Origin of the sequence: Williamsia sp. DF01-3 (assembly GCF_023051145.1) — a bacterium.
In the GTDB taxonomy this organism is placed as follows: domain Bacteria; phylum Actinomycetota; class Actinomycetes; order Mycobacteriales; family Mycobacteriaceae; genus Williamsia.
In genome coordinates this window covers 3,445,493-3,676,178 of sequence record NZ_JALKFS010000005.1, presented here as the reverse complement: position 1 = coordinate 3,676,178, position 230,686 = coordinate 3,445,493, and the positions used below count along the sequence as shown (strand labels likewise).

Below are 230,686 nucleotides of genomic sequence, written 5' to 3'. Positions count from 1 at the left end.
TGCGAGTGCTGGGGCGCCCCAAAGTCGAAGGGCTGGAGAACCTTCCGGCCAAGGGCCCGGCGATCCTGGCGAGTAATCATCTTGCGGTGGTCGACAGTTTCTATCTGCCGCTGATGGTGCCGCGGCGGATGTACTTCCTCGCCAAGAGCGAGTACTTCACCGGAACGGGCGCCAAGGGCGCCTTCCAGCGGTGGTTCTTCAACGCCTCGAGCCAGATCCCCATCGACCGCACCGGTGCCGACGCCGCGGCCGGAGCCCTGACGGCGGCCAAACGCAAGCTCGACACCGGCGACCTGATGGCGATGTATCCGGAGGGAACGCGGTCGCCGGACGGGCGACTGTACAAGGGCAAGACCGGCCTCGCGCGGATCGCGATGGAATGCGGTGTCCCGGTGATCCCTGTGGCCATGATCGGCACAAGCGAACTCAACCCGCCCGGGACGACGATCCCGCGGTTCGGCCGCATCACCGTCAAGATCGGCAAGCCTCTCGACTTCAGTCGTTACGAGGGGATGGAGGGCAACCGTTTCATCGAGCGCGCCGTCACCGACGAGATCATGTACGAGTTGATGCACCTGAGCGGCCAGCAATACGTGGACGTGTACGCCGCCTCGCTCAAGGAGCAGGGTCAGCCGCCCGCCGCCAACACATCGCCGGCCGCCTGAGCCGCCGGTGCGTTATTTCTACGACTGCGAGTTCATCGAGGACGGACGAACGATCGAATTGGTCTCGATCGGGGTCGTCGCCGAGGACGGACGTGAGTTCTACGCGGTGTCCACCGAGTTCGATCCCGACCGGGCAGGCCAGTGGGTGCGCGCACAGGTTCTGCCGAAGCTGCCGTCGCCTGCGTCCAAGGCATGGCGTAGCCGCGCGCGCATCCGCGACGACCTGCTGGAGTTCCTGACCGCCGGGGAAGGCCGCATCGAGCTGTGGGCCTGGGTGGGCGCCTACGACCACGTGGTGCTATGCCAATTGTGGGGACCGATGACCGCCCTGCCCCGGTCGATGCCGAGGTACACCCGAGAGCTGCGCCAACACTGGGAATTGAGCGGCCGTCCCGAACTGCCTCCGGCCCCCGACGACGCCCACGACGCGCTCGCCGACGCCCGGCACAACCTGAACAAGTGGCTGGCCATCGAGGCGTTCCGAGGTGAGGGGCAGCTCGATCGCGCGGGGCATTAGGCTGGGCACGTGGTGAACTGGACCGTAGACGTTCCGATTGAAGAACTGCCCGAACTGCCGCCGCTGCCGGGAGACCTGGCAGAGCGATTTGCGCAGGTGCTGGACAAGCCTGCGCTGCAGCAACCGAGCTGGCCTGAGGACAAGGCCCGTGCGATGCGCACGGTGCTCGAGAGTGTCCCCCCGATCTGCCTGCCGAACGAGGTCGAGCGCCTCAAGGCGCAGCTCGCCGAGGTCGCGCTGGGGCGGGCGTTCCTGCTGCAGGGTGGCGACTGCGCCGAGACCTTCGCCGACAACACCGAACCGCACATCAAGGGCAACATCCGCACCCTGCTGCAGATGGCAGTGGTGCTGACCTACGGCGCCAGCATGCCTGTGGTCAAGGTGGCCCGCATCGCGGGGCAGTACGCCAAGCCGCGCTCATCCGACACCGATGCCCTGGGGCTGCCGTCCTACCGCGGCGACATGGTGAACGGCTTCGTCGCGGAACAGTCCGTCCGCGAGCACGACCCGTCTCGACTGGTCCGGGCGTACGCCAATGCCAGTGCTGCGATGAACATGGTGCGAGCGCTCACCGGCGCAGGTCACGCCGACCTCCACCGCGTGCACGACTGGAACCGGGAGTTCGTGCGCACATCGCCGGCCGGTGCGCGTTACGAGGCGCTCGCCTCGGAGATCGATCGTGGGCTGCGTTTCATGGACGCGTGCGGGGTTCGCGACTCGAACCTGGAATCGGCAGACATCTACGCCTCACACGAGGCTCTCGTGCTCGACTACGAGCGTGCGATGCTGCGGCTGGCCGACGACCCGGAAGACCCCGACAGCGGCAAGAAGGTGCTGTACGACCTGTCCGCGCACTTCTTGTGGATCGGCGACCGGACCCGGCAGCTCGACGGAGCGCACATCGCGTTTGCCGAGCTGATCTCCAACCCGATCGGTCTGAAGATCGGCCCGAGCACCACGCCCGAGCTCGCCGCCGAGTACGTCGAGCGACTCGATCCGCACAACGTGCCCGGCCGTCTCACCCTGGTCGCCCGGATGGGCAACGGCAAGGTTCGTGACCTGCTGCCGCCGATCGTCGCGGCGGTCGAGGCCACCGGCCACAAGGTGATCTGGCAGTGCGATCCGATGCACGGCAACACCCACGAGGCGAGCACCGGCTTCAAGACCCGCCACTTCGACCGCGTGGTCGACGAGGTGCAAGGTTTCTTCGAGGTCCATCACGCACTGGGAACCCATCCCGGTGGCGTGCACATCGAACTCACCGGGGAAGACGTCACCGAGTGTCTCGGTGGCGCGCAAGACATCTCGGACATGGACCTGGCCGGACGATACGAGACCGCGTGTGATCCGCGCCTGAACACCCAGCAGTCATTGGAGCTGGCGTTCCTCGTCGCGGAGATGCTCCGGGGGTAACCGGCGGGCGACGTGGTCGGTGATTCAGTCCTTGACGAAGCCGCCGTCGACCACCAGGTTCTGCCCGGTCACGGCCCGTGCCCACGGTGAGGCGAAGAACAGAACAGCGTCGGCGAACTCGGCGGGAGTGGTGACCCGTCGCAGGGGTGTGCTCTGGGCGATGAGATCGAACACCGCCTCGGGGGTGGCGGCGCTGGCGTCGGTGGTCCGCAACAGGCCACCGGACACCATGTTGACGGTGATCGACTCGGGTCCGAGATCGGCCGACAGTGTCCGCGTCAGTGCGAGTAGTGCAGCCTTGGCCGCGGTGTAGTCGTGGTAGGGCACAACCGGGTTCTGGACGAGGTTGGTCCCGATGGTGACGATGCGGCCGAATCCCGCCTCGCGCATCCCGGGCAGAGCTGCCTGTGTGGTGTGCAGGGCGCCGGCAACACTTCCCCTTAGTTGGGCGTCGAACGCCTGCCATTCGATGGCGTCGACGGTCGGCCGTGCATCGCCGTTGAACGAGAAATCGATCAGCGCGTTGTTGATCACGGTGGTGACCGGAGCTCCGAAATGCGCACGGGCGGTTGCGAGCATGTCCAGCACGGCGTTCCGATCGGTGACATCTGCCTGCACGGCCAGGCATCGGCCGGCCCCCAAATCGTCGGCGAGCGCGTCGGCGGCCGCCTGGCTGCGGTGGAAGTTGATGACCACCCGCGCGCCGTGGAGGGCGAACGCCCGGGTGATGGCGGCGCCGAGTCCACGGGCCCCGCCGGTCACCAGGACGATCTGCTCGGACAGTGGCCGGTGATCGGAATCGTTCTCGGGCGCAACTGAATTCACGATGGACATCCCTCCGCCAGCATTACCTGGTCAGGTACAGCGGGTCTGATCTCAGCCGACGTGTTCGGCACCCCGTGTCACCGGCAATCACATCACACCGGGCCGCTCGGGGGAGACCGGGCGTGCGCGCCCGCCGAACAACGTCAGGGGAACGAGGTGATCTGCACCGTGCTGCCCTGCTTCACCCGGGTGCCGCCACCCGGATTCTGCCCAACCACGAGCGACACACTCGAGCGCGTCAGGCCCCGGCTGTCCACGGAGAGGCCGGCCGCCTCGAGCTTGCTCTTCGCGGTCCCGACCGTGTCGCCGGTGACGTTCGGGACATCGACGCCGTCGGATACGAAGATGCGCACGACCGGGTCACGGGGGTCCACCCTCGCCCCGAAGGCGGGGCTGGCGGTGGTGATGGTGCCCGCTTTCGCATCACCATCGGTGGACGTGCCGCCGTCTTGCGCGATCAGCCCCGCGTCTTGCAGGACCCGCCGCGCCTCGTCGGGGGTCTTGCCGGACAGGTCCGGCACCTTGATCGCGTCGGACACCACGAGTGTGACGGTGCTGCCCGGCTCGGCGAGTGTGCCCGCGCCGGGGTCGGTACCGATCACCTTGCCGCCGTCGACATCCGGACTGAATTCCTTGCGGACGGTGCCGGCCTTGAGTTTCGCCGTCTTGAGCAGCGCGGTGGCGTCGTCCTGATCGCGCCCTGCCACATCGGGCACCGAGATCGGCTCAGGGCCTCTGCTGGTGATGATCTGCACTTCGCTGCCGACCGCGACCGTGGTGCCCGAACTGGGACTGAGTGAGACCACCGAGCCCTTCGGGGCGGTGGCGCTGTACTGCTGGCGTGCAACCACGGGCGTAAGAGTGCGGTCGCGCAGACGTTTCTCGACCACGGCCAGCGGATCACCCGAGGAGAGGTCCGGGACTTTGGGCTGTCCCACCGAATACGACAGATCGACGTCCGAGAATCTGCTGACGCGCGTGCCGGGCGCGGGTTCGACGGCCATCACCTGGTCGACGGGCAGCTCGTTGTCGTAGGTCGGCTTGTCCACCACGTCGAGTCCGGCGTCTTCGATCGCCTCGGTCGCTGCCACGCGGTCCATCCCGTTCAGTTCCGGAACGGTGGTGAATCGACCCGACCCGAGCCACCATCCGGCGACGCCGAGCGTCGCGGCGAGCAGCACCACCACGAGCACCCAGATCAGCGCATTGCGGCGCGACTTGCGCCGGCGTTCCTCGAACTCGGCGGCATGCGACAGCAACATGGGCGAGCCGGGCGGCGGGCCCTGGGCGTAGGCGGGTGGGGGCGTCGGCGGTTGAGGCGGTCCGTGCCCTTCGGGATGCCGGGTGTCCGGTGGAAGAGTCTGCACACGAGTCGGATTACGGACGTCGGGTTGCGCGGCGGCTCTGGCCGGCAACGGGTCGGTGAGGTCCGGGTCGACGGCGGCCCCGGGACGGTGTTGCTGACGGTCGCGGAACGCGACCATGGTCTCGCGTTCGGCGGAGCGGGTCGGCGCCGGGACGGTGAACGCGGGCAGTTGCAGATCGTCAGCGATCTCGTCGAGTACCTGGCGCATGTGATGTCCGTCGCGATAGCGATCCGCAGGGTTGCGTGCGGTCGCGGTGAGGACGAACTCATCGAACTCGCGGGGCACACCCGGGATCACCGAACCCGGCGGCGGGACGTCGTTGTGCAGCCGCTGGTAGGCCAGGCCAAGGGCGGTATCGCCGGTGAAAGGTGTTCGGCCGGTGAGCATCTCGAACACCAGGATGCCGGTTGAGTACACGTCGGAACGAGCATCGGCCGACGCGGTTTCCACCTGTTCGGGGGAGAGGTAGGCAGCTGTTCCGAGGATCACGCTGTTGGAGGTGATCCCGGCGGCAGCGATCGCCCGGACCAACCCGAAGTCGACGACCTTCACCTCCCCGTCGTCGGAGATGAGGACGTTCTCGGGTTTGACGTCGCGGTGCACAAGCCCGGCACGATGTGCGGCACCGAGTGCTCCCAGGACCGGCGCCGCGACCGCGGTGACCGCATGGGGTGGCATCGGTCCGCGCTCACGCAGCAATTCGCGCAGGGTGCCGCCCTGGACGAGTTCCATCACCAGGAATGCGTAGTCGCCGTCCGCGCCCTGGTCGTACACCGCGACCAGGCCGGGGTCCTTCAGCCGGGCAACCGACCGGGCCTCGAACTCCAGGCGGGCAAGGAACTGCGGGTCGGCCGAGAAACGCGGATCCATGACCTTGACCGCCACCGGACGATCGAGGCGCAGATCCATGCCCAGGTACACACTCGACATCCCGCCGCGGGCGATCAGCGCATCGATCCGATAGCGACGCTCGATCAGGACACCGAGCAACACGTCGGACGGGGCGTTCACCAACTTGAGCCTTTCTCGGCAGGACGGGATACGAACAACGAGTCCACCCTAGCGATGGAGTGTCGAGAAAAGATCACGGAACATGCGCGGCGCCTGCGCCCGGACCGGTGATTCGACGCGTCGACCATCGCCTGGGTACCCTCGTCACCGTGGGTTCCGTACCGCTTTCCGAAGACACGCTGCCTGCTGACGTCGAGGTGTTGTCGGTGTCGCAGGTCTCCTCCCGAATGGGATTCTCGAACAGCAAGATCCTCAACCTGATCACCGACCACCAATTGCTCGCGGTTCGTCGTGACGGGCAGGTGGCCATCCCGGCCCTGTTCTTGGACGGCCCTGAGATCACCAAACATCTTCCCGGGCTCATCGATGTCCTCCTCGACGGCGGCTTCAGCCGCGACGAGGCCTTGCGGTGGCTGTTCACGCCTCACGATGACCTCGACATCACCCCGGCTCAGGCACTGCACGGGCATCAGGCCCGTGAGATGGTGCGTCGGGCCCAGGCAGAAGCGTTCTGACCAGTCCCACTGATCGGGCCGGTCGGGTACCGGTGCTCAGGACCGATTAAACGTGCGGCCCCGGGTGCTCACGGCCCGGGCGACGTGACCGAGGCGGGCCGGTGTCGACACTCGCGCGCGTTCGGTGAGTACCCGGTAGCCGCTACGTTCGACCTCGTCGAGGATCGCTTGGTACATGGTGAATGCTGCTCGGATACCCGGCCGGCTCGACGGCGACAGCATCTCGATTCCCGGTTCGGCGCGACGGTATTCGGCACGTGTCACCGCTATCAGGTGTGCCAGGGCGCGCCGGAGTTCACCCGGTACCTGACCTGTACGTCGGCACCGCCGCAGCATGGATTCGTCCACCCCGAAGGCCGCGAGTTCGTCGGTCGGCAGATAGATGCGGTCGCGATCGAGGTCTTCGCCGGCGTCCCGGATGAAGTTGGTCAGCTGAAACGCGTCGCCGAGCGCCCGGGCGGGCGCGATGGCGACATCCCCGTCGACCACCGTGCCCAGTATCGGCAACATCTGCAATCCGATCACGCTTGCCGACCCGTACATGTAGGCGCGCAGTTCAGCCATCGTCCGGTACCGCGCGACGTGGATGTCGCTGTCGGGGATGTCCATCCTCATGGAGCGCATGAACGCGTCGAAGTACCGGTGGTCGATGTCGAAAGTGGTGATGGTGTCCGCGACGGCCAGCACTTCGGGCCGGCGGGGGAGATGTCCCGGGTCGGACAGAGCCGCGTGCAGGTCGGCCTCGATCGCGTCGAGTGCGGACAATCGGTGTTGCCCCGATCCCGTGTCGACGATGTCGTCGACCATGCGCGCGAAGCCGTAGAGCGCATAGACCCCGGCACGTTGTCGCCGCGAAAGCAGTTGCGTACCAATGTAGTAACTGCGGCCATGGGTGGCGGTGAGCTTGCGGCAGTGCTCGTAGGCGGGTTCGAGTCGCCCGTCGCCGATCATGCGGTCGCTCCGCTGATGGGGGCCGGGGAAGGGCCACGGGTCACCCGGCGCAGACGCAAGGGGTCCTCGCGGATCAACGACCAACCCGCAAGTGCCGAGAGGGCAACGGCGACAACCACATCGGTCAGCTTGTACATGAAGATCTCGTCGTCCGGCCCGAACACCTGGAGGAGGAACACCGAATAGAACACGATGGCCACGACCGCCCATCGCTCGATGGTGAAGGCGGCAGCCAGCACAAGCGCCCAGGTGTAATACCAGGGCAGCGTAGACGGTTCGAGTAACAAGACGGCGAGCATGGCCCACGCCATCCCGGTGACCGCGGCACGCTCACCTCGTCGGAACCACAACCAGAGACCCACCAGGGTGAGCGCCAGGACAACCGACCCCACCGCGCGCGTCACCTCGAGCACCGGTAACAGCGGCAAGGCGGTGAAAGGTGATGCGGCAAAGGTGATGAGGTGCGCCACCGCGGTGGGAATTGTAAGCCAATTGATGATCTTTGCCGCCCACGTCAGTCCCAGCAGCCAGCCGAACCCGTGGCCGACGAGCAACGTCAGCAGTCCGAAGACGGCCGCGGACACCCCGATGATCCAGGCGAGAACGCGAGCCACGTCCTTGGCACGGACGTCACGCTCGTCGCGGATGTGGGACAACCAGATCCACAACACGAAGGGGATGGCGACACCGGCGGTGATTTTGATCGACATGGCGAGGGCGAGAACGCCGACGCCGGCAACGTGTCTGCGTGTCACCACGAGCGTGACCCCGGCGATCAGGACGCCCATCATCAGCAGCTCGACGTGCGGTCCCCCCACCAGGTGCACCAGCACAAGAGGATTGAGGACGGCGAGCCAGAGGGCCAGAGCGGGGTCGGTGCCGAAATGCCTGGCCAGCTTCGGAAGCGCCCACAACGTCAAGAACAGCCCGGGCACCAGGACGAGCCGCATGACCAGCACACCCACGACGGGTTCGTCGCCGGTCACCCGTGTGACCGCGCCCGTGAGCGACATGAACGCGGGACCATAAGGAGCTGTGGTGGTCGCCCATACCTGGGCCATCGAGTCGAGCAGGGCCCCTGGCTGTACGGCAGGTCCATCGGCATACGGGTTGAATCCGTCGCGTAACAACGCCCCCTGGGCGAGATACGCGTACACATCCCGGCTGTAGAGCGGCACGGCGACCATCAGGGGCGCCGACCACGCGATGGCTGCCCATCCGACAGTGCGTGCGGCCCCGTCGGCCGGCGTGGCGGCGCGGAGGGTGCGGCCCACCCGCACCCAGGCGACCACCATCACTGCCACACCCAGCCAGAACGACATCCCCGCCAGTGTTTTCCCGTGTCCGAACGACAGCCACGACAATCCCAGATCCTGCAGTGAGGTCTGGTTCCGCGGGATGTCGCCGACTCCGAAGCTCCCGATGGTGACGAGCAATGATCCGGCGAAACCGAGCAGGACGGATCCGCCGATCGCCGTCGCACCGAACTCACGCAGCCGACGAATGTTGTCGCCCACCGACGTGCGCGGACGTGCGGTGCCAGAGCGAGCCATTCAGGTCTGCCGCCGGGTCATGGCCGTTGCCAGGTCCGTCAACTCGGATTTGGCGGCCGGGGTCGCGTTGCTGGCGGCCAAGGTCGTCAGAGCCGAGTCGACGAGACCGTCGATCTGCTGCTCCACAGCCTGCACTGCACCACTGTTCTCGATTATCCCGGTGATCTCCGCCAAGTCCGCTGGACCGAGGTCGTGCCCGATCCCGTCCCGAAGCTTCTGTGCGGCAACCGGATCGTTGGTGTCGGCGGAATCGAGTGCGGCGGCCAGCAGTGCGGTGCGCTTGCCCGCCAGGAGGTCGTCGCCTGCCGGCTTACCGGTCACCGATGGATCGCCGAACACCCCGAGCAGGTCGTCGCGAAGCTGGAACGCCACGCCGATGTCGGTGCCGAACGAGCGCAGTGCATCCACCAGGGCGTCATCGCCGCCACCGATCACGGCACCGAGCTGCAACGGCCGTTCCACGGTGTACGCCGCCGTCTTGAACCGCATCACCCGATGAGCGGCGGTGGGGGATTCGTCCCCCGACGCCTCGGTCCGGATGTCCAGCAGCTGCCCGGCCAGTACCTCTGTCCGCATCCCGGACCACACTGGTGTGACCTGGCCGAACACGTCGGGGGCGAATCCGGCGCCGGCGAGGAGATCGTCCGCCCACGCGAGTGCGAGATCGCCGAGCAGGATGGCCGCGCCTTCGCCGTAGTGGTCCGCCGCGCCGAGCCAGCCGGCAGCCCGATGTCCTTCTTCGAACTGGCGGTGGATGGTGGGGTGACCCCGGCGGGTGTCGGAACGATCGATGATGTCGTCGTGGATCAGGGCGCAGGCCTGTACGAGCTCGAGGGCCGCGCACACGGTCAGCATCTCGTCGGGAAGTGTCCGGGCCGGGCCGGCGGCGCGGTAGCCGGCCCAGGCAAAGGTGGGCCGGACCCGTTTACCGCCGCGCAGTACAAAAGCCTCCATCGCATCCACCGCTTCGGCGAAACCCGGGGAGATGGCAGTCACCGTGGGCCTGCGATCTTCGAAGACCTGCCGCAACAACTCGGTGGTCGCCATCGGGACGTCGCGCAGGAACTCGATTGCCACGGCTTCACCTTAGCGGTGGCGCGATAGGCGTCGTGTTGTCGCGGGTTGACCATGTCTGTGGCACCACATGGTCTCGACCACGGCGCCGACCGTATGCTTGTCAGGTGAGTTCGCAGCAATCCCACCCGTCGATCGTGCAGCGGCTGGCCGAGCCACATCCGGGGCCGGTGCCGTTTTCGGTCGAGTTCTACCCGCCCCGCGATGAGCAGGCCGAGGCGCGTCTGTGGCGTACGGTGCGGATCTTCGAACGAATGGGCCCCGCTTTTGTGTCCATGACCTACGGGGCGGGTGGGTCCACCCGCGACCGCACGTTGCGTATCACCGGTCAGCTCGCCCGGGAGACCACATTGCTGCCGGTGGCGCACCTGACCGCGGTCGGGCACAGCGTCGCCGAACTGCGGGCGATGATCGGCGGGTACGCGGACAAGGGCATCACCAACATCCTCGCGTTGCGCGGTGACCCCCGGGCGATCCGCTCGGCGAGTGGGTCAAGCATCCGGAGGGCGTCGAGTACGCCGAGCAACTGGTGCGGCTCGTGCAGGAACTCGGCGACTTCAACGTCGGTGTCGCGTCGTTCCCGGAAGGCCATCACCGGGCGCCGGACCTCGACCACGACACCAAATATCTGGTGTCGAAACTCCGCGCCGGAGCCCAGTATTCGATCACGCAGATGTTCTTCGACGTCGATGACTTCCTGCGGCTGCGCGACCGGGTCACCGCCATGGACCCCGAACAGGGTGCCAAGCCGCTGATTCCCGGGATCATGCCGATCACGTCACTGGCGTCGGTGCGGCGGATGGTCGAGCTGTCGGGATCGGTGCTGCCCGAGGCCGTCGACCGGAGGCTCGCCGCGGCTGCGGGCGACGGTTCGGAGGAGAACCGTGAAGCTGTGCGGGCCGTCGGGATCGACCTCGCCACGGAGATGGCCCAGCGGTTGATCGATGAGGGCGTGCCTTGCCTGCACTTCTGCAGTCTCAACTTCGCCAAGGCCACCAGCGAGGTGCTCGAGCGCCTCGGTATGAACGTGATGGCTGCCTGACAGTCCGACCGGCTCGTCCGTCGATCAGCGTGGCGTGAGACCGCGACCTTTCCAGTCGAGTGTGCCGCGCCGGCGGGCCCGCAGTGAGTCGCCCACCGCTGCGACGGCCAGTGCGGTGGATACCGGATGTGCGATGGCCGAGACGATGTCGACCGGGCCGAGCGCTCCGGTTTCGGCGTGTCGAGCGACCATTCGGGACGCAGACGCCGCAGCCAGCGACAGCAACGCACGGGACCGTCGTCGCCCCCGGACCAGGTCCACCACCGGCAGTACATAGACGGCACCAGCGACCATGGCGACGATGCTCGCGCCTGCAGGGCTTCCGAACTCGGTGCTCAGCCACCGCCGGTATCCGCCCCAGGTGTCTGCCGCACCGTCGTACATCCGGCACCAGACGACCCCACGACCGCTGCGTATCGCCGACGACATCCCGGCGGAGCGGTAGCGGCGGGCCAACGCGAGATCCTCGGTGATGTCGGCGCGAACCGCGCTGTGGCCGCCGGCGCGGCGGTAGTCATCCAGCGACGTCACCAGGAACTGCCCGTTTGCCACGGCCATCGACCGGGGTAGCAGACGCTCGGAGATCGCCAATGGCACCGAGCTGAGCCAGGACCAGCTGAGCAGGGGCTGAACCAGGTACTCGAGCAGGGATCCGGCCTGCTGCGACGGCCACACGGTGAGCAGCCCGCCGCCCGACCTGACCAGTGTGCCGATCGCGCGGTGCAATGCGGTACGGCCCAGACGCACGTCGGCATCCACGAACACCAGGGTTCCGTCGGTGATCTGGGCGGTCAGGAGATCCAGGGCATGGTTCTTGCCGGTCCATCCGGCCGGTGGCGGCTGCTGATTGCGGACCACCGTGAAACGCGGATCCCCGGCCGCTGCTGCGACGGCGACCTCCGCGGTGCCGTCGGTGGAATCGTCATCACAGATCAGGACGCGCAGGTCCGGCATTCCGTGCTGGACTTTCAGGTCATCCACCAGGTCGGCGATCCGCTCGGCCTCGTCGCGTGCCGGCACACACACCCACACCACCCCGACGACCGGGTCGGCGTCGTCTGCGAGATCGGTGAACCGTCGGGTGTTCACCACTGTCAGAGCAAGATTGACGATGGACACCGCCGCCGCGAGGTTGCCGATCAGCGGGATGATCCCTGTTTGTCGCGTGGTCTCCTGGCCGGGGCACCTGGACGGGGGGACTGGTCCCGGTTGACCCAGGCCAGGGCGACGACGAGAACGGTCACCGCCAGGGCGATGCCGGCCATCAGGCCGGTCCAGCCGGTGAAGGCCGCCGTTCCGGGTTCGTCGTAGCGCGCTTCCGCGGTCATCGGAGAGGCCTTGCCGATCTCCGGCTTCCACGACACCGCGTCGTCGCCATCCTGCTGTCCGTTGGTGGCGCTGACCGGACCGGCGAACTGGACCGAGAACTCGACATAGTCCCGGCCGGGCGCCAGACCCAGCAGGTCGGCGGTACCGCGGAACGTGACCGCGTCGCCGCGACGCTGCGCCTGCAGGTCCATGGCCACGGCTGCGTCGGGATACGCATCTTCGACCAGTTCACCCAGCTGGGTGAACTGGCCCAGAGTCGCCTCGGTGAATGTGGCGCGGGTGCCGATCAGTCCGTCGCGTTTGAATTCGGTCGCGCTGACCACGGTCTCCAGTGACTGGGGCACGTCGATCTGAGGGCCCTTCTCCTGGCCGACATCCTTCTCCGCGAGCACAAGAGCGCCCCACATGCGGTCGCCGAACTGGGCGGGGGAGTCCGAACACGCCGCCAGGAGTGGGGCCCCGACGAGGGCCATCAGCAGCATGACCAGCGTGAGGCCGCCGGTACGGCGACCACGGGGGCGGGTTTGGATCACAGGCACGCGATCATCTTTCCATCAGGCCGGTGCATCTGGGCACCGGTGCGCCATTTGCACTCACAGCGTGTCCCGCGAACGGTTTCGCGTCCGCTGCCACAGAGCCGACCCGGCAGGCACACCGAGTACTCCCATCACGATCAATCCGTAGGGCACCGCAGGTGGCAGGTCCGGATCATCGAGGAACACCAGAAAGGCCAGGGCCGAACCGAGCCAGGTCCAGCAGAACCAACCGACCGGGGTGATGGGGGCCGGCGGCGTGGTGTCGACGGGTTCGCGATCGAGTGTGGCTAGCAGTATGAACATCAGCGCCGCCACGCCCGCCCAACCCGCATAGTTGGTCAGTGGGATCTGGTCGACTCCGGGTAGCCCGCTGTCGCGGTCATCCCACGTCCACAAGCCGGCACTGACCATCTGAGGATCGAGATAGAGGTCCCAGCCCACCATCCCGACGGTCGCGAGTGGAATCCGCAACGCCGGGTTCGACGTCACCAGCGAGCTGATCCACCACATGCAGTAGCCGCCGGCCGTCCAGGCCAGGCCGATGACAATCGGTACGTCGAGAACGGACGGGCCGATGCGCCCGGTTGCGTACTCGTACGCCCCGAACGGGAACGATGTTGCGGTGCCGAGGATCTCGGCCGTCCAGCCGACACCGGCGGTGGCCGCGAACACACCCACGGTGCGCAGTGCCCCCAGCCGGGCGGCCGAATGGGCGATCATGGCTGCCGCGGAGGCCAACACCACCACCACGGTCGCGCGGTCGCGGCCGGTGCCCTCCACCAGGGGGTAGACGATCTGGGCGGCTATGGATGTGGCCAGCAATGCGGTGGACAGCCACAGCAGTGCGGCGCCCGGAGTCGACGCCCGCTTCGGGGTGTCGTCGCCGGAGGTCATCCCCATCGGCCGCGAGTGATCCTCGCGAGGGGCGACCGTCGATCGACGAGTACGGCAGATGCCGCGATCCTGCCGCTTGCGCCGCAGACACCGCCGCCCGGATGGGTCGAGGCGCCTGCAAGGAAGATTCCGGCCGCACCGGGTACCCGGTGACGGGCCAATTCGGGATGGGGGCGCCAGATCATCATCTGGTCGAGCGACATCTCGACGTGCATGATGTTGCCGCCGGTCAGGCCGAGCTCGGACTCGAGATCTGCGGGTGTCTGGACATGGACATGCTCGATCGAGTCGGTGAAACCCGGTGCGTGGCGTTCCAATTCGGCGATGATCGCGTCGGAGGCCTCGTCGGCGTGGTCGGCCCAGTTACGCCCACCCGACAACCGGTAGGGGTGCCACTGTGCCCAGAGGCTGGTCATGTGGCGTCCCGGTGGTGCCAGCGTGGGGTCGATCGCGGAGTAACTCATCGCGATGAGGGCCGGGCGCGTGGGGAGATCGCCGGCGGAGGCGTCCGCGTACGCCCGCGCGAGATGCCCCCGGTCGGTGACCAGCAGGCCGAGCGCGGCATGCACGTCGGTGTCCGCAGGCAGGCCCGGGTAGGCCGGTACGTCCGTGCCGCCGAGCCGCACGGCCATCCCGATACCGTTGCCGATCCGGATCTGCGATCGCCAGCGATCCAGCGCTGTGCGGTCGAAACCGCCGGCCCGCAACAACTCCAGCGTGGTCAGTACGTGGCAGGCGCTCACCACGGATCTGGTGCGGTGCTCGCCGCCGTCGGCGCTGCGGACCAGCCAGCCGTCGCCGCGGGGCTCCAGAGCCGTTGCGGCAGCGGACAGGAACACCTGGCCGCCATCGGAGTCGAGTTTGCGCAGAAGTGACTCGCTCAGTGCCCCGCTGCCACCGATGGCCCGGCCGGGCGGAATGGTGTGCATCGCAGCGCAGAAGCCGACCATCGGTGCACTTCCGGGCTCGTTCATCGGAGGCCCGGATTGTGCCCCGAACCAAGCCAGCGCGGCCTTGAGGTGCTCGGATTCGAACCAGTTGTCCAGCAACGCATTCCCGGACATCAGGAATTCCTGGGACAGGCCGATGCCGGCTGTTCCGCCTCCGCCCGGTATCCGGCCGGTCAGTCCCCAGAAGGCCCGACCCAAGGCCATCGGAGAAGGCGAGGAGGTGAACGCCGACATCATCGCGTCCGACCTGGGCCCCCACACGGCCACGAAGCGCCGGTAGGCATCGGCGTCAGCCGCTCCGCACGCCGCCTCGATCGACGCGCACGTCCGGTCGAGACTCTGGTGGAAGACGATCGGCGGCCCGTCCGCGGTCCCGGGGGAGAACGCCCACGGATCGCAGTCGACGTAGCGCAGTCCGTGGTCGGCCAAACCCAGCTCGTCGATGATCGGCGTGTGGCGGATCATCAGGTGTGCCGACGACCCGCGGTCGACCTTGTAGCCGGGGAATCGCTCCACGGTGGACACCGCACCCCCGGGCACACTGTCGCGTTCGAGCACCACGACCCGCTGTCCGGCCGCGGCCAGGTAGCACGCCGCGATCAGTCCGTTGTGTCCGGCGCCGATGACGACCGTGTCGATCATGCCGGCGGTCATCGGCCGAGGGGGAGGGTTCGGCCGAGTACCGCGAACGGCCTGGGATCTCCCGAAAAGGTGAAGCTGCGCAACACGTCCACGAACCCGAGGCGTCGGTAGAGCCGCCACGCGCGGTTGTTCTCCTCGGTCACCTCCGGGGTGGACAGCAGGACCTGGGGTTCCGGCCGGTCGGACAGGAGTCGGGACAACATGGCTTCTCCCAGCTGCCGCCCTTGGGCAGACGGATGGACGTGCAATTCGGTCAGTTCGAAATAGTCGCCGGTGATCGCTTCGATCCGTTCTGGACTGCAACCGGCCCGGGCCAGCCCCGAACGTACCTGCTGGTTCCACCATTGGTCTCGTGCACCGCGGTATCCGTATGCGATGCCGACCAACCTGTCGCGGGCTCCGGCACGTTCGGGTGAGTCGACGGCAGCGACCGCTTTCCACCCGGGCCGGTGCACGTGGTCTTCCCACAGCGGAGAACGCTGCATCTCGGTGCCGGGGGGATAGTTCATCGCCGTGACATACACCGTCAGGGCGTCGGGGAGCCACGTCCGAGCATCTTGGGCCGCGAGGTCCACGAGCCGGATGGCCACTGAAGTTTCCGCCTTCTTCGCTTGAGGGTTCACACCGTCGTAGGTATATTGAATATGTCGAACGGGTGTTCGAGGCTTCAACCTCCGCAAAGGCTACGCCGCATCGTTGCCCGCACGACGTGAGGACGGTCCGATGGTCGACGAGGGAAGCGTGGGCCATCGGACCGAACCCTCCACAGTTCACCTCCGGGAGAAGGGAGTAGAGCAGATGTCGCCGACAACCGCCCAGCGTTCACGTGGCGCAGCTCGCAACCGGACGTCCGAAGCGTCGAAGCTCGAGCCGTCGCAGATCATCGCGGCACGCGATCTCCTGGAGCGCGCCGAGGTTCGGCTGCGCGAGTCCGACATCGTCACAGATCCCACCGACGAGTTCAGTGCCCTCTATCAAGCCGCTCTCCGGGGCGCCGGCGCCGCGCTCGCCGTGGCCGAACGGCCCACCCGTCGTCGCGGCTCACGCAGCGCCTGGTCCCGTCTGCCGCATGCCCTCCCGGAGATGGCCGGTTGGGCAACCTACTTCGCGGGTCTGTCGCGGCTGCGCGCTGACGCTGAAGCCGGCATCCGGGCCGTCGATTCGGCCCAGATCGACGAGCTGCGCGTCCGTGTCGACGAGTTCCTCCACGTTGTCGAGATGGAAATCGTGCGTCGCGAGCAAGGAAAGTCGTCAAATTGCCGGCGGGAGCGGCTTGATGTCGCAAATTTCGGCCGTTCAGAGCCTTCTTCACCAACTCGTGCCAGGGAATGGTGGTCGAGAATCCCAACACCTCGTATCATTTCAGGTGAGCCCACCACAGTGGACTCGGGCAACCGGAATCTGCCTCCCCGTGAGCCCTACCGAAACCATGTGCTGAAGGAGGGGCGGGTGCCACTCTCAGAGCACGAGCAGCGCATGCTCGAACAGATCGAAAACGCTCTGTACGCCGAAGACCCAAAGTTTGCTTCGAACGTACGGTCGCGTCGCTTCGGCGGTTCCACTGCTCGGCGTCGTCTACAGGCCTCTGTGTTGTTCCTGGTGGGCTTGTTCCTGCTGATCGGCGGAGTTGTCGTCGAGGTTCGACTCGGCGGGTTCCCCATCATCAGTCTGATCGGCTTCCTCGTGATGTTCGGTGCCGGACTGTTGGCTCTCTGGGGATCGCGTGCCGGATCAACTCCGACTCGGGATGCTGCTTCAGGACCCCAGTCGCCACGTGGTGGCTCGTCCGGACGTGAGCAACGGGGGAGGAAGTTCTCCGAGCGGATGGAAGAGCGTTTCAATCGTCGGTTCGAAGAGGAGTAGGCCGCAAGCCCCTCGACAGACCTCTCAAACCGCGTATCGCATCAGCGATACGCGGTTTTTGTTTGTCCAAAAGGGCTGAGCGCCCACTCTCCACCCCGTTCCCCACTTTCTCCCACCATGGCCGGTTTCTCCTGCAGTTGTGACTGGAGGGGCACCTGTGTCGCGCTCTAGAGCTGGTCAACCGGCGCTGACACGCCATGGCAGGTTTCATGCCCCACCGTTGATCTGGTTTTTACCTGCAGTTTTAGGCGAGCAGTCGGGTTAGGCGCGGACTTTGGGGTGGAAAGTGGAGTGTTGTGGGGTACAGTGGTGATCGTTGGTGGGAGAGAACCGGACTTTCCCACTGACCTCGGGCTGGAGGTGTCGACATGGCTGACGCTATGTTCCTCGGCACCTACACGCCCAAGCTCGATGACAAGGGGCGGCTCACGTTGCCCGCGAAGTTCCGAGACGTACTGGCAGGAGGCGTGATGATCACAAAAGGTCAAGACCGCAGCCTTGCCGTGTACCTGCGAGATGACTTCTACGAGTTGGCCAAACGAGTTCTGGCCGCCTCGAAGAACGATCCCGCTGCCCGGGCCTTCCAGCGGCAACTCAGTTCGGCGACCGATGAGCAACGCCCCGACGGGCAGGGCCGGATAACCCTGTCGGTCGACCACCGCAGATATGCGGGGTTGGCCAAAGAATGTGTGGTGATCGGCAACATGAGCCACTTGGAGATCTGGGACGCGCAGACCTGGCGCGACTACCAGGACGAGCACGAGGAGAACTATTCGAGCGTTGGGTTCGACGCTCTGGACACGGTTCTGTAGGCCGGGACCAGAAGAGAACTCACGTGGGTGCATCGAGGCCTCTGCCCGATCCGACCCTGACGCACTTCCCCAGCGCCAGGTTCGCCGATCGGGCAGGGACCAGGATCCACCCGCCACTCGAGCTTCGGCTCTACGCGGAGTTCGGCATTCCATCGACGCCGCGGTGCCGGTCCTTCCGGTACCCACACCGCACGAAGGGCAGCAGTACCGTGGATCACGTCGAGGGCCGATTCGGGCATGTCCCGGTCATGGCGACGCGAATGGTCGAACTCCTCACTCCCGCACTCACCCGTCATCACGACGACGGCACAGGCGCGACCTATCTGGACGGCACCCTCGGAGCCGGTGGCCACACCGAACTCGTGGCCGAGACCTTTCCCGGTGTTGCGATCATCGGGATCGATCGAGACGAGAATGCTCTCGAACTCGCCCGAGACAGACTGTCGGCGTTCGGTGACCGCATCACTTTTGTTCACGAGCGCTACGACGCCGTTGCCGAAGCGCTCCGGCAGGCGGGTGCCGAATCGTACGACGCGGGATTGTTCGATCTCGGTGTCTCCTCCATGCAGCTCGATCAACCCGAACGTGGGTTCGCCTACTCGGTTGACGCGCCCTTGGACATGCGGATGAACCCGTCCGACGACCTCACCGCCGCCGATGTGCTCAACACGTACTCACACGGGGAGATCGCGCGCGTACTCTCCGAATTCGGCGATGAACGGTTTGCAGGCAAGATCGCCTCGGCCATCGTGCGCGAGCGGGAAACTGAGCCGTTCACGACAAGCGGACGGCTCGTCGAACTGCTGTACCGCGCCATCCCGGCAGCAACGCGCAGAACCGGTGGACACCCCGCCAAACGCACATTCCAGGCATTGCGGATCGAGGTCAACAGCGAGTTGACGTCGCTACGCAATGCGCTGCCTGCCGCCTTGGACAACTTGGCCGTCGGAGGCCGGCTGGCCATCATGTCCTACCAGTCACTCGAGGACAAGATCGTCAAACGTGAGTTCGTCGCCAGAACCACATCGACGTCGCCGCGCGGGCTGCCCGTCGATTTGCCCGGTACCGCACCCGAATTCGAGCTCATCACGCGCGGAGCAGAGCGTGCCTCGGATGCCGAGATCGAACAGAATCCACGCTCGGCCTCGGTGCGGGTACGTGCAGTCGAACGAATCGCCAGGAGGAATCCGTGACCGTAGTCGATGATCAGCCCGGTGCCCGGAGTCGTCGCACGGCCGAGTCCGGTACCCGGCAGCGTTCGGCGGCCGCGCAAAGGGCCCTCGAGCGTCGACGCAAACGCCTTGTGCGCGAGCCGAATGCGCCAGTGCGGTCGCGTGACCGACGCGACGCCTTGCGGGCGACGGGTGAAACCGTTGCGAACGAACGAGATTCGAATCTTGTCGCTCGCCTCGTCACGTCACCGATCAGTGCCGCACGGCGGATCCCCTTTGCGGTGGTGGTGGTCGGATTGCTGTTGGCGGGTCTGGCCCTCACCTTGTGGCTGTCGACAAAATCGGCTCAGGACTCGTATCAACTCGGTGTGGCGAGGGAACAGAACGAGCAGCTGTCGGACCGTCTCAACGCACTCGTCAAGACCTACGAGTCAGGCGATTCCGCGCCCGAATTGTCGGACAAGGCAGGGCGTCTCGGGATGATCCCCGTGACGGATGTACCGCGCCTGGTCGTCGGCACCGACGGCAGATCAACGGTTGTCGGTGACATCACACCGGCTGATGGACCAAAAGCGCCCTCGCTCAACGACACTCCGCGTTCGACCTCCCCGGCGAACTCGGATCCATCGCCGACGTCACCTGCCCCGATACCGGGCCAGCAGGGTACCCCGGTTCAGCAAGGAACCCCGATTCAGCAAGGCGCTCCGGTCGAGCAGGGTGCCCCGGTGAACGGTGCGTTGCCGGAGGAGTCGACCAGCGGACCCCTACCGGCCCAGCCTCAGACTCCGGCAAATCCGGCCACCACACCCGGATTCACCAACGTTCTTCCCCCAACCGGCGGCGCGCCGGGCTCAATTCGGGGCAAACCCGTTAGCGGAGCAGAGAATTGACAACCATGACGTGCTCCCGAGCGACGAACGCCACCCCCGACGGGCGTCGTGGCCCCGGATGCCCGCGATGACGCGCCCCACACGCGATCACGATCGGCGCGCCCGCCAGCGGGCCACCGGTCGAGACCGCGCCGGCGCGGCGCGGCGGCCCCGGGGTCGGCAAGGCAAGAGTGGAGCCGGTGCCCGCGAGGGCGACAATGTGGCGGCGGGACGGTCGGCGGCAACTCGGTCCGGCTTCCCGATCGGTGGTTCCCAGCATTCGAATCAACAGGCACTTCGGGCCGGGCGCCAATTCTTGGTGCGGCATCGCCTCGCCAGCTTGGTGATCGTCCTGATCGTGGCGGTGGTCGCGATCAAGATGGTGATGCTCCAGGTCGTGGATGCCTCGGGGTTGTCCGCGGAGGCGGCGAGTCAGCGAGCCGTCACCGAGGTGCTCCCAGCCAAGCGCGGCGCGATCGAGGACCGCAACGGGAAGGCGATCGCGTACACCGATGACGCCCGTGCCTTGACCTTTCAGCCTGTGAAGGTCCGCAAGGAGATCGAAGAGGCGAACAAGAAGAACCCGAGCCTGCCCGGCGTCGACGAACGCATCGACCAGATCGCGGCGGGCATCAGCGCGGAACTGGGTAGTGAGTACGACCAGGATTCGATCAAAGAGCTGTTGCGCAGCAACGAGAACTTTGTGTATCTCGCGCGGGCCATCAGCCCCGAGGCGGCAGGCAAGATCATCGACGAGTTCCCGGAGGTGGGGTCCGAGCGACAGGACGTGCGCCTCTACCCGGGTGGGTCACTGGCCGCGAACATCGTCGGCGACGTCGACTTCGACGGCAACGGTCTCATCGGGCTGGAGTCGTCCATGGATTCGATCCTCTCGGGCACCGATGGATCGCGAACCTACGATCGCGGCTCCGATGGCGCAGTGATTCCCGGCAGCTCGAGGAACCTGCATCCATCGGTCGACGGCGGCACCGTCGAACTCACCATCGACTCCGACATCCAGTGGTACGTCCAGAACGAGGTCGAGAAGGCCAAGAAGCTGTCCAAGGCCAAGAACGCGTCGGCTGTGGTGCTCGACGCGAAGACGGGCGAGGTCCTCGCGATGGCGAACGACGGCACCTTCAACCCTGCCAAGCCTCTCGACGAGCAGGAGAGCGCGCAACTCGGCGACCTGCCGATCACGTCGCCCTTCGAACCGGGGTCGGTGAACAAGATCGTCACGGCGGCTGCCGCGATCGAATACGGGATCACCAACCCGACCGAGGTGCATCAGGTGCCGGGCAGTATCGACATGGCCGATGTCACGGTGAAGGACGCCTGGGCGCACGGTGTCGAGCCCTACACCACCACGGGAATCTTCGGTAAGTCGTCGAACGTCGGAACACTCATGCTCGCCGATGAGGTGGGTGAGGACCGATTCGCCGACATGGTCAAGCGATTCGGCCTCGGTCAGCGATCAGACGTCGGGCTCCCCGCCGAAAGTGCCGGCGTGGTGCCGGCACGGTCCCAGTGGTCGGGAGGCACTTTCGCCAATCTGCCCATCGGACAAGGCCTCACGATGACCTTGCTGCAGATGACGGCGATGTACCAGGCGATCGCCAACGACGGTCTGCGCATTCCGCCCCGCATCATCAAGTCGATCGAGGGGACAGGCCAGGACGGACAGCTGCCGGCGCCCGAGGGTGTGCAGGTGGTGAGCCCGCAAACGGCTCGGACGGTGCGGGACATGTTCCGCGCGACCATCCAGAACGACCCGATGGGCGTTCAGATGGGTACCGGCGCCAAAGCCGAGGTGCCGGGCTATCAGATCAGCGGGAAGACGGGTACCGCCCAACAGGTCGACCCCGATTGCGGTTGCTACTCGCAGTCGAGCTACAACATCACGTTCGCCGGCATAGCCCCGGCCGACAACCCCCGGTACGTCATCGGGATCATGCTCGACGCCCCCTCCCGCAGCAGTGACGGCACCGGCGGCCAGAGTGCTGCTCCGCTGTTCCAGAGCATTGCGTCCTGGATGCTGCAGCGCGAGCAGGTGCCGATGTCGGCGCAGCCGACGCCGCCGCTGGTGCTGCGAGCCGAGTGACCCGTCGGCGGTATGTTGATCGAATGTCTTCTTCCGATGACTCGGTGCTGCGCCCTGCCGTGGTCGCCCCGACCGAAGTGTCGGTGCTGTCCGCCGCCTGCCACGCACGGATGGATCTGATCGGTTCGGTCGACGAACGGACGCCGGTCACCGGGGTCACCCTGCGTGCCCAGGATGTGCGTCGTGGAGATCTGTTCGCGGCGTTGCCCGGCAACCGCTTCCATGGCGCCCAGTTCGCCGCAGATGCGCTGGCGGCCGGCGCCACCGCTGTGCTCACCGATCCGGCGGGCAGCGCGATCATCCAGGGTCTCGACGGCCCGCTGGACTGTGTTGTGCTGGTACACCCCGATCCGCGGCAGGTTCTCGGCGATCTGAGTTCCCGGATCTACGGGCAACCGTCGCGGCGTCTGACCGTCATCGGGATCACCGGGACCTCTGGCAAAACCACCACCAGCTATCTGACGGAAGCAGCGTTGATGGCGTCCGGGCAGTCGGTGGGATTGATCGGAACGGTCGAGACGAGGATCGCGGGCATCCGCCAGCCGAGTGCCCTGACGACCCCGGAAGCACCGGAACTGCAGGGCCTTCTCGCCGCGATGGTGGAGCAGGGGGTGCACTCGGTGGTGATGGAGGTGTCCAGCCACGCGCTGGCACTCGGCCGCGTCGACGGCTGTGCCTTCGCTGTGGGCGCGTTCACCAACTTGTCGCAGGATCATCTGGACTTCCATCCGACGATGCGAGACTACTTCAACGCGAAATCTCTGCTTTTCCAGCCTGATTCACCGGTGCGCGCCCTGCGGTCGGTGGTGTGTGTCGACGACGAGTGGGGCAGAGAGATGGCCGGCGTTGCCGGGCCTGACGCGATCACCCTGTCGACCACCGGTGTCGCGGCCGACTGGCATGCGTCCGACTCACAGGTCGCCGCCGACGGCAGCCAGAGCGTCACCGTCACCGGTCCGTCCGGCGATACCTATTCCATGACGGTCCCGATGCCTGGGCGCTACAACGTCGCCAACGCGTTGACCGCGCTGGCTGTCTGCGACCACATCGGCATCTCGGTCCGGACGGTGATCGACGCCATCGCCGGAGTCTCGGTGCCCGGGCGGGTGGAGAAGGTGGATCGTGGCCAGGCGTTTCTGGCCGTCGTGGACTACGCCCACAAGCCCGCGGCGCTCGAGGCGGTGATCGCCACCTTGCGGAGCCAGATCGACGGGCGGCTGGCCGTCGTGGTCGGGGCAGGCGGTGACCGGGACACCGGGAAACGGCCGTTGATGGGCGCAGCTGCGGTTCGTGGCGCCGAACTCGTTGTCATCACAGACGACAATCCGCGCACAGAACGTCCCGACGACATCCGCGCCCAGGTGCTGGCGGGGGCTCATGAAGTGGCAGACGCCGAACGGCCGCCGGGCGCCGCGCCGGTGCGCGACATAGGGGACCGGCGTGAGGCAATTCGCTTTGCGGTGGCCTGGGCCGAACCGGGCGACGTGGTTCTGATCGCGGGCAAAGGTCATGAGGCGGGGCAGGAGATCGATGGCGTCAAGTACCCGTTCGACGACCGGCAGGTGTTGGCCGAGGCCATCGACGACCTCGTCATCCGGCCGGATGCACCTCCGGGAGGTGGGTCATGACATCAGGTGCCTTTGACACCGCAAGCGTGCGGGCGGGATTGCGACAGCTCGCCGATGCCGTGCATGCGGCACCCGGTCGGCGCAGCTGGGCCGTGCTGGGCGAACTCGACAAACCTGCCGACTTCGACCCCGACAATCGAGCGGCGATGACGTCCTGGGTTGTCGCCCACGACGAATTGGGACGGCTGGCCGTGCGTCTGGACATCGGTCAGATCATCTGTGTGGGGACATCCCGGGCCATGCACGGCCTACACCAGGGTGCGGTCATGGAAGGATCGTGGGGCTCCGAAGCGGTCCTGGTGTCGGCAACGGAGCAGGCGATGGAGATACTGGACGCTCAACTCGGCGAGCACGACGTGGTGCTGGTGATGGGTGGACGCGAGTCGGGGCTGGTCGAGGCGTTGGACGAGCACGTCCCGGCCGACAAACTCCTGATGCGACAAGGGTCCGAATAACTGATGGCATTCGAACAGGTGAGGACTTATAGGTGAGGCAGATCCTGATTGCGGGCGTGATCTCGCTGGCTGTGGCGATTCTGCTGACGCCGGTGTTGATCAAGGTCTTCTCGAGGCAGGGGTTCGGCCAGGAGATCCGGGTCGAGGGCCCCAAGAGCCATCAGACCAAACGCGGTACGCCCTCGATGGGCGGCGTCGCCATCGTCGCGGCACTCTGGGCGGGCTACTGGGGCGCTCATCTCGTCGGTCTCCTGACCGATGGGAGCGGACCGACAGCCTCTGGTGTGCTCGTGCTGTCGCTCGCGACCACCCTGGCCGTCGTCGGTTTCCTCGACGACTTCATCAAGATCCGTAAGCAACGCAACCTGGGCCTGAACAAGACAGCCAAGTCGGTCGGCCAGCTGATCGCGGCCCTGCTCTTCGGCATCCTGGCACTGCAGTTCCGCAACGAAGCCGGCTATACGCCCGCCAGCACCCAGCTGTCGTATGTGCGTGACATCGACGCCATCACGATGAGCTCGGTGTTGTTTGTCGTCTTCTGCTGGCTGGTGGTGTCGGCGTGGTCGAACGCGGTGAACTTCACCGACGGTCTCGACGGTCTGGCCGCAGGATCGATGGCGATGGTCCTCGGCTCGTACGTGCTGGTCACGTTCTGGCAGTACCGGAATGCCTGCGTGGGTGGACCCAAGACGGCCGAACCCGGCTGCTACACGGTGCGAGACCCCCTGGACCTGGCGTTGATCGCGGTCGCCGGCGGTGGCGCCTGTCTCGGCTTCCTCTGGTGGAATGCCGCTCCGGCCAAGATATTCATGGGCGACACCGGATCACTTGCCCTCGGAGGCATGCTGGCCGGGTTGTCCATCACCACCAGCACCGAACTGCTGATGGTCGTGGTGGGCGCATTGTTCGTCGCCGAGATCATCTCGGTTGTCATCCAGATCGCAGTGTTCCGGACCACCGGGAGACGAGTGTTCCGAATGGCGCCGTTCCACCACCACTTCGAACTGTCGGGGTGGGCGGAGACAACGGTCATCATCCGGTTCTGGTTGCTCACGGCCATCGCCTGTGCCTTGGGATTGTCGCTGTTCTACAGCGAGTTCCTGGCGGCCAGCGGAGGATGACCGTGCCCGTCTCCGGCACCGGCACGCCGTGGGGACAACGTGTCCTGGTGGCAGGCGCCGGAATTGCCGGCGCTTCCGCTGTCCGGTTCCTGCTCGGCCAGGGCACATCGGTGACGGTGTGCGACAACAACAGCAAGGCCACACGTCCGCTCGTGGAGCTCGGAGCCGCGGCATCCACGGTGGACGAGATCTTGGCGCGGGACGCGTGGGTTGATGACTTCGATCTTGTGGTCACTTCTCCGGGCTTTCGTCCTGACAACCCGATGCTGGTCGCCGCGGCGGATGCCGGTCTACCCGTGTGGGGTGAGGTCGAACTGGCCTGGCAGGTCGATCGGTCCGGGATCACCGGGCCGCCGCGGCAGTGGCTCGTGGTGACCGGGACCAACGGCAAGACCACCACCACCGGCATGGTCGAGGCCATCATGACCGCGGCGGGCGCGGCGGTGAGCGCGTGCGGCAACATCGGTCTGCCGGTGCTCGACGCCCTGATGGCCGAGCCGCGATCGGACGTCCTGGCGGTTGAACTCTCGTCGTTCCAGCTGTACTGGGCGCCATCGGTGCAGCCAACCGCAGGTGCCGTGCTCAACATCGCCGAAGATCACCTCGACTGGCACGGTTCCATGTCGGCCTACATCAAGGCGAAGTCAGTTGCGTTGTCCGGGCCGATTGCCGTTGTGGGGCTCGACGACCCTGTCGCCGGCATCCTCGCCGCAACCTCGGAAGGTGCACGGACCGTGGGGTTCCGGCTCGGCACCCCGCACCCCGGCGAACTCGGGGTCTCCAACGGGCAACTCGTTGACCGGGTGGACTGGGACGAGAGCGGCGACAACTCTGTTGTCGCGTTGATCGCCTTGGACAAGGTCCGGCCGACCGGGCCATCGGGACAGTTGAATGCTCTGGCCGCCGCAGCGCTGTGCCGGGCCATCGGTGTCGGACCAGAGGCAGTGGAAGCGGGCCTCGAATCGTTCACCGTCGGCGGCCATCGCAGCACACCGGTCGCGGTCATCGACTCCACGACCTTCATCGACGATTCCAAGGCCACCAACCCTCACGCTGCGCTCGCGTCCATCAGGGGACATCGCCGTGTTGTATGGCTGGCCGGAGGGCTCCTCAAAGGGGCTTCGGTGGACGACCTCGTCGTCGCGGTTCGCGATCGGCTGGCCGGGGTGGTGATCATCGGAGCCGATCGCGACATCATTGCCGACGCAATGACACGACACGCCCCTCTGGTACCAACAGTCACAGTAGTAACAGGGGAAGATGGGGCGGTGAACACTGCTGACCCCACTGCCGTCATGGCCAGGGCGGTGCGCGCCGCCTGGGAGATGTGCGTTGCCGACCCGGACACACCGGACGCGGTCCTGCTGGCTCCCGCCGCGGCCTCACTCGACATGTTCGCCGGTTACGGGGTCCGTGGTGATGCCTTTGCCACCAGCGCTCGCGCCCTGCCGGGTGCGCGTGTGTTGGGGGCATCCTGATGCCGCGCGGACTCGATCCCGAAGAACCCACAACAACCGGGCTGTCGCCTGACGATCAGGCTGCCGACGACTCGGCGTTCGACGAGGCCGCCGATGTCGATGGCACGCAGTCGGATTCAGCGACCGGTGAGAAAGATTCTGCCGGAACGGCTTCGGTTGCCGACGACAAGCCGGCGGTCGGTGCATCGACTATCCGCAGTCGTCCCGAACGCAGGGTCATCACGTTCGCTGAGGGCATCGGAAACGTGGTCACGGCGATCTCCGGAGTCCTCAGCCGCCCGCTCGCCTCATTCCATCTCATTGTCACGCTGACCGTGCTGTTGACTTCGTTCGGCCTGGTGATGGTGTTGTCGGCCTCGTCGGTCGAGGGGTATTCGAAGACCGGATCGTCCTATGGGCTGTTCACCACGCAGTTGGTGTTCGCCGCGCTCGGTGTGGTGCTGTTCTATTTCGCCGTCCGGATGCCGATCAGGTTGATGCGCAGGTTGGCTGCGCCCGCCATGATCGTCGCGACGATCATGCTCATGCTCGTTCTGGTGCCGGGCATCGGCAGCCTGGTCCAGGGTTCACGGCGGTGGTTCACCGTCGGTGGCTTGTCGGTCCAACCGTCGGAACTCGCCAAGGTGGCCCTGTGTGTATGGGGCGCTCATCTGCTGGCGTCGCGTCGGCGTGACAACGCCTCGCTTCGCGAATTGCTGGTCCCGCTGATTCCGGTCTCCTTCTTGGTCTGCGTGCTCATCATCCTCGAGCCGAACCTGAGTACCACCATCACCATCGCGGTCATCGTCGGAGCGCTGCTGTGGTTCGCCGGCCTGCCGGTGAAGGTGTTCTTGTCATTCGCCGCCACCGGTGTGGTCGCGGCCGGTGTCCTGGCGATGACCGCCGGGTACCGAAGTCAACGCGTGCAGAGCTTCCTCGGACACATCGACGACCCGCAGGGCGCGGGATATCAAGCGCGACAGGCAGGTTACGCCCTCGCCAATGGAGGTGTCTTCGGTGAAGGACTCGGCCAGAGTCGCGCCAAATGGAACTATCTCCCGAACGCCCACAACGACTTCATCTTCGCGATCATCGGTGAAGAGCTCGGACTTATCGGTGGCGTTGTCGTCCTGCTCCTGTTCGGACTTCTCGCGTACGTGGGTCTGCGCATCGCTACGCGCTCGGTAGACCCGTTCCTGCGACTGCTGACCGCAACCATCACCGTGTTGGTCACTGCCCAGGCACTGATCAACATCGGCTACGTTGTCGGCCTCCTGCCGGTCACCGGTATCCAGCTGCCCCTGTTGTCGGCCGGTGGCACCTCGACGTTCACCACGTTGGTGATGTTCGGCCTGCTCGCCAACGCAGCACGACACGAACCCGAGGCGGTTGCGGCGTTGGCTGCCGGGGGAGATGGCCGTTTCGGCCGGATGTTGCGACTGCCCAATCCGGTCCCGTATTCGCAAACCCGCGCCGAGGTGCTCCGCGAACGACTCGATCGTCGCCGGGGGAAGCAGGATTCACGCCCGGTCACCCGTGCCCGCAGGGCCGCGGTCGCCGAACCCGCTCGACGTCGGACCCGCGGTACGCAGCCGCCACGCAGTTACCCGCCACCACAGCGGACCAGGCGCGGGCGCGGGGTCCCGAGGCAGCAGGACTGGGGATATGGCGGTACCGCCAGCCCACCGCAGACACGGGCCCGGCCCCTGCGCAACCCTGCAGATGCCTCGGCCGCCAGCCCACCGCAGACACGGGCCCGGCCCCTGCGCAAGAATGACCCGTATGCCCGACAGCGTCAGCAACAAGATCCTCGCCGTGGGAGCACCCCGGCACCGCGATACCGGGATCCGGAACGGTGGCGGTGACCGGACCCGCATCTGCGGCGGTACCCGAAGTGAGTGAGTCGACCCGTCCGTTGTCGATCGTGGTCGCAGGCGGTGGGACCGCCGGACACATCGAGCCGGCGATGGCTGTTGCCGATGCCGTGCGCGACCTCGATCCGAGTATCGAGGTCACAGCGCTCGGCACCGCTCGCGGTCTGGAGACCACTCTGGTCCCCGAGCGCGGCTACCGGCTCGAACTGATCCCCCCGTCCCGTTGCCCCGCAAGCCCAACGCCGATCTGGCCAGGCTGCCGCTACGGCTTCGCGCTTCGGTGGCGGCCACCCGTCGAGTTCTCGACGAGGTGAACGCCGATGTGGTGATCGGATTCGGCGGATACGTGGCGCTACCCGCCTATATCGCTGCCCGGATGCGCCCGCGTTCGCGGCGGGTGCCGGTGGTCATCCACGAGGCCAACGCACGTGCAGGTGTGGCCAACAAGGTCGGCGCTCGGCTGGCACAGCGAGTGCTCGCCGCCGTACCCGGCTCGGGTTTGGATGCGGAAGTCGTCGGCATTCCGGTGCGGGCATCCATCTCGGATCTGGACCGCGCGGGTCTTCGTGCGCAGGCCCGTGAGTTCTTCGGGCTCGACCCCGATGCGCCGACCCTGTTGGTGTTCGGTGGATCGCAGGGCGCCCTGAGTTTGAACACCGCGGTGCGGGGAGCCGCTCAGGTGTTGGCGGACAACAAGATCGGTGTGTTGCACGCTTACGGCAAGAAGAACACGCTCGAACCGTTCGAGGGCGAGTGTCCGTACGTGGCGCTGCCGTACATCTCGCGGATGGATCTGGCGTACGCCGCCGCAGACCTGGCGATCTGCCGATCGGGGGCGATGACGGTTGCCGAGGTGTCGGCGACCGGACTCCCCGCGGTCTACGTGCCCCTGCCACATGGCAATGGGGAGCAGCGGTTGAACGCGGCACCATTGGTGTCGGCCGGTGGCGGGATCTTGGTCGACGACGCCGATCTCACGCCTGACTATGTGGCCCGCACCATTCCACCCCTGCTGACCGATCCCAGCGGCTGGCGGCGATGTCGAAGGCCGCGGCGGGCGCGGGAGCTCGGGGTGCGGCCCAGGCCGTGGCTCGGGCCGGCATCGAGCTCGCGCAGACGCATCGCTCGGGTGGGTCGACATGAACGAGACCTCGACCACCGGTGTCGAACAAGCTCTGCCACCGCAACTCTCACGTGTGCACATGGTCGGTATCGGTGGGGCCGGAATGTCCGGTTTGGCCCGCATCCTGCTGGCGCGCGGGGGACAGGTGTCAGGTAGCGATGCCAAGGAGTCACGCGCCGTCATCGATCTCCGGACCCGCGGCGCCAAGATTCAGATCGGTCACGACCGGTCGGCACTCGAATTGCTCGAGGGTGGGCCCACCGTGGTCGTCACGACCTTCGCGGCGATCCCGAAGACAAATCCCGAACTCGTCGCCGCGCGTGAACTGGATATCCCTGTGTTGCTGCGGCCGGCGGTCTTGGCGACGCTCATGGAAGGCCATCGCAACCTGCTCATCGCGGGCACCCACGGGAAGACGTCCACCACTTCGATGGCCGTTGTCGCGTTGCAGCACTGCGGCTTCGAGCCGTCCTTCGCCGTCGGGGGCGAGCTGAACGAGTCCGGTACCAACGCCTATCACGGCTCGGGCGACGTGTTCGTCGCCGAAGCCGACGAGAGCGACGGCTCGCTGCTCCAGTACAGCCCGGACGTCGCGGTCGTGACCAATGTGGAGTCCGACCATCTCGATTTCTTCGGGACCACAGAGGCCTACGTGCAGGTCTTCGATGACTTCGCCGACCGGATCCACCCCGGTGGCGCTTTGATCGTGTGCCTGGACGATCCCGGCTCGGCTGCGCTGGCCGGCAGGGTGGCTGCGCGGATGGCCGAGCGTGGGGTGTCCGTGCTCGGATACGGCGAGGGTACCCAGGCGCACCTGGCCGGTGGTGTGGGACTCACCGTCCAGTTGCTCGAATGGCAGAGCCGGGCCAGCGGTGGCATCGCGAAGGTGCGGTTCACCGATGTCGACGGCGATGTGCAGGAGCGGTCCATCATCCTCACCGTTCCCGGCAAACACATGGCGCTCAACGCGATCGCCGCGATGATCGCGGGTGTGTGTCTGGGGGCGCCGGTTTCGGGCGTCATCGAGGGTGTCGAGGGTTTTGCCGGAGTACACCGTCGTTTCCAGCTCCGTGGCCGAGTGGGACGCATACGCGTCTTCGACGACTACGCCCATCACCCCACCGAAGTACGCGCTGTGCTGACCGCGGCCCGGGACATGGTGGATGCAGACGGTGGTCGCGTGGTGGCGATATTCCAGCCGCACCTGTATTCGCGCACCGAAACCTTTGCCCGTGAGTTCGCCGAGTCGCTGAGTCTGGCCGACCAGGTGATCGTGCTCGACGTCTACGGTGCTCGGGAGGAACCGATCCCGGGCATCTCGGGTCTGACCATCGCCGACCAGATCACCAAACCCGTTGCCTTTCAGCCCGATGTCTCGGCGCTGCCCGGTCAGGTTGCCGACATGGCAGCTCCCGACGACGTGATCCTGACCATCGGCGCCGGCGATGTGACGATGCAGGCCACCGAGATCGTGGGGGCTCTGCGTGATCGGGGGCATCACCGAGCTGATGGCGGGACGCCGAAAGGTGGCCGATGAGCGAGCGGCGCCGGCCCCACCGGGGTAGCGGCAGACGTGGCGATCATCGAGATGCCAAGGGACCGCGCGGCGTTCCGGTGGACCCGAAGGGGCAGTCGCACCCTGACGACCTGACCGAGCCCGATGACCGCTCCGCGCCCGATGAGTTCGAACCCGATGACCTCACCGACCTGGTCGACGTGACGGTCGGTGGTGGAAGCGGCAGCGAACCCGGTGACCCGGTCGACCCCGACGAGCCGGTCGAGCCGGTCGACTCGGACCAATCCGGTGCGAGCGGGCGCAAAGCTCGCCGAGGGGCCAGAGCATCCCGTCGCGCACGGGGTGTCAGTGGGCTGCGACTACTGCTGCTCACAGTGGGGGCCATCGTGGTGGTGATCGCACTGACGGCGGTGGCCTATTTCTCTCCTCTGATGTCGGTTCGAAACATCGAGGTGACGGGTAACTCCATCGTGCAGTCACCGGAGATCGTTGCCGCGGCAGCACTTTCCAAAGGCGAACCGCTGATGCAGGTGGACACCGCAGCTGCGGCCCAGAGGGTGTCGATGATCCCGCGCGTGGCCACGGTGCGGGTCAAGCGCGAGTATCCATCGACCATCACCGTCTCCGTGGTCGAACGCCGGCCGGTGGTGTTCACCGAGCGAGACGGCAAGCGTTACCTGATGGACAAGTTGGGCTTCGAGTTCGCGCAACAGGATCCACCACCGGGCCTGGCCGAACTGGTCACGTCGAATCCCGGCTCCGGAGATCCTTCGACCCGCGCGGCGCTCAGTGTGATGACCGGGGTCCCCGCCTATGTGGCCGATCAGGTCGCCCGTATCGAGGTCACCTCGCCGGTGAACATCGTGCTGCAGCTCAAGGACAATCGCACCGTGGTGTGGGGCGACGACCAACGCAACGGTGAAAAGGCGGAGACACTCCGGCACGTTCTGGGGCAGGAAGGCACCGAGTACAACGTGTCGAGCCCGCAAAATCCGACCTTCAAGTAGCTTTCGAGCCCGATTTCTTCGGTTCTTGGCGACACGCCGCAGCGCTTGCTGGCTCCACAGTCCGATGGTGCCTAGCGTTTCCCCCAGCACGTGACTACTTGACATAACTCTAAGCCTGTGGTTTAGGTTGAGGGTTTTCGTCCCGGTGGCTGCGAGCAGCAGAGCCAGATGGTTCGGATCGAAACAAAAGGAAGGCGAGCGCTATGACGCCCCCGCACAACTACCTTGCCGTGATCAAGGTCGTCGGTATTGGCGGCGGCGGAGTCAATGCCGTCAACCGCATGATCGAACAAGGCCTCAAGGGGGTCGAGTTCATCGCGATAAACACCGACGCGCAGGCCCTGCTGATGAGCGACGCCGACGTCAAACTCGACGTCGGCCGCGACTCCACGCGTGGCCTCGGCGCCGGTGCCGATCCCGAGGTGGGACGCCGCGCCGCCGAAGATGCGAAAGATGAGATCGAGGAACTGATCAAGGGCGCCGACATGGTGTTCGTGACCGCGGGTGAGGGTGGCGGTACCGGAACCGGTGGCGCTCCTGTCGTCGCGAGCATCGCACGCAAACTGGGTGCACTCACGGTCGGTGTCGTGACCCGCCCGTTCTCCTTCGAGGGAAAGCGTCGTGGTGGCCAGGCAGAGGTCGGTATCGCCGCACTGCGTGAATCATGCGACACCCTGATCGTGATCCCGAACGATCGGTTGCTCCAGATGGGTGATGCCGCAGTCAGTTTGATGGATGCTTTCCGCAGCGCCGACGAGGTTCTCCTCAACGGTGTGCAGGGCATCACCGATCTGATCACCACGCCGGGTCTGATCAACGTCGACTTCGCCGACGTCAAAGGCGTGATGAGCAATGCAGGCAGTGCCCTGATGGGCATCGGTTCGGCGCGGGGCGAGTCGCGGGCGACCAAGGCCGCCGAGTCGGCGATCAACTCGCCGCTGCTCGAGGCCTCCATGGAAGGTGCTCACGGCGTGCTGATCTCGATCGCCGGCGGAAGCGATCTCGGCCTGTTCGAGATTAATGAGGCAGCGACGCTGGTGCAGGAAGCCGCACACATCGACGCGAACATCATCTTCGGCACGGTCATCGACGACAACCTCGGCGACGAGGTGCGGGTGACGGTGATCGCCGCCGGCTTCGACAGTGGTTCGCCCGCACGCAAACCCGTCGAATCTGCCGCGACTGCTGCCGCACGCACGAGTGGCTCGGTCGGTTCGGCCCGCGCCGGGTCGGTGTCGACCGGTGGCAACACCACCGAACGGCGTGATCCGCTGTTCGCGCAGGTGCCCGCCGGTGACCCCTTCGCCGACGATCGCTCGTCACGCAACGGCTCGTCGCGTCCGGCTCACGGTCTCGACGAGGCCGACGACGAGGTGGATGTCCCACCGTTCATGAAGCGCTGAGCCCCGCAGTGGGGATACGGATCAGGCGGGTTGTCACCGCCCGGTCCGGTGGTGTCTCCACCGGTCCGTACGCGTCGTTCAATCTCGGTGATCATGTGGGCGACGATCCGGATGCGGTGCGCCGCAATCGGCTTCGCCTCGCCGAGAAGATCGGCGTGGACCCGGCGCGCATGGTGTGGATGGAGCAGATCCACAGCCGCAACGTGACCCGGGTAGACGAGCCGGTGACGGGCGCAGTGCCTGCCACCGATGCGTTGATCACCACCACGCCCGACCTCGCGTTGGCCGTCCTCAGTGCTGATTGCGTGCCGGTGATGCTCAGTGACGAGACGGCGGGTGTGATCGCCGCGGTGCATGCCGGCCGGGTCGGAGCGCGCATAGGGATCATTCCCCGCACGCTCGAGGCCATGGAGGAAGCCGGCGCCAAGGTCAGCCGGATCGGTGCGTTCCTCGGCCCCGCCGCCAGCGGTCGTCAGTACGAGGTGCCCGCGCAGATGCAGGCCGATGTCGAGAAGCACCTCCCCGGTAGCGCCACCCGCACCGCCAAGGGGACTCCCGGACTGGACCTGCGTGCCGGGATTCGCCGTCAGCTCCTGTCCTCGGGCGTCTCGGCGGTGGCCGAGGACCCGCGGTGCACCATCGAGGATCCGGCGCTCTTCAGTCATCGTCGCGACAATCCCACCGGCCGGCTGGCCTGTGTGATCTGGATGGACAGTGGCAGTGCCTGATCAGGAGTCGGTGTCCCCTGCACGGGCGTCGCAACTGGCGGCCAGTCTGGCCGGCGTCCGCCGGCGCGTGGACGAGGCGTGTGTCGCGGCCGGTCGTTCTCCCGCCGATGTCGCACTGCTGCCGGTGACGAAGTTCTTCCCTGCGGCGGACGTGCTGGCGCTGGTCGAGGCCGGTGCCACCGAGTTCGGTGAGTCGCGGGAACCCGAGGCCGGCCGGAAGGCCGAAGATGTGCGAACCGCCACCGGCCGCACGGATCTGCGCTTCCACATGATCGGTCAACTGCAGCGCAACAAGGCCAAGTCCGTTGCGCGCTGGGCTGATCGAGTGCATTCGGTGGACAGCCTGAAGTTGGCGCAAACCCTCGACCGCGCCACCGGCGTCGCTCTAGACAATGGCGACCGCGCTGCCGCGTTGGAGGTGCTGATTCAGGTCGGCCTCGACGACGACGAGGCGAAAGGCCGTGGGGGAGTGGCGGAAAGCGACCTCGCCGGGCTGGCCGAGTCGATCGCCGAACTGCCCAACCTGGTGCTGTGCGGGCTGATGGTCATCGCTCCGCTGCACGGTTCGGCGGACCGCTGGATGGCAGAGTCGGCACGCATCCACCGCGATTTCGTGGCGCACCACCCCGAGGCGCGAGAGCTGTCCGCCGGTATGTCGGGAGACCTGGAGATCGCAGTGCAACACGGATCAACCTGCGTGCGTGTCGGTACCGCGATCATGGGGGACAGGCCGCTAATCTCGCCATAACGGTTAGTCACATCAGTAACAGCGACAACATGACTAACAGTGGCAACAGGACTGCAGGAGTTGTCGAGTACCGGCCGCGGCTGAAAGAGGAATTGCGATGAGCACCATCCACAAGTTCAAGGCGTACTTCGGCATGGTCCCTCCCGGTGACTACGAAGACGACTACCTGGACGATCCCGCTCCGGCGCGGTCGCGCCGCTACGAGCGCGACTACCGCGACGAGCCAGACTTCCGCGAAGGCGATTACCGCGCCGAGTACCGCGACGACGTGGACGACCGCGACTACCGCGAAGCCGACTTCCGTGACGGTGAATACGAGCGCGTTCCCGAGTACGCCTACGCCGGCGCCCGGCGCCCGCAGTTCGAATCGATCGACCGTTACGCTGCCGCCCCCGCGCCCGCACGGATGACGGGCCGCCTCGAACCGCTCGCCACACGCACGGTCGGCACCCGGCCCTCCGCAGTTGGTGGCCCCTCCACCCGCGGTGCCCTCGCCATCGATCCGCGCGCAGAACTCGACCGGGTCTTCGAAGAAGGCAACCCGCTCGGCAAGATCACCACCCTGCGGCCCAGCAGCTACGCCGAGGCGCGCACGATCGGCGAGCGGTTCCGCGACGGAAGCCCCGTGATCATGGATCTCGTGGAGATGAGCAACGCCGACGCCAAACGACTCGTCGACTTCGCCGCCGGTCTCGCGTTCGCGCTACACGGCTCGTTCGACAAGGTGGCCACCAAGGTGTTCCTGCTGGCTCCTGCCGACATCGACGTCTCGCCCGAGGATCGCAAGAAGATCGCCGAAACCGGTTTCTACAACCACCAGTAGGTCGGCCGACAGGCCTACCGGCCTGTCGTTTTCACATCCGGGACCGAAATCGGGCAGAGTTGTGGCGTGACGATCGCACGCGAGATTATTTACTACCTCCTTTTCATCTACTGGCTGCTTCTGCTCGGTCGGTTGGTGATCGAATTGGTGCGAACCTTCGCCCGGGAGTGGCGACCCACCGGAGCCTCGGTGGTGGTCATCGAAACTGTCTTCACCACGACAGACCCTCCCATCAAGGCCCTTCGCCGAATCCTGCCGCCGATCCCGCTCGGACCGGTCCGCCTGGACCTCTCGCTGATGATCACGATGATCGTGGTGCTCATCGCGATGTCGTTGGTCGCCGCCTGATCGGATTCGACTGCGGGTCGTACCCCCGGATGGCAAGCGGGGGCATTAGTATCGAGTAGGTTGATAACGAACGGGTCACAAACTCGGGACGCGCCGGAGTAAATAGTGCGTTTTGACACCCGTTTGATTTCGACATAGCAACCAAAGGGTGCGACGAACGGTTCTAGTGTGACAGGATGGACGCCAGTTACAGGCTAGATGTCGATCGTGAATAATACGGCTGACTGATCCATGATCTGGGTCGCGTCAGAAGTGGAATTCATGGGCGGTGACTACGCCAGCCAGCACCTCCAGACAAGTAGACCAATGTTCGACACAAGGTATAAGGGGACCGACCAATGCGGCTGACACCAGCTGATGTGCACAACGTCGCGTTCAGCAAACCGCCGATCGGTAAGCGCGGCTACAACGAGGACGAAGTCGATCAGTTCCTCGACTTCGTAGAAGCTGAACTGGCGCGTCTGATCGAAGAGAACTCCGACTTGAAGCAGCGCGTCGAGGAGCTCGAAGGCGAGGTGGATCAGGCCAAGAAGGCTGCGCCCGCGCAAGAGCCGGCGACACAGACATTCGCCAAGCAGCAGCCAACGGCCCCCGAGCCGGTGGCGCAGCAGCAGCCGCAGCAGTCCTCCAACGAGGACCAGAGCATCCGGGCAGCCCGCGTGCTGGGCCTGGCGCAGGAGACCGCGGACCGTCTGACCAACAACGCGCGCAGCGAGTCCGAGGCCATGGTTGCCGACGCACGCGCACGTGCCGATGCCCTCGTCGGCGACGCCCGCTCGAAGTCCGAGGCAATGCTCAGCGATGCCCGTCAGCGTTCCGAGGCAATTCTGGCCGATGCGCAGTCGCGCGCCGAGACCCAGACCCGCCAGGCGCAGGAGAAGGCCGACGCTCTGCAGGCCGACGCCGAACGCAAGCACACCGAGATCATGGGCACGATCAACCAGCAGCGCTCGGTACTCGAGGGTCGAATCGAACAGCTCAAGACGTTCGAGCGTGAGTACCGCACGCGGCTCAAGACGTACCTCGAATCCCAGCTCGAAGAGTTGCAGCAGCGTGGAAGCGCCGCACCGGTGGACAACGCACGTGGTGGCGACGCTTTCTCGTCCGATCCCGGCAACGGTGGATTCACCAACTCCGGCGGATTCAGCAAGCCGAACAACTGATTTTCGTCGGGGTCTGATCTGTGCTGGTGCTGGCGCTGGGCGCCACCTTGGTGGGATTCGTCCTGCTGGTGGCGGCGCTGATCAGCGGAATCCTCTGGCTCGCGGTCGCGTGCATCGTGGTGTGCGTGATCGGAGTCGGATTCTTGCTGGCAGACCTGATCGGGCTCGGCCGCCGGCCGGACTCTGATCAGGCCGACCACGACGCCCAGCCAGACTCGGGCGTGGACGACCACGCAGACCCCGGGTCCGCCGATCAGGTGCGAGACCAGAGCGGGCATCAGCAGGACGCGAATGCACAGGGTCACTCGGATGCGCATGGTCACCGGTACGACGATGACCCGCCCACCGAGGAAATACATCTCGACAAGCCGCGTTAGACTTGTCATCAGCGTTGATCCGGCCATCACCGGGGAGCTCTCGGAAGAACAGGATCGCCCTGGCGGTTCCCAGTAGAACCGGGCGGGTGAGGCCCGTCAACGCCTCGACGATTACCGGCGTCTCGCCGGCAGGTCGACCGAGTGGCGTCCCACGGACGCAAGCGGGGTGGTACCGCGGCCGATGATTCATCGGTTCGTCCCCGTGCCAGGCAGCAAAGCCGACGCACGAGGAGACGGTAGTGACCACACAGGACCCGATATCAGCCCCATCGACGAGTGGCTCAGCAACTCGCGTGTACCCACTGGTCGATCTCACCGGGGGAACCAAGGCCGGAGCGCCGTCGTTTCCCGAGGTCGAGAAGCGAGTGCTCGACTACTGGCAGGCCGACGACACGTTCAGGGCCTCGATCGACAACCGCGCCGATGCGCCTGAGTTCGTCTTCTACGACGGGCCCCCCTTTGCCAACGGGCTGCCGCATTACGGTCACCTCCTCACCGGCTACGTGAAAGACCTCGTTCCGCGTTTCCAGACCATGCGAGGCAAGAAGGTCGATCGCCGCTTCGGCTGGGACACCCACGGCCTGCCTGCCGAACTGGAGGCCGAACGCCAGCTCGGGATCACCGACAAGTCCCAGATCGAGACCATGGGCGTCGCGAAGTTCAACGACTATTGCCGCGCATCGGTGCTGCGCTACACCGACGAGTGGCGGGAGTACGTGACGCGCCAGGCCCGATGGGTCGACTTCGACAACGACTACAAGACCCTCGACATCGACTTCATGGAGTCGGTGATGTGGGCGTTCAAAGCGCTCCATGACAAGGGCCTGATCTACCAGGGTTACCGCGTGCTGCCGTACTCCTGGTACGAGCAGACTCCGTTGTCGAATCAGGAGAGCAAGCTCGACGACGCCTACAAGATGCGCCAGGATCCGGCTGTCACGGTGCGGATGACCTTGCGCCCCAGCGATACCGGTCCTGCCGCGCTCGACGGGGTGGAAGCGCTGATCTGGACGACCACACCGTGGACACTGCCGTCGAACCTCGCCATCGCCGTCAATCCGGAGTTCGAATACAGTCACGTTCGCGGGGAGGACGGGCAGCAGTACCTGCTCGCCACCGCGTTGCTCGGCAGCTACGCACGTGAGTTGGGTTCGGAGCCCGAGGTTCTGGGGACCTACCGGGGTGCCGAACTGGAGAACGTGCACTACACCCCGCCGTTCGACTTTTTCGCGGGTCACGAGGGGGCGCACCGTGTTCTGCTGGGTGACTACGTCACCACCGACAGCGGCACCGGAATCGTCCACCTCGCACCGGCTTTCGGTGAAGAGGACATGGAGCTCGCGACCGCGTACGGCATCGAGGTGGTGCAACCGCTGGATGCAGGCGGGCGATTCACGAGCCTGGTCGCTCCCTATGAGGGCCTGCAGGTCTTCGACGCGAACCCGGTGATCATCAAGGACCTCAAAGCCGCGGGCAAGATCCTGCGCCACGAGACCATCGAGCACTCCTATCCGCATTCATGGCGGTCGGGGAAACCGTTGATCTACATGGCCGTGCCCTCGTGGTTCGTCGCGGTCACCACATTCCGCGACCGGATGGTGGAGCTCAACAAGCAGATCGAGTGGTCGCCGGAGCACATCCGGGACGGCCAATTCGGTAAGTGGCTCGAAGGGGCCAAGGACTGGAACATCAGCCGCAACAGGTACTGGGGTGCGCCCATCCCCGTGTGGGTGTCCGACGATCCCGAGTACCCGCGGGTCGACGTGTACGGCAGTCTCGACGAGCTCGAGCGCGACTTCGGCGTGCGTCCCGACAACCTGCACCGCCCGTTCATCGACGAGCTCACCCGCGCCAATCCTGATGACCCGAGCGGTAAGTCGACGATGCGTCGGGTTCCGGAAGTGCTGGACTGCTGGTTCGAGTCCGGTTCGATGCCGTATGCCCAGGTGCATTATCCGTTCGAGAACACCGATTGGTTCGAGGGAACGGACTCTCTACCGGGCCACAGTCCGGGCGACTTCATCGTCGAGTACAACGGGCAGACGCGCGGATGGTTCTACAACCTGCACGTCCTGTCGACCGCACTGTTCGACCGCCCGGCGTTCCGTACCGTTGCCGCCCACGGCATCGTGCTCGGCGACGACGGGCAGAAGATGTCGAAGTCGAAGCGTAACTACCCCGACGTGAACGAGGTGTTCGACCGTGACGGCAGTGATGCCATGCGGTGGTTCCTGATGGCGTCTCCGATCCTGCGTGGCGGGAACCTGGTGGTGACCGAGCGCGGCATCCGCGAGGGAGTCCGGCAGGCGTTGCTACCGCTGTGGAACGCCTACAGCTTCTTGCAGTTGTATGCGGACCGGCCTGCGCAGTGGAGTACCGGCTCGACCAATGTGCTCGATCGGTACATCCTGGCCAAGGCAGCCGCCACTCGCGATGTGATGACCGGGCAGATGGAGACATATGACATCGCGGGGGCGTGCGACGAGTTCCGTCACTTCTGCGATGCGCTGACCAATTGGTATGTGCGCCGGTCGCGTTCGCGTTTCTGGGCGGGCCAGGACGATGCGCCCGAGGCCTTCGACACGTTGTACACCGTGCTCGAGGTGGCCTGCCGCCTGGCGGCACCGCTCCTGCCGCTCGCCACGGAGGCGATCTGGCGGGGCCTGACCGGAGGTCGCTCGGTGCACCTCACCGATTGGCCGGCCGACGACGAGTTGCCGGCCGATTCTGATCTGGTTGCGGCGATGGACGATGTGCAGGCCGTCTGCTCGGTGGCCTCGAGCCTGCGTAAGGCGAACAAGCTCCGGGTGCGCCTCCCGCTGCCGTCGTTGACCGTCGCATCCGCCGATGCCGAGCGGTTGCGGCCGTATTCCGATCTGATCGCCGACGAGATGAACGTGAAGTCGGTGCGTCTGACCGACGATGCGGACCAATACGGTCGTGTCGAGCTCGCGGTGAACGCCAGAGTTGCCGGACCTCGTCTGGGCAAGGACGTCCAGCGCGTCATCAAGGCGGTCAAGGCCGGCAACGTCACGATCGACGAGCGTGATGGTGTCGATGTGGTCAGCGCCGACGGCATCGAGCTGCTCGAAGGTGAGTACACCCGCAAACTCGTTGCAGTGCAGCCCGAGTCGACCGCAGAGCTGCCTGCCGGGGCGGGTCTGGTGGTGTTGGACACGTCCGTCACCGAGGAACTCGAGGCCGAGGGCTGGGCCAAGGACCGCATCCGCGAACTGCAAGAAGCGCGTCGTGCGGCAGGTCTGGACGTGTCCGACCGCATCCGCGTGACACTCGCGGTGCCCGACAACCACGTCGAGTGGGCGCGGCGGCACCGCGATCTGATCGCCGGGGAAGTTCTTGCGGTCGAGCTCGACCTGGTGGCCGGTCACGACGGTAACGCCGCCGGCGAGTGGGTGGCTTTGGGCGACGGTGTGGAGGCAACGCTGGTGAAGGCCTCTACGGTCGGCTGATCACCCGTCTGCTGGGTCGCGGCCAAGTCCGATCCGATCGAGTACGCCGCCGATCTGGAGGTCGAACAGGACCTCCAGATCGGTCGGCGGTTCGGATCCGAACTGGCCGAACACTTCCAGGCTCGTCAGCCCAACCGTGGTGGCCCACAGCAGGATCGCCGTATGAACGTGCTCGTCGTCGATGTCGAGGGCGAACTCGTCTCTGATCGGCGCGAAGCCGGCACCTGGTAGGTCGCCATAGCTCGGTTGATCTCCGATCCGCCCCGCAGATGCCGCCTGCTGCAACGTCTTCAGCAGCAGGCCGACAACGCGCGTGCCCGGCTCGGTGGTCAAATCCGCGGGTGCCTGGTAGCCGGGCACGGGGCTGCCGTAAAGCAGTGCATAGCGGGCCGGTTCGGCCACTGCCCATTGTCGGAAAGCTTGGCAGCTGACCATCAGTCGTTCCCGGAATGCGTCCGGGGCGGCCGATTCGTGGGCTTCCACCACGTGATCTGCCAACTCGGTGTACGCATCCACCACCAGCAGCGTCAACAACTGGTCGCGGTTGGCGACGTACCGGTAGACGGCGGACGAGACCACGTCGAGGTCGCGTGCGATGGCACGCAGCGACAGCGCCGCAGCGCCATACCGAGCCAGATGATCGCGGCCGAGTTCGAGGATGCGTTCCTGGGTACGGGCGCGGGCCATCGCGCGCGGTGTCGACTCCGTCGCGGTCTTTTCTCGGTGAGGCGATTGCGGGGGCACCCGTCCATCCTCACACAAAAGAGAGCAGTGCTCTTGCATTTTTGACGGTGGGGGCGCACACTCGAAGAAACAGAGAGCAGTGCTCTCGTAACTCGAGACCCTCAGGAGTCACCATGACCGCCGCGACCCACTACAACAAGCCTGGTAAGTCCGTTGCCGTGTTCAACTCGGTTGTTGCCTGGATGGCCGACCGTGGGATCACTCTCGCCGGCGCCCGCACGCTCGAGGTCCGGGGTCGCAAGACCGGTGCGATCCAGCGCATCCCGGTCAACCCGTTGCGTCTGGACGGCCGGACATTCCTGATCGGTGCTCGCGGTGAGACACAGTGGGCGAGGAATGTGCGGGCGTCGGGGGAGTGCACGCTGCGTGGTGGCCGGACTTCGACGACCTACCGCGTCACCGAGCTGGCCGATGCGGACAAGCTGCCGGTGCTTCGCCCGTATCTCAAGCGCTGGGGCTGGGAGGTTGCGTCGTTGATGCCGGTGAAGATATCCGCCGATTCGAGCGACAGCGAGTTGACCGCAGCGGGCCCCGTGATTCCCGTCTTCGAGCTGACGCCGATGCCTGTCCGCTGAATCGCCCGGCGAGGCATACCATCACTGTGTGCGGGTGCAGGACGGGAACATCAGTTCCCGGTGGGTGATGCATATCGACATGGATGCGTTCTTCGCATCTGTCGAGCAGCTCACCCGTCCAACACTTCGAGGCCGCCCGGTGCTGGTCGGGGGACTGGGCGGCCGAGGAGTTGTCGCCGGCTGCAGTTATGAGGCGCGGGTTTTCGGTGCACACTCGGCAATGCCGATGCACCAAGCGCGCCGACTGGTCGGTCCGGGCGCCGTCGTCCTCCCGCCCCGCGGATCCGTCTACCGGGCGGTGAGCCTGCGGGTCTTCGGCCTGATTCGCGCCCAGGTTCCTGTCATCGAGATGTTGTCGTTCGATGAGGCTTTCGCCGAGCCTGTCGAACTCGCAGGCGCGTCGGCCGATGTCGCCGCAGCTTTTGCCGAGCGCCTCCGGGCCCGTATTCGGGACGAGCTGGGTCTGGCTGCCTCGGTCGGCTTCGGGAGTGGCAAGCAGATCGCAAAGATCGCGTCGGGAATGGCAAAGCCGGACGGTGTGGTGGTGGTGACGCCGGGGGAGCAGCGCGAGTTCCTCGCCCGGCTGCCCGTGCGCAAACTCTGGGGCATCGGCCCGGTCGCCGGGGAACGACTGCAGCGCTTGGGAATCGACACCATCGGAGACCTCGCGCGAATGTCGACGCTGGAGGTGTCGTCGGTTCTCGGTGCCACCGTCGGGCCCGGGTTGCACCTGCTGGCTCAGGGGATAGACGACCGGCCGGTCGCCGAGCGCGCATCGGCCAAGCAGATCAGCGCCGAATCGACGTTTGCCGAGGACATCACCGACCTCGGGCATCTGCGCGGTGCTGTCGAGCGGGCTGCGACGTCCGCGCATCGGAGACTGCTCGCCGATGGGCGGGGCTCGCGCACGGTGGTGGTCAAGCTGAAGAAGTCGGACATGTCGGTGCTGACCAGGTCGACCACACTTGCGGCTGCGACCACCGAACTGCCGGTACTCGCTGCTGCCGCGCAGCGACTGGCGTTGGATCCCCAGGAGATCGGGCCCATCCGTCTTGTCGGCGTTGGCTTTTCGGGACTGACGGCGGTGCAGCAGTTTGCTATGTTCCCAGAACTCGACTCCACCTTCGACGCCCCCGAGTCAAGCGCGGAATCGACATCGGAGGAGATGTACCACCCGGGCGGTCGCGACCCCAACGCCGACCGCCTGCGTTGGACCACCGGCAACGATGTGCACCATTCCGAGTTCGGGCACGGGTGGGTTCAGGGCAGCGGACACGGTCGCGTCACCGTTCGATTCGAGACACGCAGTCGCGGTCCGGGATTCGCCAAGACGTTCTCGCTGGACGATCCACAGTTGGAAGTGGCGGATCCACTGCTCAGCCTGGATTGGCCGGAAGAACATCTCCGGTTCGCGAACGAGGATGAGTAGGCGGCTACTGCTCGGCGGCTGCATGCAGGTGGATAAACACGGCGTCGGTCACCAGGGCCTCGAGGTCTGTCTCGAACACGTCGAGCGCGCGGGTCGCGGTCAGCATGGCAATTCCGTGTATCGACGCCCACAGCAACAAGGCTCGGCTGCTCGCCTGGTCCCGCCCGAGAACGGCCGCGACCAGCCCCTCCACGGTCGTGAGCATGGGGATCGTCGTGTCGCGCAGGTTTTCGCCTCCACCTTCGAGCAGATCGTGGCGGAACAGCAGTTCGAACATCCCGGGTCGGCGTGCGGCGAAATCGACGTAAGCGCGAGCCATCGCTGACAGTGTTGTGTTCGGTGAACTAGACGGCTCCAAATCTAACTCCGCCATAGCTGTTTTCAGATCGTTCAGGCCGACCGCTGCGATCGCCGACAACAGGCTCCGGTGAGTGGGGAAATAGCGCCTTGGTGCTCCGTGTGACACACCCGCGTGTCGCGCGATCGATCTGAGTCCGACAGAAGCGAGACCCGCAGTGTCGACGAGTTCGGTGCCTGCCTGCACTATGAGCGCTCTTGTATCATGAGGATCCGCCATGTAGACAGTGTCTACCAGCGGTGTAGACATTGTCTACAGGAGGAGGCGCGATCTATGTGGTACTGGCTTTTCAAATATGTCCTGATCGGGCCCTTCCTACGGCTCGTCGCCCGTCCACACGTTGTCGGGTTGTCGAACTTTCCCCCGACCGGACCTGTGATCGTGGCGGCGAATCACTTGGCGGTGGTCGACTCTCTGGTGATGGTTCTCGTGTTGCCGCGCCGGGTCACCTTTGTCGCCAAGGAGGAGTACTTCACGGGCACGGGGATTCGCGGCTGTGTGCAGCGGTGGTTCTTCTCGGCCACCGGGCAACTTTCCATTGACCGCCGAGGGGGTGCCGCAAGCGTTTCCGCACTCGATGAAGCTGTTGCCATCGTCGGTGCCGGCGGCGTGTGGGGCATCCATCCCGAGGGCTCGCGATCGAGAGATGGGCTGCTGCACCGGGGGAGAACCGGCGTGATGCGTGTCGCCTTGGCGACGGGTGCGCCGGTTTTGCCATTGGCACTCAGGGGAACCGACCGCGTGAACCCTCCTGGCGCGCGGCTATGGCGGCCCGGCAAAGTGGACGTCGTAGTCGGGCAGCCCCTTGCTTTGTCGAGGTTCTCGGCTGATAGTCCAACGGATGTCCGTGAGGCCACGGACCATCTGATGGCGACCCTCTCGCGATTGTCGGGCCAGCAGTATGTCGACAGCTACACGCAGCGCGCTGCGTGAATGTTCCTCTGCCAACACACTTGATTCTCTTCCGCGACGGGTGCGGGCTCGAAATGGGTTCGAATGGGATTTGGTCCTACTACTTTGTAGTGGGTGTACGTGATTATCGTTGTGGCAGAGCAGGACACGTGCCCCCGCGTGTAAGTGTCGCCATGGCGACGAGTGCCTCTGGGGAGTGGAAACCGTACGCCCTTTTGGTAATTGCTCGTAAGTGGGTGTTGGTCGCTTCAACGCGGGCGTTCGATAGCCCGACGGTAATTGCATTGTAGATCTGTACTTGTTGCGCCCGAACTGATCTGGCCAGACCTACGATCTCCACAATGCCGCAGGACTCCGCACGTTTGATCCACCGCAGTAGCGTCGGCCACGGTTTCACGTATCGCCCAGCGAACAAGTGCCGTAGCTCCTCCTTGAACTGATAGGCGGCCGCGAGTTCAGTATTGGTACTGCGCACTAGCGCTCGTCTGGCGCGCTCTTGTCTGGCGTTGAGGTTCTCGGGATTCTTCAACAGCGCCCAGCGCAACTGGCGCCGATCCGCATCAGAGAGACCGGAAACCCTATGCAGCAACCGCATTCGTCATCGGTCCATCGCTCGAGTCGCCCATTGCACGACGTGGAATGGGTCCATGCACCAGATGGCTTGTGGTGTTCGCTCAGCTAGAACGGTTGCAATGTACTTGCCACCATCAGTGCTGACATGCGTCAACGCGTTGGTTCGCTCGACACCGAGCTCGTCGAAAAACATGCGCGGTGTCTGCTTCCTAGCGCCTTCACGCGCCCAGACCAGCCGGCCCGTGTCGTGGTCGACGATTACTGTCACGTACCGATGGCCCTTGCGGTAGGCCATCTCGTCGATCCCGATGCGCCGCAATCCATCAAGGCGATCAACGGTACCGGTTGCGTCGGCGACCACCCGCTGCACAATCCGCTGCACCGTACGCCACGACACCCGCATCAACTCACTTACCGCAGAGGCCGGGCTATGTGCAGCCAACCATGCCACCTGGTCGTCAAAGGCCCTGGTCATCCTGGCTGCCGGGCGAGCCCACGGAACAGACTCAGTTAAAACGCCATGTTCACCGCACTCCACCCGTCGTACCGACGCCTGGAGATAGCACCTCCACGGACCAACGTCCACGTGCCTCCAACGACGCACACTGGACACTCGATCGTAACCGGGACAACGTTTTTGGCACTTCGGGCAACGGGACCGAGTTGCCTTAAGTGCCCGGACTGAGGCCACGAACACCCGCCCGTCGACCCCGTCCTCGAAGATCCCGTCGAGGACTACCAACTCTTCCACGCCCAGCAACTCATGCAGTAGGCTTCTCATGCGCAACGCCCTGCTCCTTCGGTTTAGTCTTCGCAAACCAAACCCTATGTGAGACAGGGCGTTGCGTCCTATAGGCGCGCAACAACCCACAATAACGTCAGTAGTGCCATGGATGTTCGACATTGTCGTATTCTGTTGGTAGACTTGGTGAAAGGGGTTCGAGGGCTGGGGGGCTTGTCGATGACTGATTCGGTGACGGTGGATCCACCGTCAATGCCGGTGTTGGTGGGGTTGTATCGCGATCTTGATGCGGTGCTGCAGCGGATTGCTGGGGCGTCAGCAACTGATGTTGATGATGTGCAGGTTGCTGAGTTGGTGCGGGTGAACGAGAGAGTGGTTCGGGCACTGACGTTTCAGGGCCTCAAGCGGTTGCAGGAGGTGAATGATCGGGGTTTGTTTCGTAGGGCTGGTCATTCGACGTTGCACCGGTTTGTGATGAGTGAACTGCGGGTCTCTCGTGGCGATGCGTCGTCGCGGTTGAAAGCACTTGATGCTGCCGGTGTGTTGTTGTCGATGCAGGGCGAAGTGCTGCCGCCGAAATGTCCGGCCGCGGCGGAAGCGTTGGCCGAGGGTGCGATTGGGTTGGCGCATATGGATGTGATGCTCAAAGTGCGTGACAAAATCCCGCACAAGTCAGCGCCGGAAGTGTATGACGTGGTCGATACGTGGCTGACCGACAACGCCCGCACGTCGACTCCGACTGAGCTCGAAGTGTGTGGGCGGGAAGTGTTGGCCCGGGTCGATCCGGACGGATCGCTCACCGATGACGCCGACCGCAAACGCAACCGGGGTTTATCCGACGGTCCCCAAGGGTTGGACATGATGGCCAAAATTACCGGCAATCTCGACCCACAGACGTTGGCATTGTTTCGGACGGTGATGGACGTGTGGGCCGCACCGGGTATGAACAACCCCGATGACCCGAACTCACCCACCGGGGCCGCAGACGACCCGAGCATGGATCCAGCGGTGGTGGAAGCCGCGGCCGGGCGTGACACCCGTTCGCGTGCCCAACGTCAGCACGATGCATTCAAGGCGATCCTCAAGACCATTCTGGAGTACAAGCTGTTGGGTAGCTCCCATCGTGGCCTGCCGGTGCAGGTGATCATCACCATGACCAAGCAGCAGCTTGATGAGGCCGCGGGTATCGCCCACACCGCGTCGGGCGTCGATGTACCCGTGAAGGATGCGCTGGAGTTGGCGGCGCGGGCGGAGTGGTCGTTGGCAGTGTTCGCCAACCACTCCGCCGACGTCCTCTACTTCGCCCGCGCCAAACGCACTGCCCAGCAAGGCCAACGGATGGCGTTGTTCGCCAAAGACCGAGGGTGCACCAGTCCGGGCTGTCGTAACCCGATCTCCTGGAGCGAGATTCATCACACCACTGCCTGGGTCGACGGCGGACGCACCGACATCGATGAGCTGGCCCCGGCGTGCATTCCTCATCACGCGATGATCGGACCCGGCGAGGACCAGTGGCAGACCATCATGCTGCGCGACGGCCCCGACGCCGGACGGGTGGCGTGGATCCCACCGAAATACATCGACCCCGACCAGCAACCACGCATCAACCGGGCCCACCACACCGACCACACCATCGAGGCGGCATGGCAGAAGATCATCGCCGAACGCCAAGCAGCACTCAACAAACGCGAAGAACGGATGCAGGTCCGGCATCAGACTACTGACGAGTCGGTGGCAAACCCAGACAGCGACGACACGGGTGACTGCGACGATTCAACGAATTGATCCGAGAATTAAGCGGCCCAAGCGCACATAAGGCGTCGGCGCACGAGCTCCGGGGGCCAGACGTCTACTCGGCGGCGAAAAACGCCGCGACATCGGCATGCCCTGCGCCACCGGCGAGCAACGCCTGCATGGCAATCCGCGCCTGAGGCCCCCGCAACCACGGCGAGATGATCGCGCCACGGGCGACCAGATCAACAGCGCCACCGCCGCCGCCATACGTCGCGACGATCTCTCCGCGCGGAACGCGGGAACACACGACCACCACAACGCCACGGCCGATGGCATCGGCCACCGCATCCACCACCCGCGGGTGCGTGTTGCCGGAACCCGTGGCTACCAACACGATTCCCGTCGCGCCCGCGCCCGCGCACCAGCCAATGATCGAGGGGTCGACGCCGGGATACAACATCACGATGTCCACCCGCGTGCCGGCGATGGGAGTCGGCGTGAGCAGAGGCCGCGGCAGATCGGCGCGCACGGTGGCAAAAGGTGCATCGGCGGCACTGTCGAACTTGGCGGTGCCACGAGCCGGTACCAGCGTGCCACCCATCGCGATGAGAACCCCGCGGTCGCGAGACAAGGGATCAACCGCCGCAGCGATGGCAGCAGACAGGTTCGCCGGACCATCGGCGTCAGGTGAATCCGCCGGACGCTGGGCCCCGGTCATGATCACCGGCCGGGGATCGGCGTGCATCAGATCGATGAGCATCGCCGTCTCCTCCATGGTGTCGGTGCCGTGGGTCAGCACCACGCCCGTCACCGATGGATCATCGAGCTCGGCGACCACCGCCGACCGCACTGCGTCGAGGTCCTCCGGCAACAGAGACGAGGAATCGAGGTGAAGCACCTCGCGGGTCCGAAGCGCGACACCCGCTTCGGCACTGCCCGCCACCAGCTCTTCAGCGGCCAGCGCCGGACGCGCGCCATCGGCAAATCGGCGACTGGCGATGGTGCCACCAGTGGTGAGAATCGACACCAGAGGTTGTGTTCTGACCACGCCGTCAGCTTCGACGGCTTCACCGCTATGCGTCAACTCGACATGTTTTTGGCATAGTGGGGCAGGACCGACGGCCCAAGCGGCCGACCGACTAGTTCTCACTGCCTCCATTTCGGTGGTGGCGGTGACAATGAGTAAGGACGGATTTTGAAGCTTCGCAAGTTCGTGACCGCCGGCGTCGCACTATGCGCCTTTGTTTCCATCGCTGCCTGTTCAGACGACGGCGGTAGCGACGACCCCACACCGACCACGACCACCACCACCACGGACACCGGGTCGAGTGGCTCCACCGCCGCCCCAGGCGTCGACCCCGTACTCACCGACCCCAAGAAGCCGCCGACGGCCGCCGCGCTCAATGACATGTTGACGGTGGCCCTCGATCCCAACATCCCGAATACGGAGAAGACCGAACTGGTCGAGGGGTCGGATGCGGATCCGGAGATCTTCGACAAGCTGATCGCGGGTATGAAGGCCAACCCCGACGTCACCTACGAGATCGTCGCTCCCGTGCGGCCCGCCGGAGCCAACCAGGCCAAGGCCAACGTGAAGATCAACTTCCCTGACCAGCCGCAGACGCAGGTCGAGGCGCTGATCGCCTATAACGAAGGACGTTGGAAGCTGTCGAAGACGACGGTGTGCCTGCTGCTCAGCGGAGCCAACGAGAAGAGCCCGATGTGCCCAGCAACTAGCTGACACCCCACATCAGAACTAGAAGCGCCGCAGACGACATGCCGTCTGCGGCGCTTTTTCGTGTGGACGTCAGTTGGCCGGCGACCACGCCGAATCGAAGCCGAGCAGCTGACTGAACGGTTGTGCTCCCTCGGCGCCGACGAGGGTCCGGCCACCAGAGATCTTCAGCTGGCCCGAAATCGGCACACCCCTGGCCAGGTCGATCACCACTGAACCCGCCCCGGTCATCGAGTAGGCGTCGATGGTCAACACCCCACCGTCGGGGAGCCGAAACGCAGAGTCGGTGGGCGACTCGTCGATGCTGTAGTCGATGGTCAGCCGCTCGCCCTCGCGGGCGGCGAGCGTGGCGGTGATCGTCTGACGCACTGTCGCCCCGGCGTTCACGGTCCGAACGGCCTGCCAGCGCGCCCCGACCCCGATCGGTTCAGTCGGAAGGGTCACAGACCGCTGCAGCGTCGCGACCAGCGCTTCTTCGACAGCCTGACGGGCACTGTCGTCGGCTTTCTCGGTCGGCAGTATCCGCAGCGAGATGGGCGCCACGCCGGGCCCGATGCTCATGCCCGCGCGCGAGCCGTTCTGGGCCTCGAGCGCCTGGTCCAAGGCAGTGTCGGGGGAACCTGCATCCCCGATCCGGAGATCGATGTCGGTTGCGTCGGTGCAGTTGACCCTCACCGTCATCGGCAGATCCACCGTGGTCGCGCCCGACTCGGCATCCTGCTGTCCGGTCGCAGAAGCAAACGTCGACGTGGTGACCAACGTCGCCGACTGCGCGGTCCCGCGATCGAATCCCGCGACCGGCACCGACCTGGGCTCGGTGCCGTTGGTCTCCACCGTGACCTTCGCCGGCGGGACCGGCAAGAGCGCCGCAGAGCTGGAACCGGCCGTCGAATCGGTGGCGCACCCCGATGGCGGGGGAGGCGGCGGTTCGTCATCGGAACCGCAACCGGCTAGCCCGATTGCCACAACCGTCACCGCGGAGATCACAACCGGTGTGCTGAGCAGACGGGACGACAGGGGGCCGAAGGTGGCGCGGGCCAGGGCTGGATGGGACACGGCAGCCAGCGTATCGACCGGGTCGTGGATGATGGACAGGTGACAAGCGAGAAAGGGTCCAGACCGTCGAGCGAACCCCGGCCGTCGAACGAGCCCACGCCCTCCCCGGCGGACAACCCGGCCGACAGCACGTCGGGCAACCCGGCCGACAGCACGTCGGGCAACCCCACCCGTTCTAGGATGTGGCTGATCCTCTTGGTCGTGGCGGTCACTGTGCTGGTTGCCGACCTGATCACCAAGATCGTCGCGGTCGCCCTGATCGAACCCGGCGACCCGGTGGAGATCATCGGCGACACCGTCACCTTCAAGCTCGTACGGAACAGCGGCGCCGCATTCTCGATGGCCACCGGCTATACGTGGATCCTCACGCTGATCGCGCTCGCCGTGGTCGCGGGCATCATCCGCTACAGCCATCGGCTCGGCTCGATCTGGTGGGCGCTCGGTCTCGGTCTTGTGCTCGGCGGTGCTCTCGGTAACCTGATCGACCGCATCTTCCGGGCCCCAGGCCAGCTGCGCGGCCATGTGGTCGACTTCATGTCGGTGGGCTGGTGGCCTGTGTTCAACGTCGCCGACTCCGCCGTGGTGTGCGGCGCGATCGGTCTGGTGGTGCTCACCCTTTTCGGATTCGAGTTCGACGGAACGCGTTCGGGTGGAGCGAAAGACGCCGACGACCCCGCCCGGACCGACTCCGAGGACGCGACCGGCTCGGCAAAGAGCGACCGTCAGGCACCCGATGCGTGAATCACGGTCGATGCCGATCCCGGACGGGATCGACGGGATGCGCACCGACGCCGGCGTGGCCCGCATGCTCGGGTTGTCGAGGACAGTGGCGGCTCAACTCGCCGACGATGGGGACATCAGCGTCGACGGCTCGCCGGTCGGCAAGTCCCACAAGCTCGTCGGTGGGCAATGGCTCGAGGTGCTGTTACCGGCACCGGCCCGCGTGCTCACCATCGAGGCCCAGCCGGTCGAGGGCATGGAAATCATCTACTCCGACGACGACATCGTGGTGGTCGACAAACCGGTCGGCGTCGCGGCACACGCGTCGGTGGGATGGACCGGACCGACGGTGATCGGGGGACTGGCAGCCGCGGGTTTCCGGATCTCCACATCGGGGTCGCACGAACGGCAGGGCATCGTGCACCGCCTCGACGTCGGAACATCCGGGGTGATGGTTGTCGCCACGTCGGAACGGGCTTACACACTGCTCAAACGGGCGTTCAAGCAGCGAACTGTGGACAAGCGCTATCACGCTGTGGTGCAAGGTCATCCGGACCCGCCCACCGGCACCATCGACGCCCCGATCGGTCGCAGTCGCGGCAATGACTGGAAGTTCACGGTGTCCGCGGCGGGCAAGCCCAGCATCACCCACTACGACACCATCGAGATGTTCCGCGCGGCAAGCCTTCTCGACGTTCATCTGGAAACGGGGAGGACGCACCAGATCAGAGTGCACTTCTCGGCTCTGCATCATCCGTGCTGCGGCGACCTCACCTACGGTGCCGATCCGGTACTGGCCAAACGGCTGGGGCTGGAGCGCCAATGGCTGCACGCCCGCGCACTGTCGTTCGCCCACCCCTCCGACGGTCGTCTGGTCGAGTTCACCAGCCCATACCCCGACGACTTGCAGCATGCGCTTGATGAATTGCGTGCCGGCTAGCAGGTGAAGGTCGCAGCTCGCACCACCGTCGTGGCGGTCGCCGTCCTGGTGTTCGTCGTCGGCGGCCTCTATGTGGTCGGGCGGCTCAACCCTGCGCCGACCGCCCCCGTCACCACCGACATCTTGGGTCCGGAGAACGGCGAGCAGGTGTCGGACTACATCGCTCGGGCCACGCGTTCGCTCGAGGGGACGACCTCCCCGAACTCGGCACGCTGGGCCCTGGTGTCGTTGTCGGCGCCGGTGAGTGTCGGTGCAGCGTGGGATCTGGTCGGTTCCAGGCCACGGGTCATGCTGTCGCAGAACATCTTCAACGTGCCGATCGATCGCGTGCAGACGCCCACCGTGGTGGTGCCGACCGGCAACACCAGCGAGTCGTTCTCCGCGTCGGTGCAGGTGGGCGCTCAGGCCGTGATGAGTCGGACACCCGGTACGCCGAGGGCCGAGCAGGTGAACGACGTCGCGGCCCGACGGCTGCGGGCGAGCTGCTCATGCCTGATCGGGATCGTCGTGCGGGCAGATGTCGGGCAACTCCGATCGATCGCCGGGGAACCGGGTGTCCGCGCGGTCCAGGCACTGCCCCCTGATGCGCTCGCCGGCTTGTTGACCGTCATCCCGCTGCTGCCCTCGGCCACCACGGTGGTCGGTCCGGGGCCCGACGATGGCGAGGTCCCGGCCGCCTAGGTCGTTATATGGTGTCTTCCGAAGACGGCCCTTCGGTGGACGGAGGCCGGTTAGGGGAGATCATGTTGCAGCCGGGATCCTGGATAGCGGGGTACCGGGTGGAGCGCGCTCTCGGTAGTGGCGGCATGGGCGCCGTCTACCTGGCCAAACACCCCGAACTTCCCCGCAGCGATGCCATCAAGGTCCTCGGCGAACAGGTCGGCGCCGACGAACAGTTCCGCAAGCGCTTCCTGCGCGAGGCCGAAGTCGCGGCCGGACTGGACCATCCGAACATCGTCACCATCTACAACCGCGGCCGCAACGACGGCATGCTGTGGATCGCGATGCAGTACGTCCCCGGCACCGACTGCGCGCAGGAACTGCATCGGGCACAGGAAAAGGCCGGGTCGGACGTCGGTCTGCCCCCTGAGCGCGTGGTGCGGATCGCGGGTGAGATCGCCAGAGGACTCGATTACGCGCATCGCAAGGGTTTGCTGCACAGGGACATCAAACCGGCCAACATTCTCCTCTCAGAGGTGGAGAGCGACGAATACGGCGACGGGATCGAGCGCCGGTACTCACTCCAGGATGACGAGCAGCGCGTGCTGCTCACGGATTTCGGTGTGGCAAAGGCAGCAAACGAAACCGAGTCGCTAACGGTGGTGGGCACCGTCCTCGCGACTCTGTCGTACGCCTCGCCCGAACAACTCAAGGGTCAGCCCGTCGATCCGCGCACCGACCAGTACTCGCTGGCCGCCACCGTCTTTCATCTGATTGCAGGCCGAGTGCCGTTCCGTGGCGACAGCACGGCCGACGCGATCAGCGGTCATCTGAGCAAGCCGGTCCCGAAGCTCTCGGAACTGGTTCCGTCGGTGCCGCCTGCCGTGGACTCGGTGATCGCGAAGGCCATGGCCAAAGAAGCCGATGACCGATTCGCCAACTGCCGGCAGTTCACCGACGCGTTGCAGTCCGCGTTGCGGCAAGCAAACGGGACTGTCGGATACCCGGCCCAGGCGGCACGCCGACCCGTCACCTCCACGCCACCGCCGATGCCCGTCGCACGTCCTGACGCAGGAACGCCCCCGACACACCAGCGGTTTCAGCCGTCACCGACCCCGCAGCATCTCGTCTCCCAGCAGTACGGTCAGGGATTTCAGCACACCCCGGCCCCCACGGCTCATGGAAGGTCCGTGCACCCGCAGGCAGGCCAAGGCGCTGCCGGACACAACACCGGTGCGCCGTCGGGTTCCAATGCGGTGATGATCGCGCTGCTCGTGGGACTGGTGGTGGTGGCGATCGCGATACTGATCGCCATCCTGCTCGTGGCCTGAGTTGTCACATCAGCACCATGCGTCACCACTCCGGGAGGCGTCGGACGCGCCTGCCCGTCGGCGTCGGTACCCCCGCCTAGACTGAAGACCTTGCGTCACGGCCCCCGTCTCCGGTGGCGGCGCAGGCGCTCGAGAGTTCGAAATGAGAGGCGACGCGTGTCGGATTCGTTTGTGCATCTGCATAACCACACTGAGTACTCGATGCTTGACGGGGCGGCGAAGGTCAAACCGATGATCGCCGAGGCCACGAGGTTGGAGATGTCCGCGATCGGCATGACCGACCACGGAAACATGTTCGGCGGCAGCGAGTTCTACAACGTCGCCACCGACATGGGGGTCAAGCCCATCATCGGTATCGAGGCCTACATCGCGCCGGAGTCGCGCTTCAACACCAAGCGGGTGCTCTGGGGAAGTCGTGAGCAAAAGGGCGACGACGTCTCGGGTTCGGGCGCCTACACCCACATGACGATGGTGGCCGAGAACGCCGCCGGTCTGCGCAACCTGTTCAAGCTGTCGTCGCTGGCCTCCATCGAAGGCCAGCTCGGCAAGTGGTCGCGTATGGACGCCGAGCTGATCGCAGCTCACGCCGAGGGCATCATCGCGACCACCGGCTGCCCGTCCGGCGAGGTGCAGACGCGGCTGCGTCTCGGTCACGAGCGCGAGGCACTCGAAGCCGCCGCCAAATGGCAGGACATCTTCGGGAAAGAGAACTTCTTCCTCGAATTGATGGAACACGGCCTCGAGATCGAAGGCCGGGTCCGCGACGGGCTGCTGGAGATCGGCCGCAAGCTCGGGATCCCACCCCTGGTCACCAACGACTGCCACTACGTCACCAAGGGCCACGCGGCGAGCCACGAGGCCCTGCTCTGTGTGCAGACGGGCAAGACCCTGTCCGATCCCACACGCTTCAAGTTCGACGGCGATGGCTACTACCTCAAGTCGGCCGCCGAGATGCGCGAGTTGTGGGACAAGGAGGTGCCCGGCGGCTGCGACAACACCCTGCTAATCGGCGAGAGGGTGCAGAGCTACGCCGAGGTGTTCGAACACCGTGACCGGATGCCTGTGTTCCCGGTGCCCGAGGGCGAAACGCAGCAGACATGGTTGCGCAAAGAGGTGGCCCAAGGTCTCAAGACCCGGCGGTTCCCGGACCGCGAGGTGCCGCAGGAATACCTCGAGCGAGCGAACTACGAGCTGGACGTCATCATCCAGATGGGCTTTCCCGCGTACTTCCTGGTGGTCGGGGACCTCATCAGGCACGCCAACGAGGTCGGGATCCGGGTGGGGCCCGGTCGTGGTTCGGCCGCCGGTTCGCTGGTGGCCTGGGCGTTGGGCATCACCAACATCGACCCGATCCCGTACGGGTTGCTCTTCGAGCGATTCCTCAACCCCGAGCGTGTGTCGATGCCCGATATCGACATCGACTTCGACGACCGTCGCCGCGGCGACATGGTGCGTTACGCCACCGAGAGGTGGGGCAGCGACAAGGTCGCCCAGGTCATCACCTTCGGAACCATCAAGACCAAGGCCGCGATCAAGGACTCCGCCCGCGTCCAGTTCGGTCAGCCCGGATACGCCATCGCCGACCGCATCACCAAGGCGCTGCCGCCGCCCATCATGGCCAAGGACATCTCGATCGCGGGAATCACCGATCCCACGCACGATCGGTACAAAGAGGCCAGCGAGGTCCGCCAGCTCATCGAGACCGATCCCGATGTCAAGAAGATCTACGACACCGCACTGGGGCTCGAAGGGCTGATCCGCAACGCCGGTGTGCACGCCTGCGCGGTGATCATGTCGTCCGAGCCGCTGACCGAGGCGATCCCGGTATGGAAGCGCCCGCAGGACGGCGCCATCATCACCGGCTGGGACTACCCCTCGTGTGAGGCCATCGGCCTGTTGAAGATGGACTTCCTGGGGTTGCGCAACCTCACGGTCATCGGCGACGCGATCGACAACCTCAAGCTCAACCGCAACATGGATCTCGACTTGGATTCGTTGCCGCTGGATGATCCCAAGACCTACGAGTTGCTCGCCAGGGGAGACACCCTCGGGGTGTTCCAGCTCGACGGCGGGCCGATGCGTGAGCTCCTCAAGCGTATGCAGCCCACGGGATTCGGCGACATCGTTGCAGTGCTCGCGCTGTACCGCCCCGGACCGATGGGCATGAACGCCCACAACGACTACGCCGACCGCAAGAACAACAGGCAGCCGGTCACCCCCATCCATCCCGAGCTCGAAGACCCGCTCAAGGAGATCCTGGCCGACACCTACGGCCTGATCGTCTACCAAGAGCAGATCATGCAGATCGCCCAGAAGGTCGCCGGTTACTCGCTCGGACAGGCCGACCTGCTCCGTCGGGCCATGGGTAAGAAGAAGCTGTCCGAACTCGAGAAGGCGTACGCCGGTTTCCGCCAGGGAATGCTCGACAACGGATTCTCCGAGGCCGCGATCAAGGCACTATGGGACACCATCCTCCCGTTCGCCGGATACGCCTTCAACAAGTCGCACGCAGCCGGCTACGGACTGGTCTCGTTCTGGACCGCCTATCTCAAGGCCAACTACCCGGCCGAGTACATGGCCGGTCTGCTCACGTCGGTGGCCGACGACAAGGACAAGGCCGCGATCTACCTGGCCGACTGCCGGCGCCTCGGCATCACGGTGCTGCCACCCGATGTCAACCACTCTCAGCAGAACTTTGCGGCTGTCGGCGACGACATCCGGTTCGGACTCGCCGCGGTGCGCAACGTCGGAACAGGTGTGGTCGCCTCGATTCTCGCTGCGCGGGAGGAGAAATCGAACTTCTCGAGCTTCTCGGACTACCTTGCCAAGATCAACGTCACGGCCTGCAACAAGAAGGTCACCGAGTCGCTCATCAAAGCAGGCGCCTTCGACTCGCTCGGTCACGCCCGTAAAGGGCTGTTCCTGGTCCACGCCGATGCGGTCGACGCTGTCCTGGGTACCAAGAAGGCCGAAGCCGTCGGCCAATTCGACCTGTTCGGCGACGCCGGCGGTGACGGTGGTGCGATGACCGACGACGCCTTCGCCGTCAAGGTCCCCGACGAGGAATGGGACACCAAGCACAAGCTCGCCCTGGAGCGAGAGATGCTGGGGCTGTATGTGTCCGGGCACCCGCTCAACGGGGTCGAGCACGTCATCTCTGCCCAGACCGATACTTCGATCAGCTCGCTCCTGGAGGGCAACGTCAAGGACGGGGCCCAGATCGTGATCGGCGGCATCATCTCCGCAGTGACCAGACGCGTCAACAAAAAGGGCGAGTCGTATGCGGTGGTGCAGATCGAGGACATGGTCGGTGGGGTCGAGGTCTACTTCTTCCCCCGCGCCTACCAGGCGTACGGCATGGACATCGCCTCCGACGCGGTGGTGCTGGTGAAGGCACGGGTCAATCTGCGCGACGACAGCATGATGATCTCAGCCAACGACCTCGCGGTTCCGGACCTGTCTCACGTGGGCGTCGGGAAGCCGATCTCCCTGACGATGCCCACCCGGTTGTGTACAGCGGACCGCGTCAGTGCGCTCAAGCAGGTACTGGTGCGCCATCCCGGCACCGCCGATGTGCATGTGCGCCTGATCAGCGGCGACAAGGCCACCACCCTCAAACTCGACGACCAATTGAGGGTCAACCCGACGTCGGCCCTGATGGGTGACCTCAAGGCGCTGTTGGGGCCCTCCTGCCTGGCCACCTGAGGTTGCTCGTACGGAATAGGCTCGGGCGACCCCGGGGTTGTAGCTGATCGAACCGAACGTCACTCCAGCGGAAAGAAGCAGAACCGATGCCACTTCAGGGCGAGTACGAACCGAGTACCAGCGATTGGGCGCGCGAGCAGGCCGAGAAGATCGAGGCCTCCGGCGGAACCGAGGGTAACGAACTCAACGGTATGCCGGTGGTGGTCCTGACGTCGGTGGGGCGCAAGTCCGGCAAGCTCCGCAAGTCGCCGCTGATGCGCGTGGAGAACGAGGGTAAGTACGCCGCTGTTGCCTCGCTGGGTGGCGCACCGAAGAACCCTGTGTGGTACTACAACGTGGTGGCCAACCCGCACGTGGAGCTGCGCGATGGCCCGGTGGTCACGGACATGATCGCCCGCGAGGTCACCGGCGACGAGAAGGCCGAATGGTGGGAGCGCGCCGTGGCGGCATTCCCGCCTTACGCCGACTACCAGAAGAAGACCGACCGGGCGATCCCGGTGTTCGTGCTCGAACCCGCTGAGTAAATCGCTGGAAGTCCAGTGAGACCATAGGGACCGTGACCACACGACACACAGCTGATCCGACTCCGCACGCCACCGCTCCCGACCTCGACGCCGATGCGATCGAGGCGGCGGCGGAGCGAATCGGCAATGTGGTGGTGGCGACCCCGCTGCAGCTCAGCGAGCGTCTGTCGGCGAACACGGGCGCACAGGTCTACCTCAAGCGTGAAGATCTGCAGTCGGTCCGTTCGTACAAGATCCGCGGTGCCTACAACGTGATGTCGCTTCTCACCGAGGCCGAGCGTGCAGCCGGTGTGGTGGCGGCGAGCGCGGGCAATCACGCCCAGGGCGTCGCCTACGCAGCGCGCACGATGCAGATCCACAGCCGGATCTACGTTCCCACCAACACGCCAAAGCAGAAGCGCGACCGTATCCGTTGGCACGGAGGCGATTTCGTGGAACTGATCGCGGTCGGGGACACCTACGATGCTGCCGCTGCGGCTGCGCAGGCCGATGTGCTGGAGACCGGTGCGACCTGGATCCACGCGTTCGACGACACTCGTACGGCCGCAGGTCAAGGCACCATCGCCAAGGAGATCGTCGAGCAACTCGGCGCCACCCCTGACCTGGTGGTGATACCCGTAGGCGGTGGTGGGGCGCTCGCAGGCATGGTGACCTACCTGCGTGCGCACAGCCCGGAGGTCCGTATCGTCGGGGTGGAACCCACCGGTGCGGTATCGATGTCGGCCGCTCTTGTCGAGGGCGGCCCGGTCACCCTGACCGACATCGACCCTTTTGTCGATGGTGCGGCTGTCAAACGCATTGGCGCACTGGGTCATCGGGTGATGGCGGACGCCGGCGCAACGGTGGCCCAGCATCCCGATCTGCCACCGTCCGGCACAGTGCATCGAGGACACGAGGAACTGCCAGCCGGAGCCACACACATCACCCACGTCGACGAGGGTGCGATCTGTTCGGCGATGCTCGAGCTCTATCAGAACGAGGGCATCATCGCCGAGCCCGCAGGTGCACTCGCGGCAACAGCACTCGAGGATCTTCCGATCGAACCCGGCTGGACCGTGGTGTGCCTGCTGTCCGGCGGCAACAACGACGTGTCACGGTACGGCGAGATCATCGAACGTTCACTGGTCCACCGCGGCCTCAAGCACTACTTCCTGGTCGACTTCCCGCAGGAGCCCGGTGCCCTTCGCCGGTTCCTCGACGAAGTCCTCGGACCCGACGACGACGTCACCCTGTTCGAGTACGTCAAACGGAACAACCGTGAGACCGGAGCCGCGCTCGTGGGTGTCGAGCTCGGGGCACCGGAAGGTCTTGGCCCGCTGCTCGCCCGGATGGACGCTTCGCGACTCAAATGCGAACGGCTCGAACCGGGTTCGCCGGCGTACCGCTACCTCACCTGACCGCCTGTCGGGCAGTCAGATGAGGCCGCGTGACGTCAGTCGCGCCGGATGATCAGCACACTGTGCCCGGCCAGGGTCGGTGACGTGACGTTCCTGCCCGGTTCGATCCCATTGGACGCGCCGTTCTCGAATGCGAGTAGAACGGTGCCAGAGAACGGTGGTTCCGCGGGCGCCTCGGTCAGGGTCACGATCGTCGAGAGTGCTCCACGGTGCATGGCGAACCAGGTGTTGCTGTCGTCGAAATCGATTGCGACCGAGTCGAAGTCGTCGTCGGAGTACTCGAGCTGACTCTTGCGAAGCGTGATCAGATCGCGATAGAACCCCAGCAACGCGGCGTGTGGCTGCTCGGCGAGTTCGTCCCAGTTCAGCTTCGACCGCGAGAAGGTCTCCGGGTCTTGAGGATCGGGCACGTCGGCCGCATCCCACCCGTGTTCGGCGAACTCGGCCTTGCGGCCGTTTGCGGTGGCCTCACCGAGTTCGGGTTCGGGGTGGGAGGTGAAGAACTGGAACGGGGTGCTGGCTGCCCACTCCTCACCCATGAAGAGCATCGGCGTGAACGGTGAGGTGAGCACCAGCGCAGCCTTGACGGCCAGTTGGCCCGGATCGAGGTAGTGCGAGGGTCGGTCGCCGATCGCGCGGTTACCGATCTGGTCGTGATTGCAGGTGTAGACCACCAGCGAGGTGGTGACCACCCGTTGATGGTTGATGGGCCTGCCGTGCCTGCGCCGCCGGAAGGACGAGTAGGTGAGGGCGTGGAAGAAGCCCTCTCGCAGAACCTTCGACAGGCATTCGAGACTGCCGAAGTCGGCGTAGTAACCCTGTCGTTCCCCCGACACGGTGGTGTGGATCGCGTGGTGGCCGTCGTCACTCCACTGGGCGGCGAGGCCGTATCCGCCGTCGGTGCGGGAGGTGATGAGTTTGGGATCGTTCAAGTCGCTCTCCGCGATCAAGGACAGCGGCCTGCCGACCCGGTGTGACAAAGCGTCGGTACGCATCTGCATTTCCTCGAGGAGGTGCAGCGCGGTGCGGTCGACCAGGGCATGCACGGCGTCGAGGCGCAGTCCATCGACATGGAACACCTCGAGCCAGCGCAGCGCCGAACCCAGGATGAACTCGCGGACCTCGTCGGAGTCGGCTTCGTCCAGGTTCACCGACTGTCCCCACGAGGTGGCACCTTCGGTGAGATACGGGCCGTAGTTGGGAAGGTAGTTGCCCGACGGGCCGAGATGGTTGTACACCGCGTCGATGATCACGCCGAGCCCCCGCAGGTGGCAGGCATTGACGAACCGCGCGAGGGCGTCGGGACCTCCGTAGGTCTCTTGCACCGCGTACCAGCCGACGCCGTCGTAGCCCCAGTTGTGGGTGCCGTTGAAGGTGTTGACCGGCATCAGCTCGACAAAATCCACGCCGATGTCGACCAGATGGTCCAGTTTGGCGATCGCCGAATCGAGGGTGCCGTCCGGAGTGAACGTGCCGACGTGCAATTCATAGATGACTGCGCCTGCGACGGGCCGGCCTTGCCAGTCCGAATCAGACCAGATGTCTGGGTCGATCTCGTGCACCTGGGACAGTCCGTGGACGCCATCGGGTTGTCGCGGTGAGCGAGGGTCGGGGAGTGGGTCGGTGCTGTCGTCGATGAGATAGCCGTAGCGGGCGCCGGGCGACGCAGGTACAGGACTTTCCCACCAGCCGTCCCCGGTCTCGCGCATCGAATGGATGTCGCCGTCGATCGTCACTCGCATCTGCTGCGCCGTCGGCGCCCATACCGGTAGAGAGGTCACCTCTAAACCGTAGGTGCTATCCATCGTCGGCGCCGTGGTGGTCACCCCCGCGCGTCCATGAGGTTGCCCGCGCGGATCACCGCCGATGCGACTTAAGTTAACGACAAATCACGGCAATGGTAGGACTGCGAGAGCTTTTGGGCTAATGTGAGCACGCGCGCTTTCAGATCGTGGTGAACACGATCGCCGCTGCGTACGGCAGCGGTGCGACGAAAGAACATCGTGTCGGGTCGGAAACGTTGGTTCGTCGGCGATTTCGATTAGCTATATGGCACTATGAGCGAACTCATACGCAGGGTGTGCGTGTGATGGGGATCACTAAGGCAGGGTGTGAGTACAGAAACCGCGGCGTACCGCAGCAGGCGAACAGCCTCGGCTCGCAGCGCCATGCTGCCCGCCAAACGCTGGTTCCGCGGCCACGTGATCGCATCTTTCGAGACCTTCGGGCGGCAGATGACGCTGTTCCTGGAGGTCTTCAAGGTGCTGTTCGTCGACATCGTGAAGCGACGGTTCCCATTCGGTGAGTTCATCCGCCAATGCGCTTTCATGGCCAACACGTCCGTCATCCCCACTCTTCTGGTTGCCATCCCGGTCGGTGTGATCGTCTCCATCCAGGTCGGCAACATCGCCAACCAGATCGGCGCCACCTCGTTCTCGGGCGCGGCAACCGGTCTCGGCGTGATCAGGCAGGGCGCTCCGCTGGTCACCTCTCTTCTGCTTGCGGGCGCGGTCGGGTCGGCCATTGCTGCCGACCTGGGCTCGCGAACCATCCGCGATGAGATCGACGCGATGCGGGTCATGGGAGTCAATCCCACCCAGCGGCTCATCGCGCCGCGGCTGCTGGCCACGATGGTCGTGAGTTTCCTGCTCTGCGGATTCGTGTGCTTCATCGGCTTCGTCACCGGCTACGTCTTCAACGTCTACTTCCAGGGAGGTACGCCGGGTAGTTACACCGGCACCTTCGCGTCCTTTGCATCCCCGGCCGACCTCGCGTTCGCCATCACCAAAGCAGTGATCTTCGGCGCGATCGTCGCCGTGGTGGCCTGCGACCGCGGGCTCACTACGAAAGGGGGACCCTCAGGTGTCGCCAACTCGGTCAACGCGGCGGTGGTCAATTCCGTGATCCTGTTGTTCACGGTCAACGTCATCCTCACCCAGATCTTCGCGGTGGTCGTCCCGGCCAGGGTGGTCTGATGGTCGCCTCCAAGTACACGCCGCCGGCCCTCAAGCCACTCGAATGGGGCAAGAAGGTCTATCAGTCACCTCGCGACACATTGGTGTTGATGGGACATCAGGTCACCTTCCTGGTCCGGTCGGTCGGTGCGGTCCCGATCGCCTTCAAGCACTACAGCAAAGAGATCTGGCGACTGCTCTCCGACGTCACCTGGGGTAACGGCGCCATCGTGGTGGGCGGCGGAACGATCGGCGTGATCATCCTGCTCGGCATCATGGGTGGTGCGACCGTGGGTATCGAGGGCTATACAGCCCTCAACCTGCTGGGCATGTCGCCGGTCACCGGTGCCATCTCGGCATTCGCGACCACCCGCGAATTGGGGCCCTTGCTGGCTGCGGTCGCCTTCACCGCGCAGTCCGGGTGCCGCTTCACCGCTCAACTGGGCTCGATGCGGATCAGCGAGGAGATCGACGCACTCGAATCGATCGCGATCCGGCCGATGCCGTACCTCGTCACCACCCGCATGATCGCCGCCGTGATCGCCATCATCCCGCTGTACTCGGTGTCGCTGGCCGCGAACTACTTGGCCTGCCAACTCATGTTCCAAGTGCAGAGCGGGCAGGGCCGCGGCGCATACCTGTCGTACTTCTACCAGTTCATCCTGTCCAAGGACATGGTGTTCTCGGTGATGAAGGTTGTGGTGTTCGTGCTGCTCACGACGTTCATCCAGTGCTACTACGGGTTCTTTGCTTCAGGCGGACCAGAGGGTGTGGGGGTGGCGGCCGGCCACGCAATCCGGCTGTCGATCATCGTGCTGGTCTTCGCGAATCTTCTTTTGACACTTGTTTTCTGGGGCCTGTCGCCCGGCATCAGGATTTCGGGGTAACACATGTTCGTCGACACCACCGGACGCAATCCGTCTGTGACCCAGTACTTTCTGCGCGGCGTCGCATTTGTCGTGGCGCTCGTGCTGATCCTTTTTGTCCTCATGCTCAGGCACCAGGGCACTTTTGAGGAAAAACTCGAGGTGACCGCGACTCTTGACGATGTGGGCGACGGTCTGACGAGTCAGGCGGACGTGCGGTACAACGGTGTCATCATCGGCAGCGTCAAGTCGATCGAGACCGCGAACAACGACCTGTCCGACGTCCTCATCGAGGTGGCCCCCGAGCAGGCGCAGGGCGTACCCGCCAACGTGACGGCACGAACGGTGCCCAGCAACCTGTTCGGCGTCAACTCGGTGGAACTCATCGCACCACCTGATCCCAAGGGGCACCTGTCGAACGGGAGCAAGATCACCGCGGACGAGTCCAAGGAGACCATCGCCCTGCAGACGGTGCAGAACGATCTACGCGAGCTCTTCGTCGCCGTCCCGCCGGAGGAGATCGGTCGCGTCCTCGGGACCATCGCCGATGCGCTGCGCGGCGGAGGAAACGTGTTCTCCGCCTTCGTGGGCACGCTCAACCAGTACTGGCAGCAGATCAATGCCCAATTCCCCGATGGCGCACCTCCCGGATTCGACAATTTCAACCGGGCCATGCAGGGGATCGAGCAATCGACACCTCAACTACTCGACACCATGGGGCGTGCGGTGATCCCGTCCATCACGATCATCGAACGCCAACGCGACCTCGCGAGCACGCTCACCGCGGCCCAGTCGATGATCGACCGCATCCAGGAGTTGTTCGCGCGCAACGGTGATTCGGGCATACAGATCGTGCAGAACCTGAACACGATGACCGGCGCGGTGGCCGTGGACTCGGAGGCGCTCCCAGGCGGTATCCGGGCACTCAACCAGCTGGCCGGCAAGGTCCTGACCGTTTTCACCGGAACCAACGGGAAGCCGCAGTTGAACATCGGCGTGAGCCTGAGCCCGTTCTTGCAGTACAACCGCCAGAACTGCCCCGTGTACAACGGCGGTGAGTACGGCATCACCCGGGGACCGGGATGTACCGGACCCGGGACCGGCATCGGACCGACGAACTCCGGCCCCCTCGTGGTGCGGCCCGCCGGAGCTGACACCGAGACGAACACCGACGAATCCTCCCTTCCCAGGCCGGTCACAACGGGCTCCGACAATGAGACGCTGCGCGCTGCACTCGATCGCGAACCCTCGGCAGCTGACACGCTGATGCTCGGCCCGCTGGTCCAGTCGGTGCGGGTGCAGCAGAACACCGGCGGGGAGGGCTGATGGGTTACCGCAAGCCTCTCATCGGCTTCAGCCTGTTCGCCGTACTGGCGTTGCTGCTCACGTACACGATCTGGTCGACGCTGGAACGAGCCGTGCCGGGTCAGACCAACGGGTACACCGCCTATTTCAGCGACGCCTCGGGCCTGCACTCGGGTGACGACGTGCGGATGGCCGGGGTCCGGGTCGGCAGGGTCTCGGACATAACCCTCGATCGCAACCGGGCCAAGGTGACGTTCGACCTGCAGACCGACCAGACCATCTTCTCCAACACGCAGGCGTCGATCCGCTACCAGAACCTGATCGGACAGCGCTATCTGGGACTCGACCTCGTCGAGGGCGCAGAACAGAAGAAGCTCAAGCCGGGGTCGACTCTCGAAGAACCGTCACAGGATTCGTTTGACGTCTCGGCGTTGCTCGCGGGCTTCCAGCCGGTGTTCGACACCCTCGAACCCGAGCAGGTCAACCAGCTGTCGGAGAGTCTTGTGCAGACCTTCCAAGGCAACCAGGTATCGCTCAGCTACACGATCGAGCAGATCGGAAAGCTGGCCGCAGACTTCGGAAATCGAGATCAGGTCATCGGAGCCCTCATCACCAATCTGAGTGCGGTGATGGGCGACCTCAGCTCTCAGGGCGATCAGATGCAGGTCTTGGTGAAGAACCTCGCTGGATTGATCGAGGGGCTGAACGGCAACTCGACGTCGCTGGGTGCCTCGGTCGACAGCATCGGTGATGCGACGAGCCGCCTCGGTGGGCTGCTCGGCCGGATCCGTCCTGATGCCGAGCAACTCGGGCAGAGCTTGCGGGACACAACCGGCCGCATGATCGGCATCGGGTCCAAACTCGACCAGCTGGCAATCGATCTGCCGCTGTTCCTGGTGCACTTTCCCATGGTGATGGGACAGGGCGCCTACCTGAACATCTACGCCTGCGAACTGGACGTATCAATCGGTGGTGTTCTCTTCCCGCCGGGGTTGATCAGCCAGATCGGCGGCACCCAGCACTCGGTGGTGTGCCGATGAGCCCCGGGGAGGCACATGCTGTGAAGCCGAACATGTTGCGCCGCAGCTGGTCCGAGCATCGATATTTCTGGCTCGGAGCAATCGGGTCGGTGGTGCTGGTCCTGATCGTGGTGTCCACGTTCGCGATCTCGGAGTCGGGGATTGGCAAGCGGGAGTACACCGCCGACTTTTCCCAGGCCGGCGGTATCCGCCCCGGTGACAAGGTCCGCGTCGCCGGCATCGACGTGGGGGAGGTCTCGAAGACCACCTTGGCCGGTGATCACGTCGCGGTCGCCATGGAGGTGCAAAAGGACGTCGAGGTGATGTCCGATGGTTCCGCCGAGATCAAGCTCTCGACGCTGCTCGGACAGCGCTACGTCGACATCAAGGTCGGTGAATCGACGGCTCGACTCAGCGGCTCGAGGATCGCCCGCACCCAGGTGCCGTACGACCTGCAGGAAACCATCGAGCGTGGGACACCCGTTCTCGCGGGGGTGAACGCCGAAAGCCTCAGCGACAGTGTGGATGCGCTGAACAAACAGTTGGCCGGCGCGCCGGGGATCACCCGCACCACGTTGGATTCTCTGACCGAGATGTCCAGGGTGATCAGCAACCGCAGTGACCAGATCAATTTGCTCATCAAGGACACGAACTCCGTCACCGAGATCGTCAACAGCAGCCAGTATCAACTGTCGGTGATCGTCGGTCAGGGCCAGCTGTTGGCTCAGAAGATCGCCACCCGGCAGCAATTGGTGATCAAGATGCTCGATGGCGTCGCGGACCTGTCGAACCAGATGTCAGCCATGGGTGCTGAGAACAACAATCAGTTCGCGCCCCTGATCGCCAACCTCAACACGATCTCCGAGGGTATGGAAAAGAACCGCGACAACCTCCGTCACATGCTCGAGGTCCTGCCGCTCACCGTTCGGGCGATCGCCAACACCACCGGATCCGGTCCCTACGCGATGGGCTACCTCCCGTGGGGCATCTTCCCCGACAACTGGCTCTGCGCAGCGAGGGTGGTCGACGGATGTTGAGCACTCAGCATGTCGCGCGCCGAGGCGCGAGCACGGTACGCCGCTCGATGGTGATGACAGCACTGCTGATCACCACCGCACTCCTCGGTACCGGATGCACGCTGATTCCCGCCGAATGGCGCCACGCCGTGGGCGAGTCGATCAAGCTGACCGCCTATTTCGACAGTGTGGCAGGGCTTTACACCGACAACGACGTGGATGTGTTGGGCATGCCCGTGGGTCGGGTCCTGTCGATCACCCCTCAGGGTGACCGGGTCAAAGTGGAGTTCACCGTCGACAAGTCCATACCCATCCCGGCAGACGCCACCGCCGCCATCATCAACACCTCGTTGGTGACCACCCGGCACATCGAGTTGTCGCCCACCTACACCGAAGGCGAGAAGCTCGGGGACGGTGACACCGTGGCCAATGCAAAGAGCCCGGTGGAGATCGGGGAGCTCTTCGACACCGTGGACAACCTCGTGGAGGAGTTCAAGGCAGACCCGGATGGCAGTGGGCCCCTCGGCGACATGCTGACGATCTCGTCGGGGATCTTCGGTGGCAACGGCGAGCGGATGGCCGTTGCGCTGGAAGAACTCAACAAGGTCGCGCAGGTCGGCGTCGACAACGGAGATGCACTCGTCGAGATGATCAAGAAGATCTCGATTCTGACCACGGCCCTGGTGGACAACTATCCGAAGATGACGGCGTTCTCGTCGGCCATCACCCAGGTCTCGCAGATGCTGGGTGACCAGTCGCCGGGTCTGCAGGCAACCATGCAGGCGTTGAACCAGACATTGAACAACACCGCCACCTTCCTCGAAGGGAACGTCAATGTCGTCGACAGCTCGATGGGCAGGCTGGCCGCACTGATCAGCAATCTCAGTGATTACTCGCGTCAACTGGTCGACACGATCGATGTCGCGCCGTTGGCTTTCGACAATCTGGCCAACTCGGTGTCCGTGGAGCAGAGGGCGTGGCGCGCACAGTTGCTGATCGACAAGTCGTTGCTCGACACCGAGCTGCTGTCGACCTTCTGTGAAGCCATCAACTTGCAGGAAAACGGCTGCCGGACCGGCAAATTGAAAGATTTCGGCCCCGATCTGGGTGTGTTCTCGGCGCTGGTGGAGATGACAAAATGACACGCAGACGATCGGTGATGCAGACCCGGGGAGCAGTCGTGGCGGGCCTGGCGGCAACGATGTTGCTGTCCGGTTGCGGCTCCATCCCCGGCCTGACGATCGACCAGATCCCGCTGCCGGCGCCGGGAGGGGTCGGTGACGGCTACGAGATCAAGGGTTCGTTCGGCAACGCGCTGAACCTGCCGTCGCAGGCCAAGGTTAAACTCAACGGCAACGACATCGGGCTGGTGGAATCGATTTCGGCGAACAACTACGCGGCCGACGTCACGATGAAGATCCGCAAGGACATCAAGCTGCCGGTGGGCACCGGGGCCGAACTCCGTCAGGGCACACCTCTCGGTGACGTGTTCGTCGCGTTGAAGCCACCGGAAGGTGATGACACCCAGGGGACCATGGCGCCCGGCGACGAGCTGACAGGCGAGACGTCCGAGGCGGCAACCGTGGAGGATCTGCTGGTCACCGCGACCGCATTTGTCGACGGTGGCTCCATCAAGAACCTGACCGAGATCATCAACGAGTTGTCGGACGCGCTCGGTGGCAAGGCGCCCGAGCTGACCGGCCTGATCGACGGCATGACTACAGGCATCAGCCGCCTCGCCCAGAACACCGTCGAGTTCGACACCGCGCTCGAATCGTTCAACGGACTCGCCGAGGACCTGTCGAACGGGCGGGAACAGCTGGTCGCCTCCATCAACACGGTCGGCCCGGCACTGGACGTGGTCAACGGTCAGATCCCGGCCCTGGTCACCACGCTGGACAAGACCAGTACGGTCACCGATGCCCTGAACGATTTCCTCGACACCCAGACAGAGAATGCGGTGGAGATGACCAACAACCTGCTGGTGGACATCGATGCCCTGGGCGAAGCCGTCGGAGAACTCGGACCATTGGCCGACAAGCTACGTGTCCTGACCCCGAAGTGGGTTGATGCCACCCCCGGCTCGGCGGCCACGGTGAGTGCCAGGCTCTGGTATCTGTCACCGGGTTTCGGGTTCGACTCGGGTAGCCGGCTACCGGAGATGGAGGACTTCAATCAGGGTGTCAACAGCTTGAACCAGACGCTCACCCGAGTCCTCGCCCGGCTCACCGGAACCCGCGGATGTTGTGGGTGAGGGGACGATGATGACTTTCCTCCGTAATCATCGGATCCTCCTGTCCAACCTCGCATTGATCCTGGTGATGCTGATCGGGTTCGGCTATCTCACACTGGGCGTCCTCCGCTGGCGTCCGTTCGACGACAGTTACTCGCTCACAGTTGAATTCGCGAACTCTGGTGGTGTCCAGGAGACTTCCGAGGTCACGCTTCGGGGCTCGCGGATCGGCGAGGTGGACACCGTTCGGGTCACCCCGGCATCTGTCGAGGTCAAGGTCACGATCGACAGTAAATATCAGATCAACACCGATTCCGAGGTCAAGGCTCTCGGACTCTCCGCGGTCGGTGAGCAGTACGTCGACTTTCAGCCACCCACCTCCGACGGCCCGTACTTCTCGAACGGCGACAAGATCTCGTCGGTCCAGACCTCGTCGACGGTTGCGTTCCCGAAATTGCTCGAGTCGACGGTCGGAGTGGTCAAACAGATTGATCCGGTCAAGCTGAAAACCACGATCGACGAACTCGACATCGCACTCGACGCCGGTGGCAAGAACCAGCTCCGCGCCTTGTTCAACAGCGGTGGCGTGATCTTCGCCGACCTGTACCGAGTGTTGCCCGAGACGGTGACGCTGATCCAGAACACCGGCACCATCCTGGAGACGACCGCAGACGTTCAGCCGGATCTCGGCCGGCTCACCGGCGGGATGAGCGGATTGATCGACGCTCTCGTCGCCTCCGACGAGGAACTGCGTACGTTCCTCGGTAGCGGGCCGGCGCGGCTGACCACCCTGGCGGGCTCGCTCAATCAGCTGCAGGACCCGCTGACCGATGTCCTGAAACAGTTCCTCGACATCGCCCAGCAAGGTGCGCTCCGTGCTCCCGCGATGGTGAACCTGCTCCCGTCGATCCGGGATGGTGCCACCACCGCGCAGGCGATGTTCCATGACGGAGCGTGGTGGGCGTTCGGCTCGATCTATCCGCGGCCGTACTGCGAGTACCCGACGATGCCGCAGCGGCCCACCCAGATCCTGGAGAGCTCGGTTCCGGTGAATATGTACTGTGTCACCGAAGATCCGACTCAGCAGATCAGGGGAGCCGCGAACGCACCACGGCCGCCAGGCGACGACACCGCCGGCCCTCCGCCCAACATGGACCCCAACGCGCGCACCGCGCCGCTGGGCTGACAGCCGACCGCTTCACGGTCCGGCAGATGCCGTCACCGTTCTCGAGACCTGTTGTGAGGTAGAAACGCCGTTATGGCAGACAAAGATGTATCAACGCCCACCGGCGACGGCGATGACGCCGACAAGCCGTCGGCGAAGAAGGTTCCATCGGGCAAGTCCCGGCGGGCGAAGCCGGTTGTCGCCGAGTCCACCGCCGCAATATCGGGATCGGCCACGTCGTCCGCGAAGAGTTCTGCCGCCTCCGCCGCGGCGTCGACCGGAGCGAACACCAAGCAGGCCAGACAGATAACCATCAGTGTCTCGGCAATCGGCAAGGTGGCAGCCGGAGCGTTGCTGATCGCACTGATCGCGGTGACGGTGTTCTTCGGGCTGAAGTGGAAATCCGACCAGGACAAGATCACGGCGGCCGAAGATGCAAAACAGGCCTCCGACTACTTCGTCACCCAGTTGCTCAACTCCATGAACACCACCACCGCAGGCGAGTACGTCGACACGATGTCACCGCTGACCACCGGTCAGTTCAGGGACAACCTGCTCAAGGAGCGGGAGAAGACCCAGGCCGACATCACGCAGATGCAGTTGAAGATCACGCCGTCGATCTGGTCGTCGGGTGTGGTGTCGGCCGAAGAGGATTCGGCGACCACACTGATCATCGCCGAGATCACCGGAACCAGCAGCGTTGCCACCACACCGGTGACCAACGTCGGCATGTTCCGTCTGACGTTGGAGAAGCACGACGGTAAATGGCTGGTGTCCCAGATGGATCCGGGTCCGTCCAGCTCCGGTGCGGGATCGGCGGATTCAGGAGCACCGGTTGATCCGAATGCCCCCGCGGATCCGAACGCTCCGGCTGTGCCGAATGCGCCGGTGGAGCCTGCCCCGACCCCGGCGCCGGCCGGGTGATCGCCAACCGCTGACCGGCCGGCGCTAGAGGCTGATCCGCTCGCCGGTCTCGGGATGGAACAGGTGCACCTTTCCGCTGTTCTGCCGCAGCCGGACCGCTTCGCCCAGCTTCGCGGGTGACCGCTGGCCCGATCGTGCCACCAGTGTCAGCGGCCCGCCCTCGAGACTTCTGACATGTGGGTCGTCGAGCGTGGCGTACACGTACGTCTCGCTGCCCAGTTCTTCCATGAGCGCCACCGTGACACCGAGTCCGTCGCCACCGTCTCCGAGGGAGAGTTCTTCGGGTCGAATGCCCACGGTGACCTCCTGCAGACCGGACTTCTCGATCAGCGTGGTCGAGTCCGCGTCGAGGTCGATCCTGGACCCGGCGACGGTCACTGCACCGTCGCGTACCGGCGCGGTGAACAGGTTCATCGCGGGAGACCCGATGAAGCCGGCGACAAATGCGTTCTTCGGTCGGTCGTAGAGCTCGGTCGGTGTGCTGAACTGCTGCAGCACACCGTTTTTGAGCACCGCAACGCGGTCACCCATGGTCATGGCCTCCACCTGGTCGTGGGTGACGTAGACGGTGGTGGTGCCAAGTCGTCGCTGCAACGCAGCGATCTGTGTGCGGGTCTGCACGCGCAACTTCGCATCGAGGTTCGACAGAGGTTCGTCCATGCAGAACACCTGCGGTTCGCGGACGATGGCCCGTCCCATCGCCACCCGCTGGCGCTGGCCGCCGGACAGCTTGCCCGGCTTGCGGTCGAGGTAGTCGGTGAGGTCGAGGACCTTGGCGGCCTCGGCGACCTTGCGCTTGCGTTCCTCGAGCCCGACACCGCGCATCTTCAGCGCGAAGCCCATGTTCTCGCCGACCGTCTTGTTCGGGTAAAGAGCATAGTTCTGGAAGACCATGGCGATGTCACGGTCCTTGGGGGCCACGCCGACCATGTTGTTGCCGCCGATCTTGATTGCCCCGCTGTCGATCTCCTCGAGACCGGCGAGCATGCGCAGGGCGGTGGACTTACCTGAACCCGAGGGGCCGACGAGGACAACGAACTCGCCGTCTTCGATGTCGAGGTTGAGTGAGTCGACGGCCAGTGAATCGGCGCCCGGGTAGACGCAGCAGGCGTTTTCGTAGCTGATGGTTGCCATTGTGTGCTCCTGTTTAGTTGATGGCCCGGGCGGAGCCCGAATGATGTGCTCTGTCGAAGCTCACTTGATGGCTCCGAATGAGAGGCCGCGGACGAGTTTGTTCTGAGCGATCCAGCCGCAGATGACCACCGGCAGAGCGGCAATCACCGAGGCGGCAGACAGCTGGGCCCAGAAGAGCCCCTGCCCTGACATGAACCCGGTGAGGGCCACCGGCATCGTCTGGGCGTTGACGGCCGTCATGTTCACCGCGAAGAAGAACTCGTTCCACGAGAATATGACGCAGATCAGTGCGGTGGCAGCGATCCCAGGAGAGATCAGCGGAAGGATCACCTCGCGAACCGAGGTCCAGAGACTGGCGCCGTCGATCTCGGCGGCCTCCAGCAGTTCACTGGGTACCTCGAGGAAAAACGATCGCATCATCCACACCGCGATCGGCAGGTTCATCGAGGTGTACAGGACGATGAGTGTCCAGACGTTGTCGAGCATCCCGATCTGGCCCACGATGACGTACAGAGGGATGATGACGGCGACCACGGGGAGCATCTTGGTGCTGATGAAGAAGAACAGGGCATCGCTCGTCTTCTTCACCGGACGCAGCGAGAGTGCAAACGCGGCCGGGATGCCCAGCAGCAGAACGATGATCGTCGACACCGTCGTCACGAACAGCGAGTTCAGCAGCGCAGTCCCGACGCCCGCGTCGAAGACCGCCTTGAATTGGTCGAGCGTCGGGGTGAACAAGAACGTCGGTGGATTGGTCGCCGCATCGCTCTCCTGCTTGAACGCGGTGAGCACCATCCAGGCGACCGGGAAGAAGAACCCGATGGCGATGATCCAGGTGAAGGCGGTCAGTAGGCTTCCGCCTCGGTTACGCCGCTTCTTGATGTCCTTGATGTCGGTATGTGGTTGTGCCGGTGTGTTGTTCACTGCGGTGGACATCAGGCTGCCTCCTCTTTCCCGCTGAAACTCTTGAAGATCAGGCGAAGGGCGAGGCTCGACAAGATGATGGTCGCGACCACGGTGACCACACCCATCGCGGCCGCCTGTCCGACATCGAAACCGAGGAACGCGCGTTGGTAGATATAGAAGGGCAAGTTCGAACTGGCGACACCAGGACCTCCTGAGGTCATCATGTACACGGCGTCGAAGGTGTTGACCAGGTAGATGGCTCCGAGGACGGATCCGAGTTCGATGAACCTGCGCAGGTGAGGCAGTGTCAGTTCACGGAACAGCCGAAAGCTGGTGGCGCCGTCGACGCGGGCGGCCTCCTGGATGTCCTTCGGCATCGACTGCAGGCCGGCGAGGATCAGCAACATCATGAAAGGTGTCCACTGCCAGACCAGTTCGGCCATCACGCTGGCGAGCGGGAACTCGCTGAGCCAGTCGACGTCGCCGAGGCCGAATGGGCTCAGCGCCCAGTTGACCAGTCCGTTGGTGGGGGAGAGCAGACTCGTCTTCCACAGCAGCGCGGCGGCTACCGGGGTGACCAGGAACGGGGTGATCAGCAATGTGCGGACAATGCTGCGCCCGATGAACTTGCGGTCGAGGAGGATGGCGAAGAACAAGCCGAGAAGAACCGAGATGACAACGGTCCCGACGATGAGGATCACCGTGTTGAGTGCCACCGTCCGGAACTGGCTGTCGGTGAAGACATCGACATAGTTGTTGAGCCAGTTGAACTCCCGAGATCCGGGACGGACCAGGTTCCATGACTGGGTGGAGTAGTACAGCGTCACGATGAAGGGGATCTGCGTGACGATGATCATGAATATCAACGCCGGTAGCAGTGGTCCCCGTCGTCGCCATCCCTCGGCGCGCGAGATCCTGTCGCGTTTGGACGTTATCGGCGGCGGCGCGGAACCCGGATCGGGCTCGGTGCCTCGCTCTGCGAGTGCGGTGGCCATGTCCTCACTGCTCCTTCTTGTAGGACTCGCCGACTACCTCGGCGTACTTCTGGGACTGTTCGAGCGCTTCGTCGACAGAGATCTGTCCGGCGATTGCTGCGCTGATCTGCTGGCTCACCCGGGTGCCGAAGTCTTGGAACTCGGGGATGGCGAGGAACTGGATTCCGGTGTAGGGCACCGGGTCCACTGTCGGTTTGTTCTGATCGGCGGCCTGCATCGATCTGAGGGTCGGTTCGGCGAAGGCGCCCGAGATCTCCTTGTACGCCGGCAGCTCATAAGTGGAGAGCCGGCTGCCGGGCGGGACGCTGGCCGCGCCGAGCTGCTCGGCCACCATCTTGATGTAGTCCTTGCTGGTCATCCATTCGATGAACTTCCAGGCGTCGTCCTTCTTCTTGCTGCTCTCGGGGATACCGAGCGACCAGGCGTACAGCCAGCCGTTGCCGCCCTTGGCCATGCTGGGAGCCATGGCGTACCCGACATTGCCCGCGATATTGCTGTCGTCCGGGCTCTCGAGCACCGAGACCGCGGAGGTCGCGTCGTACCACATCGCAACCTGCCCCTGCGACATCAAGTTGGCACATTCCTGGAAACCTGTTGAGGCAGCACCGGGTTCGCCATATTGACGGACGGTGTCGACATAGAACTCGACTGCTTCTCTGACCTGCGGACTGTCGAGCTGAGCATTCCAGTCCTCGTCGAACCAACGTCCGCCGAAGGCGTTGATCACGGTGTCCAGCGGTGCCAGGGTCTCACCCCATCCCGGCTTGCCGCGCAAGCAGATTCCCGACACGTCGCCCTTGTTGAGGGTCTTGGCGGCCTTCTGGACCTCGGGCCATGTCGGCTCCGCGGGCATGTTGATACCCGCGTCCGCGAGCATCTGCTTGTTGTACATGAGGAACGAGGACTCACCGTAGAACGGTGCCGAGTACATGTTGCCCTCGTAGGACAGTGCCTCGCGGAGGGTCGGGATGAAGTCGTCCTGGTCGTAGCCGGGGCTGGAGACCATGTACGGGGTGAGATTGACGAGCCACCCGTTCTCGGCCCAGGTCGCCGTCTCGTAGTTGCTGATCATCACCACGTCGAACTCGCCGCCGCCGGTTGCCACCGAGGCGGTGATCTTGGCGCGTGCCTCGTTCTCGGACAACGTGACGAACTTGAGCTTGACGCCGGGGTTCTCCTTCTCGAACTGGGGAGACAATGCGATCGCATCTTGCATCTGAGAGTTGGAGACCAACGCGATGGTGACTGCCTCACCGCCGCCGTCCGTGAAAGATCCGGCGCCGCTGCAGGCGGAGGCCGTCAGCGCAACGGTTCCCGCGAGGGCAAGGGGCGCAAGGGCTCTGCGCCATCTCGCCCGTGTTCTCGGCTTCGTCGAGTCAGTCATCATTGACCTTTCTCTTGCGTGATGAGCCAGTGCGCAGTGCCCAGATCGGTGATCACTGTGGTGGCGAGGCCACCTCGGAGGGCACCCAGGATCGACTCCCGGCGGTGGGTTCCACCGGAGATGAGCATGGCGGTGGGGCAGGAACGGACGGCCTCGAGTGGAACGGAGACCGTGCGGTCGACGAGCGACGATTCGACCGTGACCCCGTCCTTGTCATAGAACCGCCCGCCGATCTCGCCGACCGCCCCGAGTCCGGTCAACTCGTCGAGAATGGCGGCGTCGATGTACGCCCCTTCGAAGAGGGTGGTGGACGTGGTGACCGACCCGACACCGAACACCATCACATCGGCTTCTTCGGCGGCTTTGAACGACTGCGACAGGATGGAGTCCCGCTGCAGCGCCTTCACGGTGTCGGGATCGGCGTAGAGCGGGGCAACAAGCCGAAGTGGTTGTGCGCCCAGGCGTTCGGCGAATCGGGACAGTGCGTGATCAACGCCGGTGTGGTACTCGACTGATGTCATGGAGCCATCCATCTGCACCACCCGCCGGCAGCCGGCAGAGCGGGGAGTGATCGAGTCGGCCACGGCGACCGTTTCCGGCCCCCATGTGAAGCCGAGTGTGCTGTTCGGCTCGAGTCTCCGGATGAGAACCGACGCCCCTGCGCGTCCGAGCGCGGAGTCACCGGTCTGCGTCCCGTCGGCGAGCTGGTCGATGATCAGGGCCTCTTTGAGTCCGAACGCAACCTCGAGTTCGCGCTCCTCGTCGGTGTGGATGGAATCGGCCAGATGCGGGGGTGCGTCGATGACCACACGCACCAGGCCCTGCGCGCGTGCCCTGGCGATGAGTCGGCCGGCGGTGGGGCGGGAGAGGCCCAACCGTGCGGCGACCTCCGCCTGGGTGAGCCCTTCGAGGTGATACATCGTGGCCGCACGAACAAGTAGGCGCAGGTCTTGCCCGGTGTCGGCGGTGGGCTCCAGCGGTGACGCGTTCACGCGTCCTCCTCATCGAGATGGGTGTGAGCAAATGCTCACTGGTCGTGCATATGCTCAGTAAGCTAACATCCAGAATGTGACCCACGCAACACCCTCAAAGGACCGGCGAATGACTCCAGCCACCATGACCGCGAGCGTCCTGACCGCACCCGGCAGTCTGACCATCGAGCAGCGAGAGGTCCCGTCGCCCGACCCCGGGGACGTGTTGGTCCAGGTGAGCGCGGTAGGGGTGTGTGGATCCGACACCCACTACTACCGACATGGACGGATCGGTGACTTCGTCGTGTCGTCGCCGTTGGTGCTGGGACATGAAGCCGCCGGGCGGATCGTGGCGGTCGGCAGCGGAGTGCCGGAGTCGCGGATCGGGGAGCGGGTGTCCATCGAACCCCAACGACCGGACCCCGACGACGAGCCGACACGACGCGGACAGTACAACCTGTCGCCGCACATGCGGTTCTACGCAACTCCACCGGTGGACGGCGCACTCGCCGAGTTCGTGACCATCGGGTCGGCGTTTGCCCACCCTGTGCCCGACTCGGTGAGCGATGAGGCGGCCGCGTTGTTCGAACCACTGTCGGTGGCGATCGCTGCTTGCCGTAAGGCGGAGGTCGGGGTCGGTGACGGCGTGTTGATCACCGGTGCGGGTCCGGTCGGTCTGCTCTGTGTCCAGGTGGCGCGGGCGGCGGGTGCCACCCGCATCGTGGTGACCGACGTGAACCGCACGCGACTCGCGGTCGCGGCCGGATTCGGGGCAACGGAGGTGCTCACCCCGGATGAGCTGGACACCACGATCGGCGTCGACTCCTTCATCGACGCATCGGGTGCGGAATCGGCGATCTCATCCGGCATCGCAGCCGTCCGACCCGGTGGCCGCGTGGTCCTGGTGGGCATGAGTGCGAACTCGACGATGGCGTTTCCCATCTCGCTTGTCCAGAATCGGGAACTCGTTGTGACAGGGGTGTTCCGGTACGCCAACACCTGGCCGATCGCGCGCGAGTTGGTCACCTCGGGCAAAGTAGATCTCGACTCGATGGTCACCGGGCGCTTCGGTTTGTCCGAGGTGGCCGAGGCCCTTGACGCCGATCGGCAACCGGGGAGTATCAAAGCTGTTGTCTACCCGGGCCGGCTCGGTGGATCGGCAGGGGCGGGGGCATCGTGAAACTGGACAACGCAAGTCTGGCCGATCTCGTGGTGCCGAAACCCGAGTACGATCGGGCCCAACTGGGCTGCGGCATCGTGCATTTCGGTGTCGGCGGGTTTCACCGTGCTCATCAGGCCATGTACGTCGACGCGTTACTGACGTCGGATCCGGCCTCGCGGGATTGGGCGATCTGCGGCGTAGGAGTGCTACCGGGTGATGTGCACATGCGGGATGCGCTGGTACCGCAAGATGGGCTTTATACGTTGACTCTCAAGCATCCCGACGGGACCATGCAGACCTCGGTTGTCGGCTCCATCGCCGAGTATCTGTTCGCACCCGACGACCCGGCAGCGGTGATCGACAAACTCGCCGACCCGGTCACCCGAATCGTGTCGCTCACGATTACCGAGGGCGGATACAACTTCTCCGCCGCGACAGGGGAATTCGATCTGACCAACCCGGCGATCCAGGCCGATCTCCAGCCGGGTGCTGTTCCTTCGACGACGTTCGGCCTCGTCGTCGAGGCCCTCGGTCGTCGTCGCGACGCCGGGCACCCCTCGTTCACGGTGATGTCGTGCGACAACATCGAGGGCAACGGGGACATCGCACGCAAGACCTTCATCGCCTTTGCGTGCAGCAAGGACCCCGGTCTGGCCGAGTGGATCAGCGACAACACAGCTTTCCCGAACTCGATGGTCGACCGGATCACCCCGGCCACGCCACCCGAACTCGGCGATGAGGTGCAGGCGCGCACCGGCATCACGGACCGGTGGCCCGTGGTCGCCGAACCTTTCACCCAGTGGGTTCTCGAGGACTCGTTCTCGGCTGGCCGTCCTCGACTCGAGTCGGTCGGTGTGCAGGTGGTCGCCGACGTGGGACCGTACGAACTGATGAAGCTCCGGCTGCTGAACGCCGGCCATCAAACCCTGTGTTACTTCGGGCATCTGATGGGCTACCGGTTTGTGCACGACGCAGCGCAGGATCCGTTGATCCGCCGTCTTCTGCTGGGCTACATGAACAACGAGGCCCGGCACACGCTGTTACCCCTGCCCGGTGTGGATGTGGATGCGTACATCGATACGTTGATCGAGAGGTTCTCCAACCCGTCGATCGCCGACACCATCGCGCGCCTCTGCCAATACTCGTCGGACCGGATACCGAAGTGGTTGTTGCCTGTTATCCGTCAGCAGCTCGATGCCGGTGGTGACGTGGTGTTGGCTGCGGCGGTGGTGGCCAGCTGGACCCGCTACGCAGAAGGGGTGGACGAAGCGGGTGAACCGATCGACGTGGTCGACCCGCTGGCGGATTCGTTGGTCCCCCTCGCGGTCCGGAGCCGCAACGAGCCGTTGGCGTTTGTGCAGAATCGTGAGCTGTTCGGTGACCTCGCCGACAAGAACCGATTTGTGCGCCCCTACCTGTGGACGTTGGAGTCGTTGCGCCGCAACGGCGCTCGGGAGACGTTGAAGCAACTACTGGTGGACAACAGCGGCGCCCGAGGGGCCTGACGGAGCCTGGCTCGATTCATTCGGCTGCCGCGTCGTCGTCGTGGCTGACGATGTTGATGACGTTGCCGTCGGGTGCCCGGACGAAGAACCTGCGAACGCCCCACGGTTCCGTGGTCAACGGATGGACGATCTCGAACCCGCGTCGTTGTGCTTCGGCATAGGCCTCTTCCACCTGGTCGCCCACATGCACCGAGATCACCGAATCGACGGGCGAGGTCGCATCCTCGGTGACGAGCTGGATCACCGCCCTGCCGTCTGCGGACTGGAAGTTGGCCACCCAGCCCAAGTTGAAAGCCTCGATACCGAGGCCGAGGTAGTCGGAGTAGAAGTCGCGCGCAGCGGTGATGTCGGGCACCGACAGGTTCGCTGTGACACCGGTGGGTTTCATGGGCACTCCTTCGGCTGTGTTGTGGTGACAGTGTGGGGCGAACGGCCTGGGAGGGCAAGGAGCCCCAGTCTTGACTTCAAGCTGCGTTGAGATCCCTATCGTTTGGCCCGGTGACGAACACCCCTGACAGCGAACTCGACCGGCTCACCGAAGCGGCAGCGCCGACATCGGTCGCGTGACAGGTAGCCGAGGGCACCATGCCCTCGGCACACACTGACGGGGACGATGTCGGTGTCGCGGTGGGTGCGCGGTCAGTTCCGGCCGACAGTCAGTCCGGATGCCTCGTGGTACTGCTCGACGACATGAGGCGTCGGATCGGCCTCGTAGACACGTTCGTCGGCCGCTGACCAGCGAGGTGGTTCAGACGTGGGGTCCAGCGACCAGGCGGCCTGACGAGCGGCGCCGAGCGCCACGTATTCGCCCGGTTCCGGGACCACGACGGGGCGGGCGAAGATTGCCGGGGCCAGCTCCCGGATGGCCGCAGAGCGTGCGCCGCCACCGACGAGGATGATCCGGTTGATCTCGATGCCTTGGTCGCGGATCCGGTCGGCGCAGTACTGGAGGGAACACAGTAGACCTTCGACGCCCGCCCGGGCGATGTTGGCGCTGTTCAGGTTTCGTCCGGTCATGCCGTGCAAGGCTCCGCGCGTGCGCGGCAGGTTGGGGGAGCGTTCCCCCTCGAAGTACGGGACCAGCGACAGCCCGTCGGCGCCCGCAGGCGCAGACAGGGCAAGGTCGGACAACGTGTCGAAGTCGACGTCGAGCATCTTGGCCACGGCCGCCAGCACGGGGGCCCCGTTCAGAGTGCACACCAAAGGCAAATGCCGGCCCGTGGCGTCGGCGAAACCGGCAACCAGTCCGGCGTAGTCGGCCGGAGCACTGTCACTGACCGCGCTGACAACTCCAGAGGTGCCGAGTGACACGATGCAGTCGCCGGGGACGGCGCCGAGCGCCAGCGCCGCCGCCGCGTTGTCGCCGGCGCCCGCACCGATGCCCGCGCCCGACCGCATGGCGCCACCGTTCTGTGCTGGGCCGACGATCCGGGGCACCATCGGCGCCCGGCCTCTCATCGCCAACTCCAGCAAACGAGGCTGGTACTCATCGGCTGCTGCGCTGAAATAGCCTGTGCCACTGGCGTCGCTGCGATCGGTCCACAGATCGGTGAGGTCGGTGCTGCCGGTGAGCTTCCAGCTGAGCCAGTCGTGGGGGAGACACACCGCAGCGGTGCGATCGGCGTTGGCGGGTTCGTTGTCGGCGAGCCAGCGCAGCTTGGTGGCGGTGATCGCCGCGACCGGGACCACTCCCACCTCGTCCACCCACTGCTGCGGCCCGCCGACGTCGGCGACAAGTTCGTCGGCGGCGGGACCGGACCGGGTGTCGTTCCACAGCAGCGCATCTCGCACCACCTCACCGGATTCATCGAGACACACCATGCCGTGTTGCTGCGCTCCGACGGATACCGCTGCGACGTCGTCGAGCCCCCCGGCAGCTTCGATCGCCGACCCGAGGGCCTGCCACCATTGATCTGGGTGCACCTCGGTGCCCGTCGGGTGTGGCGCGCTACCCGAGCGCACGACGCGGCCGTCGGCTACGTCGCACACCACCACCTTGCTGGATTGGGTCGACGAATCGATTCCTGCGACCAACATGGTGTCCAACTCCTCAGTGCGCGCTCGCGTTGGTGAAGCCCGCAACCAGGACGCTGGTCACTCCCTCACACGCTCGAAAATGCCGACCGGCGTGGCCAGCCCTGACAGCGTCACATTACCGTCGACGTCAGTCCCGGTGATCTGCTCCCGCCACGTACCGGCGGGGAGGTCGAGATGGGTCTGGGCCCACTGCTCGGCGTCGAGGCCGACGGTCCAGCGAGCTGCCGCGACAATCACTTCGATCACCCCGGCCGTCGAGGTGCGACCGAAGGCCACCAGATGATCGGCGGCCGGACCGGTGCCCGACAGCGGCTCGTACCCACCTTGGACGAACACCTCCGGCCGGCGCCGGCGCAGGGTCAAGGCCGCCCGCACCACACGGGCCTTCGGGTGTTCGCCGTCGCGCGTGTAGTCCACCGCCCGGCGATTGTCCGGGTCGACGAGGGAATCGTCGAACCACTCGGTGCCCTGATAGACGTCCGGGATTCCGGGCATCAACGACGCCAGCGCCTTCTGCACCAGAGCGTCGGATTCGATGTGGGGCAGCATCTCCTGTACGAGCTGGGTGTACTCGGGCGCACACGGGCCGTCGAACGAAGCATCGATCCAGGCATGTACTGCTGTCTCGAACTGTTCGTTCACGTCGGTCCACGTGGTGCCCACCCCGCCTTCGCGGATCGCCTTCGTGGTGTACTCGTGGAAACGGGTACGCAGGGCCCCGGTGATCACGCCGTCGACCGGCCATATCCCGAACAGGTTCTGACGCAAGAAAAGTCCGGTGACCCCGGCGGGCGCGGGGTTGCGGGACTCCGAGCGGTCGACGAAGTCGGTCCACCTCTGCGGGATCTGGGACAAGATGCCGATGCGTGCCCTGACGTCCTCACTCCGCTTGGTGTCATGCGTCGACAATGAGGTCAGTGCGCGCGGCCAGCTCTGCGCCCGGGTCACGTTGGCGGCGTGGAAGTCATTGATCGATTCACTGAACGCCGCCGGGTCGCCGCCGACCTCCTGCAGGCTGACCAGCCGTGCGGTCCGGTAGAACAGGCAGTCCTCGACGCTCTTGGCGGTGACGGCGCCGCACACCTGGGCGAGTCGGCTGCGCGATTCGTCGTCGGAGGCCACTGCCGATGCGAGCAATTCGAAAGCAGTTGCCAGGGCCGGCAACCGTTCTCGCTCACTCGCGATGACCGAATCCAGAGTTCCGGCGAGTATCGGGTAGTCGGCGCGATAGACGCCCAGACCCGCGATCACCGCACCGATCGCCGAATCGATGTCGTCGTCCGAGAAGACCTCGCGGTCGCGGGCCGTCGCGGTGATCGCCCGTCGTAGGCGGGCCCGTTCGGCAGGGAAGGTCTCGTCGAGGATCGACAGCTTGAGCTGTCGTTCCGCGGCGTGCAGCCACAGCTTGTCGCCGCGATCACCGGTGTACTTCTGATGCAGCTGACCGAGAGCCGATTCGCCGGTCGGGTCGATGAGCACCGCGCCCACCGAACGCATCGTCTCGTAGCCGGTGGTGCCGTCGACCGGGAGGCTCGGATCCAGGGGTTCGTCATGGGCAAGGATCTTCTCGATCAACAGGATCCGGTCCGGTCCGATGTCCGCACGCAGCCGCTGCAGGTAGTCCTGGGGGTCCGCCAGACCGTCCGGGTGGTCGACGCGAAGACCGTCCACGAGGTCTTCGGCGACGAGCTGACGGATCAGGTCGTGGGTGGCCGCGTAGACGGCGGGGTCTTCTTGCCGCAACCCCGCCAGACCATTGACGGAGAAGAAGCGGCGATAGCCGATGACGCCGATGTTCCACGGCACCAGCCGGTAATGCTGCCGGTCATGGACCTCTTGGGCGGACTGGCCGGACTCGGTGCCGGGAGCGAGCGGAAACCGGTGTTCGTAGAACGAGAGTTCTGGCTCGTCCCCACTTGTGTCCACCTCGAGCGATGCCACGTCGTCGGCGGACCCGAGAACCGGCAATGCGATCTTGCCGTCGGCCCCGTTGTCCGCCGACCAGTCGATGTCGAAGTAGTCGGCGTACTCGGACGTCCGGCCGTTGCGCAACACGTCCCACCACCACGGGTTCTGCCGCGGGTCCTCGACACCGGTGTGATTGGGGACGATGTCGACGATCACACCGATGCCGCGGTCGGCTGCAGCCGACCGAAGTTCCCGCAATCCATCGATCCCACCGATCGACTCGGCGACCGCGGGCGGCGGAACCCAGTCGTACCCGTGCATCGACCCCTCTTGGGCGGTTTGGATCGGCGACAGGTACAGATGGCTGACGCCCAGTCCTTCGATGTGGTCGAGCTGTTCAATTGCGTCGGCGAAGGTGAACTCGCCGTGCAGCTGAAGCCGGTAGGTGGCCGTCAGCGGCAGGATCATGGGTACTCCAGCGGTTGTCGAGCCAGGCCGGTATCGGTGTCCGGCCAAGGCGTTGGCACAAGATCGAAGATCAATTCACTTTGCGGAGTACCAACAACGACCGTTCCCTAACCAACAGTGCGCTGCCGGCTTTCGCGTTGACCGTGCTCGAGCCGGTCGGGTGGGCGGTGTCGAGCTCGCCGGTCCACTCGTTGGCGTAGAAATCGGTCGGTACCCGGAAGACGATCGGTTCGTAGTGCGCGTTGAAACACATCAAGAAATCGTCGTCGACAACGAGCCGTCCGCGGACGTCCTTCTCGTTGATGCCGGATCCGTTCAGGAAGACGGCCAGCGATTTGCCGAAACCGCTGTCCCAGTCCTCCTCGGTCATCTCCTCGCCGCTGGGTGTGAGCCAGGCGATGTCACGTGCCTGGTTGCCGGAACGGATCGGGCGCCCGGCGAAAAATCGGCGCCTGCGGAACACCGGATGTGACGAGCGCAAGGCGATGACCCGTCGGGTGAACTCGAGCAGATCCGAGTTCTTCTCCGCCAGTTCCCAATCCATCCACGCGATCGGGCCGTCCTGGCAGTAGACGTTGTTGTTGCCGTTCTGGGTGCGGCCGATCTCGTCGCCGTGGGCGATCATCGGGGTGCCCTGGCTCAGCATCAGGGTCGCCAAGATGTTGCGCTGCTGGCGCGCACGAAGACGTTCGATGTCGGGGTCATCGGTGGGACCTTCTACACCACAGTTCCACGAACGGTTGTGGCTTTCCCCGTCCCGGTTGTCCTCGCCGTTTGCCTCGTTGTGTTTCTCGTTGTAGGACACCAGGTCTCGCAGGGTGAAGCCGTCGTGCGCCGTCACGAAGTTGATACTGGCGCTGGGGCGGCGCCCGGTTGCCTCGTAAAGATCGGACGAGCCGGTCAGGCGCGATGCGAACTCTCCGAGCGTCGCGGGCTCGCCGCGCCAGTAGTCACGCACCGTGTCTCGGTATTGCCCGTTCCACTCGGTCCACAGTCCCGGGAAGTTGCCCACCTGGTAGCCGCCCTCGCCCACATCCCATGGCTCGGCGATCAACTTCACCTGGCTGACCACCGGATCCTGTTGCACCAGATCGAAGAAGGCCGACAACTTGTCGACGTCGTGCAGCTCGCGGGCGAGCGTCGAGGCGAGGTCGAACCGGAAACCGTCGACGTGCATCTCGAGCACCCAGTACCGGAGCGAGTCCATGATCAGCTGCAGCGTGTGCGGATGGCGCACGTTCAGACTGTTTCCGGTACCCGTGTAGTCCATGTAGTGCCAGGGTTCGCCGTCGACGAGTCGGTAATACGCCGCGTTGTCGATACCGCGGAAGGCGATGCTCGGACCGCGATGGTTGCCCTCGGCGGTGTGGTTGTAGACCACATCGAGGATCACCTCGATCCCGGCCTCGTGGAATGCCCGCACCATCGCTTTGAACTCCGGGACCGCGCCGCCGCCCGCTGGTTGGCCGCGTAGTCGGCGTGGGGTGCCATGAAGCCGAAGCTGTTGTACCCCCAGTAATTTCGCAGACCCTGATCGAGCAGCGTCTGGTCCTGGAGGAACTGATGCACGGGCATCAGTTCGATGGCCGTGACGCCCAGTGCCGTGAGGTGGTCGATGATCGCCGGGTGGGCGAGGCCGGCGTAGGTTCCGCGGAGCTGTTCGGGCACTTCGGGATGCGTTGCCGTCATGCCCTTGACGTGGGCTTCGTAGATGATGGTCTCGTAGTACGGGCGATTGGGAGACCGATCGTGCTGCCAGTCGAAGAACGGGTTGATCACCACCGACGTCATGGTGTGTCCCAGCGAGTCGAGCCTGGGAGGTTCGCCGAACAGGGAATCGGGCGTCGATTCTGATCGCGGTCGGGGCGTGGGCTCCTGTGCGGGTGCTGCCGAGCCACCGTCGGCGTCGTCAACCGAGAGCTCGGGAGTGGTTGCGTCCGAGTCGGTTTCGATGTCGGCGGACGAGTCTGTGAGCTGGTCTGACCCTGCGGTGGCGCCGTTCTCCGAACCGGCATCGAGCGAAGCCTGCGTGTCGGTGTCGGTGTCGGGCTGGGTACTCGGGTCGTTGCCACCGTTCGTGTCGGCCGTGGGCTCGGTCGACACCTGTTCCTGCGGGTGTTCCTCCAGCACGATCGGGTACGAGTACAGGGAAGCGTCGCCGTCGAACTCGCCGTGGAATGCCTTGCCGTACGGATCGACCAGCAGCTTGGAGGGGTCGCAGCGATGGCCCTGGCGAGGGTCATAGGGTCCGTGGACCCGATAGCCGTAGAGCTGCCCGGGCGATATCGACGGCAGGTAGGCGTGCCAGACGTAGCCATCGACCTCTTCGAGGGGCACCCGTGTCTCAGACCCGTCAGGACCGATCAGGCACAGGTCCACGGCGGTGGCCACTTCGGAGAAGAGCGAGAAGTTGGTACCCGCTCCGTCGAACGTCGCGCCGAGGGGATATGCAGTACCCGGCCACACCATCAGCTCCTCGACCACGCTGCCTGTGGCGTCGGCGGTGGTGCCGTGGACGGCCACCGCGACGTCGTCAGAGCCGGTCGAATCGTCCACGGTTCTGGCGGACGACGCGTCGCTTCCGGGGGTTGATGTCATGGGCACCCTCGCATTTTCATGTTGATGACCCTACTGTTCGCGGAGGCCCGCGGCACTGTCAGTGCGGAGCCATCGCACCAGATCACCGGAAGAGTAGAGGGTGGTTCAGGTCCAGGGCAGCGCGGCTTGCATCTGACGTTGCAGTTCGGCTGTGAGACTGCGCACATAGGTCGCGCTCAGGTGATGCCAGTCGTGGTAGACGGTGATGTTCCCGACCACGGCAGGGCAGGTCGTGTCGTTGCACATGCCGTCCGTCAGGTCGAGCGGCAAGACGTTCGGGTGGTCCGCCACGATGTCGAGCGTGGGGTTCGTCGGCGCGAAGGAGGCGGAACGCGCGGTGTCGCAGTTGTCGCTGTCGCGGGTGTTGGCCAGGCAGTCCGGGGTGTTGATCGGTCCGTCGGCGTTGTGGGGCCACGAGCTGTCGCGTATCCCGAGGATGGGGATGTTCGCCTGGGCGAACTGGTCGAAGATCGGCAGGTAGTCGCCGGGCACCCAGTCGCCGGGCCCGTCGTCGCGGGGCCGGGTTGTGTTGGTGAACAGTGCATCCGGCTTGTCGGCGATGATCTGCGGGACCACCTTCTGCACCCAGTCATGACACTGCGGATAGGGAACTCCGCGTTGCTTCGGCACCAGCTCGGTGGACAGCGGACAGCCCATCTTCAGATAGGTCTTCACCTTGAAGTGGTTCTGTTTGCCGATGATGTCGAGCGCCGTGATCCAGTATTCCGCGTGCGAGCCACCTGCCAGCGCAATCGTCTTGGTGGCCAACGGATCGCCATACACCCCGACGTGCACCCCGGTGTCGTCGAAGTCGCTGATGTGTCCGTTGAACGAGGTCACCGGCAGGTCGTTGACGACCTGTAGTGCAGATGGCTGGGGGTCGACGTGGGGGACCGGGGCGTTGTCGAGGAGCGCCCGGGCACCGGGATAGACACGGGGATCGAGCTTGGTGGTGTCCACCGTCATGTGGGTGACGTGGTAGTCCCAGGCCTTGAAACCGACCGTCATCACCACCGCGCTCACGATCAGCACGCTGGTCACCACGGTGGTGTAGTCCAGGAGCTTGGCTCGCCACGGATTCACCGTGGCTGCGTGCGTCGGGTGGTGGTGACGCGTCGGGGTGCCCTTGTGCGGCGGATCCTCTTTGTGGATCGACACCGACCGGGGCGCTCGCAATGGCTCTTCGATGTACCGCTTGGTCAGCCACGCCATCGCGATGGACACCGCGATGAGAACGGTTCCCTCGACGATCGACGTATGGTTCTTGTCACGCCACGTCAGGTAGAAGATCAGCAGCGGCCAGTGCCACAGGTAGAGGGAATAGGAGATCGACCCAAGCCACACCATCTGTCGGGCGGACAGTGCGTGATTGACGACCGGTTGTCCCGACTTCGGGCCGTGCTGCAGCGCGGTCGCACCCGACCAGATGATGGCGAGCGTCGACAGCACCGGAACCAGCGCCCACGGTCCGGGATACTGCTCGACACCCACGATCCACCAGCCGCAAGTGATGATCAGTCCCAGGGCGGCGACGGCGACGATGTTGCGGATGACGTTGGGAACCCGCCATTTCGGCATCCAGACGGCGAGTAGACCGCCGGCGAGAGGCTCCCACACGCGGGAGATGGTGTCGTAGTAGTTGAACTGCTGATTGACGTCCATCCGCATGTGCGCCCAGTAGAACGACACGGCGGCCACCCCGAGGAGCGATACACCGATCAGGATGCGGATGACCGTGGGGTCGGCCAGCTTGCGCACTCCGGCACGCACCAGCACCGTGATGATCCCGGCGACCGCCAGGGCGGTGAGCATGGTCAGCACGAAGAACTGGCCTTGTACCGACATCGACCACAGATGCTGCAAAGGACTGTTCGCCGAACTGGCCGCTGTGTAGTCCTGCGAATTGAACGCCAGATGCCAGTTCTGGTAGTAGAACAGGCTCGCGATGACCTCTTGGCCCGTCGCCCGCCAGCGGGTCTCGGGGAAGATGAGCAACGTACCGAGGCTGATGACGACCAGGATCGCGACCAGCGCGGGCAGCAGTCGCCTGCCGAGCCGGGTCAGTCGTTTGACCGGGTTGATCGCGGGCCAGAGTCCGGCCTGTTCGTTCTGTGCGCTGACGATGACGTGCCGCAGCAGCGAGCCGACGAAGAAGTACCCCGACAGGGTGAGGAACACGTCGACACCGCCGGACACCCGCCCGAACCAGATGTGGAAGCACGCCACCAAGACGATGGCCAGGCCCCGCAGACCATCGAGGTCGGTGCGGTAACTGGGGACCGTGTCGGCGGGTACCGCCGGTGGCCTCTTCTCAACGCTGGGTGCGGCTGTCAACTGCTCTCTAGTCTCACTTGTTCGGTGGCGCTGAAATCGGTGTCGTCACAGCAGCGGGGTGGGCGGTTCCGGCACGTAATCTACCTGTTGCACCTTAGAATCCCCGGCCTGGAACGCCGCGGCGCGCTCATTAGGGTGGGTAGGTGCCCACATTGCCCGAATCTCAGATCAATCGGCCTCCCATGGCGGAAGAACAGATCACCCGGATCGACTCGAAGATGATCTGGCATCCGTACGGGACCATGCCCCATCCGGCCCCCGTTCCCCGCGTCGTCCGCTCGGCGTCGGGTGTCCGCCTGACCTTCGCGGACGGGACCACGGTCGTCGACGGCATGAGTTCGTGGTGGGCCGCGATCCACGGCTATCGGAACCCGGTGCTCGACGCTGCGGCACGCACCCAGCTCGACTCGATGGCGCATGTGATGTTCGGTGGCCTCACCCACGAACCTGCAGCCAGGCTGGCCGAGCTGCTCGTCCAGATAACCCCTGATCCGTTGCAGACCGTGTTCTTCTGCGACTCCGGATCGGTGTCGGTCGAGGTCGCGGTCAAGATGGCCCTGCAGTACTGGCGGGCGCGGGGCGAAGCCGGCCGCACCCGCCTGCTGACGTGGCGCGGGGGCTACCACGGCGACACCTTCACCCCTATGAGCGTCTGTGACCCCGAAGGGGGATGCACTCGCTGTGGACCGACGTGCTCACCAGTCAGGTGTTCGCATCGGCACCGCCGTCCGAGTTCAGCGTGGAGTACGTCACAGAGCTCGAACACCTCGTGTCCGAGCATCGCGGTGAACTCGCCGCCGTGATCGTCGAACCGGTGGTCCAAGGTGCCGGGGGATGCGATTTCACGATCCCCGTTATCTCGGCGAGCTGCGCCGGATCTGTGATGAGCAGGGAGTGCTCCTCATCTTCGACGAGATCGCCACGGGGTTCGGCCGCACCGGAGAGTTGTTCGCCGCCGACCACGCCGGCGTGTCCCCGGACATCATGTGCATCGGCAAAGCGCTCACCGGTGGCTATCTGTCCATGGCAGCAGCGTTGTGTACCCGCGACATCGCCGACACGATCTCGCAGTCCGATGTGGGGGTACTGGCACACGGGCCCACATTCATGGCGAATCCGCTCACGTGTGCGGTGGCCGTGGCATCCACCGAACTGCTACTCGCGTCCGGGTGGCGCGATCGGGTCGCCCACATCGCCGATCGACTACGGGAAGGACTCGGCCCTCTCGCCGACCTCCCTGGTGTCCGTGACGTTCGGGTGCAGGGCGCCATCGGGGTGGTGCAACTCGACCACCCCGTCGACATGGCTGCGGCGACGGACGCCGCGGTGTCGGCGGGGGTGTGGCTACGGCCGTTCCGCGACAACATCTACACGATGCCTCCGTATGTGTGTACCGACGACGACCTCGACGTTCTGATCGGTGGGGTGTCGGCTGCGGTCCGTGCCTGCACGGCTCAACCCTCGCCCGCCGCAGCCGAAGCGCTGTGAGACTCTGTTCGTCAGTGAAACCACTTGCCCCGACCGACAGAAACACCGATTCGGACAGCGCCCTGGACTGGCTGGCCGAGGCTGCCGACGTCCGTGAGGCCGCCGGGCTGCACCGCACGTTGGTCCCCCGCGTGGCCGACGATGCGCTGATCAATCTGGCGTCCAACGACTATCTCGGTCTGTCCTGCGATCCCCGGGTCCTGGCCGGCGCACACGCCGCGCTCGACACCTGGGGTGCGGGCTCCACGTCGTCGCGCCTGGTCACCGGCACCACCTCCCTGCACGAGGCGCTGGAGCGGGATCTGGCCGCGTTCCTCGGTTACCCGGCGGCGCTGGTCTTCTCGTCCGGATATCTCGGCAACGTCGGGGCGGTGGCCGCTCTGATGGGCCGCGGGGACGTGATCATCAGCGACGGTGGCGCCCACGCATCGCTGATCGATGGCTGCCGGCTCTCGCGCGCACGAGTGGTGGTGGTGGATCGTGGCGACCACGAGGCCGTCAGGCAAGAGCTCGCCGAACGCAGCGAACAGCGGGCCATGATCGTCACCGATTCGGTCTACTCGATCGACGGCCAGATCGCGCCGGTTGCCGAGTTGTACGCCGCCGCCCGCGAGCACGGAGCGATCCTGCTGGTGGACGAGGCGCACGCGTTGGGCGTCCGTGGCTCCGGCGGGCGCGGAGTGCTGGACGAGGCGGGTCTGGCCGGCGCCCCTGATCTGGTGACCACCACAGTGCTCTCGAAATCCCTTGGCGCACAAGGGGGAGTGGTGCTCGGTACAGAGGCGGTCCGCGACCACCTCATCGACCGGGCGCGTAGCTTCATCTTCGACACCGGGCTGGCGCCGGCCGCGGCGGGAGCCGCCCAGGCCGCCCTCGCGGTGCTCCGCGACGAACCGACTCTGTCCGAACGGGTACGGGCGAACGCGGCACTGCTGGCGCACTTGTGTGGCGGCGAACCGCCAGAGGCTGCCGTCGTCTCGATCATCGTGGGCGATCCGGCTCAGGCTCTGCTGGCGGCGCAACGGTGTCGCGAACAGGGTGTGCTGGTCGGCTGTTTCCGGCCGCCGTCGGTACCGCCTGGAACTTCTCGCCTGCGTCTCACCGTGCGCGCCGACCTCACCGACGACGACATCCGCACGGTGGCCGGCGTGGTGACCTCCGTGCTGAACGGGCTCTGATCCGTGAACCTGGTCATCACCGGTACGTCCACCGAAGTGGGAAAGACCATCACCACTGCGGCCCTCGCCGCGGCGGTGATGGCTCGTGGCCTCGACGTCGCCGTGTGCAAACCCGCCCAGACCGGGGTCGGTCCGGACGATCCCGGCGACATCGACGAAGTGGTGCGTCTCGCCGGCGTCAGGACAACGGCGGAAGGTGCCCGTTTCCGGGATCCACTGGCCCCCGAGCGTGCCGCCCGTAACGAAGGCGCCCAGTCGGTGCAGTTGTCCGACATCGTCGCGGCAGTGGACGGTCTGGCCGGATCAGACGTTGTCCTTGTCGAGGGCGCCGGCGGTGTGCTGGTCCGGCTGGCTGCCGATCTGACCATCCTCGATGTCGCCGCGGCCATCGGTGCTCGTGTACTCGTGGTCGCTGCACCGGGATTGGGCAGTCTGAACCACACCGAGCTCACCGTCCGCGCGATCACCGGGGCGGGTCTCGAGTGTGCCGGGGTGGTGATTGGGTCCTGGCCCGTCGAGCCGGATCTTGCCGAACGGTCCAATCTCGAGGACTTGCCGCAGGTCACCGGCGTGCCCATCGTCGGGAAAGTGCCCGCCGGGGCGGGTACTTTAGACCGGCAGGCCTTCGTGTCGCAGGCAGTTGGATGGTTCGATCGCGATTGGCTGAGTGCCATGTGTCCCACCCCAAACTGACCGGCCACGGTGATAGGGCACACTGAGACCGCAACATTCATGACAAGAGGGAGGCCCCACGTGACCCAGGCACCAGTACGCACAGACATTCTTGACGTCGCGCGTGAGCAGGTGTTGGAACGCGGTGAAGGGCTCGACAAAGAGCAGACACTGCAGATCCTGCAGCTGCCCGACGAACAATTGACCGATCTCCTGCAGCTCGCGCACGACGTGCGGATGAAGCACTGCGGGCCGGAGGTCGAGGTCGAGGGCATCATCTCGCTCAAGACCGGCGGTTGCCCCGAGGACTGCCATTTCTGCTCGCAGTCCGGCTTGTTCGCATCACCGGTGCGCAGCGCGTGGATCGACATCCCGGCTCTGGTGGAGGCCGCCAAGCAGACCGCCAAGTCCGGCGCCACCGAGTTCTGCATCGTGGCGGCCGTACGTGGTCCCGACAAGCGCCTGATGACGCAGGTTGCTGCCGGCATCGAAGCGATCCGCGCCGAGGTCGACATCCAGATCGCCTGCAGCCTGGGCATGTTGACCCAAGAACAGGTCGACGAACTCAAGGCGATGGGTGTACACCGCTACAACCACAACCTCGAGACCGCCCGTTCGCACTTCCCGAACGTGGTCACCACCCACACCTGGGAAGAGCGTTGGGGCACCCTGCGCATGATCCGCGACGCCGGCATGGAGGTCTGCTGCGGCGGCATCCTCGGCATGGGCGAGACGCTCGAGCAGCGCGCCGAGTTCGCAGCAGACCTGGCCTCGCTCGATCCCGACGAGGTTCCACTGAACTTCCTCAACCCACGTCCGGGCACCCCGTTCGGCGACCTGGAGGTGCTGCCGGCGGCAGAAGCGCTCAAAGCTGTGGCCGCCTTCCGCCTGGCGCTGCCGCGCACCATCCTGCGGTTCGCCGGTGGCCGCGAGATCACCCTCGGTGACCTCGGCGCCAAGCAGGGCATCCTCGGCGGGATCAACGCGGTCATCGTCGGTAACTACCTCACCACCCTCGGCCGTCCGGCCGAGACCGATCTGGATCTGCTCGAAGAGCTCCAGATGCCGATCAAGGCCCTCAACGACTCGATCTGACAGTTCGCACCTCAAGAAACGCTCCGACGATGACCGACATCCCCGCGCCGCTGGCCGCGCCTCTCACCTTCGGGGTGTACACCGGCGTGCGGTTGGAGGTCGAGCACCCGGACTCGGTGCCCAAGGCCGCGCAGTTGGGCCTGGAACCGCCACGATATTGCGGCCAGTGTGGGCGCCGGATGGTCGTTCAGGTCCGTCCTGACGGATGGTCGGCGCGCTGCTCACGACACGGCACGGTCGACTCGGTGGAGCTGGCACAGCGTTGACCGGTTCGCGCCGGGCGTTGTCGCCTTCTGCATCGGCGGCCGCTGTGGTCGTGGCGGGGATTGTGTTGGTCGCTATCGCATGGGGCGTGATCTGGGGACTGCTCACCCCGGGCATCGACGGTCGGGTGATCGAATCGGGCAGGGCGGTGGCCACCGGCGACGCCGGCACCGAGTTCTCCGCCCTGGCGATCTTCTTCTGTGTGGCACTGGCCGCCGGTGTGGTGCTTGCCGTGGTGCTCTGGGTATCTCCGCTGCTCCGTGGTCCGTTGGGCGTGGTGGTGTTGACCCTGTCGACGATCACGGCCGGTGTCGGGGCGGTATGGGTGGGCGATGCCATTGCGCGTCTGCGCTTTTCGGGTCGAGATGGGGTGGCGGTAGGGCAGGAGTTCACCCAGCCGCCCAGCCTGCGCATCGTCGGCGCCCAGCTCGACATCTCCGGCGGGGTCGGATTCTCGTGGGCCCTGCTGGTGATCGCGCCTCTGACCGCGCTGGTCACCACCATCTTGCTGGTCGCCCTCGAACGCGGCGAACCTCGTGAGTCGGCGAACGACGAGGATGCTCCCGTCGCAGCGAGTGCATCGCACCGAGAGTGACGTGCTGCACAGGCACTTGCGCGGAAACAGTTGTAGTTTCACAATAGTTTCGTGACCAAACCAGTTGAGGTTCTCAGCCGCAATCGCAAGGTGGCGATTCTCGCGACCTGCTGTCTCAGCCTGCTGATCGTCTCGATGGACGCGACCATCGTCAACGTCGCGATCCCGTCGATCAGGAGTGACTTCGAAGCCACGCCCACCGAATTGCAGTGGGTGATCGATGTCTACACCCTGGTGTTGGCCAGTTTGCTGATGCTCGCCGGAACCACCGCGGACCGATTCGGGCGGCGGCGGGTGTTCCAGATCGGCCTGACGATGTTCGCTCTGGGCTCGCTTCTGTGCAGCCTGGCACCCAGCGTCGAGGTCCTCATCGCCGCCAGATTCCTCCAAGGGGTGGGCGGTTCGATGCTCAACCCGGTGGCCATGTCCATCATCACCCAGACGTTCTCCGGCCGGGTCGAACGTGCTCGGGCGGTCGGCGTCTGGGGTGCGGTGGTCGGGGTCTCGATGGCGCTCGGACCGATCGTGGGCGGCGTGCTCATCGATCTGTTCAGTTGGCAGTCGGTGTTCCTGATCAACCTCCCGATCTGCCTGATCGCGGTCATCGCCACCATTGTTGTTGTGCCCGAATCGAAGTCGCAACGCGTTCGCGGACTCGACCCCATCGGACAAGGCCTGGCGATCACGTTCATGGCTGGTGTTGTCATCGGGTTGATCGAGGGCCCCGGCATGGGCTGGACCGATTGGCGGACGATCGGGATCTTTGTGGTGGCGATCGTCGCATTCGGCGGTTTCTGCGCCTACGAACTGCGCCGGACCGACCCGTTCATCGAACTACGGTTCTTCCGCAGCATCCCGTTCTCGGCGGCCACCGTCACCGGCATCTGCGCCTTCGCCGCCTATGGCGCATTCCTGTTCATGATGTCGATCTACCTCCAGGGGATCCGCGGCTACTCCCCGGTCGAGACAGGTCTGATGTTCCTGCCGATCGCGATCGGCACCACCATCTGCTCGCCGTTGTCCGGCCGTCTGGTGGGCCGCTATGGAACGCGCCCATCCCTGGTGTTCGCGGGTGTCATGCTCGCCCTGGCGTCGAGCCTGCTCACCCAGTTGGGACCGAACACCCCCAACTGGCAGATGCTCATCGTCTTCGGCATGTTCGGGGTCGGTTTCGGAACGGTGAACGCCCCGATCACCACGGCTGCCGTCAGCGGTATGCCACGCGAACGCGCAGGTGCCGCGTCGGCGATCGCATCGACGAGCCGCCAACTCGGGATCAGTGTGGGGGTGGCGCTGTCGGGGACCATTGCCGGATCGGTGATCGCGGCAGGGCCCGAGTCGCCGGTGTCCGTCTCCGCGATGGCTCCGCTGTGGTGGGTGACGGTGGGACTCGCCCTCACCATCGCGGCATTGGGGATCTTCTCCACCACGGAGGCGTCGGCGCGCACGACGTCGCGGGTTGCCGACCTGTTCGCCGAGTCGGACGAGAAGCCGATCGTCCAGCCGACGCATCACACCCCCACCGGCGGCAGGAGCCGGTGATGGGGGATCTGCGTGACGAGGTGTGGCGCACGATGACGTCGTTGGTGCACAGCAACCGCGAGACGTGGCGCCGCGCGGTGATCGACCAAACGGGGTTGCCATTTAGTCGATTCCGAATGCTGAGCCGGCTCGACGGGGGTCCGCTCACCATGAAGCAGCTGGCGTCGGCGGCCACGGTGGATGCACCTGCCGCCACGGTGGCCGTGACAGAGCTGGAGCAGCGGGGGCTGGTGGATCGTCGAACGGACCCGGCCAACCGGCGCACCAAGTTGGTGTCGCTGACCGAGGCGGGACGCGAGATGCTGGATGCGGCACGAGCGGTCGAGGATCCGGCGCCCGTACCTTTCGACGCGCTCAGCGACGACGAGGTCGCTTCCCTCGCAGTTCTCCTGACAAAACTGGCCGAACACACGCGGACCGGGTAGCGCCTCCACGGCGGGTTTAGGGCCGGCGGGTCAGGGCGGCGGGCGAAGCGTCGCGAACTCGTCGGTGATGCGCAGTTGTTTGTCGGCAAAACGGTAGAGCGCCGGTGGCCGCCCACCCGATGGGCCGGTCCGCCCGACTGTTCCGGTTGCGGTGATCACGCCGCGGCGGGACAAGATGCGCAGCAGATTGGTCGAGTCCACCGGGTAGCCGAGCGCGGCGCAGTAGATGTCGCTCAGTGCCGACATCGAGAACTCGGCGGGCGCAAGTGCAAACGCGATGTTGGTGTACGACAACTTCGCAGCCAGTCTCGATCGTGCCCGTTCGACGATCTGGCTGTGGTCAAAACTGATCTCCGGTAGTTGCGAGACCGGGTGCCACCGGGTGTCGGGTGGCAGATTCGGCTGTGAGTCGGACGGCACCATACCGAGATATGAGGACGCGATGACGCGCGGTCCGGGCATCCGTTTGGGGTCGGAGAACACGGACAGTTGCTCGAGGTGGGCGACTTCGCGCACGTCGACCTTCTCGGCCAACTGCCGAAGCGCCGAGGTCTTGAGGTCTTCGTCGGCGCGAAGGCCGCCGCCGGGCAGCGACCACGATCCGGCCTGCGGGTCGAACGCCCGCTGCCACAGCAAGACCGAGAGTTGGGGAGCGTCGGAGTCACCCGATTCGCGCACCTGGAACACGGCGCAGAGCACTTCATGGAAGACGCTCGGCGCAGGCATAGCTGCGAGTGTAGTGGGTCTCCGGTGCCCTGTTTGACCATGTCGAGGGGGTCGTGGATGCGGCCTTTCGGTGGCCCGTGGCGGGCGAGTGCTACGATCGGGTCGAGGTTTTCGATCTGCAGTCGAAAACCCCAGCCCAGTATCCCAGGCCGGCCACCGTAGGTCGGCGCCACGAACAGGAGGTGGTTGGACATGACCACCACGGAACTCCCGATCGGCTCTACCGCACCTCTCTACACCGGAGTCGACCCCACGCCCGAATGGTTCGCCGAGATCAAGCGCCTGGCCAAGGCACGCAACGCGACCTTGCTGGCCCACAACTATCAGTTGCCTGCCATCCAGGACGTCGCCGACCACGTGGGCGACTCCCTCGCGCTGTCGCGCATCGCGGCCGAGGCCGAGACCGACGAGATTATCTTCTGCGGCGTGCACTTCATGGCGGAGACGGCCAAGATCCTCAGCCCCGACAAGCGGGTGCTCATCCCGGACGAGCGGGCCGGATGTTCGCTCGCGGACTCGATTACCGCCGAGGACCTGCGAGCCTGGAAGGCTGACTACCCGGATGCGGTGGTCGTCTCTTACGTCAACACGACGGCAGAGGTGAAGGGTCTCACCGACATCTGCTGCACGTCGTCGAACGCCGTCGATGTGGTCAACTCCATCGACCCCGACCGTGAGGTGCTCTTCCTCCCCGACCAGTTCCTGGGAGCCCACGTCAAGCGGGTGACCGGCCGGAAGAACATGCAGATCTGGGCCGGCGAGTGCCACGTGCACGCCGGTATCAACGGTGATGAGCTGACGGAGAAGTCCCGGACCCACCCGGACGCCGAGTTGTACGTGCACCCCGAATGTGGTTGCGCCACTTCGGCTCTCTACCTCGCGGGCGAGGGCTTCGTGCCGGAAGACAAGGTCAAGATCCTCTCTACCGGTGGGATGCTCGACGCCGCTCGCGCCACCGGCGCAACACAGGTGCTGGTGGCCACCGAGGTCGGTATGCTGCACCAGCTGCGCAAGGCCGCTCCCGACGTCGACTTCCAGGCAGTCAACGACCGCGCGTCATGCCCGTACATGAAGATGATCACCCCGGCCGCGCTGCTGCGTTGCCTCACCGAGGGCAAGGACGAGGTGCACGTCGACGCAGCCACCGCGGAGCGCGCCCGGCTGAGCGTGCAGCGGATGATCGAGATCGGCAATCCGGGGTCGGGGGAGTGACGGCGGGCAACCCCGCCGGCACCGCTGAGGTCGCCGCACTGATCGCGACCGCACTGGACGAGGATCTGCGCTACGGACCCGACGTCACCACGGCCGCAACGGTTCCCGAGGGAGCAGTTGCGACCGTGGCCCTCGGGAGCCGGCAATCCGGTGTTCTCGCCGGCCTCGACGTTGCACTACAGGTGTTCGATGCGGTGATCGGCTCCGGCGCATACGAGGTGCTCGACCGCCTCGATGACGGCGCGGTGGTCGAACCGGGCACGGTCGTCGCGACGTTGCGGGGCCCGGTCGGCGGACTGCTTGTCGCCGAACGCACTGCGTTGAACCTCCTGTGTCATCTGTCGGGGATCGCCACCGCCACCGCGCAGTGGGTCGCCGAACTCGAAGGGACCGGCGCCAAGGTCCGTGATTCCCGAAAGACGCTGCCCGGCATGCGATCACTCCAGAAATACGCGGTGCGGTGTGGCGGGGGAGAGAACCACCGGATGGGCTTGGGCGACGCTGCCCTGATCAAGGACAACCACGTGGCCGCGGCGGGTTCTGTCACGGCCGCCCTGCAGGCGGTGCGTGCCGCGTCGCCGGACCTGCCGTGTGAGGTCGAGGTGGACTCGCTCGAACAGCTCGACGAAGCGCTGGGCCTGGAGGCGGAGCTTGTTCTGCTGGACAACTTCCCGTTGTGGCAGACCCAGATGGCGGTGCAGCGCAGGAACTCGCGGTCGCCGAAGACCAAACTCGAGTCGTCAGGTGGTCTGAGTCTTGATGTCGCCGAGGACTACGCCCGAACCGGTGTCGACTACCTCGCTGTCGGAGCGTTGACCCACTCGGTCATCGCACTCGACCTCGGGTTCGATTGGGTCGGCGACTAGTTCTCCGCAACGGCCGGATTTGTGTCCGTCCGCAGGTTCTGCAACTCCTGCACGTCAACGCAAGGCCTGCGTTCACGGTGACTCGGCGAACAGGGTCGGGGACATATGCGTCTGTACGATTGAATACGGCGCTCGACGCCATTCATTCGCACCACCCACGCCAATCCCCTGGAGGTAGAACACGTGCCGACCGTCAACGCCTACGCCGCGATGTCCGCGACGGAAGAGCTGGTCCCCACCACCATCGACACTCGTGAGGTGGGTCCGCACGATGTTCGCATCGCGGTTGCGTATGCCGGCATCTGTCACTCGGACATCCACACCGCTCGCAACGAATGGGGGAACACCGCATACCCCGTCGTGCCCGGTCACGAGATCGCGGGAACCGTCTCGGAGATCGGTTCGGAGGTGACCAAGTACCAGGTCGGCGACCGGGTGGGCGTCGGCTGTTTTGTTGATTCATGCCGCGAGTGCGAGGCCTGCGTGCTCGGTCAGGAGCAGTACTGCAGGCGCGGGATGGTCGGCACCTACAACTCGACCGGTCGCAACGGCGAGCCGACCACCGGTGGATACGCCCAGGAAGTGGTCGTCGACGCGAATTACGTGCTCCGCATCCCCGATTCCTTGGGGCTCGATGTGGCAGCTCCGCTGTTGTGCGCCGGGATCACCACCTACTCGCCTCTGCGGCACTGGGGTGCGGGGCCGGGCAAGCGGGTCGCGATCATCGGTCTCGGGGGACTGGGTCACATGGGCGTCAAGATCGCTGCGGCCATGGGCGCCGAGGTGAGTGTGATCTCGCAGTCTCTCAAGAAGATGGAAGACGGATTGCGACTCGGCGCGCAGCACTACTACGCCACCGACGACCCGGCAACGTTCAAGCAGCTGCGCGGAAAGTTCGATCTCATCATCAACACGGTGTCGGTCAACTTCGACATCAACAAGTACATGGGCATGCTCGCGCTGAACGGCACGCTGGTGGAACTCGGGCTGCCAGAGAAGCCGATCTCGGTCCGGGCGATGTCCTTGACCGCGAACCGGCGTTCGCTGGCCGGCTCGATGATCGGTGGCATTGCCGAGACCCAGGAGATGCTGGACTTCTGCGCCGAGCACGATCTCGGTTCGGAGATCGAGGTCATCCCCGCACAGCAGATCAACGAGGCCTACGAGCGGGTGATCGCTTCCGACGTCCGCTACCGGTTTGTCATCGACAACTCGACGCTGTGAACCCGCCGGTCGTCATCTGAACGCCTGACGCGCCTGTCTCCGGTCCCTCGACCTGCGATCGGGAACAAGCGCGCCGAGCAGGAAGTTGACGATCGAGATGATCACCGACCCCCACACCGCGGTCCAGAACCCGTCGATGCTGAGCCCGAACTCGGTGGAGTCGGTGATCCACGCGGTCAGCAGCAACATCAAGGCGTTGATGACCAGCGTGAACAAGCCCAGTGTGAGGATCAGCAGGGGGATCGACAGCAGTTTCACCACCGGCTTGATCGCGGTGTTCACCACGGTGAACACCAGGGCGATGAACAGGACGATCAGGACCTGTGCGGACGTGTCGCGGCCGTCGGTGGCGATGGAGATGCCGGTGACGAGCGCCGCGGCCATCCAGATCGCGATGGCGTTGATCAGCAGGCGGACGACGAAGACCATGTGCCGATCCTAGGGCCGCCGGTGAAAACAGCTGGCCGCACCGCATATCCTTGAACTCGGATCCATAGCGCACTGTGGATCGCCGACCCACCCGTCAGGAGTATTCGCCGATGCTTGCCCGCACCGACCTACGCGGTGCCCGTGCCACCACTGCTCAACTGCGCCGGGCGATGCCGCGCGGCGCGACCGACGTCGACGCAGTCCTCGGACAGGTCAAGCCGGTGATTGACGCGATCCGCGACCGCGGGGCCGAGGCCGCCCTGGAGTACGGGAAGAAGTTCGATGGCGTCGCGCCCGACACCGTGCGGGTCCCGACCGAGCTGATCGACCAGGCCCTGGCCGACATCGACCCGGACGTCCGCGCCGCACTCACCGAATCCATCGACCGGGCTCGGAAGGTGCACGCCGACCAGCGCCGCACCGATGTGACAACCGAGGTCAGTCCAGGCGGAACGGTGACCGAGCGCTGGATCCCCGTGAGCCGCGTGGGTCTCTACGTGCCCGGCGGCAACGCCGTGTACCCGTCCAGCGTCGTGATGAACGTGGTGCCTGCCCAGGAAGCCGGCGTCGACACCCTGGTGGTCAGTTCCCCGCCTCAGGCACAGTTCGGCGGCATGCCACACCCGACCATCTTGGCGGCGTGCGCGCTCCTCGGGGTCACCGAGGTGTGGGCGGTGGGCGGCGCGCAGGCGGTGGCATTGCTCACCTACGGCGGCACCGACACCGATGGCACCGACCTCGAGCCGGTCGACCTCATCACCGGCCCCGGCAATATCTATGTCACCGCCGCAAAACGGTTGTGCCGCAGTGTTGTCGGGATCGACTCGGAGGCAGGCCCCACCGAGATCGCGATCCTCGCGGACGATTCGGCGAACCCGGTCAATGTGGCCGCCGATCTCATCAGTCAGGCCGAGCACGATGTGATGGCTGCGTCCGTCCTGGTCACCGACAGCACGGCCTTGGCCGATGCCGTGGATGCCGAACTCGAAGTACAGATCGAGCGCACCACACACAGCGAACGGGTACGCACCGCGCTGGGCGGATCGCAATCAGGTGTGATCCTCGTCGACGACATCGAACAGGGGCTGCGGGTGGTCAATGCCTATGCGGCGGAGCACCTGGAGATCCAGACCCGAGACGCCAAGGGTGTTGCGGCGCAGGTGCACAGCGCCGGCGCCATCTTCGTCGGCGACTTCTCGCCGGTCAGTCTGGGTGACTACTGCGCGGGTTCCAATCATGTGCTGCCCACATCGGGGTCGGCTCGGCACAGTTCGGGACTGTCGGTACAGACGTTCCTGCGTGGGGTCCATGTCATCGACTACGACGAGGCCGCGCTCAAAGAGGTCTCCGGGCATGTGCAGACACTTGCGCGTGCCGAGGATCTGCCTGCCCACGGCGAAGCTGTCCGACTGCGGTTCGCCGGCGCGGTGGACAGTACCGGTGGCGAGCAGCAGTGAGCGCTCCCAGCAGCCGCATCGGGTTGGACGACCTTCCACTCCGCGAGTCGCTGAGGGGCCAATCACCCTACGGCGCACCGCAACTGGAAGTCCCATATCGACTGAACACCAACGAGAACCCGCACCCACCGTCGCAGGCACTGGTCGACGACCTGGCAGAGTCGGTGCGTGCTGCGGCAAGTCGGTTACACCGCTATCCCGACCGCGATGCCGTTGCCCTGCGCACGGATCTGGCCGCATACCTCACCACGAGGACCGGCATCCGGCTCGGTGTCGAAAACCTGTGGGCAGCAAACGGATCCAATGAAGTGCTGCAGCAGTTGTTGCAGGCCTTCGGAGGGCCCGGCCGAACGGCACTCGGATTCGTACCCTCGTACTCGATGCATCCGATCATCTCCACGGGAATCGACACCACCTGGATCGAGGCCAAGCGCAGCGCCGACTTCTCGTTCGACCTCGACGTGGCCCTGGGCGCGATCGAGGAACTGCGGCCCGACGTGGTGTTCCTGACGTCGCCGAACAATCCGACGGGTGGCTCGATACCGCTGGACGAGATGCAGGCAGTCGCGGCGGCCGCGCCCGGCATCGTCATCGTCGACGAGGCCTATGCGGAATTCTCCGCAGCACCGAGCGCTGTGGCGCTCATCGAAGAGTTCCCGGCCACGGTTGTTGTCAGCCGGACCATGAGCAAGGCGTTCGCGTTCGCCGGAGGACGGCTCGGTTACCTGGCCGCAGACCCGGCAATGATCGACGCCCTGCTGCTGGTCCGTCTGCCGTATCACCTCTCGGTGATCACGCAGGCCGCCGCGCGCGCGGCTCTGCGGCACGCCGACGACACCCTCGCGGGAGTCGCGGCCATCGTCGCCGAGCGCGAGCGGGTCACCGCGGGACTGACCGACCTCGGCTTCCACGTGGTGGACTCCGACGCCAACTTCATCCTGTTCGGCGACTTTGCCGACGCCACCGCCAGCTGGCAGCACTACCTCGACGGCGGTGTGCTGATCCGGGACATGCACAGCGCCGGGCATCTGCGTGCGACCATCGGCCTGCCCGCCGAGAACGACGCGCTGCTGGCACGCAGTGCCGAACTGGCCGGCTCCGACCTCGTAGGAGGACAACAACAATGACAACCCAGGCTCGCGTCGCTCGGATCGAGCGCACCACCCGCGAATCATCCATCACCGTCGAGATCAACCTCGATGGCACCGGCGTCACCGAGATCTCCACCGGAGTGGCCTTCTACGACCACATGCTCACCGCGTTCGGGGCACACGGCAGTTTTGACCTGACCGTCGCGGCAAAGGGCGACGTCGAGATCGAGGCGCACCACACCGTCGAGGACACCGCAATCGTGCTCGGCCAGGCGATTCGACAGGCACTGGGTGACAAGTCGGGTATTCGCCGCTTCGGCGACGCATGGATCCCCATGGACGAGACGCTCGCGCAGGCGATCGTCGACGTCTCGGGTCGGCCCTACTGCGTGTTCACCGGAGAACCCGACCACCTTCTCACCAGCACGATCGGTGGCAATCCAGGTGTCCCGTACCACACGGTGATCAACAAGCACGTGTTCGAATCCCTCGCGATGAACGCACAGATCGCACTGCACGTCCGAACGCTGTACGGTCGCGACCCCCACCACATCACCGAGGCGCAGTTCAAGGCAGTGGCACGCGCTCTGCGGGCGGCGGTGGAGCCAGACCCGCGGGTGAGTGGGGTCCCCTCGACGAAAGGTGCGCTGTGAGCAACACCGGAAGCGGCACCGAAGGCCGCACAGTCGCGATTCTCGACTACGGATCAGGCAATCTGCGCTCGGCGCAGCGGGCGCTCGAGCGCACCGGTGCCGACGTCACCGTCACCTCGGACGCCCACACGGCCCTGGAAGCCGACGGCCTCGTTGTACCCGGCGTCGGAGCCTTCGCCACATGCATGGAAGGGCTGCGCGAGATCAAGGGCGACCGCATAATCGATGACCGGCTAGCCGGTGGTCGTCCGGTGCTGGGCATCTGTGTCGGGATGCAGATCCTATTCGAACGGGGCGTCGAGTTCGGTGTCGAGGCCGACGGGTGCGGACAGTGGCCGGGCACGGTCAGTGCGCTCCCGGCCCCGGTGCTCCCACACATGGGCTGGAACACCGTTGAGGCCGAACCGGACTCGGTCCTGTTCGAGGGCATGCCCGACGATGAGCGGTTCTATTTTGTGCACTCCTATGCGGCACAGACGTGGGAACTGCATTCCGAGGGACATTTCAAACCCGCCAAGCTCACGTGGTCCGAACACGGTGGTCGATTTCTGGCCGCCGTCGAGAACGGTCCACTGAGTGCGACCCAGTTCCACCCGGAGAAGTCCGGTGACGCCGGAGCCCGGCTCCTGCGCAACTGGGTGCGGTCGTTGAAGTGAGCCCGACCAGCTCGACCGCGATCACACGCGGACGGCGATGAGCCCGGCGCGCCAGTTCTCTTTTGCTCGGCTCGCCGTCTTCGCGCTCGGCGCCGGCACGGCGGTTCTGGTGTTCTCGGTGCCCGTGGTGATCTGGTTGGCGCAGGTCGCACCGCTGGCTGCACTGGTCGTCGCGCTGCTGGCACTGGTGGTCGCGGTCGCGGCGATGGGTATTGTGGCCAACCGGATGGTCGACCGGGCAGCCCATGCCGATGATGGCGAGATCGACCCGAAGAACACCGAAAGGGATTGACACACAGCATGAGCTCACGACTTGAACTGCTTCCGGCGGTCGACGTGGCCGATGGCCAGGCGGTGCGGCTGGTGCAGGGCGCCGCAGGCAGCGAGACGTCCTACGGTTCTCCGCGAGAGGCCGCATTGACGTGGCAGCGCGACGGTGCCGAGTGGGTGCATCTGGTGGACCTCGACGCGGCGTTCGGCCGGGGCAGCAACCGCGAATTGCTGGCCGAGGTGATCGGTGAGCTGGACGTGAAGGTCGAACTGTCGGGCGGTATCCGTGACGACGATTCCCTCAAGGCGGCGCTCGCCACCGGCTGTGCGCGGGTGAACCTCGGCACCGCTGCACTGGAGAACCCACAGTGGTGCTCGCGCGCGATCGCCGAACACGGCGACCGGATCGCGGTGGGCCTGGACGTCCAGTTCGTCGACGGCTCGTACCGGCTGCGCGGACGGGGATGGGTGTCCGACGGCGGCGACCTCTGGGAGGTTCTGGCCCGGCTCGAGCGCGACGGCTGTAGCCGCTATGTCGTCACCGACGTGACCAAGGACGGCACCCTCACCGGGCCCAATCTCGAACTGCTGCGCGAGGTCACCTCGAAGACCGACGCCCCCGTCGTCGCCTCAGGTGGGGTGTCGACTCTCGACGACCTCGTGGCGATCGCCGGACTGGTCGACGGTGGCGTCGAAGGCGCCATCGTGGGCAAGGCGCTGTATGCCGGGCGGTTCACCCTGGTGGAGGCGCTTGCGGCGGTGTCGTCATGAACGTCGAACCCGCATGACCGCCACTGACGTCCCCGATTTCCCGGCCGACCTCGATCCGAACCGTCTGCTCGCCACCGCTGCCGACGTGCTCGACTCGGTCACCGGCCGGTTTCGCGATGGCCTGGGTGCACCGAGCGCAGTCACCAAGGGGCACACCGACTTTGCCACCGAGTTCGATCTGGAGCTGGAACGGATCATCTCGGCCGAACTGCAGGAACGCACCGGGATCGGTGTGCACGGCGAGGAGTACGGCGGCCCCGACCTCACCGAAGGCACCGTCTGGGTGGTCGATCCGATCGACGGCACGTTCAACTACTCGGCTGGGGTGCCGGTGGCCGGAATCCTGCTGGCGCTGCTGCACAACGGACTGCCGGTGCTGGGACTCACCTGGCTCCCGCTCTCGGATCTGAAGTACGCCGGGTTCGTGGGTGGCGGAATCACCTGCAACGGCAAGCTGCTCGATCCGCTGCCGACCCTGCGGCTCGATGAAGCGATGCTGGCGTTCGGTGCCTTCAACCTCGACAGCCGCGGGCGCTACCCCGGGTCCTTCCGGGTGGAGTTGCTCGGCGAACTCAGCAGACGGACCGCTCGACTGCGTCTGTTCGGCAGTACCGGCTTCGACCTGGCCCTGACCGCCGGCGGTCAGATCAACGGGGCGATCAGCTTCGGTCACCACGCCTGGGACAACGCGGCGGGGGCCGCGCTGGTGCTCGCTGCAGGAGGTCAGATCAGTGACCTCGCGGGCGACCCGTGGACGGTCAACTCGCCGTCCATCCTGGCCGCCGCGCCAGGGGTGCACGGCGACCTGGTCGAGCTCATCTCGCAGCTCGGCGATCCACGTGCGTTCGAGGTTCCGAAGGAGAAATACCGATGACGGTCGCCGTACGGGTCATCCCGTGTCTGGACGTCGATGCCGGCCGTGTGGTCAAAGGGGTCAACTTCCAGAACCTGCGCGACGCCGGCGACCCTGTGGAACTGGCCGCCGCATACGACGCGGACGGAGCCGACGAGCTCACCTTCCTCGACGTCACCGCCTCCAGTGGAAACCGCGGCACCATGCTCGATGTGGTCAAGCGCACCGCCGATCAGGTGTTCATCCCACTCACCGTGGGCGGTGGTGTCCGCACGGTCGCCGACGTGGATCGACTGCTCCGTGCCGGTGCGGACAAGGTGGGTGTGAACACCGCTGCCATCGCCAACCCTGATGTGCTCGGCGAGATGAGCCGGCATTTCGGATCGCAGTGCATCGTCCTGTCCGTCGACGCCCGCACTGTGCCCGACGGCGAGTCACCGACCCCATCGGGGTGGGAGGTCACCACCCACGGAGGCCGTAAGGGCACCGGGATCGACGCGGTCGAATGGGCCAGACGCGGCCAGGACCTCGGGGTCGGGGAGATCCTGCTGAACTCGATGGACGCGGACGGCACCAAGAACGGTTTCGATCTCGACATGATCACCGCTGTCAGGGCAGCGGTGCAGGTCCCGGTGATCGCCAGTGGCGGAGCGGGGGCGCTGGAACATTTTGTCCCTGCGGTGCGTTGCGGGGCAGACGCGGTGCTGGCCGCCTCGGTGTTCCATTTCGGCCAGCTCACCATCGGCCAGGTCAAGGACGCGATGCGGGCCGAGTCCATCCCGGTTCGCTAGCGCCCGACCCGTTTCAACCCCAGGAGTTCCCATGTCGCTCGACCCGGAGACAGCCGGCAAGCTCAAGCGCAATGCCGACGGTCTGATCTGCGCGGTGGTGCAAGAAGCCGGGACCGGCGACGTGCTGATGGTCGCGTGGATGGATGACGACGCCCTCGAACGAACCCTGACCACCCGTGAGGCCACGTACTTCTCCAGATCACGCGGCACCCAGTGGATCAAGGGCGCCACCAGTGGCCACACCCAGAAGGTTCTCGAGGTGCGCCTGGACTGTGATGGTGACACCGTGCTGCTCACGGTCGAGCAGACCGGCGGGGCATGCCATACCGGCGACCACAGTTGTTTCGACGCGGACGTTCTCTTCACCTCCATCTCGTGAGCAACTCCCGTCAGAACCCACAGCGACCACCCGATTCCGGCGACGCAGAACCCAGCAAAACAGTGAGGCCGACATGCCGTTGATCCAGATCTCTCAGACCCCGGGACTCAGCGACCGGGTCAAGCGCGAGACCATCGCCGCGGTCACCGAGGCCTACGCCCGCGCGACGGGGAAGAACCCTGATTCCGTGTGGGTCACGATCACCGAGGTACCGCGCACGCAGTGGGGTGTCGGTGGGGAACCGCTCGGTCAATAGCGGCGGCCGACCGGGACGAAGTCCGTTGATGAAATGATGGTCGCGATGCCGAACAAGACCACAGCCGCCGCACCCGCCGAGGGTTTCTCAGATACCACCACGCTGGCCGAGTTCCTCGACCTCGCCGCCGACCATCGGGTGGTCCCGGTGACCCGCAAGGTTCTCGCCGACGCGGAGACCCCGCTGTCGACGTATCACAAACTGGCCGGTGACCGGCCCGGGACCTTCTTGCTGGAGTCGGCGGAGAACGGGCGCTCGTGGTCGCGATGGTCGTTCATCGGGGCGGGATCACCGTCGGCGTTGACCTCCGTGGACGGTGAGGCGACGTGGTGGGGGACCAGGCCGGCCGGGGCGCCGTCGGGCGGCGACCCACTTGCCGCACTCGCCGAGGCGCTGAAGATCCTGGCGACGGACCGGCTGCCCGGATTGCCTCCGTTGACCGGCGGGTTCGTCGGGTTCCTGGCGTACGACGCCGTTCGGCGACTCGAGCGTCTGCCCGACACCACCGAGAACGATCTGCATCTGCCCGAGATGCTGATGATGCTCGCCACCGACATCGCAGCGGTCGACCACCACGAGGGAACCATCACGCTGATCGCCAACGCGGTCAACTGGGACGGCACCGCCGAACGCGCCGAGTTCGCCTACGCCGATGCGCTCGCCCGGCTCGACACGATGACGGAGGCGCTCGCCGCTCCGGCGCCCTCGACGGTGTCCACCTATCGGCCGGTCGAGCCCGAGTTCACTGCTCAGCGCACCCGTGAGGAGTACGGCACCATCGTCACCAGCCTCGTGTCCGAGATCGAGGCAGGCGAGGCGTTCCAGGTTGTACCGTCCATGCGTTTCGAGATGCAGACCGATGCCGATCCAATCGACGTGTACCGGGTGCTGCGCACCACGAACCCCAGCCCGTACATGTACCTCCTACGCATCCCCGGCATCGGACGCCCGGACTTCACCATCGTCGGATCCAGTCCGGAAGCGCTTGTGACCGTGAAAGATTCGGTGGCAACCACTCATCCGATCGCGGGTACCCGCTGGCGTGGGGACACCGAGGCGGACGACCTGCTGCTCGAGAAGGATCTGCTGGCGGACGAGAAGGAGAACTCCGAACACCTGATGCTCGTGGATCTGGGACGCAACGATCTCGGCCGCGTCTGTGAACCGGGCACCGTGCAGGTCAGCGACTACCGGCACATCGAGCGGTACAGCCATGTCATGCACCTGGTGTCCACGGTGTCGGGTCACCTGCGTGATGACAGCACCGCGCTCGACGCGGTGAACGCGTGCTTCCCGGCGGGGACCCTGACCGGGGCACCCAAGGTGCGCGCGATGGAACTGATCGACGAGCACGAGAAGACGCGGCGTGGTCTGTACGGGGGTGTGGTCGGTTACCTCGACTTCGCAGGCGATGCGGACACCGCCATCGCGATTCGTACCGCGGTGATGACCGAGGGCCGGGCCTACGTGCAGGCCGGAGGAGGCGTGGTGGCCGACAGCCAGGCTGACTATGAATACAACGAGGCGAGCAACAAGGCGCGAGGTGTCCTCAAGGCCATCGCCGCCGCCGAGACGATGTCACGAGTGGGTGGCGACCGATGACCGAACCGGGCGATAAGACGCACCCCGGCGACCTGCCCTCCGATGAGGCGGTGGCCGGCCATCGCGGTGGTGGACGTGGCCGGCGCCTCGGCGTCATCGCCGTTCTGCTCGGAGTGGCGGCGGTCGCGTTCTGGGCCGCGTCGCGCATGACGTGGGCCGAACTGATCGCGGCAGACGGCATGGCTCCGCCTCGCACATTCACGGTCAAAGGGTCGGACTGGACGCTGCTGTTGACCCCGCTCGCGATCGTCCTTCTGGCCGGGATCGCCGCGGCCGCCTCCCTGCGTGGGTGGGCGCTGCGAATCGCCGCCGTCATCGTCGCGGCCATTGCCGTCCTCGGGATCCTGCCCGCGATCACCCTTCTCACCGGCGATGACCACACGACCTACGCCGCGAAGGTGATCGACATGCCGGCGCGGTATCAGCCACTCGAGGTCGATACCTCGGTCCTGCCAGGCATAGTCGTGCTTCTCGGTGCGCTGGCAGCAGTGCTCGGGGCCGTGGTCATGCTGCAGACCGCCGCCCTGGATGCCCCCATGTCGTCGAAGTACAAATCGCCTGCGGCACGCCGGGCCGAGCTCGAGGAACAGGTGTTCGCCAAGCGGGAGGCCGACAAGAAGTCGGGGCGAGTCACCGGCTCGGACGCCCCCCAGGAGGGCGGACGCACCTCGTCCACCGAGGCGGCCGCGGACGGTGCGCCGAACAACGAACGCATGCTCTGGGACGCCCTCGACACAGGCGACGATCCGACCGTCGGTCCGTCCGATCGGCAACCGTGACGCGTCTCACGTCCCGGGCCGGTACCCCGAATCCGACGGGTATGGCAGCGCAGCTACCCTTTGTGTACGGAAATCACGAGCAGCTGTGGCCGTTGGCGTGTTCTGCGCAACCTCGCCAGTAGCGTGAGAAAGGGGTTGATCATGAGCACGCAAACCGTCCTTGACTCGATACTTGCCGGGGTGAAAGCCGACGTCGCCGCCCGTGAGTCCGTGATCGACTTCGCGTCCATCAAGGCCGCGTCGGCCAAGGCGCCGGAACCCAAAGACGCCAAGGCGGCATTGCACGAGCCCGGAATCGGTGTCATCGCCGAGGTGAAGCGGGCGAGTCCGTCCAAGGGTGACCTGGCCGACATCATCGATCCGGCCGCCCTGGCCACCGCGTACGAGTCCGGTGGTGCCCGGATCATCAGTGTGCTCACCGAGGAGCGCAAGTTCCGGGGTTCGCTCGCCGATCTGGACGCGGTGCGCGCCGCCGTGCAGGTGCCGGTTCTCCGCAAAGACTTCATCGTGGGGCCGTATCAGATCCACGAGGCTCGGGCTCATGGCGCCGATGTCATCCTGCTCATCGTCGCCGCACTCGAACAGAACGTGCTGGCGTCGTTGCTCGACCGCACCGAGTCGTTGGGCATGACGGCGTTGGTCGAGGTTCACACCGAAGAAGAAGCCGACCGGGCACTGCAGGCCGGTGCGTCGGTCGTGGGCGTCAATGCCCGCAATCTCAAGACCCTCGAAGTCGACCGGGACAGCTTTGCGCGCATCGCTCCCGGCCTGCCCACCGAGGTCATCCGGATCGCCGAGTCCGGAGTACGCGGCACCGCCGACCTGCTGGCCTACGCCGGTGCCGGCGCAGACGCCGTGCTGGTCGGGGAGGGGCTGGTCACCTCAGGTGACCCGCGCGCCGCGGTATCCGAACTGGTGACCGCCGGAACCCACCCGTCCTGTCCCAAACCAGTCCGTTAGGCCTTCGCCGCAACATGACGTCTTCGTCTTCTGCATCAACCTCATCTCAGCCCGCCTCCGACCTGCCACCGGCCAGTGCCGGCCTGGTCACCCGCACCTCTCTCGAACCCGACCGCGGCGGGCACTTCGGTGTCTACGGTGGCGGCACGTCCCCGAAGCGCTGATGGCCGTCATCGAAGAAGTGACCGCGGCCTACGAGAAGGTGCGCACCGACGACGAGTTCCTCGGTGAACTCGACCGTCTCCAACGCGACTACAGCGGGCGACCATCGCCCCTGTACGAAGCCAGGCGACTCTCCGAGCTCGCGGGCGGCGCACGTATCTTCCTCAAACGAGAAGACTTGAACCACACGGGTTCTCACAAGATCAACAACGTGCTCGGCCAGGCGTTGCTGGCCAAGAAGATGGGCAAGAACCGGATCATCGCGGAGACCGGGGCAGGTCAGCACGGGGTGGCCACTGCGACCGCATGCGCGATGCTGGGTCAGGAATGCATCATCTACATGGGCCGCGTCGACACCGAACGTCAGGCCCTCAACGTCGCGAGGATGCGGTTGCTCGGTGCATCGGTTGTCGCAGTAGAGACCGGTTCGGCGACCCTGAAGGACGCGATCAACGAGGCGATGCGCGACTGGGTCACCAATGCCCACGACACGTACTACTGCTTCGGCACCGCGGCCGGGCCCCATCCTTTCCCGATGATGGTCCGCGATCTGCAGCGTGTGATCGGTCTCGAGGCGCGCCAGCAGATCCAGCAGGCCGTGGGCCGGCTGCCTGACGCCGTGGTCGCCTGCATCGGTGGTGGGTCGAATGCCATCGGCATCTTCCACCCGTTCCTCGACGACAAAGACGTGCGCCTGGTCGGTTTCGAAGCGGCCGGGGACGGCGTCGAGACAGGCAGGCACGCGGCCACGTTCACCGGCGGGACGCCTGGTGCTTTCCAAGGCGCCTACTCGTACCTCCTGCAGGACGGCGATGGACAGACCACCGAATCGCACTCGATCTCTGCCGGCCTGGACTACCCCGGCGTAGGGCCCGAGCACGCCCACCTCAAGGACATCGGCCGTGCCGAATACCGGCCGATCACCGACACCGAGGCGATGGACGCGCTCGCACTACTGAGTCGGAAAGAGGGAATCATCCCGGCGATCGAATCGGCCCATGCAGTAGCCGGAGCCCTCAAACTCGGCATCGAGCTCGGCCCGGATGCGGTCATCGTGGTGAACCTTTCCGGGCGCGGTGACAAGGATGTCGACACCGCAGCCAAGTGGTTCGGACTCTTCGAAGTGGATGGTCATGTCTGAATCCCCAACGGCCGACTCCCGGCTCGGCCCCCTGTTCGCCCGTTGCCGCGAGGAGAAGCGCAGCGCGCTGATCGGGTACCTGCCGGTCGGATACCCAGATCTGCCAGGGTCGCTGGACGCGATGCGCACCATGGTCGACGCCGGCTGCGACATCATCGAGGTCGGCGTCCCGTACTCCGACCCGGTCATGGACGGACCGACGATCCAGGACGCGGCCGACCAGGCACTGCGCTCGGGTGTACGGGTCCGGGACGTGTTCACCGCGGTCGAGGCGATCGCCGACGCGGGCGGCAGTGCAGTGGTGATGACCTACTGGAACCCCGTTCTCCAATACGGGGTCGATGCGTTCGCGCGTGACCTCGCCGGCGCCGGCGGCCTGGGCTTGATCACCCCCAACCTCATTCCCGAGGAAGCAGACAGCTGGATCGCTGCCTCCCATGAGCACCAACTCGACCGCATCTTCCTGGTGGCACCGTCGTCCACGGAGGAGCGGTTGGCCATGACACTCGAGGCCAGCAGTGGTTTCGTCTACGCGGCCTCCACGATGGGCGTCACCGGCGCCCGCGACAGCGTCTCCACCATGGCCCCGGAACTGTGTGCCCGCATCCGTCTGCACTCGGACATCCCGATCGGGGTCGGACTGGGTGTACGCAGCAAGGCGCAGGCCACCGAGATCGCCGGGTACGCCGACGGCGTGATCGTCGGATCCGCTCTGGTGAGCGCGGTGGCCGAGGGCGGCGACGCGCTTCGTGCACTGACTGCCGAACTAGCTGAGGGCGTCCGGGCGACGTACGCCGGGCAAGACCCGGTGTCGACCGAGGTCCCTTCGTGACCACTGAGCTGCTGGCGTACATTCCCAGCCCGTCGCAGGGGGTCTGGCATCTCGGTCCCTTCCCGCTGAGGGCCTACGCGCTCTGCATCATCGTCGGCATCGTCGTCGCGATCTGGTGGGGCAACCGGCGCTGGATCGCCCGGGGCGGCCGCGACGGCGAAGTGCTGGACGTGGCCATCTGGGCGGTTCCGTTCGGACTGATCGGTGGACGCATCTACCACGTGATCACCGACTGGAACACCTACTTCGGCGACGGTGCGAAAGAGCCGGTCGACGCCTTCAAGATCTGGGACGGCGGACTGGGTATCTGGGGCGCCGTGGCATTCGGCGCCCTCGGCGCATGGATCGGGGCTCGCCGCGCCGGGATCAAGCTTCCGCCCTTCGGCGATGCCATCGCTCCACCGATCTTGCTCGCCCAGGCCATCGGCCGACTGGGCAACTGGTTCAACCAGGAACTCTATGGGGACCGGACCGATCTGCCCTGGGGTCTGAAGATCTACGAGAGGTCGGATTCCTCGGGCTTCACCAGCCCCAACCTCATCGACGGCAAGTCCACCGGCGAGGTCTACGCGATCGTGCAGCCGACGTTTCTCTACGAGTTGTTGTGGAACCTGCTGATCGTGGCCGCACTGATCATCATCGATCGCCGGTTCCGGATCGGCCACGGGCGGCTGTTCGCGCTCTACGTGGCCGGCTACTGCGTCGGGCGCTTTGTCATCGAAACCCTCCGGACAGACCCGGCCACCATGCTGTGGGACATCAGGATCAACCTGTTCACCTCTGCGCTGGTGTTCGTCTGCGCTGCCCTGTATGTGGTCATCGCGCCCAAGGGCCGGGAGACGCCGCACGACATCTATCACCCAGGTGCGGCCCCCGAGACCGGACCCACCGAGCACCCCGTCGACGGGTACGTCGAAGACGAACGCGAACCGGCGACGGTTGCTGCGGCGGGCACCGCGAAGAACTCCGACGACGATTCGACCCGCACCCGGCGCGTCGATATCGACAAGCCGGCCGAGTCGACCGGGCCGGCTGCCGGGCTCGAGTCCGACGCGCCGTCGACGACGACCGCGGAGGCAACACCGGACGAGACCGCACCCGATGCGAATGCACCGGATGCGACCGGCGTATCCCAGCCTCCGGCTGCCGCGGACTCCGAGACGGTGGACAAGCCTGCGACTGCAGAAGCCACCGCAGCAAAGACCACCGAGACCACCGAGCAGGAAACCTCGGCGACGGACAAGTCCGAGCCTGAGACGAAGAACGCGGAGACAGCCGAACCCGACCAGGCCGATCCCGAGACGGCCGAGCCCGTCGAGTCGGCAACCGAGACAGAACTGCCTCCGCCGCCCCCGGACGATCTGCCCCCAGATCCCGACATCGAGACCACCGGGGACCCGAAGCTCGACAAGGCCGCCACGCCGTATCGGAAGCCCAAGCCAGACACCACAACCGGGGCCGACGAGAGCTCGAACTGACCCGGTCTTCCCTCCACCTTTGCTGCTAACATCGGAACTTACGCCACTGTGAAGTTCGCAGCGACGTATTCACCCCACGGGCCAGAGACGTCCTGAGGATTGCTGGCTGGTTCCCTCGCGAGGCGGGGGCTAGGCGTGGAGGTCGGATTTGCTGTTCTCTCAGCTCCCCGAAGCCCAGGGTCTGTACGACCCGGACAACGAAGTCGATTCCTGTGGTGTGGCGATGGTCGCCGACATCCACGGACGGCGTTCCCATTCGATCGTCGCCGACGGCCTTCTTGCCCTCGAGAACCTCGATCACCGCGGCGCGGCCGGAGCTCAGACCAACAGCGGTGACGGCGCCGGCATCCTGATGCAGGTTCCCCACGCCTTCTTGCGTGAGGTGGTCGAGTTCGACCTGCCCCCGGCAAACCTCAACGGCGAGAACACTTTTGCCGCGGGAATCTGTTTTCTTCCTGCCGATCCGGACGCCCGACGACGTGCGATCACCCGGGTGGAGGACATCGCCGCCGAGGAGAACCTCAGAATCCTGGGCTGGCGTGACCTGCCCGTCGAGGTGGACGAGGCCGACATCGGTGAGACGGCGCGGGGCTGTATGCCGTTCATGAGCCAGTTGTTCGTCAGCGGACCACTCGACGACGACGGCATCGCACCGTCGGGGCTGGAGCTCGACCGGCTCGTGTACCCGCTGCGTAAACGTGCGGAGCGGGTCACGCCGGACCTCGAGGCCGACGGCAGCGGATTGTATTTCGCCTCGCTGTCCAGTCGCACCATCGTCTACAAGGGCATGCTGACCACGAAGCAGTTGCCGCTCTACTACCCGGATCTGCGCGATGAGCGGGCCGAGAGTGCCATCGCGATCGTGCACTCGCGGTTCTCCACCAACACCTTCCCGTCCTGGCCCCTGGCGCACCCGTTCCGGTTCGTCGCCCACAACGGGGAGATCAACACCGTTCGGGGCAACCGGAATCGCATGCGGGCCCGCGAAGCGCTTCTGGATACCGACCTGATTCCCGGTGACCTCAAGCGGCTGTTCCCGATCTGCACCCCGGATGCGTCCGACTCCGCGTCGCTCGACGAGGTGTTGGAGCTGCTGCACCTCGGTGGTCGCAGTGTGCCGCATTGCGTGATGATGATGGTGCCCGAGGCCTGGGAGAACGTGCCCGACATGGATCCTCGGCGCCGCGCGTTCTGCCAGTTCCACGCCTCGATGATGGAGGCCTGGGACGGTCCGGCCTGCGTCACCTTTACCGACGGCACGATGGTCGGTGCGGTGCTCGACCGCAACGGACTACGGCCCGGGCGCTGGTGGCAGACCCGCGACGGACGAGTGGTCCTGGCCTCCGAAGCGGGCGTACTCGACATCCCCACCGACGACATCGTCGCCAAAGGCCGTCTCGAGCCGGGCAAGATGTTCCTGATCGACACCGCAGAGGGTCGGCGGATCACCGATGAGGAAATCAAGGGCCAGTTGATCGGCGAACAGCCGTACGAGGAATGGCTGCACGCCGGACTGCTGGAACTGGCCAGGCTTCCGGAGCGTCCCCGGTTCCTGCCGACCCACGAGAGCGTGGTCCGAAGGCAGGTGTCGTTCGGGTACACCGAAGAGGACCTGCGCGTACTGATCACCCCGATGGCTGCCTCGGGGTACGAGGCGCTGGGCTCGATGGGCACCGACACCCCGATCGCCGTGCTCTCGCAGCGTTCGCGTCTTCTCTACGACTACTTCGTGGAACTGTTCGCGCAGGTCACCAATCCGCCGCTGGACGCGATCCGCGAGGAGATCGTGACCTCCATGGCTCGTGTGATGGGTCCAGAGCAGAATCTGCTGCACCCGAGTGCGGCGTCGTGCCGGCAGATCCTGCTGCCCTGGCCGGTGTTGAACAACGATGAACTGGCCAAGATCGTGCACATCAACGACGACGGCAACCATCGGGGCCTGGCTGCCAAGGTGCTGCGCGCTCACTACCCGGTCGCCGAAGGGGGACCGGGTCTGGAACGTGCGCTCGAAGAACTGCGCAGGCGGGCCAGTGAGGCGATCGCGAACGGCTATTCGACGCTGGTGATCAGTGACCGCGAAGCCGACCGGGACAATGCGCCGATCCCGTCGTTGCTCGCGACGTCTGCCGTGCACCACCATCTGATCCGCACCAAGGAACGCACCCGGGTCGGTCTTGTCGTCGAGACCGGTGATGCGCGCGAGGTGCACCACGTCGCGCTGCTCATCGGCTTCGGGGCCGCGGCGGTGAACCCGTATCTGGCTTTCGAAACCATCGAAGACCTCGTCCGCGAAGGCGAACTCACCGGCGTCACCCCGTCGAAGGCGGTCCGCAACTACTTGCAGGGTCTGGGCAAGGGTGTGCTCAAGGTGATGAGCAAGATGGGCATCTCGACCGTCGGGAGTTACACGGCTGCACAGTGTTTCGAAGCCGTAGGACTCTCCGGCGACCTGGTGAAGGAGTACTTCACCCGTACGGTGTCGCGCATCGGCGGGGTCGGACTGGACGAACTGGCCGAGGAGGTCCGGATCCGTCACCACCGGGCCTACCCGCCCAACCCCACCGAGCAGGTCTACCGCCGGCTCGACGTCGGTGGCGAATACCAGTACCGCCGTGAAGGTGAGCTGCACCTGTTCAGCCCGGAGACGGTGTTCTTGTTGCAGCACGCCAGCAAGTCCGGCCGAACCGACGTCTATCGCAAATACACCGACGAGGTGGACCGGCTCTCCCGTGAGGGCGGCACACTGCGTGGGCTTTTCGAGTTCGACACCGAGGGTCGCAAACCGATCCCACTCGACGAGGTCGAATCGATCGAGTCGATCATGACGCGGTTCAACACCGGCGCGATGAGCTACGGGTCGATCTCGGCCGAGGCACACGAGACGATAGCCATCGCCATGAACAGCATCGGCGGACGGTCGAACTCGGGTGAGGGCGGCGAGGACACCGATCGGCTCTACGACCCCACTCGCCGGAGCGCGGTGAAGCAGGTGGCCTCGGGGCGCTTCGGTGTCACCAGCGACTACCTCGTCAACGCGACCGACATCCAGATCAAGATGGCGCAGGGTGCCAAACCGGGTGAGGGCGGGCAGCTGCCCGCCTACAAGGTGTATCCGTGGATCGCCAAGACCAGGCATTCGACGCCGGGCGTCGCGCTCATCTCGCCGCCGCCGCACCACGACATCTATTCGATCGAGGACCTGGCCCAGCTGATCCACGACCTCAAGAACGCCAACCCACAGGCACGCATCCACGTGAAGCTGGTCAGCGCGATGGGCGTCGGTACGGTCGCGACCGGCGTGTCCAAGGCCCATGCCGACGTGGTGCTCATCTCCGGCCACGACGGTGGGACGGGTGCGTCCCCGCTGACCTCGCTCAAACACGCGGGCACCCCATGGGAGATCGGTCTCGCCGATGCTCAACAAACGTTGATGCTCAACGGTTTACGCGACCGGATCACCGTCCAGTGTGACGGGGCACTACGCACCGGCCGGGACGTCATGGTCGCGGCCCTGCTCGGTGCCGAGGAGTACGGCTTCTCCACCGCCCCGCTGATCGTGGCCGGCTGCATCATGATGCGGGTCTGCCATCTCGACACCTGCCCCGTGGGTGTGGCGACACAGAATCCCAAGTTGCGAGCCCGGTTCACGGGCAAGGCCGAGCACATCGTGAACTTCTTCGAGTTTGTTGCCGAGGATGTGCGTGAACATCTCGCGATGCTCGGGTTCCGGACCCTCGATGAAGCGATCGGACGTTCCGATGCGCTTCACACCGCCCCTGGGGTGGCGCACTGGAAGTCGAAGGGTGTCGACCTGTCGCCGATCTTCCACACGGCCGACACCGACTCGCCGAGGCGGCGAACCCGCGAGCAGTACCACGCCCTCGACAAGGCGCTGGACCAGACGTTGATCCAGCTGGCGGAAGGAGCGCTCGAAGATGCTCACCCGGTGACCCTGGACCTGCCCGTTCGCAACGTCAACCGGACGGTCGGAACCCTGCTGGGGTCGGAGGTGACGCGACGGTACGGCGCAGACGGTTTGGCCGAAGACACCATCACGGTGTCGTTGACGGGGTCAGCCGGCCAATCGCTGGGGGCGTTCCTGCCCCGGGTGTCACGCTGAAACTCACCGGCGACGCCAACGACTATGTGGGAAAGGGCCTGTGCGGCGGGAAGATCGTCGTCCGGCCGCATCCCGACGCCCTGTTCATCGCCGAAGACCAGGTCATCGCAGGCAACACGATCCTGTACGGGGCCACCAGCGGCGAGGTCTATCTGCGCGGCCGAGTCGGCGAACGGTTCTCGGTGCGCAACTCCGGCGCCACCGCGGTGGTCGAAGGCGTGGGCGACCACGCCTGCGAGTACATGACGGGCGGGCGGGTCCTGATCCTCGGACCCACCGGTCGCAATCTTGCGGCGGGGATGTCCGGTGGCATCGCCTACGTCTACCGACTCGATCCGGGCATGGTGAACCAGGCGATGGTGGCCTTGCAGAATCCAGACCCCGACGACCTGCTGTTCCTGCACGAACACATCAGCAGACACGTCGAGCTGACCGGTTCGGCGGTGGGCGCGTCGATGCTCGCCGACTGGCCGCGGCGAAGCCGCAAGTTCACCAAGGTGATGCCCACCGACTACCAGCGGGTGCTCGACGCCGCCCGGATGGCCGAAGCAGAAGGACGCGACGTGGAAGCTGCGATCATGGAGGCGGCTCGTGGCTGATCCGCGCGGATTCCTGGAGGTCGGCAAGACCGAGGCCCCGACCCGGCCGGTCTACGAACGGGTCAACGACTGGCGTGAGGTCTACGTCGACAAAGACCCGGACAAAGAGAATCAGCACGTCTCCGAGCAGGCCCGCAGGTGCATGGACTGCGGAATCCCGTTCTGTCACTCCGGATCTGCAGGCTGCCCGTTGGGCAACCTGATCCCCGAATGGAACGACCTGGTACGCCGCGGCCGGTGGGATGCGGCCAGTGACCGTCTGCACGCCACCAACAACTTCCCCGAGTTCACCGGCAAGCTCTGCCCGGCGCCCTGCGAGGCGGCCTGCGTGCTGTCCATCTCGCACGCCACCACCGGCGGCAGTGTCACCATCAAACGCATCGAGAAGACGATTGCCGAAGAAGCCTGGCGAGAGGGACTCGTCGTCCCGCAGACCTCGGCGACGCTGTCCGGCAAATCGGTTGCGGTGGTCGGTTCGGGTCCCGCTGGTCTGGCGGCCGCGCAACAGCTCACCCGAGCGGGTCATGCGGTGACCGTCTACGAGCGAGACGACCGCATCGGAGGTCTGCTCCGCTACGGCATTCCCGAATACAAGATGCAGAAATCGGACATCGACCGGCGGATCGCCCAGATGAAGGGGGAGGGCACCGAGTTCGTCACCGAGTGCAACGTCGGAGAAGACCTGACCGTCGCCGAGCTCCGCGACCGTCACGACGCCGTCGTCCTCGCTGTCGGCGCGCTCAAGGCCCGCGACAACCCCGAGGTGCCCGGACGTGAGCTGGGCGGTGTTCACCTCGCCATGGAGCATCTGGTGCCCGCCAATCGCGAGTGTGAGGGCGACGGCGCATCACCGATCTCCGCGCACGGCAAACATGTGGTGATCATCGGCGGTGGCGACACCGGAGCCGACTGCCTGGGTACCGCCCACCGTCAGGGTGCCGCGTCGGTCACCCAGCTCGACTACAACCCCGAGTTGCCACCGGAACGGGACGAGAACCTCTCACCCTGGCCGACATGGCCGCTGATCTTGCGCGACTCCGCCGCGCACGTCGAGGGCGGCGAGCGCAGATATCAGGTTGCGGTGCAACGTTTCCTTGGCGATGACAACGGCAACGTCACCGCGATGGTGCTGGCCGAGGTCACTGTCGAACGCGACGACAACGGCAGACGAAACGTCGTGCCGGTGGGGGATGAGTTCGAAATGCCGTGCGAAATGGCACTTTTCGCGATCGGATTCGAGGGTGTCGAACGCACGGCGTTGTTGACCGACCTCGAGTTGGCCCCCAACGGCCGCGGCGCGCTGTCCTGTGGCAGCGACTGGCAGACCGACACGCCCGGGGTGTTCGTCTGTGGCGATGCCCACCGTGGGGCCTCGCTGGTGGTGTGGGCGATCGCCGAGGGACGGGCGGCGGCGCGTGGTGTCGATGAGTACCTGATGGGCGAATCGGATTTGCCCTCACCAGTTCATCCCGCGGCGCTTCCGCTCTCGGTCCGCTGACGACGGACTGCCGCGGCGGTACCTACGACGGGGCCAAAGACGGAGTTCGACGTAACTTCACGTGACGTCTTGGGTGCTTACGTGGAGGAGATCGCCGGCGCGGACTAGGCTCGGCGGAGTGAATCGACGTACCAAAATCGTGTGCACCCTGGGTCCTGCAACTGCAACCGACGAGCGCGTGCGTGAGTTGGTAGAGAGTGGCATGGATGTGGCCCGGCTGAACTTCAGCCACGGCAAACACGAAGACCACCGAGAAATGTACGACCGCGTGCGCAAGGCCTCCGACACCACCGGACATGCGGTGGGCATCCTCGCCGACCTGCAGGGACCGAAGATCCGGTTGGGGACGTTCGCCGACGGACCGGTGCAGTGGCCCGCGGGCAAGCAGGTCCGCATCACCGTCGATGACTGCGAAGGCACCGCCGAACGCGTGTCGACCACCTACAAGCAACTGGCCGTCGACGCCCGCCCAGGCGACCGACTGCTCGTCGACGACGGCAAGGTGGGGCTGACCGTCACCGACATCGACCAGAACGACGTCATCTGCACGGTCACCGAAGGCGGACCCGTCAGCAACAACAAAGGCGTCTCCCTCCCGGGGATGAACGTCTCGGTGCCGGCGATGTCCGACAAGGACGAAGCCGACCTCGAGTTCGCCCTGAGGCTCGGAGTCGACCTGATCGCCCTGTCGTTCGTGCGGTCGCCGGCCGACATCGAACTCGTCCACACGATCATGGATCGCGTTGGCCGCCGGGTTCCAGTCATCGCGAAGCTGGAAAAGCCCGAGGCCATCGACAACCTCGAAGCCGTGATCCTGGCGTTCGACGCAGTGATGGTCGCCCGCGGTGACCTCGGCGTCGAGCTGCCCCTCGAAGAGGTCCCCCTGGTGCAGAAACGGGCCATCCAGATGGCCCGCGAGAACGCCAAGCCGGTGATCGTCGCCACCCAGATGCTCGAGTCGATGATCGAGAACTCGCGACCCACCCGCGCCGAGGCGTCAGACGTGGCCAACGCGGTACTCGACGGCGCCGACGCTGTCATGCTCTCCGGTGAGACCTCGGTCGGCAAGTACGTCATGGAAACCGTCCAGACCATGGCCCGCATCGTGAAGGCAGTGGAAAGCGGACCCCGCGACGTCCCACCGCTCTCACACGTCCCACGCACCAAACGCGGCATCATCTCCTACGCCGCCCGCGACATCGGCGAACGCCTCGACGCCAAAGCCCTCGTCGCGTTCACCCAGTCCGGCGACACGGTCCGCAGGCTTGCGCGCCTGCACACCCGACTGCCGCTGCTCGCGTTCACCCCGCTGCCCGAGGTGCGCAGTCAACTTGCAATGAGCTGGGGCACAGAGACATTCATTGTCCCGCGCGTCGACTCCACCGACGCCATGATCCGCCAGGTCGACCAGTCACTCCTGGAAATCGGACGCCTCAAGGTCGGCGACCAGGTGGTCATCGTCGCCGGAGCCCCTCCCGGCACCGTCGGCACCACCAACCTGATCCATGTGCACAGGATCGGTGAAGACGACCATTGAGTTTGGCTCGCTCCGCTCGCTTTGTCGGTGTGGCCACCGGGCGGTTGTTCTTCCCTTCTCCTCACATCGCTGCGCTCGTTCGTCGGCAGTCCAGAACAACCGCGGCCACACCTCCCGGGTCGAATCGGTCGCTGTGCCCCCTCGCAACTAATGAGTGAGCGAGCGAAGCGAGTGATTGTCGCGGGTGGCCCCGCGTGCTCTGGACAGAGGAGCGAGGGAGCGCAGCGACTGAGTCGACGAAGGAAGAGCGCGTGACCCGGGCCACCAGCCCGCGAGCGGAGCGAGCCAAACCAGCACAGCGCGCGACTGAGGCCGGTCGCCCCGCGAGCGGAGCGAGCCATCAGGCACAGCTAGCATTCGTCCTGTGACTGATGCCCCCGGCTCGACGTCCGACCTGAACAAACTGCTGGCGCTCTTCGATCTGGAGGAACGCGAGACCGACGTCTTCATCGGCGTCCACCCCGCTGAGGTGGGGCCGCGCACATTCGGGGGTCAGCTGCTCGGGCAAGGTGTGGTGGCTGCCGGGCGCAGTGTTCCGCGGCCCACGCCCGTGCATGCGCTGCATGCGCATTTCATCCGGGGCGGCGACGTGACCAAACCGCTGGAATACCACGTCACCCGTCTGCGAGACGGAAAACCGTTCGCCAATCGTCTGGTCACCGCTGTGCAGGACGGCGAAGAAATCCTGTCCATGCTGGTGGCCTTCCAGGACAACAAGGCCGGCCTGGAGCATTCGGTTCAGATCCCCGAGGTGCCGTACCCCGAGGACCTGCCCACCCTCGGTGAACACTTCAAGGGGTTCGAAGATCGCATCGCCATGTTCGTGAATGCGTTGCATCCCATCGACATTCGCTTTGCCAACGACCCCACGTGGAAAGTGCGCGAATCAGGCGACACCCTGGAACACAACCGGGTGTGGATGCGCACCGACGGCCAGATGCCCGACGACCCGCTCCTGCACATCGCTGCACTCTGCTACGCCTCGGACACCACAGTGCTCGATTCGATCCTGACAACGCACGGGTTGTCCTGGGGGATCGACCGGTTGTTCGCAGCCACCGTCAATCATTCGATGTGGTTCCACCGCGAGTTCCGATTTGATGACTGGTTGCTGTACGCAAGTGAGTCGCCGGTCGCGGCCGGCTCGCGAGGGCTGGCGTCGGGACGGTTCTTCACCCGCGAGGGACTGCTGGCGACGACCGTGGTCCAAGAAGCCCTCATCAAGTACTTCCCGCCACGCGGCTGACCCGGCGCGCCGATGAGGCAGACTTGAGCCATGTATCCCGCGCAGCAGACGCCTCAGTATTGGCTGGCGCCAGGACCTGATCTGCCGCCCCGCACATGGCAACGGCGCACTCGGACACCGATCATCATCGCCAGTTCCGTCGTCGGTGTTGTGCTCGCCGTCATCGCTCTCGGTGCCATGGCCTGGGGTGTGCAGGGCCGCGACTTCACCGCCGAAGGCGAAGTTGTCCTCACCGGCGGCCAATATGCAGTGTCATCCTCTGACATCTGCGGTGGCACAAACGAATTCGAAGACCTCAAGGTCGGTGCGCGAGTTCGCGTCCTCGACGAGGAGCTGACCATTCTCGAAGAAGGCACACTCGGTGCACCCGAACTCTCCGACAACCGATGCCGCCTCGGATTCGCGATCTCCGGGGTACCGGAGGGCCGCGGCCGCTACGTCGTCGAGATCGGGACAACCGTCCGGCACGAGGCGAGTGAGGGTGTGCTCGAACGCGGCATCACGTTCGAGTTCTGAGCGGAAGACTCAGAGCTCCCGGTCCACGAACTCCGGGGTTGTGCGCTTCATGCCGGCTTTACGGGCAATGGCGTGGTTCTTGCCGCGCAGCAGCCGCAGTTGCAGTACCTGCTCCACCGGGAACGAGAACCGGGGAGAGCGCGACCACGTCTTCTCGAGCAACGATTTTGTTGACGCCACCGAATCGGGGGAGCGGGACGCGATCTTCTCGATCAATGCCATTGCCTCGGCCATCGGATCCTCGGCCACGCCGGTGACGAGTCCGATCTCCTGGGCATGGTCGGCAGAGAACATCTCGCCGGTCATCGTCAGTCGCTTGGCGACGTCGATGTTGGTGAGCTGAGCCAACGCGGCCGATGCCGACATGTCGGGGATCAATCCCCATTTGGCCTCCAAGACGGAGAAGTCGGCGTCAGGCGTGGCGAACCGGAAGTCGGCTCCCATCGCAATCTGCAGTCCGCCGCCGTAGCAATGGCCATGCACCACAGCGATGACGGGGACAGGTACCCGCCGCCACTCCCATGCGGGGTCCTGAAAACCGTTGGAGCCCTTCACAAGGTTCGGGATGAAGTTCCGGTAGATGCTCTTCTCTTTGCCCTGGAGGCTGGCGAAATCAAGTCCGGCGCTGAAGGATTTGCCCGCGCCGCTGATGATGACGGCGCGCAGGGTGCGGTCCTTGGCCGCCTGCCGGGCCGCTCTGGTGAGCCCGGCGAGCAACGGCAAGGTGAGTCCGTTGTGCTTGTCGGGCCGATTGAGCTGTACATGCGCGATGGGACCGAAAGGTGTCTTCTCCACCCGGTAGGTCACCGAATCGTCAGCCGCGGGGCGTGTCTCAGGGTCCGCGGCAATCGCCAGAGATGCGGGTCGTGAGGTGGCATCGGTCGAGGACATTCGGATCTCCTTCGGTGCGTATTCGGTTCGAGGGTACGCCCGAGGCCGTGACCCGATGGACCGGCATCAACCCCTCCGGAGCTGTCAGTGGTGGGCGGGCTCACACTGCCGCAGCGCCGTGACCTGCGTCCTCGTCGGGTCCCGAACTCGTATCGCGCTCGTCGAGAATGAAAAAGGCAAGAGTGACGGCAAGAAAGCCGGCGGGCAGCCAGGCGGCGTGCACGCCCATCCACTCCGTCGCGAACGCGCCGACCGCAGCGCCCAGGAAGAACGAACCGATGACTTTGGAGTAGACGGCAAGCGCGCGCTTGGACGTCTCCGATCTTGTGGTAAGGACGCCGTACGCCGACTCGACGGTGCGCATCATGTTCCCGGTGGTCGCGACCACCATGTAGTTGAGGTCGCCGATCGAGCGGAACAGCTCGATCTGCATCGCGGCCATGAAGGAGATCGGCACCGTGACGTACATGTGGGGGACCGTCTCGGGAACGAATCCGATGGCGGCCAACGAGAGGGCCTGGATGCCCATCGTCCATCGGATCGGATGGGCCACCACCGAGTCGAGACGCCCGGTCTTGATGTGGGTGGAGAGCGTGACACCCAGCAAGAACGCGACGATCGGCCAGATCCGGGCCACAGCGTCGGCGTAGTGCTGTTCGGAAAGGTTGATGAAGAAGAAGATGACGTTCCCCGTCTGCACATTGGCGAACACGCCGCCGCGAACGAGGAATGTGTACGAGTCCAGAAAGCCACTGGCGCAAGTGACGAGCAGCGCGAACCGCAGCGTTGTCGTCGTGGTCGTCGGCATTGTTCTCCCACCCGGAATCGTTTGTCCGAGGTGATGTTACGGCCGAGACCCGCTCTCCGGGTGCCAAGCGGCGCGGGCAGGGGGTCGGAGGTGCTGCGTCGTGGTCGCCCCATTTCAGGTGGATGTCGGCTGTCCGATTTGTCGGGTCATCGGCGAATCGCCTTCGGGAGTGGCGCGGCAGCGCTAGATTCTGATCACAGCCGTGTTCATGATGCGTCGCGACCAACCGCCGGGAGAACTGATGAGCGAGAACACCACCGACGTCGTCTTTCACCACGCTTCGGGAGTCGCCGTGCACACCACGGCCGAAGCGTTTCAGCAGACCGCCAAGATGCATCCCGATCGCGTCGCGTTGCGAACACCGGGCGGAATCCAGGAGATCACCTGGCGTGAGTACGCGCGCCGGGTCGAGGCGATCGCGCGAGGCCTCGTGCGTCTCGGCGTCAGCCGTGGCGACACCGTCGGCCTGATGTTGACCAATCGCCCCGAATTCCACCTCGTCGACACCGCGATCGTTCACCTGGGAGCGATCCCGTTCTCGGTGTACAACACCAGCGCACCCGAGCAGCTCGAGTACCTGTTCACCGACGCCGCCAACAAGATCGTGATCACCGAGCAGGTGTTCATGCCCGTCATCAAACAATCCGGCGTGGCGCTCGAGCACATCATCACCGTCGACGGTCCGGCTGACGGGGTCATCGAACTCAAAGACGTGGAAGCCCAGGGCGACGAGGAGTTCGATTTCGAAGCTTGCTGGCGGGCAGTGAAATCCGATGACCTGGTCACGTTGATCTACACCTCGGGAACCACGGGACCTCCGAAGGGCGTGGAGATCACGCACAGCAACGTGATCGCCGCGGCGGAGTCGGTGGCCGACGAACTGCAGTTCGGATTCGACGACCGGATCATCTCCTACCTGCCGGCCGCACACATCGCCGATCGGGTGTCATCTCACGGTGCCAGCCAGATGCGTGGAATCCAGATCACCTCGGTGGCCGATCCGCGCGAGTTCGCTTCAGCGCTGCCCGATGTGCGGCCGACCGTCTTCTTCGGGGTTCCCCGTGTGTGGCAGAAGGTGAAGGCCGGCATCGAAGGCAAGCTGGCCGAAGAGACGAGCCCGGTGAAGAAGAAGCTTGCGGGCTGGGCGCTCGACGTGGGCCGGCGAGCAGCCAAGGCCGACTTGGCGGGCACGCCGAGGGGCAGGGCCCTCTCTGCTCAGCACCGCGTGGCAGACACCCTCGTGCTGTCGAAAGTCCGTGCGGCGCTGGGACTCGACGAACTGAAGGTTGCCATCTCGGGTGCGGCGTCCATTCCGGCCGAGGTGATCGAGTTCTTCGTCGGGATCGGCATTCCCGTCATCGAGGTGTGGGGTCTGTCTGAGACGACCGGCGCTGCGACGAAGACGACCACGGACAATCTGAAGGTCGGCACGGTCGGCAAACCCGTGGACGGTGTGGAGATCAAACTGGCCGACGACGGCGAAGTGCTGGTCCGAGCTCCGATGGTCATGCGCGGTTACCGCAACAAGCCGGAGAAGACGGCAGAGGCGATCGATGCCGATGGCTGGTTCGCCACCGGCGATGTGGGCAAGATCGACGACGAGGGAAACCTGACAATCGTCGACCGCAAGAAGGAACTCATCATCAATGAGTCCGGCAAGAACATGGCACCGAGCACGATCGAGAACGCGGTGAAAGCGTCCTCGTCGCTGATCAGCCAGGTGGTCGCGATCGGCGACAACAAGCCGTACATCAGTGCCTTGGTGGTCCTTGATCCCGACGTCGCGACGTTGCGTGCAAAAGCTCTGGGTGTCCCCGAGGCGCAGATCGCGGATCTTGCCGAGAACCCCGAGATCATCGAAGAGGTCACGCTGGCGGTGAAGGCAGGCAACTCGAAGTTGTCGCGGGTGGAGCAGGTCAAACGGTTCGCGATCGTGCCATCTGCCTGGGACCCGGGCGGCGACGAACTGACTCCGACGATGAAATTGCGGCGCAAGCCGATCGCCGGCAAGTACGCCGACACCATCGTCGATCTCTACTCGAACCCGCCGGGTGCCGGAGTCATCGACCTCGGGTGACTGCGCGCGGTCTCATCGCGCAGGCGATGATGGTGCAGTGACTGCAGCAGTGATCTTCGACATGGACGGTGTGCTCATCGATTCCGAGCCCATCTGGGAACAGGTGCGCCGGGACGTGGTGGCCGAACACGGCGGTATGTGGCTCGACGAGGCGCAGACCGCACTGATGGGCATGAGCACTCCGGAGTGGGCGAAGTACATGAGTGAGGACCTCGGTGTGGGCAAGCCACCGAAGGAGGTGGCGCAGATCGTGATCAACAAGATGGTCGAGCGGTATGTAGACCATCTGCCGGTGTTACCGGGCGCCGATGACGCAGTGCGACGGTGTGCCGGGCGGTGGCCATTGGGGCTGGCCAGCTCGTCGCCCCGGCAACTCATCGATGCTGTCCTGCGGTCGGCGGGATGGACCGATCTTTTTGCGGTGACCGTGTCCACCGAGGAGCTCAGCCGGGGTAAACCCGCGCCCGACGTCTATCTCTCGGCGGCGCGGGAATTGGGGTTCGAGCCCGCAGAGTGTGTTGCGGTGGAGGATTCGTCGAACGGGATGCGGTCGGCGACCGCCGCCGGACTGGTGCTCGTCGCTGCGCCCCGGCCGGAATACCCGCCGGCCCAGGACGCCATCGCAGGGGCAGCGGTTGTGCTCGACGATCTCGACGGGCTCACCGAGGACCGCGTCGCCGCACTGGCGTGAAGGCGCCACGGGCGCGTCGACTGCACTGACCACTCTGTGATGTGGTTGATACGCACGATTGGGTACCCGTCTGAGGTTCGACTCCTCCACCAGAACAGTCGAGTCCATACCGAATGGAAGGCAGCATGAGCGATTCACCTCCGAACGAGCAGCCTGGCAGCACCAACGAGCCGGGCAAAACCGTCGACGATCTGGAAGAGAAGATCAGTCAGGAACACGCAGACTCAGGCAAAGCAGGGCCACCCATCACCGAGAGCGACCCCGGTGACAGCGGCGATTCGGATCCGAGTGGCTCGGATCCGAGTGGTGACACCAGCACCGCGCAGGGGTCGGCTACCGGCGAACCACCGGACTGACAACCCGGAAAACCCGCCCGATCATTCACGATTCGGCTTTGCGTCGACGATCGGACGGGTTTTTCTCACGGAGTCACAACAAGGCGGGGGCCAGCCGACGCCACTGCTCCCTTGGGTACACCTTGGGGTCGGTGTCGAGTACTTGCACACAGACGTGGTCGGCACCGGCGGCAAGGTGCTCCTGCACCCGGGCGGCGATGGCGGCTTCGTCGCCCCACGCGATGATGGCGTCGAACAACCGGTCGCTGACCGATGTCAGATCGTCTTCGGTGAAACCCGATCGCAGCAGATTGTTCGCGTAGTTCGGCAGCCCGAGGTAGTTGCGCAGCCACTCGGTTCCGATCGAGCGGGCGTGGTCGGCGTCCGTGGTCAGGATGGCGGTCTGCTCCGGGAGCAGTAGCGGGCCGGTGCCCAGGGACTCGCGCGCTCGGGCGGTGAAGTCGGGTGTGACCAGGTACGGGTGTGATCCATTCGCGCGAGTTGCGGACAAGTGCAACATCTTTGGTCCCAGCGCGGCGAGGACGCGGGCGTCGACGGGGACTGGCTGTTCGGTCGCGTCCAGAGCCTCGAGGTACGCCTTGGTCGCAGCCAGCGGCTTCTTGTATCGGCCGGGGTCGCCCGCGTCGATCAGCGGAGCGTGACTCACGCCGATTCCGAGCAACAAACGCTCTCCGTGAGCAGAGACCAGCGACTGGTATTTCGCGGCGACGTCCACCGGTTCGTGCATCCACAAGTTGAGGATGCCCGTTGCGATTACGGCTTTGCTCGTGGCTCCGAGAAGATTCTCCACGGCGTCGAACAGCGGACCCCCGACGTCAGGGATCCACAGTGCGGTGTATCCCAGGTCCTCCAGTTCGGCGGCAGCTTCTGCGGATTCAACGGCATCGCCATAGCGCAACTGCGAACTCCATACGCCTACACCTGCGAGTTGCATGGTCATCTCCTCGGTGACGCGCGAGGGCGTCGTCGGCGCTCATGAGCGCGTGGTGTGATTCGAGATCTGCTGTTGACGATGCTAGTCGATCGCTTGTTCCGTGCGGGCGGTCGCTGCGGAGAACTGTGCGAGCGCACGTGAGTAGACAACGTCATGCATCGCCGAAATGCGCTGCCGCTCAATTCCTCTCGAGGCTCTGCTGGCTGCCGGTGTGCTCTCTCGTTCGGCGTGTGTGGCCCTCAAGGCCTCGGTCAGGCTGGTGGGATCGAATCTGCCCAATCCGAAACCGTATGTTCGACATGGCTTTTGATCGGCGAAGTAGCCGCAGTCTGGAGCGATCACCGCGGTCCCCACGTCGTAGCAAGCTTCCAGCCATCCCGAATGTGTTCCGAATCGGTAGGGGAGCACACTGACATCGATTTCGGTCAGGTACTGCCAGAGTTCGTTGTCGTCGAACCGGTCATGAATCCTCAGGTCCACACCGTGCCCGGTTGCGTAGTCGGTAATGATCGCGGCGAGGTCGGCCGTCCGTTGATCGCCACCGGGGTCGAAGACGTGGGAGTCCAAGTCCACCCGCACACGCGTGTCAGGGAGACCCGCCGCCGAGGTCACGATGGCGTCGAGTACGGCAAGCGGGTCGAGGTTGGCCCGCAGGCTCTTCGCGTGGACACCGATCACAAGATCACATCTGTGATCACGAGGCCGGCCGATCAGGCCGAGAGGTGCGACATGCGGGTGGGGGATGACAGTGGCCTCGACGCCCCAGCGCTGGACGATCTCCGTGGCCGCGCCGGGAGTCAGGGTGATGACCTCGTCGGCGCCGCGCACCAGGACTTTTAACTGTTTGAGGTGGAGCGTGTTGTCCGGGAAGTGGGGGTTGTGCAGGTCGTGGGCGGTGAACACCAGCGGTTTGTTGTGATGGTGGAGTAGGTCGACGACCTGGTGGAGCTGGCCGGGGGAGATGGAATCGAATCCGAAGTGCAGATGTAGCACGTCGAAATCATCGATGTGGTCGCTCAACCAGGCGGGCTCGAGCCACCGCGGTGGCCACCAGCGATCATTGGAGTCGGCGCCCTCAGGCACCGGGTCGGGAAGCCGTCTCACCTGCGATTCGTCGGCGTCGAGGTGGGCTACATAGCGGTGGCCGGTGGGCACCGAGGCGACGGTGATCAAGTCGATGATTCCTTCGTGCGCAATTCGGATACCCGGAGATGTGGCGACCCCGCCCGGCTGTTCGAGAGGAGATGCGTCCTGACATCAACGTACTATCGCGGCGCCCAGCCGATATGCAGGGTCCGACGACGGTGAGCAGAAGGGCAGAAGTGGACGGACGTACCCGGCACTATGGAGAGTTCTACGGTGTTGCCGACACCGCGACGACGGACGATCGCCAAATACTGGTCGTGTGGGGCAACTGTCAGGCCGAGGCACTGCGCATCGTCCTGTCGGGTTCGCCCGAACTTCCTTACCGTACGGTCCGAGTTCCCCCTGTCCACGAATTGGAGGCCTCCGACATCCTGCAGGTGGAAGATCTGATCCGTCAGGCCGCTGTCATCGTGTCGCAGCCGGTGCGCGAGGGATACCGGGGCCTGCCCATCGGCGGTCCCGATCTGGCAGAGATGGCACCGTCGGCGCGGCGCATCGTGTGGCCGGTGATCCGCTACGGCGGGCTGTTCCCGTTCCAGGTCATCGTGAGGCACCCGGCAAGCCCGGCTGCGGTGCCGGCGGCCGTTCCCTACCACGATCTCAGGACTGTTCTTGCGGCCCGTGACGGACGAGAGTCCTTCGAGGACTGGGACGTCGAGGTCACGCCGGAACGTGTTCGTGAAGCGGCGCAGTGGAGTGTCGCTCAGCTGTCGGCTCGTGAGAGCCGGCATTGCGACGTCTCGATCTCCGATGCCCTGCTCGACCTGGGGGCAGACGCTGCGCACACGATCAATCATCCCGGCAACAGGACGCTGATGGTCCTCGGACAGCGGATACTCGACGCACTCGGTGCACCTGCGCCGTCCGCGCCGGATCGCGAGTTGCTCGGAAACACCCGGGCTCCGCTGGAACAACGTGTCATCGAGGCATTGGGTGTGCAGGCTGCCGCTCGGCGCTCGTGGTCGGTGGATGGGGCGCCGGTGAGCGAAGAGGATGTACACAAACGCCAAATGCTCTGGTACGCCGACCATCCGGAGTACATCGACGCGGCCCTGGAACGGTACCGGGAGCTGGTCTCGATATTGGGTCTGTCATGACGGGACCGATCGGTCACCTCGCCGTCGGGCCTCGATCGCATGGTGTTGTCCGCTACGCGCATTCGGTCTTCGATGCTGCGATAGCCGAGGGTGCCGACCATCGGCTTCACCACCTGGATGGCCCGTTTGTCGACGACCCGACCACTGATGTCGGAGGCGTGTTGGACGACTGCGCGCTTGTGCATCTGCACGTGACAGACCGTCTGTTCGGACGTACGCCGGCCGAAGCCCGCGGCACGGTCTTGTCGATGATCGAGGATTTGAGTCGGCCCGTGTCGGTGACCCTGCACGACCTTCCTCAGCCATCGGACGGACAGGCCATGCCTGCCCGGGTGGAGTTCTACCGGTCGGTGGCGCGAGCTGCCTCAGGGGTGATCGTGTCGAGCCGCCATGAAGCGAAACTGTTCGCCGACTTCATCGACCGAGACATCGTGGTCGAGGTAGTGCCGCTCATGTTCGACGATGTTCGTGTCGAAAAGCCGGTTCCAACAGCAAGATTGACGGTCGGAGTCCTCGGTTTTCTCTACCCGGGTAAGGGGCATGCGGAAACCCTGGAAGCGATGTCGGGGCTTGATCCGTCCGTCGGCTTCGTTGCCCTCGGTCGTCCGTCACCGGGCCATCAACACATCACCGATGAACTCGAGGCGATGGCGGCGGACATGGGTCGACCGTGCGAGATCACCGGCTTCCTGTCCGATGACGAACTACGCAGGCGAGCAGCCGAGATCACCGTGCCGGTGGCCTATCACCGGCACATGTCCGCATCCGGCTCCATCAACTCATGGATTTCGGCGGGCCGCCGGCCACTGGTACCGCGGACCGCGTACACCGAGGAGATCGCGACACGGTCACCCGGTGTGGTCGCCTTGCACGCCGACGACACCAACTCGCTGCGCGTCGCGATCCATCGTGCCCTCGCCGATCCTGGGAGCACCTGGATCGATTCGTCGGCAAAGCCGATGCCGACGCCCGCAGACGTGGCAACGACGTACGAGCGGCTACTGCGGCGGTGGAGTGCGTGAGCGCGATTCCTCTCGACGACGGACGCATGATCCTGCCGGGCAACCGGTGGGACCTCGTCGAGAACTCGCCGGATAGGCCGTTGGTGAGCGTTGTCATCCCGTACTACAACCAGCAACGACAGCTGAACCTCGTGCTGAAAGCGTTGACGGCGCAGACATATCCGGCGAATCGGATGGAGGTGGTGGTCGCCGACGACGGGTCCGCGCAGACTCCCGATGTCGGCGAGTGGACCTCAAAGTTGTCGGTGACGGTGGTCAGCCAGGAGGACAAAGGGTTTCGTGCGGCGGCGGCTCGCAACCTTGGCGCGTCGTCGTCCACGGGGTCGATCTTGTGCTTCCTCGATGCCGATACCGTGCCCACACCCGACTACATCCGCCAGGCCGTCCGATTGCCCGCGGTGGCCCCGGACACCATCGTCGTCGGAAGGCGTAAGCACGCGGACCTCGCGCAGGTCACCGCGGACTCGGTCGTCAGCTGGTTGTCGGACAACGCACACACGGAACAAACGCACCAGCACGAACCGCACTGGTTGGTGGATGGATACGACCGCACTCTCAATCTTCTCACGCCCGGCTGGGATGGCTACAAATACATGCTCAGTGCCGTGATGACATGCAGCCGTACTCTTTTCGAGGACATCGGGGGTTTCGACGAGTCGTTTGTGCAGTACGGGGGAGAGGACTGGGAACTGGCGAACCGGGCCTTCATGATGGGCGCGGTATTTGCGCACGAGCCCGCCGCGGTGGCCTGGCACGACGGGCCTGACTGGGCGGAGCGGTCGGTGTCGGACCGTGCGGCGGAAAAGAACGCCGAAGCACTGGCCCTGGTGCCGTTGCTCACCGATCCCGCCGCCAGAGCCAGTGGTCTGCGGTACCTGATTCCGGACGTGGCAGTGTTGGTCTCGACCGATGGCCATACCGCGCCGTCGTTGTTGCTCACCGTGTCCAGCGTGCTCAGAGGGGTCGACGCTGCAGTGTGGTTGACCGGACTCGACGCCGACAACCTACTGCGCGAACTGGGTATTCATGACTCCCGTGTTCGTCTCGGTGAGCCGGACGCGGCGGTGCTGTCCCGGTGCCGGTTCGTCGTCGAGGTGACCGGCCGCGTCGTCTTCTCGGCAGACAGCATCGCTCGCCTCACCGCTGAGGTGGCGCCCGGTGCGGCCGGGCAGGTGAATGTCGAATTCGGTTCGGGGTCCACGGCGTTGGTGACGATGTGGTCGTCGCGTGCACTACACAGGTCGCGACGATGGTCGGAAGAGGTAGGGCTGACCACTCGGGAATTGATCGAGATGTTATTCGGTGTCCGGCATGTCGAGTCCGATGATGTCGGAATCGTTGTCGCCGAGGATGACCCGTCGTTGAGCTGGTAGCCCTGCGGTCACGGTAGCAAAATCACCTTGCCTGCGGCGTGACCGTCTTGGAGGTATCGGTGGGCCTCGGCTGCGTGGTCGAGCTGGTAGGTACGGTCGATCTCGACCCGGAGGCGGCCGTCGCCGGCCAACCTTGCCAGCTCACTGCGTGCGGCATCACGGATGGCGGTGCCTGGGTCCGCGCCCGGTCCGTTACCGAGGAGTCTGATCCCGGTCCCGTCGGTTTTTCCGAAGCCGGCGATGGTCGCGATGCGGCTTTGATCCGAGACCAACTCGAGGGATACCGATATTGCTTCGTCCGTGCCCACGGTGTCGACGGCGACGTCGACGCCTTCCGGTGCGAGGGAGCGGACGCGGTCGGCCAGGCCCGGCCCGTAAAGGACAGGCACAGCACCCAATTCGGTCAGAACCCCGTGTCTACGGTGGCTGGCGGTGGCGATCACCGTGGATCCACGCTGCACGGCCAGTTGCACGGCGCTGAGCCCAACACCGCCGGCGCCACCGTGGATGAGTACCGTTTCGCCCGCCACAGGGTGAACGGTGTCGAGTAGATGAACTGCGGTCGCGCCCACGAGCATCAGACCTGCCGCCTGTTCGAATGAGATCGTGGCGGGCTTGGTCACCACGTTCGAGGCCGAGGTCAGCACCTGCTCTGCATAGCCACCTTTGACCCGGAAGGCGATCACCTCGTCGCCGACGGACAGTGGACCTGAGATGCCCGCAGCATCGGGACCGATGGCCGCGACGACGCCCGACACCTCCATGCCCAAATGCAAGGGAAGCTTGCTCGGGTCGGTACCGAAGGCGCCGCTGTAGAGCTTGAGGTCGACGGGGTTGACGCCCGCCGCCTTGACGTTGATCAACACTTCTCCCGGACCCGGCGTCCCGAGGTCGAGGTCTTTTACCTGGAGGACTTCCGGACCGCCATACGCGCTCGCGACTACTGCCTTTGCCATGAGCGCCATCGTAGATTCAGGATCGGGTTCCGCAAGCGGCGACAACCGTCGGCCCGCCAAAGGAGTTTGGCCGCTACGGCATTTTTCACGCCCGTCGGGCTCAGGGCGACTGGTACGGCTGCTCAACCCTCGGTGGTGGCGATGTGTTCAGTTACCCGAGTCAGGGTGGCGCGAAGGCGGTCCGCCGCGGCGATTGCGGCGAGCGCAGTGCGCTGTGACGGGTGGGGTGTGGACACCAGGCGATAAAGGCCCGGCAACTCACCCGCCCACAACGCGCGGGTGAGTCCGTGCAACGCGGGTCTACCTACGGTCACAACGATCTCAAGCGCGGGGAGCTGGGCGAGCACAGCGATCAACATGGGTCGTGCGGCATCGATGTCGGCGACAGTGGGTGCCCGAGTGGGCAACACCCAAGGAACGACGTTCCACTTGACACATGCAGAACGGGCCAAACCAACCTCAGTCATCACCAAACGCATGGTGCGGTTCGAGCGATCGGCGTTGTCCAACGAGCAAAACGCTGCCGCGCCCATTTCAGCAGTGGCGGGGGCAGGTGATTCCATCAAGATCAGAACTCTCGCCGCTGTTCCCGCGTCATCGGGATCGAACCACGGGACTACTGGACTGCCGGGGCCGTCGCGCCACTGCCTCACCATTGCGTTCAACGTCGCAACATGGGGGTGTTCGAGGCGCGCGCTCTTTGACTCGAACCGGGGCGAAGAGTGGGAAGCAGCCATGCCACCATCATGGCTTGCGGAAAACCGGCGTGGCCGTGCCAAGAATTGGCCCGCCCGAGCTGTGGGCGGATCGGGTGACTCAGTGACGAGTGGACGGCAGGCGGAAGCTCATTCGTAGCCGTGGGTTTGGACGGGGATATCCTGCGCTAAATCCAATTAGCGCAGGATGAATGCGTAACAGGCGCGTCCGTTGTTTGGTGGCGCGTGGGTGCATTGTCCGTCTTGGGGTGGTCAATCTCGTATCGAGTGGCGGGTGCCTGAGACAGTCTTGGCCGACGCCGGTGCCCGACAGGTCGCCGCCTTGACAAGATGTCATACACATCGCCAATGCGATCTACACACCGACGGCGGTGTGTACCGCTACCTGCGGGGCCGGTCATGCCCGTCTGTCAGCCCGATGTAAGCAGGCGACAGCGCGTGACAGGCTGATGTAAGTACCAGCTCCTAGCGTCAGGTCCAACATGACCCGGCCTAGGAGATTCGCGTGAACCCCACCAAAACCATTGCGACTGCGGCACCCTCGCGCACGTACACATCCCTCGCTGCGGCGTGGATCCCGCTTGCCGCGCTGTGCTTGGCGTTCTTCGTCGAAATGGTCGACAACACACTGCTGTCGATCGCGCTGCCGACCATCGGTCGTGACCTCGGCGGCGGCACCACAGCGCTGCAATGGGTGCCGGCGCCTACTCGTTGACCTTCGGGGGCCTACTGCTGACCGCCGGATCGGTCGCCGACAGATTCGGCCGACGAAGGGTTTTGCTGATCGGGCTCGCCGTGTTCGGCGCGTTGAGCTTGCTCGTCCTGGCCGTGAGCTCCACGGGCGAACTCATTGCGCTGCGCGCCGCGTTAGGCGTTGCCGCGGCCGCGATGGCCCCCATCACGAACTCGCTGGTGTTCCGCCTGTTCGACGACAAGACGCTGCGTATGCGTGCCATGACGGTGATGATCGTCGTCGGGATGTCCGGGTTCGTTCTCGGCCCAGTGCTCGGCGAAACCGTGTTGACCCATTTCCGATGGGAATGGTTGCTCGTCGCCAATGCGCCGATCGCACTGCTCGCCGGCATCGGCGTTTGGCTCGGGGTTTCGGCCGACCGGCGCCAGGACTTGACGAACGACCCGCTCGACCTGCCCGGTGCCGTCCTGAGTATCGCGACGATCGGTCTTGCCTGCTGGGCGCTGACCAGCGGTGTCGACCACGGCTGGCTCTCCGCGCTCACGGTGATTTCGGTTCTCGGCGCAGCCGCCGCCGGCGTCGCCTTCATCTGGCACGAACGTCGCAGTGCCTCACCCATGCTTGATCTCCGACTGTTCTCGGTCGGCACCGTCAGAGGCGCCGCCATTGCCCAGATCGGGACGTCGATCGCGATGGCCAGCGTGATGTTCGGGCTCATCCTGCATTTCCAGTACGCCTATGGCTGGAGCCCGATGAAGGCCGGCCTCGCGAACTTGCCGATCATCGTGACAATGATTGCGGCAACACCGCTTTCGGAGTGGCTCGGCGCCCGATTCGGCCACCGGATCGCGTGCCTCATCGGCGCCCTCTGTCTTGGCGGGTCCCTGGCTGGTCTCTCGTGGGGCGTCGAGCACGGGTATGCCGCCATCGCTGCCTGCATGGTTGTGATGACAATTGGACTACGCACGGTGATGACGATCTGCGCTGTCGCCCTCGTCGAGGCGATGCCGGCCAACCGCACCTCGATAGGCACAGCCCTGAACGACACCGCGCAAGAAGTCGGCACCAGTGTCGGTACCGCGCTGGTCGGAACTCTCATCGCGGCCCTGGTCACAACCCAACTGCCCGTTTTTCCTTGGACCAGCAGCCTCATGGGCTCCTTCTTCCATGGTGAGCGGATCACGTATGGAGTGCTCGCTGTCGTCGTCGGGCTGATCGCTGCGGGCGGCGCGCTCATGCTCACCAACTCACGCGCCACCGACGGCGCCGATCACTGACACCAGCGCTTGACTCGGTTATCCGTGATGTCATACCCCGACACCGGGATTGCCTTGATCGAAGCCAGGTGTGCCGAACTCGACCGCAACGCATAGACACTTGCGCCCATCGTTTTGGGCGACGTGTGCACGAGCACCAGTGGTCCTGGTAGATCATCGGCATCATTCGTGATGACGGATTTGTGACGTCGGCGCTCTGGGGGGTGCCCGACCGCATGTAGTGATGCAGGCTGGTGCCATGAGCTCTTATGCGCGTCCCAGCATCGGTGTGATCGGCGGTACAGGCTTCTATTCGTTTTTCAGTGCCGGAGCCGAGCAGGTCGAAGTACAGACCCCGTATGGCAAGCCGAGTGCCGCGATCACTATCGGCGACGTCGGTGGAGTGTCGGTGGCGTTCTTGCCCCGGCACGGAATGACACATGAGTTCGCACCCCACACCGTTCCTTACCGCGCGAATGCGTGGGCTTTGCGGTCGGTGGGGGTGAGGCAGGTGTTTGCCCCGTGCGCGGTCGGTGGGTTGAGCACTGAGCTTGCACCGGGCACGATGGTCATTCCTGACCAGCTCGTGGACCGCACGACCAGTCGTGCTCAATCGTTCTTCGACGGCTCGGCCATCCACGTCGGATTCGCCGACCCGTACTGTCCGACGTTGCGCCGCGTCGCCGGGAGCGCCGCACCGGAGGCCGTCGTCGAGGGAACGATGGTGGTCGTGGAAGGGCCGAGGTTCTCGACCCGTGCGGAAAGCCAGTGGTATGCCCGGCAGGGTTGGTCACTGGTGAACATGACCGGACATCCCGAGGCAGTCTTGGCCCGCGAGCTGAAAATGTGTTACGCCGCCATCGCTTTGGTCACCGACACCGATGCCGGCTTGGTGGAAGGGGAGGGCGTCACCACCTCTGAGGTGTTCGCGGTCTTCGAACGCGGACTCGAGCGTCTGCGCGAAGTTCTCGTTGCGGCGATCGCCGGGGCCGCGTCGCAACCTGAATGTTCCTGTGCAAAAGGTGAACACGACATCTCGTCGGTGATGAAGGTCGATTCGTGATGAGAGTTCTGCTCACGGGGGCCGCAGGTTTCATCGGCTCCCACATCATGTCCTCCCTGATCGCGGTCGGCCACGAGGTGGTCGCGGTTGACGGCATGCTGGCGGCAGCGCACGGACATGGCGCCATCGTCCCCGACGGTGTGCGGGTGGCCGAACTCCGGACGGCGTCCTTCACCGAGCTACTGGAGGGCGTTGACGTTGTCTGCCATCAAGCAGCCCGCGTCGGCGCAGGTGTCGATGCGCGCGATGCGCCTGACTATGCAGCCGACAATGATCTCGTCACCGCACGACTGCTGTCGGCGATGTTCGAAACCGGTTGCAAGCGATTGGTTCTTGCCTCGTCGATGGTGGTGTACGGGGACGGCACCTATCGCGATCAGGCCGGCGCGGTGGTCACTCCACCGCCACGGTCGATTGTCGATCTCGAATCCGGGAGGTTCGAGAGGTATCTGTCCGATGGGCAGCCAGCTCAGTGGGCACTGACCTCAGAGGACGCGCCGATTGCCCCGCGTAGTTACTATGCCGCGAGCAAGGCCGCGCAGGAATCATACTGCCGTGCTTGGTCGCTCGAGACCGGTGGAGCTGTGACGGCGCTGCGTTATCACAATGTCTACGGCCCGCACATGCCCCGTGACACCCCCTATGCGGGGGTTGCTGCCATCTTCCGGTCGCAGCTCGAGGCAGGCAAGCCGCCGTCGGTGTTCGAGGACGGCGGCCAAATGCGAGACTTCATCCACGTTGCCGATATCGCTGCAGCCAATCTCGCGGCGATCGAACGGCTCGGAGCGAATGCCGACGGCTCGGGCGAGTTCGAAGCATTCAACGTGTGTTCAGGACGCCCTGTATCGATCAAAGAAGTTGCCAGTGCGCTGACCGCCGGCATCGAGGGCCCGCCACCGGTGACCACTGGGCAGTACCGGCCGGGCGACGTCCGCCACATCGTCGCCGATCCGGCGCGAGCGGCAGCAGTTCTCGGTTTCCAGGCAACGATCATGCCTGAGCGCGGCCTTCGTGAGTTCGCAACCGCGCCGCTGCGTTAGCTTCATGCTCCTTCTTCCGTGATCGACATGGGTAGACGCACTTCGAAGCGACTGCCCGGTTCGCGGTTGGAGACGGTGATCCGGCCGCCATGGGCGACGACGAGTCCTTCGGCGATGGCGAGGCCCATTCCCGAGCCGACGGGCAGGCCGTTGTCGCGGCGGGGTGTGCGTGCGGACGTGCCACGGTATGCGATGTCGAAAATACGCGTCAGTTCGTGCTCGGCAATTCCTGGGCCGGCATCATCGACTCGGAGGTAGGCATGAGCATCGTCTCGGCCGACCGCGATCACAACCGGGCTGCCGGCCGGGGTGTGCGCGATGGCGTTGATTATCAGATTGGTCAACACCCGTGAGACGGCTCTGCCATCGGCGTCGACGATCACTGGGGACTCAGGAAGGGCGGGCTGCAGGCGCACGTCGTTGCGTGCAGCAGTTGCTCCGCAACCAGCGACGACTTCGTCTACCACCTCACGAAGGTCTAAGTGTTCCCGTTCGAGTCGCATGGCGCCGGCGTTGATTTTCGACATTTCGAAAAGGTCATCGACCATCGCGGACAGTCGGGCCGCATCAGTGTCGATTTGACGGGCGAACGTCGCGATTTCCTCGGTATCGGTGATCACGCCGTCGGCGAGGGCCTCGGCCATCGCGCGGATATCGGCCAGAGGGGTGCGCAGGTCGTGACTGACCCAGGCGATCAACTCCCGGCGTGATTGCTCGGCTGCCCGTTCTTTTTCTCGTGCGTGACGTTCCCACACCGTGCGGCGTGCTTGAAAACGCCCGAGCAGGACCGCTGCGGGAATGGCGATGATGGCCACAGAGGTGAGCACCGTCGCGGTCCTCTTGAGGTCGTCGGTGAACATGAAACCGCTGACCCCGACGACTCCCATGAGGATGGCCACCGGCGGGATCAGTGTCAGGATGACGGTGCTCGTCACCAGCGATATCCGTGGGAGGCGCAAGAGGACAACGGTTCCGAGGAGCACCGTCGGCGCCGACCACAGGAGTGAAAGTCCCACGATCTGTGGGATGTGCGTGGGCATCACGTCGTCTCTTGCCGGCTGGCCGGTTCGGAGCCCCATCGGTAGCCCTGTCCCCAAACGGTTTCCAGCGAATCGCAGTCGCCGAGCTTGGCACGTAAGCGTTTGACGTGCACGGTTACGGTGGACAGGTCGCCGAACGACCAGCCCCAGACGAGTGACAGCAACTGTTCTCGGCTGAAGACGGCGTCGCGGTGCGAGAGAAAGAAACGCAGTAGATCGAACTCACGTTTTGTGGTGTTGATGAGCTCACCTGCCACCGTGACGGTTCGTGCTTCGGCGTCCATGACGATGTTGCCGTCGCTGAGGTCGGACGCAGCAGCCGGCCCGGACCAGGTGGCGACACTGCGGCGCAGTACCGACTGCACGCGCAGGACCAATTCGCGGGGGCTGAACGGTTTGATGACGTAGTCGTCGGCGCCGGCCTCCAAGCCGACCAGCCGGTCCTCCTCTTCGCCGGAGGCGGTCAGCAAGATGACCGGCATCCCGGCATGGGGTCCGCGGCGGATCTCGGTCAACACTTCGATGCCGCTGCGTCCGGGCATCATGACGTCGAGGACCACGAGATCGACCCGATGGTTCTCGAGATGTTCCAGCGCTGCGTCGCCGGCACCGACCAGGGTGACCTGCAGTCCGTCGCGTTCGAGGTAGCGGCGGACGACGTCACTGACGATAGGATCGTCGTCGGCCAGCAGAACGCGCACTCCTCCAGCAAACATCGCATTCACCAATAGGTCCATACGAGATGGTTGATCAGTAGCGCAGTGATTGCCTGCCCGGCGAGCCAGAAGCGCTGCGACGTTCGCGGTAGCAACGCGGTGGCCACCAGAAGCCACACGCTGAACGGCAGCCAGATCCGTTCGACCTCGGCTTTGCTGAGCGCACTGACGTCGGCCACGATCATCGCGAACAACCCGGCCAGGGCCAACAGTGCAACGGCTTCCCGCCGGCGAATTCTGCCGGGTCGCACAGCACGCCCCAGTCCCACCGCAGCTGCCGGACCGACCGCACACAAGGCGGACGCGAAGTTGGCCCACCCCCAGTAGGAGAACGGCCGCAAGGTCGCCACGCCCTGGTAGTAGCGGTCGACCACCAGGTGGTAGCCGTCGAGCCACCAGAAGCCGAAAGCGGCGAAGCAGCCCACAACTGCCAGAGCGGCGGGAATCGAGTAGACGAGTGGCCGATACGTGCGGGCGATGACCAACACAGCGATGGCCACCACGCCGATGAGTATCAGCCCGTAGTTGAGGAATATCGCGAACCCGAGGACAAGGCCGCTACCGACGCCGGCGGCGACCGCCCGTGCGCCGGTCGTTGTCGCGGCGATGGCCAGCAGGGCGATTCCCCATGCGGCGACACCCATGTAGTAGCCATCCGCTGATACCCCCATCCACACCGCGCCCGGAGTGAGTGCAACAAACGGAGCGATGCGCCGGGCCGCCAGCTCGCCGCCGAGACGCGCGGTGGTGACCAGTAGAGCGCCGGCAGCGCTGCAGCCGACGAGCACGACAAGCACTGCGGCCCAGGCGCCGCCACCGAGCCCGATGCGGTCGAGCAGAACAAACGTGAGCAACGATCCTGGTGGGTGCCCAGATACGTGCGTAGTCCACGAATCGGGTTGGTAATCAAGGATGCGACTGGAGAATTCGTCGAGCATTCCCGTGATGCTCGAGACGCCAGGTACCTCGGCAAGGTACTCGTCGGGACGAACCAGGCGGCCGGCGAAACCGCGATCCCACCCGTCGATCAGCGCGAGCGCGAACGTCCACGCCGTGCACACCGCCATACTTACCAAAACCAATGGGCGCCAGCGTAATCGCGCGGAAAGAGCTGGCCCGTAGGCGATGACACCAACCGCGATGAGGACAGCCGGGAGCGTCCCGTACCCGACGTGGGAACCCCATTCACCGAACAGCGGCGGCGCCAGCGCGAAGATGTTGATACGCCACTGGCGATCGCCGACCAGGGGCGCGACGATCGCAGCGAGCAGCAATGTGGTTGCCGTGGCTAGGGATACGACATCACCTCGGCTGATCCAGCGCCGCCGGTCCAACTCGTCGTATCCGGCCGGGGTGTCCAGAGAGGTGGTCACTGTTACAAGGTAGGCGCTGGCCGCCTGTTTGCAGTGTCAGACGGCGCAGACGTCACAGTTCCGTCACCGGATAATGCTGGCCCTGCACGCCCCGCCCTCATACCGTCGAAGACATGGGCAACCAACGCATGTCGCACATCCGTGCCACTGTCGTGATCCCGTGTCGTGACGAGGCCGAGTCGTTGCCCGCGCTCGTCCGTGCTCTGCCCGTCGACCTGCATCCCCTGGTGGTCGACAACGGCAGCACCGACGGCACCGCAGGAATTGCTGCCAGCCTGGGCTGCACCGTTGTACACCAGCCGATCCCGGGCTATGGGTCAGCTGTCAACGCCGGGATCGCAGCGTCGAAGACGGAGATCGTCTGCACTATCGACGGTGACGGTTCGATGGATCCGGCCGATCTGACGCGATTGGTCGAGGCGGTGGTCGCTGGGGCCGACCTTGCTGTGGGCCGGCGTAGGCCTGTCGATCGGCGCAGTTGGCCCCTGCATTCACGCCTGGGCACCCAATGGATCGCTCGCCGACTACGGCAGCGATATCGACTACCCATTCATGACATCGGCCCGCTGCGAGCAGCTCGACGAGATGACCTACTCGGCCTCGGCATCACCGACCGCCGATTCGGTTATCCCGTCGAATTGTTGGCCCGGGCGGGGGCCGCAGGGTGGCATGTCGTCGAAGTGGACACCATCTATCGAGCACGGGCCGGGGGTACGTCCAAAGTGTCGGGATCACTGAAAGGAACGTGGCGGGCCGCCCACGACTTTCTGAAGGTTCTGCGCCAGATGGAGAAGCACGTTGCTCACTGACACTCCCCACGGGATCTTGATCGTCGCCAAGGCGCCAGTCCCCGGCCAGGTGAAAACTCGCCTGACAACCTCGATTTCGGAAGTCGCGGCTGCTGATCTGGCTGCGGCCGCGTTCTTGGACACCCTGGAGACCGCCTTGTCGGTGTGCTCTGTGGTGGTTGCGATGACCGGCAGGCTCGAGGCCGCGATGCGCAGGGCGGACATCGGAACATGCCTACGTCACGCGACCGTGCTCGCACAGCGGGGTAGCACTTTTGGCGAGCGCTTGCAGAACGCACACCACGATGCCGTTCACGTGCTGAACGGTGCGGTGTTCCAGGTGGGAATGGACACGCCGCAGATCACCGCCGTGCAGTTCAGGACCGCACTGACCACGCTGTCGGCCACCGACTCGGTTCTCGGTCCCGCCGCTGACGGTGGGTGGTGGGGACTTGGTCTGCACAATGCCCGTGGCGCAGACACTCTGCGCGACGTGCCCATGTCATCAGCACACACCGGCGCAGCGACCCGCGCTGCGCTTGAAGGCTGCGGTCTACGAGTGAGTGAACTGGCGATGCTCACCGACGTCGATCATGCCGAGGACATCGACGTCGTCGCCCGGCGCTGCGCCCCCGGTAGCAGATTCGCCGCCGCAGCAGCAATGCTGGAGCCCTCCTCATGACGGTCGCCGACGACACCGCTGACACACAGTGTTTTGACAGCGCTGTTTCTGAGGGCATTGCCGGCGAACGGACGTGGCTTCGTCAGGCAGATGGTACGCGCGACGTGTTGCCCGTCGACCGATGGCTCGGAACGAGCTCGGTCAGTTCAGATTCCGAGTTCGACAGCCGGGTGGCAGGCAAATGTTTCGGGCCCACAGTGGATCTCGGGTGCGGGCCGGGACGGTTGGTTCACCGCCTGCTGGGCAATGGCATCGCAGCATTGGGCGTCGACAACAGCGAGCAGGCAGTGACCATGACGCGCGCGCTGGGCGGAGTAGCCATTCGCCGAAGCCTGTTCGATCGCCTTCCGGGTGAGGGCCGATGGCGGCACGCGTTGTTGCTGGACGGGAACATCGGCATCGGTGGCGACCCCGAACGCCTCACACGACGAGTTCGCGAACTGGTCGGAGCGCGGGGGTCGATCATCGTCGAGATCGATTCTGTCCTCCCCGGGCTGTGGCGAGGCGCTGCCCGTGTCGAAACGGCACACGCGCACGGCGCATGGTTTCCCTGGGCGCGAGTCGGAGTCGATCACATAGCCGAACTCGCCTATCACGCGGGACTGTGCTGTCGTTCCGAAGTCATCGCCGGGCGAACGCTGGCTGAACTGACTCCGCGGTGAGGTCAGCGGTGTCATGTGCGCTTCTGGTTCCACACCAGTCGTCCACGTCGTAGCAAATACGAACGGTGGTCGGTCCTACCCAGTCGGCTGACACCGCCCCGCGCACTCTCTCGCCATGAGATCTGGCCTCGAGGGCGGCCAAATCGGCGAAGAGTCCACTGTCGCGCATCGACGCCAAGGCGGGGTCGTTTCGCGCCAGCGTCAGCTGGTCGAGAATGAGTTCACGTCTGCTCATCGCACCTCTTCTTTCGGTTTTGCCTGCACCCATAGCTGTGGCCAGGACCTCACGGTCCTGGCCAACAGCTACCTCTGACAGCGAGAGCTACTGAGTGTTGATGGTGATGGTCGCGATGCCTACCACCAGGCCGGCCTTGACCGCGTCGGTGTTGAACGTCTTGTTCAACAGCCCTGCCGCGTCGGCGGACATCTTGACGGTGGTCCCGGTCAGCACGGCGGTGCCGTCCGGATTGGACTGCAGCGGCTGCAGGGTGCTGCCGTCAAGGTCGAAGATGACGGCCTGCGGAGCAGCAACGGTGCCGTTGACGGTGACGTCACCCATCAACTTTGAGGTTCCCGGGTCGATGTTGAAGTTGGTGAGTTCGACAACGGTCTCGCCGGCAGTCAGGGACAATCCACTGCCCTGGTGGTTGATGATGCCTTGCACGTACGGCTGGATGCTGCCGGGCGTGTAGTACGTGACATTGCCGCCGGTGATGGGAAAGACCACCGAGCCGCCCTCCATTGTGGCCCCACCCACGACGCCGGGGGTGAGCATCAGTGTGGTGAGTGCATCGGTGAATCCCTTGTCCAACGCCACCGCTGTGGTTCGTCCGGTCAAGTTGGGCACCACCGCAACCGGCTCGGGGGCCGCCTGCTCACTCGTGGGGCCTGCCGACTGCACAGACGTGGCCGGTGAACTCGATGTTCCTCCCCCGAAGAATCATCTTCAGAACAAGCCGCTACGCCGAGAACGGCGATCGCGGTGATTGCTGTGCTGGCAAATACTTTTCGAGCAGTAAACATTGTATTGTTCCCGTCTGCCCGAAGGCATCGTGTGTGTTACTGGCTATTCGCAGCCCTGCCCCGTTTGGATGGGTCACCCGCGCGAGGTGCCTGAAGGATCGCAACGAACTGACCTGTAGTGACAACAAACAAATTGCAACACAACGGTATTCATCCGATTGCGAATGAATACTGCTCGGTCTTTTCGGTTCGGTGATCTGCAACCGCGGGCGCAATTGGGCATTTCTGGTTCCGCGAGCAGGACCCAGGCTCGCGCACGCGGTCACCGCGCAAAATAGGCAGTGGCCGCGACCAAGCCGAACGGGGGCCCGGTTACGAATAACTGATATGTCTGGATTGCGGCGCGCTACTGTCAACCGGTGGCGGAACTCTGCCAGGCAGAAGGCTGGTGGGTTGATGAACACGGTCAGTGACACCGCAGCCCGTGAAACCGGCGTGCGAAGTCCACGACTCACCGCGCGGGTGGGAATGCTCCTCGGGGTATCGATCACCGTCTGTTTTGTTACCGGAATGCTCAGTCACTGGATTCAGCATCCTCCCGGCTGGTTTTACTGGCCGTCCCGCCCGGTGTGGGGCTACCAATTCACCCAGGGGCTGCACGTGATCACCGGCGTCGTGACGATTCCGCTGCTCCTGGTCAAACTGCAGCTTGTCTACCCGAAGCTATTTGCCCGGCCGATCGTCGGCAGCCCCGCACGCGCGATAGAACGAGCCTCGATCGCAGTACTGGTCAGTTCAACAATCTTCCAGCTCCTGACAGGTTTGCTCAACACCGCGCAGTGGTATCCGTGGGCGTTCTTCTTCACCACCACGCACTACGCCATGTCGTTTCTCGTGGTGGCCTCGATCCTGGTGCACATTGCCGTCAAGCTCCCAGTCATCCAGCGCGCCTTGAGCAGCCCACTGGCGGCCACCGACTCGATCGACCACGACACCTCGCACACCTTGCCACCGAGGCAGCCGGCACCGCTGGTCGAGCAGACATCAGGCCGTAACGCAGGGTCGACCGGCACCGCCGATCACCGCATCCCGCCCAAGCGGCAGGATGAAGTCACCGTGTCCAGCCCCTCTGAATCAGACAAACGGATGTTGTCGCGGCGCATGGTCTTACAAGGCACTGTCGCTCTCAGCGTGCTGTCGGCGTTGGCGTTCGCCGGCCAAAGCGTCCCCTTTCTCCGTTGGCTTGCCTTCCTCGCTCCACGCTCAGGCGAAGGACCGCAGGGGATTCCGATCAATCGCACCGCATCTGCGGCCAATGTTGTCGAGTCTGCACAACGCCCCGACTACCGACTGACCATCACCAATGGGCCCCGCACACAGGAACTGACCATCGATCAGCTACGGGCAATGCGACAACACACCAGCGAACTCCCGATCGCCTGTGTTGAAGGGTGGAGTGCCCGCGGCACGTGGCAAGGCGTCCGCGTGCGCGACCTGGTCGCATTCATCGGCGGCGACCCCAGCCGCGACATCCGCTTCACCTCGCTCGAGGCGGGACTGTACGGCATCAGCACACTGCCCGCGAACATCGCCAACGACCCACTCTCGCTCATCGCGCTCCAACTGCACGACGAACAATTGACCCTTGACCACGGTTACCCTTGCCGCCTCATCGCTCCGAATCGGCCCGGTGTACTACAGACAAAGTGGCTCAGCAGGATAGAAATACTATGACACTGCGCATAATTCGGCTTGTGCTGATCCTGTCTGCTTTGGCGCTGGGTGGCTACGGGATCTCGTTGGTGTGGGCAATGCCCGGTCGCGACCAACTCTCCATCGTGTTCTGGCTCGTCGGCGGGCTCATCGCCCACGACGCTCTCTTTGCTCCCTTATGCATTGCGCTCGGGCTGAGCGCGCGAAGAGTGCTGCCACAACGATGGTGGATCCCAACATTGTTGGCTCTTGCGGCGAGCCTGATCGTCCTCGTTCTGTCACTGCCGGTCCTGCTTCCCCGGCCTTCAGACAAGTACCCCGACAATGCCACCATTCTCGACCGCCCCTACGGGACAAGCGTTGTGATAGCGCTGGCCATCATCTGGGTACTTACGGCCGCGATCGTCATGACCCAGCAGCGCGTCACGCGGCCGGCACCTACAACCACCGGCGACGGCACCTCGCTCTAGCCGGCGCCGCACGTACGCCTGGCTCGGCTGCCTGTTGACTGCTGGTTACCTCAAGTCGCCTTGAACACCCGGCGGAGCCCCAAAAACGCAGCACGGTGGCGACAAGATTCGCGGCCACCAACACAGCGACCTCCAGAGCCCGCGACGAGTTCGGTACTCCCAGATGAAGCAGCCACAAGGCTCCACTGGTCACTACCAGACCGAGTAGAAACACCATGAACCCCTGAAGGTACTGCCGAACAATCGCATCTGTGCCCCGGATATTGAACGTGAATCTCCGGTTGACCGCTGTGTTGGCCACCGCTGAGATCAACAGCGCCAACACATTCGAGATCTGCGGTGACAACGAGGTGCGGAGAAGAAGAAACAACACGACGTACGCCAGCGCGCTGGCACCGCCAACGAGATAGAACCGAAACAGTTCGCTGCGCATATACCTGCCGATCACAGCTGCCCGGTCCGGGTTCGCGTTCTCACGACTACCTCGAACCTGTTGACGCAGAGACCTTTGCGCAGCAACAGTGGTACCTCCGATCACCCCGAACGTCGACCGAATTGGCGGGTACACCAACCGGCACTGATCGGTCAGGATTGCCCCGTATCGTGCAAACCTACAGATGTGCAACCGAACTCTACCTGAACTCCGAATCATGCCGAGAAAGCTGATGGGGACCGTGTGCCTCGATTACTCGTCAGTTGTGTGAACGGGTAGCCCTAGGGGATCCCAGTTTGATGGCGAATCGCGAGTCATGCTGCCGTGCAGGTGTCTACCCGCCACGACCCGGGCCGCCGATGGCGCGCCCGGGTCTTGGTGGATCTTCGGTACTTCTTACGGTTTGCTGTTCACGCGGAACTGCGCTGCTTCTTTGGCCGCAGCCCGCTGGAACTCGAGGTCATCGGAAGCACAGGCCAGGCAGATCGGTGCGTGATCTGCTGCCGGATCCCGATCCATCTCGTACGCGATGTAGCTGTCTTCGCAGCGGTGGCACTGGACCCGGGCCTCCCACATGTCGTCGACTTCGTCGCGGGGATCATGGGGTCGTCGCATCGTGAACCAGCCGTCTCGGCTGAATCCGAGGGCTACCCCGTAGATGACGGCGGCCAAGATGAATGACACCGGTGGCGCCCACACGGCACCCTCGGGCCCGCCGGTAGCGACCATCACGATTCCCACCGCCGAGGACACTCCCCAGGCGGCAACACCTGCCGGGTTTACCGCCGGCACGCGACCCGGCCGGAACTCGAGAGAATCAGCAGGGATCGACCGCAGTCGCATCCATGCGATGTGCGTCAGGGCAATTGCCACCCAGCCGACGATCACCACGCCCTGGTACTGCAACGCCTGCACGATCCAGGACAACACGTTGGTGAGCATCATCAGGTACACGAGGACTGCCACCACGAGTACCCAGAAGGTGCGCGGCATTGAAAACTTCAGTGTGCGGGCGAAGAAGTTCTGGAAGTTTGTCGACGCCAGGTAGAAGTTGCCACTGTTGACCCGGGTCTGACTGACGACTACCCACAGCAGGCCCCAAATGCCCATCATGCCGATGATTCCCAGGATCGCCGATTCCTCGGACAGCGGGCCGGCGATGGTGATCGTCTGTGCCAGGAAGATGCCGACCATGGCATTGATCAGCAATGTCACGATGTAGAAGGGAGTGCCGAAGCTGAACCGGGCGTTGAACTTCGCGTCCTCGGGCCGGCCGAAGCGGGCGTAGTCCCACGCCATCATCGTCACAACCCAGACACCCATGTAAATGACGAAGGCATACCACCAACCGGGAACGCCGAGGTCTGCGGTGGATTCAGGTGTGTAGGTCAGCCATTCGTTGCTGTAGCCGTACTCGATGATGGTCCAGACGACCGATCCGACGAGACCGATCACATAGAGCGGCAACAAGACCCCGTTGAGCTTGTCGAGCCACGTGGTGACTCCGCGCCAGGCCAGTGGCGCCTGGTAGAGAACAACGACCAGAGACCAGAAGGCGATCGGCAACGCCCCGAAGTACGCATGGAGCGCCGATGCGACGATGGATCCCTCTGCCACCACGTAGTAGGCAATGGTGATCCCGAAGAGTGCTGCTGCGAAAGCTGATCCGGCGCGGCCGAACAAGACTCTCGAGAACAAAGAGACACTGGTGCCGGTTTCGTTCGCGACCTTGGCTGCGATCGAGTTGATGACACCGTAGGCCACCACCGACAGGCCGATGCCGATGATCGAGTTGATGGTGCCGACCGCCAGGGCCACGGTGGCACCGATGACGACGAAGAACATGGCGCTCATCAGTCCGAACCACGCCATCGACACCGATGTGCGGGATGTCCGCCAGGAGCGCGGAACGATGTGCATCGAGTAGTCTTCGCTGGCCGCCTTGGCAAGCACATGGGGATCGTCGGTGAATGTGACTGCGAGTGGGGGTATTTCACTGGCCGCAGGTCTGCGTGCTTCTGTGGTCATGACCGGTTCCTAGGTGAGTTGTGAAGCGAAACAGAAGTGGATGAAGAGATGGGCGTCTGGGTGCCTCCGCGGCCCTGAGGAGGCACCCAGACAGCGAGAATCGAGCTGTACTAGACGGTTGCGTAGTCGTGGACAGTCAACGTTCCCTTGACGTACGGAACGTTTGCGTCGTCAGTCCAGTGGACGATGGTGCGACGTTGAAGCATGGCGCGGAACTGTTCGGTGGTCGTCGTGAGGACCTCGCCGCTGCCCCAGTCCAGGATCACGCCGTACTGGCGCAGGCAGTCCATCTCGTTGATGAGCCCTGACTTGTACTCGGCGGACACTTCGAGTGGATCTCGCGTCATCCACGCATGCCGGTTGTTCCGAATGTACTCGCGGGCAGCGAGTGTGGCCTCAATGTCGACTTCGTAGTCGAAGACCTCCGGGTCGATCTCCTTGATGACGACGCCATAGTCCTTCTCGGCCCGCGCGATGGTGACGTAACCGTCGATGACGTCTTCGAGGATGGAGTCGACGTCACGTTGCAGGGCGTCTCCGAGACCACCGCCGCCGGCGGACGGCCGGGTGAACACGTCGCCTGCCTTGATCGGCACCGCGGCGAAGATCGAACCGAGATACTCCTCGCGGTCCGTGCCCTTGTTCAACCACACGCCGTGCGGGATGGAGGGCAACCCACCCCACAACCCCCAGGTGACCGAACGCTCGCGGTCGCAGCAGTAAGACATCACGGTCTTGCTGCTGGCGGTCAGATATCCGCCCTTCTCCGCGCCCACACCGCCGCGAAACTTGCCGGGGCCACCTGAATCGGGAACCAACTCGTGACTGGTGGTGAGGACCGGGGCCAGACGCTCTTGACCTTCGAAAGGCTGTGTTCCGTATTGGACTCCGAAGACTGCGGCTGACGCGTTGTGTCCATCGCCACCGTTGCGGGCGCCCCAGCCGCCCATCATCCAGTCGTACCACATGAAGCTCTCGTTGCCGTCTTTGCGTTTGTCACGACCACCGACCAACAAGTACTCGAGATTGAAGGTGCAGGCCATGGCCCGATGCGGCTGGATGTCGGACCAGATCTCGAAGACGGAGCTCATGATCTTTTCGAAAGGGCCAGAACAGAATCCAGCACAGGGTGACGGCCAGTCGGCGTTGACAACCGAGCCGACCGGACCGAGATCGGCCGTGACCACCCGATAGAAGCCCGAGTTCAAGGGGATGTCCGGGAACTGCATCTTGGTACCGGCGACGATGCCGGCGAAGGACCCGCCGAACCCGGCGTTGAGCATCGAGGCAATCGACGCGTGCGAGCCGCTGAGGTCGTAGTGGCATGTATCGCCAGAGATGGTCATCTTCATGGTGACCGGGATGAGGCCTTCCTCCTCGCCGGGGTCCTGGTCGATGTAATCCTCGGTGTACCAGACGCCGTCAGGCAGGGCGCTGATCTTGGCGCGCGTCAGATCTTCGACGTAGTCTTGGACTTCGGCCATGGCGGTCTTGATTGTCTCTACACCGTATTTGTCACAGAGGCGCTGGATTTCGCGTTCGGCTACGCGGGTGGCTTCGGCCTGAGCCTGCATGTCGCCGATGATGTCGCGAGGATTGCGGGTGTTCTTGGCGATGAGGTACGCGACGTCTTCGAGGAACTCGTCCTTGCTCCACAGGCGAGTCGGCGGAATGCGCAAGCCCTCGCCCATGTGATCAAGTGCCTTGACGTTGAACGAGCCCGGAGTCGCGCCGCCGACGTCGGCCCAGTGTCCGTTCGCCTGTGCGTAGCCGAGTAGTTCACCGTCGTAGTAGATGGGCCGGATGATCCGGGTGTCATTGAAGTGGCTGCCACCTTCATAGACGTCGTTGATGACGAAGACGTCGCCGGGGTGGATGTCGCCGTCGAACTGCCGGATGACGGCTTTGGCCGTGTAGTGCAGGGTGCCGACGTGTGCGGCGATGTCGCCGGTGCCCTGCATGACGGTGTCTCCGTTGGGGTCACAGAGTGCCGAGGAAAAGTCGCGCGAGTAGATGACGAAGGAGTAGCAGGTCCGGAGTATCTGCTCGGCCATCTGGTCGACGGTGTTGATGAAGGCGTTCTTGAGTACTTCGAATGTCACTGGATCGAGTGATGTGGGCATGTCATGTACCTCTAACGGTGAGTAATGGTGTGGCGGAGAAGGAGTCAGGCGTCCTGGCTGAGGATCAGGTTGCCCCAGGCATCGACGCGGGCTGTTGTCTGCGGCGGGACCACGGTCGTGGAATCGAGTTGATCGACGATGCACGGACCGGAGAGCACGGCGCCGGCCGGAAGGTCGATGCGGTCGTAGACCGGAGTCTCTTGTCGGGCCGTCTCGTCAGGGAACAGAACCTGACGAATCTCCGTCGGCACCGGTGTGAAGTCGGCCGGGTCGATCAGTTCGGCGGGCTTGGCGTCCACACGGGGTGTCAATCCGATGGCACGCACCGAGATCCGGTAGATCTCCACGCCTGCTTCGTCGCTCGCGTAGTTGTGTTCTTTGAGGTGGGTGGCGTGGAACGTTGCGACCACCTCGTCGAGGCCACCGAATGGCATGGTCACCGGCACGGCGATTGCTCGCCACTGGCCGTTGTAGCGCATGTCCAGGTAGTACTCGAAGACCATGTCGGCGTCGTTGACGTGCTCGGCCGTCAGTCGCTGCCGACCCTCGTTCCGGAGGTCCTCAAAGGTTTGTGCGAGGTGGTCGAGGTCGGCGTTCGCTGCGTCGGTGAGGTACATCCTGGTGATGTCGTGCTGGACGTCCACGAGCATGCAGCCCATCGCGGATGTCACCCCAGGATGTGGCGGGACGATGACGGTCGGGATGCCGAGCTCTTTGGCGAGGTACGCGACGTGCAGTGGGCCGGCACCACCGAATCCGACCAGTGCGAAGTCACGAGGGTCGTGGCCCTTGCGGATCGAGATCAGGCGCACGGCGTCCGCCATGTTGGCGTTGGCCACCTTGATGATCGATTGTGCGGCGGTTTCCACTTCGAGACCCAGTGGTGTAGCAACCTTCTCGACTGCCGCATACGCGGACGCCACGTCGAGTTCCTTGACACCACCGGCCAATTTCTTGCCGATCGTTCCCAGGATCAGGTTGGCGTCGGTGTTGGTCGCGAGTTCTCCGGCGGCGCCATAGCAGGCGGGCCCGGGATCAGATCCCGCCGATTGTGGTCCGTTGCGCAGCGACCCGGCATCGTCGAGCCAGGCGATGGATCCTCCGCCGGCGCCGATTGTCAACACCTCGATGCTCGGGAAGCAGATCGGATACCCGAACTCCACGCTCCACATGTTGGTGGTTCCGAGCACGCCGTTGTCCGTCAAAGACACATCGGTGGACGTGCCGCCCATGTCGAACCCGATCGAGTTCTCGTAGCCGCACTGACGCGCGATGTGGCGGCTGGCAATGGCGCCTGCGGCGATGCCCGATGCGGCCAGACGAGCACCGTACTTCTCTGCCATCTTCGGGGTCATGACGCCGCCACCCGAGTGCAGCAGCAGTACGTCGTTCGTGTAGCCGCTGTCCTCCAGGCGAGCCTCCAGGGTACGGGCGTAGGGGCCGATGATCGGTACCAGCGCGGCGTTCGCGACAGTCGTCGAGAACCGTTCGTACTCAAAGATTTCCGGAAGGACGTCGCTCGACGTCGTGACCGCGACACCCGGCAGTTCCTCGGCGAGGATTTCTGCCATCCGGTTCTCGTGTACCGGGTTGGTGAATGAGTTGATGAAACACACTGCGATGGTTTCGATTTCACGCCTCTTGAGGATCCGGGCAATATCCCGTGCACCGGCCTCATCGAGGGGTTCGATGATCTCGCCGTCGTAGCCGATGCGCTCGGAGACGGTGAGGCGGTGGCGGCGGGGAACAAAAGGCTTGCCGACCTCCTCGTATGGATCCCACGATTCCCGGTCACCACGACGGATCTCGATGACGTCGCGGAATCCCTCCGTGGTCACGAGAGCGATCTTCGGGAATGTTCGTGTGATGAGGGCGTTGGTCGCAATTGTTGTTCCGTGAGAAAAGAATTCGACGTCCTTCCACTCGACTCCCGCGCGGTCCATGCCGGCGAGCACGCCTTCGATCGGATCCGATTGTGTCGGGTACTTGGCGGTGGTGATCAGACCGTCACCGTGCTGAACAAAGATGTCGGTGAATGTTCCGCCGATGTCGACGGCTGTGCGGATCTTCCGTGGCCTGCTGATGGCTTCGGTCATGGGTGCCTCCTCGGCGATAACTCGGACGGTCCATACGAAACCGCCTGGCGGCCGCTTCAACAATTGGCGCATCACCCAACTCGAATGCCGCACCGACTGGACGTTGACACACCCCGCCCCAACGATCGGGCGCTGACCTGCGCACATACGTCTGCGCTGTACGTAACAACCGCGTGACCGATATGCGTGCGTTACGTTTGTTCATCGGATCGAAACGTCGCCGAACGTGCTTTTTGCGACCTGGCCACGCCCTCGCACTGTTCCCAAAGATGCGGCTACAGTGGGCTTGTCCGCTGATGACATCCACCGACGGGAGCGTGTGAGTGAAGATCGGCATGCTCTTCTCGCTGACGGGTCCGCTGGCTCAGATGGAACAGTCGATTCTCGACGGTGCCCTGCTGGCGGTCGATGAGATCAACAACGATGGCGGAGTACGCGGTCAGGATTTGCGTCCGGCGATCTACGACGATCACTCCGAGGTGTTGTCGAGCGCGCGCGGAATCAACCATCTGTGCGGGACGGAGCACGTCAACGTGATCGTTGGCGGCTACACGTCGGCGAGCCGGGTGGCGATGCTTCCTGCGATACACGCCAACCGCGCACTGTTGATGTATCCGACCTATTTTGAGGGCGAAGAAGCCGATCCTCGAGTCTTTTATTGCGGAGCCGCCCCCAACCAGTACCTCGCCGACTACCTGAGCTGGGTCGCCGACAATCTCGGCCGCCGGGTCTACATCATCGGATCTGACTACGTGTACCCGCGCGTGCTGGCCGAGGCCATCGCACGGCATGGCGTTCATCTTGATGTCGAGACTGTTGGAAGCTGGTACGCCCCGCTCGGCGAGACGAACTTCCAGACCGTTCTGGACGACATCCGCCGTAAGAACCCGTCGGTGATCATCTGCAACCTGGTCGGCACGGACTCCACCGCGGCTTTCTACCAACAGTTCCACTACGCGGGATTCAGCGCGGCGACTCTGCCGATCGCGGCCACCGTCACCACCGAGGTCGACTTGGCCCACATGTCCCCCGAGTTGACCAACGGGCACTTCATGACCGGAACCTATTTCTCCGGCGTCGATTCAGATGTGAACAGCTCGTACCGTGAGTCTCTGTGGAAGATCAGGGGCCAGCGATGGTCGCATCCAGCCCAGGTCGGTGCGTACAACGCAGTTCATGCGATTCGGATCGCCGCCGAACACGCTGATTCTTTTGATCCCGCCCATTTGTCGGCCGCTCTGCTCGGGGTTCGATTCGAGCGCAACCCTGAGGGGCTGCCGTTCTATTTCCTGAACAACCACTACAGCGCCCACCCGTCGTACGTCGCACGGGCGTCAAATGGTAAGTATGATGTCCTCGAGGAGTTTTCACCACGATTACCGGAGCCGTGGTGGTCAGGAAAACGGTCGCTAGCCGCTCCCGGGTGATTCTCGCAAACACAGGGCCAAGTAGTAGTCCGAGCGGTCGGCCGTCGTGTGCAGCCCACGTCCGGTCAGTCTTTCGATACGTTTGAGCCGGTATCGGAGCGTGTTGATGTGAATACCCAATTCCGTGGCGGTGGTGGCCCATTGACAGTCCAACGCCAGGAACGTTCGAAGCGACTCCAGATAACTGGTGCCTTTCTCCCGGTCGTAGTCGATGACCGGCTGCAGCAGCGCCCGGCCCAGAACCGCCGCTAGTTCGGGTTCGGCGGCGAGCAACGTTGCCGACAGTGGCACGGCCAGTGGAATCTCGTCCATCTCGGCGACTGTCGATCGCGCCTGACGATCAGCAAGCTGTCGTGCGTTGATCAAGCCGCGAACCAGATCGTCGCTGCCTCGGAGAACGCAGGAACTGACCCCCAGAGACAGAGCCTGCTGGTGTCGGAACTCGAACAGGTCCGCCAGAAGCTTCAATTGGTGCTCGAATCCGGTGATCTCGTCTGATCTCCCGAATTCGCCGTCGGGCAGTGTGATCAGCGCGTACGCGCAGCCACCGTGTGCACCGGTGACGCAGATACCGCCATCGAGTAAACCCAGGTCGCGCAGAGCATTGCCGACTTCCTCGGTTTCGGACTTCATGGATTCGGGTAGGACGGCTGCGATTGCCCGGACACGGCTCCCTGGCAAGAGATCAAATGACCCCACCCACGGATCAAGGGTGGCAGAAGCGACGTTGGCCTCGATCAGTTCTCGGACCAGCGCGGTTTCGATCTGTCGTCGAGCTGACCGCTTCACCTCGATGGCCTGGGCGTAGGTATCGATCTCGCGGGCGAGACTCTCGATACCGATGAGGTCCAGCGCGGAACGGCTCGGATTCGCGATCGCCAGTGTGTGACCAGATGCAGGTAGCGGAACGTTGAGCGTGGTCATTGCACAAATGCTCTGCTGCAACACAATTGGTTTACGCGCAAGGATCTTGATCAGGTGAGCGATGTTGACCGGTGAACTGGACACCACGGCGCCTTCCATGACGACCCACGCTTCGGTCCCGGTGCCCGCGGTGAAACCGTTCAGCGCTCCGCGGATCGCATCGAGGTCGGAGATGTGGACATCGCGGGTGTCGACGCCAGCGGTCTCTCCCGCCAGAGCAGCTCTCAGCTCATCCAACGTCTTGGACTTCGGCAGGAGAAGGACCGGAATAGACGCGTGGACGCAGGCTTCGACGAACTCGGGCGGGAGTTTCAGATCGTCGTTGTTGACCACGACGGCCAACGCCCCCGCTGACTTGAGCTGCGAAGGAAGCGTTTCCGGTGTTGTCAGGAATGACCACGAGGTCGACGGCACGTAGACCACGGACCCGTCGTCGAGATTCAACGGACCCGGCGTCGTCATCTCGACAACCGTCGCGACCGTGCGGTCCTGGATCCGGTCGGTGGAACCTGGCATCAAAGACCCGAGGCCGACACGGGTGACGAAGTCACCAACCGTGGCCATGTGACTCCTTACAGCCTTGGGCGATCACCGGGTCCTGTTCGTGCGGCACGATTCAGGCGAGACGCCCAGCAGTGACACACAGTACGTCTCGCGTGTACAGGGTAGCGGGACTCGCCCGTGCGCACCCGAGTTCAAACGCCGCAACGGTACGTCAGCGATTGGGTGGCAATGTGGTTCGAAGCCGAGGTCCAGAGTCGTGCCCGAGGTACAGATGGAACCCGTAATTTAGCTAGTGGAGAAATCGTTGGAGGGTTGGCCAGCGCTCGACTCTTGAACCCACTCCGCCATCACATCTGCCAGTGCCTCGGCACCACGATGGCAGTCCGCGGCTTCTGCGAATTCGAGCGGCGAGTGCGACACCCCAGTCGGATTCCGGACGAAGAGCATCGCGGTGGGTACTTTCGCGGAGAGAATGCCGGCGTCGTGTCCGGCGGCGGTCGGGAGCACCGGAATGTCGCCGAGGTGACCGAGCGCGGTTTGCAGGCGTTGCCGTGTGTCGGCGGGGAATTCGACGATCGGGGTGATCGACTCCGCTTCGACGGCCAGGCCGATGCCGTCTGCGTCGGCGTACTTCCGGGCCTCGGCTGAGATCTGCTCGACCATCGCGGTCAACGTCGATTCGTCGGCGGCGCGGGCGTCGAGCCAGGCGAGGACCTCGGACGGGATGGCGTTGGCGCCGTTGGGTAGTACCCGGACTTTGCCGAACGTGGCGACGGCGTCGTGCAGGGTTGCCGCGCTGCGGGCGGTGTGGACCGACGACGCGAACGCGAGCATTGGATCGCGGCGGTCGACCAATCGGGTGGCACCGGCATGGTTGGCCTCACCGGTGAAGCTGAAAAACCACCGCCCATGCGGCCAGATCGACGACGCGACAGCGATCGGCTGATCGACCAGATCGAGACCCCGGCCCTGCTCAACATGCAGCTCGACGTAGACCCCGACGCGGTCGGTCAGTGTGGGATCGGCACCGAGGTGTGACGGATCACGGCCGGACCGGGTGAGCGCCTCGGCCAGCGTGACTCCGTCGGCGTCGCGGAGCCCCAGTGCACGCCCCGGCGTGAGTGCGCCGGTGGTCAATTGCGACCCCACGCAAGCCACGCCGAACCGTGCACCCTCTTCGTCCGAGAATGCCGTGACACCAATCGGTTTGGTGGGTACGATCCCGCGATCTCGCACGATGTCGATCGCGATGAACGAGGACACGACTCCGAGTGGTCCGTCGTACGCGCCGCCGTCGGGCACCGAATCGAGATGCGACCCGGTGACGAAGGCGTCGGTCGGATCGCCTTTCCAGCCGCCCGGCATCCACCACGCCCAGAGGTTCCCGTTCCGGTCTTCTTCGACGGACATACCGCGGTCGGTGGCGGCGCCGGTGAACCACTCGCGCAACGTCATGTCGGCGTCGTTCCATGCGAAGCGACGGTAGCCGCCGGTCGTGGCGCGACCGACATCGAGTATTGATGCCCACATGGAATCGAACGCGGTCATGTCAGGTCCTTCTGTCATTCTGAGTAGTTGTCGGGATACGCGGTGACGGCGAGGAATCGGATCGGCAGTTGCGTGAGTTCGGTTGGGCCATGCACACCTTCGCCGTCGAGCAGCAAGGAGTCGCCGGCGTGCAGGGTGTACTCGGAGTTGTCGTGGCCGTAGACCATCTCGCCCTCGAGCATGTGGAGCAGCTCGGTTCCCGGATGCTGAAAGCGTGGGGTGGATGTCGTCTGCTCGCGCAGCGTCACGACGACAGCCTCGAGCCGCCGATGCTGCCCACGCAACGCTCCGAGCAGTTCGTAGTGATGGCCTGCCCGTGTTCCGCGTCCGACGATCTCGGCGCCGGTTCCGGCACGAGTGAACACCGACTCGCGTTGGGTCTTTTCGCCACGGAAGAGTGAGGTGACCGGTACGTCGAGTGCTGCGGCCAGTTTCGACAATGTCGCCAGACTGCAGGAGGTCTGGGCGTTCTCGATTTTCGACAGCATCGACTTCGAGATCCCGGTGGCGGCCGCCATCTCGCTGACCGAGAGGCCGGCGCTGATCCGCAGCCGCCGGGTCTGGGACCCGATCAGCAATTCGAGCGGACCGGCGCCGTCGTGGTCGCACACTTCGCGAGGGGTCGTGTCCTCGACGACACCCGGCGAGAAGGCGGGTTCGGGCAGGGTCACATCTTCCCAGGGATCCAGGTGGTGCCCGCCAGCGGCACGCGAGCCATCGCCGACGATTCGACGGTCAGTGCCACCAGGTCCTCTGGTTCGAGGTTGCGCAGATGCGACTTGCCGCAGGCGCGTGCGAGGGTTTGGGCCTCCATGGTCAACACCCGCAGGTAGTTGGCGAGTCGCCGTCCGCCCTCGACGGGATCGAGATTCTTGGACAGTTCCGGGTCCTGGGTGGTGATCCCGGCGGGGTCGCGACCGGCCTGGAAGTCGTCGTAGAAGCCGGCGTCGCTACCGAGCTCTTGATACTCCTTTGCATACCGAGGGTTGTTGTCGCCCAGCGCAATGAGCGCAGCGGTACCGATCGCGACGGCGTCGGCACCGAGAGCCATGGCCTTGGCGACGTCGGCGCCCGAACGGATGCCGCCGGAGACGATGAGCTGGACTGATCCACTTTCTCCCCTCGCTCCGCTCGACCGTCGGTGCTGACCCATCTCTTGCAGCGCTTGGACTGCCTGTGGAATCGCTGCGAGCGTCGGGATGCCGACGTGTTCGATGAACACGTCCTGGGTGGCGGCGGTTCCGCCCTGCATACCGTCGACGACAACGACGTCGGCGCCGGCTTTGACGGCCAGTTTCACGTCGTAGTAGGTGCGGGTGGCACCGACCTTGACGTAGATGGGCTTCTCCCAGTTGGTGATCTCACGCAGCTCGATGATCTTGATCGCGAGATCGTCCGGTCCCGTCCAGTCCGGATGTCGGCACGCCGACCGTTGGTCGACTCCCATGGGCAGCGTCCGCATCCCGGCGACACGCTCGGTGATCTTCTGTCCCAGGAGCATTCCGCCGCCACCGGGCTTCGCGCCCTGACCGAGCACGATTTCGATCGCGTCGGCCTTGCGCAGGTCGTCGGGGTTCATGCCGTACCGCGACGGAAGGTACTGGTACACCAGGTTCTTCGACTGACCGCGCTCTTCGGGGGTCATGCCGCCGTCGCCGGTGGTGGTCGAGGTGCCCACTTCACTGGCACCCCGGCCCAGGGCTTCCTTGGCCTGACCCGACAGTGCACCAAAACTCATGCCTGCGATGGTGATCGGGATGTCCAGGTGCAGCGGGAACTTCGCGTTGCGGTCACCGAGAACCACGTCGGTGTCGCAGCGTTCGCGGTACCCCTCGAGTGGGTATCGCGACATCGACGCGCCCAGGAACAGCAGGTCGTCGAAGTGGGGGAGTTTGCGTTTGGCTCCCCAGCCGCGGATGTCGTAGATGCCGGTGTCGGCGGCCCGTTGGATTTCGGCGATGACGCCTCTGTCGAAGGTGGCCGATTCACGCAAGGTCGGGTTGTAGGTCATGGGTATCGCTCCTTGTACGCCGGGGTGTCAGTACGCCGGATGTCAGTACGCCGCGGCGTTGTCGACGTGGAAGTTGTAGAGCTGCCGGGCGGAGCCATAGCGGGTGAAGTCGGCGGGATCGGCGTCGATGCCTGCGGTGGCGAGCAGGTCACCCAGTTCGGCGAGGTGCTCATCACGCATCTCCTTCTTGATGCAGTCGGCACCCAGCGATGCGACCGTGCCGCGGACGTAGATACGGGCCTCGTACAGCGAATCACCAAGGGCTTCGCCGGCGTCGCCGCAGACGACAAGGCGTCCGGCCTGGCCCATGAAGGCGCTCATGTGGCCGATGTTGCCGCCGACCACGATGTCGGCGCCCTTCATCGAGATCCCGCAACGCGCTGCGGCATTGCCCTCGATGACGAGCAGGCCGCCGTGGGCGGTGGCTCCGGCCGACTGCGAGGCGTCGCCGGTGACCCGTACGGTCCCGGACATCATGTTCTCGGCCAGCCCGACACCGGCGTTCCCGTTGATCGTGACGGTGGCCTGCTGGTTCATACCGGCGCAGTAGTAGCCGACGTGTCCTTCGATGGTGACGTCGATGTCCTTGTCGAGTCCACAGGCCAGGGCGTGAGCACCTTGCGGCGCCGTGATGACCGACTGGTTCGGCGCCTGCAGGGACTGCAGGGTCTCGTTGACCGAACGGACGGTGGTGGACAGCAGATCGAACGTCGTGATCTCAGCGGTGTCGTCCGCTGTGGCGACGGCGTTCGGCGTCTCGGTCACTGACGGTGCCATACGTACACCTCTTCTGGTTCGGGTTCGAAAATGCGGGCGGTGTCGACGCCGGGCAGTCCTGCCAGCGCACGGTATTCAGAGGCCATCGCGACCCAGCGGTCGGTTTCGGCGATGACGGCGGGCTTGCATGAGATGGGGTCGCGGACCACGGCGAACGAGTCCTTGTTCGAGACCAACAGTGTGTAGAAACCGTCGAAGGTCTCGTTGAGCATCAGCAGCGACTTCTCGAGATCGACACCCTCGGCGAGTTGCTTGGCGATGAACCGTGCGCCGACCTCGGTGTCGTTCTGACTGTCGAACACAACACCACTGCGTTCGAGTTCGTGCTTGATGCTCATGTGATTGGAGAACGATCCGTTGTGCACCAGGCACTGGTCCGTGCCGACAGAGAAGGGGTGCGAACCTTCAGCGGTGACAGCCGATTCGGTCGCCATACGGGTGTGAGCGACGCCCTGCCAGCCCGAGGCGTTCGGTAGGCCGAAGCGGTGGGCGAGCTCGGTCGGATTGCCCATTCCCTTGAGGACCGTGACCTCGCTACCGAAGCCGATGATCCGCGCCGCCGGTGCCACACCGCGCACCGCCGCGACGAGCTCATCGGACGGAACGGCCGCGTGGAGCACAGTGGTCGGCTCGAGGTCGATGACTGTCGCCTCGACGCCGAGCGCGGTGGTCAGAGCCGACGCCAGGTCGGACGCCGAGAGTGGGTTCTCGAGTAGGGAAACGGTGGCGTGGCCCTCGGGCGACCACGTCGGGTCACCGTAGATGGACATGCCGGCCGAGTCGGGGCCGCGATCGCACATCTGGTCGAGCATGCCGGTCAGCAGTGCGCCCAGTTCTGGGTACAGAGCCCGGTCACGTAGGTGCAAACCCACGATTCCACACATGTGGAACTCCTGTTCTTCGTTGTTGGTGGCAGAAAGTCGTGGTGGTCAGAAGGCCGTGAGGTATTCGTCGATCTCCCACGCAGAGACCGTGTTGTGCCAGGCGAAGAACTCTTCACGTTTGCGCTGGGCGAAGTACTCGCTGACGCCCGGGCCCGCGACATCGAGTGCGGCGGTGAGGACGTCGTCCTTGTCGAGGGCGTCCATCGCGTGCAGCAGGGTCATCGGGAGCATCTCGCTGGGACTGTCGCCGCTGCCGGGAGCGCCGGGATCGAGATTGCGCTTCACGCCGTCGAGTCCGGCAGCGATGGCGCCGGCTGCGGCGAGATACGGATTGGCCGACCCGTCGCCGCCGCGCAGCTCGACGCGGTTGTGGTCGGGCACGCGCAGGTAGTGGGTGCGGTCGTTGCCGCCGTAGGTGGCGAAGCGCGGCGACCAGGTGGCGCCGCTGCTCGTGGTGGTGGCGCCGGTTCGCTTGTACGAGTTGACTGTCGGGGCGATCACGGCTTGCAGGGCGCAGGCGTGCTCCAGGATGCCTGCGATGAAACCGTAGGCGATGCTCGAGAGTCCGAGTCCTTTGTCGTCGGTGGCATCGGGGAAGACGGCACCGGTCTCGCTCCACAGCGACAGGTGCATGTGCATGCCTGACCCGGTGCGGTCGGTGAACGGCTTGGGCATGAAAGTTGCCTGCATCCCGCGCTTTTCGGCGATCACCGCGAGCAGGTACCGGGCGGTGATCACGCGGTCGGCGGTGACCATGGCGTCCGCGTAGTCGAAGTTCTGCTCGAACTGTCCGTTGGCGTCCTCATGGTCGTTGGCGTAGTTGCCCCAGCCCAGCGAGTTCATGGCCGTCGAGATCTCGGTGAGGTGGTCGTACATGCGGGTCACGTCGCGGGCGTCGTAACACGGCTGTCGTTTGGAGTCGGCGGGGTCGGCGGTGGTGAGCGCGCCGGACTCGTCCTTGTTGACCAGGAAGTACTCGATCTCTGCGCCGACATTGACGCTGAACCCGAGGTCTGCAGCCCGGCGCAGGATTTCTTTGAGGATGATGCGGGGAGCAAACGGCCAGGGCTTGCCATCGACGTGGGGATCGCAGTGCACCAGGGCGAGGCCGGGCCGGATGAACGGGATCGGGGTGAACGACGACGCGTCGGGCATGGCGACCAGGTCGGAGTCCTTGGGTTCCTGGCCCATCATGCCTGCCGCATAGCCGGCGAATCCGACGCCGTCTTCCTCGAGCATGCCGACCGACTGTGCCGGAACGAGTTTGGCGCATGGCTTGCCCGACATGGTCACGAACAAAGCGAGGATGAATGTGGTTCCGGTGGACCGGACCAGCTCGGTCAGTGTCGGTTCGGCACCCACCGGATCTGGGGCGACTACGGGTGTGGGTGTGAACGCGTCGGCTGTGTCTATGGCCATGGCAGGCTCCTGGTCGGGGGATTCGGTCGGGGGTAGGGAGGTGGTGGTCATCGCATCTCACCGGCGCCCTCGTAGGGGTTCAAGCTCAGCAAGAGGTCGTTCTCCTCGAATCGGCTGTACCGGAAGTCGTGTGGATCAACGTTCGGCAGCGTCGTCGTCCCGGTGGTGAGAAGGTCGGCGACGAGTTCGCCGACGGCGGGGGAGATCTTGAACCCGTGGCCGGAGAATCCGGTGGCGAGGAACAGCCCGTCCGCCGGGGAGGGCCCGATGATCGGGTTGTAGTCGGGAGTGACGTCATAGGCACCGACGTAGGAGCCGGCTATCCGCGGATCGGGCATGTCCGGCAATCGGTTCCCGAGCTTCATGATGTTCTTCTCGATCGCCGAATCGTCCGCGCGGTTCACGTAGTCGTCCGGGTCGATGTACTGCGGTGCCTGGTGATCGGAGTTCCCGACCAATAACTCACCGTTGGGTTCGCGGCATATGTATTGCAGCCCCGCCAGATCCGACAGCACGGGAACCTCGGGAGTCGGCGCCCCCTGGTCGACCAGGACCAGCTGTGCACGCTGGGCCCTGACATCCACCGGAACGCCGACAGTCGCGGTCAGCGCCGGTGTCCACGGCCCGGCAGCAACGATGACATGCTCGGCGTGGATCTCGTCTCCGCCGGCCAGGATGACGCCGTAGACGGTCCCGCCGGCATTCTGCAGCAGACCGCTCACCCGAGTCGATTGGCGCACCGTCACGCCGAGCTTGCGGCCCGAGGCACCGAACGCCATGCCGGCCATGTAGGCCTCGCCGCGTCCACCACGTGGCTCGTAGGCGAACGCCGCGAAGTCGTCGAGGTGCAGGCCGGGCCAGAGACGGGCCATGGTGTGGTGGTCGATGAAGTCGACATCGATACCCAGACCCTGCATCATCGCCACATTCGCCTTGAGGGGCACGGTGTTGTTCTCGCCGACTCCGACCACGTAGCCGCACTGCCGGAACGCCATGTCGTCGTCGAAAAGCTCAGGGGCGCGCTGGAAGACGTCGACGCTGTACCAGGACATCGCCGCCAACGACGGGGTGCCGTAGTGGCAGCGGACCACCCCACTGGACTTGCCGGTCATCCCCGAGCAGAGGGTGTCACGCTCGAGGACCATCACATCGGTTTCCCCGCGGTTGGCGAGCGACCATGCGATGGCGAGCCCCTCCAGGCCGCCGCCGACGATCACGTACTTCGCTGTTTCTGTCACTGTCAGTCTTCCCGCTCATGTGTTTCTTCATGTGATCCGGTGTTGTCTGTAATGAAACACGACGTTTGTGTCAACGAAGTTTCTGGCCAGTGTCCGGCGTATCACGGAATCGCGCCATGCCAGCCGAGATCGCGGGGATTCAGGTGACCTACGCTGGGTGTTCGTCGAATTTAACGCGCATGTCACGCGGCTCACGGTTTCCTACCACTATATTTAGTTTCACAACTTACTCGCGGCGCTCTGCCGCATCATCTATACGCCCCCTCAAGGAGAAGCCCATGACCACAACAGATTCCGACAAGACCGCCGCCTTCCGGGTCACATCAGATTTTTGGGCGACGCTTCCACAGATGCCGGTCACCGAATACCCGGGCACCCAGGGCTTCATCGATGACGTCTATGCGAACCCGGAAGGTTCCGAGATGTCCGCCGGGTACTTCGAACTGCGCCACACCGACGCACCGCTCGACTACTACTACGCCTACGACGAGATGAAGGTCGTTCTCGAAGGCGTCTTCCATCTCGAGAACCTCGAGACCGGCCAGGTCGAGACCGCTGGACCCAAGGACGCCATCTTCTTCCCGAAAGGTTCGACCATTCGCTTCACCACCGAGGACCGGGCTCTGGCGTTCTTTGTCGGCCACCGCTCGTTCGCACCGTAACCATGGCGGTCTCGATGGCCACCACCACCGTCCCCCGGTGGCAGGCCACTGCTTTCACCGACGTCGAGTTCGATGAGGCGGCGTCACATCACCTCGTTGTGACCACGGACGAGGAGGCTGCCGAACATGTCGGTGACCTAGCAGGTGTATCGGTGGTCCGCCTTGCCGGTCCGGAGGACGACGCGCTGGCCGCTGCACTGCGGCCGGCGCGGGTGGGTTGGCGTTTTGTGGTCGTCGGGCGAGGGGCGGCGCCGGCGCGGGTTCGGGCCGCCATCATCGCCGCAGGTGCCGTTGACGCAGAAGTGACTGTCGTCGACCTGGGCGGCGGGGACGGATTCTCGCCCGGGGAGCGCGACGTCTACTGCGCGCATTGTCATTCCGTCACCACCACCTTCGCCGGCATCGACGAGTCGCTCACCTGTTCCGGATGCGGATCTCCATTGGTGGTCTATTACCACTTTTCGCGACGGCACCACGCCTACTTGGGATTTCATCCAGACGCGGAGGAACTACCATGACCCACACGGTCAATGCGCCGCCCACCGGGCTCACCGGCACCGACTTGCTGGTGACCGTCGGCACCGTCCGGGAACTCTGCGACGGCATCCGTGAAGTCACATTCACCGGCGCGCAGGCGCTGCCTTCGTTCACTCCCGGAAGTCACATCGGCGTGCGGTGGGGGACCGGTGTCCAGAACTCGTACTCGCTGACCGGCCCCTGCACCGATCCCGACCACTACGCGATCTGTGTGCGCCGTGACGATGCCGGTAGGGGTGGCTCTGCGTGGATTCACGCTCTGCGAGTGGGCGATCAGGTGGTGATCACCCCGCCGCGCAGCGCGTTTGCGCCGATATCCGTTGCCCGCCATCACGTTCTCATCGCGGGTGGCATCGGGGTCACGCCGATCTTGTCTCATGTCCGAGCAGCTGTGCAGTGGCACCGATCTTTCGAAGTGATCTATTCACACCGGCCCGGGCAAGACGCGCTCGCCGACGAGCTGCAGAACCTCTGCGGAGATCGACTGACCATCGTGCATGACGTCGACGACTTCTGGTCGCACCTGACTCCGATCCTCGAAGACTCGGTGCTCGGCACCCACCTCTACACCTGCGGGCCGGCGATGATGATCGACGCCGTTGCCGCAGCCGCCACCGCCGCGGGATGGCCGGCCCAGCGCGTCCATTCCGAACAATTCTCATCCGCCGTGGCGACCGGCGGTGCACCGTTTGCCGCCCGTCTTCGCCGCACCGGGGTGCTGGTCCCCGTCGGCGCCGACGTGTCGCTGCTCGAAGCACTGCTCGAACGCGGTGTAGCCGTACCCAACTTGTGTCGCCAGGGCGTCTGCGGCGAATGCCGGGTAACCGTGCGCGGCGGCCGAATCGACCACCGGGACTTCTATCTGACCGACGACGAGCGAGCCGAAGGCGACACGATGATGCCGTGTGTCTCCCGGGCCGCCGGTGACCAAGTGGAGCTGGAACTGTAATGACCGCAGCAGCTGTGTTCACGCAGAACGACATCGAGAACTTCCCCTTCCCGTTCCCGAAAGATCAGTACCGCTACAGCGCCAATGTCGAACCGACTGGGCAGAAGGCGTCGACCGTGGTCGGCTCCTGGGGGGAACAGCGAGTGGTGATCGACGCCCACTATCGGCGTGAACTTGCCGAACGCTCCCGGATTTTGGCGGTCGATCCCACCCGATCACAGTGCTTGCCGCACATGGTTCCCGCGGCCTGGGACGCGATGCTCACCCTCATGCACGAGCTGGCCGATGGGTATCCGCAGCACATGACCCTGGAGCGGGTCATTGCTGAACCGGCGTCGTACCGTTGGCGCAACGCGCTCCTCGACATCGACCAGACCTTTACGTTCGGCGCCGCCGATACGCTGCCGACCGATCCGCTGACCTACATCTGCAGCCAGATACAGGAAGACGTGGTACTACTCGATCAGCGCGACGACCAGATGTGGGGCGACGCAGGAGTGGTCACGTTCGCCGCCGACTGGTCCTTCGGGTTCGACGTCGGCATGAGCTTCCTGCAGATCCACGGTCCCGTGCCACGACTGCACAGCGAGAAAATCGCAACGCGCGCACACGAATTCATCAAACGCCTACAGCCGGCTCAGAGCTACCGAAGAACCAACTGGACACTCACCGTCGACGGCAAACTCGACACCTCCACCGAGACCTACCCGGAGTGGGGCAAAGATCGGCGCACCCTCGCCGAAGGGCCACTGGAGGACGTGGGGGACCGGCTGTTCCTGCGCACCGAGGTCCAGCACCTCATCCGACTGCCGCAGTCGAATGCCGTCATGTTCCTGATCCGGACCTACCTCTTACCCTTCAGGGCCATCGCCACCATCCCCGAATGGGCCGACAGGCTCTACCGGGTCCTCGAAGACCTGCCCGTCGACATGGCCGACTATAAAGGCATCACACGTACCCGCGGCCCCGGTCTGCAATGGCTGAGGACCCACGGCCCCGTGGTGCCCTGATCGCCAGGTTCACGACACTGACTGGCACTCAACGGATTCAGCCGAACCGCGCAATGTGGACTTTGTAACACGGCCGCAACCGGCGGTCTCGAATCCGCAACACGCGAGTGGTCCACTATCGGTGAACCTCGATTCCCTTAAGCAGACTCCCGGTCTGCGCCCGACTCTTGAGGACTGACAATGGACGAAGCGATCGCAGCCGCCGATACGGCTTGGCTGCTGGCTGCATTTGCTGCGGTGAGCCTGATGGTTCCCGGCCTGGCCATGTTCTACGGCGGCATGGTCAGCGCCAAGAACACCCTGAACATGGCAATGATGACGTTCGGTGCGTTTGCCGTGGTGGGCATATTGTGGATCCTGTTCGGCTACTCGGCCGTGCTCGGCGATTCCCTTGGCGGAAAGGGCATTCTGGGTGATCCCCTCGAGGCGATGGGACTCTCGTCGATGCTCGAAGCGCCTGCTGATCCCGGTCTGCCGCCCGCGCTCGTCGCCGGATTCCAGCTGCTGTTCGCCGGCATCACCGTGGCCCTCATCTCGGGTGCAGTCGCCGACCGCATGAAGTTCGGTGCGTGGATGCTGTTCGCCGGAGTCTGGGCGACGCTCGTGTACTTCCCCGTCGCTCACTGGGTGTTCGCCTTCGACTCCGAAGACGGATCGATCACCGGCGGCTGGATTGCCAACCAGCTGGCGGCGATCGACTTCGCCGGTGGTACCGCGGTCCACGTGAATGCCGGTGTTGCGGCACTGGCCCTGGTCATCGTCCTCGGCAAGCGACGCACCTTCCCGGCCGCACCGCGTCCGCACAGCCTCCCGCTGACCATGCTCGGCGCGGGCATCCTGTTCTTCGGCTGGTTCGGCTTCAACGGTGGATCGGCCCTGGCCGCCGGCAACAGCGCGGCCGTCGTGGTCCTCAACACCGTTGCCGCAGCGTGTGCCGGCATCTGCGCCTGGCTTGTCGTCGAGAAGTTCCGTGAGGGACATGCGACGTCGCTCGGTGCCAGCTCGGGCCTGATCGCTGCCCTCGTCGGCATCACGCCGGCCTGTGGTGCAGTGTCACCGATGGGTGCGCTGCTCGTCGGTGCTGCCTCGGGTGCCATCTGCTGCCTGGCGGTGTCGATCAAGTTCCGACTCGGCTATGACGATTCGCTCGACGTCGTCGGGATCCATATGGTCGGTGGCATCCTCGGCACCATCCTGATCGGCTTCATCGCCGACCCGGCCGCACCCAATGGTGTTGCGGGACTGTTCTACGGCGGTGGATTCGACCTGCTGTGGCGCCAGACGGTGGCTGTCCTCGCCGTCGTCGGATACTGCTTCGTCGTCACCTGGCTGATCGCCAAGGCGATCGACAAGACCATGGGTCTGCGAGCGCATGAAGATCACGAGACCGAAGGTCTGGACGTTGCCGTGCACGGTGAATCGGCCTACGTCATGGAGAACGCGACGTTGACCGGCAAGCCTGTCACCGAGGCCGACGCCGTCGAAGCGGCCGAAGCCATCGCGACCGAGGCGGTCGAGAAGCCGGCGTCGGCAGCCTCGACATAAAGCCCCTCGAAGCTCTCGGCCCCCTTCCCGGCATCGCCAGGAAGGGGGCTGAGTCGTATTCGGTGCGAGCGGCTGGTTTCACGACAGTAGACGCAGTCGGCTAGAATCTGTCCATGCCAACGCGGTCTTCCAAGACGGTTCGGGACACCGGTGACCCCGCACCCGTGCAGCGTGAAGTGCTCGGCGAACCACCAACCGGTAATGACCTCGAAGAGGCGATAGCGCGACAGGTCCGCGCGCTGAGACGTGCCACCGGGCTTTCGGTGGGGGACATGGCCGAGAAGGTCGGCATCTCGAAAGCGATGCTGTCCAAAATCGAGAACGCCCAAACATCCTGCAGTCTCTCCACTTTGGCCAGACTTGCTGCTGGCCTCGACGTCCCGGTCACCTCGCTGTTCCGCGGCGCAGACAACGAACGCGAAGCGGTGTTCGTCGAATCTGGTCACGGCGCCGTGATCGTCGGGCGGGGCACCCGAGTCGGACACCACTACGAACTCCTCGGCGCGCTGCGCGGTCAGCACAAGCGGCTCGAGCCCGTGCTGGTCACCCTCACCGACGCCAGCGAGGTGTTTCCTCGCTTTCAACACGCCGGAACCGAACTGCTCTACATGCTCGAAGGCGTGATGGTCTACGGCCACGGCGACGCCGAATACACCCTGCGCCCCGGGGACTCCCTATTGCTGGACGGCGAAGGCATCCACGGACCGAACGACCTGGTCCGCCTGCCGATCCGCTTCCTGGCGGTCACGGCATACCCGGACAACCACGAAAGCTGATGTTCTCGACCTCGAGTTGAGCAATTTGTTCTGGCCGCAGATCGTCTCCGGCGCAGGAGGATAGGGCCAATTTCTCTGTCTGAAACCTCTTCGTTTCGCTAAGCGAAGGAACTGTTGTCTCACAAAGCGTTCCACAATACCGCCATCGACAGAGACGGAAGGTGTGGGCCGCTGGGTCAACTGTCCGTGCGGTGGCCACATCCGCGTTGCCCGCGACGGCGACACATTGTTCGTCGACCGGCGGGCCCGCGGACGGGGCGCGTGGGCTGCGAAATTTGTATTGGTTACCGCCGAAATGCATTGGGGCTCCGACATCGCGCCCGACACCGGCAAGACCCGAGCGCTACGACGAAGGTGTCATGTCGAGTCTGTCGGCTGGTACCCGTTCGATGCGCGTCCACCCTTTCCATCCTCGTTTCTCGAGGTTCGCGAAAATTGCTTTCATGACCGGCGCAGCATCAAAAGTGGTGGAGTCCAACAAATTGATGAACGGGTCGTCGAGTCCGTCGACCTCGATCTCGCCTGCCTGTACAGCCGCGATCATCTGGCGCTCGATGATCTCGGCCGCCTCATCGACTCGCGGATCATCGACGGCCCAATCGAACGCATCGCTCAGCAGACTGTAGAGCCGTAAGGTATCCGGGTCGTCCAGCTGCCTGTGCTTCGACACGATTATGTCGTCGATCTGGTCTGGTACTTGGGCGGCGATCATGATCCACGCGTCGCGTTCCATCTCGATGTAGCGTTCCTCGACGTCGAGACCGCGCAGCCGATCCAGATAGTCGACCACGCTCTGCGGGAGGGCCAAGTGATCCCCTGCGGCGAGACGGGTCAGCCGTTTGCGAGTGTCTTGCAGTCGACGGATCTCGGCGCGTAGTTTTCTGTCGATCTCAGTCAGCCCCTTGGCGAACTCGTCGGGTTCTGCGTCGAGTAACTCTTCCACCCGGGCAAGTGGCACACCTGCGTCGGCCAAAGTGCGGATTCGGATCAGCCTGACAACCGCCGCTGCGTCGTAGCGTCGATACCCGGAGTGGTCGCGCACGGGCTCGGCCAGCAGCCCGATCTTGTGGTAGTGCCGGATGGCCCGCACAGTCACACCCGCGTAGGTGGCCAATTGACTGATGGTGAGCATGGGTCTCAGACTGCCTCAGCCGATCTTCCGCCGGTAGGTGATTGCCGCGAAACCGTATGCGATGACGAAGATACCGGCACACCACGCCACCGCGATCCACGTGTCCGAGGCCGCAGCCTGACCGGTCAGAAGTTCTCGGATCGCGTTGACGATCGACGTCGCAGGCTGATTCTCGGCAAACCATCGCACCGGGCCGGGCATGGTCTCGGTGGGCACAAATGCTGAGCTGACGAAGGGCAGGAAGATGAGCGGGTAGGCGAACACGCTCGCCCCTTCCACCGATGTCGCGGTGAGCCCGGGAATCACCGCGATCCAGGTCAGCGCAAGCGTGAACAACAGCAGGATCGCGACAACTCCGAGCCAGGCCGGCATCCCCGCTGCGGAACGAAATCCCATGAGCAGAGCCACCACAACGACGATCACCACCGAGATGATGTTGGAGACCAGTGAGGTCAGCACGTGTGCCCACAGAACCCCTGATCGCCCGATTGGCATCGAACGGAAACGCTCGAAGATGCCGCCCTGCACGTCCTGAAAGAGTCGAAATGCAGTGTAGGACGTGCCAGAGGCGATCGTGATGAGCAGAATGCCGGGCAGCATGTAGTCGATGTATTCGACTGCGCCGGTGTCGATTGCACCGCCGAACACGTACACGAACATGAGCATCATCGCAATCGGCATGAGCGCGGTGGTGATGATGGTGTGCACACTGCGCGTGACGTGACGCAACGTGCGTCCGGTGAGGACAGCGGTGTCCCCGAGAGACTGAATGGCCATGAGTCAATCCTTGGTCGTCGGTCGAGGCTTTGCTGCCCTTGTCATGTCTGTCTTGTCACCGACGATGGCGAAAAACACGTCTTCGAGTGTCGGCTGCTTCTCCACGTACTCGACCTTGGTGGGTGGAAGAAGCTGTCTGAGTTCGCCGAGTGATCCGTTCACGATGACTCGGCCTTGATGGAGGATGGCGATCCTGTCTGCGAGATGCTCTGCCTCCTCCAAGTACTGCGTCGTCAGCAAAACGGTTGTACCGCGCCCGGCGAGCCCTTTCACGGTCTGCCACACCTCGACGCGCGCCTCAGGGTCCAGCCCAGTCGTCGGTTCGTCCAAGAAGATCACCGGCGGATCTCCGATCAGACTCATGGCAATGTCCAGGCGACGGCGCATCCCACCTGAATACGTCGACACCCTTCGCGCAGCCGCGTCGGTGAGCGAAAACTGCTCCAGGAGGGCATCTGCGGTGGCCGCAGGGTCTGGTAGGTGCCGGAGCTTTGCAATGAGGACCAGGTTCTCCCTCGCAGTCAAAATCTCATCCACCGCGGCGAACTGTCCGGTGAGGCTGATCGACTCGCGCACATCACCGGGTCGAGTAGCGACATCGAAACCATTGACGACGGCCGAACCTCCGTCGGGTCGCAGCAACGTCGACAAGATCTTCACGACGGTGGTCTTGCCAGCCCCGTTCGAGCCGAGGAGCGCGAAGATGCTGCCTCGCGCCACGTCGAAATCTACGCCGCGAAGCACCTCGAGCTCACCGAACGACTTGCTGAGTCCCTCGACGCGAACAGCCGGCTCACCATCACGTAGTCGGTTCACGGGTGTATCCACAGAGCAAGTGCCGCCACGGTATCGCGTGCCGAGACCACCGCGGCACGGGTCGCGGATGGCCCGCCGCGATCGTTCTTCATCACTTCTCCAGTCATTTCCTACCTCCCCAGTGAAGCTGTCCCGCTGGTTGGGCAGCAGCTCGTGAAATAAGGATGAATGGTTGACCCAGCGTCAAGGTCAAGCGTTCTCCAGCCCTGGACGCGTGATTGCGATGCCACTGCGGTGATCGGGTCTCGATCTACGTTGACCGAGAGAGACACTGCGGACCCGACGATCACTTCTCCGCCCCCGCCTCCGGCCGCAACGGACGTGCCCGCCACCGAGCCGGTGGGGGAGGAAGCGCCGTGCGGGTCACAGGTCGATGCGACGACGATCGACGATGCGATCGCGCAGATCGCGCCCCCGATGCCTGGCGTGAATTGGGTGAGGGGCGAGACCAACGCCGGCACATGTTCATTGCTGATCTTCGTGGCCCTTCATACCGAGGGCGGTACGGGCTCGTCGCCGAATCAGCTGTTGCTCTTCCGTGGGGGTGAGTTCCTTGGTACCGGCACCGCCTGCAACCTCAGCTACCAGATGATCACGGGTGCATCCGACGATCAGATCGACGTTCGGTACCGCTACATCGTCGCCGACGAACCCAATGCCACGCCGCAGGGCGAGGTGAACGTGGCCTACCGGTGGAACGGTTCCGGCATCGACATGGTCGGCGAACTTCCCGAGGCGGTCACCGACGGCGAGTGCTGATCGCTCGTAATCGGCTCCGCGACACCAACAACGCGGTCTGAGCGGGCAGCGTAGAGCTCGCGGCACAGACTGTGGAGTCCATCGACCAGAAGTTGCTCGTCTTCGCGTTCACGGTTCGAATCTGATGAACAGTTGTCCGTGTGGCCCGTCGGTGCCCACCTTTGCCCGCACGTGGTAAACGTCCGCGATCAGTTCCTCGGTCAGCACGGCCGCAGGGGCACCCGCTGCCACGACCCGCCCCTCGGACAGAACGATGAGCTGCGTGCAGAACATCGCTGCGAGATTGAGGTCGTGCAACGCGATGATGCTCGTGATCGGCAATCGAGCCACAAGGGAGAGCAATTCGAGCTGATGATGGATGTCGAGGTGGTTTGTCGGCTCGTCGAGCAGCAATTCGCGTGGTTCTTGCGCCAGGGCACGAGCGATCTGGGCACGCTGCCGTTCGCCGCCGGAGAGTTGATGCCACAGCCGATGGGCTTTGGCGGTCAACCCGGTGTGCGTCAGCGCCGATTCCACGGCCTGCTGGTCTGCCGTGGCGTTGCCTCCGAACGCCCCACGGTGGGGAATTCGTCCCAGCCGAACGACATCGGCGACGGTGATGTCGAAGTCGGTGTCGGCGTGCTGACTCACCACCGCAACGGTCTTGGCTATCTCCTTGCGCCGCAGGCTGTTCAGCTCAGTGCCGTCGAGGCTTATCACCCCGGATGTGGGTTTGACCGCGCCGTTCAACAACTGCAGCAGGGACGATTTGCCCGACCCGTTGGGCCCGAGCAGTCCGACGGTGTCGCCCGGCTCCGGATGCAGTGAGACACCGTCGACCACGAGGGTTCCGCCGCGCCGCCAGCTGACCTGCGATGCTGCCAGTGTCATGCCGACGTCCTTCTCCGCGACAGGATCGCGATGAACGCGGGGACTCCTATCAAGGCGGTGCCGACTCCGACCGGCAGAGGCGTTGGTGCGAAAGCGACGCGGGACACCGCGTCGACCCACACCATGAACACCGCACCCATGAGGGCGGTGACCGGTATGAGCCGGTTGTGCCGGGAACCGATGAGCAAACGCGCGGCATGCGGCAGTACGAGCCCGACGAATCCGATCGCTCCGGCCACACTGACCAGCGTGGCAGTGATCAGCGCGGTCACCACGAGCAACGCAGTTCGGGCGGTACGCACCGAGATCCCCAGAGAGGATGCGACCTCGTTGCCGAAACTGAACGCGTCGAGAACGAACGCGTAGTAGAAGCAGACGGCGACACCGACTGAAACCACCGCCACACAGAGGAACACGTCGTCCCAGCGAACCCCTTCCAGTGATCCTAAAAGCCAGAACATGACGCCGCGGGTCTCGTCGGAGTCCGCGAACGCGAAGATGACCAGCGAGGTCAACGCCGAGAACAGTTGTGTGCTGGCCACTCCCGCAAGAATCACACGGTCGTTGTTGCCGCCAGAGAGTTGTGCCAGCAGGAGCACGAGTGCAAATGCGACGAGGGCCCCGATGAACGCGCCGCCGGACAGTCCGAGTGCGGCGCCACCGATTCCGAGAACTCCCACGATGACCGCTCCGGTCGATGCGCCCGAGCTGATCCCGAGTACAAACGGATCGGCGAGGGGGTTGCGCAGCAGCGACTGCATGATCACTCCGCAAATGCCCAGGCCGCTCCCGCAGGCAGCAGCGACGAGGCTGCGGGGCAAGCGCTCTTCCCAGACGATGGCGTTCTTCGACAGTCTGACCGGGATGTCCGTCAGGCCAAGATGATTGGTGACGACGTCGCGGACGTTGACCAGCGATACATTCGCCGGGCCCAGTGTCATCGCCGCGGCAACCGAAGCCACCAGCAGCACCAGGCCGAAACCCAGGACGACGGGTAGGCCGAGCTGTCTGCGAACAACACTGGGCTCAGTCGACGTGGCCGCGCTCAGGACTGCGGTTCCATCTCGCGGAGGCCGGCGGCGACCTTTTCGACGCCGTCCACCAGCCGGATCGAGGGATTCATCTCGGCGCCGTGCAACGATATGAATCGCTTGTCCTTGACCGCCTGCATGGTTTTGGTGACCGGGTCGGACTCGAGGAAGGCGATCTTGTCTGCTAGGCGGTCGCCCGGGAACCTGTCGCGCAACAGGTCGCCGAGGATCAGCACGGATGGGCCGCGATCGACCATGGTCTCCCAGCCGACTGCCGGCCAGTCGTCGTCGATGTCGGAGAACACGTTTGTGGCGCCGACCGTGGTCGCCAGCAGGTTCGCCGAGCCCAGGCCACCGGCGATGTACGGGCTCTTGGTGTCTGCGAACCAGAACGCCATCGAAACGCCGGACTTGTCGAGTCCTTCTGTCGCGGCGTTGAGGCGCTCCTGCAATTGACCCACCAGTTCTGCGCCCTTGTCCTGAACGTCAAAGATCTCCGCGAGCTCGGTGATCTCCTGGTAAAGCGAATCAATCGTCAGAGGGTTGGTCCGGGTGTTGCCCCCGTTGATACTGACACCGTTGTCGCAGTCGGTGGGGGACAGGTAGGTCTCGGTGCCCGTCTCTGCGAAACGGGCTCGCGTGGTGACGCCGCCCTCTTTGAAATGACGTCCAAACGATGCAGTGACAAAGTCCGGGTCGGCGTTGAGAACGACCTCATACGTGGGAGCGTTGTCAGCGAGCCGAGGTACGGCGGCGTTTGCGGCCTCAAGATTTTGTCGCACGGGGTCGGTCCACGAGGCGGTGCCTACGATGCGGTCTTCAAGGCCGAGGGACAGAAGGATTTCGGTGGAGTTCTGATCGAGCGAGACCACCCGCTGCGGAGGAGCGTCGACGGTTACAGACTGCCCGCAGTTGTCGATCACGAGGGGGTAGGAGGTCTTTCCATCGCCCCCGACGGCCTCTGTCTCGGTCACCGACTCAGATTCGCCGCAGGCGGTCAGGAGACCGGCCACGACGGTCAGAGTCGACAGGGCACACACGCCCTTGGAAAATGCACTCACTGTTGACAACTCTCTTGATGTAGACCGGTGCGTGGGGAACGCGATCTGTTTCGCGCAAACCACCCTCGCGACACGGCCACGGCGAAGAACTCGGCTAGGCTAACCTATCTCGTCCGTTCAGGTCTATTACGACCTGTAGCGTCTGCGCAGGCAGTACATCAAGCGATGGGAGAGCAGCGCGTGACCGCGGGCGCCGACGATCGGCACAAGAGATGGCGCCTGTCGTTCATCGAGGAGATGAGACGGTCGACGCCGGCCATCAGGCTGCTCGTATTGACCCAGCTGACGTTCAACGTCGGCTTCTTCATGGTGCTGCCGTATCTCTCGGTTCATCTGACCGATGACGTCGGTCTCGGCGCCGCGATGGTCGGTGTAGTACTGGGCATCCGGACGTTCTCACAGCAGGGTCTGTTTTTCGTCGGGGGCACACTTGCCGACAGGTGGGGTATCAGGCCCGTGATTCTCATCGGGTGTGTGGTGCGCGTGCTGGGGTTCGTCGGATTTGCGTTTGTGGACTCGATGGCAGGCGTTCTCACCGCGACAGTGTTGGTCGGTTTCGCAGCTGCCTTGTTCTCGCCGGCAGTCGAGTCGGCAATTGCCGTGGAGGCGGGAAAGAGCGAGCGCGACGGCGGTCCCACTCGGGTCCAGACGTTTGCGCTCTTGTCGGTGTGCGGGCAGATCGGGTCTCTTGCCGGTCCGTTGATCGGATCGTTGTTGCTGCTTATTGATTTTCAGAGTGCGTGCCTCGCCGCCGCGGGCATCTTCGTGGCAGTGGTCGTCGCGCATCTTCGATGGTTGCCGAACCAACCAGGCGAGCATCGAGGAGAGTCGTGGCTGTCTGGGTGGAACGAAGTGGTGCGCAACAAGTTGTTCGTTCTGTTCGCTCTCGCGATGAGCGCTCAGCTGATTGCGTACAACCAGCTCTACTTGCTCTTGCCACTCGAAGTCGAGCGAGCGTGGGGATCGCAGTCCGTGCTGGGCTGGTATTTCGCGATCTCGGCGGTGTTTGTCGTCGCGACGCAGTTGTTGATCACCCGTAAGCTGCGGCGGCTCTCGTTTCAAGTTGTGCTGCCTGTCGGATTCGCCATCATGGCGGTGTCGTTCGTGGCCGTTGCAATGACGGTTCCGCTGGAGCTGCACGGAGTGGTGGCGCTGATTCCGGCCGCCGTGTTTGTTGTACTGCTCGCGCTCGGTCAGATGATCGCCGTGCCGCCGGCACGGGATCTGGTGCCGCGGCTCGCCGCCGATCGAAGACTCGGCTCCTACTTCGGTTTCATGGCCTCGGTGGGCGGGGTCGGCGTGCTGATCGGTTCCGCGGTGATCGGTGCCGTCATCGATGTGGCTCCCGAGACCGGCTGGGGAGCAGCCATTCCCTGGCTGGTCGGAGCACTCTTCCCCCTCGCCGGCGCTATGGGGTTGCGATTGTTGTCAGCGAATGTCGCGAGAGAGTGATCGTATCGGCCGCTTCTCCCCGTGGAGCGTCCACAGCCCCTGCCTCGTCGCCCGTGCGCGCAAGAGCGTGCCGAGAGTTGTCGCAAGGCAGACGATCACGCCGGTATGCCTGTGGGACTGAAACTTTCGGATGTCGCAGGTGACCGGTGACCCTACCGAAGGGGTTCGTGGTGACGACGTCACCGCCGTCACGGCGTTCACCCGAGGCATGTAGCGGCGGTCAAAGTCGTTGGATGCCATCGAATGCGTAGTTGATTCGAGCCGCGCTTCTGCGGTGCTCGTCAAGTGACCCGCCCGATCCTCTTCGATGGCTCGTCAGGTCACGAATGCTGCGAGCCGGTCACCTTCATCTGCTGCTGGGTCACAGGACATCGCAGCACTGGCGTCGGACGAGCGGAGAGGCTTCGCCCGGGAGCGGTAGCACGGGGCCGTCCCACGGTGATCGACTTCGACAAGAACCCTGCTACGTGGTGCCCCCGGTCAGACTCGAACTGACACTGGACGGGTTTTGAATCCGTTGCCTCTGCCAATTGGGCTACGGGGGCGCGTCGCAGACCACACTTTAGATGACGGGCCGGGCGCCGATCCAACCGGTACTGTTGCACCACATCACGGCGCTCGACTGCGCACGGGACGGCGATTTCAATGTGGAGGTGGGACCGATGGCAACGACGGACGCAAGTGCAGCTCAGGCCAAGGAGCCGGCAGCAACGGTCCGCCGTGTCCTGGTTGCCGAAGACGATTCCTTGATCCGGATGGACCTCATCGAGATGTTGCGCGAAGAGGGCTACGACGTGGTGGGGGAGGCTCCCAACGGTCAGGTGGCCGTCGACCTCACCGAGGAGTTGCGGCCCGACCTCGTCATCATGGACGTGAAGATGCCCGTCCGGGACGGTATCGACGCAGCAGCGGAGATCGCGAGCAAACGCCTGGCGGCCGTCGTGATGCTGACCGCCTTCAGCCAGCGTGATTTTGTCGAGAAGGCCCGCGACGCGGGTGCGATGGCGTATCTGGTCAAACCCTTCACCAAAGCCGACTTGGTGCCGACCATCGAGGTCGCGGTGAGCCGGTACACCGAACTCAATGTCCTGGAACGCGATGTCGCCGACCTCACCGAACGTCTTGAGATCCGCAAATTGGTGGAACGCGCAAAGGGCATCTTGATGGAGTCGCATTCGTTCAGCGAGCCCGACGCTTTCAAGTGGATTCAGCGGGCGGCGATGGATCGCCGCACCACGATGAAGGCGGTGGCCGAAGTGGTCATCGAAACCCTCGGCAACAAGGCCAAATAAGCGCTCTGTCAGGCATTTCCGTCGCGGCCGGGGCGGTTCGGTGCCCGGCCGAAGCAGACGCGCCGAGGCGCCGGCCGGACAACCGTGTTTCAAATCGGTCACGGCCAGGCTGCAGGTGCTCTCCAGTTTCACGAACGTTACTCGCGGGCAACACGATGGCGCTAGCTTTACCCAAGCGAGTGGCGGTCGTATGCGTCGTAGAAGACGCGCCGCGCTCGGTGGTTTACCGCGAGGAGAATGTTGATGTCCCACAGATATCTCTTGAGGGGAACGATTGCCGCGGCGGTTTCCGTCATGGCAATTGCCGGCTGTAGTTCAGACGATTCTGACGACACGGCGACGACCGGAGGCGCGACCGGTGCATCCGCGTCTTCGTCCACGGAGGCGACAACCAACACCGACTGTGGTGAGAACGCCGACAAGGCGACGCCAGGACCGGTCAGCACGGCCCCCCTGAAGATCGGCACGCTGCTCCCCGCCACGGGAAGCCTGGCGTTCCTCGGACCGCCTGAGTTCGCAGGCGTCAAGTTGGCCGTGCAGGATGTGAACGCGGCAGGCGGCGTGCTCGACCAGCCGGTTCAGCAGATCGACGGTGACTCCGGAGACACCACAACCGACACCGCCAACGCCACCGTGGACCGCGAGCTCGCAGCCGGTACCCAGGTGATCGTCGGTGCCGCATCCTCGTCGGTGTCGCTGAAGGTCATCGACAAGATCAGCAATGCCGGTGCAGTGATGTTCTCGCCGGCGAACACCTCCGATGAGTTCACCTGCTACGCAGACAAGGGCCAGTACTTCCGTACCGCTCCTGCCGACACCCTGCAGGCACAGGCGCTTGCACAGGTCATGGCCGAGGGCGGCGTGCAGCGTGTTGCCATCCTGGCGATGAACGACCCGTACGGCACCGGTCTGGCCAAGAACACCGTCTCCGATCTCGAGGCCGCGGGCATCCCGGCCGACCAGATCAAGACGATCATCTACGACCCCAACGCGCAGTCGTTCAACGCCGAGGTCGACCAGGTCAAGAACTTCAATCCAGACGGCATTGCCGTCATCGGATTCGAGGAGAGCGCCAAGATCATCACCCGCATGAACGAGGTGAAGATCGGACCGAAGGACAAGCTCGTCTTCGGCGTCGACGGCAACATGGGCAACGCCCTGGGTGAGTCGGTCGGTCCGGGCATCCTCGAGGGAATGAAGGGCACCACGCCGCTGACGAACGTCGGCCCGCAGTTCGAGGCTCGTCTCAAGACCGCCGACCCGGCACTGATCGACTTCAACTACGCCGGTGAGAGTTACGACGCGGTGGTCATCTCCGCGCTCGCCGCCGAAGTGGCGAAGTCGACCAATGGCCGTTCGATCGCAGCGAACATCAACGCTGTGACCGAGGGTGGCACCAAGTGCAAGACATTTGAGGAATGCCTCCCGCTGGCGAAGGCCGGCACTGACCTCGATTATGACGGTGTCACAGGCGAATTGGCCTTCGTCACCGCCGGTGAGCCGTCAGTTGGTTCGTACGGTGTGCTCGAGTTCGACGGCAACAACAAGTTGATCGCCCCTGTCGCCGACTACAAGGTGGTCAAGGGCAACTGATCACCTCGCAGAGGTGAATGCACAACACTGAGAAAGGCCCGGGTCGCGAGACCCGGGCCTTCTGCTCGCGCTGATTGATGAGACCTGGCCCGCATCGCCTTGCAGACAACATATTTCGCCGAAACCAGAACGATCCGCCCCGGGTCAACCGGGGCGGATCGTTGCGTAGAGCCTCTGAGCCGAGCTATTTCTTCTCGGCACTTCCCGCCAGCGTCCCGAGATACAGCTCGATGATCTTCGGGTCGTTGGCGAGGTTGGTACCGGTGTCGGTATAGGCATTGCGGCCCTGGTCGAGCACATAGCCACGATCGCAGATCTGCAGGCAACGTCGAGCGTTCTGCTCCACGAGGATCACCGAGACGCCGGTGGCGTTGATCTTCTTGATCCGGATGAACACCTCGTCCTGGAACATCGGGGACAATCCTGCCGACGGCTCGTCGAGAAGCAGTACCGAAGGCTCCATCATCAGAGCCCGGCCCATGGCCACCATCTGACGTTCGCCACCGGACAGTGCTCCGGCTTTCACCTTGCGACGTTCGGCGAGCAGAGGAAACAGCTCGGACACGAAGTCGAAGCGCTCGTTGAACTTCTTGGGACGCAGGTAAATTCCCATCTCGAGGTTCTCTTCGATGGTGAGAGCAGGGAAGACGTTCTGGGTCTGCGGGACGTAGCCCACACCCTTGGTGACCAGCACGTGCGCCTTGGCCGAGGTGATGTTGTCTCCGCGGAGCGTCACCGCTCCGACCCGCACCGGGATCAGTCCGAACAGGGTCTTGAGCAACGTCGATTTACCGGCGCCGTTGGGCCCGATGATCCCGACGATCTCACCGTCGTCGAGGTAGAAGTTGCACTCCTCGAGGATATTGATACCTGGTAGATAGCCCGCGGTGATGTCATCGGCGCGTAGCAGTGCGTTGGCCGCCAGCTTGCGGTGTTCCTCAGGCGTGGCGGCCAATTCAGCGTGGCTGAGCCCGCCCGGCGCCGCGGTTGCGCCCGATGAGGTGGGCGATTTCGAGAGGTCCGGTCCACTCATGGTTTGTCCTTTTTTCCGTGCGAGGTGGACGGAGCGATCGGGTCGGGCTGCGACAGGTCCCCGCCGGCGTGGAGGGTCTCTTCGATCGCGGCCTCGACCTGCTCTGCCAGCACGGCGGTTTCGCCGACCGGGTTACCGTCCTCGTCGAACTCGAGCGCTTGATCGTGGTGGCCGCCCAGATATGCATCGACCACCGCGGGGTTGTCGCCGAGGCGGCCGGGGAGCGACTCGGCGATCACCTTGCCCTGTGCCATCACCACCACCCAGTCGCTGATGTCGCGGATGACGTCCATGTCGTGTTCGACGAACACCACGGTCATACCCTCGTCGCGCAACGCCTTGATGTGTTCGAGCAGGCTCTGGGTCAACGCCGGGTTCACCCCGGCCATCGGTTCGTCGAGCATGACGACCTCGGGATTGGTCATCAACGCGCGTGCCATCTCCAGCAACTTGCGCTGGCCACCAGACAGCGAACCGGCGTAGTCGTCGGCCTTGGCGTCGAGCTTGAACCGCTTGAGCAATTCGTATGCGCGCTCGGTGGTTTCGGCCTCCTGCTTGCGCCACGTCCACGGCGCCAACGCCTGCAGCATGTGCTCGCCGCTCTGGTGGCGAGCACCGAGCCGCACGTTGTCGAGTACCGACAACTTTGACAGCGCCTTGGTGAGCTGGAAGGTACGCACCATGCCGTTGCGCGCAACCCGGTGCGGCACAACCCTTCCCATGTGCTTGCCGTTGAGCGACCAGCTACCCGTGTCGGGCTTGTCGAACCCGGTGATCAAATTGAAGAACGTGGTCTTGCCCGCCCCGTTGGGGCCGATCAATCCCGTGATGCATCCGCGTTGGATCTCCAGATGCTTCACATCGACGGCTTTGAGGCCACCGAATGTCCGGGTGATGTTGTCCACCGAGATGATCGGGTCGGGTTTGGCCGAACCCGGTTCGGCGGTGACACCGGCGAAGAGCTCGGCACGCTCAGCCGCGCTGAACGCCTTCAACTCGGCAAGAGTGGCCGGGGCCGCCTCGGTGACCAGCGTCGAGGCATCCACCCCGATGCCGGGTTCGGAGGCCGATCCGGGACCGTCAGGACCGGGGGGCTGTGTGTGACGTCCGTCAGGCATCGAGCTGGACCTCTCGCTTGTTACCGAGGATTCCTTGCGGTCTGAAGACCATCATCAGGGCTATCGCCAATCCCAACAAGACGTAACGGGTGGCGCCGACCTGCTGCTGCGTCATCTCGAACCAGGGGTCGGGGCCGGACGTGACCTGGCGCAGCAAGGCATCGGGGATGGCCAGCAGGAACCAGAACAGCATCGCGCCGACAACCGGCCCGAATACCGTGGCGGCGCCGCCGAGAATCAGTGCTCCGTAGGCGAAGAAGGTCTGCGCCGTGGAGTAGAAGTCGGGGTTGATCGACTGGGTTTGCAGCGCGTTGTAGACACCCGCCACGCCACCGATGCAACCACCGAGCACCAGGGCTTGCATCTTGTAGAAGTAGGCGTTCTTACCCAGCGACCGGGCGGCGTCCTCGTCCTCGCGAACAGCCTTGAGGACGCGACCCCAGGGACTGCGTACGAGCAGCCACACCAGGAGACAGAGCAACAGCACGATCGCCCAGCCGACCACCATCGCCCAGAGGTCTGTGCCCTGGAACTTGACGCCGAAGAACGAGTACTGCTTGCCGTTGGCGAACGGGCTGTAGTCGAAGAACCCGTCCGCGTATCCGAAGATGCCGTTGGTCGAGTGCGTCAGGTCATCGGAGGCGGTGGACCGGAAGACCAATCGCAAGATCTCCGACGCCGCAATCGTCACGATGGCCAGATAGTCGGCCCGTAATCGAAGTGTGGGCAAACCGAGCACAAGGGCCAAGATCGCGGCCGCGACGATACCGACGATCGCACCCACCCACAGTGGCTGGTCGTAATTGTCGGCCATGATGCCGACGCCGTAGGCGCCGAGCAGGGCGAAACCGATCTGACCGAAGTTGAGCAGTCCGGCGTAGCCGAAGTGCAGGTTCAGCCCGATCGCCAACAGCGCATAGAAAACCGCTGAGGGACCGATCAATTGGGCAAACGACGTCTGAAGTGCAGAGATGAGATCCATGAGTCAGCCGATCCTCGCTCTGGACCCGAGGATGCCCTGGGGTCTGATGGTGAGAATGACGATGAGAACGAGAAGGCCACCGATGTACTTGAGGTCGGGGTTGATCCAGTAGGTGGAAACCTGGACCAGAAGGCCCACGATCACACAGCCCAGCAGCGCGCCGTAGGCCGTTCCGAGTCCGCCGAGGGTGATGCCGGCGAACATGAGCAGAAGCAATTTGAAACCCATCTCCCATTGGACACGGCCACCCAGTTCGGACATCGCGAAGAGAACGCCGCCGAGGGTTGCGAGACCGCCTGACAAGGCCCAGACGAAAAGGATGACGCGGTCCACGTTGATACCGGACGATGCGGCGAGGTCACGGTTGTCGGCAACGGCTCGCATGGCCTTTCCGATCCGCGTCTTCTGCAGCATCAGCGCCACCAGCAGCAGCACGACGAGGCTGATGATGATGCACCACAGGTTGACCGGGGTGATCGCGAACGCGCCGGAACCGATCTGCGTCTGCACCTGGTAGTCGTCGAACGGTTCGGCGCGGTCGGAGAAGAAGATCAGGATTCCGTAGCGCATGACGAGCGCCAATCCGATCGACACCACCAGCATCGCGATGAGTCCGGATCGGCGTCGCCGTAGCGGCCGCCAGATGGCGAGTTCGTTGAGGATGCCGACACCTATGCCGACGATGATCGCCAGGATGGTCGCCGGTATCAGCTGGACACCGAGTTTGACGTTGATCGCCCAGGCCACCACAGCACCCAGGGTCACCAGCTCGCCATGGGCGAAGTTGGTCAGTCCGGTGGTGCCGAAGATGAGGCTCAGGCCGACGCCGGTGATCGCGATGATGAGACCGAATCTCAGACCGTCGATCGCCAGCCGCGTGAGTTCCTCGGCGGCGCCGATCTCCGTGGCGGTGCGTTCCTCACCGAAGAGGAAGATCACCGGCCGTGGAGAGCCGGCCGTGACCGTGACCGCGACGGTGTCTTTCTGTACCTCGACCCCACTCGGGATGGTCGACTTGTCGATGACCACCGAGTAGGTGCCGGGCGGCAGGTTCATCGTCCACGCCCCTGTGTCGGAGGAGGTGGACGACTGGACCACGGCGCCGGCCTGGTCTTTGGCGTCGACTTTCACTTCTGCGACGGGCTCGGAACCATTTCGCAGCGTTCCGAACACCCGGACGGTGTCGTCTGAGGATGGAGCTGGGGTGGCGACAGCGCTTCCGGTGCCGACTATCCCGGCAAGTAGAAGCGATGCCAGCAAGGTCAGGAGAGCGCCTGCCCCTAACTTGGCTCCCAAGACCCGTGCTCGCTGAGCATGACGGGGCATCACGCGTGAATCCTCCCGAAGGTGGTCGGCGCGCGGCACGTTTGCCGCGCGAACATCTCGTTTGGCGACCCTATAACCACGGAGGACTCGCGGCAGGGTTTCTATGTTTCCCCCGAGTTACTGTTGAGTAACTCGGCTTTGTGAGCTGGTTCGACGCCAAGAAAATTGGTTTTGGTGAGGCGTCTTGCCGGGACTGTCGGCGAAGCTCCATACACTTGCGTCGTGAGTCCTGCCCAGATCAGCAAACCCGGCCGTACATCGGCGAAATCAGCGTCCAAGGCGCAGCAGCCGACCTTGATGCTGCTCGATGGTCACTCGTTGGCGTTCCGCGCATTTTTCGCGCTACCCGCCGAGAACTTCAAGACCGCATCAGGTCAGACCACCAACGCCGTGTACGGGTTCACCTCCATGTTGATCAACCTGCTTCGCGACGAGAATCCGAGCCACATCGCGGCCGCCTTCGACGTGTCGCGACAGACGTTCCGTGCCGAGGTGTTCCCGGAGTACAAGGCCCAGCGCAGCTCGGCGCCTGACGAATTCCGTGGCCAGATCGACCTCACCAAGGACGTCCTGGGGGCAATGGGCATCCCGGTTCTGGCCCGGGAGGGTTACGAAGCCGACGACATCATCGCCACGTTGACCACCCAGGCAGCAGAGCAGGGTTTCCGCGTCCTGGTGGTCACCGGTGACCGCGACGCGCTGCAACTGGTGACCGACAACGTCACCGTCCTCTACCCCAAACGCGGCGTCTCGGAGTTGACGCGGTTCACCCCGGAGGAGGTGGAGAAGAAGTACGGGCTGACGCCTTCGCAGTACCCTGACTTCGCCGCGCTGCGCGGTGACCCGTCGGACAATCTCCCCGGCATTCCCGGTGTGGGGGAGAAGACCGCATCGAAGTGGATCCGGGAGTACGGGTCGCTGTCGGGTCTGGTGGAAAACGCAGACAAGGTGAAAGGCAAAGTGGGCGACGCCTTTCGCGCCCACGTGGCCAGTGTTCAGATGAACCGCCAGCTCACCGAGCTGGTCCGTGACATGGACCTGCCGATCGGTCCCGACGACCTGCAGCTGGCGCCGTGGGACCGCAACCAGATTCACCAGCTGTTCGACGACCTCGAGTTCCGGGTGCTGCGGGACCGGTTGTTCACCACCCTCACCTCGGCCGAGCCAGAAGCCGAGTCAGGCTTCGATCTACGGGGCAGCCAGCTCGGCGCGGGCCAGGTTGCGGATTGGCTCGCCGCGCACGCGGCGCCCGGCACCGGCCGGGCAGGCCTCACGATTGTCGGGCCCCGGCAGGTCTACGGGTCGGACGTCACAGGCATCGCGATCGCTGCGGCCGATGGCGAGTCGGCATACCTCGATCCTGCCGAGATCGGGCCGGCGGACGAGGAGGCGATCGCCGATTGGCTGGCCGACACCAACGCTGCCAAAGCCATCCACGAGGCCAAGTGGGCTTTCCACGCACTTCGGGGTCGCGGCTGGCGTCTCGGCGGGGTCACCAGTGACACGTCGCTCGCCGCCTATCTGGTACGTCCTGGGCAACGATCGTTCAACCTCGATGACCTCGCCCTGCGGTACCTCCGGCGTGAACTACGCGCCGACGCCGCCCCCGACGACGGTCAGCTCTCGTTGCTCGACGAGGATTCCGGCGCCCAGGCCGCGGCCGACCAGGCGATGCTGCAGGCCCAAGCCGTCGGTGAGCTGGCCGACCGCTTCGACGAGGAGTTGGCGAAGATCGACTCGGCCTCACTCCTGACGGACATGGAGCTGCCACTGCTCTTTGTCCTGGCAGAACTCGAAGCAGCCGGCATCGCCATCGATTCAGCACATCTCGAGGATCTCGAGTCAGGGTTTGCTGCGCGAGTGCGCCAATCCGCGGAAGCGGCCTACGAGGTGATCGGCGAGCAGATCAACCTGGGATCGCCGAAGCAGTTGCAGGTCGTGCTGTTCGACAAACTCGAGATGCCCAAGACCAAGAAGACCAAGACCGGGTACACCACCGACGCCGATGCGCTGCTCGCGATGTTCGAGAAGACGGGGCACCCGTTCCTGGAACATCTTCTGGCGCACCGCGACGCCACGCGGCTCAAGGTCACGGTCGACGGACTGCTGAAGTCCGTCTCGGACGACGGACGGGTGCACACCACCTTCAACCAGACCATCGCGGCGACCGGACGGTTGTCGTCCACCGAGCCGAACCTCCAGAACATCCCGGTCCGTACCGATGCCGGCCGACAGATCCGCCAGGGGTTTGTCGTGGGTTCGGGTTTCGAGACGTTGATGACGGCCGACTACAGCCAGATCGAGATGCGGATCATGGCGCATCTGTCCGGCGACGCGGGGTTGATCGAGGCCTTCAACACCGGTGAGGACCTCCACAGCTTTGTCGGGTCGCGTGCTTTCGGCGTGCCCATCGACGAGGTGACCCCCGACATGCGCCGCCGGGTCAAGGCGATGAGCTACGGGCTCGCGTACGGACTCAGTGCCTTCGGCTTGTCGGCACAGCTCAAGATCAGCACGAGCGAAGCAAAAGAACAGATGGAGGCCTACTTCACCCGGTTCGGCGGGGTGCGCGACTACCTGCACGAAACCGTCGAAGAGGCCCGCCGCAACGAGTACACGTCCACCTTGTTCGGTCGCCGTCGCTACCTGCCCGACCTCAACAGCGACAACCGGCAACGACGCGACGTCGCCGAGCGAGCGGCGCTCAACGCGCCCATCCAGGGCACGGCGGCCGACATCATCAAGGTCGCCATGATCGACGTCCAACGGGCGCTCGCAGACCAGAACCTGACGTCGCGCATGTTGCTGCAGGTGCACGACGAGTTGGTGTTCGAGGTCGCGCCGGGTGAGAAAGAGCAACTGGAGTCCCTGGTCCGCGCAAAGATGGGTGGGGCGATCGAGTTGTCGGTGCCGTTGGACGTGTCGATCGGCTACGGCCGGTCATGGGACGAGGCCGCGCACTAACGGTCAGTGGACCGCCCGAAGATTTTTTCGGATCCGTGTCGATCTGACGGATCGTCGTTCGACGTATGACTGAGAACCTCGAACGGAACTCTCGCAGGGACACCCTGCGATCACACGGACAGGGAGAACACAATGCGCTACATGCTGATCATGCGGACCACCGAAGAAGCCATCGAGGCGAGCAAGTCGATGGACTTCGAGGAGATCATCGCCGCCATGGGGGCGTACAACGAGTCGTTGATGAAGGCGGGGGTACTCCTCGCCGGTGAAGGCCTCTCGGGCGCAGAAGAAGGCTTCGTGGTGGACTTCGACTCCGACCCGCCCGTGGTCACCGACGGCCCGTACGCCGAGGCGAAAGAACTCTTCAGCGGCTTCTGGATCCTGCAGGTCGCGAGCAAAGAGGAAGCGGCGCAATGGGCTTCGCGTTGCCCGCTGGGCCCGGGCGTGAAACTTGAGGTGCGCCGCGTCACCGAGGTCGAGGACTTCCCGGCCGACAACGAGTGGATTCAGAAGGAAGAGAAGTGGCGAGAGGAGCTCGATCAGCGCACCAGCTGATCTGAGCGCAGTTGAATTCGCCGGAAGCCATCCACCGCACCGTTGACGCGGTGTGGCGTATGGAGGCAGCCAAGATCATCGCCACCCTGACACGGATGGTGGGTGATGTCGGTGTCGCCGAGGACCTGGCGCAGGAGGCGCTGATCCAGGCGCTGACGCAGTGGTCGGAGTCGGGTGTCCCGCGAAATCCGGGCGCCTGGCTCACCACCGTGGCCAAGCGAAGGGCAGTCGATGGCTGGCGTCGGCAGGAACGTCTCGACGCGAAGTATGTGGAGATGGCCCGCGACCTGGACTCCAGGCCGGATGCCGACCTGGGCTGGGACCCCGACCACATCGACGACGACGTGTTGCGACTGGTCTTCGTCTCCGCCCACCCGGTGCTGTCGCGGGAGGGACAGATCGCTCTGACGTTGAGAGTCGTCGGTGGTCTCACCGCCGAAGAGATCGCCAAGGCGTTCCTCGTGTCCACGTCTACCGTTCAGCAGCGCATCGTGCGCGCGAAGAAAACGCTCAGCGCAGCTCGGGTGCCGTTCGAGGTGCCGCCCCGCGAGGACTATCCGCGCCGGCTTTCCGCCGTGCTCAGTGTGATCTACCTGGTGTTCAACGAGGGTTACGCGGCGTCGTCCGGCGATCGGTGGATCCGAACCGAGTTGTGCGACGAGGCGTTGCGGCTCGGCCGGGTCCTGGCAGGACTTGTTCCCGACGAACCCGAAGTGCACTCGCTCGTGGCGTTGATGGAGTTCCAGGCATCCCGTTTTGCCGCTCGCGCAGCACAGGACGGTTCGCCGATCCTGCTGGCCGACCAAGACCGCAGTCGGTGGGACCGTACCCAGATCCGTCGAGGCGTCGCGGCGCTGGCTCGCGCCGACGCATGCGGTCGCGGGCGCGGCCCCTACGGTCTGCAGGCGGCGCTGGCCGAATGCCATGCGAGCGCGCCGACTGCCGACGACACCGACTGGTCACGCATCGTCCTGCTCTATGAGGCGCTCGGTCGCCTGTCACCGTCTCCCGTCATCGAGCTCAACCGAGCTGTCGCGGTGTCGATGGCCTCCGGACCGGCGGCAGCACTCGACATCGTCGACGGACTCGTCGCAGACGGTATGTTGGCACGCTCGCACCTGCTTCCGGCAGTGCGCGGCGAGCTCCTGGGGCAGCTCGGGCGGGTTGACGAGGCACGGACCGAATTGCTGGCCGCGGCGGGGATGACCGGAAACCAAAGGGAGCGAGACGTTCTCCTCGCGAAGGCTCGCGCATTCGACGCGTGAACGGACACATTGGGAAAAAGCCGAGAATCCAGCAGTACCCCCAGTAGTGTGGTTGAAGTCACACATCGCTTGGAGGTATGGACATGGCATCAGCCGGTATGAACGAACTCCATCACAGCATCGGAGCTCTGCGGCACCACATCGTCGCGCTGAAATTGCAGTACGGGGACGCCGACGCGGTGCGCCGACTGACCAATGATCTCGACCGGCTCGAGATCGACCTGCACGATTTCGAGCAGTCGCCACCGCGCATGCTGCGACCGCCGGTCAACAAGTCCGACGTGGTGTACGTACCCGACAGCAAGTCCGACGAGTCGGCATGGCTGGGCGCACAAGACGAAGGGCTGGGTTTCCACTCGCGTGAGCGGACGATGTGAGCGCCCCCGCGACTGAGCGGGGCACAACGGGAGTCTTTTCGCCGGGGCGGGCACGCATCTTGGTGCGCACCCTCCGCGAGGACCGGTGGTGGGTTCCGCCCCTGCTGACGGTGCTGGGACTCTCCGCGTTCATCATCTACGCGACGGTGCGGTCGTTCGTCCGCAGTGCGTACTGGGTCGAGGACTATCACTACCTCACGCCGTTCTATTCACCCTGTCTCAGCGAGTCGTGCGTGCCCGGTTCGAGTCACTTCGGCACTCCGTTCCCTGAATTGCCTATGTGGATTCCGCTCGGGTTCGTGGTGTTGCCGTTCCTGCTCGGTTTCCGATTGACCTGCTACTACTACCGCAAGGCCTACTACCGCTCGATCTGGTTCTCGCCGCCGGCGTGCGCGGTTGCCGAGCCACACAGTCGCTACACGGGGGAGACGCGGCTTCCGCTGATCATCCAGAACGCGCATCGGTACTTCTTTTATGCGGCCGTCATCGTGTCGGTGATCAACACCTACGACGCCCTCACGGCATTCCATGGCAAAGGTGGGGGCTTCGGTTTCGGTCTCGGCAACGTGATCCTGATCGCCAACGTGGTTCTGCTCTGGGTCTACACGATCTCGTGCCATTCCTGTCGGCATGTCACCGGTGGCCGCCTCAAACACTTTTCCGCCCATCCCATCCGATACCGGGTGTGGACACAGGTCTCCAAGCTCAACACCCGGCACATGCAGTTCGCCTGGATCACGCTGGGCACGCTTGTCCTCACCGATTTCTACGTGATGCTCGTTGCCAGCGGCACGATCTCCGATCTGCGTTTCGTGGGTTGATCTCTTGCCACACAGCACCTTTCGAGCGATCGCGCCACATTCGTCCCTGTCGTCAGCCCGGAGGAGTCAGCTGTAGATGACCGAAACAGAACGCCATCAGTACGACGTCGTGGTCATCGGCGCCGGTGGCGCAGGCCTACGTGCGGTCATCGAGGCCCGAGAACGAGGCCATTCGGTGGCGGTGGTCTGCAAATCGCTGTTCGGCAAGGCGCACACCGTGATGGCCGAAGGCGGTTGCGCGGCGTCGATGGGTAACGCCAACTCGAAGGACAACTGGCAGACGCACTTCAAGGACACCATGCGCGGGGGCAAGTTCCTCAACAACTGGCGGATGGCCGAGTTGCACGCCAAAGAGGCGCCGGACCGGGTCTGGGAACTGGAGACCTACGGTGCGCTGTTCGACCGGACCGAGGACGGCCGGATCTCCCAACGCAACTTCGGAGGGCACACCTATCCCCGCCTGGCGCATGTCGGCGACCGCACGGGGCTGGAGCTGATCCGCACCATGCAGCAGAAGATCGTCTCCCTGCAGCAGGAAGACTTCGCGGCCACCGGCGACTACGAGTCTCGTATCAAAGTGTTCGCCGAGTGCACGATCACCGAACTGCTCAAGGACGGCGACGCCATCTCGGGGGCCTTCGGGTATTGGCGGGAGTCGGGCAGGTTCATCCTGTTCGAGTCGCCGGCGGTCGTGCTGGCCACCGGCGGGATCGGGAAGTCGTTCAAGGTCACCTCCAACTCATGGGAGTACACCGGTGACGGGCATGCCCTGGCACTGCGGGCAGGCGCGAGCTTGATCAACATGGAGTTCATCCAGTTCCACCCGACGGGGATGGTCTGGCCTCCCAGCGTCAAGGGAATCCTGGTGACCGAGGGTGTACGCGGCGATGGCGGTGTTCTCAAGAACACCGATGGCAAGCGCTTCATGTTCGACTACATCCCGCCGGTGTTCAAGGGCCAGTACGCCGAGACCGAGGAAGAGGCCGACGAGTGGCTGGCCGACAACGACAGTGCCCGCAGGACGCCCGACCTCCTGCCACGAGACGAGGTCGCCCGGGCCATCAACGAGGAGGTCAAGGCCGGACGCGGCACGCCACATGGAGGGGTGTTCCTCGACATCGCCTCGCGGATGCCGGCAGACGAGATCATCCGGCGGCTGCCGTCGATGCATCATCAGTTCAAGGAACTGGCCGACGTGGACATCACCGCCGAGCCGATGGAAGTGGGCCCCACGTGTCATTACGTGATGGGCGGTATCGAGGTGGACCCCGATACAGGAGCGGCCGCGGTTCCGGGTCTCTTCGCGGCAGGCGAGTGCTCGGGCGGGATGCACGGGTCGAATCGACTCGGCGGCAACTCGTTGTCCGATCTCCTCGTGTTCGGTCGTCGGGCCGGACTCGGGGCCGCGGCGTACGTGGAGTCGCTCGAGTCACACCCGAAGGTGTCCGACGACGACATCGACCGGGCAGCCAGATTCGCGCTCGCGCCTTTTGATCCGCCCGCCGAGGGCAAGCCCGAGAATCCGTACACGCTGCAGACCGACCTCCAGCAGGCGATGAACGACCTGGTCGGAATCATTCGCAAAGCCGACGAGGTCGAGCAGGCCATCGAGGTCCTCGCCGAGATCCGCGGTCGGCTCTCCGGGATGCAGGTGGAGGGTCATCGCCAGTTCAATCCTGGGTGGCATCTGGCAGTCGACCTGCGCAACATGCTGATCGTCTGCGAATGCGTGGCGAAGGCAGCGCTGATGCGTACCGAGAGCCGCGGCGGCCATACCCGAGACGACTACCCGGGGATGGACTCGGCCTGGCGCAACACACTGCTGGTCTGTACGGCCGACGGGTCAGGCGACGATCCGGTTCCGGAGGTCTCGGTCCGCAAGAAAGAACAGACCCAGATTCGGTCAGAACTCCTCGAACTCTTCGACTTCGACGAGATCGAGAAGTACTACACGGCCGACGAGATCTCGGGGCATCCGAATGCCGGCGCCGGGGCATGACCGTGCACTCAGCTCCGACGAGGCAGGAGATTCGACATGGGGTATGACGCCAACTTCCGGATCTGGCGGGGGGACATCGAGGGCGGTGAGCTGCAGGACTTCACCGTCAACGTGAACGAGGGCGAGGTGGTGCTCGACATCATCCACCGGCTCCAGGCCACCCAGACGCCCGATCTGGCGGTGCGCTGGAACTGCAAGGCAGGCAAGTGTGGCTCGTGCTCGGCTGAGGTGAACGGTCGGCCAAAGCTGTTGTGCATGACCAGGATGTCAACCTTCACCGAAGCGGACGTCATCACCGTCACCCCGTTGCGCACGTTCCCGGTGATCCGGGACCTCGTCACCGACGTGTCGTTCAACTACCAGAAGGCCCGTGAGATCCCGTCGTTCACGCCACCGCCGGGCCTCAAGGCGGGTGAGTACCGAATGAAGCAGGTGGACGTCCAGCGCTCTCAGGAGTTCCGCAAGTGCATCGAGTGTTTCCTCTGCCAGGACACCTGCCACGTGGTCCGCGATCACGAGGAGAACAAGGAGCAGTTCGCAGGCCCCCGCTATCTGATGAGGATCGCCGAACTGGACATGCACCCGCTCGACGTCGCCGAACGTCGCGATTCGGCCCAGGCCGAGCACGGACTTGGGCTGTGCAACATCACCAAGTGTTGTTCCGAAGTATGCCCGGAGCACATCAAGATCACCGACAACGCGCTGATCCCGATGAAGGAACGCGTTGTGGACCGCAAATACGATCCGCTGGTGTGGTTGGGTAACAAGCTTTTTCGGCGCTGAGCCATTGGTGTTCGGCTCCTGGTCGGCAATTGCCGGGTGAGAAGCCGCCCGGAGCGACCATCGGCCAGCGCATATCGGCTTTGCGGTAGCGGATGTGTGGCTTCGGCGGAATCCGGGTATGTGCGACCCGAACCGACACTGCGTTCAACACGTAGGGTTGGTCACGTCAACCGCCGAGCCGATCGACGAGGTGTGCATGCCGCTGGAGAACCCCCTGAACCCGCTCGAACCGCCGGTGCCGCCACCGGACACGGGCGACGCCGAGCACACTGCCGACGGCCATCTGGTCGAAGCGCAGTCCGACGACTTCGCTCATGCGAAGCCGTTGCGCGTCGACAACGACTGGTTCAAGAAAGCGGTGTTCTATGAGGTGCTGGTTCGAGCATTCAACGACTCCAACAACGACGGCGTCGGTGATCTTCGCGGCCTGATCGAGCAACTCGACTACCTGTCGTGGCTGGGCGTCGATTGCCTGTGGTTGCCGCCGTTCTACGACTCGCCGCTGCGCGACGGCGGGTACGACATCCGGGATTTCCGCACGGTGCTGCCCGAATTCGGCACGGTGGACGACTTCGTCGAGCTGCTCGAGCAGGCTCATCGCCGGGGGATCCGGATCATCACCGACCTGGTCATGAACCACACGTCGGACACCCATCAGTGGTTCCAGGAATCACGCACCGACCCCGACGGTCCGTACGGGGACTACTACGTGTGGGCCGACGACGACTCGGGCTACTCCGACGCCCGGATCATCTTCGTCGACACCGAGATCTCCAACTGGACCTGGGATCCTGTTCGCGGCCAATACTATTGGCACCGATTCTTCTCCCATCAGCCCGATCTCAACTACGACAACCCCGAAGTCGCGACCGCGATGATCGACGTGATGCGGTTCTGGCTCGACCTGGGCATCGACGGCTTCCGCCTCGACGCTGTGCCGTACCTGTTCGAGCGCGAGGACACCAACTGCGAGAACCTCTCGGAGACGCACGAGTTCTTGCGGCGATGCCGCAAGGTCGTCGACGACGAGTACCCCGGCCGCGTGTTGCTGGCGGAGGCCAACCAGTGGCCGGCAGATGTGGTCGATTACTTCGGTGAACCCGAGGAGGGCGACGAATGCCACATGGCATTCCACTTCCCGCTGATGCCGCGCATTTTCATGGCCGTTCGGCGACAGAACAGGTTCCCCATCTCGGAGATCCTGGCTCAGACACCGGCGATCCCGAAATCGGCCCAGTGGGCGATCTTCCTGCGCAACCACGACGAGTTGACCCTCGAGATGGTCACCGACGAGGAACGCGACTACATGTACTCCGAGTATGCGAAAGACCCTCGGATGAAGGCGAACATCGGGATCCGCCGTCGCCTCGCGCCGCTGCTCGACAACGATCGAAATCAGCTCGAGCTGTTCACCGCGCTGCTGCTGAGTCTGCCGGGTTCGCCGATGTTGTACTACGGCGACGAGATCGGCATGGGCGACAACATCTGGCTCGGCGACCGGGATTCGGTTCGTACCCCCATGCAGTGGACGCCGGACCGCAACGCCGGGTTCTCCCGTACCGATCCAGCCCGGATGTATCTGCCGGTGATCATGGATCCCACCTACGGTTTCCAGTCGGTCAACGTGGAGGCGCAGATGAATTCCACGAACACCCTGCTGCACTGGACCAGGCGGATGATCGAGGTGCGCAAGCAGCACCCGGCATTCGGCCTCGGGACGTTCACCGAGCTCGGCAACAACAACCCGTCCGTGCTGACGTATCTGCGTGAACTCGCCCCGTCGAACGAGGAACGTCGTTCCAGCGACGTGATTCTGTGCGTGAACAACCTGTCACGTTTCCCGCAGGCGGTCATCCTCGACCTCACGCCGTTCGACGGCCGGATTCCGGTGGAACTGACGGGATCGATCCCGTTCCCGAAGATCGAGGGCCACGACTACATGGTCACCTTGCCGGGTCACGGGTTCTATTGGTTTGCCTTGCAGCCGGATCCGGCTGACGCCAATGTTGCCCCGGGTTATCCGCTCAGCAGCGAAGCAGAGGCGGCGGTGCAGCCATGACCACCCCCGTACCCAGCGATGAACAGCTCGCCGTTGATCTCCGGAGCTGGCTGCCGAGTCAGCGCTGGTTCTCCGGCAAGGACCGAACGATCGCCCAGGTTCGGGTGGTGTTGCGTGTTCCACTCCTCGACGAGGAGGGTTTCGCCGCCGAACACGTGCTGGTCGAAGTAGATTTCGATGCGGGTCCGCAGCAGCGTTATCAAATCCCGCTCGGGTTCCGGACACATTTGTCCGACCCACTGCTGACCTGGTCGCTGCCCGAACCGCCGTCGGATGTCGCCGCGGGGTACGACGGACTGCACGACCCGGAGGTTCTCGCCCGGTACCTCACCGCGCTGGCCGGTCAGGAAGACCTCGGACCGCTGGCGTTCCGGACGCTGCCCGACGTCACCATCGACCTCGCCGATACGGGCCGAAGCCTGGGTGTGGAACAGTCCAACACGTCGGTGGTGTACGGAGAGTCCCTGCTGTTCAAGGCCTTTCGCCAGGTTGAAGTCGGGATCAATCCCGATGTGGAACTCCATCGGGCGCTCAGCGAGGTGGGGTGTGAGCACGTCGCCGCTCTGCGTGGCTGGGTTGAGACCGAGATCGACGGTGAGACCACGACGTTGGGCATGGCTCAAGAATTCGTCGAGAACGCCGCCGACGGCTGGAGCATGGCGCTGGTCAGTGTGCGGGATCTCTTTGCCGAAGCCGATCTGCACGCAGCAGAACTCGGCAGCGACTTCGCGGGTGACGCAGAACGTCTCGGTGCCGCGGTGGCACACGTACATGCCGACCTCGCAGCAAGTCTTGGCACCGAAGAGCGCCAGGCTTCCGACCTCGCGATCGATGAGATGCGCGCTCGGCTCGATGCGGCCGCCGAAGCCATCCCTGACATCGCCGAGTACCGCGATGGCGTGCTCCGCGTGTACGACGAGGCCGCACAGGCCGGCCCGACCATGATCCAGCGGGTGCACGGTGACCTCCATCTCGGGCAGGTCTTGCGGACGCCGTGGAAGTGGCTGCTCATCGACTTCGAGGGCGAGCCGGTGAAGTCGGTGGCGGATCGTCGCAAACCCGACAGCCCGCTACGCGATGTTGCGGGAATGCTGCGGTCGTTCGACTATGCAGGGCATCACCTGCTGGGGGAGAAGTCGCCCAATCGAACTCACCAGCGTGAGTTCCGTGCCAGTGAGTGGGTGGAACGGAACTCGTCGGCATTCTGTGACGGCTACGCAGCGGTCACCGGGACAGATCCGCGCGCGTCGTCAGCGCTGTTGCGGGCGTACGAACTGGACAAGGCCGTGTACGAAGCGGTGTACGAGGCGCGACACCGGCCGTCGTGGCTGCCGTTGCCTTTGAGTGCGATCGCCAGGCTCGTCGCGCACTGACCTGCGTGCCCGGCGGCCACCACTCAGGCTCTGGGGAGTAGGTGGAACTCCTCGCGGCTGTCACCGTTCCACCGTCGCAACCCGGCGACGGTGGCGGTGAAGGTATCGGGCGAATTGTTGAGCGCCGCAGCGACCTCGGCGATCTGCCCGTGGTCGAGTCGTCGCGCGAGCGTCACGTGTGGGGTCCAACTCCCCGGCGTCACATGCTGCAGGGGTTCACCCGTCATATGCAAGGCGGCAGTGTGAAAGACGCATGCATGCAGCTGCAACAGCGGCAGTGAGGGCACCACGAGACGCGCCGCAGTGGCGCGCCGCCCCCTGAAGATCAGCAGGGCGCCGATGTCTACGGACATCCCCACCACGTCCGTCATCGCCACGAGAGTCGAGTCGACGGCGGGGTCGATCGACTCCGCGGCGACAAGGGTGACGTGCGGCCGATTGGACGTCGACCGGATGTTGCCCTGACTGGGAAGACCTGCTTCGGTCAGCGCGGCCCACTGTTCACCGATAAGAGTGTCAGTGTTTTCGTCGAAGATCAGCTCTATCGAATGCGCCATTCGACCAGCCTAGGGATGTGGCCGTCATCCGTGGATCCAGGACGTGTGATCATGAACCGAGACCGACGGTGGAACACCTTCGTACGCCACGATCTCGACCCTCACCAATTGTCCGGTCGAGCCCTGCGCGAGCCGTGAGGTACCCACGTCAGGAGCGAGCACGTTCGGATTGCCGTGCACACAATCGGCAACGTTCGGTGCGCTGTAGTCGTACCAGGCTCCCGTCGAGATCTGTGCGACATGCCGTGCAACGTTGTCATCGAGCACCGCTCCGGCCAGCATCTGCGCAGTCTCGCTGCGGATCATAACAACATCGCCTTCGTCGATCGAGCGCGCTGCAGCATCGTCGGGGTGGAGGCGAATCGGTTCTCGCCCCTGCACTTTCGAGGCCGCGCTGTACGCGCCGTGGTCGAGCTGGCTGTGCAGCCTCGTCTTCGGGTTGTTGGCGACAAGACACAGCGGGTACCGACCCGAGCCGAGCCCGGCCACTTCTGGCGGCGCAAGCCACGCCGGATGCGGCGGACAGTCGTCGTACCCGAAATCGTCGATGGTGCCCGAGACGATCTCGATCAGGCCGCTCGGGGTCGCCAACCGGTGGGCGATGGGGTCGTTGCGGAAGTCCTCATACATCACGTGACCGGCCATCGCGCCGCGAAGATCAAGGCGTCCCTTCTCCCAGAACTGCGCGAAGTCTTCTCGGGGTCGGTACTGGTCGGGAGTCACGGCACGCCACTGCTCGTACATCTTCTCCAGCCAGCCGAGTTCGTCCAGATTCTCGGTGAACTCTTCGTGGACACCGAGTCGTTTGCTCAGGTGGGAGAAGACGTCGTAGTCGTTCATCGACTCACCGACGGGAGAGGTGATCTGTCGCATGGCTACCATCGCCTCGTCGAGACGCCCGCAGCCGATGTCGTTGCGTTCGAGTGTGGTGGTCACCGGGAACACGATGTCGGCGTGGCGTGCGGTCGCCGTCCAGAACGGTTCGTGCACGATGACGGTGTCGGGTCGCCCGAACGCGCGTCGGAGGCGCCCGAGATCCTGGTGATGGTGGAACGGGTTGCCGCCGGCCCAATAGATCAGGCGGGTGTCCGGGTAGTTCATGGTCGTGCCGTTGAACTCGTAGCTCTCGCCGGGGTGCAGCAACATGTCTGCGATGCGGGCGACCGGGATGAACTCACGCACCGGGTTGTAGCCCTGATGAAAGGTGGGCAGGTCGTACGGGAGTTTGGCAGCGCCCATCCCTCCCGTCGAGCCGTAACCGTGCCCGAAACCCCCACCGGGCAGCCCGATCTGACCGAGGAACGCGGCCAGCGCAATGGACGCCCACAGGGGCTGTTCGCCGAACGATGCCCGCTGCAGCGACCACGACGTGGTCACCATGGTCCTCGACGACGCCATCCGTCGTGCCAGTGCCGTGATGGTCGCGGCGTCGATACCGCAGATCTGCGCAGCCCAGCGTGCGTCTTTGACCACGCCGTCCGACCGGCCGCACAGGTAGTCGGCGAATCGTTCGGTTCCCGCGCAATGGTCGTCGAGAAACTCTTTGTCCCAGAGCTTCTCGTCGAGAAGCACCCAGCACAGCGCCAGCATCAGGGCGGTGTCGCTCGCCGGGGTGATGGGTATCCACTGGTCCCGCGGTTGTAATTCGAGGTCGTCCGCCAGCGGGCTGATCAAGACGAACTCGGCACCGTTGTCACGGGCGACGTCGATGGCACCTCGGACGATGTGTTTGCTGACCCCGCCGGCGTTGATCTGGAAGTTCTTGGCGGGCATCCCGCCGAAACACACGAACAACTCGGTGTGTTCACTCATCACCTGCCAGGTGGTCGGCTCGTACAACGGCTCGAGGCCGCCGACCACATGGGGGAGCAATGTCTCCGACGCTCCGTGGCTGTACGTGTGCCGTGACCGGGTATATCCGCCGAGGCAGTTGAGGAACCGGTGCAGTTGGCTCTGTGCATGGTGGAAGCGGCCCGCGCTGGCCCAGCCGTACGAGCCACCGAAGATCGCGGTGTTGCCGAATGTGGAACGCACACGCTCCAATTCGCGTGCGGCCAGGTCGAGCGCGTGGTCCCAGGTCACCTCCACGAACTCGTCGTCGCCCCGTGCGCCTGCACCCGGTCCGTCGGCCAGCCATCCGCGGCGGACGTACGGATGCAGGATCCGCGCACGGGTGTCGAGTGATGCCGGGATGTTGCCGAGCAGGGCCGAAGGGTCGGGATCGTCGGTGTCCGGGATGACACGCAGTCCGTCGGATTCGACGGATGCAGTGAACAAACCCCAGTGAGAGCTGTTGCCCAGTGCTTCGTTCGGCATGTGGCCAAGTGTCGCAGCAGGCAGGTCTGGGAGCATCGGTGCCATGACACACCCGTATCGGATCGGCCTGATCGACGGCGACGGAATCGGGCCGGAAGTGGTGCCTGCAGCGGCCCGGATCGTGGAAGCGGCGGTCGGTGCCGCCGGTCGCGCGGTCGAGTGGGTACCGCTCGACATCGGACGCGCCGCCATCGAGTCGTACGGGGATGCGATCCCGCAGAAAACGCTGGCTGCCCTGGACGAATTGGAGATGTGGATACTCGGGCCGCACGATTCGGCAGGGTATCCGCCGGAGCACCGCACCGGATTGACCCCAGGCGCGGTCATCCGCAAACGCTTCGATCTGTTCGCCAACATCCGTCCGGCAAAGGCCTATTCGGGCATACCGGCGGTGAACCCGCGGATGGATCTGATCATCGTGCGCGAAAACAGCGAGGGGCTGTACGCAGACCGAAACATGGCGCGGGGCACGGGGGAGTTCATGCCGACACCGGATGTGGCGTTGGCGGTCGGGGTGGTCACCCGAGAGGCGTCGACACGAATTGCGGTGTCCGCGTTCGAACTCGCGATGTCCCGTCGAAAACGAGTGACCATCGTGCACAAGGCGAATGTGCTGACGATGACAACCGGATTGTTCCGGGACGTGTGCCGCGACGTCGGCAGGCAGTACCCGGAGGTCGAGGTCGACGAGCAACATGTCGATGCCATGGCTGCGCACCTGGTCCGTCGAGGACACGAGTTCGATGTGGTGGTCACCGAGAACCTCTTCGGCGACATCCTGTCCGACCTCGCCGCGGAGCTGGCCGGTTCACTCGGTACCGCCGCGTCGGTGAACAGCTCGGCCGACAAGGCGATGGCGCAGGCCGCGCACGGGGCGGCCCCCGACATCGCCGGACGAGGCGTGGCCAACCCGGTGGGCATCATCGGCTCGGCGGCGCTGTTACTGGACTGGCAGGCCGCGCGAACCGGGGACGGCGCAGCGGCCGACGCGGCGGGCGCGATTCGCGATGCGGTCGAGTCCGTGATCGCCGGTGGTCTCAGTACTCCCGACCTGGGAGGGGCGGCCACCACCGAGGAGTTCACAGCCGCTGTTCTGAAGCGCTTCTAACCCGGTTTGGTGCAACAGAAGATCGCGGTGCCCGGGAAGTAGTGACCGCGTAGCGGACTCCACTGGCCCCACTCCTGGTCAAAACCCTCGGGCCACTCCGGCTCGATCAGATCGACGAGAAGCAGGCCGGCGTCGCGGATCTCCCGGATGCGGTCGCCCAGCGTCCGATGGTGCTCGACGTAACTGACGGTGCCATCGCTTTCGGTCTCGACATACGGGGTCCGGTCGAAGTAGGGGAGCATCACCGTCAGGCCGGCAGGCCCTGGATCGTCCGGAAAGGCCCACCGCATCGGGTGGTTGACCGAGAACACCCACCGGCCACCCGGTTTGAGCACCCGCGCCACCTCCGCCATCACCCCGGCCGAATCGGCCACGAACGGGACGGCGCCGAACGCCGAGCAGACGATGTCGAAGACGTTGTCGGCAAACGGCAGTTGCTCGGCGCCGGCCTGGACGAGGCCGGGCTGTGGACCGCCCCGGGCCATGGCCACCTGTCCGCGCCGCAACATCTCTCGGGAGAGGTCCAGACCGATCACCCGCGCGCCCTGCGCGGCAAGCCAACGACTGCACGGCGCGGAACCACAACCCACCTCGAGAACGTCGCGGTCGGCGACCTCCCCGAGCAGTCGGACGTCCTCTTCGCGCAGCCCTTCGGGGCACCACACGAAGTCTCCGTCGGCGCTTTCGGCACCGAGGAAAGCCCCGTGCTCCTCGTGGTAATTCTCCGCATCGGCGTCCCACCAGCGGCGATTCGCCGATACGCTGGTTCGCGAGTCGATTCTGGTGCGCATCAGGGGTTGTGGTTTCGGGGTATTTGCCCAGCCCAGCGGGCCTGGCGTATCCTCAGACACGCGCGTGCCTGAGCCCGCGTGGTTCTTCATGCCGGTCACTCATCTGTGGCCACTGTTGATCCCGCATTACTGTCCCTACAACCCAACCTGTCCGGAGCCATCTAACATATGCCGTCCACGACCATTACCTCACCACAAGTAGCCGTTAACGATATCGGCTCGGCTGAGGATTTTCTTGCCGCCATCGATGCCACTATCAAGTACTTCAATGATGGCGACATCGTCGAGGGCACCATCGTCAAGGTTGACCGCGACGAAGTGCTGCTCGACATCGGTTACAAGACCGAGGGAGTGATCCCGTCCCGCGAACTGTCCATCAAGCACGACGTCGACCCCAGCGAGGTTGTCAGCGTCGGCGATGAGGTGGAAGCACTCGTCCTCACCAAGGAGGACAAAGAGGGTCGGTTGATCCTGTCCAAGAAGCGCGCTCAGTACGAGCGTGCGTGGGGCACCATCGAAGAGCTCAAGGAAAAGGACGAGGCCGTCAAGGGCACCGTCATCGAGGTCGTCAAGGGCGGCCTGATCCTGGACATCGGTCTGCGCGGATTCCTCCCCGCATCGCTGGTGGAGATGCGTCGCGTGCGCGATCTGCAGCCGTACATCGGCAAGGAGATCGAAGCCAAGATCATCGAGCTGGACAAGAACCGGAACAACGTCGTCCTGTCGCGCCGTGCGTGGCTGGAGCAGACGCAGTCCGAGGTGCGCAGCGAGTTCCTGCACCAGCTCCAGAAGGGCCAGGTCCGCAAGGGCGTCGTGTCCTCGATCGTCAACTTCGGCGCCTTCGTCGATCTCGGCGGCGTCGACGGCCTGGTGCACGTCTCCGAGCTGTCTTGGAAGCACATCGATCATCCGTCCGAGGTTGTCGCAGTGGGCGACGAGGTCACCGTCGAGGTTCTCGACGTCGATCTCGACCGCGAGCGTGTCTCGTTGTCGCTCAAGGCAACTCAGGAAGATCCGTGGCGTCAGTTCGCCCGCACGCATGCCATCGGGCAGATCGTGCCGGGTAAGGTCACCAAGCTGGTTCCGTTCGGTGCGTTCGTGCGCGTCGAAGAGGGCATCGAAGGCCTCGTCCACATCTCGGAGCTGGCCGAGCGCCACGTCGAGGTGCCGGATCAGGTTGTCGCAGTCGGCGACGACGCGATGGTCAAGGTCATCGACATCGACCTCGAACGTCGCCGGATCTCGTTGAGCCTCAAGCAGGCCAACGAGGACTACACCGAAGAGTTCGACCCGTCGAAGTACGGCATGGCCGACAGCTACGACGAGCAGGGCAACTACATCTTCCCCGAGGGCTTCGACTCCGAGACCAACGAATGGCTCGAAGGTTTCGAGAAGCAGCGGGAAGCGTGGGAGTCGCGCTACGCCGAGGCCGAGCGTCGCCACAAGATGCACACCGCTCAGATGGAGAAGTTCGCCGCTGCCGCCGAGGCCGCTGCCAACGCTCCGACCGACTACTCGTCGGATTCCGCTGACAAGGTCGGTGGTGACGCCGCATCCGCGACGTCCTCCTCGTCGTCGTCGGCGCCGAAGAGTGGTGGATCGCTTGCCAGCGACGAGCAGCTCGCTGCTCTGCGCGAGAAGCTGTCCGGTAACGCCTGATAGAGCACTGACAAGAACGCCCCCGGCCTTTCTGGCCGGGGGCGTTTTTGTGGTCTGCACATGCATGTATCGCGTTTTGACAATGATTATCATTACCGAGGATCATCAAATCGTGAAATTTACTCGTGCTCCACAGATCGTGTCGCTCCTTTCGGCGGTTGGCTTGCTTGCCGCATGCGGAAGTGATGGCGGTTCCAGTGATTCGACTTCAACCCAGAGTTCGGTGGCGGCTTCGTCTGCCGTCGAACAACAATCGGCCACACCTCGGTTGGCATACACACACGAGAACGGCATCGAGGTACTCGATGCCGAGTCGCTCGAGCCGGTGGGTGAGGTGGAGACCGAAGGGTTCATCCGGCTCAATCCGGCCGATGACGGACGGCACCTGTTCGTCTCGCAGTCGGACGGTTTCACCGTCTTCGACATGGGAACGTGGACGCGCCAGCACGGCGATCATGGCCATTACTACACTGCCCCGCCGGCAATGACCGACCTGAAGTTCGGCGGCGAGGAGCCGGGCCACGTGGTGCCACATGATGGCCGGATCACCTTGTTCTCTGACGGCACCGGCGAGATCGACGTCGTACCCCCGCGGAGCTGTCCCGCGGCAACGCCGAGTCGGAAAAGCATCAGGTTCCTCCGCATCACGGTGTTGCGGTCGCACGAGAAGACGGCACCTTGGTGACCACTGTCGGCACCGAGGAGTCGCGTAACGGCATCCAGATCCTGGGGCCGGACAACGCGGTGCTGGCGACCAACGACCAGTGCCCGGGTGTCCACGGTGAGGCGATGGCCGCCGACGGAACACTCGCTTTCGGATGCCAGGATGGCCTGCTTGTGGTGCGGGGCAATGACATTCGAAAGGTCACCAGCCCTGATCCCTACGGCCGAATCGGAAATCAGGCTGGGTCGGAGTCTTCACCGGTGGTGCTGGGCGACTACAAGGTGGACAAAGATGCAGAGCTCGAACGGCCCACTCGGGTCACCTTGACCAACACCGAGTCAGGTGAGCTGAAATTGGTGGAACTCGGCACCAGCTACAGCTTCCGTTCACTTGGCCGCGGCCCCAACGGCGAGGCGCTCGTGCTCGGAACCGACGGAGACATCCACGTGATCGACCCGCAGACCGCCGCGGTCACGCGAAAGATCGAAGCCGTGGGGGACTGGGCCGAACCTGTCGAGTGGCAAGACCCGCGCCCGACACTCTTTGTCATGGATTCGGTGGCCTACGTGACCGATCCGAGTGACAACAAGCTGGTGGCGGTCGACCTCACAAGCGGGACCAAGATCGCGGAGACCCAGCTGGACAACACCCCGAATGAGCTCTCGGGTGTCAGTGGCTGATAACGACGTGACAGCCAACGCTTGATGGTTCGGCTCCGATACGTGACACGCTCGTCGAACAAGGACCCTGACGGACTCGACCACGTTGCGCCGGCGCCACAGATCGCAACCCTGCTGCGCATGCGCACCCGCCGATCTGTGACACTGACCACGTGATTCGAGTAGGTCTGACCGGCGGTATCGGAGCCGGCAAGTCAACGGTGGCGCGCACTCTCGTCGATCGCGGTGCATACATCATCGACGCCGACGTGATCGCCCGCGAGGTGGTGGCTCCCGGCACCGACGGACTGTCCCAACTGGTCGCCGCATTCGGAGACGACATCTTGGCGGCGGACGGGAGTCTTGACCGGGCAGCCTTGGCCGCCAAAGCCTTTGTCGATGACGAGCAACGCAAGAAGCTCAACGCCATCACGCACCCATTGGTCGGTGCCCGCGCGTTCGAACTCCTCGAGGCCGCTCCGGATGACGCCGTGGTGGTCCAGGACATACCCCTGCTGGTCGAGAACGGCAGCGCTCCCTTCTTCCACCTCGTGGTCATCGTCCACGCTGCCGAAGAGGACAGGGTGGCGCGGTTGACCGGCCAGCGCGGTATGCCCGAAGCCGATGCCCGGGCGCGGATCAAGGCGCAGGCCTCCGAGGCGGACCGCCGCGCCGTCGCCGACGTATGGCTCGACAACAGTGGTGGCCCCGACGATCTGGCGGCCCTGGCGCACCACCTGTGGGACGAGAGGCTTGTTCCCTACGAACGCAACGTGCGCAGCCGGACGTGCGCCCGGTGTCCGGAGATCGTGGTGGATCACCGCCCGGAGTGGTCGCTCCAGGCCACCCGGTTGAGCAATCGGTTACGTCTTCTGGGTGCGGAGAAGATCGTGGGCGTCACCCACGTCGGACCAACGGCATCCGCCGGGGAAAAGGCCGCCGACGTTCTCGACTTCGAGGTACAGCTTGCCCCGGACGTCGATCCGGCCGATCTCGATGATGTCCTCGCCGATGGGGGTTTTCCGGCGCTGACACCCGGACTGCATGCCAACGCCGATCCCGGCCGCGCGGTCACCATCCGTCTGACCACCCCGAGCTGACTGCCCCGGGCTTCTCGCGTCAGTCCCAGCTCAGTTCGGCGCCTTGCGCTGCCAGCCAGGACTCGACGTCATGGTTGTGCTCGGCGGCACCCGCCATCGTGCGTGCAGCGATGCGCACTGCCGCTTCCGCCCGGTCGTGGGGCAACAGCCACGCCGCGTGCGCGTCGAACAGCTCGTCGACGTCCTCGAGCTCGAGCGGCCGTCCGGGGCGGTCGATCAGGTCGAGGTACCAGTCCTCGGAATGCCAGCGGCCGTGTGCGTCGGGACCGGTGAACATCCCGACGTCGATGTAGAGCCGCTGATCACGCTCGAAGCCGGCTCGGTAATGGAAGACGCTGACGCGTAGACCGAAGCCTGGAAGCAACCAGGACTGCAGGCGGTGGAACTCGGCGTGGTCGGCAGGGCGGTCCATGTAGAGCCCGAAGTCGGTGGTCCGGTAGGTGTCCACCTGTCGCCGGAAGCCTTTCGGATCGGTGTTCGTGCCCGCCGCGACGTCGAAGACCTCGTGTTTGGGTGGGTGCAACGCGGCCATGCAGCACGCTAACCCACCGCGGGGTGACGAGATCGACGCCGAGCCGGTGCGTCTCCTGTGTTCGCGCACGGCGCATTCGGTGAGCGCCGCTTGTCGGACGTCGCGTTTACTCTGGATACATGGCTTTTGCAGCAGAACATCCGGTCGTTGCGCACTCAGAATTCCGGCCGGTCGGGGAGATCGAGCGGTCACACGCACCTTTTCAGGTGGTCAGTGACCACAAGCCGGCCGGCGACCAGCCGACCGCGATCAAAGAACTCGAGCGGCGTCTGCGTGCTGGAGAGAAGGACGTGGTGCTGCTCGGTGCCACCGGTACCGGTAAATCCGCGACCACGGCCTGGCTGATCGAGAAGGTACAACGCCCGACCCTGGTGATGGCGCCCAACAAGACACTTGCCGCGCAGCTCGCCAACGAGCTGCGGGACATGTTGCCGCACAATTCAGTTGAGTACTTCGTCTCGTACTACGACTACTACCAGCCTGAGGCGTACATCGCTCAAACCGACACCTACATCGAGAAGGACTCCTCGATCAACGACGATGTCGAGCGATTGCGGCACTCGGCCACGTTCAACCTGCTGTCGCGGCGGGATGTTGTGGTGGTTGCCTCGGTGTCGTGCATCTACGGTCTCGGTACCCCGCAGTCATATCTCGACCGTTCGGTTCATCTGGACGTCGGCCAGGAGGTCGACCGGGATGCGTTGCTGCGGCTGCTCGTCGACGTGCAGTACACCCGCAACGACGTGAGTTTCACCCGCGGCAGCTTCCGGGTCCGCGGCGACACCGTCGAGATCATCCCGTCGTATGAGGAACTGGCGGTGAGGATCGAGTTCTTCGGCGACGAGATCGAGGCGTTGTACTACCTGCACCCTCTGACCGGTGACGTGGTGCGTCAGGTGGAGAACCTCCGCATCTTCCCGGCCACGCACTACGTCGCGGGGCCCGACCGAATGGAGCGGGCCATCGCCTCGATCGAGGCCGAACTCGAGGAGCGGCTCGCCGAACTCGAAGGCAAGGGCAAGCTGCTCGAGGCCCAGCGCCTGCGGATGCGCACCAACTACGACGTCGAGATGATGCGGCAGGTCGGGTTCTGTTCGGGCATCGAGAACTACTCGCGGCACATCGACGGCCGCGGCCCGGGTACCGCACCGGCAACACTCATCGACTATTTCCCCGAGGACTTCCTGCTTGTCATCGACGAGTCGCACGTCACGGTTCCGCAGATCGGCGCCATGTATGAGGGGGACATGTCGCGTAAACGCAACCTGGTTGATTTCGGTTTCCGTCTGCCATCGGCCGTGGACAACCGGCCACTCACGTGGAGTGAGTTCGTCGACCGGATCGGGCAGACGGTGTACTTGTCGGCCACGCCGGGCCCGTATGAGCTAGGCCAGGCAAACGGTGAGTTCGTCGAACAGGTGATCCGGCCTACCGGTCTCGTCGATCCGCAGGTGGTGGTCAAACCCACCAAGGGGCAGATCGACGACCTGGTGCATGAGATCAAGCTGCGCACCGACAAGGACGAACGCGTCTTGGTGACCACACTGACCAAGAAGATGTCCGAGGACCTCACCGACTACCTGCTGGAGCTGGGCATCCGGGTGCGATATCTCCACTCTGAGGTCGACACCCTTCGCCGCGTGGAACTCCTCCGGCAGCTGCGCACCGGTGAGTACGACGTCCTGGTCGGTATCAACCTGCTCCGCGAGGGGCTCGACCTTCCCGAGGTGTCGCTCGTGGCCATCCTCGACGCCGACAAGGAAGGGTTCCTGCGCAGCACCACCAGCCTCATCCAGACGATCGGCCGTGCGGCGCGAAACGTGTCCGGTGAAGTGCACATGTACGCCGACAAGATCACCGACTCGATGCGCAACGCAATCGACGAAACCGACCGCCGTCGCGAGAAGCAGATCGCCTACAACAAGAAGATGGGCGTCGACCCGCAGCCACTGCGCAAGAAGATCGCCGACATCCTCGACCAGGTGTACGAGGAAGCCGAGGACAACGCCGTCGCGATCGGTGGGTCGGGGCGCAACTCGAGTCGCGGTCGCCGGGCACAGGGCGAGCCCGGCCGGTCGTCGTCGTCTTCGGGTGTCATCGACTCGCGCGACGTCTCGGCCATGCCTCGTGCCGAGCTCGCGGACCTCATCGCGGCACTCACGGACCAGATGATGAATGCGGCGCGGGATCTGCAGTTCGAGCTCGCGGGCCGATTGCGAGACGAGATCGCGGACCTCAAGAAAGAGCTGCGTGGCATGGATGCAGCCGGAATCCGCTGAACCCGGCCGACTGTGATCGTCATGACGATGTCCTGTTCTGCCTGGTCAGCGGTATGTTTGACGGTCCCGTCGGCCAATACCACGTAATCGAACGGCCGTTACGGGATACCCTCTCCACGGAAGATGCCGCCCGGGGTGGCAGGGCACGGACAATCGTCGGCGCCCGTGATCTACACAGAACATTGATGGAGGATGGATGAGCGCATACCAGACCGTCGTTGTGGGAACCGATGGTTCTGAATCGTCGATGCAGGCGGTTGAGCGGGCAGGCGCGATCAGTGGTGACAAAGCGCAACTGATCATCGCTTGCGCCTACTTTCCGACCGACGATCGTGACGTTTCCGCAGTCTCGGATGTGCTCAAGGAAGAGGCGTACCAGGTCCACGGATCTGCGCCCACCGAAGAGATCCTGCGAACCGCGCGCGAGCGTGCGGCCTACGCCGGGGGCGGCAACATCTCCACCCGGCCCGTGGTCGGATCACCAGTCGACGCACTGCTGAACCTCGTTGCCGACAGCAAGGCCGATCTGCTTGTCGTCGGTAACAAGGGTCTGAACTCGATCGCAGGACGGCTGCTGGGTTCGGTGCCCGCCGATGTTGCGCGCAAGTCGAAGTGTGACGTCCTGATCGTTCACACGGTCTGAGCAGGCGCCCGGAGCGGTTCGGGCAACTCGGCGTTGTGCACAATCGCCAACTGCTGAGTTGCCCGGGTCAGCGCCACGTAGAGGTCGCCCCACCCACGGGCCGACTGGCCGACGATCATGGCCGGTTCGACCACCACCGTGCGGTCGAACTCCAATCCCTTGGACTGCGCCACGGTCAGTACCGACAGCTCGGGTGAGTCCTCGATCTCTCCGGTCACCGCCCGGATCTGGTCCACCAGTCCGTCCGGCGCAATGATCGCTGCAATGCCGTCGAGTGATGCCGTGGCCAGCTTGGCCGCGGTGGCCGGAAGGTCGTCGACCGACGTTCGCTCGAACGTCGGGGCCGTTCCGCTCGATCGAATCGAGTTCGGGGCGGCCATGTCGGGGTCGATGCGTTCGAGGATCGGCGCGGCCACCGCCATGATCTCGCTGGGCGTCCGGTAGTTCACCGTCAGGTCGTACTTACGCCAGCGCCGTGCCACGTAGGGACTGAGGACTTCGTCCCATGACGTCGTGCCCGCCGGATCCCCGGTCTGTGCGGTGTCGCCGATGACCGTCATCCAGCGGTTCGGTATGCGGCGCATGATCATTCGCCAGGCCATTGCCGACAATTCCTGGGCCTCGTCGACGATCACGTGACCGAAGGCCCACGTCCGGTCGTTGTAGGCGCGCTCCGCGGTCGTCAGGGCAACCCTGGTGGTCTGTCGCGCAGCGAGCTGCTCGGCGTCGATCAGGTCGTAGGCCATCAAGATCTCGGGGTCCAGCTCGTCTTCGAGGTCTTGCGGTGCCGAACCGGTCAGGATGTCGAGGGCGTCCTGTGCCTCGGACAGCTTCTGTCGCCACTGGGCCCGCTCACGTTCTTCGTCACCGTCGTCGTCGACGCCGATGATCTCCGCGAGCTCGTCGAGCAACGGCGCGTCGGCCGCGCTGAATCCGCCGCGCTGTGTTCGCAGGATGGATTGACGCTCGCTGTCGGACCATGTCGGGGTTGCGGAGGCAATCCGCTCGGGGGACGTCAACAGGTCCGCCAGCACCACCTGTGGTGAGAGCTGCGGCCAGAAGTGCGCCAGGGCGGCATTGATGTCGGGATCGGCCCGCATCTCGTCGCGGATGTCGGCGATGTCCATGTTGCTCAGCAACTGCGATCCGTCGATCAGGCTTGCGCCGATCCGCTCGGCGTGCTGCTGCGCCAGAGAGTCGAACGCCGACCGCAGGAAGACCGATCGAGCGTGGTTGTGCGGGCGCCGAGACGATCGTGCCCGGCCCCTGGCGCGCTGGATCACCTTGCTGCTGATCGTGAGTGGGTAGCCGTCGAACCTCAGCTCGATAGGCGACTTCGGCAATTCCTGCCGATCACGTACGGCCTGCCGCAGTACATCGACGATCGCGAGGTCGCCTTTGAGAGTGGTGGCGACGGGGTTGTCGGTCAGCGACGCCCGTACGCCCGGGTAGAGGTCGCCGACGGTGGACAGCAATACGCCGCTCTCGCCGAGGGAGGGGAGCACCTGACCGATGTAGTTCAAGAAGGTGGTGTTGGGGCCCACGATGAGCACACCGCTGCGCGCGAGGGTGTCGCGGTAGGTGTACAGCAGATACGCCGCACGGTGCAGGGCCACCGCCGTCTTCCCGGTTCCCGGTCCGCCCTGCACCACCAGGACGCCGCGGTGCGAGGCACGGATGATCTCGTCCTGCTCACGCTGGATGGTCTCGACGATGTCGGTCATGTGCCCGGTGCGGGCGGCATTCAAGGCGTTGATCAGGGCGGATTCGTTCACCACGTCGCCGTGACCGGTGGTGTCGGCATCCTCGAGTTCGGTCATGTCGAGCCGCTCGTCGTTGACGGCGGTGATCTTGCGGTTGCGGGTCCTGATGTGGCGACGGACTTGCACGCCCTCTGGAGAGGCCGGGGTGGCCAGGTAGAACGGCCGGCTCATCGGTGCGCGCCAGTCGAGCAGCAGCGTGCTGTCCTGCTCATCGTCGTCCAGGATGCCGATACGGCCGATACGGCGTACCTCCCCGGTCTCGAGATCGAGACGACCGAAGTAGAGGTTGTGTTCGGCGGCATCGAACTTCGTCAGATCGTCGGTGTAGAGGCGCTCGTAGGACTCACGCTCGGACCGGGCCTGCGGCGTTCCGCCGGTATCGCGAAGGGCAGACGCCAACCGCGACTGGGTGTTGCGGCGCATCCGGTCCAATCGGCCGTACACCCGGTCGAGATGACGCTGTTCAGCCTCGAACACGATCCTCCTCGTTGTGGTGGAGCAAAAATAGTGCCAAGGATAACGCGGTGGCCCGGGAGATCGTTCCCGGACCACCGCGTCGTCAGGTGTCCATCATCGAGGGGGCCGCACCGACCGTCACAACCGGGTCGGGCGTTCGGACGGCGAATCGAGACTCGAGTGCGCCGCTCGCCGATCAGGCGTCGAGGTCGGACGCCACCAGTTTGGCAATGGTGTCCAGTGCAGCCTGGTCTTCGCTCTCGACGGTGACCTCGGTGCCGGCGGTGGCGCCGAGGGTCATGATGAGCAGGGCCGATCCGGCATCCACCGGTTCGCCGCCTGCGACCGAAAGAGTCACCGGGACACCGGCTTCGGCGACTGCTTCGGCGATGACCGCGGCGGGGCGGGCGTGCAGGCCGACTGACGAACCGACTGGGACGTTGGTGCTGGGCATGATTTCTCCTTTGTTGACAATTGGTTTCGTGAGTTCTGATATCTGGTGGATCAGGCGGTGGCGAGAACCTTCGACTTCGCCGCCTGTGGCTTACGCGGCTTGATCAGCTGCTTGGCTCCGACGACACACGCGGCCGAGACCGCGGTGCCGATGGCCAGCGACAGGAAGAACCAGCCGATTCCCCCGATCGCAAACGACACGAAGATGCCGCCGTGTGGCGCGCTCAAGGTGGCACCGGTGGCCATGATCAATCCTCCGGTGACTGCTCCGCCGGCCATCATCGAGGGGATGACACGCAGTGGGTCGGCTGCCGCAAACGGGATTGCGCCCTCGGAGATGAACGAGGCACCCAAGAGCCATGCCGCTTTGCCGTTCTCCCGTTCTGCGTCGGTGAACAAGCTGGGTCGAACAGTCGAAGCCAATGCCATCGCCAGCGGGGGACCCATGCCGGCAGCCATCACAGCGGCCATGATCTTCAGCGACGCGTCATCGGTGACGGACAGGCCTGCCACAGCGAACGCATATGCGGCCTTGTTGACCGGACCGCCGAGATCGAAGCACATCATCAGACCGAGGATGATTCCGAGCAGGATTGCCGAGGAACCGGAGAGCCCGTTGAGCCAGTCGGTCAACCCGTCGGTGACCGCGGCGAGCGGCTTGCCGAGCACCACGAACATCAGGACACCGACGATCAGCGAGGCGAAGAGCGGGATGACCACCACGGGCATCAGTCCGCGAGCCCATTGGGGTACGCCGATCCGGCCGATCCACAGAGCGGCAAAGCCCGCGATCAGGCCACCGACGAGGCCACCGATGAAACCGGCACCGACGAACACCGCGACCGCACCGGCGGTGAAGCCGGGGGCCAGTCCGGGCCTGTCGGCTATCGCGAAGGCGATGTACCCGGCGAGCGCCGGGACCAGGAAGCTGAACGCGAGCGATCCGAGTTGGAAGAGCACTGCGCCGAGGTAGGTCTTCAGTCCACCATCAGGCAGTTGTGTCAAAGAGTTGTCGAGAGTGATCTTCTCGGCGGTGTCGGTGATCTCGTAGCCCGCGAGCAAGAAGCCCAAGGCGATGAGCAGACCTCCGGCGGCGACGAACGGGATCATGTAGCTCACGCCGGTCAGCAGGATCTGCCGTAGACGTGTACCCCAACCGATACCGGTGGTCGCGGATGCGCCGTCGTTGCCGGCGGCCGCGTCACCTGCCACCTTGGCCGCGGACGGATCGAGGCTGGCTCGCAGCGCCTCGGTGACCATGGCGTCCGGCTCATTGATCGCCCGCTTGACCCCGGACGCCACCACCGGCTTGCCCGCGAATCGCTCACGGCCTTTCACGCCGACGTCCGTGGCGAAGATGACCGCCCCCGCATCGGCGATGATCTGGGCCGCAAGGGGAGTGCTGCCACTCGAGCCCTGCGTTTCGACATGAACGGTCACGCCGGCCCGCTCGCCCGCGGCGACCAGGGAGTCGGCCGCCATATAGGTGTGCGCGATGCCGGTCGGGCACGCCGTCACCGCGACGAGGGTCTTGTTCGGCACGTCGGAGCTGTTGGTGTCGGTCGGCTTCGTGTCGGCAGGGTCGGTGGTGGCCGCCGAAGCGGCTGGGGTCGAGGCGGCCGACGCCGTCGGGCCCGGTGGTGTGGCGGGCGCGAGTACCTCCTCCACAAGAGCGACCACGTCGGTGGGAGTGGCTGCTGCTCGCAGCGACGCCACGAATGCCGGCTTGACCAATGCGCGCGCAAGACTGGACAGCAGCTTCATGTGCTCGGAACCGGCGCCTTCGGGTGCGGCAATCAGGAACACGAGGTCGGCAGGGCCGTCCGGCGCGCCGAAGTCGACCTTCGGCGACAGGCGGGCGAAACCGAGAGATGCGGCGGCGATCGACGCATCCCGGCAATGAGGGATGGCGATGCCGCCCGGCAGGCCGGTGGCCGACTGGGACTCACGTGCCAGGGCAGCGGCTTTGAGCGCATCCACGTCGGACGTGCGGCCGTCTGCTGCGAGCCGGTGTGCCAGCGCGTCGATGACAGCATCTTTGGTGGTGCCCAGATCGGCGTCGAGCGCGATCAGTTCCGGGCTGATGATCGCCGGTGCGGAACCGGCTCGGATCGTCGGGTGGGACATGACTTTTCCTTAGGGGGTGGTGGAGCCGGGATCAGTGGTTGCCGATGACCGGGTTGAGCGCGGTGACTGTCACGGCGCCGGGCTGGGTGTGGTGCGGACTCGGCAAAGCCGTTCCCGGTAGCGCTGCTGCGGCGCTGCCATACGAGACCGCCCATGCGAGGCGGTCGGCCGGTCCGGCATTTTGCAGATCGGCGAGTAGATATCCGGCCAGCGAAGAATCGCCGGCTCCGACCGTGCTGCGCGGCGCGATCGGGGGAGTTGTTGCGTGCCACGCGCCTTCGTCGTTGACGAGAACGGCTCCTGCGGCGCCCAGAGTTGCCAGCACGGCACGCGGGCCGCCGGCCTCGATCAACGATCTCGCGGCCCGGGCGGTCGGCAACGGGTCCCCGTGTTCGGCGGCGAGTTCGAGCTCGGCGCCGTCCAGGCCGGTGAGCTGACCGAGTTCGGTTGCGTTCGGTTTGATGAGATCGGGTGCGGCCGAGGGGAACCGGGCCGCGAGGGCGAGCAGCGGTTCATCGGAGGTGTCCACTGCGATCTGGGTCGGCCCGACGCGGAGCGCTGTGACGAGGTCGGCGTACCAATCGGCCGGGACACCAGGGGGTAGCGACCCGGACAACACGACCCACACCGCGGAGCCGGCCAGGTCCTGCAGGCAAGCCGTCAGGGCTGCCAGCGTTTCCGGTGGCAGGGCTGCCCCTGGCTCGTTGATCTTTGTTGTCGTGCCGTCGGGTTCGGTGACCGTGAGGTTGACCCGGGCTGTTCCCGGGTGCGAGATACCGCGATGGTCGATTCCTGCCTCGTCCAATGCCAGCAGGATCGGCTCACTGGAGTTGCCGGGCAACACCGCGATCGAACGCTTGCCTGCAGCCGTGACGACGCGGGAGACATTGACGCCCTTGCCTCCGGGATGGGAGGTCGCTGCCGATGCGCGATGTACTGCGCCGCGCTGGAGTGGCCCGGTCAGATTGATTGTGCGGTCGATGCTCGGATTGGCGGTGAGGGTGACGATCATGCCGTCACCACCTCGACGTCGTGCGCAAGCAGTTCGGCGCGATCCGACTCGCGCAGGGCGCTGTCGGTGATGAGGACGTCGACCCTGTCGATCGGGGCGAAACTGATCAGGTCTTCTCGGCCGACCTTCGACGAATCAGCAACCACCACGACGCGGTGCGCACTGGTGACCATCGCCCGCTTGATGGCGGCTTCATCGCTGTCGGGAGTGGACAGCCCGTGGCGCAGACTGAGTCCGTTGGTCCCGACGAAGGCGACGTCGATCCGCATCGACGCCAGCGTTCGCAGCGCGTCGTCACCGACCACTGCCTGGGTGATCCCGCGGACACGTCCACCGAGCAGATGCAGGCGTGACCCACCGAGGCCTCCCACTCGGGCCGCGACCGGGATGGAGTTGGTGACGATGACGAGGTCCATGTCGGCGGGGAGGTGAGCAGCAACTCGGGCCGTGGTCGTCCCGGCGTCGAGCAGGATGCTGCCGCCGACCGGGGGTAGCTGGTCCATGGCCGCCTTGCCGATTCGGTCCTTCTCTCCGGATCGACTGTGCTCGCGTTCGGCCGTGCCGACCTCGATGGCTGTGAGCGCGGATGCGGGTACTGCGCCACCATGGACCCGTCGGATCACCCCGAGTCTGTCGAGGGCCGCCAGATCGCGACGCACCGTCTCGGTTGTCACGCCGTACAGATCGGACAGATCAGCGACCGACATGCGGCCTTTCTGCGCGATCAGCGCGGCCATGGCCTGCTGCCGCTCCTCTGCGTACATCTGCCCTCCATGTGGGTTACGTTGCTAGTTGGTGTTGCTTTATGTTGTTTTATGCCCGATCGTATTGCTTTGTCAAGGATTTTGAGTAATCTGAATCACATCGAGTCGGGTTGGTGACGTAGACACGTAAGCCCGCAGACTTGTCAGAGGAGGACGGATGACGAAGTCAACGCTGATCGGAAGCCCGCGAAGGGTGTTGCACGGAACGCCGGTGGTGCCAGGCGTGGTGGCGGGCCCGGTGATCGTTCCGGGTCCACGCGTCGCGCCGCCGCTCGACGACACCGTGATCGACCCGGCGGACCGCGACCGTGAGCTGCAGGCGTTCCGCGAGGGCACCAAAGCTGTTGCGTCGCGACTGCAGGCACGGGCCGCGGTGTCGAGCGGAGCGGCGTCCGAAGTGCTTGCCGCCAATGCGGCCATGGCAACGGATCGTGGCTGGCTGGGTGCAGCCGAGAAGCTCATCGAGGCCGGCAATTCCGCCACCGCAGCGACAGCCGCGGCCACTGAACAGTTCGTGGCCATGTTCACCAAACTCGGCGGCCTGATGGCCGAGCGCGTGACCGATCTCCGCGATGTCCGTGACCGCGTGCTCGCCGAGCTGATCGGGGCTCCTGAACCGGGGGTTCCGGAACCGGACGTTCCGTCGATCCTTTTCGCGGAGGACCTGGCGCCTGCAGATACGGCGGGCCTCGACCCGGCAATGGTCATCGGGCTGGCGACTTCGCTCGGCGGACCGACCAGCCATACCGCGATCATCGCGCGCCAACTGGGCATTCCTTGCGTCGTGGCGGTCACCGGCCTCGACGAGGTCGCAGCAGGGAGTTCGGTACTGCTCGACGGCGCGGAGGGCGAGATCACCGTGTCACCTGATGCGGCCGCGGCATCCGAAGCAGTGGCGCAGTACCGGTTGATTGCCGAGCGCACAGCCGCGTGGACCGGACCCGGGGCGACAGCCGACGGTCATCGAGTTGACGTCCTCGCGAATGTACAAGACGGCGCCGGGGCGCGGGTGGCTGCGGAGACCTCAGCGGGTGGGATCGGGTTGTTCCGGACCGAACTGTGCTTCCTCGACCGGGAGACCGAACCGACGGTCGCCGAGCAGTCCGCCATCTACCGTGAGGTGCTCGACGCCTTCCCGGACGCAAAGGTCGTCGTTCGCACACTCGATGCCGGGTCGGACAAACCTCTGCGTTTCGCCGAACACCCGCATGAGGCCAATCCGGCTCTGGGGGTGCGTGGCATCCGGATCGCAGCCCGTGACAGCGGCATTCTCGATCGGCAACTGGACGCGATTGCTGCTGCGTCCGAGGGGGTTTCACCCCCGTGGGTGATGGCGCCCATGATCTCTACGGCTGCCGAAGCTGAGTCGTTCGCCGCGAAAGTCCGTGAACGCGGGCTCGTCCCCGGAGTGATGATCGAGGTCCCGGCAGCGGCGTTGCTCGCCGAACGGATCCTCGACCACGTCGACTTCCTGTCGGTGGGAACCAACGATCTCGCGCAGTACACGATGGCAGCCGACCGGATGTCGGCCGATCTCGCCGAGCTCACCGATCCCTGGCAGCCCGCAGTCCTGTCACTGCTGGCGCGCACGGCAGTCGCCGGCGCTGCCGTGAACAAGCCGGTGGGGGTGTGTGGGGAAGCGGCGGCCGATCCGCTGCTCGCCTGTGTGCTGGTCGGTTTCGGGATCACATCGCTGTCGGCGGCAGCATCGGCAGTTGCGGGCGTGGGTGCCAAGCTGGCGACGGTGACCCTGGATCAGTGCCGGCGAGCAGCCGACGCGGTGTCGCAAACGGCAGATCCGATGAGTGCGCGGGCAGCAGCTCGCAGTCTTCTGGACTGACTGCGTTGTGGGCTGCTGCCCGCGTACTCGAAACGTCAAGCGGTCGAACGGGCGAACCTACTGCGCTTTCTTTGCCTGCTTGCGTGCCTGCGCTGACAGCTTGACGCCTTCGTCGGCTGCACGCTCGGCGAGCTGCGCGGCGTAGACGCGGGCCGATTCGGCAAGCTCGGGTGCCCGGTCACGAGCGGTCGCGAGCGTCTTCTCTGCGTACCCATTGGTGGCAGCCAACGTCTGTGATGCAGACGCGGCGAGTTCGGCGCGACGATCGGCAGCAGCGCTCTTCGCCTTGGCTCCGTTGGTCAGGGCCTGCTTGGCGAACTTGGTCTGCTGCTTGGTCAGCTTGGCCTGCTGCTTGGCGGCGGTCTTACCCAATTTCGCCTGCTTCTTGCCTGCCTGCTGGCTCAGCTTGGCCTGCTTCTTCGCAGCGGCCTTGCTGAGCGACGCTGTGCGCTCGGTGGCGACCTCGGCGAGCTTCGCGCTCTGTGTGGTGGCCTTGGCCGCGAGCTCTCCGGCCCGCTCGGAAGCGACTCCGGCGAGAACTGCGCCACGCTTGGACGCGACGTCGACGATCTCGCTGCCGCGTTCGCCTGCGACATCGGCCAGGACGGCCGCCCGTTGCGACGCCTTCTGTGCCAGTTCGGCAGCCCGCTCCGACGCGACCTCGGCGAACTTGCCGCCGCGGTCGGAGGCCACCTCGGCGAGATCGCCGGTTCGCTCGCCGACCACCTCGGCGATGTGCGACGCACGATCGGCCAGGACGCCTGCGGTCGAAGCGCTCGCAGCGGCGGTCGGTAGTACTGCACTGACCTTGTCACCGGCGATTGCCGCGGCCTTGCGTCCGCGCCATGCCAGCGACGGCTTGCCTTCGGTGTCGACGGTTGCGATCAGCAGCCCGCCGAGTAGTCCCACGTTCTTGATGAAATGCGCTTGCTGCTCGGCCCGCTCGTGCGGGTCGGTCTCGTTCCAGAAGTCGTTTCCGGCCAGCGTGGTGGGGATGACAACGCCGGCGAGGGTCAGCGAGGCGAGCCGCGGGAACTTGCCGGTCGCCAGTGCCAGACCACCGATGATGTGGATGGCGCCGTTGATACGGACAACCACCTGCGCGTCAGCCGGGATCAGGTCGGCGGCCTGCGGCGGGAGCTGGGTTTTTGCTTTGTCGACGAACGGCTGCGCGGTTTCGGCTAGCTGTTCCGGGCGTCGGATCGCGTCGATCCCAGTTGCGATGAACGCAGTCGCGAGCATGGGACGGGCAATGCGGCGGATGAGCATAGAAGGGCCTCCTCAAGACACTTGTTACATGGACCTGTCCCCGGGAAAGTCATGCGTGAAACCTTCCTCTCGCCAGGTGGTCCGACAGAACCTGCTTAACGGATGGACTCTGTTGACCCTATAGATGAACCTGGACCTGTGTGATGGTCCCTCGCAATGGGTAGACATCGGCCGACCGAACGGAGGTGAGTGGTGCCCATCGAACACGGGGATGTCGGCTGCTGGGTGGTGAAGTGCAACCCGGTGACCGGGACCGACTACTTCGCGGCCATCGCTGCAGATGATCAGGGCCAGGGACCTGTCCCGGACCTCTATGCAGACAGCTGGTGCCTGAGTCCGCGGTCCGGCAGAAGCCGGATGGTGAGGACCGGCGACCTCATAGCCCTGTGGGTGACCGGTCCGAAGAACCCCGGAATCTATGAGGTGGGCTGGGTGGTCGAGAACCGCGAGGACCTTTCGAACTCGATCGGCGCCCCCGAACCACGAAAGGTCCACTACATGGGCTTGCGGCTCGGCGCGGACAACCATGTGCCGCGCGGGCTGATCCAGGCCACCCCGGGTCTGGACCGGTGCGAGCAGCTGCGGGCGCCGATGATGTCCAATCCCAGTTATCTCACGGTCGACGAAGCCGGGGTGCTTGCTCGTCTCGTCTCGGCCAGGGTGTCCGAGGATGCCATGGCAGCGGCCCGGTGGAACACGCTGCTCACCTGATCACCAGCCGCGTTCGCGCCACTCGTCGAGGTGAGGCCGCTCGGCCCCCAGAGTGGTGTCGAGCCCGTGCCCGGGGTAGACCACAGAGGTGTCGTCGAAGCGGTCGAAGAGTTTGGTCGTCACGTCGTTCAGCAGGATCTCGAAGTCGCCGTCGCGGTGTGTCTTTCCGACACCACCCGGAAAGAGCGAATCGCCCGTGAACAGGTGGGCGACGTCGTCTTCGAGTGACAGCGCGATGGAGCCGTCGGTGTGACCCTTCAAATGGATGGCCTCCAGGCGGAGCTCGCCGACCTCGATGACGTCGCCCTCGTCGATCAACCGGTCTGTCTTCACCTGAATCGGCTCGGCGTCGATTCGGCCTGCGGCGGTGGGAAGACCGGTCGCCTTGACCACCTCTTCGAGTGCGATCCAATGGTCCGGGTGCCAATGGGTGGTGAAGATCAGCTCGATGTTGCCGTGATTCCTGATCAGCTCGATGAGAGTGTCCGCGTCGTTCGCAGCATCGATCAGCAGCGCCTTGCCGGTCTGCTTGCAGGTGATGACGTAGACGTTGTTGTCCATCGGACCGACCGACAATTTGACGATGGTCGCCCGGGGAGTCGATTTGCGTTGAGGGACTTCGGATTCACTGAAGTCACCGGTGTATGTGTCGGAGATCGGGGCCGCTGCACTCATGGCTCAAGACCTTACTTGGTCACTGGACTCGGTCACTGGCCCTGAAAGGTCCGGCGATAACGGGTCGGGGATGTCCCCAGGTGGTGGCGGAGGTGGTGACGGAGATTGGCCCCGGTGGCCAGACCCGACAGCCTGGCGACCTCGTCGACCGGAAGGTCGCGGGACTCGAGTAGTTCGCGGGCGTGGTGCACACGCTGTTTACGGACCCAGACCGCAGGCGTGTCACCGGTTTCTTCGCGGAATCGCCGGTTGAAGGTACGCACACTCATGTTGGCCTGCCGGGCGAGCTGGGCAACGGTGAGTGGCTCGGTCAGGTTGTGGCGAGCCCACTCCCGCACCGCCGACGTGGAAGCGTCACCGACGTCGGGTACTGCGGCGTCGATGTATTGGGCCTGGCCGCCATCGCGCCACGGTGGCACCACGCAGTACTTGGCCACCCGGTTCGCCACCCGCGCACCGTGGTCGCGGCGAATCATGTGCAGACACAGGTCGATTCCTGCGGCAAGGCCCGCCGAGGTGAGAACGTCCCCGTCGTCGACGAACAGAACGTCCTCGTCGAGGTGCACCGCCGGGTAGAGCCGACGCAGGTCGTCGGCCTTGTCCCAGTGGGTGGTCGCCGGTCGGCCGTCGAGAAGCCCCGCTGCCGCGAGCGCGAAGGCGCCGGTGCAGATCGACACCATGCGGGTACCCGTCCGAACGCGCTCCAGCGCTTGACGCAGTTCGGCGGGGCAGGTGCCGTTGAATCGGACCTCGTGCAGCCTGGTGCCGGGGATCACGACCGTGTCCGCCGAGTCGAGAGCCTCAGGACCACGGGTGGGCACCATCGCGAACCCGGACAGGGTCCGCACGGGCTCGGTCGACAGGCCGATCAACTCGACGTCGTACAAGGGATTTCCCGCATCGTCGGCGGCCTGCCCGAACACCATCGGCGGAATCGTGGCATCGAACCCGATCACCGGCTCGAGCATCAGCACAGCGATTCGATGAGGAGTCGGGATGCGAGAAGCCATGGCAGCATTTTTTCAGATGTTGTCATCTATGCCAATGGCGGCGCCGATCGGCGACAGCGAGAGTTGTCCGGTGACCATCGCCGAGACCCCGCGCGTCCGCTCCGGCCCCCGTCTGCACTGGGCGTGGACAGTGGCCGCCATCAGCTTCGTGGCTCTTCTTGCAGCGGCCGGTTTCCGGTCGGTTCCCAGCGTGATGATGGACCCGTTGCACGAGGAGTTCGGCTGGTCCCACGGCACGGTGGGTCTGGCGATGTCGATCAACATGACATTGTTCGGTCTGACCGCGCCGTTCTCGGCGGCGTTGATGGACCGTTTCGGAGTGCGTCCGATCCTCGCCGGCGCACTCACCCTGATCGCACTGGGCACCGCCCTCAGCGTCTTCATGACCGCCGGGTGGCAGCTGCTGCTGCTCTGGGGCGTTCTGGTGGGTATCGGCACCGGGTCGATCTCGATGGGGTTCGTGGCCACGGTCGCCACCCGCTGGTTCGTCGAACGCCGCGGATTGGTGACCGGGGTCCTGACGGCTGCTAGCGCCACGGGGCAGCTGATCTTCCTCCCGCTGGTGGCCCTGGTCACCACTCGATACGGGTGGCGGTTGGCGGCCCTCATCGTCGCGGCAGCTGCCTTGGCGGTGGTTCCGCTGATCGTGGTCTTCATGCGAAACCATCCGAGTGACAAGGGGATCAGCGCATACGGTGCGCCGATCGAGCAGCAGCCGTCGCTGCCGCCCGTCGCGCGCTCGGGCAGTTTTCGCATGGCTCTGGACGGGCTGGTGATCGGTGCGCGTACACGGGTGTTCTGGTTGCTCGCGGCGAGTTTCGCGATCTGTGGGGCGACGACAAACGGACTGATCGGCACCCACTTCATCCCGGCTGCGCACGACCATGGAATGCCGACAACGGTCGCTGCAGGTCTACTCGCCACCATCGGGGTGTTCGACGTCGCAGGCACGATCTTCTCCGGCTGGCTCACCGACCGTGTGGACGCTCGGATCCTGCTTGCCGTCTATTACGTGGGAAGGGGAGTGTCACTGCTCGCCCTGCCCGTGCTGCTGTCTCCGCATGCAGAACCGAGCACATGGGTGTTCATCATCTTCTACGGTCTGGACTGGGTAGCGACGGTCCCGCCCACCATCGCGCTGTGCCGAACCCACTTCGCGGACCGCACGCCGGTGGTGTTCGGCTGGGTATTCGCCGCGCATCAACTGGGGGCTGCGGTGGCGGCGTTCGGCGCGGGCCATCTGCGCGATCAGCACGGCAGCTACGACATCGCGTTCTACGTCGCGGCCGGCCTCTGCGTCGTTGCTGCGCTGCTGTCCCTGGGCATTCGGAGGCCCGTGGTTGCCAACACACAACCGTCGGTGCCATCGGACCGGCTCGCGCACGATAAGTGCTGATCAGCCGGGTGAGATGAGTGGTTGACAGTCGGCTCGGCCGGGGTGCGATTTGCTGGGGCCGGTATCTTGTCAGTGGGTGCCTCTAGCATTGCCGGGTACGCCCCTGGCTGACACCGACCTTCCGACCTGCATGCGGTCGGTACCCCCGATTCGACACCGAAAAGGACCACTGTGGCTGATCGCCTCATCGTGCGCGGAGCCCGCGAACACAACCTGCGCGGCATCGACGTCGACCTCCCGCGTGACAGCTTGATCGTCTTCACGGGGCTGTCCGGCTCGGGAAAATCGAGCCTCGCGTTCGACACGATCTTCGCCGAGGGGCAGCGCCGCTACGTCGAGTCGTTGTCGGCATACGCGCGCCAGTTCCTCGGTCAGATGGACAAGCCCGACGTCGACTTCATCGAGGGACTGTCACCCGCGGTCTCGATCGACCAGAAGTCCACCAACCGGAACCCGCGTTCCACCGTCGGCACCATCACCGAGGTCTACGACTACCTCCGTCTGCTCTACGCACGTGCGGGCAAGGCCCATTGCCCCGAGTGCGGTTCGGCCATCGAGAAGCAGACCCCTCAGCAAATCGTCGACCAGGTGCTCGAGATGGAACAGGGCATCCGTTTCCAGGTGTTGGCGCCGGTGGTCCGCACCCGCAAGGGTGAATTCGTCGACCTGTTCGGAACCCTCCAGACACAAGGCTTTTCGCGTGCCCGGATCGATGGCGTGGTGTACCCGCTCACCGATCCGCCAAAGCTCAAGAAGCAGGAGAAGCACGACATCGAGGTCGTGGTGGACCGGTTGTCCGTCAAGTCCTCGGCGAAACAGCGACTCACCGACTCGGTCGAGACCGCATTGGGTTTGGCCGACGGTGTGGTGGTGCTCGACTTCGTCGACCTGGAGGAGAACGACCCCCACCGGGAGCGGCGCTTCTCCGAGCGGATGGCCTGCCCCAACGGCCACCCGATCGCCATCGACGACCTCGAACCGCGGTCCTTTTCTTTCAACTCGCCGTACGGTGCATGCCCGGAGTGCGACGGGCTCGGCATCCGCAAAGAGGTGGACGAGGAACTCGTCGTTCCCGACCCGGACCTGTCGCTTGCCGACGGTGCGATCGCGCCGTGGTCGGGCGGCCACAACGCGGACTATTTCCTCCGGTTGCTCTCAGGCCTCGGCGACGAGATGGGGTTCGACACCAAGACGCCGTGGAAGAAACTCCCGCTCAAGGCGCGTAAGGCGATCCTGAACGGCAGCGACCACCAGGTGCACGTCCGTTTCCGCAACCGCTACGGCCGCACGCGCTCGTACTACACCGAGTTCGAAGGTGTGATGTCGTTCCTGCACCGGCGCATGGAACAGACCGAGTCCGAGCAGATGAAGGACCGGTACGAGGGATACATGCGTGACATCCCCTGTCCCGAGTGCGGTGGTGCCCGCCTGCGCCCCGAGATCCTCGCCGTGACCCTCGACCACCAGCGTTTCGGTGAGAAGTCGATCGCGGACGTGTGTGCGTTGTCGGTCGCCGAGTGCGCCGACTACCTGTCCGACCTCAAGCTGGGCTCGCGCGAGCAGGCCATCGCCGGACGTGTGCGCAAAGAGGTGCAATCCCGCATCACATTCCTGCTCGACGTCGGTCTCGAGTACCTGTCGTTGTCACGGGCTGCCGGATCGCTCTCCGGCGGCGAGGCGCAACGCATCCGCCTGGCCACCCAGATCGGCTCCGGTCTGGCCGGCGTGCTGTACGTGCTCGACGAACCATCGATCGGTCTCCACCAGCGCGACAACCGTCGTCTCATCGACACCCTCACCCGGCTGCGCAACCTGGGCAACACCCTCATCGTCGTCGAGCACGACGAAGACACCATCCGCTCGGCCGACTGGATCGTCGACATCGGACCGTATGCCGGCGAGCACGGTGGGCGTGTGGTGCACAGCGGTAGCTACAAGGATCTGCTGACCAACACCGAGTCCCTGACCGGTGCATATCTCTCCGGTCGCGAGTTCCTCGAGGTCCCCGAGATCCGGCGTCCGATCGACCGCAAGCGACAGCTGACCGTTGTCGGCGCACGTGAGCACAACTTGGACAACATCGACGTGGTGTTCCCGCTCGGTGTGCTCACCGCGGTCACCGGCGTCTCGGGTTCGGGCAAGTCCACGCTTGTCAACGACATCCTGGCCACGGTGATGGCCAACAAGCTCAACGGTGCGCGCCAGGTACCGGGCCGGCACACGCGGATCAACGGCATGGACAATCTCGACAAGCTGGTGCGCGTCGACCAGTCGCCCATCGGTCGGACCCCACGGTCGAACCCGGCCACCTACACCGGTGTGTTCGACAAGATCCGTACTCTCTTCGCCGCGACCACCGAGGCGAAAGTTCGTGGCTACCAGCCGGGACGATTCTCGTTCAACGTCAAGGGCGGTCGCTGTGAGGCGTGTACCGGCGAGGGCACCATCAAGATCGAGATGAACTTCCTGCCCGACGTGTACGTCCCCTGCGAGGTGTGCCACGGTGCGCGGTACAACCGCGAAACGCTGGAAGTCCACTACAAGGGCAAGACCATCTCCGAGGTCTTGGACATGCCGATCGAGGAGGCCGTCGATTTCTTCGAGGCCATCACCTCGATCCACCGGTACCTCAAGACCCTCAACGACGTCGGCTTGGGCTACGTCCGACTCGGACAGCCGGCCCCGACACTGTCCGGTGGCGAGGCGCAGCGCGTGAAGCTGGCCGCAGAGCTCCAGAAGCGGTCGACCGGACGCACGGCATACGTGCTGGACGAGCCGACCACCGGCCTGCACTTCGAGGACATCCGCAAGCTGCTCAAGGTGATCAACGGGCTCGTCGACAAGGGCAACTCCGTGATCGTCATCGAGCACAATCTCGACGTCATCAAGACCGCGGACTGGGTCATCGACATGGGGCCTGAAGGTGGTTCCGGTGGCGGCACGGTCGTGGCGGAAGGTACGCCCGAAGATGTCGCAGCCGTGGCGGAGAGCCACACCGGAAAGTTCCTCGCGGAGATGCTCAAACCGCAGACGGTCGCATCCGTCCCGGCCAAGCCCAAGCGCAAAACGCCCGCACGCAAAGCTGCAGCAAAGCAGACTGGTCGTAAGCAAGAGGTCGCAGCGAGTTGATCGCGGCCGACCGGCTGTTCCATCCATCGAGTAGGAGTCAGCACCATGGTTGACATGAAGCCGCGCAGTCGCACCGTCACCGACGGGATCTCGGCGGCACCCAGCCGCGGGATGTTGCGGGCGGTCGGAATGGGCGACGAGGATTGGGGTAAGGCCCAGATCGGCATCGGGAGCTCGTGGAACGAGATCACCCCATGCAACCTCTCGCTCGATCGGCTCGCGCAGGCGGCCAAGGAGGGCGTGCACGCCGGCGGTGGTTATCCACTGCAGTTCGGCACCATCTCGGTGTCGGACGGCATCTCGATGGGCCACGAGGGCATGCACTTCTCACTGGTGTCGCGGGAGGTGATCGCCGACTCGGTGGAAACCGTGATGCAGGCCGAACGGCTCGACGGGTCGGTTCTGCTCGCCGGTTGCGACAAGTCTCTGCCCGGGATGCTGATGGCCGCCGCTCGCCTCGACCTCGCATCGGTGTTCCTCTATGCCGGCACCATCGCCCCCGGTTGGGTCAAGCTGAGTGACGGCACCGAACGGGATGTCACGCTGATCGATGCTTTCGAGGCCGTCGGGGCGTGCCGGGTCGGTTCGATGTCCGAGGAGGATCTCGGCCGCATCGAGCGCGCGATCTGTCCGGGTGAGGGTGCCTGCGGCGGTATGTACACCGCGAACACGATGGCGTCGATCGCCGAGGCGATGGGTATGAGCCTCCCGGGGTCGGCGTCACCGCCCGCAGCGGACCGCAGGCGTGACGCCTTCGCACACCGTTCCGGCGAGGCAGTGGTCAACCTGATCCGTCTCGGCATCACCGCCCGCGACATCATCACCAAGCCCGCGCTGGAGAACGCCATCACGGTCACCATGGCCCTTGGCGGTTCCACCAATGCCGTCCTGCACCTGCTGGCCATCGCCAGTGAAGCGGATGTCGATCTCGACCTCGACGACTTCAACCGCATCGGCGACCGCACCCCCCACCTGGGCGACCTCAAACCCTTCGGCCGGTTCGTGATGAACGACTTCGACCGTCACGGCGGTATCCCGGTGGTCATGAAGGCTCTGCTCGACGCCGGTCTACTCAACGGGGATGCACTGACCGTCACCGGAAAGACGTTGTCGGAGAACCTCGCTGCGATGGACATCGCGCCACTCGACGGCGACGTCATCCGCACGCTGAGCAACCCCATCCACAAGACCGGCGGGATCACGGTGCTCCACGGCTCGCTTGCTCCCGAAGGCGCGGTGGTGAAGTCCGCGGGATTCGACGCCGACACCTTCGAGGGCCCGGCGCGAGTGTTCGAGCGCGAGCAGGGTGCGCTGGCCGCCCTCGCGGACGGCGTCATCAAAGCCGGTGACGTGGTCGTCATCCGATACGAAGGTCCGAAGGGCGGACCGGGCATGCGCGAGATGCTCGCGATCACGGGCGCCATCAAGGGGGCCGGTCTCGGCAAAGACGTGTTGCTGCTGACCGACGGCCGCTTCTCCGGCGGCACCACCGGCCTGTGCATCGGGCACCTAGCGCCCGAGGCATCCGACGGGGGACCGGTGGCCTTCATCCGCGACGGCGACCGCATTCGCGTCGACATCGCTGCGCGGACATTGGACCTCCTCGTCGACGACGACGAGCTGGAGTCACGCAAACAGGATTGGCAGCCTCTCGACCACAAGTACCAGCGGGGTGTGCTCTCCAAGTACGCCAAGCTGGTCCGTTCGGCGTCCGTCGGAGCCGTCACCCACTGACCCCGCCGAACCCCGAAAGTGTGCCCTTATGGCGAGTGAATCTTAAGGGCACCTCCGCCACAAGGGCACACTTCGGGCTAGTCGGTGACGGGGCCGGTCTGCTTCTCGCCTGGGCCCTTCCCCGGTTCATCTGGATGCGCACTGGCCTCGCGGAAGGCGAGCTGCAGACTCTTGAGGCCGTCGCGCAGGGGAGCGGCGTGGATACCGAGGTCGGCAACCGACGACTGTACGAGTCCGGCCAGTGCGCCGATCAGTTTCCGCGCCTCGTCGAGGTCGAAGTGCGGGCTCGTCGCCGGGTCGCTCTCGGACAACCCGAGCTTTTCCGCCGCCGCACTCATCAACATCACCGCAGCACGCGTGATCACCTCGATGGCCGGAACCTCGGCCAGGTCGCGCACCTCGGGCTCGGAATTCACGTTTTCCGTCATGGCTGTTAGACTTTCACCTACGACCGCCCTG

Annotated in this window: 191 protein-coding genes, 1 tRNA gene, 11 pseudogenes and 1 riboswitch (1 of these 204 only partly in view); of the genes and pseudogenes, 127 read left to right on the top strand and 76 right to left on the bottom strand. The window is 64.7% G+C overall.

Annotation, left to right across the window (positions count from 1 at the left end):
- The 3 genes in view from MVA47_RS19370 to MVA47_RS19360 are tightly spaced (at most 9 nt apart) and all read left to right on the top strand, a layout consistent with a single transcriptional unit that may run on beyond the window.
- Positions 1–665, top strand: the 3' portion of a protein-coding gene (locus MVA47_RS19370; protein WP_247209378.1) for a 1-acyl-sn-glycerol-3-phosphate acyltransferase. 43 nt of this gene lie to the left of the window's left edge; 665 of the gene's 708 nt are visible here — the last part of the coding sequence; its start codon lies off the left edge, out of view; it ends in the stop codon at positions 663–665.
- A 7-nt stretch (positions 666–672) separates the two neighbouring features.
- Positions 673–1,182, top strand: coding sequence for a polyadenylate-specific 3'-exoribonuclease AS (locus MVA47_RS19365; RefSeq protein WP_023953730.1), 510 nt, complete (start codon positions 673–675; stop codon positions 1,180–1,182).
- A 9-nt stretch (positions 1,183–1,191) separates the two neighbouring features.
- Positions 1,192–2,595: a class II 3-deoxy-7-phosphoheptulonate synthase gene (locus MVA47_RS19360; protein ID WP_023953728.1), complete on the top strand. Its 1,404-nt coding sequence runs from the start codon at positions 1,192–1,194 to the stop codon at positions 2,593–2,595.
- A gap of 24 nt (positions 2,596–2,619) precedes the next feature.
- Here the strand turns inward: MVA47_RS19360 and MVA47_RS19355 are convergent, their stop codons facing one another.
- Together MVA47_RS19355 and pknB are read right to left on the bottom strand one after the other, a co-directional pair.
- Positions 2,620–3,429: a 3-oxoacyl-ACP reductase gene (locus MVA47_RS19355; protein ID WP_374474273.1), complete on the bottom strand. Its 810-nt coding sequence runs from the start codon at positions 3,427–3,429 to the stop codon at positions 2,620–2,622.
- A riboswitch (TPP riboswitch) is annotated at positions 3,412–3,505 on the bottom strand. (Overlaps the previous gene by 18 nt.)
- 58 nt (positions 3,506–3,563) lie before the next feature.
- A complete protein-coding gene (gene pknB / locus MVA47_RS19350) occupies positions 3,564–5,798 on the bottom strand; it encodes a Stk1 family PASTA domain-containing Ser/Thr kinase (RefSeq protein ID WP_247209375.1) in 2,235 nt (744 codons plus the stop codon).
- Positions 5,799–5,947: 149 nt separating this feature from the next.
- Here pknB and MVA47_RS19345 point away from each other — a divergent pair, with 149 nt between their 5' ends.
- Positions 5,948–6,313, top strand: coding sequence for an Rv2175c family DNA-binding protein (locus MVA47_RS19345; protein ID WP_030171473.1), 366 nt, complete (start codon positions 5,948–5,950; stop codon positions 6,311–6,313).
- A gap of 36 nt (positions 6,314–6,349) precedes the next feature.
- Here the strand turns inward: MVA47_RS19345 and MVA47_RS19340 are convergent, their stop codons facing one another.
- The 3 genes from MVA47_RS19340 to MVA47_RS19330 are packed head-to-tail and all read right to left on the bottom strand — an operon-like array spanning position 6,350 to position 9,894.
- On the bottom strand, positions 6,350–7,264 hold the full coding sequence (locus MVA47_RS19340; RefSeq protein WP_247209373.1) for a phytoene/squalene synthase family protein: 915 nt from the start codon (positions 7,262–7,264) through the stop codon (positions 6,350–6,352).
- Positions 7,261–8,817: an alpha-(1->6)-mannopyranosyltransferase A gene (locus tag MVA47_RS19335; protein ID WP_247209371.1), complete on the bottom strand. Its 1,557-nt coding sequence runs from the start codon at positions 8,815–8,817 to the stop codon at positions 7,261–7,263. Before MVA47_RS19335 ends, MVA47_RS19340 begins: the two co-directional genes overlap by 4 nt.
- Positions 8,818–9,894, bottom strand: coding sequence for a polyprenyl synthetase family protein (locus tag MVA47_RS19330; protein ID WP_374474271.1), 1,077 nt, complete (start codon positions 9,892–9,894; stop codon positions 8,818–8,820).
- Positions 9,895–9,998: 104 nt separating this feature from the next.
- Here MVA47_RS19330 and MVA47_RS19325 point away from each other — a divergent pair.
- Positions 9,999–10,933: pseudogene (locus tag MVA47_RS19325) on the top strand (methylenetetrahydrofolate reductase).
- Between the two features lie 24 nt (positions 10,934–10,957).
- On the opposite strand, the gene MVA47_RS19320 reads toward MVA47_RS19325, so the two are convergent.
- Genes MVA47_RS19320 through MVA47_RS19300 form a run of 5 tightly spaced genes read right to left on the bottom strand, consistent with a single transcriptional unit; the run spans position 10,958 to position 15,874 of the window.
- Positions 10,958–12,052, bottom strand: coding sequence for a glycosyltransferase family 2 protein (locus tag MVA47_RS19320; protein ID WP_247209370.1), 1,095 nt, complete (start codon positions 12,050–12,052; stop codon positions 10,958–10,960).
- Between the two features lie 20 nt (positions 12,053–12,072).
- Positions 12,073–12,801: a DUF3153 domain-containing protein gene (locus MVA47_RS19315; RefSeq protein WP_158599261.1), complete on the bottom strand. Its 729-nt coding sequence runs from the start codon at positions 12,799–12,801 to the stop codon at positions 12,073–12,075.
- A gap of 54 nt (positions 12,802–12,855) precedes the next feature.
- Positions 12,856–13,698 carry a carotenoid biosynthesis protein gene (locus tag MVA47_RS19310; RefSeq protein WP_247209369.1) on the bottom strand — a complete coding sequence of 281 codons (843 nt, stop codon included), beginning with the start codon at positions 13,696–13,698 and terminating at the stop codon, positions 12,856–12,858.
- Positions 13,689–15,296 (bottom strand): phytoene desaturase family protein, encoded by a 1,608-nt coding sequence (locus MVA47_RS19305; protein WP_374474269.1) that lies wholly within the window; start codon positions 15,294–15,296, stop codon positions 13,689–13,691. Before MVA47_RS19305 ends, MVA47_RS19310 begins: the two co-directional genes overlap by 10 nt.
- A complete protein-coding gene (locus tag MVA47_RS19300; protein WP_030171444.1) occupies positions 15,293–15,874 on the bottom strand; it encodes an N-acetyltransferase in 582 nt (193 codons plus the stop codon). The genes MVA47_RS19305 and MVA47_RS19300 overlap by 4 nt, the downstream gene beginning before the upstream one ends.
- Positions 15,875–16,007: 133 nt before the next feature.
- Here MVA47_RS19300 and MVA47_RS19295 point away from each other — a divergent pair.
- The 22 genes and pseudogenes from MVA47_RS19295 to ileS form a co-directional block, all read left to right on the top strand.
- A pseudogene (locus MVA47_RS19295) lies at positions 16,008–16,490 on the top strand (SAV_6107 family HEPN domain-containing protein); the annotation flags it as partial.
- A 243-nt stretch (positions 16,491–16,733) separates the two neighbouring features.
- Positions 16,734–17,147, top strand: coding sequence for a DUF3040 domain-containing protein (locus tag MVA47_RS19290; RefSeq protein ID WP_099384669.1), 414 nt, complete (start codon positions 16,734–16,736; stop codon positions 17,145–17,147).
- Between the two features lie 380 nt (positions 17,148–17,527).
- Entirely contained in the window at positions 17,528–17,959 is a 432-nt protein-coding gene (gene mraZ, locus MVA47_RS19285; RefSeq protein WP_023953698.1) for a division/cell wall cluster transcriptional repressor MraZ, read from the top strand.
- Between the two features lie 248 nt (positions 17,960–18,207).
- Positions 18,208–19,152, top strand: a complete 945-nt coding sequence (gene rsmH, locus MVA47_RS19280) for a 16S rRNA (cytosine(1402)-N(4))-methyltransferase RsmH (protein WP_247210921.1) — start codon at positions 18,208–18,210, stop codon at positions 19,150–19,152.
- Positions 19,149–20,021 carry a hypothetical protein gene (locus MVA47_RS19275; protein WP_247209367.1) on the top strand — a complete coding sequence of 291 codons (873 nt, stop codon included), beginning with the start codon at positions 19,149–19,151 and terminating at the stop codon, positions 20,019–20,021. The genes rsmH and MVA47_RS19275 overlap by 4 nt, the downstream gene beginning before the upstream one ends.
- A 67-nt stretch (positions 20,022–20,088) precedes the next feature.
- A complete protein-coding gene (locus tag MVA47_RS19270) occupies positions 20,089–22,101 on the top strand; it encodes a penicillin-binding protein 2 (RefSeq protein ID WP_247209366.1) in 2,013 nt (670 codons plus the stop codon).
- 23 nt (positions 22,102–22,124) lie between these two features.
- Positions 22,125–23,729, top strand: coding sequence for a UDP-N-acetylmuramoyl-L-alanyl-D-glutamate--2,6-diaminopimelate ligase (locus tag MVA47_RS19265; RefSeq protein ID WP_247209365.1), 1,605 nt, complete (start codon positions 22,125–22,127; stop codon positions 23,727–23,729).
- On the top strand, positions 23,726–24,184 hold the full coding sequence (locus MVA47_RS19260; RefSeq protein ID WP_247209364.1) for a UDP-N-acetylmuramoyl-tripeptide--D-alanyl-D-alanine ligase: 459 nt from the start codon (positions 23,726–23,728) through the stop codon (positions 24,182–24,184). Before MVA47_RS19265 ends, MVA47_RS19260 begins: the two co-directional genes overlap by 4 nt.
- Before the next feature lie 32 nt (positions 24,185–24,216).
- A complete protein-coding gene (gene mraY / locus MVA47_RS19255) occupies positions 24,217–25,305 on the top strand; it encodes a phospho-N-acetylmuramoyl-pentapeptide-transferase (protein WP_247209363.1) in 1,089 nt (362 codons plus the stop codon).
- The gene (murD, locus tag MVA47_RS19250; RefSeq protein WP_374474267.1) at positions 25,302–26,783 is read left to right on the top strand and encodes a UDP-N-acetylmuramoyl-L-alanine--D-glutamate ligase; all 1,482 of its coding nucleotides are present in this window, start codon (positions 25,302–25,304) and stop codon (positions 26,781–26,783) included. Before mraY ends, murD begins: the two co-directional genes overlap by 4 nt.
- On the top strand, positions 26,783–28,627 hold the full coding sequence (gene ftsW / locus MVA47_RS19245) for a putative lipid II flippase FtsW (protein WP_247209361.1): 1,845 nt from the start codon (positions 26,783–26,785) through the stop codon (positions 28,625–28,627). The genes murD and ftsW overlap by 1 nt, the downstream gene beginning before the upstream one ends.
- A gap of 101 nt (positions 28,628–28,728) precedes the next feature.
- Positions 28,729–29,779: pseudogene (murG, locus tag MVA47_RS19240) on the top strand (undecaprenyldiphospho-muramoylpentapeptide beta-N-acetylglucosaminyltransferase).
- Positions 29,776–31,296, top strand: coding sequence for a UDP-N-acetylmuramate--L-alanine ligase (gene murC, locus MVA47_RS19235; RefSeq protein ID WP_247209359.1), 1,521 nt, complete (start codon positions 29,776–29,778; stop codon positions 31,294–31,296). The pseudogene murG and the gene murC overlap by 4 nt, the downstream one beginning before the upstream one ends.
- Positions 31,293–32,282, top strand: a complete 990-nt coding sequence (locus tag MVA47_RS19230) for a cell division protein FtsQ/DivIB (protein WP_247209358.1) — start codon at positions 31,293–31,295, stop codon at positions 32,280–32,282. Before murC ends, MVA47_RS19230 begins: the two co-directional genes overlap by 4 nt.
- 203 nt (positions 32,283–32,485) lie before the next feature.
- Positions 32,486–33,685 carry a cell division protein FtsZ gene (ftsZ, locus tag MVA47_RS19225; RefSeq protein ID WP_247209356.1) on the top strand — a complete coding sequence of 400 codons (1,200 nt, stop codon included), beginning with the start codon at positions 32,486–32,488 and terminating at the stop codon, positions 33,683–33,685.
- A 14-nt stretch (positions 33,686–33,699) separates the two neighbouring features.
- Positions 33,700–34,413 (top strand): peptidoglycan editing factor PgeF, encoded by a 714-nt coding sequence (gene pgeF, locus MVA47_RS19220; protein ID WP_051721856.1) that lies wholly within the window; start codon positions 33,700–33,702, stop codon positions 34,411–34,413.
- Positions 34,406–35,161 (top strand): YggS family pyridoxal phosphate-dependent enzyme, encoded by a 756-nt coding sequence (locus MVA47_RS19215; protein ID WP_247209355.1) that lies wholly within the window; start codon positions 34,406–34,408, stop codon positions 35,159–35,161. The genes pgeF and MVA47_RS19215 overlap by 8 nt, the downstream gene beginning before the upstream one ends.
- A 97-nt stretch (positions 35,162–35,258) precedes the next feature.
- Positions 35,259–35,984 (top strand): cell division protein SepF, encoded by a 726-nt coding sequence (locus MVA47_RS19210; RefSeq protein WP_030171398.1) that lies wholly within the window; start codon positions 35,259–35,261, stop codon positions 35,982–35,984.
- Between the two features lie 66 nt (positions 35,985–36,050).
- Positions 36,051–36,332, top strand: coding sequence for a YggT family protein (locus MVA47_RS19205; protein ID WP_023961068.1), 282 nt, complete (start codon positions 36,051–36,053; stop codon positions 36,330–36,332).
- A gap of 338 nt (positions 36,333–36,670) precedes the next feature.
- The gene (locus tag MVA47_RS19200; RefSeq protein WP_247209351.1) at positions 36,671–37,495 is read left to right on the top strand and encodes a DivIVA domain-containing protein; all 825 of its coding nucleotides are present in this window, start codon (positions 36,671–36,673) and stop codon (positions 37,493–37,495) included.
- Positions 37,496–37,515: 20 nt separating this feature from the next.
- On the top strand, positions 37,516–37,872 hold the full coding sequence (locus tag MVA47_RS19195; RefSeq protein WP_247209349.1) for a hypothetical protein: 357 nt from the start codon (positions 37,516–37,518) through the stop codon (positions 37,870–37,872).
- A 239-nt stretch (positions 37,873–38,111) separates the two neighbouring features.
- The gene (gene ileS / locus MVA47_RS19190) at positions 38,112–41,342 is read left to right on the top strand and encodes an isoleucine--tRNA ligase (RefSeq protein WP_308280572.1); all 3,231 of its coding nucleotides are present in this window, start codon (positions 38,112–38,114) and stop codon (positions 41,340–41,342) included.
- Here the strand turns inward: ileS and MVA47_RS19185 are convergent, their stop codons facing one another.
- Complete coding sequence (locus MVA47_RS19185; RefSeq protein ID WP_308280571.1) at positions 41,343–42,086, bottom strand: TetR/AcrR family transcriptional regulator; 744 nt, start codon at positions 42,084–42,086, stop codon at positions 41,343–41,345.
- 113 nt (positions 42,087–42,199) lie between these two features.
- On the opposite strand from MVA47_RS19185, the gene MVA47_RS19180 reads away from it, so the two are divergent.
- Together MVA47_RS19180 and MVA47_RS19175 are read left to right on the top strand one after the other, a co-directional pair.
- On the top strand, positions 42,200–42,661 hold the full coding sequence (locus tag MVA47_RS19180) for a nitroreductase/quinone reductase family protein (RefSeq protein ID WP_247209348.1): 462 nt from the start codon (positions 42,200–42,202) through the stop codon (positions 42,659–42,661).
- 67 nt (positions 42,662–42,728) lie between these two features.
- A complete protein-coding gene (locus MVA47_RS19175) occupies positions 42,729–44,090 on the top strand; it encodes a DNA polymerase IV (protein WP_247210915.1) in 1,362 nt (453 codons plus the stop codon).
- Positions 44,091–44,094: 4 nt separating this feature from the next.
- Here MVA47_RS19175 and MVA47_RS19170 read toward each other — a convergent pair whose 3' ends face one another.
- Complete coding sequence (locus tag MVA47_RS19170) at positions 44,095–44,409, bottom strand: TetR-like C-terminal domain-containing protein (RefSeq protein ID WP_247210913.1); 315 nt, start codon at positions 44,407–44,409, stop codon at positions 44,095–44,097.
- 147 nt (positions 44,410–44,556) lie between these two features.
- Positions 44,557–44,667 (bottom strand): annotated as a pseudogene (locus tag MVA47_RS19165) (hypothetical protein); the annotation flags it as partial.
- Positions 44,668–44,721: 54 nt separating this feature from the next.
- Here MVA47_RS19165 and MVA47_RS19160 point away from each other — a divergent pair.
- Positions 44,722–45,381: a 1-acyl-sn-glycerol-3-phosphate acyltransferase gene (locus MVA47_RS19160; RefSeq protein WP_247209347.1), complete on the top strand. Its 660-nt coding sequence runs from the start codon at positions 44,722–44,724 to the stop codon at positions 45,379–45,381.
- Positions 45,382–45,484: 103 nt separating this feature from the next.
- On the opposite strand, the pseudogene MVA47_RS19155 reads toward MVA47_RS19160, so the two are convergent.
- A pseudogene (locus tag MVA47_RS19155) lies at positions 45,485–46,714 on the bottom strand (ISL3 family transposase).
- A 180-nt stretch (positions 46,715–46,894) separates the two neighbouring features.
- Here MVA47_RS19155 and MVA47_RS19150 point away from each other — a divergent pair.
- Positions 46,895–48,460, top strand: a complete 1,566-nt coding sequence (locus tag MVA47_RS19150) for an HNH endonuclease signature motif containing protein (protein WP_247209346.1) — start codon at positions 46,895–46,897, stop codon at positions 48,458–48,460.
- Positions 48,461–48,524: 64 nt separating this feature from the next.
- Here MVA47_RS19150 and MVA47_RS19145 read toward each other — a convergent pair whose 3' ends face one another.
- On the bottom strand, positions 48,525–49,457 hold the full coding sequence (locus MVA47_RS19145) for an asparaginase (protein ID WP_247209345.1): 933 nt from the start codon (positions 49,455–49,457) through the stop codon (positions 48,525–48,527).
- Between the two features lie 147 nt (positions 49,458–49,604).
- On the opposite strand from MVA47_RS19145, the gene MVA47_RS19140 reads away from it, so the two are divergent.
- The gene (locus MVA47_RS19140; RefSeq protein WP_247209344.1) at positions 49,605–50,150 is read left to right on the top strand and encodes a hypothetical protein; all 546 of its coding nucleotides are present in this window, start codon (positions 49,605–49,607) and stop codon (positions 50,148–50,150) included.
- 66 nt (positions 50,151–50,216) lie between these two features.
- On the opposite strand, the gene MVA47_RS19135 is transcribed toward MVA47_RS19140, so the two are convergent.
- Positions 50,217–51,200 (bottom strand): hypothetical protein, encoded by a 984-nt coding sequence (locus MVA47_RS19135; RefSeq protein ID WP_247209343.1) that lies wholly within the window; start codon positions 51,198–51,200, stop codon positions 50,217–50,219.
- On the opposite strand from MVA47_RS19135, the gene lspA reads away from it, so the two are divergent.
- The 7 genes from lspA (at position 51,192) to ilvA (ending at position 60,477) form a co-directional block, all read left to right on the top strand.
- A complete protein-coding gene (lspA, locus tag MVA47_RS19130) occupies positions 51,192–51,941 on the top strand; it encodes a signal peptidase II (RefSeq protein WP_374474265.1) in 750 nt (249 codons plus the stop codon). The genes MVA47_RS19135 and lspA overlap by 9 nt on opposite strands.
- Positions 51,934–52,860, top strand: a complete 927-nt coding sequence (locus MVA47_RS19125) for an RluA family pseudouridine synthase (RefSeq protein WP_030172828.1) — start codon at positions 51,934–51,936, stop codon at positions 52,858–52,860. The genes lspA and MVA47_RS19125 overlap by 8 nt, the downstream gene beginning before the upstream one ends.
- Before the next feature lie 3 nt (positions 52,861–52,863).
- Entirely contained in the window at positions 52,864–53,541 is a 678-nt protein-coding gene (locus tag MVA47_RS19120) for a hypothetical protein (protein ID WP_247209342.1), read from the top strand.
- A 62-nt stretch (positions 53,542–53,603) separates the two neighbouring features.
- Positions 53,604–54,851, top strand: a complete 1,248-nt coding sequence (locus MVA47_RS19115) for a serine/threonine-protein kinase (RefSeq protein ID WP_247210909.1) — start codon at positions 53,604–53,606, stop codon at positions 54,849–54,851.
- 156 nt (positions 54,852–55,007) lie between these two features.
- The gene (dnaE, locus tag MVA47_RS19110) at positions 55,008–58,556 is read left to right on the top strand and encodes a DNA polymerase III subunit alpha (RefSeq protein WP_247209341.1); all 3,549 of its coding nucleotides are present in this window, start codon (positions 55,008–55,010) and stop codon (positions 58,554–58,556) included.
- A gap of 86 nt (positions 58,557–58,642) precedes the next feature.
- Positions 58,643–59,080: a nitroreductase family deazaflavin-dependent oxidoreductase gene (locus tag MVA47_RS19105; protein ID WP_247209340.1), complete on the top strand. Its 438-nt coding sequence runs from the start codon at positions 58,643–58,645 to the stop codon at positions 59,078–59,080.
- A 23-nt stretch (positions 59,081–59,103) separates the two neighbouring features.
- A complete protein-coding gene (ilvA, locus tag MVA47_RS19100) occupies positions 59,104–60,477 on the top strand; it encodes a threonine ammonia-lyase IlvA (RefSeq protein WP_374474427.1) in 1,374 nt (457 codons plus the stop codon).
- Positions 60,478–60,512: 35 nt separating this feature from the next.
- On the opposite strand, the gene treZ is transcribed toward ilvA, so the two are convergent.
- On the bottom strand, positions 60,513–62,258 hold the full coding sequence (treZ, locus tag MVA47_RS19095; RefSeq protein WP_247209338.1) for a malto-oligosyltrehalose trehalohydrolase: 1,746 nt from the start codon (positions 62,256–62,258) through the stop codon (positions 60,513–60,515).
- Between the two features lie 387 nt (positions 62,259–62,645).
- On the opposite strand from treZ, the gene MVA47_RS19090 reads away from it, so the two are divergent.
- From MVA47_RS19090 to MVA47_RS19050, 9 genes are all read left to right on the top strand, one after another.
- Complete coding sequence (locus tag MVA47_RS19090) at positions 62,646–63,452, top strand: ABC transporter permease (protein WP_247210907.1); 807 nt, start codon at positions 62,646–62,648, stop codon at positions 63,450–63,452.
- Positions 63,452–64,318, top strand: a complete 867-nt coding sequence (locus MVA47_RS19085) for an ABC transporter permease (protein ID WP_023961037.1) — start codon at positions 63,452–63,454, stop codon at positions 64,316–64,318. The genes MVA47_RS19090 and MVA47_RS19085 overlap by 1 nt, the downstream gene beginning before the upstream one ends.
- Positions 64,319–64,321: 3 nt before the next feature.
- On the top strand, positions 64,322–65,623 hold the full coding sequence (locus MVA47_RS19080) for an MlaD family protein (RefSeq protein ID WP_247209337.1): 1,302 nt from the start codon (positions 64,322–64,324) through the stop codon (positions 65,621–65,623).
- Positions 65,623–66,642, top strand: a complete 1,020-nt coding sequence (locus MVA47_RS19075) for an MCE family protein (RefSeq protein ID WP_247209336.1) — start codon at positions 65,623–65,625, stop codon at positions 66,640–66,642. The genes MVA47_RS19080 and MVA47_RS19075 overlap by 1 nt, the downstream gene beginning before the upstream one ends.
- On the top strand, positions 66,639–67,658 hold the full coding sequence (locus tag MVA47_RS19070; RefSeq protein ID WP_247209335.1) for an MCE family protein: 1,020 nt from the start codon (positions 66,639–66,641) through the stop codon (positions 67,656–67,658). The genes MVA47_RS19075 and MVA47_RS19070 overlap by 4 nt, the downstream gene beginning before the upstream one ends.
- A complete protein-coding gene (locus tag MVA47_RS19065; protein WP_247209334.1) occupies positions 67,652–68,779 on the top strand; it encodes an MCE family protein in 1,128 nt (375 codons plus the stop codon). The genes MVA47_RS19070 and MVA47_RS19065 overlap by 7 nt, the downstream gene beginning before the upstream one ends.
- On the top strand, positions 68,776–69,891 hold the full coding sequence (locus tag MVA47_RS19060; protein WP_247209333.1) for an MlaD family protein: 1,116 nt from the start codon (positions 68,776–68,778) through the stop codon (positions 69,889–69,891). The genes MVA47_RS19065 and MVA47_RS19060 overlap by 4 nt, the downstream gene beginning before the upstream one ends.
- A gap of 10 nt (positions 69,892–69,901) precedes the next feature.
- Positions 69,902–71,056 carry an MCE family protein gene (locus tag MVA47_RS19055; RefSeq protein WP_374474420.1) on the top strand — a complete coding sequence of 385 codons (1,155 nt, stop codon included), beginning with the start codon at positions 69,902–69,904 and terminating at the stop codon, positions 71,054–71,056.
- Between the two features lie 72 nt (positions 71,057–71,128).
- A complete protein-coding gene (locus MVA47_RS19050; protein ID WP_247209331.1) occupies positions 71,129–71,959 on the top strand; it encodes a hypothetical protein in 831 nt (276 codons plus the stop codon).
- Between the two features lie 24 nt (positions 71,960–71,983).
- Here MVA47_RS19050 and MVA47_RS19045 read toward each other — a convergent pair whose 3' ends face one another.
- From MVA47_RS19045 to MVA47_RS19025, 5 genes are read right to left on the bottom strand one after another with little or no spacing between them, the layout of a single operon-like run.
- Entirely contained in the window at positions 71,984–73,093 is a 1,110-nt protein-coding gene (locus MVA47_RS19045) for an ABC transporter ATP-binding protein (RefSeq protein ID WP_030172871.1), read from the bottom strand.
- A gap of 60 nt (positions 73,094–73,153) precedes the next feature.
- Entirely contained in the window at positions 73,154–74,029 is an 876-nt protein-coding gene (locus MVA47_RS19040) for a carbohydrate ABC transporter permease (protein WP_247209330.1), read from the bottom strand.
- Positions 74,029–74,994 (bottom strand): carbohydrate ABC transporter permease, encoded by a 966-nt coding sequence (locus MVA47_RS19035; RefSeq protein ID WP_023961028.1) that lies wholly within the window; start codon positions 74,992–74,994, stop codon positions 74,029–74,031. The genes MVA47_RS19040 and MVA47_RS19035 overlap by 1 nt, the downstream gene beginning before the upstream one ends.
- 4 nt (positions 74,995–74,998) lie before the next feature.
- Positions 74,999–76,378, bottom strand: coding sequence for a sugar ABC transporter substrate-binding protein (locus MVA47_RS19030; RefSeq protein ID WP_247209329.1), 1,380 nt, complete (start codon positions 76,376–76,378; stop codon positions 74,999–75,001).
- Positions 76,378–77,370, bottom strand: a complete 993-nt coding sequence (locus MVA47_RS19025; RefSeq protein WP_247209328.1) for a sugar-binding transcriptional regulator — start codon at positions 77,368–77,370, stop codon at positions 76,378–76,380. Before MVA47_RS19025 ends, MVA47_RS19030 begins: the two co-directional genes overlap by 1 nt.
- Before the next feature lie 109 nt (positions 77,371–77,479).
- On the opposite strand from MVA47_RS19025, the gene MVA47_RS19020 reads away from it, so the two are divergent.
- The gene (locus MVA47_RS19020) at positions 77,480–78,529 is read left to right on the top strand and encodes an NAD(P)-dependent alcohol dehydrogenase (protein ID WP_247209327.1); all 1,050 of its coding nucleotides are present in this window, start codon (positions 77,480–77,482) and stop codon (positions 78,527–78,529) included.
- Positions 78,526–80,016, top strand: a complete 1,491-nt coding sequence (locus MVA47_RS19015; RefSeq protein WP_247209326.1) for a mannitol dehydrogenase family protein — start codon at positions 78,526–78,528, stop codon at positions 80,014–80,016. The genes MVA47_RS19020 and MVA47_RS19015 overlap by 4 nt, the downstream gene beginning before the upstream one ends.
- A gap of 16 nt (positions 80,017–80,032) precedes the next feature.
- Here MVA47_RS19015 and MVA47_RS19010 read toward each other — a convergent pair whose 3' ends face one another.
- The 5 genes and pseudogenes from MVA47_RS19010 to MVA47_RS18990 form a co-directional block, all read right to left on the bottom strand.
- Complete coding sequence (locus MVA47_RS19010) at positions 80,033–80,404, bottom strand: VOC family protein (protein WP_247209325.1); 372 nt, start codon at positions 80,402–80,404, stop codon at positions 80,033–80,035.
- Between the two features lie 251 nt (positions 80,405–80,655).
- The gene (xylB, locus tag MVA47_RS19005; RefSeq protein ID WP_247209324.1) at positions 80,656–82,053 is read right to left on the bottom strand and encodes a xylulokinase; all 1,398 of its coding nucleotides are present in this window, start codon (positions 82,051–82,053) and stop codon (positions 80,656–80,658) included.
- Between the two features lie 57 nt (positions 82,054–82,110).
- Positions 82,111–84,429, bottom strand: coding sequence for a malto-oligosyltrehalose synthase (treY, locus tag MVA47_RS19000; RefSeq protein WP_247209323.1), 2,319 nt, complete (start codon positions 84,427–84,429; stop codon positions 82,111–82,113).
- Between the two features lie 70 nt (positions 84,430–84,499).
- A pseudogene (gene glgX, locus MVA47_RS18995) lies at positions 84,500–86,898 on the bottom strand (glycogen debranching protein GlgX).
- A gap of 234 nt (positions 86,899–87,132) precedes the next feature.
- Positions 87,133–89,361 carry an acyltransferase family protein gene (locus MVA47_RS18990; protein ID WP_247209322.1) on the bottom strand — a complete coding sequence of 743 codons (2,229 nt, stop codon included), beginning with the start codon at positions 89,359–89,361 and terminating at the stop codon, positions 87,133–87,135.
- 182 nt (positions 89,362–89,543) lie between these two features.
- Between MVA47_RS18990 and MVA47_RS18985 the strand changes: the two are divergent.
- From MVA47_RS18985 to MVA47_RS18950, 8 genes and pseudogenes are all read left to right on the top strand, one after another.
- A pseudogene (locus tag MVA47_RS18985) lies at positions 89,544–90,849 on the top strand (adenosylmethionine--8-amino-7-oxononanoate transaminase).
- Between the two features lie 14 nt (positions 90,850–90,863).
- Complete coding sequence (locus tag MVA47_RS18980; RefSeq protein WP_247209321.1) at positions 90,864–92,027, top strand: 8-amino-7-oxononanoate synthase; 1,164 nt, start codon at positions 90,864–90,866, stop codon at positions 92,025–92,027.
- A 3-nt stretch (positions 92,028–92,030) separates the two neighbouring features.
- Entirely contained in the window at positions 92,031–92,720 is a 690-nt protein-coding gene (gene bioD, locus MVA47_RS18975; RefSeq protein ID WP_247209320.1) for a dethiobiotin synthase, read from the top strand.
- Between the two features lie 60 nt (positions 92,721–92,780).
- A complete protein-coding gene (bioB, locus tag MVA47_RS18970; protein WP_247209319.1) occupies positions 92,781–93,794 on the top strand; it encodes a biotin synthase BioB in 1,014 nt (337 codons plus the stop codon).
- A gap of 29 nt (positions 93,795–93,823) precedes the next feature.
- On the top strand, positions 93,824–94,060 hold the full coding sequence (locus MVA47_RS18965; RefSeq protein ID WP_247209318.1) for a hypothetical protein: 237 nt from the start codon (positions 93,824–93,826) through the stop codon (positions 94,058–94,060).
- Positions 94,057–94,653, top strand: a complete 597-nt coding sequence (locus MVA47_RS18960) for a DUF2567 domain-containing protein (RefSeq protein ID WP_247209317.1) — start codon at positions 94,057–94,059, stop codon at positions 94,651–94,653. Before MVA47_RS18965 ends, MVA47_RS18960 begins: the two co-directional genes overlap by 4 nt.
- 51 nt (positions 94,654–94,704) lie before the next feature.
- Entirely contained in the window at positions 94,705–96,195 is a 1,491-nt protein-coding gene (locus tag MVA47_RS18955) for an MFS transporter (RefSeq protein WP_247209316.1), read from the top strand.
- Entirely contained in the window at positions 96,195–96,620 is a 426-nt protein-coding gene (locus tag MVA47_RS18950) for a MarR family winged helix-turn-helix transcriptional regulator (RefSeq protein ID WP_247209315.1), read from the top strand. The genes MVA47_RS18955 and MVA47_RS18950 overlap by 1 nt, the downstream gene beginning before the upstream one ends.
- A 30-nt stretch (positions 96,621–96,650) precedes the next feature.
- On the opposite strand, the gene MVA47_RS18945 is transcribed toward MVA47_RS18950, so the two are convergent.
- Positions 96,651–97,346, bottom strand: coding sequence for an NUDIX domain-containing protein (locus MVA47_RS18945; protein WP_062799442.1), 696 nt, complete (start codon positions 97,344–97,346; stop codon positions 96,651–96,653).
- Positions 97,347–97,538: 192 nt separating this feature from the next.
- Here MVA47_RS18945 and nadA point away from each other — a divergent pair, with 192 nt between their 5' ends.
- The 3 genes from nadA to MVA47_RS18930 all read left to right on the top strand — a co-directional run bounded on the left by nadA (position 97,539) and on the right by MVA47_RS18930 (position 100,648).
- Entirely contained in the window at positions 97,539–98,558 is a 1,020-nt protein-coding gene (gene nadA / locus MVA47_RS18940) for a quinolinate synthase NadA (RefSeq protein WP_247209314.1), read from the top strand.
- Positions 98,555–99,424: a carboxylating nicotinate-nucleotide diphosphorylase gene (gene nadC / locus MVA47_RS18935; RefSeq protein WP_247209313.1), complete on the top strand. Its 870-nt coding sequence runs from the start codon at positions 98,555–98,557 to the stop codon at positions 99,422–99,424. The genes nadA and nadC overlap by 4 nt, the downstream gene beginning before the upstream one ends.
- A gap of 210 nt (positions 99,425–99,634) precedes the next feature.
- Complete coding sequence (locus MVA47_RS18930) at positions 99,635–100,648, top strand: NAD(P)-dependent alcohol dehydrogenase (protein WP_247210906.1); 1,014 nt, start codon at positions 99,635–99,637, stop codon at positions 100,646–100,648.
- A 12-nt stretch (positions 100,649–100,660) separates the two neighbouring features.
- Here the strand turns inward: MVA47_RS18930 and MVA47_RS18925 are convergent, their stop codons facing one another.
- A complete protein-coding gene (locus MVA47_RS18925) occupies positions 100,661–101,077 on the bottom strand; it encodes a phage holin family protein (protein WP_247209312.1) in 417 nt (138 codons plus the stop codon).
- Between the two features lie 110 nt (positions 101,078–101,187).
- On the opposite strand from MVA47_RS18925, the gene hisD reads away from it, so the two are divergent.
- From hisD to MVA47_RS18820, 21 genes and pseudogenes are all read left to right on the top strand, one after another.
- Entirely contained in the window at positions 101,188–102,534 is a 1,347-nt protein-coding gene (hisD, locus tag MVA47_RS18920) for a histidinol dehydrogenase (RefSeq protein WP_247209311.1), read from the top strand.
- Positions 102,531–103,661: a histidinol-phosphate transaminase gene (locus MVA47_RS18915; protein WP_247209310.1), complete on the top strand. Its 1,131-nt coding sequence runs from the start codon at positions 102,531–102,533 to the stop codon at positions 103,659–103,661. Before hisD ends, MVA47_RS18915 begins: the two co-directional genes overlap by 4 nt.
- The gene (gene hisB / locus MVA47_RS18910) at positions 103,658–104,278 is read left to right on the top strand and encodes an imidazoleglycerol-phosphate dehydratase HisB (protein WP_116914736.1); all 621 of its coding nucleotides are present in this window, start codon (positions 103,658–103,660) and stop codon (positions 104,276–104,278) included. The genes MVA47_RS18915 and hisB overlap by 4 nt, the downstream gene beginning before the upstream one ends.
- On the top strand, positions 104,275–104,934 hold the full coding sequence (gene hisH / locus MVA47_RS18905; protein ID WP_247209309.1) for an imidazole glycerol phosphate synthase subunit HisH: 660 nt from the start codon (positions 104,275–104,277) through the stop codon (positions 104,932–104,934). Before hisB ends, hisH begins: the two co-directional genes overlap by 4 nt.
- A 37-nt stretch (positions 104,935–104,971) precedes the next feature.
- A complete protein-coding gene (locus tag MVA47_RS18900) occupies positions 104,972–105,226 on the top strand; it encodes a hypothetical protein (protein WP_247209308.1) in 255 nt (84 codons plus the stop codon).
- A gap of 8 nt (positions 105,227–105,234) precedes the next feature.
- Positions 105,235–105,975: a bifunctional 1-(5-phosphoribosyl)-5-((5-phosphoribosylamino)methylideneamino)imidazole-4-carboxamide isomerase/phosphoribosylanthranilate isomerase PriA gene (gene priA / locus MVA47_RS18895; RefSeq protein ID WP_247209307.1), complete on the top strand. Its 741-nt coding sequence runs from the start codon at positions 105,235–105,237 to the stop codon at positions 105,973–105,975.
- Positions 105,976–105,988: 13 nt separating this feature from the next.
- Complete coding sequence (locus tag MVA47_RS18890; RefSeq protein WP_247209306.1) at positions 105,989–106,849, top strand: inositol monophosphatase; 861 nt, start codon at positions 105,989–105,991, stop codon at positions 106,847–106,849.
- Positions 106,846–107,619 carry an imidazole glycerol phosphate synthase subunit HisF gene (hisF, locus tag MVA47_RS18885; RefSeq protein WP_023960971.1) on the top strand — a complete coding sequence of 258 codons (774 nt, stop codon included), beginning with the start codon at positions 106,846–106,848 and terminating at the stop codon, positions 107,617–107,619. Before MVA47_RS18890 ends, hisF begins: the two co-directional genes overlap by 4 nt.
- Before the next feature lie 31 nt (positions 107,620–107,650).
- Positions 107,651–107,998, top strand: a complete 348-nt coding sequence (gene hisI, locus MVA47_RS18880; RefSeq protein ID WP_023960969.1) for a phosphoribosyl-AMP cyclohydrolase — start codon at positions 107,651–107,653, stop codon at positions 107,996–107,998.
- On the top strand, positions 107,895–108,254 hold the full coding sequence (locus MVA47_RS26795; RefSeq protein ID WP_281504811.1) for a tautomerase family protein: 360 nt from the start codon (positions 107,895–107,897) through the stop codon (positions 108,252–108,254). Before hisI ends, MVA47_RS26795 begins: the two co-directional genes overlap by 104 nt.
- A 45-nt stretch (positions 108,255–108,299) precedes the next feature.
- Positions 108,300–109,856 carry an anthranilate synthase component I gene (locus tag MVA47_RS18870; protein ID WP_247209305.1) on the top strand — a complete coding sequence of 519 codons (1,557 nt, stop codon included), beginning with the start codon at positions 108,300–108,302 and terminating at the stop codon, positions 109,854–109,856.
- Positions 109,853–110,635, top strand: a complete 783-nt coding sequence (locus tag MVA47_RS18865) for a Trp biosynthesis-associated membrane protein (protein ID WP_247209304.1) — start codon at positions 109,853–109,855, stop codon at positions 110,633–110,635. The genes MVA47_RS18870 and MVA47_RS18865 overlap by 4 nt, the downstream gene beginning before the upstream one ends.
- 141 nt (positions 110,636–110,776) lie before the next feature.
- On the top strand, positions 110,777–111,595 hold the full coding sequence (trpC, locus tag MVA47_RS18860; protein WP_247209303.1) for an indole-3-glycerol phosphate synthase TrpC: 819 nt from the start codon (positions 110,777–110,779) through the stop codon (positions 111,593–111,595).
- Positions 111,596–111,609: 14 nt separating this feature from the next.
- A pseudogene (gene trpB / locus MVA47_RS18855) lies at positions 111,610–112,898 on the top strand (tryptophan synthase subunit beta).
- Entirely contained in the window at positions 112,891–113,730 is an 840-nt protein-coding gene (trpA, locus tag MVA47_RS18850; protein ID WP_247209302.1) for a tryptophan synthase subunit alpha, read from the top strand. Before trpB ends, trpA begins: the two are co-directional and overlap by 8 nt.
- Positions 113,727–115,208, top strand: coding sequence for a prolipoprotein diacylglyceryl transferase (gene lgt / locus MVA47_RS18845; protein ID WP_247209301.1), 1,482 nt, complete (start codon positions 113,727–113,729; stop codon positions 115,206–115,208). The genes trpA and lgt overlap by 4 nt, the downstream gene beginning before the upstream one ends.
- A 148-nt stretch (positions 115,209–115,356) precedes the next feature.
- Positions 115,357–119,927 (top strand): annotated as a pseudogene (gene gltB / locus MVA47_RS18840) (glutamate synthase large subunit).
- Positions 119,920–121,425, top strand: coding sequence for a glutamate synthase subunit beta (locus MVA47_RS18835; protein ID WP_247209300.1), 1,506 nt, complete (start codon positions 119,920–119,922; stop codon positions 121,423–121,425). The pseudogene gltB and the gene MVA47_RS18835 overlap by 8 nt, the downstream one beginning before the upstream one ends.
- Before the next feature lie 118 nt (positions 121,426–121,543).
- The gene (gene pyk, locus MVA47_RS18830) at positions 121,544–122,962 is read left to right on the top strand and encodes a pyruvate kinase (protein WP_247209299.1); all 1,419 of its coding nucleotides are present in this window, start codon (positions 121,544–121,546) and stop codon (positions 122,960–122,962) included.
- Between the two features lie 364 nt (positions 122,963–123,326).
- Positions 123,327–124,208 carry an acyl-CoA thioesterase II gene (locus tag MVA47_RS18825; protein WP_247209298.1) on the top strand — a complete coding sequence of 294 codons (882 nt, stop codon included), beginning with the start codon at positions 123,327–123,329 and terminating at the stop codon, positions 124,206–124,208.
- A 30-nt stretch (positions 124,209–124,238) separates the two neighbouring features.
- A complete protein-coding gene (locus tag MVA47_RS18820; protein WP_247209297.1) occupies positions 124,239–124,724 on the top strand; it encodes a hypothetical protein in 486 nt (161 codons plus the stop codon).
- A 9-nt stretch (positions 124,725–124,733) separates the two neighbouring features.
- Here the strand turns inward: MVA47_RS18820 and MVA47_RS18815 are convergent, their stop codons facing one another.
- Positions 124,734–125,531, bottom strand: coding sequence for a crotonase/enoyl-CoA hydratase family protein (locus MVA47_RS18815; RefSeq protein ID WP_247210904.1), 798 nt, complete (start codon positions 125,529–125,531; stop codon positions 124,734–124,736).
- A 184-nt stretch (positions 125,532–125,715) separates the two neighbouring features.
- Complete coding sequence (locus tag MVA47_RS18810; RefSeq protein WP_247209296.1) at positions 125,716–126,423, bottom strand: YoaK family protein; 708 nt, start codon at positions 126,421–126,423, stop codon at positions 125,716–125,718.
- 241 nt (positions 126,424–126,664) lie between these two features.
- Between MVA47_RS18810 and MVA47_RS18805 the strand changes: the two genes are divergently transcribed.
- The 3 genes from MVA47_RS18805 (at position 126,665) to MVA47_RS18795 (ending at position 129,547) form a co-directional block, all read left to right on the top strand.
- On the top strand, positions 126,665–128,500 hold the full coding sequence (locus MVA47_RS18805; RefSeq protein ID WP_247209295.1) for a long-chain fatty acid--CoA ligase: 1,836 nt from the start codon (positions 126,665–126,667) through the stop codon (positions 128,498–128,500).
- A 37-nt stretch (positions 128,501–128,537) separates the two neighbouring features.
- Positions 128,538–129,191: an HAD family phosphatase gene (locus MVA47_RS18800; RefSeq protein WP_247209294.1), complete on the top strand. Its 654-nt coding sequence runs from the start codon at positions 128,538–128,540 to the stop codon at positions 129,189–129,191.
- A 125-nt stretch (positions 129,192–129,316) separates the two neighbouring features.
- Positions 129,317–129,547 carry a hypothetical protein gene (locus tag MVA47_RS18795; RefSeq protein WP_247209293.1) on the top strand — a complete coding sequence of 77 codons (231 nt, stop codon included), beginning with the start codon at positions 129,317–129,319 and terminating at the stop codon, positions 129,545–129,547.
- Between the two features lie 73 nt (positions 129,548–129,620).
- Here the strand turns inward: MVA47_RS18795 and MVA47_RS18790 are convergent, their stop codons facing one another.
- Complete coding sequence (locus MVA47_RS18790) at positions 129,621–130,481, bottom strand: LLM class F420-dependent oxidoreductase (protein ID WP_247209292.1); 861 nt, start codon at positions 130,479–130,481, stop codon at positions 129,621–129,623.
- Between the two features lie 81 nt (positions 130,482–130,562).
- Entirely contained in the window at positions 130,563–131,654 is a 1,092-nt protein-coding gene (locus tag MVA47_RS18785) for a glycosyltransferase (protein WP_247209291.1), read from the bottom strand.
- 131 nt (positions 131,655–131,785) lie between these two features.
- Here MVA47_RS18785 and MVA47_RS18780 point away from each other — a divergent pair, with 131 nt between their 5' ends.
- Genes MVA47_RS18780 through MVA47_RS18770 form a run of 3 tightly spaced genes read left to right on the top strand, consistent with a single transcriptional unit; the run spans position 131,786 to position 135,119 of the window.
- Positions 131,786–132,724: a WcbI family polysaccharide biosynthesis putative acetyltransferase gene (locus MVA47_RS18780; protein ID WP_247209290.1), complete on the top strand. Its 939-nt coding sequence runs from the start codon at positions 131,786–131,788 to the stop codon at positions 132,722–132,724.
- Positions 132,721–133,746, top strand: coding sequence for a hypothetical protein (locus MVA47_RS18775; RefSeq protein ID WP_247209289.1), 1,026 nt, complete (start codon positions 132,721–132,723; stop codon positions 133,744–133,746). The genes MVA47_RS18780 and MVA47_RS18775 overlap by 4 nt, the downstream gene beginning before the upstream one ends.
- Positions 133,743–135,119 (top strand): glycosyltransferase, encoded by a 1,377-nt coding sequence (locus MVA47_RS18770; RefSeq protein ID WP_247209288.1) that lies wholly within the window; start codon positions 133,743–133,745, stop codon positions 135,117–135,119. The genes MVA47_RS18775 and MVA47_RS18770 overlap by 4 nt, the downstream gene beginning before the upstream one ends.
- Before the next feature lie 8 nt (positions 135,120–135,127).
- Here the strand turns inward: MVA47_RS18770 and MVA47_RS18765 are convergent, their stop codons facing one another.
- Together MVA47_RS18765 and MVA47_RS18760 are read right to left on the bottom strand one after the other, a co-directional pair.
- Positions 135,128–136,075 carry an NADP-dependent oxidoreductase gene (locus MVA47_RS18765; RefSeq protein WP_247209287.1) on the bottom strand — a complete coding sequence of 316 codons (948 nt, stop codon included), beginning with the start codon at positions 136,073–136,075 and terminating at the stop codon, positions 135,128–135,130.
- Between the two features lie 122 nt (positions 136,076–136,197).
- The gene (locus MVA47_RS18760; protein ID WP_247209286.1) at positions 136,198–136,731 is read right to left on the bottom strand and encodes a uracil-DNA glycosylase; all 534 of its coding nucleotides are present in this window, start codon (positions 136,729–136,731) and stop codon (positions 136,198–136,200) included.
- A gap of 565 nt (positions 136,732–137,296) precedes the next feature.
- Between MVA47_RS18760 and MVA47_RS18755 the strand changes: the two are divergent.
- The 3 genes and pseudogenes from MVA47_RS18755 (at position 137,297) to MVA47_RS18745 (ending at position 140,844) form a co-directional block, all read left to right on the top strand.
- A pseudogene (locus MVA47_RS18755) lies at positions 137,297–138,762 on the top strand (MFS transporter).
- Between the two features lie 223 nt (positions 138,763–138,985).
- Positions 138,986–139,804 carry an S-methyl-5'-thioadenosine phosphorylase gene (locus MVA47_RS18750; protein WP_374474263.1) on the top strand — a complete coding sequence of 273 codons (819 nt, stop codon included), beginning with the start codon at positions 138,986–138,988 and terminating at the stop codon, positions 139,802–139,804.
- Positions 139,804–140,844: an NAD-dependent epimerase/dehydratase family protein gene (locus MVA47_RS18745; RefSeq protein ID WP_247209284.1), complete on the top strand. Its 1,041-nt coding sequence runs from the start codon at positions 139,804–139,806 to the stop codon at positions 140,842–140,844. The genes MVA47_RS18750 and MVA47_RS18745 overlap by 1 nt, the downstream gene beginning before the upstream one ends.
- A 2-nt stretch (positions 140,845–140,846) precedes the next feature.
- On the opposite strand, the gene MVA47_RS18740 is transcribed toward MVA47_RS18745, so the two are convergent.
- Genes MVA47_RS18740 through MVA47_RS18730 form a run of 3 tightly spaced genes read right to left on the bottom strand, consistent with a single transcriptional unit; the run spans position 140,847 to position 143,973 of the window.
- Positions 140,847–141,884, bottom strand: coding sequence for a sensor histidine kinase KdpD (locus MVA47_RS18740; RefSeq protein WP_247209283.1), 1,038 nt, complete (start codon positions 141,882–141,884; stop codon positions 140,847–140,849).
- Positions 141,884–142,600 (bottom strand): response regulator transcription factor, encoded by a 717-nt coding sequence (locus tag MVA47_RS18735; RefSeq protein ID WP_247209282.1) that lies wholly within the window; start codon positions 142,598–142,600, stop codon positions 141,884–141,886. The genes MVA47_RS18740 and MVA47_RS18735 overlap by 1 nt, the downstream gene beginning before the upstream one ends.
- Positions 142,601–142,605: 5 nt before the next feature.
- Positions 142,606–143,973 (bottom strand): hypothetical protein, encoded by a 1,368-nt coding sequence (locus MVA47_RS18730; RefSeq protein ID WP_247209281.1) that lies wholly within the window; start codon positions 143,971–143,973, stop codon positions 142,606–142,608.
- Between the two features lie 113 nt (positions 143,974–144,086).
- On the opposite strand from MVA47_RS18730, the gene MVA47_RS18725 reads away from it, so the two are divergent.
- From MVA47_RS18725 to MVA47_RS18715, 3 genes are read left to right on the top strand one after another with little or no spacing between them, the layout of a single operon-like run.
- Positions 144,087–144,782, top strand: a complete 696-nt coding sequence (locus MVA47_RS18725) for a glycosyltransferase family 2 protein (RefSeq protein ID WP_247209280.1) — start codon at positions 144,087–144,089, stop codon at positions 144,780–144,782.
- Positions 144,772–145,443 carry a DUF2064 domain-containing protein gene (locus MVA47_RS18720; protein WP_247209279.1) on the top strand — a complete coding sequence of 224 codons (672 nt, stop codon included), beginning with the start codon at positions 144,772–144,774 and terminating at the stop codon, positions 145,441–145,443. Before MVA47_RS18725 ends, MVA47_RS18720 begins: the two co-directional genes overlap by 11 nt.
- Positions 145,440–146,105 (top strand): class I SAM-dependent methyltransferase, encoded by a 666-nt coding sequence (locus tag MVA47_RS18715; protein ID WP_247209278.1) that lies wholly within the window; start codon positions 145,440–145,442, stop codon positions 146,103–146,105. The genes MVA47_RS18720 and MVA47_RS18715 overlap by 4 nt, the downstream gene beginning before the upstream one ends.
- Here the strand turns inward: MVA47_RS18715 and MVA47_RS18710 are convergent.
- Entirely contained in the window at positions 146,065–146,340 is a 276-nt protein-coding gene (locus tag MVA47_RS18710) for a hypothetical protein (protein ID WP_247209277.1), read from the bottom strand. The two genes, MVA47_RS18715 and MVA47_RS18710, sit on opposite strands and share 41 nt — an antisense overlap.
- 87 nt (positions 146,341–146,427) lie before the next feature.
- Positions 146,428–146,943: a hypothetical protein gene (locus tag MVA47_RS18705; RefSeq protein WP_247209276.1), complete on the bottom strand. Its 516-nt coding sequence runs from the start codon at positions 146,941–146,943 to the stop codon at positions 146,428–146,430.
- A 581-nt stretch (positions 146,944–147,524) separates the two neighbouring features.
- On the opposite strand from MVA47_RS18705, the gene MVA47_RS18700 reads away from it, so the two are divergent.
- Positions 147,525–148,802, top strand: coding sequence for a molybdopterin-dependent oxidoreductase (locus MVA47_RS18700; protein ID WP_247209275.1), 1,278 nt, complete (start codon positions 147,525–147,527; stop codon positions 148,800–148,802).
- Positions 148,799–149,251, top strand: coding sequence for a hypothetical protein (locus tag MVA47_RS18695; protein WP_247209274.1), 453 nt, complete (start codon positions 148,799–148,801; stop codon positions 149,249–149,251). The genes MVA47_RS18700 and MVA47_RS18695 overlap by 4 nt, the downstream gene beginning before the upstream one ends.
- Here MVA47_RS18695 and MVA47_RS27305 read toward each other — a convergent pair.
- From MVA47_RS27305 to MVA47_RS18680, 4 genes are all read right to left on the bottom strand, one after another.
- Positions 149,220–149,684, bottom strand: a complete 465-nt coding sequence (locus MVA47_RS27305) for a GtrA family protein (RefSeq protein ID WP_374474261.1) — start codon at positions 149,682–149,684, stop codon at positions 149,220–149,222. The two genes, MVA47_RS18695 and MVA47_RS27305, sit on opposite strands and share 32 nt — an antisense overlap.
- A gap of 396 nt (positions 149,685–150,080) precedes the next feature.
- Positions 150,081–151,712: a cytosine permease gene (locus MVA47_RS18690; protein WP_247209273.1), complete on the bottom strand. Its 1,632-nt coding sequence runs from the start codon at positions 151,710–151,712 to the stop codon at positions 150,081–150,083.
- A 110-nt stretch (positions 151,713–151,822) separates the two neighbouring features.
- Positions 151,823–153,835, bottom strand: coding sequence for a hydantoinase B/oxoprolinase family protein (locus MVA47_RS18685; RefSeq protein WP_247209272.1), 2,013 nt, complete (start codon positions 153,833–153,835; stop codon positions 151,823–151,825).
- 44 nt (positions 153,836–153,879) lie between these two features.
- Complete coding sequence (locus MVA47_RS18680; RefSeq protein WP_247209271.1) at positions 153,880–155,931, bottom strand: hydantoinase/oxoprolinase family protein; 2,052 nt, start codon at positions 155,929–155,931, stop codon at positions 153,880–153,882.
- A gap of 323 nt (positions 155,932–156,254) precedes the next feature.
- Between MVA47_RS18680 and MVA47_RS18675 the strand changes: the two genes are divergently transcribed.
- Positions 156,255–157,358, top strand: a complete 1,104-nt coding sequence (locus tag MVA47_RS18675; protein ID WP_247209270.1) for a transporter substrate-binding protein — start codon at positions 156,255–156,257, stop codon at positions 157,356–157,358.
- Here MVA47_RS18675 and MVA47_RS18670 read toward each other — a convergent pair.
- The 8 genes from MVA47_RS18670 to MVA47_RS18635 form a co-directional block, all read right to left on the bottom strand.
- Positions 157,341–158,846: a CdaR family transcriptional regulator gene (locus MVA47_RS18670; protein WP_247209269.1), complete on the bottom strand. Its 1,506-nt coding sequence runs from the start codon at positions 158,844–158,846 to the stop codon at positions 157,341–157,343. The genes MVA47_RS18675 and MVA47_RS18670 overlap by 18 nt on opposite strands.
- A gap of 225 nt (positions 158,847–159,071) precedes the next feature.
- Positions 159,072–160,334 carry an allantoate amidohydrolase gene (locus MVA47_RS18665; protein WP_247209268.1) on the bottom strand — a complete coding sequence of 421 codons (1,263 nt, stop codon included), beginning with the start codon at positions 160,332–160,334 and terminating at the stop codon, positions 159,072–159,074.
- 14 nt (positions 160,335–160,348) lie between these two features.
- Complete coding sequence (locus MVA47_RS18660; RefSeq protein WP_374474258.1) at positions 160,349–161,005, bottom strand: helix-turn-helix domain-containing protein; 657 nt, start codon at positions 161,003–161,005, stop codon at positions 160,349–160,351.
- Complete coding sequence (locus MVA47_RS18655) at positions 161,002–162,345, bottom strand: FMN-binding glutamate synthase family protein (RefSeq protein ID WP_247209267.1); 1,344 nt, start codon at positions 162,343–162,345, stop codon at positions 161,002–161,004. The genes MVA47_RS18660 and MVA47_RS18655 overlap by 4 nt, the downstream gene beginning before the upstream one ends.
- A 42-nt stretch (positions 162,346–162,387) precedes the next feature.
- Positions 162,388–163,122: a protein glxC gene (locus tag MVA47_RS18650; protein WP_247209266.1), complete on the bottom strand. Its 735-nt coding sequence runs from the start codon at positions 163,120–163,122 to the stop codon at positions 162,388–162,390.
- Complete coding sequence (locus MVA47_RS18645) at positions 163,107–164,006, bottom strand: glutamine amidotransferase family protein (protein WP_247209265.1); 900 nt, start codon at positions 164,004–164,006, stop codon at positions 163,107–163,109. The genes MVA47_RS18650 and MVA47_RS18645 overlap by 16 nt, the downstream gene beginning before the upstream one ends.
- 45 nt (positions 164,007–164,051) lie before the next feature.
- Positions 164,052–165,425 carry a type III glutamate--ammonia ligase gene (gene glnT / locus MVA47_RS18640; protein ID WP_247209264.1) on the bottom strand — a complete coding sequence of 458 codons (1,374 nt, stop codon included), beginning with the start codon at positions 165,423–165,425 and terminating at the stop codon, positions 164,052–164,054.
- A 47-nt stretch (positions 165,426–165,472) separates the two neighbouring features.
- Entirely contained in the window at positions 165,473–166,663 is a 1,191-nt protein-coding gene (locus MVA47_RS18635; protein ID WP_247209263.1) for an FAD-binding oxidoreductase, read from the bottom strand.
- Positions 166,664–166,941: 278 nt separating this feature from the next.
- Between MVA47_RS18635 and MVA47_RS18630 the strand changes: the two genes are divergently transcribed.
- The 6 genes from MVA47_RS18630 (at position 166,942) to MVA47_RS18605 (ending at position 172,142) form a co-directional block, all read left to right on the top strand.
- A complete protein-coding gene (locus tag MVA47_RS18630; protein ID WP_247209262.1) occupies positions 166,942–167,325 on the top strand; it encodes an ethanolamine utilization protein in 384 nt (127 codons plus the stop codon).
- 14 nt (positions 167,326–167,339) lie between these two features.
- On the top strand, positions 167,340–167,843 hold the full coding sequence (locus MVA47_RS18625) for a dimethylamine monooxygenase subunit DmmA family protein (RefSeq protein ID WP_247209261.1): 504 nt from the start codon (positions 167,340–167,342) through the stop codon (positions 167,841–167,843).
- A complete protein-coding gene (locus MVA47_RS18620) occupies positions 167,840–168,811 on the top strand; it encodes a PDR/VanB family oxidoreductase (protein WP_247209260.1) in 972 nt (323 codons plus the stop codon). Before MVA47_RS18625 ends, MVA47_RS18620 begins: the two co-directional genes overlap by 4 nt.
- Positions 168,811–169,821: a DUF3445 domain-containing protein gene (locus tag MVA47_RS18615; RefSeq protein WP_247209254.1), complete on the top strand. Its 1,011-nt coding sequence runs from the start codon at positions 168,811–168,813 to the stop codon at positions 169,819–169,821. The genes MVA47_RS18620 and MVA47_RS18615 overlap by 1 nt, the downstream gene beginning before the upstream one ends.
- Before the next feature lie 180 nt (positions 169,822–170,001).
- Positions 170,002–171,366 carry an ammonium transporter gene (locus MVA47_RS18610; protein WP_247209252.1) on the top strand — a complete coding sequence of 455 codons (1,365 nt, stop codon included), beginning with the start codon at positions 170,002–170,004 and terminating at the stop codon, positions 171,364–171,366.
- Positions 171,367–171,479: 113 nt separating this feature from the next.
- Positions 171,480–172,142, top strand: a complete 663-nt coding sequence (locus tag MVA47_RS18605) for an XRE family transcriptional regulator (RefSeq protein WP_247209250.1) — start codon at positions 171,480–171,482, stop codon at positions 172,140–172,142.
- A gap of 343 nt (positions 172,143–172,485) precedes the next feature.
- On the opposite strand, the gene MVA47_RS18600 is transcribed toward MVA47_RS18605, so the two are convergent.
- The 3 genes from MVA47_RS18600 to MVA47_RS18590 are packed head-to-tail and all read right to left on the bottom strand — an operon-like array spanning position 172,486 to position 174,867.
- Entirely contained in the window at positions 172,486–173,274 is a 789-nt protein-coding gene (locus MVA47_RS18600; protein ID WP_247209249.1) for a MerR family transcriptional regulator, read from the bottom strand.
- Positions 173,275–173,289: 15 nt separating this feature from the next.
- Positions 173,290–174,051, bottom strand: a complete 762-nt coding sequence (locus MVA47_RS18595) for an ABC transporter permease (RefSeq protein ID WP_281504808.1) — start codon at positions 174,049–174,051, stop codon at positions 173,290–173,292.
- A gap of 3 nt (positions 174,052–174,054) precedes the next feature.
- A complete protein-coding gene (locus tag MVA47_RS18590; protein ID WP_247209247.1) occupies positions 174,055–174,867 on the bottom strand; it encodes an ABC transporter ATP-binding protein in 813 nt (270 codons plus the stop codon).
- Positions 174,868–175,122: 255 nt separating this feature from the next.
- On the opposite strand from MVA47_RS18590, the gene MVA47_RS18585 reads away from it, so the two are divergent.
- Positions 175,123–175,626, top strand: a complete 504-nt coding sequence (locus MVA47_RS18585) for an LppP/LprE family lipoprotein (protein ID WP_247209245.1) — start codon at positions 175,123–175,125, stop codon at positions 175,624–175,626.
- A 108-nt stretch (positions 175,627–175,734) separates the two neighbouring features.
- Here MVA47_RS18585 and MVA47_RS18580 read toward each other — a convergent pair whose 3' ends face one another.
- From MVA47_RS18580 to MVA47_RS18570, 3 genes are all read right to left on the bottom strand, one after another.
- Entirely contained in the window at positions 175,735–176,496 is a 762-nt protein-coding gene (locus MVA47_RS18580) for an ABC transporter ATP-binding protein (protein ID WP_247209243.1), read from the bottom strand.
- Positions 176,493–177,458, bottom strand: a complete 966-nt coding sequence (locus MVA47_RS18575; protein ID WP_247209241.1) for an iron ABC transporter permease — start codon at positions 177,456–177,458, stop codon at positions 176,493–176,495. The genes MVA47_RS18580 and MVA47_RS18575 overlap by 4 nt, the downstream gene beginning before the upstream one ends.
- Positions 177,459–177,541: 83 nt before the next feature.
- The gene (locus MVA47_RS18570) at positions 177,542–178,588 is read right to left on the bottom strand and encodes an ABC transporter substrate-binding protein (protein ID WP_247209239.1); all 1,047 of its coding nucleotides are present in this window, start codon (positions 178,586–178,588) and stop codon (positions 177,542–177,544) included.
- Positions 178,589–178,753: 165 nt separating this feature from the next.
- On the opposite strand from MVA47_RS18570, the gene MVA47_RS18565 reads away from it, so the two are divergent.
- The gene (locus MVA47_RS18565; RefSeq protein ID WP_247209237.1) at positions 178,754–180,040 is read left to right on the top strand and encodes an MFS transporter; all 1,287 of its coding nucleotides are present in this window, start codon (positions 178,754–178,756) and stop codon (positions 180,038–180,040) included.
- Between the two features lie 468 nt (positions 180,041–180,508).
- Here MVA47_RS18565 and MVA47_RS18560 read toward each other — a convergent pair.
- Positions 180,509–180,585: transfer RNA gene (locus MVA47_RS18560), tRNA-Leu, on the bottom strand.
- 117 nt (positions 180,586–180,702) lie between these two features.
- On the opposite strand from MVA47_RS18560, the gene MVA47_RS18555 reads away from it, so the two are divergent.
- Positions 180,703–181,332 (top strand): ANTAR domain-containing response regulator, encoded by a 630-nt coding sequence (locus MVA47_RS18555; RefSeq protein WP_247209230.1) that lies wholly within the window; start codon positions 180,703–180,705, stop codon positions 181,330–181,332.
- Positions 181,333–181,575: 243 nt separating this feature from the next.
- Complete coding sequence (locus MVA47_RS18550; RefSeq protein WP_247209228.1) at positions 181,576–182,925, top strand: ABC transporter substrate-binding protein; 1,350 nt, start codon at positions 181,576–181,578, stop codon at positions 182,923–182,925.
- Positions 182,926–183,109: 184 nt separating this feature from the next.
- Here the strand turns inward: MVA47_RS18550 and MVA47_RS18545 are convergent, their stop codons facing one another.
- Genes MVA47_RS18545 through MVA47_RS18530 form a run of 4 tightly spaced genes read right to left on the bottom strand, consistent with a single transcriptional unit; the run spans position 183,110 to position 187,384 of the window.
- Positions 183,110–183,958 (bottom strand): ABC transporter ATP-binding protein, encoded by an 849-nt coding sequence (locus MVA47_RS18545; RefSeq protein WP_247209226.1) that lies wholly within the window; start codon positions 183,956–183,958, stop codon positions 183,110–183,112.
- Complete coding sequence (locus MVA47_RS18540) at positions 183,955–185,076, bottom strand: ABC transporter ATP-binding protein (RefSeq protein ID WP_247209224.1); 1,122 nt, start codon at positions 185,074–185,076, stop codon at positions 183,955–183,957. Before MVA47_RS18540 ends, MVA47_RS18545 begins: the two co-directional genes overlap by 4 nt.
- On the bottom strand, positions 185,069–186,058 hold the full coding sequence (locus tag MVA47_RS18535; protein WP_247209222.1) for a branched-chain amino acid ABC transporter permease: 990 nt from the start codon (positions 186,056–186,058) through the stop codon (positions 185,069–185,071). The genes MVA47_RS18540 and MVA47_RS18535 overlap by 8 nt, the downstream gene beginning before the upstream one ends.
- A 3-nt stretch (positions 186,059–186,061) precedes the next feature.
- Positions 186,062–187,384: a branched-chain amino acid ABC transporter permease gene (locus MVA47_RS18530; protein ID WP_247209220.1), complete on the bottom strand. Its 1,323-nt coding sequence runs from the start codon at positions 187,382–187,384 to the stop codon at positions 186,062–186,064.
- 222 nt (positions 187,385–187,606) lie between these two features.
- Between MVA47_RS18530 and polA the strand changes: the two genes are divergently transcribed.
- The 9 genes from polA (at position 187,607) to MVA47_RS18485 (ending at position 199,580) form a co-directional block, all read left to right on the top strand.
- Positions 187,607–190,348, top strand: coding sequence for a DNA polymerase I (polA, locus tag MVA47_RS18525; protein ID WP_247209218.1), 2,742 nt, complete (start codon positions 187,607–187,609; stop codon positions 190,346–190,348).
- A 132-nt stretch (positions 190,349–190,480) separates the two neighbouring features.
- A complete protein-coding gene (locus MVA47_RS18520) occupies positions 190,481–190,903 on the top strand; it encodes a YciI family protein (protein ID WP_023960748.1) in 423 nt (140 codons plus the stop codon).
- Positions 190,904–190,962: 59 nt separating this feature from the next.
- Entirely contained in the window at positions 190,963–192,168 is a 1,206-nt protein-coding gene (locus MVA47_RS18515; RefSeq protein WP_247209216.1) for an RNA polymerase sigma factor, read from the top strand.
- 83 nt (positions 192,169–192,251) lie between these two features.
- A complete protein-coding gene (locus MVA47_RS18510; RefSeq protein WP_030173116.1) occupies positions 192,252–192,545 on the top strand; it encodes a hypothetical protein in 294 nt (97 codons plus the stop codon).
- Complete coding sequence (locus MVA47_RS18505; RefSeq protein WP_247209214.1) at positions 192,542–193,366, top strand: hypothetical protein; 825 nt, start codon at positions 192,542–192,544, stop codon at positions 193,364–193,366. The genes MVA47_RS18510 and MVA47_RS18505 overlap by 4 nt, the downstream gene beginning before the upstream one ends.
- Positions 193,367–193,442: 76 nt before the next feature.
- Positions 193,443–195,365, top strand: coding sequence for a fumarate reductase/succinate dehydrogenase flavoprotein subunit (locus MVA47_RS18500; RefSeq protein WP_247209212.1), 1,923 nt, complete (start codon positions 193,443–193,445; stop codon positions 195,363–195,365).
- Between the two features lie 36 nt (positions 195,366–195,401).
- On the top strand, positions 195,402–196,148 hold the full coding sequence (locus MVA47_RS18495) for a succinate dehydrogenase/fumarate reductase iron-sulfur subunit (protein WP_030173125.1): 747 nt from the start codon (positions 195,402–195,404) through the stop codon (positions 196,146–196,148).
- Between the two features lie 196 nt (positions 196,149–196,344).
- The gene (gene treS, locus MVA47_RS18490; protein ID WP_062799795.1) at positions 196,345–198,207 is read left to right on the top strand and encodes a maltose alpha-D-glucosyltransferase; all 1,863 of its coding nucleotides are present in this window, start codon (positions 196,345–196,347) and stop codon (positions 198,205–198,207) included.
- Positions 198,204–199,580, top strand: coding sequence for a hypothetical protein (locus tag MVA47_RS18485; RefSeq protein WP_247209210.1), 1,377 nt, complete (start codon positions 198,204–198,206; stop codon positions 199,578–199,580). Before treS ends, MVA47_RS18485 begins: the two co-directional genes overlap by 4 nt.
- A gap of 23 nt (positions 199,581–199,603) precedes the next feature.
- On the opposite strand, the gene MVA47_RS18480 is transcribed toward MVA47_RS18485, so the two are convergent.
- A complete protein-coding gene (locus MVA47_RS18480) occupies positions 199,604–200,137 on the bottom strand; it encodes a 2'-5' RNA ligase family protein (protein WP_247209208.1) in 534 nt (177 codons plus the stop codon).
- A 24-nt stretch (positions 200,138–200,161) separates the two neighbouring features.
- Entirely contained in the window at positions 200,162–202,453 is a 2,292-nt protein-coding gene (locus MVA47_RS18475) for a molybdopterin-dependent oxidoreductase (RefSeq protein WP_247209206.1), read from the bottom strand.
- A gap of 43 nt (positions 202,454–202,496) precedes the next feature.
- Here MVA47_RS18475 and MVA47_RS18470 point away from each other — a divergent pair, with 43 nt between their 5' ends.
- Entirely contained in the window at positions 202,497–203,561 is a 1,065-nt protein-coding gene (locus MVA47_RS18470; RefSeq protein WP_247209204.1) for an isocitrate/isopropylmalate dehydrogenase family protein, read from the top strand.
- Here MVA47_RS18470 and MVA47_RS18465 read toward each other — a convergent pair.
- Positions 203,558–204,352 carry a class I SAM-dependent methyltransferase gene (locus MVA47_RS18465; RefSeq protein ID WP_247209202.1) on the bottom strand — a complete coding sequence of 265 codons (795 nt, stop codon included), beginning with the start codon at positions 204,350–204,352 and terminating at the stop codon, positions 203,558–203,560. The two genes, MVA47_RS18470 and MVA47_RS18465, sit on opposite strands and share 4 nt — an antisense overlap.
- 168 nt (positions 204,353–204,520) lie before the next feature.
- Here MVA47_RS18465 and rpsA point away from each other — a divergent pair, with 168 nt between their 5' ends.
- The 3 genes and pseudogenes from rpsA to coaE all read left to right on the top strand — a co-directional run bounded on the left by rpsA (position 204,521) and on the right by coaE (position 208,434).
- Positions 204,521–206,011, top strand: coding sequence for a 30S ribosomal protein S1 (gene rpsA / locus MVA47_RS18460; RefSeq protein WP_023960724.1), 1,491 nt, complete (start codon positions 204,521–204,523; stop codon positions 206,009–206,011).
- A gap of 82 nt (positions 206,012–206,093) precedes the next feature.
- Positions 206,094–207,355: pseudogene (gene aztD / locus MVA47_RS18455) on the top strand (zinc metallochaperone AztD).
- 152 nt (positions 207,356–207,507) lie between these two features.
- Complete coding sequence (gene coaE, locus MVA47_RS18450) at positions 207,508–208,434, top strand: dephospho-CoA kinase (protein WP_247209200.1); 927 nt, start codon at positions 207,508–207,510, stop codon at positions 208,432–208,434.
- A 19-nt stretch (positions 208,435–208,453) separates the two neighbouring features.
- Here the strand turns inward: coaE and MVA47_RS18445 are convergent, their stop codons facing one another.
- On the bottom strand, positions 208,454–208,966 hold the full coding sequence (locus MVA47_RS18445) for a DUF402 domain-containing protein (protein WP_247209198.1): 513 nt from the start codon (positions 208,964–208,966) through the stop codon (positions 208,454–208,456).
- 119 nt (positions 208,967–209,085) lie between these two features.
- Between MVA47_RS18445 and uvrB the strand changes: the two genes are divergently transcribed.
- Together uvrB and MVA47_RS18435 are read left to right on the top strand one after the other, a co-directional pair.
- Entirely contained in the window at positions 209,086–211,245 is a 2,160-nt protein-coding gene (gene uvrB, locus MVA47_RS18440) for an excinuclease ABC subunit UvrB (protein WP_247209196.1), read from the top strand.
- Between the two features lie 196 nt (positions 211,246–211,441).
- Complete coding sequence (locus MVA47_RS18435; RefSeq protein ID WP_247209194.1) at positions 211,442–211,888, top strand: universal stress protein; 447 nt, start codon at positions 211,442–211,444, stop codon at positions 211,886–211,888.
- On the opposite strand, the gene MVA47_RS18430 is transcribed toward MVA47_RS18435, so the two are convergent.
- The 5 genes from MVA47_RS18430 to MVA47_RS18410 all read right to left on the bottom strand — a co-directional run bounded on the left by MVA47_RS18430 (position 211,876) and on the right by MVA47_RS18410 (position 218,463).
- Positions 211,876–214,074 (bottom strand): ATP-binding domain-containing protein, encoded by a 2,199-nt coding sequence (locus MVA47_RS18430; RefSeq protein WP_247210896.1) that lies wholly within the window; start codon positions 214,072–214,074, stop codon positions 211,876–211,878. The genes MVA47_RS18435 and MVA47_RS18430 overlap by 13 nt on opposite strands.
- Positions 214,075–214,303: 229 nt before the next feature.
- Positions 214,304–214,561, bottom strand: a complete 258-nt coding sequence (locus tag MVA47_RS18425) for an HPr family phosphocarrier protein (RefSeq protein WP_023960713.1) — start codon at positions 214,559–214,561, stop codon at positions 214,304–214,306.
- A 50-nt stretch (positions 214,562–214,611) separates the two neighbouring features.
- Positions 214,612–216,687 carry a fructose-specific PTS transporter subunit EIIC gene (locus MVA47_RS18420; protein WP_247209192.1) on the bottom strand — a complete coding sequence of 692 codons (2,076 nt, stop codon included), beginning with the start codon at positions 216,685–216,687 and terminating at the stop codon, positions 214,612–214,614.
- A 31-nt stretch (positions 216,688–216,718) separates the two neighbouring features.
- Positions 216,719–217,699, bottom strand: coding sequence for a 1-phosphofructokinase family hexose kinase (locus MVA47_RS18415; protein ID WP_247209190.1), 981 nt, complete (start codon positions 217,697–217,699; stop codon positions 216,719–216,721).
- On the bottom strand, positions 217,696–218,463 hold the full coding sequence (locus MVA47_RS18410) for a DeoR/GlpR family DNA-binding transcription regulator (RefSeq protein ID WP_247209188.1): 768 nt from the start codon (positions 218,461–218,463) through the stop codon (positions 217,696–217,698). The genes MVA47_RS18415 and MVA47_RS18410 overlap by 4 nt, the downstream gene beginning before the upstream one ends.
- Before the next feature lie 157 nt (positions 218,464–218,620).
- Here MVA47_RS18410 and MVA47_RS18405 point away from each other — a divergent pair, with 157 nt between their 5' ends.
- Positions 218,621–220,303 carry a phosphoenolpyruvate--protein phosphotransferase gene (locus tag MVA47_RS18405; protein ID WP_247209186.1) on the top strand — a complete coding sequence of 561 codons (1,683 nt, stop codon included), beginning with the start codon at positions 218,621–218,623 and terminating at the stop codon, positions 220,301–220,303.
- 57 nt (positions 220,304–220,360) lie between these two features.
- On the opposite strand, the gene MVA47_RS18400 is transcribed toward MVA47_RS18405, so the two are convergent.
- The gene (locus tag MVA47_RS18400; protein ID WP_247209184.1) at positions 220,361–221,572 is read right to left on the bottom strand and encodes a DoxX family protein; all 1,212 of its coding nucleotides are present in this window, start codon (positions 221,570–221,572) and stop codon (positions 220,361–220,363) included.
- Positions 221,573–221,764: 192 nt separating this feature from the next.
- Between MVA47_RS18400 and MVA47_RS18395 the strand changes: the two genes are divergently transcribed.
- On the top strand, positions 221,765–222,283 hold the full coding sequence (locus MVA47_RS18395) for a hypothetical protein (protein WP_247209182.1): 519 nt from the start codon (positions 221,765–221,767) through the stop codon (positions 222,281–222,283).
- On the opposite strand, the gene MVA47_RS18390 is transcribed toward MVA47_RS18395, so the two are convergent.
- A complete protein-coding gene (locus MVA47_RS18390) occupies positions 222,284–222,958 on the bottom strand; it encodes an MBL fold metallo-hydrolase (RefSeq protein WP_247209180.1) in 675 nt (224 codons plus the stop codon).
- A 32-nt stretch (positions 222,959–222,990) separates the two neighbouring features.
- Entirely contained in the window at positions 222,991–223,968 is a 978-nt protein-coding gene (locus MVA47_RS18385) for a GlxA family transcriptional regulator (RefSeq protein WP_247209178.1), read from the bottom strand.
- 28 nt (positions 223,969–223,996) lie between these two features.
- Between MVA47_RS18385 and MVA47_RS18380 the strand changes: the two genes are divergently transcribed.
- From MVA47_RS18380 to ilvD, 3 genes are all read left to right on the top strand, one after another.
- Positions 223,997–225,364: an MFS transporter gene (locus MVA47_RS18380; RefSeq protein ID WP_281505448.1), complete on the top strand. Its 1,368-nt coding sequence runs from the start codon at positions 223,997–223,999 to the stop codon at positions 225,362–225,364.
- A gap of 171 nt (positions 225,365–225,535) precedes the next feature.
- The gene (gene uvrA, locus MVA47_RS18375; RefSeq protein WP_247209175.1) at positions 225,536–228,493 is read left to right on the top strand and encodes an excinuclease ABC subunit UvrA; all 2,958 of its coding nucleotides are present in this window, start codon (positions 225,536–225,538) and stop codon (positions 228,491–228,493) included.
- A 45-nt stretch (positions 228,494–228,538) separates the two neighbouring features.
- Positions 228,539–230,227, top strand: coding sequence for a dihydroxy-acid dehydratase (gene ilvD, locus MVA47_RS18370; protein WP_062799301.1), 1,689 nt, complete (start codon positions 228,539–228,541; stop codon positions 230,225–230,227).
- Positions 230,228–230,304: 77 nt separating this feature from the next.
- Here the strand turns inward: ilvD and MVA47_RS18365 are convergent, their stop codons facing one another.
- Entirely contained in the window at positions 230,305–230,655 is a 351-nt protein-coding gene (locus tag MVA47_RS18365) for a DUF1844 domain-containing protein (protein WP_247209174.1), read from the bottom strand.
- Positions 230,656–230,686 lie beyond the last annotated feature (31 nt).

What these genes read in the sequence shown, in the direction of transcription:
- MVA47_RS19355 (WP_374474273.1), bottom strand. Translation starts at nt 3,429, where the DNA reads ATGTCCATCGTGAATTCAGTTGCGCCCGAGAACGATTCCGATCACCGG.
- MVA47_RS19340 (WP_247209373.1), bottom strand. Translation starts at nt 7,264, where the DNA reads ATGATCGGCGACGGGCGACTCGAACCCGCCTACGAGCACTGCCGCAAG.
- MVA47_RS19335 (WP_247209371.1), bottom strand. Translation starts at nt 8,817, where the DNA reads ATGGCTCGCTCTGGCACCGCACGTCCGCGCACGTCGGTGGGCGACAAC.
- MVA47_RS19310 (WP_247209369.1), bottom strand. Translation starts at nt 13,698, where the DNA reads ATGGGGATGACCTCCGGCGACGACACCCCGAAGCGGGCGTCGACTCCG.
- MVA47_RS19305 (WP_374474269.1), bottom strand. Translation starts at nt 15,296, where the DNA reads ATGACCGCCGGCATGATCGACACGGTCGTCATCGGCGCCGGACACAAC.
- mraZ (WP_023953698.1), top strand. Translation starts at nt 17,528, where the DNA reads ATGTTCCTCGGCACCTACACGCCCAAGCTCGATGACAAGGGGCGGCTC.
- rsmH (WP_247210921.1), top strand. Translation starts at nt 18,208, where the DNA reads ATGGCGACGCGAATGGTCGAACTCCTCACTCCCGCACTCACCCGTCAT.
- MVA47_RS19270 (WP_247209366.1), top strand. Translation starts at nt 20,089, where the DNA reads ATGACGCGCCCCACACGCGATCACGATCGGCGCGCCCGCCAGCGGGCC.
- MVA47_RS19265 (WP_247209365.1), top strand. Translation starts at nt 22,125, where the DNA reads ATGTCTTCTTCCGATGACTCGGTGCTGCGCCCTGCCGTGGTCGCCCCG.
- MVA47_RS19260 (WP_247209364.1), top strand. Translation starts at nt 23,726, where the DNA reads ATGACATCAGGTGCCTTTGACACCGCAAGCGTGCGGGCGGGATTGCGA.
- murD (WP_374474267.1), top strand. Translation starts at nt 25,302, where the DNA reads ATGACCGTGCCCGTCTCCGGCACCGGCACGCCGTGGGGACAACGTGTC.
- ftsW (WP_247209361.1), top strand. Translation starts at nt 26,783, where the DNA reads ATGCCGCGCGGACTCGATCCCGAAGAACCCACAACAACCGGGCTGTCG.
- murC (WP_247209359.1), top strand. Translation starts at nt 29,776, where the DNA reads ATGAACGAGACCTCGACCACCGGTGTCGAACAAGCTCTGCCACCGCAA.
- MVA47_RS19230 (WP_247209358.1), top strand. Translation starts at nt 31,293, where the DNA reads ATGAGCGAGCGGCGCCGGCCCCACCGGGGTAGCGGCAGACGTGGCGAT.
- ftsZ (WP_247209356.1), top strand. Translation starts at nt 32,486, where the DNA reads ATGACGCCCCCGCACAACTACCTTGCCGTGATCAAGGTCGTCGGTATT.
- MVA47_RS19210 (WP_030171398.1), top strand. Translation starts at nt 35,259, where the DNA reads ATGAGCACCATCCACAAGTTCAAGGCGTACTTCGGCATGGTCCCTCCC.
- MVA47_RS19200 (WP_247209351.1), top strand. Translation starts at nt 36,671, where the DNA reads ATGCGGCTGACACCAGCTGATGTGCACAACGTCGCGTTCAGCAAACCG.
- MVA47_RS19180 (WP_247209348.1), top strand. Translation starts at nt 42,200, where the DNA reads ATGACCGCCGCGACCCACTACAACAAGCCTGGTAAGTCCGTTGCCGTG.
- MVA47_RS19175 (WP_247210915.1), top strand. Translation starts at nt 42,729, where the DNA reads ATGCATATCGACATGGATGCGTTCTTCGCATCTGTCGAGCAGCTCACC.
- MVA47_RS19170 (WP_247210913.1), bottom strand. Translation starts at nt 44,409, where the DNA reads ATGGCTCGCGCTTACGTCGATTTCGCCGCACGCCGACCCGGGATGTTC.
- MVA47_RS19160 (WP_247209347.1), top strand. Translation starts at nt 44,722, where the DNA reads ATGTGGTACTGGCTTTTCAAATATGTCCTGATCGGGCCCTTCCTACGG.
- MVA47_RS19150 (WP_247209346.1), top strand. Translation starts at nt 46,895, where the DNA reads ATGACTGATTCGGTGACGGTGGATCCACCGTCAATGCCGGTGTTGGTG.
- lspA (WP_374474265.1), top strand. Translation starts at nt 51,192, where the DNA reads ATGGGACACGGCAGCCAGCGTATCGACCGGGTCGTGGATGATGGACAG.
- MVA47_RS19125 (WP_030172828.1), top strand. Translation starts at nt 51,934, where the DNA reads ATGCGTGAATCACGGTCGATGCCGATCCCGGACGGGATCGACGGGATG.
- MVA47_RS19115 (WP_247210909.1), top strand. Translation starts at nt 53,604, where the DNA reads ATGTTGCAGCCGGGATCCTGGATAGCGGGGTACCGGGTGGAGCGCGCT.
- MVA47_RS19105 (WP_247209340.1), top strand. Translation starts at nt 58,643, where the DNA reads ATGCCACTTCAGGGCGAGTACGAACCGAGTACCAGCGATTGGGCGCGC.
- MVA47_RS19090 (WP_247210907.1), top strand. Translation starts at nt 62,646, where the DNA reads ATGCTGCCCGCCAAACGCTGGTTCCGCGGCCACGTGATCGCATCTTTC.
- MVA47_RS19085 (WP_023961037.1), top strand. Translation starts at nt 63,452, where the DNA reads ATGGTCGCCTCCAAGTACACGCCGCCGGCCCTCAAGCCACTCGAATGG.
- MVA47_RS19080 (WP_247209337.1), top strand. Translation starts at nt 64,322, where the DNA reads ATGTTCGTCGACACCACCGGACGCAATCCGTCTGTGACCCAGTACTTT.
- MVA47_RS19075 (WP_247209336.1), top strand. Translation starts at nt 65,623, where the DNA reads ATGGGTTACCGCAAGCCTCTCATCGGCTTCAGCCTGTTCGCCGTACTG.
- MVA47_RS19070 (WP_247209335.1), top strand. Translation starts at nt 66,639, where the DNA reads ATGAGCCCCGGGGAGGCACATGCTGTGAAGCCGAACATGTTGCGCCGC.
- MVA47_RS19065 (WP_247209334.1), top strand. Translation starts at nt 67,652, where the DNA reads ATGTTGAGCACTCAGCATGTCGCGCGCCGAGGCGCGAGCACGGTACGC.
- MVA47_RS19060 (WP_247209333.1), top strand. Translation starts at nt 68,776, where the DNA reads ATGACACGCAGACGATCGGTGATGCAGACCCGGGGAGCAGTCGTGGCG.
- MVA47_RS19055 (WP_374474420.1), top strand. Translation starts at nt 69,902, where the DNA reads ATGACTTTCCTCCGTAATCATCGGATCCTCCTGTCCAACCTCGCATTG.
- MVA47_RS19050 (WP_247209331.1), top strand. Translation starts at nt 71,129, where the DNA reads ATGGCAGACAAAGATGTATCAACGCCCACCGGCGACGGCGATGACGCC.
- MVA47_RS19045 (WP_030172871.1), bottom strand. Translation starts at nt 73,093, where the DNA reads ATGGCAACCATCAGCTACGAAAACGCCTGCTGCGTCTACCCGGGCGCC.
- MVA47_RS19040 (WP_247209330.1), bottom strand. Translation starts at nt 74,029, where the DNA reads ATGTCCACCGCAGTGAACAACACACCGGCACAACCACATACCGACATC.
- MVA47_RS19035 (WP_023961028.1), bottom strand. Translation starts at nt 74,994, where the DNA reads ATGGCCACCGCACTCGCAGAGCGAGGCACCGAGCCCGATCCGGGTTCC.
- MVA47_RS19030 (WP_247209329.1), bottom strand. Translation starts at nt 76,378, where the DNA reads ATGACTGACTCGACGAAGCCGAGAACACGGGCGAGATGGCGCAGAGCC.
- MVA47_RS19020 (WP_247209327.1), top strand. Translation starts at nt 77,480, where the DNA reads ATGACTCCAGCCACCATGACCGCGAGCGTCCTGACCGCACCCGGCAGT.
- MVA47_RS19010 (WP_247209325.1), bottom strand. Translation starts at nt 80,404, where the DNA reads ATGAAACCCACCGGTGTCACAGCGAACCTGTCGGTGCCCGACATCACC.
- xylB (WP_247209324.1), bottom strand. Translation starts at nt 82,053, where the DNA reads ATGTTGGTCGCAGGAATCGATTCGTCGACCCAATCCAGCAAGGTGGTG.
- treY (WP_247209323.1), bottom strand. Translation starts at nt 84,429, where the DNA reads ATGATCCTGCCGCTGACGGCCACCTACCGGCTTCAGCTGCACGGCGAG.
- MVA47_RS18965 (WP_247209318.1), top strand. Translation starts at nt 93,824, where the DNA reads ATGACCGACATCCCCGCGCCGCTGGCCGCGCCTCTCACCTTCGGGGTG.
- MVA47_RS18950 (WP_247209315.1), top strand. Translation starts at nt 96,195, where the DNA reads ATGGGGGATCTGCGTGACGAGGTGTGGCGCACGATGACGTCGTTGGTG.
- MVA47_RS18945 (WP_062799442.1), bottom strand. Translation starts at nt 97,346, where the DNA reads ATGCCTGCGCCGAGCGTCTTCCATGAAGTGCTCTGCGCCGTGTTCCAG.
- nadA (WP_247209314.1), top strand. Translation starts at nt 97,539, where the DNA reads ATGACCACCACGGAACTCCCGATCGGCTCTACCGCACCTCTCTACACC.
- MVA47_RS18930 (WP_247210906.1), top strand. Translation starts at nt 99,635, where the DNA reads ATGTCCGCGACGGAAGAGCTGGTCCCCACCACCATCGACACTCGTGAG.
- MVA47_RS18925 (WP_247209312.1), bottom strand. Translation starts at nt 101,077, where the DNA reads ATGGTCTTCGTCGTCCGCCTGCTGATCAACGCCATCGCGATCTGGATG.
- hisD (WP_247209311.1), top strand. Translation starts at nt 101,188, where the DNA reads ATGCTTGCCCGCACCGACCTACGCGGTGCCCGTGCCACCACTGCTCAA.
- hisB (WP_116914736.1), top strand. Translation starts at nt 103,658, where the DNA reads ATGACAACCCAGGCTCGCGTCGCTCGGATCGAGCGCACCACCCGCGAA.
- MVA47_RS18900 (WP_247209308.1), top strand. Translation starts at nt 104,972, where the DNA reads ATGAGCCCGGCGCGCCAGTTCTCTTTTGCTCGGCTCGCCGTCTTCGCG.
- priA (WP_247209307.1), top strand. Translation starts at nt 105,235, where the DNA reads ATGAGCTCACGACTTGAACTGCTTCCGGCGGTCGACGTGGCCGATGGC.
- MVA47_RS18890 (WP_247209306.1), top strand. Translation starts at nt 105,989, where the DNA reads ATGACCGCCACTGACGTCCCCGATTTCCCGGCCGACCTCGATCCGAAC.
- hisF (WP_023960971.1), top strand. Translation starts at nt 106,846, where the DNA reads ATGACGGTCGCCGTACGGGTCATCCCGTGTCTGGACGTCGATGCCGGC.
- hisI (WP_023960969.1), top strand. Translation starts at nt 107,651, where the DNA reads ATGTCGCTCGACCCGGAGACAGCCGGCAAGCTCAAGCGCAATGCCGAC.
- MVA47_RS26795 (WP_281504811.1), top strand. Translation starts at nt 107,895, where the DNA reads ATGGTGACACCGTGCTGCTCACGGTCGAGCAGACCGGCGGGGCATGCC.
- MVA47_RS18870 (WP_247209305.1), top strand. Translation starts at nt 108,300, where the DNA reads ATGCCGAACAAGACCACAGCCGCCGCACCCGCCGAGGGTTTCTCAGAT.
- MVA47_RS18865 (WP_247209304.1), top strand. Translation starts at nt 109,853, where the DNA reads ATGACCGAACCGGGCGATAAGACGCACCCCGGCGACCTGCCCTCCGAT.
- trpC (WP_247209303.1), top strand. Translation starts at nt 110,777, where the DNA reads ATGAGCACGCAAACCGTCCTTGACTCGATACTTGCCGGGGTGAAAGCC.
- trpA (WP_247209302.1), top strand. Translation starts at nt 112,891, where the DNA reads ATGTCTGAATCCCCAACGGCCGACTCCCGGCTCGGCCCCCTGTTCGCC.
- MVA47_RS18820 (WP_247209297.1), top strand. Translation starts at nt 124,239, where the DNA reads ATGTATCCCGCGCAGCAGACGCCTCAGTATTGGCTGGCGCCAGGACCT.
- MVA47_RS18810 (WP_247209296.1), bottom strand. Translation starts at nt 126,423, where the DNA reads ATGCCGACGACCACGACGACAACGCTGCGGTTCGCGCTGCTCGTCACT.
- MVA47_RS18805 (WP_247209295.1), top strand. Translation starts at nt 126,665, where the DNA reads ATGAGCGAGAACACCACCGACGTCGTCTTTCACCACGCTTCGGGAGTC.
- MVA47_RS18795 (WP_247209293.1), top strand. Translation starts at nt 129,317, where the DNA reads ATGAGCGATTCACCTCCGAACGAGCAGCCTGGCAGCACCAACGAGCCG.
- MVA47_RS18790 (WP_247209292.1), bottom strand. Translation starts at nt 130,481, where the DNA reads ATGCAACTCGCAGGTGTAGGCGTATGGAGTTCGCAGTTGCGCTATGGC.
- MVA47_RS18775 (WP_247209289.1), top strand. Translation starts at nt 132,721, where the DNA reads ATGACGGGACCGATCGGTCACCTCGCCGTCGGGCCTCGATCGCATGGT.
- MVA47_RS18765 (WP_247209287.1), bottom strand. Translation starts at nt 136,075, where the DNA reads ATGGCAAAGGCAGTAGTCGCGAGCGCGTATGGCGGTCCGGAAGTCCTC.
- MVA47_RS18760 (WP_247209286.1), bottom strand. Translation starts at nt 136,731, where the DNA reads ATGGTGAGGCAGTGGCGCGACGGCCCCGGCAGTCCAGTAGTCCCGTGG.
- MVA47_RS18750 (WP_374474263.1), top strand. Translation starts at nt 138,986, where the DNA reads ATGCAGGCTGGTGCCATGAGCTCTTATGCGCGTCCCAGCATCGGTGTG.
- MVA47_RS18745 (WP_247209284.1), top strand. Translation starts at nt 139,804, where the DNA reads ATGAGAGTTCTGCTCACGGGGGCCGCAGGTTTCATCGGCTCCCACATC.
- MVA47_RS18740 (WP_247209283.1), bottom strand. Translation starts at nt 141,884, where the DNA reads ATGCCCACGCACATCCCACAGATCGTGGGACTTTCACTCCTGTGGTCG.
- MVA47_RS18735 (WP_247209282.1), bottom strand. Translation starts at nt 142,600, where the DNA reads ATGTTTGCTGGAGGAGTGCGCGTTCTGCTGGCCGACGACGATCCTATC.
- MVA47_RS18725 (WP_247209280.1), top strand. Translation starts at nt 144,087, where the DNA reads ATGGGCAACCAACGCATGTCGCACATCCGTGCCACTGTCGTGATCCCG.
- MVA47_RS18715 (WP_247209278.1), top strand. Translation starts at nt 145,440, where the DNA reads ATGACGGTCGCCGACGACACCGCTGACACACAGTGTTTTGACAGCGCT.
- MVA47_RS18710 (WP_247209277.1), bottom strand. Translation starts at nt 146,340, where the DNA reads ATGAGCAGACGTGAACTCATTCTCGACCAGCTGACGCTGGCGCGAAAC.
- MVA47_RS18700 (WP_247209275.1), top strand. Translation starts at nt 147,525, where the DNA reads ATGAACACGGTCAGTGACACCGCAGCCCGTGAAACCGGCGTGCGAAGT.
- MVA47_RS18695 (WP_247209274.1), top strand. Translation starts at nt 148,799, where the DNA reads ATGACACTGCGCATAATTCGGCTTGTGCTGATCCTGTCTGCTTTGGCG.
- MVA47_RS27305 (WP_374474261.1), bottom strand. Translation starts at nt 149,684, where the DNA reads ATGCGCAGCGAACTGTTTCGGTTCTATCTCGTTGGCGGTGCCAGCGCG.
- MVA47_RS18690 (WP_247209273.1), bottom strand. Translation starts at nt 151,712, where the DNA reads ATGACCACAGAAGCACGCAGACCTGCGGCCAGTGAAATACCCCCACTC.
- MVA47_RS18685 (WP_247209272.1), bottom strand. Translation starts at nt 153,835, where the DNA reads ATGCCCACATCACTCGATCCAGTGACATTCGAAGTACTCAAGAACGCC.
- MVA47_RS18680 (WP_247209271.1), bottom strand. Translation starts at nt 155,931, where the DNA reads ATGACCGAAGCCATCAGCAGGCCACGGAAGATCCGCACAGCCGTCGAC.
- MVA47_RS18670 (WP_247209269.1), bottom strand. Translation starts at nt 158,846, where the DNA reads ATGGCCACGGTTGGTGACTTCGTCACCCGTGTCGGCCTCGGGTCTTTG.
- MVA47_RS18665 (WP_247209268.1), bottom strand. Translation starts at nt 160,334, where the DNA reads ATGACCGCGTTCGATTCCATGTGGGCATCAATACTCGATGTCGGTCGC.
- MVA47_RS18655 (WP_247209267.1), bottom strand. Translation starts at nt 162,345, where the DNA reads ATGACCTACAACCCGACCTTGCGTGAATCGGCCACCTTCGACAGAGGC.
- MVA47_RS18650 (WP_247209266.1), bottom strand. Translation starts at nt 163,122, where the DNA reads ATGGCACCGTCAGTGACCGAGACGCCGAACGCCGTCGCCACAGCGGAC.
- MVA47_RS18645 (WP_247209265.1), bottom strand. Translation starts at nt 164,006, where the DNA reads ATGTGTGGAATCGTGGGTTTGCACCTACGTGACCGGGCTCTGTACCCA.
- glnT (WP_247209264.1), bottom strand. Translation starts at nt 165,425, where the DNA reads ATGGCCATAGACACAGCCGACGCGTTCACACCCACACCCGTAGTCGCC.
- MVA47_RS18630 (WP_247209262.1), top strand. Translation starts at nt 166,942, where the DNA reads ATGACCACAACAGATTCCGACAAGACCGCCGCCTTCCGGGTCACATCA.
- MVA47_RS18625 (WP_247209261.1), top strand. Translation starts at nt 167,340, where the DNA reads ATGGCCACCACCACCGTCCCCCGGTGGCAGGCCACTGCTTTCACCGAC.
- MVA47_RS18620 (WP_247209260.1), top strand. Translation starts at nt 167,840, where the DNA reads ATGACCCACACGGTCAATGCGCCGCCCACCGGGCTCACCGGCACCGAC.
- MVA47_RS18615 (WP_247209254.1), top strand. Translation starts at nt 168,811, where the DNA reads ATGACCGCAGCAGCTGTGTTCACGCAGAACGACATCGAGAACTTCCCC.
- MVA47_RS18610 (WP_247209252.1), top strand. Translation starts at nt 170,002, where the DNA reads ATGGACGAAGCGATCGCAGCCGCCGATACGGCTTGGCTGCTGGCTGCA.
- MVA47_RS18605 (WP_247209250.1), top strand. Translation starts at nt 171,480, where the DNA reads ATGCCAACGCGGTCTTCCAAGACGGTTCGGGACACCGGTGACCCCGCA.
- MVA47_RS18600 (WP_247209249.1), bottom strand. Translation starts at nt 173,274, where the DNA reads ATGCTCACCATCAGTCAATTGGCCACCTACGCGGGTGTGACTGTGCGG.
- MVA47_RS18595 (WP_281504808.1), bottom strand. Translation starts at nt 174,051, where the DNA reads ATGGCCATTCAGTCTCTCGGGGACACCGCTGTCCTCACCGGACGCACG.
- MVA47_RS18580 (WP_247209243.1), bottom strand. Translation starts at nt 176,496, where the DNA reads ATGACACTGGCAGCATCGCAGGTCAGCTGGCGGCGCGGCGGAACCCTC.
- MVA47_RS18565 (WP_247209237.1), top strand. Translation starts at nt 178,754, where the DNA reads ATGGGAGAGCAGCGCGTGACCGCGGGCGCCGACGATCGGCACAAGAGA.
- MVA47_RS18555 (WP_247209230.1), top strand. Translation starts at nt 180,703, where the DNA reads ATGGCAACGACGGACGCAAGTGCAGCTCAGGCCAAGGAGCCGGCAGCA.
- MVA47_RS18550 (WP_247209228.1), top strand. Translation starts at nt 181,576, where the DNA reads ATGTCCCACAGATATCTCTTGAGGGGAACGATTGCCGCGGCGGTTTCC.
- MVA47_RS18545 (WP_247209226.1), bottom strand. Translation starts at nt 183,958, where the DNA reads ATGAGTGGACCGGACCTCTCGAAATCGCCCACCTCATCGGGCGCAACC.
- MVA47_RS18540 (WP_247209224.1), bottom strand. Translation starts at nt 185,076, where the DNA reads ATGCCTGACGGACGTCACACACAGCCCCCCGGTCCTGACGGTCCCGGA.
- MVA47_RS18535 (WP_247209222.1), bottom strand. Translation starts at nt 186,058, where the DNA reads ATGGATCTCATCTCTGCACTTCAGACGTCGTTTGCCCAATTGATCGGT.
- MVA47_RS18530 (WP_247209220.1), bottom strand. Translation starts at nt 187,384, where the DNA reads ATGCCCCGTCATGCTCAGCGAGCACGGGTCTTGGGAGCCAAGTTAGGG.
- MVA47_RS18520 (WP_023960748.1), top strand. Translation starts at nt 190,481, where the DNA reads ATGCGCTACATGCTGATCATGCGGACCACCGAAGAAGCCATCGAGGCG.
- MVA47_RS18515 (WP_247209216.1), top strand. Translation starts at nt 190,963, where the DNA reads ATGGAGGCAGCCAAGATCATCGCCACCCTGACACGGATGGTGGGTGAT.
- MVA47_RS18510 (WP_030173116.1), top strand. Translation starts at nt 192,252, where the DNA reads ATGGCATCAGCCGGTATGAACGAACTCCATCACAGCATCGGAGCTCTG.
- MVA47_RS18500 (WP_247209212.1), top strand. Translation starts at nt 193,443, where the DNA reads ATGACCGAAACAGAACGCCATCAGTACGACGTCGTGGTCATCGGCGCC.
- MVA47_RS18495 (WP_030173125.1), top strand. Translation starts at nt 195,402, where the DNA reads ATGGGGTATGACGCCAACTTCCGGATCTGGCGGGGGGACATCGAGGGC.
- treS (WP_062799795.1), top strand. Translation starts at nt 196,345, where the DNA reads ATGCCGCTGGAGAACCCCCTGAACCCGCTCGAACCGCCGGTGCCGCCA.
- MVA47_RS18485 (WP_247209210.1), top strand. Translation starts at nt 198,204, where the DNA reads ATGACCACCCCCGTACCCAGCGATGAACAGCTCGCCGTTGATCTCCGG.
- MVA47_RS18480 (WP_247209208.1), bottom strand. Translation starts at nt 200,137, where the DNA reads ATGGCGCATTCGATAGAGCTGATCTTCGACGAAAACACTGACACTCTT.
- MVA47_RS18475 (WP_247209206.1), bottom strand. Translation starts at nt 202,453, where the DNA reads ATGCCGAACGAAGCACTGGGCAACAGCTCTCACTGGGGTTTGTTCACT.
- MVA47_RS18470 (WP_247209204.1), top strand. Translation starts at nt 202,497, where the DNA reads ATGACACACCCGTATCGGATCGGCCTGATCGACGGCGACGGAATCGGG.
- MVA47_RS18465 (WP_247209202.1), bottom strand. Translation starts at nt 204,352, where the DNA reads ATGCGCACCAGAATCGACTCGCGAACCAGCGTATCGGCGAATCGCCGC.
- rpsA (WP_023960724.1), top strand. Translation starts at nt 204,521, where the DNA reads ATGCCGTCCACGACCATTACCTCACCACAAGTAGCCGTTAACGATATC.
- MVA47_RS18445 (WP_247209198.1), bottom strand. Translation starts at nt 208,966, where the DNA reads ATGGCCGCGTTGCACCCACCCAAACACGAGGTCTTCGACGTCGCGGCG.
- uvrB (WP_247209196.1), top strand. Translation starts at nt 209,086, where the DNA reads ATGGCTTTTGCAGCAGAACATCCGGTCGTTGCGCACTCAGAATTCCGG.
- MVA47_RS18435 (WP_247209194.1), top strand. Translation starts at nt 211,442, where the DNA reads ATGAGCGCATACCAGACCGTCGTTGTGGGAACCGATGGTTCTGAATCG.
- MVA47_RS18430 (WP_247210896.1), bottom strand. Translation starts at nt 214,074, where the DNA reads ATGCGCCGCAACACCCAGTCGCGGTTGGCGTCTGCCCTTCGCGATACC.
- MVA47_RS18425 (WP_023960713.1), bottom strand. Translation starts at nt 214,561, where the DNA reads ATGCCCAGCACCAACGTCCCAGTCGGTTCGTCAGTCGGCCTGCACGCC.
- MVA47_RS18420 (WP_247209192.1), bottom strand. Translation starts at nt 216,687, where the DNA reads ATGTCCCACCCGACGATCCGAGCCGGTTCCGCACCGGCGATCATCAGC.
- MVA47_RS18415 (WP_247209190.1), bottom strand. Translation starts at nt 217,699, where the DNA reads ATGATCGTCACCCTCACCGCCAATCCGAGCATCGACCGCACAATCAAT.
- MVA47_RS18410 (WP_247209188.1), bottom strand. Translation starts at nt 218,463, where the DNA reads ATGTACGCAGAGGAGCGGCAGCAGGCCATGGCCGCGCTGATCGCGCAG.
- MVA47_RS18405 (WP_247209186.1), top strand. Translation starts at nt 218,621, where the DNA reads ATGACGAAGTCAACGCTGATCGGAAGCCCGCGAAGGGTGTTGCACGGA.
- MVA47_RS18400 (WP_247209184.1), bottom strand. Translation starts at nt 221,572, where the DNA reads ATGCTCATCCGCCGCATTGCCCGTCCCATGCTCGCGACTGCGTTCATC.
- MVA47_RS18390 (WP_247209180.1), bottom strand. Translation starts at nt 222,958, where the DNA reads ATGAGTGCAGCGGCCCCGATCTCCGACACATACACCGGTGACTTCAGT.
- MVA47_RS18385 (WP_247209178.1), bottom strand. Translation starts at nt 223,968, where the DNA reads ATGGCTTCTCGCATCCCGACTCCTCATCGAATCGCTGTGCTGATGCTC.
- MVA47_RS18380 (WP_281505448.1), top strand. Translation starts at nt 223,997, where the DNA reads ATGCCAATGGCGGCGCCGATCGGCGACAGCGAGAGTTGTCCGGTGACC.
- ilvD (WP_062799301.1), top strand. Translation starts at nt 228,539, where the DNA reads ATGGTTGACATGAAGCCGCGCAGTCGCACCGTCACCGACGGGATCTCG.
- MVA47_RS18365 (WP_247209174.1), bottom strand. Translation starts at nt 230,655, where the DNA reads ATGACGGAAAACGTGAATTCCGAGCCCGAGGTGCGCGACCTGGCCGAG.